The sequence below is a fragment of the Acidovorax sp. GW821-FHT10E03 genome (genome assembly GCF_059415205.1).
The window spans coordinates 1-225,934 of record NZ_JBWKMU010000013.1 but is presented as its reverse complement, the minus strand read 5'-3'; the positions used below and the strand labels follow the sequence as shown (position 1 = coordinate 225,934).

The 225,934-nt window shown below is 67.5% G+C and carries 203 protein-coding genes, 1 tRNA gene, 1 pseudogene and 1 riboswitch (1 of these 206 cut by a window edge); of the genes and pseudogenes, 102 read left to right on the top strand and 103 right to left on the bottom strand.

Annotated elements, in window-relative coordinates; translation table 11 throughout:
* From trbE to AC07OD_RS22550, 18 genes are all read right to left on the bottom strand, one after another.
* On the bottom strand, positions 1 to 1,467 hold the 5' portion of the coding sequence (gene trbE / locus AC07OD_RS22635; RefSeq protein ID WP_494598083.1) for a conjugal transfer protein TrbE. It extends 969 nt beyond the left edge of the window; only the first 1,467 of its 2,436 coding nucleotides appear in the window; it begins with the start codon at positions 1,465 to 1,467; the stop codon falls past the left edge of the window.
* 10 nt (positions 1,468 to 1,477) lie between these two features.
* Positions 1,478 to 1,735 carry a VirB3 family type IV secretion system protein gene (locus tag AC07OD_RS22630; protein WP_494598082.1) on the bottom strand — a complete coding sequence of 86 codons (258 nt, stop codon included), beginning with the start codon at positions 1,733 to 1,735 and terminating at the stop codon, positions 1,478 to 1,480.
* Complete coding sequence (locus AC07OD_RS22625) at positions 1,732 to 2,064, bottom strand: TrbC/VirB2 family type IV secretion system protein (RefSeq protein WP_291477573.1); 333 nt, start codon at positions 2,062 to 2,064, stop codon at positions 1,732 to 1,734. Before AC07OD_RS22625 ends, AC07OD_RS22630 begins: the two co-directional genes overlap by 4 nt.
* Entirely contained in the window at positions 2,061 to 3,089 is a 1,029-nt protein-coding gene (gene trbB, locus AC07OD_RS22620) for a P-type conjugative transfer ATPase TrbB (RefSeq protein WP_494598081.1), read from the bottom strand. Before trbB ends, AC07OD_RS22625 begins: the two co-directional genes overlap by 4 nt.
* Entirely contained in the window at positions 3,073 to 3,546 is a 474-nt protein-coding gene (locus AC07OD_RS22615; protein ID WP_494598080.1) for a CopG family transcriptional regulator, read from the bottom strand. Before AC07OD_RS22615 ends, trbB begins: the two co-directional genes overlap by 17 nt.
* On the bottom strand, positions 3,543 to 5,543 hold the full coding sequence (locus AC07OD_RS22610) for a conjugal transfer protein TraG (protein WP_494598079.1): 2,001 nt from the start codon (positions 5,541 to 5,543) through the stop codon (positions 3,543 to 3,545). The genes AC07OD_RS22615 and AC07OD_RS22610 overlap by 4 nt, the downstream gene beginning before the upstream one ends.
* 267 nt (positions 5,544 to 5,810) lie before the next feature.
* Positions 5,811 to 6,698 (bottom strand): LysR family transcriptional regulator, encoded by an 888-nt coding sequence (locus AC07OD_RS22605; protein WP_494598078.1) that lies wholly within the window; start codon positions 6,696 to 6,698, stop codon positions 5,811 to 5,813.
* Between the two features lie 24 nt (positions 6,699 to 6,722).
* Positions 6,723 to 7,910, bottom strand: coding sequence for a beta-ketothiolase BktB (gene bktB / locus AC07OD_RS22600; protein ID WP_494598077.1), 1,188 nt, complete (start codon positions 7,908 to 7,910; stop codon positions 6,723 to 6,725).
* 85 nt (positions 7,911 to 7,995) lie between these two features.
* Positions 7,996 to 9,243, bottom strand: coding sequence for a polyhydroxyalkanoate depolymerase (locus AC07OD_RS22595; protein WP_494598076.1), 1,248 nt, complete (start codon positions 9,241 to 9,243; stop codon positions 7,996 to 7,998).
* 36 nt (positions 9,244 to 9,279) lie between these two features.
* A complete protein-coding gene (gene phaC / locus AC07OD_RS22590) occupies positions 9,280 to 10,971 on the bottom strand; it encodes a class I poly(R)-hydroxyalkanoic acid synthase (RefSeq protein ID WP_494598075.1) in 1,692 nt (563 codons plus the stop codon).
* A gap of 32 nt (positions 10,972 to 11,003) precedes the next feature.
* Entirely contained in the window at positions 11,004 to 11,444 is a 441-nt protein-coding gene (locus tag AC07OD_RS22585) for a MaoC family dehydratase (RefSeq protein WP_494598074.1), read from the bottom strand.
* Positions 11,445 to 11,569: 125 nt separating this feature from the next.
* Positions 11,570 to 12,502 carry an electron transfer flavoprotein subunit alpha/FixB family protein gene (locus AC07OD_RS22580; protein WP_494598073.1) on the bottom strand — a complete coding sequence of 311 codons (933 nt, stop codon included), beginning with the start codon at positions 12,500 to 12,502 and terminating at the stop codon, positions 11,570 to 11,572.
* A complete protein-coding gene (locus AC07OD_RS22575) occupies positions 12,503 to 13,252 on the bottom strand; it encodes an electron transfer flavoprotein subunit beta/FixA family protein (RefSeq protein ID WP_494598072.1) in 750 nt (249 codons plus the stop codon).
* 40 nt (positions 13,253 to 13,292) lie between these two features.
* Positions 13,293 to 14,015, bottom strand: a complete 723-nt coding sequence (locus tag AC07OD_RS22570) for an ABC transporter ATP-binding protein (RefSeq protein WP_494598107.1) — start codon at positions 14,013 to 14,015, stop codon at positions 13,293 to 13,295.
* Entirely contained in the window at positions 14,015 to 14,881 is an 867-nt protein-coding gene (locus AC07OD_RS22565) for an ABC transporter ATP-binding protein (protein ID WP_494598071.1), read from the bottom strand. Before AC07OD_RS22565 ends, AC07OD_RS22570 begins: the two co-directional genes overlap by 1 nt.
* Positions 14,878 to 16,188: a high-affinity branched-chain amino acid ABC transporter permease LivM gene (livM, locus tag AC07OD_RS22560; RefSeq protein WP_494598070.1), complete on the bottom strand. Its 1,311-nt coding sequence runs from the start codon at positions 16,186 to 16,188 to the stop codon at positions 14,878 to 14,880. The genes AC07OD_RS22565 and livM overlap by 4 nt, the downstream gene beginning before the upstream one ends.
* Positions 16,188 to 17,102, bottom strand: a complete 915-nt coding sequence (locus tag AC07OD_RS22555) for a branched-chain amino acid ABC transporter permease (protein ID WP_494598069.1) — start codon at positions 17,100 to 17,102, stop codon at positions 16,188 to 16,190. The genes livM and AC07OD_RS22555 overlap by 1 nt, the downstream gene beginning before the upstream one ends.
* A gap of 70 nt (positions 17,103 to 17,172) precedes the next feature.
* Entirely contained in the window at positions 17,173 to 18,279 is a 1,107-nt protein-coding gene (locus AC07OD_RS22550; protein ID WP_494598068.1) for a branched-chain amino acid ABC transporter substrate-binding protein, read from the bottom strand.
* A 557-nt stretch (positions 18,280 to 18,836) separates the two neighbouring features.
* Between AC07OD_RS22550 and pruA the strand changes: the two genes are divergently transcribed.
* The 13 genes from pruA to AC07OD_RS22485 all read left to right on the top strand — a co-directional run bounded on the left by pruA (position 18,837) and on the right by AC07OD_RS22485 (position 32,805).
* Complete coding sequence (pruA, locus tag AC07OD_RS22545; protein WP_494598067.1) at positions 18,837 to 20,387, top strand: L-glutamate gamma-semialdehyde dehydrogenase; 1,551 nt, start codon at positions 18,837 to 18,839, stop codon at positions 20,385 to 20,387.
* Positions 20,388 to 20,423: 36 nt separating this feature from the next.
* On the top strand, positions 20,424 to 21,626 hold the full coding sequence (locus AC07OD_RS22540; RefSeq protein ID WP_494598066.1) for a pyridoxal phosphate-dependent aminotransferase: 1,203 nt from the start codon (positions 20,424 to 20,426) through the stop codon (positions 21,624 to 21,626).
* 7 nt (positions 21,627 to 21,633) lie between these two features.
* Positions 21,634 to 22,797, top strand: a complete 1,164-nt coding sequence (locus AC07OD_RS22535) for an NAD(P)/FAD-dependent oxidoreductase (protein ID WP_494598065.1) — start codon at positions 21,634 to 21,636, stop codon at positions 22,795 to 22,797.
* Positions 22,798 to 22,825: 28 nt separating this feature from the next.
* Positions 22,826 to 24,115 (top strand): Glu/Leu/Phe/Val family dehydrogenase, encoded by a 1,290-nt coding sequence (locus tag AC07OD_RS22530; protein WP_494598064.1) that lies wholly within the window; start codon positions 22,826 to 22,828, stop codon positions 24,113 to 24,115.
* A gap of 39 nt (positions 24,116 to 24,154) precedes the next feature.
* The gene (locus AC07OD_RS22525; RefSeq protein WP_494598063.1) at positions 24,155 to 25,039 is read left to right on the top strand and encodes an amidohydrolase family protein; all 885 of its coding nucleotides are present in this window, start codon (positions 24,155 to 24,157) and stop codon (positions 25,037 to 25,039) included.
* A gap of 9 nt (positions 25,040 to 25,048) precedes the next feature.
* Positions 25,049 to 26,191 carry an acyl-CoA dehydrogenase family protein gene (locus tag AC07OD_RS22520; protein ID WP_494598062.1) on the top strand — a complete coding sequence of 381 codons (1,143 nt, stop codon included), beginning with the start codon at positions 25,049 to 25,051 and terminating at the stop codon, positions 26,189 to 26,191.
* Positions 26,188 to 27,669: a class I adenylate-forming enzyme family protein gene (locus tag AC07OD_RS22515; RefSeq protein WP_494598061.1), complete on the top strand. Its 1,482-nt coding sequence runs from the start codon at positions 26,188 to 26,190 to the stop codon at positions 27,667 to 27,669. The genes AC07OD_RS22520 and AC07OD_RS22515 overlap by 4 nt, the downstream gene beginning before the upstream one ends.
* A 10-nt stretch (positions 27,670 to 27,679) precedes the next feature.
* Entirely contained in the window at positions 27,680 to 28,495 is an 816-nt protein-coding gene (locus AC07OD_RS22510) for a crotonase/enoyl-CoA hydratase family protein (RefSeq protein ID WP_494598060.1), read from the top strand.
* Between the two features lie 22 nt (positions 28,496 to 28,517).
* Positions 28,518 to 29,480 carry a Bug family tripartite tricarboxylate transporter substrate binding protein gene (locus AC07OD_RS22505; protein ID WP_494598059.1) on the top strand — a complete coding sequence of 321 codons (963 nt, stop codon included), beginning with the start codon at positions 28,518 to 28,520 and terminating at the stop codon, positions 29,478 to 29,480.
* A 21-nt stretch (positions 29,481 to 29,501) separates the two neighbouring features.
* Positions 29,502 to 30,368 (top strand): NAD(P)-binding domain-containing protein, encoded by an 867-nt coding sequence (locus tag AC07OD_RS22500; protein WP_494598058.1) that lies wholly within the window; start codon positions 29,502 to 29,504, stop codon positions 30,366 to 30,368.
* A 105-nt stretch (positions 30,369 to 30,473) separates the two neighbouring features.
* Positions 30,474 to 31,229 carry an AraC family transcriptional regulator gene (locus AC07OD_RS22495; protein WP_494598106.1) on the top strand — a complete coding sequence of 252 codons (756 nt, stop codon included), beginning with the start codon at positions 30,474 to 30,476 and terminating at the stop codon, positions 31,227 to 31,229.
* Between the two features lie 281 nt (positions 31,230 to 31,510).
* The gene (locus tag AC07OD_RS22490) at positions 31,511 to 32,329 is read left to right on the top strand and encodes an NAD(P)H-dependent oxidoreductase (RefSeq protein ID WP_494598057.1); all 819 of its coding nucleotides are present in this window, start codon (positions 31,511 to 31,513) and stop codon (positions 32,327 to 32,329) included.
* A gap of 11 nt (positions 32,330 to 32,340) precedes the next feature.
* Complete coding sequence (locus AC07OD_RS22485; protein ID WP_494598056.1) at positions 32,341 to 32,805, top strand: VOC family protein; 465 nt, start codon at positions 32,341 to 32,343, stop codon at positions 32,803 to 32,805.
* Positions 32,806 to 32,963: 158 nt separating this feature from the next.
* On the opposite strand, the gene AC07OD_RS22480 is transcribed toward AC07OD_RS22485, so the two are convergent.
* The 11 genes and pseudogenes from AC07OD_RS22480 to AC07OD_RS22430 form a co-directional block, all read right to left on the bottom strand.
* Positions 32,964 to 34,904 carry a DUF3363 domain-containing protein gene (locus AC07OD_RS22480; protein WP_494598055.1) on the bottom strand — a complete coding sequence of 647 codons (1,941 nt, stop codon included), beginning with the start codon at positions 34,902 to 34,904 and terminating at the stop codon, positions 32,964 to 32,966.
* Between the two features lie 489 nt (positions 34,905 to 35,393).
* Positions 35,394 to 35,939 carry a S26 family signal peptidase gene (locus AC07OD_RS22475; RefSeq protein ID WP_494598054.1) on the bottom strand — a complete coding sequence of 182 codons (546 nt, stop codon included), beginning with the start codon at positions 35,937 to 35,939 and terminating at the stop codon, positions 35,394 to 35,396.
* On the bottom strand, positions 35,936 to 36,478 hold the full coding sequence (locus tag AC07OD_RS22470; protein WP_494598053.1) for a DUF2840 domain-containing protein: 543 nt from the start codon (positions 36,476 to 36,478) through the stop codon (positions 35,936 to 35,938). Before AC07OD_RS22470 ends, AC07OD_RS22475 begins: the two co-directional genes overlap by 4 nt.
* Positions 36,475 to 36,738 carry a ribbon-helix-helix protein gene (locus AC07OD_RS22465; RefSeq protein ID WP_494598052.1) on the bottom strand — a complete coding sequence of 88 codons (264 nt, stop codon included), beginning with the start codon at positions 36,736 to 36,738 and terminating at the stop codon, positions 36,475 to 36,477. Before AC07OD_RS22465 ends, AC07OD_RS22470 begins: the two co-directional genes overlap by 4 nt.
* A complete protein-coding gene (parA, locus tag AC07OD_RS22460) occupies positions 36,735 to 37,382 on the bottom strand; it encodes a ParA family partition ATPase (RefSeq protein ID WP_494598051.1) in 648 nt (215 codons plus the stop codon). Before parA ends, AC07OD_RS22465 begins: the two co-directional genes overlap by 4 nt.
* 309 nt (positions 37,383 to 37,691) lie before the next feature.
* A pseudogene (locus AC07OD_RS22455) lies at positions 37,692 to 38,495 on the bottom strand (replication initiator protein A); the annotation flags it as partial.
* A gap of 29 nt (positions 38,496 to 38,524) precedes the next feature.
* Positions 38,525 to 38,830, bottom strand: a complete 306-nt coding sequence (locus AC07OD_RS22450; protein WP_494598050.1) for a helix-turn-helix transcriptional regulator — start codon at positions 38,828 to 38,830, stop codon at positions 38,525 to 38,527.
* A gap of 92 nt (positions 38,831 to 38,922) precedes the next feature.
* Entirely contained in the window at positions 38,923 to 39,474 is a 552-nt protein-coding gene (locus AC07OD_RS22445; RefSeq protein WP_494598049.1) for a DNA -binding domain-containing protein, read from the bottom strand.
* Positions 39,475 to 39,538: 64 nt separating this feature from the next.
* Entirely contained in the window at positions 39,539 to 39,742 is a 204-nt protein-coding gene (locus AC07OD_RS22440; protein ID WP_494598048.1) for a transcriptional regulator domain-containing protein, read from the bottom strand.
* A gap of 118 nt (positions 39,743 to 39,860) precedes the next feature.
* Positions 39,861 to 40,967 (bottom strand): hypothetical protein, encoded by a 1,107-nt coding sequence (locus tag AC07OD_RS22435; RefSeq protein WP_494598047.1) that lies wholly within the window; start codon positions 40,965 to 40,967, stop codon positions 39,861 to 39,863.
* A 14-nt stretch (positions 40,968 to 40,981) separates the two neighbouring features.
* Complete coding sequence (locus AC07OD_RS22430) at positions 40,982 to 41,323, bottom strand: DUF2958 domain-containing protein (protein WP_478179438.1); 342 nt, start codon at positions 41,321 to 41,323, stop codon at positions 40,982 to 40,984.
* A gap of 133 nt (positions 41,324 to 41,456) precedes the next feature.
* Between AC07OD_RS22430 and AC07OD_RS22425 the strand changes: the two genes are divergently transcribed.
* The 3 genes from AC07OD_RS22425 to AC07OD_RS22415 all read left to right on the top strand — a co-directional run bounded on the left by AC07OD_RS22425 (position 41,457) and on the right by AC07OD_RS22415 (position 43,713).
* Positions 41,457 to 41,756: a helix-turn-helix domain-containing protein gene (locus AC07OD_RS22425; RefSeq protein ID WP_478179439.1), complete on the top strand. Its 300-nt coding sequence runs from the start codon at positions 41,457 to 41,459 to the stop codon at positions 41,754 to 41,756.
* A gap of 122 nt (positions 41,757 to 41,878) precedes the next feature.
* On the top strand, positions 41,879 to 42,661 hold the full coding sequence (locus tag AC07OD_RS22420; RefSeq protein WP_494598046.1) for a hypothetical protein: 783 nt from the start codon (positions 41,879 to 41,881) through the stop codon (positions 42,659 to 42,661).
* 230 nt (positions 42,662 to 42,891) lie between these two features.
* Complete coding sequence (locus AC07OD_RS22415) at positions 42,892 to 43,713, top strand: DUF5677 domain-containing protein (RefSeq protein ID WP_494598045.1); 822 nt, start codon at positions 42,892 to 42,894, stop codon at positions 43,711 to 43,713.
* A 106-nt stretch (positions 43,714 to 43,819) separates the two neighbouring features.
* Here the strand turns inward: AC07OD_RS22415 and AC07OD_RS22410 are convergent, their stop codons facing one another.
* The 5 genes from AC07OD_RS22410 to AC07OD_RS22390 form a co-directional block, all read right to left on the bottom strand.
* Positions 43,820 to 44,170, bottom strand: a complete 351-nt coding sequence (locus AC07OD_RS22410; RefSeq protein WP_494598105.1) for a DUF2958 domain-containing protein — start codon at positions 44,168 to 44,170, stop codon at positions 43,820 to 43,822.
* Positions 44,171 to 44,429: 259 nt separating this feature from the next.
* On the bottom strand, positions 44,430 to 45,260 hold the full coding sequence (locus tag AC07OD_RS22405) for a DUF932 domain-containing protein (RefSeq protein WP_494598044.1): 831 nt from the start codon (positions 45,258 to 45,260) through the stop codon (positions 44,430 to 44,432).
* A 555-nt stretch (positions 45,261 to 45,815) separates the two neighbouring features.
* Positions 45,816 to 46,124 (bottom strand): DUF736 domain-containing protein, encoded by a 309-nt coding sequence (locus AC07OD_RS22400; protein WP_478179443.1) that lies wholly within the window; start codon positions 46,122 to 46,124, stop codon positions 45,816 to 45,818.
* A gap of 724 nt (positions 46,125 to 46,848) precedes the next feature.
* Positions 46,849 to 48,942: a ParB/RepB/Spo0J family partition protein gene (locus tag AC07OD_RS22395; protein WP_494598043.1), complete on the bottom strand. Its 2,094-nt coding sequence runs from the start codon at positions 48,940 to 48,942 to the stop codon at positions 46,849 to 46,851.
* 663 nt (positions 48,943 to 49,605) lie between these two features.
* Entirely contained in the window at positions 49,606 to 49,998 is a 393-nt protein-coding gene (locus AC07OD_RS22390; RefSeq protein WP_494598042.1) for an ATPase, read from the bottom strand.
* 356 nt (positions 49,999 to 50,354) lie between these two features.
* Between AC07OD_RS22390 and AC07OD_RS22385 the strand changes: the two genes are divergently transcribed.
* Positions 50,355 to 51,668 carry a hypothetical protein gene (locus AC07OD_RS22385; protein WP_494598041.1) on the top strand — a complete coding sequence of 438 codons (1,314 nt, stop codon included), beginning with the start codon at positions 50,355 to 50,357 and terminating at the stop codon, positions 51,666 to 51,668.
* Positions 51,669 to 51,718: 50 nt separating this feature from the next.
* On the opposite strand, the gene AC07OD_RS22380 is transcribed toward AC07OD_RS22385, so the two are convergent.
* The 8 genes from AC07OD_RS22380 to AC07OD_RS22345 form a co-directional block, all read right to left on the bottom strand.
* A complete protein-coding gene (locus AC07OD_RS22380) occupies positions 51,719 to 52,171 on the bottom strand; it encodes a helix-turn-helix domain-containing protein (protein ID WP_494598040.1) in 453 nt (150 codons plus the stop codon).
* A gap of 103 nt (positions 52,172 to 52,274) precedes the next feature.
* A complete protein-coding gene (locus AC07OD_RS22375) occupies positions 52,275 to 52,586 on the bottom strand; it encodes an HU family DNA-binding protein (protein WP_494598039.1) in 312 nt (103 codons plus the stop codon).
* 279 nt (positions 52,587 to 52,865) lie between these two features.
* On the bottom strand, positions 52,866 to 53,681 hold the full coding sequence (locus tag AC07OD_RS22370) for a TIGR02391 family protein (protein ID WP_494598038.1): 816 nt from the start codon (positions 53,679 to 53,681) through the stop codon (positions 52,866 to 52,868).
* 176 nt (positions 53,682 to 53,857) lie between these two features.
* Positions 53,858 to 57,370 (bottom strand): DEAD/DEAH box helicase, encoded by a 3,513-nt coding sequence (locus AC07OD_RS22365; RefSeq protein ID WP_494598037.1) that lies wholly within the window; start codon positions 57,368 to 57,370, stop codon positions 53,858 to 53,860.
* Entirely contained in the window at positions 57,360 to 58,130 is a 771-nt protein-coding gene (locus tag AC07OD_RS22360; RefSeq protein WP_494598036.1) for a Hachiman antiphage defense system protein HamA, read from the bottom strand. The genes AC07OD_RS22365 and AC07OD_RS22360 overlap by 11 nt, the downstream gene beginning before the upstream one ends.
* Positions 58,131 to 58,162: 32 nt before the next feature.
* Positions 58,163 to 59,770, bottom strand: a complete 1,608-nt coding sequence (locus AC07OD_RS22355; protein ID WP_494598035.1) for a restriction endonuclease — start codon at positions 59,768 to 59,770, stop codon at positions 58,163 to 58,165.
* Between the two features lie 28 nt (positions 59,771 to 59,798).
* The gene (locus AC07OD_RS22350) at positions 59,799 to 60,722 is read right to left on the bottom strand and encodes a restriction endonuclease (RefSeq protein ID WP_494598104.1); all 924 of its coding nucleotides are present in this window, start codon (positions 60,720 to 60,722) and stop codon (positions 59,799 to 59,801) included.
* Positions 60,723 to 60,861: 139 nt separating this feature from the next.
* Positions 60,862 to 61,041 carry a hypothetical protein gene (locus AC07OD_RS22345; protein ID WP_494598034.1) on the bottom strand — a complete coding sequence of 60 codons (180 nt, stop codon included), beginning with the start codon at positions 61,039 to 61,041 and terminating at the stop codon, positions 60,862 to 60,864.
* Here AC07OD_RS22345 and xisR point away from each other — a divergent pair.
* From xisR to mutS, 4 genes are all read left to right on the top strand, one after another.
* Positions 61,040 to 61,243: an excisionase family protein gene (xisR, locus tag AC07OD_RS22340; RefSeq protein ID WP_494598033.1), complete on the top strand. Its 204-nt coding sequence runs from the start codon at positions 61,040 to 61,042 to the stop codon at positions 61,241 to 61,243. The two genes, AC07OD_RS22345 and xisR, sit on opposite strands and share 2 nt — an antisense overlap.
* Positions 61,244 to 61,369: 126 nt before the next feature.
* The gene (locus AC07OD_RS22335; protein WP_494598032.1) at positions 61,370 to 61,588 is read left to right on the top strand and encodes an XRE family transcriptional regulator; all 219 of its coding nucleotides are present in this window, start codon (positions 61,370 to 61,372) and stop codon (positions 61,586 to 61,588) included.
* An 18-nt stretch (positions 61,589 to 61,606) separates the two neighbouring features.
* Positions 61,607 to 62,869, top strand: a complete 1,263-nt coding sequence (locus AC07OD_RS22330) for a tyrosine-type recombinase/integrase (RefSeq protein WP_494598031.1) — start codon at positions 61,607 to 61,609, stop codon at positions 62,867 to 62,869.
* A 5-nt stretch (positions 62,870 to 62,874) separates the two neighbouring features.
* Positions 62,875 to 65,496, top strand: coding sequence for a DNA mismatch repair protein MutS (gene mutS, locus AC07OD_RS22325; RefSeq protein WP_494598030.1), 2,622 nt, complete (start codon positions 62,875 to 62,877; stop codon positions 65,494 to 65,496).
* 36 nt (positions 65,497 to 65,532) lie between these two features.
* Here mutS and AC07OD_RS22320 read toward each other — a convergent pair whose 3' ends face one another.
* The gene (locus AC07OD_RS22320) at positions 65,533 to 66,744 is read right to left on the bottom strand and encodes an alpha/beta hydrolase family protein (RefSeq protein WP_494598029.1); all 1,212 of its coding nucleotides are present in this window, start codon (positions 66,742 to 66,744) and stop codon (positions 65,533 to 65,535) included.
* Positions 66,745 to 67,063: 319 nt separating this feature from the next.
* Here AC07OD_RS22320 and AC07OD_RS22315 point away from each other — a divergent pair, with 319 nt between their 5' ends.
* The 7 genes from AC07OD_RS22315 to AC07OD_RS22285 all read left to right on the top strand — a co-directional run bounded on the left by AC07OD_RS22315 (position 67,064) and on the right by AC07OD_RS22285 (position 76,625).
* A complete protein-coding gene (locus AC07OD_RS22315) occupies positions 67,064 to 67,891 on the top strand; it encodes a proteasome-type protease (protein WP_218293832.1) in 828 nt (275 codons plus the stop codon).
* A gap of 47 nt (positions 67,892 to 67,938) precedes the next feature.
* The gene (locus tag AC07OD_RS22310) at positions 67,939 to 68,751 is read left to right on the top strand and encodes an alpha/beta fold hydrolase (protein ID WP_218341645.1); all 813 of its coding nucleotides are present in this window, start codon (positions 67,939 to 67,941) and stop codon (positions 68,749 to 68,751) included.
* A 129-nt stretch (positions 68,752 to 68,880) separates the two neighbouring features.
* On the top strand, positions 68,881 to 69,702 hold the full coding sequence (locus AC07OD_RS22305) for a carotenoid biosynthesis protein (RefSeq protein ID WP_218293830.1): 822 nt from the start codon (positions 68,881 to 68,883) through the stop codon (positions 69,700 to 69,702).
* Entirely contained in the window at positions 69,699 to 71,174 is a 1,476-nt protein-coding gene (locus AC07OD_RS22300; RefSeq protein ID WP_494598028.1) for an oxygenase MpaB family protein, read from the top strand. The genes AC07OD_RS22305 and AC07OD_RS22300 overlap by 4 nt, the downstream gene beginning before the upstream one ends.
* Positions 71,175 to 71,218: 44 nt before the next feature.
* Positions 71,219 to 72,976, top strand: a complete 1,758-nt coding sequence (locus tag AC07OD_RS22295) for a diguanylate cyclase domain-containing protein (protein ID WP_494598103.1) — start codon at positions 71,219 to 71,221, stop codon at positions 72,974 to 72,976.
* A gap of 277 nt (positions 72,977 to 73,253) precedes the next feature.
* Entirely contained in the window at positions 73,254 to 75,044 is a 1,791-nt protein-coding gene (locus AC07OD_RS22290) for a diguanylate cyclase domain-containing protein (protein ID WP_494598027.1), read from the top strand.
* Between the two features lie 93 nt (positions 75,045 to 75,137).
* Positions 75,138 to 76,625, top strand: a complete 1,488-nt coding sequence (locus AC07OD_RS22285; protein ID WP_494598026.1) for an FAD-binding oxidoreductase — start codon at positions 75,138 to 75,140, stop codon at positions 76,623 to 76,625.
* Positions 76,626 to 76,683: 58 nt separating this feature from the next.
* Here the strand turns inward: AC07OD_RS22285 and AC07OD_RS22280 are convergent, their stop codons facing one another.
* The 7 genes from AC07OD_RS22280 to AC07OD_RS22250 form a co-directional block, all read right to left on the bottom strand.
* The gene (locus AC07OD_RS22280) at positions 76,684 to 78,015 is read right to left on the bottom strand and encodes a diguanylate cyclase domain-containing protein (protein WP_492808284.1); all 1,332 of its coding nucleotides are present in this window, start codon (positions 78,013 to 78,015) and stop codon (positions 76,684 to 76,686) included.
* 216 nt (positions 78,016 to 78,231) lie between these two features.
* Positions 78,232 to 79,077: a MipA/OmpV family protein gene (locus AC07OD_RS22275; protein WP_255591799.1), complete on the bottom strand. Its 846-nt coding sequence runs from the start codon at positions 79,075 to 79,077 to the stop codon at positions 78,232 to 78,234.
* A 10-nt stretch (positions 79,078 to 79,087) separates the two neighbouring features.
* On the bottom strand, positions 79,088 to 79,912 hold the full coding sequence (locus AC07OD_RS22270) for an undecaprenyl-diphosphate phosphatase (protein WP_218293825.1): 825 nt from the start codon (positions 79,910 to 79,912) through the stop codon (positions 79,088 to 79,090).
* A 107-nt stretch (positions 79,913 to 80,019) separates the two neighbouring features.
* Positions 80,020 to 81,462: an efflux transporter outer membrane subunit gene (locus AC07OD_RS22265; RefSeq protein ID WP_494598102.1), complete on the bottom strand. Its 1,443-nt coding sequence runs from the start codon at positions 81,460 to 81,462 to the stop codon at positions 80,020 to 80,022.
* A gap of 87 nt (positions 81,463 to 81,549) precedes the next feature.
* The gene (locus AC07OD_RS22260; RefSeq protein WP_494598025.1) at positions 81,550 to 84,732 is read right to left on the bottom strand and encodes an efflux RND transporter permease subunit; all 3,183 of its coding nucleotides are present in this window, start codon (positions 84,730 to 84,732) and stop codon (positions 81,550 to 81,552) included.
* Entirely contained in the window at positions 84,729 to 87,833 is a 3,105-nt protein-coding gene (locus tag AC07OD_RS22255) for an efflux RND transporter permease subunit (RefSeq protein ID WP_494598024.1), read from the bottom strand. The genes AC07OD_RS22260 and AC07OD_RS22255 overlap by 4 nt, the downstream gene beginning before the upstream one ends.
* A 12-nt stretch (positions 87,834 to 87,845) precedes the next feature.
* The gene (locus AC07OD_RS22250) at positions 87,846 to 89,180 is read right to left on the bottom strand and encodes an efflux RND transporter periplasmic adaptor subunit (RefSeq protein ID WP_218293822.1); all 1,335 of its coding nucleotides are present in this window, start codon (positions 89,178 to 89,180) and stop codon (positions 87,846 to 87,848) included.
* A 349-nt stretch (positions 89,181 to 89,529) separates the two neighbouring features.
* Here AC07OD_RS22250 and AC07OD_RS22245 point away from each other — a divergent pair, with 349 nt between their 5' ends.
* The 7 genes from AC07OD_RS22245 (at position 89,530) to AC07OD_RS22215 (ending at position 94,404) form a co-directional block, all read left to right on the top strand.
* The gene (locus tag AC07OD_RS22245) at positions 89,530 to 89,940 is read left to right on the top strand and encodes a DUF2306 domain-containing protein (protein ID WP_492245757.1); all 411 of its coding nucleotides are present in this window, start codon (positions 89,530 to 89,532) and stop codon (positions 89,938 to 89,940) included.
* 50 nt (positions 89,941 to 89,990) lie between these two features.
* The gene (locus AC07OD_RS22240; RefSeq protein WP_218293820.1) at positions 89,991 to 90,563 is read left to right on the top strand and encodes a DUF6622 family protein; all 573 of its coding nucleotides are present in this window, start codon (positions 89,991 to 89,993) and stop codon (positions 90,561 to 90,563) included.
* 67 nt (positions 90,564 to 90,630) lie between these two features.
* Positions 90,631 to 90,924 (top strand): 2TM domain-containing protein, encoded by a 294-nt coding sequence (locus tag AC07OD_RS22235; RefSeq protein WP_218293819.1) that lies wholly within the window; start codon positions 90,631 to 90,633, stop codon positions 90,922 to 90,924.
* A gap of 10 nt (positions 90,925 to 90,934) precedes the next feature.
* Complete coding sequence (locus AC07OD_RS22230; protein WP_494598023.1) at positions 90,935 to 92,008, top strand: alpha/beta hydrolase family protein; 1,074 nt, start codon at positions 90,935 to 90,937, stop codon at positions 92,006 to 92,008.
* Between the two features lie 127 nt (positions 92,009 to 92,135).
* Entirely contained in the window at positions 92,136 to 92,441 is a 306-nt protein-coding gene (locus tag AC07OD_RS22225) for a 2TM domain-containing protein (RefSeq protein ID WP_218293817.1), read from the top strand.
* Positions 92,442 to 92,482: 41 nt separating this feature from the next.
* Entirely contained in the window at positions 92,483 to 93,553 is a 1,071-nt protein-coding gene (locus tag AC07OD_RS22220) for a sensor histidine kinase (protein WP_494598022.1), read from the top strand.
* Complete coding sequence (locus AC07OD_RS22215; protein ID WP_494598021.1) at positions 93,550 to 94,404, top strand: LytR/AlgR family response regulator transcription factor; 855 nt, start codon at positions 93,550 to 93,552, stop codon at positions 94,402 to 94,404. The genes AC07OD_RS22220 and AC07OD_RS22215 overlap by 4 nt, the downstream gene beginning before the upstream one ends.
* A gap of 21 nt (positions 94,405 to 94,425) precedes the next feature.
* Here the strand turns inward: AC07OD_RS22215 and AC07OD_RS22210 are convergent, their stop codons facing one another.
* The 7 genes from AC07OD_RS22210 to AC07OD_RS22180 all read right to left on the bottom strand — a co-directional run bounded on the left by AC07OD_RS22210 (position 94,426) and on the right by AC07OD_RS22180 (position 100,993).
* Positions 94,426 to 95,058, bottom strand: a complete 633-nt coding sequence (locus tag AC07OD_RS22210) for a LysE family translocator (RefSeq protein WP_494598020.1) — start codon at positions 95,056 to 95,058, stop codon at positions 94,426 to 94,428.
* A 181-nt stretch (positions 95,059 to 95,239) separates the two neighbouring features.
* Entirely contained in the window at positions 95,240 to 95,878 is a 639-nt protein-coding gene (locus AC07OD_RS22205; protein WP_255594526.1) for an ABC transporter ATP-binding protein, read from the bottom strand.
* Positions 95,879 to 95,912: 34 nt separating this feature from the next.
* Positions 95,913 to 96,833 carry an EamA family transporter gene (locus AC07OD_RS22200; RefSeq protein ID WP_218293813.1) on the bottom strand — a complete coding sequence of 307 codons (921 nt, stop codon included), beginning with the start codon at positions 96,831 to 96,833 and terminating at the stop codon, positions 95,913 to 95,915.
* On the bottom strand, positions 96,830 to 97,822 hold the full coding sequence (locus AC07OD_RS22195) for an SDR family oxidoreductase (protein WP_492245764.1): 993 nt from the start codon (positions 97,820 to 97,822) through the stop codon (positions 96,830 to 96,832). Before AC07OD_RS22195 ends, AC07OD_RS22200 begins: the two co-directional genes overlap by 4 nt.
* Positions 97,819 to 98,748, bottom strand: a complete 930-nt coding sequence (locus AC07OD_RS22190) for a bile acid:sodium symporter family protein (protein ID WP_492254838.1) — start codon at positions 98,746 to 98,748, stop codon at positions 97,819 to 97,821. The genes AC07OD_RS22195 and AC07OD_RS22190 overlap by 4 nt, the downstream gene beginning before the upstream one ends.
* 31 nt (positions 98,749 to 98,779) lie before the next feature.
* Positions 98,780 to 100,114, bottom strand: a complete 1,335-nt coding sequence (locus tag AC07OD_RS22185; protein WP_218293810.1) for a flavin-containing monooxygenase — start codon at positions 100,112 to 100,114, stop codon at positions 98,780 to 98,782.
* Between the two features lie 54 nt (positions 100,115 to 100,168).
* Positions 100,169 to 100,993, bottom strand: coding sequence for an SDR family oxidoreductase (locus AC07OD_RS22180; RefSeq protein WP_218293809.1), 825 nt, complete (start codon positions 100,991 to 100,993; stop codon positions 100,169 to 100,171).
* A 97-nt stretch (positions 100,994 to 101,090) separates the two neighbouring features.
* Here AC07OD_RS22180 and AC07OD_RS22175 point away from each other — a divergent pair, with 97 nt between their 5' ends.
* From AC07OD_RS22175 to AC07OD_RS22155, 5 genes are all read left to right on the top strand, one after another.
* Complete coding sequence (locus AC07OD_RS22175) at positions 101,091 to 101,843, top strand: IclR family transcriptional regulator (protein WP_218293808.1); 753 nt, start codon at positions 101,091 to 101,093, stop codon at positions 101,841 to 101,843.
* Positions 101,844 to 101,875: 32 nt separating this feature from the next.
* Positions 101,876 to 102,244, top strand: a complete 369-nt coding sequence (locus AC07OD_RS22170) for a hypothetical protein (RefSeq protein WP_218341659.1) — start codon at positions 101,876 to 101,878, stop codon at positions 102,242 to 102,244.
* A 371-nt stretch (positions 102,245 to 102,615) separates the two neighbouring features.
* Positions 102,616 to 103,503 carry a transglutaminase-like domain-containing protein gene (locus AC07OD_RS22165; RefSeq protein ID WP_218341721.1) on the top strand — a complete coding sequence of 296 codons (888 nt, stop codon included), beginning with the start codon at positions 102,616 to 102,618 and terminating at the stop codon, positions 103,501 to 103,503.
* Positions 103,504 to 103,656: 153 nt separating this feature from the next.
* Positions 103,657 to 103,827 carry a hypothetical protein gene (locus AC07OD_RS22160; protein ID WP_162995995.1) on the top strand — a complete coding sequence of 57 codons (171 nt, stop codon included), beginning with the start codon at positions 103,657 to 103,659 and terminating at the stop codon, positions 103,825 to 103,827.
* Positions 103,828 to 104,007: 180 nt separating this feature from the next.
* A complete protein-coding gene (locus tag AC07OD_RS22155) occupies positions 104,008 to 104,697 on the top strand; it encodes a glutathione S-transferase family protein (protein WP_492254835.1) in 690 nt (229 codons plus the stop codon).
* A 30-nt stretch (positions 104,698 to 104,727) separates the two neighbouring features.
* On the opposite strand, the gene AC07OD_RS22150 is transcribed toward AC07OD_RS22155, so the two are convergent.
* The 7 genes from AC07OD_RS22150 to AC07OD_RS22120 form a co-directional block, all read right to left on the bottom strand.
* Entirely contained in the window at positions 104,728 to 105,810 is a 1,083-nt protein-coding gene (locus tag AC07OD_RS22150; RefSeq protein ID WP_218293805.1) for an XdhC family protein, read from the bottom strand.
* A 101-nt stretch (positions 105,811 to 105,911) separates the two neighbouring features.
* Positions 105,912 to 106,550, bottom strand: a complete 639-nt coding sequence (locus AC07OD_RS22145; protein WP_218293804.1) for an SRPBCC family protein — start codon at positions 106,548 to 106,550, stop codon at positions 105,912 to 105,914.
* Positions 106,551 to 106,607: 57 nt separating this feature from the next.
* Positions 106,608 to 107,822 (bottom strand): vWA domain-containing protein, encoded by a 1,215-nt coding sequence (locus AC07OD_RS22140; RefSeq protein ID WP_218341661.1) that lies wholly within the window; start codon positions 107,820 to 107,822, stop codon positions 106,608 to 106,610.
* Positions 107,823 to 107,833: 11 nt separating this feature from the next.
* Positions 107,834 to 108,772 (bottom strand): AAA family ATPase, encoded by a 939-nt coding sequence (locus tag AC07OD_RS22135; protein ID WP_494598019.1) that lies wholly within the window; start codon positions 108,770 to 108,772, stop codon positions 107,834 to 107,836.
* A gap of 111 nt (positions 108,773 to 108,883) precedes the next feature.
* Positions 108,884 to 109,675, bottom strand: a complete 792-nt coding sequence (locus AC07OD_RS22130; protein ID WP_494598018.1) for an FAD binding domain-containing protein — start codon at positions 109,673 to 109,675, stop codon at positions 108,884 to 108,886.
* A gap of 11 nt (positions 109,676 to 109,686) precedes the next feature.
* Positions 109,687 to 112,074, bottom strand: coding sequence for a xanthine dehydrogenase family protein molybdopterin-binding subunit (locus AC07OD_RS22125; RefSeq protein WP_218341664.1), 2,388 nt, complete (start codon positions 112,072 to 112,074; stop codon positions 109,687 to 109,689).
* 15 nt (positions 112,075 to 112,089) lie between these two features.
* Positions 112,090 to 112,560: a (2Fe-2S)-binding protein gene (locus AC07OD_RS22120; RefSeq protein ID WP_218293798.1), complete on the bottom strand. Its 471-nt coding sequence runs from the start codon at positions 112,558 to 112,560 to the stop codon at positions 112,090 to 112,092.
* Positions 112,561 to 112,765: 205 nt separating this feature from the next.
* On the opposite strand from AC07OD_RS22120, the gene AC07OD_RS22115 reads away from it, so the two are divergent.
* Entirely contained in the window at positions 112,766 to 113,947 is a 1,182-nt protein-coding gene (locus tag AC07OD_RS22115; RefSeq protein WP_494598017.1) for a helix-turn-helix domain-containing protein, read from the top strand.
* A 164-nt stretch (positions 113,948 to 114,111) separates the two neighbouring features.
* Here the strand turns inward: AC07OD_RS22115 and AC07OD_RS22110 are convergent, their stop codons facing one another.
* Positions 114,112 to 114,927 carry a TOBE domain-containing protein gene (locus AC07OD_RS22110; RefSeq protein WP_494598016.1) on the bottom strand — a complete coding sequence of 272 codons (816 nt, stop codon included), beginning with the start codon at positions 114,925 to 114,927 and terminating at the stop codon, positions 114,112 to 114,114.
* Positions 114,928 to 115,237: 310 nt separating this feature from the next.
* Between AC07OD_RS22110 and modA the strand changes: the two genes are divergently transcribed.
* The 8 genes from modA to AC07OD_RS22070 all read left to right on the top strand — a co-directional run bounded on the left by modA (position 115,238) and on the right by AC07OD_RS22070 (position 123,501).
* Positions 115,238 to 115,945 carry a molybdate ABC transporter substrate-binding protein gene (gene modA / locus AC07OD_RS22105; protein ID WP_255594618.1) on the top strand — a complete coding sequence of 236 codons (708 nt, stop codon included), beginning with the start codon at positions 115,238 to 115,240 and terminating at the stop codon, positions 115,943 to 115,945.
* A gap of 75 nt (positions 115,946 to 116,020) precedes the next feature.
* On the top strand, positions 116,021 to 116,704 hold the full coding sequence (gene modB / locus AC07OD_RS22100) for a molybdate ABC transporter permease subunit (protein ID WP_218293791.1): 684 nt from the start codon (positions 116,021 to 116,023) through the stop codon (positions 116,702 to 116,704).
* Positions 116,705 to 116,715: 11 nt separating this feature from the next.
* On the top strand, positions 116,716 to 117,819 hold the full coding sequence (gene modC, locus AC07OD_RS22095) for a molybdenum ABC transporter ATP-binding protein (protein ID WP_494598015.1): 1,104 nt from the start codon (positions 116,716 to 116,718) through the stop codon (positions 117,817 to 117,819).
* Between the two features lie 95 nt (positions 117,820 to 117,914).
* Complete coding sequence (locus tag AC07OD_RS22090) at positions 117,915 to 119,621, top strand: EAL domain-containing protein (RefSeq protein WP_494598014.1); 1,707 nt, start codon at positions 117,915 to 117,917, stop codon at positions 119,619 to 119,621.
* 161 nt (positions 119,622 to 119,782) lie between these two features.
* A complete protein-coding gene (locus tag AC07OD_RS22085; RefSeq protein WP_494598013.1) occupies positions 119,783 to 120,919 on the top strand; it encodes a saccharopine dehydrogenase family protein in 1,137 nt (378 codons plus the stop codon).
* Positions 120,919 to 121,317 carry a DoxX-like family protein gene (locus tag AC07OD_RS22080; RefSeq protein ID WP_218294431.1) on the top strand — a complete coding sequence of 133 codons (399 nt, stop codon included), beginning with the start codon at positions 120,919 to 120,921 and terminating at the stop codon, positions 121,315 to 121,317. Before AC07OD_RS22085 ends, AC07OD_RS22080 begins: the two co-directional genes overlap by 1 nt.
* Positions 121,314 to 121,790, top strand: coding sequence for a DUF2269 family protein (locus AC07OD_RS22075; protein WP_218293786.1), 477 nt, complete (start codon positions 121,314 to 121,316; stop codon positions 121,788 to 121,790). The genes AC07OD_RS22080 and AC07OD_RS22075 overlap by 4 nt, the downstream gene beginning before the upstream one ends.
* 13 nt (positions 121,791 to 121,803) lie before the next feature.
* Complete coding sequence (locus AC07OD_RS22070; RefSeq protein WP_218293784.1) at positions 121,804 to 123,501, top strand: ABC1 kinase family protein; 1,698 nt, start codon at positions 121,804 to 121,806, stop codon at positions 123,499 to 123,501.
* Positions 123,502 to 123,620: 119 nt separating this feature from the next.
* Here the strand turns inward: AC07OD_RS22070 and AC07OD_RS22065 are convergent, their stop codons facing one another.
* Genes AC07OD_RS22065 through AC07OD_RS22050 form a run of 4 tightly spaced genes read right to left on the bottom strand, consistent with a single transcriptional unit; the run spans position 123,621 to position 126,756 of the window.
* Positions 123,621 to 124,460, bottom strand: coding sequence for a molybdate ABC transporter substrate-binding protein (locus AC07OD_RS22065; protein WP_494598012.1), 840 nt, complete (start codon positions 124,458 to 124,460; stop codon positions 123,621 to 123,623).
* A gap of 9 nt (positions 124,461 to 124,469) precedes the next feature.
* On the bottom strand, positions 124,470 to 125,297 hold the full coding sequence (locus AC07OD_RS22060) for an ABC transporter substrate-binding protein (RefSeq protein ID WP_492254826.1): 828 nt from the start codon (positions 125,295 to 125,297) through the stop codon (positions 124,470 to 124,472).
* Positions 125,294 to 126,022, bottom strand: a complete 729-nt coding sequence (locus AC07OD_RS22055; protein WP_218341672.1) for an ABC transporter ATP-binding protein — start codon at positions 126,020 to 126,022, stop codon at positions 125,294 to 125,296. Before AC07OD_RS22055 ends, AC07OD_RS22060 begins: the two co-directional genes overlap by 4 nt.
* Complete coding sequence (locus AC07OD_RS22050; protein WP_218293776.1) at positions 126,019 to 126,756, bottom strand: ABC transporter permease; 738 nt, start codon at positions 126,754 to 126,756, stop codon at positions 126,019 to 126,021. Before AC07OD_RS22050 ends, AC07OD_RS22055 begins: the two co-directional genes overlap by 4 nt.
* 50 nt (positions 126,757 to 126,806) lie before the next feature.
* Here AC07OD_RS22050 and AC07OD_RS22045 point away from each other — a divergent pair, with 50 nt between their 5' ends.
* The 4 genes from AC07OD_RS22045 (at position 126,807) to AC07OD_RS22030 (ending at position 130,927) form a co-directional block, all read left to right on the top strand.
* The gene (locus tag AC07OD_RS22045; protein ID WP_218293774.1) at positions 126,807 to 127,928 is read left to right on the top strand and encodes a substrate-binding domain-containing protein; all 1,122 of its coding nucleotides are present in this window, start codon (positions 126,807 to 126,809) and stop codon (positions 127,926 to 127,928) included.
* A 318-nt stretch (positions 127,929 to 128,246) separates the two neighbouring features.
* Positions 128,247 to 128,786: a TRAP transporter small permease subunit gene (locus AC07OD_RS22040; protein ID WP_218293772.1), complete on the top strand. Its 540-nt coding sequence runs from the start codon at positions 128,247 to 128,249 to the stop codon at positions 128,784 to 128,786.
* Between the two features lie 97 nt (positions 128,787 to 128,883).
* Positions 128,884 to 130,404, top strand: a complete 1,521-nt coding sequence (locus tag AC07OD_RS22035; protein WP_218293771.1) for a TRAP transporter large permease — start codon at positions 128,884 to 128,886, stop codon at positions 130,402 to 130,404.
* Positions 130,405 to 130,438: 34 nt separating this feature from the next.
* Positions 130,439 to 130,927 carry a hypothetical protein gene (locus tag AC07OD_RS22030; RefSeq protein ID WP_218293769.1) on the top strand — a complete coding sequence of 163 codons (489 nt, stop codon included), beginning with the start codon at positions 130,439 to 130,441 and terminating at the stop codon, positions 130,925 to 130,927.
* A 405-nt stretch (positions 130,928 to 131,332) separates the two neighbouring features.
* Here AC07OD_RS22030 and AC07OD_RS22025 read toward each other — a convergent pair whose 3' ends face one another.
* From AC07OD_RS22025 to xseB, 5 genes are all read right to left on the bottom strand, one after another.
* Complete coding sequence (locus AC07OD_RS22025; protein ID WP_218293768.1) at positions 131,333 to 132,415, bottom strand: TRAP transporter substrate-binding protein; 1,083 nt, start codon at positions 132,413 to 132,415, stop codon at positions 131,333 to 131,335.
* Between the two features lie 224 nt (positions 132,416 to 132,639).
* Positions 132,640 to 133,722, bottom strand: coding sequence for a TRAP transporter substrate-binding protein (locus AC07OD_RS22020; protein ID WP_218293766.1), 1,083 nt, complete (start codon positions 133,720 to 133,722; stop codon positions 132,640 to 132,642).
* A 282-nt stretch (positions 133,723 to 134,004) separates the two neighbouring features.
* Positions 134,005 to 135,885, bottom strand: a complete 1,881-nt coding sequence (gene dxs, locus AC07OD_RS22015) for a 1-deoxy-D-xylulose-5-phosphate synthase (protein ID WP_218341673.1) — start codon at positions 135,883 to 135,885, stop codon at positions 134,005 to 134,007.
* Positions 135,886 to 135,983: 98 nt separating this feature from the next.
* On the bottom strand, positions 135,984 to 136,922 hold the full coding sequence (locus AC07OD_RS22010) for a polyprenyl synthetase family protein (RefSeq protein ID WP_218294430.1): 939 nt from the start codon (positions 136,920 to 136,922) through the stop codon (positions 135,984 to 135,986).
* Positions 136,919 to 137,161, bottom strand: a complete 243-nt coding sequence (gene xseB / locus AC07OD_RS22005; RefSeq protein WP_494598011.1) for an exodeoxyribonuclease VII small subunit — start codon at positions 137,159 to 137,161, stop codon at positions 136,919 to 136,921. The genes AC07OD_RS22010 and xseB overlap by 4 nt, the downstream gene beginning before the upstream one ends.
* Before the next feature lie 309 nt (positions 137,162 to 137,470).
* Between xseB and AC07OD_RS22000 the strand changes: the two genes are divergently transcribed.
* The 5 genes from AC07OD_RS22000 (at position 137,471) to flhC (ending at position 141,943) form a co-directional block, all read left to right on the top strand.
* Positions 137,471 to 138,625: an aromatic ring-hydroxylating oxygenase subunit alpha gene (locus AC07OD_RS22000; protein ID WP_218293762.1), complete on the top strand. Its 1,155-nt coding sequence runs from the start codon at positions 137,471 to 137,473 to the stop codon at positions 138,623 to 138,625.
* 140 nt (positions 138,626 to 138,765) lie between these two features.
* Positions 138,766 to 139,677 carry a DMT family transporter gene (locus AC07OD_RS21995; protein ID WP_218341675.1) on the top strand — a complete coding sequence of 304 codons (912 nt, stop codon included), beginning with the start codon at positions 138,766 to 138,768 and terminating at the stop codon, positions 139,675 to 139,677.
* Between the two features lie 102 nt (positions 139,678 to 139,779).
* Positions 139,780 to 140,682 carry a sulfurtransferase gene (locus AC07OD_RS21990; RefSeq protein WP_218341676.1) on the top strand — a complete coding sequence of 301 codons (903 nt, stop codon included), beginning with the start codon at positions 139,780 to 139,782 and terminating at the stop codon, positions 140,680 to 140,682.
* A gap of 319 nt (positions 140,683 to 141,001) precedes the next feature.
* Positions 141,002 to 141,328: a flagellar transcriptional regulator FlhD gene (flhD, locus tag AC07OD_RS21985; protein ID WP_008902803.1), complete on the top strand. Its 327-nt coding sequence runs from the start codon at positions 141,002 to 141,004 to the stop codon at positions 141,326 to 141,328.
* A gap of 57 nt (positions 141,329 to 141,385) precedes the next feature.
* Positions 141,386 to 141,943 (top strand): flagellar transcriptional regulator FlhC, encoded by a 558-nt coding sequence (gene flhC / locus AC07OD_RS21980; protein WP_218293757.1) that lies wholly within the window; start codon positions 141,386 to 141,388, stop codon positions 141,941 to 141,943.
* A 261-nt stretch (positions 141,944 to 142,204) separates the two neighbouring features.
* On the opposite strand, the gene AC07OD_RS21975 is transcribed toward flhC, so the two are convergent.
* Both AC07OD_RS21975 and AC07OD_RS21970 read right to left on the bottom strand, forming a co-directional pair.
* Positions 142,205 to 142,801, bottom strand: coding sequence for a FlgO family outer membrane protein (locus AC07OD_RS21975; protein ID WP_494598010.1), 597 nt, complete (start codon positions 142,799 to 142,801; stop codon positions 142,205 to 142,207).
* The gene (locus tag AC07OD_RS21970) at positions 142,798 to 143,535 is read right to left on the bottom strand and encodes a hypothetical protein (RefSeq protein ID WP_228899943.1); all 738 of its coding nucleotides are present in this window, start codon (positions 143,533 to 143,535) and stop codon (positions 142,798 to 142,800) included. Before AC07OD_RS21970 ends, AC07OD_RS21975 begins: the two co-directional genes overlap by 4 nt.
* Before the next feature lie 142 nt (positions 143,536 to 143,677).
* Here AC07OD_RS21970 and AC07OD_RS21965 point away from each other — a divergent pair, with 142 nt between their 5' ends.
* Together AC07OD_RS21965 and AC07OD_RS21960 are read left to right on the top strand one after the other, a co-directional pair.
* Complete coding sequence (locus AC07OD_RS21965; protein ID WP_218341677.1) at positions 143,678 to 144,913, top strand: spherulation-specific family 4 protein; 1,236 nt, start codon at positions 143,678 to 143,680, stop codon at positions 144,911 to 144,913.
* A 165-nt stretch (positions 144,914 to 145,078) separates the two neighbouring features.
* On the top strand, positions 145,079 to 146,422 hold the full coding sequence (locus tag AC07OD_RS21960) for an AI-2E family transporter (RefSeq protein ID WP_494598101.1): 1,344 nt from the start codon (positions 145,079 to 145,081) through the stop codon (positions 146,420 to 146,422).
* On the opposite strand, the gene AC07OD_RS21955 is transcribed toward AC07OD_RS21960, so the two are convergent.
* Both AC07OD_RS21955 and ppc read right to left on the bottom strand, forming a co-directional pair.
* Entirely contained in the window at positions 146,361 to 148,412 is a 2,052-nt protein-coding gene (locus AC07OD_RS21955; protein ID WP_492255363.1) for an EAL domain-containing protein, read from the bottom strand. The genes AC07OD_RS21960 and AC07OD_RS21955 overlap by 62 nt on opposite strands.
* A 264-nt stretch (positions 148,413 to 148,676) precedes the next feature.
* Positions 148,677 to 151,466 carry a phosphoenolpyruvate carboxylase gene (ppc, locus tag AC07OD_RS21950; RefSeq protein ID WP_218293753.1) on the bottom strand — a complete coding sequence of 930 codons (2,790 nt, stop codon included), beginning with the start codon at positions 151,464 to 151,466 and terminating at the stop codon, positions 148,677 to 148,679.
* A 139-nt stretch (positions 151,467 to 151,605) separates the two neighbouring features.
* On the opposite strand from ppc, the gene hemC reads away from it, so the two are divergent.
* The 7 genes from hemC to AC07OD_RS21915 all read left to right on the top strand — a co-directional run bounded on the left by hemC (position 151,606) and on the right by AC07OD_RS21915 (position 158,419).
* Positions 151,606 to 152,550, top strand: a complete 945-nt coding sequence (gene hemC, locus AC07OD_RS21945) for a hydroxymethylbilane synthase (protein WP_494598009.1) — start codon at positions 151,606 to 151,608, stop codon at positions 152,548 to 152,550.
* A 7-nt stretch (positions 152,551 to 152,557) separates the two neighbouring features.
* On the top strand, positions 152,558 to 153,370 hold the full coding sequence (locus tag AC07OD_RS21940; protein ID WP_494598008.1) for a uroporphyrinogen-III synthase: 813 nt from the start codon (positions 152,558 to 152,560) through the stop codon (positions 153,368 to 153,370).
* Positions 153,367 to 154,500 carry a uroporphyrinogen-III C-methyltransferase gene (locus AC07OD_RS21935; RefSeq protein ID WP_218293749.1) on the top strand — a complete coding sequence of 378 codons (1,134 nt, stop codon included), beginning with the start codon at positions 153,367 to 153,369 and terminating at the stop codon, positions 154,498 to 154,500. The genes AC07OD_RS21940 and AC07OD_RS21935 overlap by 4 nt, the downstream gene beginning before the upstream one ends.
* A gap of 163 nt (positions 154,501 to 154,663) precedes the next feature.
* Positions 154,664 to 155,941 (top strand): heme biosynthesis HemY N-terminal domain-containing protein, encoded by a 1,278-nt coding sequence (locus AC07OD_RS21930; RefSeq protein ID WP_218293748.1) that lies wholly within the window; start codon positions 154,664 to 154,666, stop codon positions 155,939 to 155,941.
* A 360-nt stretch (positions 155,942 to 156,301) separates the two neighbouring features.
* Entirely contained in the window at positions 156,302 to 156,883 is a 582-nt protein-coding gene (locus tag AC07OD_RS21925; RefSeq protein WP_369641832.1) for a cytochrome b, read from the top strand.
* Positions 156,884 to 157,050: 167 nt separating this feature from the next.
* On the top strand, positions 157,051 to 157,629 hold the full coding sequence (locus tag AC07OD_RS21920; protein ID WP_369641831.1) for a YceI family protein: 579 nt from the start codon (positions 157,051 to 157,053) through the stop codon (positions 157,627 to 157,629).
* A gap of 211 nt (positions 157,630 to 157,840) precedes the next feature.
* Entirely contained in the window at positions 157,841 to 158,419 is a 579-nt protein-coding gene (locus AC07OD_RS21915; protein WP_218293746.1) for a YceI family protein, read from the top strand.
* 134 nt (positions 158,420 to 158,553) lie between these two features.
* Here AC07OD_RS21915 and AC07OD_RS21910 read toward each other — a convergent pair whose 3' ends face one another.
* Complete coding sequence (locus tag AC07OD_RS21910) at positions 158,554 to 160,326, bottom strand: ABC-F family ATP-binding cassette domain-containing protein (RefSeq protein WP_494598007.1); 1,773 nt, start codon at positions 160,324 to 160,326, stop codon at positions 158,554 to 158,556.
* A gap of 212 nt (positions 160,327 to 160,538) precedes the next feature.
* On the opposite strand from AC07OD_RS21910, the gene AC07OD_RS21905 reads away from it, so the two are divergent.
* Positions 160,539 to 161,159, top strand: a complete 621-nt coding sequence (locus AC07OD_RS21905; protein ID WP_494598006.1) for a VOC family protein — start codon at positions 160,539 to 160,541, stop codon at positions 161,157 to 161,159.
* A gap of 149 nt (positions 161,160 to 161,308) precedes the next feature.
* Here AC07OD_RS21905 and AC07OD_RS21900 read toward each other — a convergent pair whose 3' ends face one another.
* Positions 161,309 to 163,165, bottom strand: a complete 1,857-nt coding sequence (locus AC07OD_RS21900) for a M48 family metallopeptidase (RefSeq protein WP_494598005.1) — start codon at positions 163,163 to 163,165, stop codon at positions 161,309 to 161,311.
* Positions 163,166 to 163,440: 275 nt separating this feature from the next.
* On the opposite strand from AC07OD_RS21900, the gene AC07OD_RS21895 reads away from it, so the two are divergent.
* Positions 163,441 to 166,338, top strand: a complete 2,898-nt coding sequence (locus AC07OD_RS21895; protein ID WP_494598004.1) for a valine--tRNA ligase — start codon at positions 163,441 to 163,443, stop codon at positions 166,336 to 166,338.
* 89 nt (positions 166,339 to 166,427) lie between these two features.
* On the top strand, positions 166,428 to 167,315 hold the full coding sequence (gene galU, locus AC07OD_RS21890; RefSeq protein ID WP_218293738.1) for a UTP--glucose-1-phosphate uridylyltransferase GalU: 888 nt from the start codon (positions 166,428 to 166,430) through the stop codon (positions 167,313 to 167,315).
* A 259-nt stretch (positions 167,316 to 167,574) separates the two neighbouring features.
* Here galU and AC07OD_RS21885 read toward each other — a convergent pair whose 3' ends face one another.
* The 3 genes from AC07OD_RS21885 to cysM form a co-directional block, all read right to left on the bottom strand.
* Positions 167,575 to 167,802, bottom strand: a complete 228-nt coding sequence (locus tag AC07OD_RS21885; protein WP_218293737.1) for a sulfurtransferase TusA family protein — start codon at positions 167,800 to 167,802, stop codon at positions 167,575 to 167,577.
* 8 nt (positions 167,803 to 167,810) lie between these two features.
* Positions 167,811 to 168,377 (bottom strand): NUDIX domain-containing protein, encoded by a 567-nt coding sequence (locus AC07OD_RS21880; RefSeq protein ID WP_218293736.1) that lies wholly within the window; start codon positions 168,375 to 168,377, stop codon positions 167,811 to 167,813.
* Positions 168,378 to 168,478: 101 nt separating this feature from the next.
* Positions 168,479 to 169,381 carry a cysteine synthase CysM gene (cysM, locus tag AC07OD_RS21875; protein WP_218293734.1) on the bottom strand — a complete coding sequence of 301 codons (903 nt, stop codon included), beginning with the start codon at positions 169,379 to 169,381 and terminating at the stop codon, positions 168,479 to 168,481.
* A gap of 40 nt (positions 169,382 to 169,421) precedes the next feature.
* Between cysM and AC07OD_RS21870 the strand changes: the two genes are divergently transcribed.
* Positions 169,422 to 169,506 (top strand) — tRNA-Leu (locus AC07OD_RS21870).
* Between the two features lie 465 nt (positions 169,507 to 169,971).
* Here the strand turns inward: AC07OD_RS21870 and AC07OD_RS21865 are convergent.
* The gene (locus tag AC07OD_RS21865) at positions 169,972 to 171,756 is read right to left on the bottom strand and encodes a fibronectin type III domain-containing protein (RefSeq protein WP_255594518.1); all 1,785 of its coding nucleotides are present in this window, start codon (positions 171,754 to 171,756) and stop codon (positions 169,972 to 169,974) included.
* A gap of 498 nt (positions 171,757 to 172,254) precedes the next feature.
* On the bottom strand, positions 172,255 to 173,610 hold the full coding sequence (locus AC07OD_RS21860) for an MATE family efflux transporter (RefSeq protein WP_492245789.1): 1,356 nt from the start codon (positions 173,608 to 173,610) through the stop codon (positions 172,255 to 172,257).
* A 14-nt stretch (positions 173,611 to 173,624) separates the two neighbouring features.
* Between AC07OD_RS21860 and AC07OD_RS21855 the strand changes: the two genes are divergently transcribed.
* The gene (locus AC07OD_RS21855; RefSeq protein WP_494598003.1) at positions 173,625 to 174,008 is read left to right on the top strand and encodes a GNAT family N-acetyltransferase; all 384 of its coding nucleotides are present in this window, start codon (positions 173,625 to 173,627) and stop codon (positions 174,006 to 174,008) included.
* Positions 174,009 to 174,032: 24 nt separating this feature from the next.
* Here the strand turns inward: AC07OD_RS21855 and AC07OD_RS21850 are convergent, their stop codons facing one another.
* Positions 174,033 to 174,722 carry a GntR family transcriptional regulator gene (locus tag AC07OD_RS21850; RefSeq protein WP_494598002.1) on the bottom strand — a complete coding sequence of 230 codons (690 nt, stop codon included), beginning with the start codon at positions 174,720 to 174,722 and terminating at the stop codon, positions 174,033 to 174,035.
* A gap of 192 nt (positions 174,723 to 174,914) precedes the next feature.
* Here AC07OD_RS21850 and AC07OD_RS21845 point away from each other — a divergent pair, with 192 nt between their 5' ends.
* The 3 genes from AC07OD_RS21845 (at position 174,915) to AC07OD_RS21835 (ending at position 177,275) form a co-directional block, all read left to right on the top strand.
* Positions 174,915 to 175,313, top strand: a complete 399-nt coding sequence (locus AC07OD_RS21845; protein WP_218293731.1) for a carboxymuconolactone decarboxylase family protein — start codon at positions 174,915 to 174,917, stop codon at positions 175,311 to 175,313.
* A gap of 14 nt (positions 175,314 to 175,327) precedes the next feature.
* Positions 175,328 to 176,191, top strand: a complete 864-nt coding sequence (locus tag AC07OD_RS21840; RefSeq protein WP_494598001.1) for an NAD(P)-dependent oxidoreductase — start codon at positions 175,328 to 175,330, stop codon at positions 176,189 to 176,191.
* Between the two features lie 115 nt (positions 176,192 to 176,306).
* Positions 176,307 to 177,275, top strand: coding sequence for a tripartite tricarboxylate transporter substrate-binding protein (locus AC07OD_RS21835; protein ID WP_494598000.1), 969 nt, complete (start codon positions 176,307 to 176,309; stop codon positions 177,273 to 177,275).
* A gap of 151 nt (positions 177,276 to 177,426) precedes the next feature.
* Here AC07OD_RS21835 and AC07OD_RS21830 read toward each other — a convergent pair whose 3' ends face one another.
* Positions 177,427 to 177,648, bottom strand: coding sequence for a hypothetical protein (locus tag AC07OD_RS21830; RefSeq protein WP_218293727.1), 222 nt, complete (start codon positions 177,646 to 177,648; stop codon positions 177,427 to 177,429).
* Positions 177,649 to 177,822: 174 nt separating this feature from the next.
* Entirely contained in the window at positions 177,823 to 178,755 is a 933-nt protein-coding gene (locus tag AC07OD_RS21825) for a LysR family transcriptional regulator (protein ID WP_494597999.1), read from the bottom strand.
* A 181-nt stretch (positions 178,756 to 178,936) separates the two neighbouring features.
* Between AC07OD_RS21825 and AC07OD_RS21820 the strand changes: the two genes are divergently transcribed.
* Entirely contained in the window at positions 178,937 to 180,142 is a 1,206-nt protein-coding gene (locus tag AC07OD_RS21820; protein WP_218293724.1) for an acyl-CoA dehydrogenase, read from the top strand.
* A gap of 177 nt (positions 180,143 to 180,319) precedes the next feature.
* A complete protein-coding gene (locus AC07OD_RS21815) occupies positions 180,320 to 181,588 on the top strand; it encodes a CaiB/BaiF CoA transferase family protein (protein WP_494597998.1) in 1,269 nt (422 codons plus the stop codon).
* A gap of 77 nt (positions 181,589 to 181,665) precedes the next feature.
* Here the strand turns inward: AC07OD_RS21815 and AC07OD_RS21810 are convergent, their stop codons facing one another.
* On the bottom strand, positions 181,666 to 183,333 hold the full coding sequence (locus AC07OD_RS21810; protein ID WP_494597997.1) for an ankyrin repeat domain-containing protein: 1,668 nt from the start codon (positions 183,331 to 183,333) through the stop codon (positions 181,666 to 181,668).
* A gap of 352 nt (positions 183,334 to 183,685) precedes the next feature.
* Between AC07OD_RS21810 and AC07OD_RS21805 the strand changes: the two genes are divergently transcribed.
* Positions 183,686 to 185,263 (top strand): methyl-accepting chemotaxis protein, encoded by a 1,578-nt coding sequence (locus AC07OD_RS21805; RefSeq protein ID WP_494597996.1) that lies wholly within the window; start codon positions 183,686 to 183,688, stop codon positions 185,261 to 185,263.
* Positions 185,264 to 185,422: 159 nt separating this feature from the next.
* Here AC07OD_RS21805 and AC07OD_RS21800 read toward each other — a convergent pair whose 3' ends face one another.
* The 3 genes from AC07OD_RS21800 to AC07OD_RS21790 form a co-directional block, all read right to left on the bottom strand.
* Positions 185,423 to 185,953: a 6,7-dimethyl-8-ribityllumazine synthase gene (locus tag AC07OD_RS21800; RefSeq protein ID WP_218293719.1), complete on the bottom strand. Its 531-nt coding sequence runs from the start codon at positions 185,951 to 185,953 to the stop codon at positions 185,423 to 185,425.
* A 201-nt stretch (positions 185,954 to 186,154) separates the two neighbouring features.
* A riboswitch (FMN riboswitch) is annotated at positions 186,155 to 186,335 on the bottom strand.
* Between the two features lie 88 nt (positions 186,336 to 186,423).
* Positions 186,424 to 186,906, bottom strand: coding sequence for a hypothetical protein (locus tag AC07OD_RS21795; RefSeq protein WP_218293718.1), 483 nt, complete (start codon positions 186,904 to 186,906; stop codon positions 186,424 to 186,426).
* 121 nt (positions 186,907 to 187,027) lie between these two features.
* Positions 187,028 to 187,960 carry a LysR family transcriptional regulator gene (locus AC07OD_RS21790; protein WP_494598100.1) on the bottom strand — a complete coding sequence of 311 codons (933 nt, stop codon included), beginning with the start codon at positions 187,958 to 187,960 and terminating at the stop codon, positions 187,028 to 187,030.
* A 215-nt stretch (positions 187,961 to 188,175) separates the two neighbouring features.
* Here AC07OD_RS21790 and AC07OD_RS21785 point away from each other — a divergent pair, with 215 nt between their 5' ends.
* The 7 genes from AC07OD_RS21785 to AC07OD_RS21755 all read left to right on the top strand — a co-directional run bounded on the left by AC07OD_RS21785 (position 188,176) and on the right by AC07OD_RS21755 (position 196,118).
* Entirely contained in the window at positions 188,176 to 189,183 is a 1,008-nt protein-coding gene (locus tag AC07OD_RS21785) for a TRAP transporter substrate-binding protein (protein ID WP_218341698.1), read from the top strand.
* Between the two features lie 148 nt (positions 189,184 to 189,331).
* Entirely contained in the window at positions 189,332 to 191,113 is a 1,782-nt protein-coding gene (locus AC07OD_RS21780; protein WP_494597995.1) for an IlvD/Edd family dehydratase, read from the top strand.
* Positions 191,114 to 191,170: 57 nt separating this feature from the next.
* The gene (locus tag AC07OD_RS21775) at positions 191,171 to 192,394 is read left to right on the top strand and encodes a fumarylacetoacetate hydrolase family protein (RefSeq protein WP_494597994.1); all 1,224 of its coding nucleotides are present in this window, start codon (positions 191,171 to 191,173) and stop codon (positions 192,392 to 192,394) included.
* Between the two features lie 53 nt (positions 192,395 to 192,447).
* The gene (locus AC07OD_RS21770) at positions 192,448 to 193,047 is read left to right on the top strand and encodes a TRAP transporter small permease (RefSeq protein WP_494597993.1); all 600 of its coding nucleotides are present in this window, start codon (positions 192,448 to 192,450) and stop codon (positions 193,045 to 193,047) included.
* 56 nt (positions 193,048 to 193,103) lie between these two features.
* The gene (locus AC07OD_RS21765; protein ID WP_218293712.1) at positions 193,104 to 194,384 is read left to right on the top strand and encodes a TRAP transporter large permease; all 1,281 of its coding nucleotides are present in this window, start codon (positions 193,104 to 193,106) and stop codon (positions 194,382 to 194,384) included.
* Between the two features lie 55 nt (positions 194,385 to 194,439).
* Positions 194,440 to 195,195, top strand: coding sequence for an SDR family oxidoreductase (locus AC07OD_RS21760; protein WP_494597992.1), 756 nt, complete (start codon positions 194,440 to 194,442; stop codon positions 195,193 to 195,195).
* A 59-nt stretch (positions 195,196 to 195,254) separates the two neighbouring features.
* Entirely contained in the window at positions 195,255 to 196,118 is an 864-nt protein-coding gene (locus AC07OD_RS21755; RefSeq protein ID WP_494597991.1) for a fumarylacetoacetate hydrolase family protein, read from the top strand.
* 159 nt (positions 196,119 to 196,277) lie between these two features.
* On the opposite strand, the gene AC07OD_RS21750 is transcribed toward AC07OD_RS21755, so the two are convergent.
* The gene (locus tag AC07OD_RS21750; RefSeq protein WP_255594614.1) at positions 196,278 to 196,814 is read right to left on the bottom strand and encodes an acyloxyacyl hydrolase; all 537 of its coding nucleotides are present in this window, start codon (positions 196,812 to 196,814) and stop codon (positions 196,278 to 196,280) included.
* A gap of 380 nt (positions 196,815 to 197,194) precedes the next feature.
* The gene (locus AC07OD_RS21745) at positions 197,195 to 197,836 is read right to left on the bottom strand and encodes an NAD(P)-dependent oxidoreductase (RefSeq protein WP_218341705.1); all 642 of its coding nucleotides are present in this window, start codon (positions 197,834 to 197,836) and stop codon (positions 197,195 to 197,197) included.
* A gap of 120 nt (positions 197,837 to 197,956) precedes the next feature.
* Between AC07OD_RS21745 and AC07OD_RS21740 the strand changes: the two genes are divergently transcribed.
* The 7 genes from AC07OD_RS21740 (at position 197,957) to AC07OD_RS21710 (ending at position 203,592) form a co-directional block, all read left to right on the top strand.
* Positions 197,957 to 198,859, top strand: a complete 903-nt coding sequence (locus tag AC07OD_RS21740) for a LysR family transcriptional regulator (RefSeq protein ID WP_494597990.1) — start codon at positions 197,957 to 197,959, stop codon at positions 198,857 to 198,859.
* Positions 198,860 to 199,161: 302 nt separating this feature from the next.
* Positions 199,162 to 199,566 (top strand): nuclear transport factor 2-like protein, encoded by a 405-nt coding sequence (locus tag AC07OD_RS21735; RefSeq protein WP_494597989.1) that lies wholly within the window; start codon positions 199,162 to 199,164, stop codon positions 199,564 to 199,566.
* Positions 199,567 to 199,592: 26 nt separating this feature from the next.
* The gene (locus tag AC07OD_RS21730) at positions 199,593 to 200,459 is read left to right on the top strand and encodes a LysR family transcriptional regulator (RefSeq protein WP_218293703.1); all 867 of its coding nucleotides are present in this window, start codon (positions 199,593 to 199,595) and stop codon (positions 200,457 to 200,459) included.
* Between the two features lie 73 nt (positions 200,460 to 200,532).
* Positions 200,533 to 200,838 carry an antibiotic biosynthesis monooxygenase family protein gene (locus AC07OD_RS21725; protein ID WP_369641812.1) on the top strand — a complete coding sequence of 102 codons (306 nt, stop codon included), beginning with the start codon at positions 200,533 to 200,535 and terminating at the stop codon, positions 200,836 to 200,838.
* Between the two features lie 151 nt (positions 200,839 to 200,989).
* A complete protein-coding gene (locus AC07OD_RS21720) occupies positions 200,990 to 201,949 on the top strand; it encodes a chemotaxis protein (RefSeq protein WP_218293700.1) in 960 nt (319 codons plus the stop codon).
* A 327-nt stretch (positions 201,950 to 202,276) separates the two neighbouring features.
* A complete protein-coding gene (locus tag AC07OD_RS21715; protein ID WP_494597988.1) occupies positions 202,277 to 202,813 on the top strand; it encodes a hypothetical protein in 537 nt (178 codons plus the stop codon).
* 53 nt (positions 202,814 to 202,866) lie between these two features.
* Positions 202,867 to 203,592, top strand: coding sequence for a DUF4124 domain-containing protein (locus AC07OD_RS21710; protein WP_218294423.1), 726 nt, complete (start codon positions 202,867 to 202,869; stop codon positions 203,590 to 203,592).
* Between the two features lie 20 nt (positions 203,593 to 203,612).
* Here the strand turns inward: AC07OD_RS21710 and AC07OD_RS21705 are convergent, their stop codons facing one another.
* On the bottom strand, positions 203,613 to 204,572 hold the full coding sequence (locus AC07OD_RS21705) for an SDR family oxidoreductase (protein WP_218341709.1): 960 nt from the start codon (positions 204,570 to 204,572) through the stop codon (positions 203,613 to 203,615).
* Between the two features lie 101 nt (positions 204,573 to 204,673).
* Between AC07OD_RS21705 and AC07OD_RS21700 the strand changes: the two genes are divergently transcribed.
* The 4 genes from AC07OD_RS21700 to AC07OD_RS21685 all read left to right on the top strand — a co-directional run bounded on the left by AC07OD_RS21700 (position 204,674) and on the right by AC07OD_RS21685 (position 209,696).
* Positions 204,674 to 205,738: a CDP-6-deoxy-delta-3,4-glucoseen reductase gene (locus AC07OD_RS21700; protein ID WP_494597987.1), complete on the top strand. Its 1,065-nt coding sequence runs from the start codon at positions 204,674 to 204,676 to the stop codon at positions 205,736 to 205,738.
* A gap of 121 nt (positions 205,739 to 205,859) precedes the next feature.
* Complete coding sequence (locus AC07OD_RS21695) at positions 205,860 to 207,980, top strand: ATP-binding protein (protein ID WP_369641809.1); 2,121 nt, start codon at positions 205,860 to 205,862, stop codon at positions 207,978 to 207,980.
* Entirely contained in the window at positions 207,977 to 208,660 is a 684-nt protein-coding gene (locus AC07OD_RS21690; RefSeq protein WP_369641808.1) for a response regulator transcription factor, read from the top strand. The genes AC07OD_RS21695 and AC07OD_RS21690 overlap by 4 nt, the downstream gene beginning before the upstream one ends.
* Positions 208,661 to 208,718: 58 nt before the next feature.
* Positions 208,719 to 209,696, top strand: coding sequence for a Bug family tripartite tricarboxylate transporter substrate binding protein (locus tag AC07OD_RS21685; RefSeq protein ID WP_494597986.1), 978 nt, complete (start codon positions 208,719 to 208,721; stop codon positions 209,694 to 209,696).
* 155 nt (positions 209,697 to 209,851) lie between these two features.
* Here AC07OD_RS21685 and AC07OD_RS21680 read toward each other — a convergent pair whose 3' ends face one another.
* Both AC07OD_RS21680 and AC07OD_RS21675 read right to left on the bottom strand, forming a co-directional pair.
* Complete coding sequence (locus AC07OD_RS21680; protein WP_492808574.1) at positions 209,852 to 210,997, bottom strand: hypothetical protein; 1,146 nt, start codon at positions 210,995 to 210,997, stop codon at positions 209,852 to 209,854.
* Positions 210,998 to 211,036: 39 nt separating this feature from the next.
* Positions 211,037 to 212,419 (bottom strand): hypothetical protein, encoded by a 1,383-nt coding sequence (locus AC07OD_RS21675; RefSeq protein WP_494598108.1) that lies wholly within the window; start codon positions 212,417 to 212,419, stop codon positions 211,037 to 211,039.
* 314 nt (positions 212,420 to 212,733) lie between these two features.
* Here AC07OD_RS21675 and AC07OD_RS21670 point away from each other — a divergent pair, with 314 nt between their 5' ends.
* Positions 212,734 to 213,555: an ankyrin repeat domain-containing protein gene (locus AC07OD_RS21670; protein WP_492245808.1), complete on the top strand. Its 822-nt coding sequence runs from the start codon at positions 212,734 to 212,736 to the stop codon at positions 213,553 to 213,555.
* Between the two features lie 130 nt (positions 213,556 to 213,685).
* Here AC07OD_RS21670 and AC07OD_RS21665 read toward each other — a convergent pair whose 3' ends face one another.
* Positions 213,686 to 214,687, bottom strand: coding sequence for a GlxA family transcriptional regulator (locus tag AC07OD_RS21665; protein WP_492254791.1), 1,002 nt, complete (start codon positions 214,685 to 214,687; stop codon positions 213,686 to 213,688).
* 122 nt (positions 214,688 to 214,809) lie between these two features.
* Between AC07OD_RS21665 and AC07OD_RS21660 the strand changes: the two genes are divergently transcribed.
* Positions 214,810 to 215,448: a cysteine hydrolase family protein gene (locus AC07OD_RS21660; protein WP_492254790.1), complete on the top strand. Its 639-nt coding sequence runs from the start codon at positions 214,810 to 214,812 to the stop codon at positions 215,446 to 215,448.
* 111 nt (positions 215,449 to 215,559) lie between these two features.
* On the opposite strand, the gene folK is transcribed toward AC07OD_RS21660, so the two are convergent.
* The 4 genes from folK to hda form a co-directional block, all read right to left on the bottom strand.
* Positions 215,560 to 216,090 (bottom strand): 2-amino-4-hydroxy-6-hydroxymethyldihydropteridine diphosphokinase, encoded by a 531-nt coding sequence (gene folK, locus AC07OD_RS21655; RefSeq protein ID WP_492254789.1) that lies wholly within the window; start codon positions 216,088 to 216,090, stop codon positions 215,560 to 215,562.
* Between the two features lie 75 nt (positions 216,091 to 216,165).
* Positions 216,166 to 217,773 carry a polynucleotide adenylyltransferase PcnB gene (pcnB, locus tag AC07OD_RS21650; RefSeq protein WP_218293692.1) on the bottom strand — a complete coding sequence of 536 codons (1,608 nt, stop codon included), beginning with the start codon at positions 217,771 to 217,773 and terminating at the stop codon, positions 216,166 to 216,168.
* A 42-nt stretch (positions 217,774 to 217,815) separates the two neighbouring features.
* Entirely contained in the window at positions 217,816 to 218,526 is a 711-nt protein-coding gene (locus tag AC07OD_RS21645; protein ID WP_492245812.1) for a histidinol-phosphatase, read from the bottom strand.
* A 37-nt stretch (positions 218,527 to 218,563) separates the two neighbouring features.
* Positions 218,564 to 219,262, bottom strand: coding sequence for a DnaA regulatory inactivator Hda (gene hda, locus AC07OD_RS21640; RefSeq protein ID WP_218293690.1), 699 nt, complete (start codon positions 219,260 to 219,262; stop codon positions 218,564 to 218,566).
* Between the two features lie 269 nt (positions 219,263 to 219,531).
* Between hda and AC07OD_RS21635 the strand changes: the two genes are divergently transcribed.
* The 4 genes from AC07OD_RS21635 to AC07OD_RS21620 all read left to right on the top strand — a co-directional run bounded on the left by AC07OD_RS21635 (position 219,532) and on the right by AC07OD_RS21620 (position 224,843).
* A complete protein-coding gene (locus AC07OD_RS21635; protein ID WP_218341715.1) occupies positions 219,532 to 220,752 on the top strand; it encodes an MFS transporter in 1,221 nt (406 codons plus the stop codon).
* 77 nt (positions 220,753 to 220,829) lie between these two features.
* Positions 220,830 to 221,873, top strand: coding sequence for a phosphoribosylformylglycinamidine cyclo-ligase (purM, locus tag AC07OD_RS21630; protein WP_494597985.1), 1,044 nt, complete (start codon positions 220,830 to 220,832; stop codon positions 221,871 to 221,873).
* A gap of 41 nt (positions 221,874 to 221,914) precedes the next feature.
* Entirely contained in the window at positions 221,915 to 223,021 is a 1,107-nt protein-coding gene (locus AC07OD_RS21625) for an AI-2E family transporter (RefSeq protein ID WP_255591842.1), read from the top strand.
* Positions 223,022 to 223,238: 217 nt separating this feature from the next.
* Positions 223,239 to 224,843, top strand: coding sequence for a methyl-accepting chemotaxis protein (locus AC07OD_RS21620; protein ID WP_218293687.1), 1,605 nt, complete (start codon positions 223,239 to 223,241; stop codon positions 224,841 to 224,843).
* A gap of 129 nt (positions 224,844 to 224,972) precedes the next feature.
* Here AC07OD_RS21620 and AC07OD_RS21615 read toward each other — a convergent pair.
* On the bottom strand, positions 224,973 to 225,934 hold a 962-nt coding region (locus AC07OD_RS21615; RefSeq protein WP_494597984.1), incomplete at its 5' end, for an extracellular catalytic domain type 1 short-chain-length polyhydroxyalkanoate depolymerase.

The window sequence follows — 225,934 nt, the reverse complement described above, 5'->3', positions numbered from 1 at the left end:
CAGCCCGAGGATGGTGGCGCGCATCGAGCGCCCCATGTCGAAGGCCAGGACGCGCGAGCCGGCGTAGCGCCGGAACTGCAGCGCCAGGGTGGCGAGCAGTACGGACTTGCCCATGCCGGTGGGACCGACCACCAGGGTGTGGCCCACGTCACCGATGTGCGTGACCAGCCGGAACGGCGTGGCGCCATCAGTGCGCGTCACGATCAGCGGTGGCCCGTCCAGGTGCGCATTGCGCTCCTGGCCTGCCCAGACCGCCGATACCGGCATCATGTGCGCGAGGTTCAGCGTCGAAACGATGGGCTGGCGCACGTTGGCGTAGGCATGGCCCGGGATTGAGGACAGCCAGGCCTCGACCGCGTTCAAAGACTCGGGGATCGTCACAAAGCCCCGTCCCTGGATGGTCCGCTCCACCGCGCGCAGCTTCTCGTCGGCCGCGGTCGCATCGGCATCGAGCACCGTCACCGTGGCGGTGACGTAGCCGAAGGCGACCTGGTCGCTGCCCAGCTCCTGCAGAGCCGCATCGGCATCGGCCGCCTTGTTGGACGCATCCGAGTCCACCAGCGGGCTCTCGTGCTGGAAGATGGTCTCGCGCAGCAAGGCCACGATGTTCTTGCGCTTGGCGAACCACTGGCGCCGCAGCCGGACCAGTTCCTTCTCCGCCTCAGCCTTGTCCAGACACAGGAAACGGGTGCTCCAGCGGTAGGCAAAGCCCAGGCGGTTGAGGTCATCCAGAATCCCCGGCCAGGTCGATGTCGGAAAACCCCGCACCGTGAGCACACGCAGATGCCGCGTCCCAAGCATCGGCGCCAGCCCGCCCGTCAACGGCTCATCGGCCAGCAGCGCATCGAGGTGCATCGGCACCTCAGGCACCGCCACCGGATGCCGGCGCGTGGACACACAGGCATGCAGGTAGGTCAGCGTCTGGGCATCGTCGAGCCAACCGGTCTCCGGCATCACCCCGTCCAGCAGCCCGAGAAAACGCTCCGACTCGGCCACGAAGGCGTCCAGTCGTTCGCGCCAGTCCACCCCTTCGGCGCGATTGTTCTCGTACAGCAGCCGGGAGGCCTGCGCCCGGGCCTCCTCCGGCGGCAGGTAGAGCAAGGTCAGGTGGTAGCTGCTCTCGAAGTGTCTGACGTCTTCCTCGAACGCGGCACGGCGCTCCTCGTCGACCAGCCAGGACAGCGGCTCCGGAAACACCGACTCCGGATAGTCCGCCGCCCCGCGCCGCTCGGCCTCCACGAACAGTGCCCAGCCCGACCCCAGGCGCCGCAGCGCGTTGTTGAGCCGCGCTGAGGTGGCGATCAGTTCGCCCTGCGTCGCGCTGTCCAGGTCCGGCCCCCGAAATCGCGCCATGCGCTGGAACGAACCATCCTTGTTCAGCACGACGCCGGGGGCGACCAGGCCGGCCCAGGGCAGCCAGTCGGCCAGCAGGGCCGGCCGCTGCCGGTATTCCGTGAGGGACATCATGGTGTGGTCCTCACACGTCCAGCAGCTGCCGCTGCTTGATGTGCCGCGCGAACACCTGCATGAACTGCGCATCCATGCGCGCGCCCCAGACCGCGAGCGAATGCCCGACGATCCACAGCACCAGGCCCGGAATCCACAACTGCAGCCCGAGCCCGACCGCAGCGGCCAGCGTGCCATTGGCGATCGCCACGGTGCGCGGCGCGCCGCCGAGCAGGATGGGCTCGGTCAGGGACCGGTGCAGCGGCACCTCGAAGCCTGGCGCACTCATGCCAGCACCGCCCCGCCCGAGAACGAGAAGAACGACAGGAAGAAGCTCGACGCCGCGAAGGCAATCGACAGCCCGAAGACGATCTGCACCAGCTTGCGGAAACCGCCCGAGGTGTCACCAAACGCCAGCGTCAGGCCCGTGGCAATGATGATGATCACGGCGACGATGCGCGCGACCGGCCCCTGGATCGATTCGAGGATGGACTGCAGCGGCGCCTCCCAGGGCATGTTGGAGCCGGCGGCCTGCGCGGGCAGCGCGACGGCCAGCAGCAGCGCGGTCACAGCAGCGGCCTGCAAATACGGTTTTACGGAAATACGGGGATGCGTCATGACAGTTCTCCTGAGGTGGATGAAGGTGAAGGCGATGAAGAAATCAAAGGGAATGCAGGCCCGAGCGAGGTGTCGAGCTGGTAGCCCTGGCCGTCGCAGCCGATGACGCGTGCGATCTCGCGCACGCGCCGGGCTCGCCCCCGGCCGGCGATGAAGACGATGACGTTGACCGCTTCCGCGATCAGCGCGCGCGGTACGGTCACGGAGACTTCCTGCACCAGCTGTTCCAGGCGCGTGAGCGCGCCCGCGGCCGACCCCGCATGCACGGTCGCGATGCCGCCCGGATGCCCCGTGCCCCAGGCCTTGAGCAGGTCCAGCGCCTCGGCGCCGCGCACCTCGCCCACCACGATGCGGTCGGGTCGCAGGCGCAGGGTGGCGCGCACCAGGTCGGCGATGGTGGTGACGCCCGGTTCGCTGCGCATGCCGACGTGGTCGTCACTGCGGCACTGCAGTTCCACCGTGTCTTCGAGGATCAGGACCCGGTCACCGGTGTCCGCGATCTCGTCAAGCAGCGCGTTGGCCAGCGTGGTCTTGCCCGTGCTGGTGCCGCCCGCCACCATGATGTTCAGGCGCTCGCGCACGGCACGCCGCAAGAACGCCGCCTGCGCCTCGGACATCACGCCATCTGCCACATAGTCAGCTAGCGTCAGGATGCGCAGCGCCCGCTTGCGGATCGCGAACGTGGGGGCACGCACCACGGGCGGCAGCACGCCCAGGAAGCGCTCGCCCGTCTCGGGCAGCTCGGCCGAAAGGATCGGCAGGCCCGCATGCACCTCGGCGCGCACATGGGCCGCCACCAGCCGGATGATGCGTTCGGCCACGGGCGCGGGCAGATGGTGGCCCGTGGGCGAGCGGCCCGCGCCGAGCCGGTCGACCCACAGCGAGCCGTCCGGATTGAGCAGCACCTCGACCACCTCGGGGTCTTCGAGCGCGGCCGCGATCTCCGGCCCCATGGCCGTGCGCAGCATGCGGATGCGCCGCGCCAGCGATGCGTCCGCGGAGCTGGGTTCAGGCTTTGGGCTCAAGGTCGGCCTCCTCGGGTTCGGCGACAGGCGCTGTGGAGTCGGTGGAGGCCTCGGGTGCAAGGTCCTCGTGGACTTCCCGCACCAGGCTGCGCCCGCGCTGCAGATGGCGCGCGAGCTGTTCGATGAACTGGACGTAGCGGGCGCGGCCCTGCGCGCGGGCCGCGTCCTGCTGCCCCTCGGGCACCGGGATCGAGACCGTGAGGAAATAACGGACGTAGAGCGCCACCGTCTCGATCAGCACGTTCTGGTCGCGCTCCAGCCGATCGAACTGGCGCGAGAGCCGGTCCAGCCGCTTGGCCATCGCCGCCTCGCGCTGGTCGCCTCCATCGGGCGACAGGAACGAGGCCAGCGCCGCCGCGATCACGGCCGACTTGGAGACCCCCTTGTGCACCGCCAACTGGTCCAGGCACTTGGCATGCTCCGGCTCGATGAAGATGTTCAACCGTGCCCGGCTCATAGCGCGATCCCATCGTCCGGATCCAGCGCGGCCAGCCGCGCGGTGCGCATCAGTTGCCGATCCACATCCTGCGGCCGCAGTGGCACATCGTCCTCGTCGTCGAGTGCCAGCAGGTCTCCGGCGTCCGGCACATCGAGCTGCACAGGTGCGATATTCAGTTCAGGCTTGAGCTGGTGCCCGCCCTCATCGGCAAAGCCGCCTGTATCGCCTGCTGCCTTGGCTTCCGGAGCCGCCAAGGGCGCCAGCCCACTCCAATCGTCCGGCCGCGCCGCAGGCCGGTCGGCATACGCCCCGGCTCTCAGCACCGGCGCCTTCAGCACCCTGCCCGTGAAATTCCGGTCCTGGTAGTAGCGCAGCTTCCTGGCCTTGATCGGCGGATGCCCCGAGACCATCACCACCGCGTCCTGCGGCGGCAACTGCATGACCTCGCCCGGCGTGAGCAGCGGCCGGGCCGTCTCCTGGCGCGAGACCATCAGGTGGCCGAGCCAGGGCGACAGGCGATGGCCCGCGTAGTTGCGCTGCGCGCGCAACTCGGTGGCCGTGCCCAGGGCCTCCGAGATTCGCTTGGCCGTGCGCTCGTCGTTGGTCGCGAAGGCGATGCGCACGTGGCAGTTGTCGAGGATCGAGTGGTTGAGGCCATAGGCCTTGTCGATCTGGTTCAGTGACTGCGCGATCAGGAAGGCGCGCAGGCCGTAGCCCGCCATGAACGCCAGTGCGGACTCGAAGAAGTCCAACCGGCCCAAGGCCGGGAACTCGTCGAGCATCAAGAGCAGCTTGTGCCGGCGCGCGATGCCGTCTGAGCCGTCGAGCGATTCGGTCAGTCGCCGGCCGATCTGGTTGAGGATCAGGCGGATCAGTGGCTTGGTGCGGCTGATGTCCGAGGGCGGTACGACCAGGTAAAGCGAAACAGGGTGCTCGGCAGAAATGAGATCGGCGATGCGCCAGTCGCAGCGTGAGGTGACTTCGGCAACCGTGGGGTCGCGGTACAGGCCGAGGAACGACATGGCCGTGGACAGCACGCCCGAGCGTTCGTTCTCGCTCTTGTTGAGCACCTCGCGCGCGGCCGAGGCGACGACAGCATGTGGCACATCGCCAAGATGCTTCGTGGTCATCATGCGGTGCAGCGTCAACTCGAAAGGGCACGCTGGGTCCGAGAGAAAGTTAGCGACGCCGCGCAAGGTCTTATCCTCGCCGGCGTAGAGCACGTGCAGGATGGCGCCGACCAGCAGGGCGTGGCTGGTCTTCTCCCAATGGTTGCGGCGCTCCAGGGCGCCCTCGGGGTCGACCAGGATGTCCGCGATGTTCTGCACGTCGCGCACCTCGTGGCCGCCGCGCCGGACTTCAAGCAATGGGTTGTAGGCGGCCGACCGCGCGTCCGTGGGATTGAACAGCAGGCAGTGGCTGAAACGGCTGCGCCAGCCGGCCGTGAGATTCCAGTTCTCGCCCTTGATGTCGTGGATCACGGCGGAGCCGGGCCAGGACAGCAATGTGGGCACGACCAAGCCCACGCCCTTGCCCGAGCGGGTTGGCGCAAAGGCCATCACGTGCTCCGGGCCGTCATGGCGCAGATAGGCGCTGTCCTTGTTGGAGGTCCTGCCGAGGAACACGCCTGCCGGCTTCGTCAGGCCTGCCTTGGCGATCTCCTCCGGTTCAGCCCAGCGTGCCGATCCATAGGTCGTGACACGCTTGGCAAGACGCGCGCGCCAGACTGCCATCGCGATCGCGGCGCCCGTAGCCAGCATCCCGCTCGAGGCGGCGATGATTCCCCCGCGCTCGAAGACCTTGGGCGCATAGGCGTCGTAGAAGTACCACCACTCGAACAGCTTCCAGGGTTCGTAGACCGGTGTGCCGGAAACATCGAACCAGGCGGGGCCGAGCCTTTGCTGATATCCCAGCGCGTGTGCCGTCCACTGCGTGGCCGTCCACACGCCGCCCAGGGCGACGCCGAGCACAACAAAGATCTGTCCGAACAGGATGCCGGTCGCTGCCGTCGGCATAGGGGCCACCTCCTTGGCGTATGGGTTCCAGCGCGCAGGTGCCACTGCGGCACGCACGCATCAAGTCTGGAATCGAACCGCCGCGGGGCACACCCGTTGGGGCGTGTCGCGGCGTACGCTGGCGGGGTTGGCTGGCTCGCGACTCCTTTTTGCTTCTGAAGGCGCAAGCCTTCAGGCTGTCACGCTGGGGAGCATTTCAGCGGTGTCCCTGATCGTCCATGGCCGTTGGCGCGGCGCGCGAGACGCTGGAAACGCCTACCGTAACGATCAATGCAAAGTGGTGGCGTGGGTAAGGAATCGTTGCAGCGCTTCGGGCAGGCCGTTGGGCTGGTGCTTGTGCAGCACGTAGGTCGTGAAGTGGATCGGCTCGGCGAGGGGCACAACCACGACGTCCGTTCGCCGCAGTGCTTGCATGTGATCGGCATCTGCCACACCGACGCCATGCCCAGCGGCCACGCGGGTGAGGTAGCCGGTCAATGAGCGCGCCTCGCCGGCGATCGTCGGAGCCACGGAATACCGCCGAAATATTGCCTCCATCTGCTGACAAAGTCCTGGGTGGTAGGCAGCATTGCAGGCGATAGCGGGGAAAGACAACAGCTCGGCCAGGGAAATCACCTCGCGCGCAGCGAGTTCATGGGCCAGCGGCAACAGCGCAACGATCGGACTTGTCCAGGCCGGCTGCTGGGCGATGGCTTCGTCGTCCGGCAGGCCAAAGGAGAAGCCCGCGTCCACCTCCTCGCTGCGCAGGGCGGCGAGCAGTTCCGTCGTGCGCATTTCCGCGAGTTCGATGGAGATGCCAGCAGACACCGTCTGCCATCGGGCGAGGCATTCGGCCAGCTTCGGTTGAGCGGTGCTGTCGTCCACGCCGATGCGCAGGGGCTCACGGTGACGGGCATCGGTTTCTCGCACGACACGCTTGGTGCGCTCCAGACGGATGAAGAGTCCGCGCGCTTGGTCGAGCAGCTTGGCGCCGGCGGGGGTGAGTTGCAGCCTGCGCGGCATTCGCACAAAGAGCGTCACGCCCAAACGCTCCTCCAGGTCCCGAATGGTGCGCGACAGCGGGGTCTGGTCGATGTGGATACGCTCAGCCGCGCGGCGGAAGTTGAGCTCTTCGGCGACGGCGATGAAGTAGCGCAGATGCCGCAGTTCGATCATTTGCGCCGTGCCAAAAGCTCAGAATCAGATGCGCTCGAAGATCGCGGCGATGCCCTGGCCGCCGCCAATGCACATCGTCACCAGCGCGTAGCGGCCCTGCACGCGTTGCAGTTCATGGATGGCCTTCACGGTGATGAGCGCGCCGGTCGCGCCAATGGGATGGCCCAGCGAAATGCCCGAGCCATTGGGGTTGACCTTGGCGGGGTCCAGGCCCAGGTCCTTGGTCACGGCGCAGGCCTGGGCGGCAAAGGCCTCGTTGGCTTCGATCACGTCGAGATCGCTGACGGTGAGGCCCGCCTTCTTCAATGCCAGCTGCGTGGCGGGCACGGGGCCGATGCCCATGTACTTGGGGTCCACGCCCGCGTGGGCATAGGCCACCAGGCGTGCCAGCGGCTTGGCGCCACGGGCCTTGGCGGCGCCGGCTTCCATCAGCACCACGGCGGCGGCTGCGTCGTTGATGCCGGAGGCGTTGCCGGCCGTCACCGTCCCGTTTTCCTTGATGAACACGGGCTTGAGCTTGGCCAGGTCGTCCATCGTGGCGCCGGGGCGGAAGTGCTCGTCGGTGGCGTATTGCACGTCGCCTTTCTTGCTCTTCAAGGTGACGGGCACGATCTGGTCCTTGAACAGGCCAGCCTGCGTGGCGCGTTCTGCGCGGTTGTGGCTCTCGACCGCCAGCTTGTCCTGGTCTTCGCGGCTGATGCCCCACTTGGCGGCGATGTTCTCGGCCGTCACACCCATGTGGATGTTGTGGAAGGGGTCATGCAGCGCGCCGATCATCATGTCCACCATCTTGGTGTCACCCATGCGGGCGCCCCAGCGCATGTTCAGGCTTGCGAAGGGTACGCGGCTCATGTTCTCGGCGCCGGCGCCAATGGCCACGTCGGTGTCGCCCAGCAGGATGGACTGGCTGGCGTTGACGATGGCCTGCAGGCCCGAGCCGCACAGGCGGTTGACGTTGTAGGCGGGCGTGCCTTCGCCGCAGCCGCCGTGGATGGCGGCCACGCGCGAGAGGTACATGTCCTTGGGCTCGGTGTTGACCACGTGGCCGAACACCACGTGGCCCACGTCCTTGCCTTCCACGTTGGCACGCGCGAGCGATTCGCGCACCACGAGCGCGCCCAGCTCGGTGGGGGGCACGTCCTTGAGGCTGCCGCCAAAGGTGCCGATGGCGGTGCGCACTGCGGAAACGACGACGACTTCACGAGAGTTCATAGCATTACTCCATTTCGAGCAGGACAAAAATCCGAACAAATCCCAAATGTCTGCACAGACCAGCCGGCCCACTCTCCTGAGAGCATCACCTGCCTGCGTCGAATTGAGCGATGAAGTTACGCACCTGTGGGTACGCCTGCTCGCGCCATCGCCGGCCCGCGAAGATGCCGTAGTGCCCGGCACCCGCGATGTCACAGCGCCGGTGCATCGCCGCCGGCAGGCCGGTGCACAAATCGTGTACCGCATGGGTTTGCCCAGCGCCAGAAATGTCGTCGAGCTCTCCTTCCACGCTCAGCAGCGCCGAGCCGATGATGTCTTGCGGCCGCACCGGCGCACCGTCAACGACCCAGCTGCCGTTGCTGAGCGCGAAATCCTGAAACACGGTCTTGATCGTCTCAAGGTAGTACTCTGCCGACATGTCGAGGACGGCGTTGTATTCGTCGTAGAACTCTCGGTGGCCTTCGGCGCTTTCTATGTCGCCTCGCACCAGATCAAGAAAGTAGTCGTAGTGCGAACTGAGGTGGCGATCCGGATTCATCGCGACGAAGCCAAGATGCTGCAGGAAGCCCGGATACACGCGCCGCCCTGCACCGGGATAGTTCTCCGGCACCCGGTAAATCAGGTTGTGTTCGAACCAGGCGTAGCTCCTCTTGGTTGCCAAGGCATTCACCTTCGTCGGTGATTTGCGCGCGTCGATCGGCCCTCCCATCAGCGTCAGCGTCCGGGGAGTCCTCTCGCCGCGGGTCGCCATCAGCGACACGGCACCCAGTACCGGTACGGTCGGCTGGCACACCGAGACCACGTGAACATCGGGGCCGATGTGCCTTATGAATTCCTGCACGTAGCGAACGTAGTCGCCCAGGTGAAAGGACCCCGCCTCCCGCGGCACCATGCGTGCGTCGATCCAGTCCGTGACGTAGACCTTGTGATCTTGCAACAGGCTCCTCGCTGTGTCACGCAGCAGCGATGCGTGGTGTCCCGACAGCGGTGCGACCAGCAACACGGTAGGCTGCGCTTTCATGCTCTCCAGAGCGGGCGCATCATCGGTAAACCGTTTGAAGCGCAATAGCCGGCAGAATGGCTGGCTCAACACCACCTGTTCCTTGACCGCGACCTCCGTCCCTCCAACGTCGACGCTTGTGATCCCGAACGCCGGTTTTTCGTATTCCCTGGCCAGTCGGTGCAATAGATCGAACGCTGCCGCAGCCCGCGGGGCCATCGGTGCATGCTTGAACGGTGACATCGAGTGGCGGTACAACTTCGAGAACGCACCGGCAAACTCGGCGAACGGCCCCATCAGCGCGCGCTGCGATTCGTATAACTGATAGATCATGGTTAACACCTCTCCAATCCCTCGGCTGCGCGAGGTCTAGTCCACTCGCGCACGAACGTACCGTCCGGGCGCAGACTCCAGCGGCTTGAACTTTGCACTTCCAAGCCGCGACCGCGCCGGTACGGGCTTGCCCACGTGTTGCTTCAGCCATCCAGCCCAGTGCGTCCACCAGCTGCCAGGCATGGCCTGCGCGCTGTCGATCCACGCCTGTGCATCGTCACCCTGCAACCCCCGAGTCCAGTACGAGCGCTTGTTTTTTGACGCGGAGTTGATGACGCCGGCGATGTGTCCGCTGGCGCCGAGCACGAACTGCGACTTGCCACCGATCAACTGCGTGGTGCGATAGGCCGACTTCCAGGGGACGATGTGATCCTCCTGCGCCGCGAACACATAGCTAGGCATATCGATGCGGCCAAGATCTACCGGCGTGCCGCACATCGTCAGCCTGTTCGGCTGGCGCAGATTGTTCTCGAGGTACATGTTGCGCAAGTACCAGCAGTACATTGGCCCCGGCAAGTTGGTCGCATCGGCATTCCAGTAAAGGAGGTCGAAGGCCGGTGGCTTCTTCCCCTTCAGGTAGTTGTCGACGACATACGGCCAGATCAGGTCATTGGCACGCAGCGACTGGAACACGAAGCCCAGTTCCTTGCCCGGGTAGATGCCACCGCGGCCGATCGTCAACTCGCGCTGCGTCACGCCCTGCTCGTCAATGAACACTCCGAGATCCCCCGGCTCGCTGAAGTCGAGCATCGTCGTCAAGAGCGAAAGACTGGCAACGCTCTTGTCGCCCTGCGCGCGCATCACCGCCAGGGCCGAAGAAAGGATGGTGCCGCCCACACACCAGCCGAGTGCATTGGCCTTGTCTGCCCCGCTGATGGCCAGTGCAACCTCGATGGCCTTCATCGCACCCAGTTCGAGGTAGTCGTCCCACGTCGTGCCGCCCAGTGACGCGTCCGGGTTGCGCCAAGACACCAGGAACACCGTCAGCCCCTGTTCGCAGGCAAACCGCACAAACGAGTTCTCCGGCTGAAGGTCAAGTATGTAGAACTTGTTGATGCATGGCGGGACGATCACCAGCGGTCTGGCGGCCACCTTGTCTGTCATCGGGGCATACTGAATGAGCTGGATCAGCGCGTTCTCGAACACAACGGAGCCCTTCGAAACGGCAACGTTGTGCCCGACGTCGAAGGCAGACTCATCCGTGATCGAGATGCGCCCGCGCCTCAGGTCCTCCAGCAGGTTGCTTAGACCGGCTCCGATGCTGCCCCCCTGGGTTTCGATGGCCACCTGAAGCGCATCAGGGTTGCTCGCTGCGAAGTTGGCTGGGCTCATAGATTCAATGAACTGGCGCACGAAAAACTGCAGCTTGTGCTTCCGCTTCGCGTCCGCATCGACGCTTTCCACCATGTCGTCGAGCAGCTGCGAATTCAGCAAGTAGGCCTGCTTGAGCAGGCTGTACCACGGGTGATCACGCCACGGCTCGCCCTGGAAGCGCCTGTCCCCTCGCCCGGGCGTGATCACCGGTTCCTGCGCCCGGCCGGCAGCGAGCAGGCCCGTCCAAAGATTCGTCTGCTGCTGCCAGTAGCGCCCCTGCGCCCGCGCGATTGCCGCCGCGCCTGCGCCATCCGTCGACGGCACGCTCGCTCCCGCCCACGTTTGCCACAGATTCTGGCTGGCCTTCAGCAGGCCTTGGACGTATTCATCCGGAACGTTGAAGGGCAAGGTCATGTGCTTGATCTCGGGGTTCCTGCGCTAGGACCTCAACCCGCCCGTGCGGCACGCGACGTTGGCATGACGAGGGCATCGCCCTCGATCACGGTGCGGCCATGGACTGAGCAGACGGTGCTCAGCGTGACTCGGCGCTTCTCCGGCATCAGTCCCTTCACGGTCACCGTCGCGTGCACCGTGTCTCCCGGACGGACCGGCGCCCTAAAACGCAGGTTCTGCTCCAAGTACACCGTACCCGGTCCAGGCAACCTGCCCGCGATCGCGGCGGAGATCACACTTGCGGTCAGCATCCCGTGGGCGATCCGGCCCTTGAAGGCCGTGCTCTGGGCAAACTCCTCGTTGAGATGGATTGCGTTGTTGTCGCCTGAGGCGCCCGCGAAGAGAACGATGTCCGCTTCGGTAATGGTCTTTGCGAAGCTCGCGCTCATCCCGGGCGCGAGGTCTTCGAAATCGTAGCCATTCAAATCATTCATGGGTTCTTCTCGTTTGCTTCGAGCTATGTGCAGGAATAGACAAGAGCCGCCGACCGCAGCTTCAATGGCTGCGAGGGAAATCGGTAAGGACGGCTTCTTGTGTATTCAAGGCACAGCCCCCGCGCTCACAGCAGTTCGAGCAGTTCTGGAACGGCCGTGAACAGATCCGCTTCCAGCCCGTAATCAGCCACGCTGAAGATCGGTGCTTCGGGGTCCTTGTTGATCGCCACGATCACCTTGGAGTCCTTCATGCCCGCCAAATGCTGGATGGCTCCCGAGATACCCGCTGCGATGTACAGCTGGGGCGCCACGATCTTGCCCGTCTGGCCCACTTGCCAGTCGTTCGGGGCGTAGCCCGCGTCCACCGCGGCGCGGCTGGCGCCCAGGGCCGCGCCCAGCTTGTCGGCCAGCGGGGTCATCACTTCGTCGAACTTTTCCTTGCTGCCCAGCGCCCGGCCACCGGAGACGATGATCTTGGCGGCGGTCAGTTCGGGGCGGTCGCTCTTGGCGATCTCGCTGCCCACGAAGCTGCTCTTGCCGGCGTCGGTCGTGGCGGCGGCGGTTTCGACGGCGGCCGAGCCACCGGTAGCGGCTGCGGCGTCAAAGCCGGTGGTGCGCACGGTGATGATCTTCACGCTGTCGGCGCTTTGCACGGTGGCAATGGCGTTGCCCGCGTAGATGGGGCGCTCGAAGGTGTCGGCGGCGACCACCTTGGTGATGTCGCTGATCTGGGCCACGTCGAGCTTGGCGGCCACGCGGGGCGCCACGTTCTTGCCGCTGGCGGTGGCGGGGAACAGGATGTGGCTGTAGTTCGAGGCGATGGCCAGGACTTGCGCGGCGACGTTTTCTGCCAGGCCGTGTTCCAGGCCGGGCGCGTCTGCATGGATGACCTTGGCGACGCCAGCGATCTGGCCCGCAGCGGCTGCGGCAGCGCCTGCATTGTGGCCGGCGACCAGCACGTGCACGTCGCCACTACAGGCCACGGCGGCGGTCACGGTGTTCAGGGTGGCGCCCTTGATGGACGCGTTGTCGTGTTCAGCAATAACGAGTACCGACATTTAGATCACCTTCGCTTCGTTCTTGAGTTTCTCGACCAGGGCGGCCACGTCGGCCACCTTCACGCCCGCGCCACGCTTGGCGGGCTCGGTGACCTTCAGGGTCTTCAGGCGCGGAGCCACGTCGACACCGAGGCCTTCGGGCTTGACGGTATCGAGTTGCTTCTTCTTGGCCTTCATGATGTTGGGCAAGGTGACGTAGCGGGGCTCGTTCAGGCGCAGGTCGGTCGTGATGACCGCTGGAAGGGTCAAGGCCAGGGTTTCCAGGCCGCCGTCCACTTCACGCGTCACGCTGACCTTGTCGGCAGACAGCTCGACCTTGCTGGCGAAGGTGGCCTGGGGCAGGTCAGCCAGGGCCGCCAGCATCTGGCCGGTCTGGTTGGCGTCGTCGTCGATGGCCTGCTTGCCCAGGATGATGAGGGAGGGCTGCTCCTTGTCCACCAGGGCCTTCAGGAGCTTGGCCACGGCCAGGGGCTGCAGTTCGACGTCGGTTTCCACCAGGATGGCGCGGTCGGCTCCGATGGCCATGGCGGTGCGCAGGGTTTCCTGGCACTGGGCCACGCCGCAGGAGACTGCGATGACTTCGGTCACCAGGCCTTTTTCTTTCAGGCGCACGGCCTCTTCGACGGCGATTTCGTCAAAGGGGTTCATGCTCATCTTCACGTTGGCGATGTCCACACCCGTGTTGTCCGACTTCACGCGGACCTTCACGTTGTAGTCCACCACGCGCTTGACGCAAACCAGGATATTCATGACAGCTTCTGCGATAAGTTGTTTGTATGCACGGTCCGAATCACGCGGGCTCGGTATGGGTGCCCGCGAGATAGGCCGCCTTGACCTCCGGGCTATTGAGCAGTTCGGTGCCCGTGCCAGACAGCACGATTTCTCCATGCTGAAGAACGTAGGCATGGTCTGCAAGCCGCAGCGCATGGTGTGCGTTCTGCTCGACCAACAGAACGGTCATGCCGTCGGTGCGATTCACTTCATGAACAATCTGGAAAATCTTTCGGATATAGATCGGTGCCAGCCCCAACGAAGGTTCGTCGAGCATCAACAGCCGTGGTCGGCTCACAAGCGCCCTGCCAATCGCCAACATCTGCTGCTCGCCTCCGGACAGGGTGCCGGCCCGCTGCTGCTGACGCTCACCCAGGACGGGAAACAGCGCGAACACCCGTTCGAGGTCCGAGCCGAAGTGCTGCGGATCAACAAAAGTAGCGCCAAGCCTGAGGTTCTCCATCACCGTCATCCGCGGAAAGATCCTGCGGCCCTCGGGCGACAGGGCGATACCCAGTTGAGACACCTTGTGCGACGGGACGCGGCTGATGTCCTGCCCGCGAAACAGGATTTGTCCCGAGGAAATGCGGGGCGCCCCAAAGATGCTCGTCATCAGTGTCGATTTGCCGGCACCGTTGGCTCCGATGAGCGTAACGATCTCTCCTTCGCGAACCCGCAGGTCAATGCCACGCAGCGCCTGGATGGGGCCGTAGTGCGCATGCACGTTCTTGAGTTCCAGCATCATGCCTCGGCCTCCTCGGAAACGCCTGTACTTTTCTCCTTGTGGTCCACCTCATCAGGTTCGTCCGGCTCACCCAAATAGGCCGCAATGACGTGGGGATCGTTCTGAACCTCAAGGGGAGTCCCCTCGGCGATCTTGCGGCCATAGTTCAGTACGACGACCCGCTGGGAAACCTTCATCACGACATCCATGTCATGCTCAACCAGCAGTACGGCAATGCTCTCCTCTGAGATCAAGCTCAGCAGAAGGTCATTCAACGCCGCGGATTCGCTGGGGTTGAGGCCGGCGGCCGGCTCATCAAGACAGAGGATGCGTGGCCGTGCGGCCATGGCGCGCGCGATCTCCACGCGGCGCTGCACCCCATAGGCCAGCCCTCCTGCAGGCGAGTCCGCCTGGGCCATGAGATCAAACCGTCGCAGCAGCGCCAAGGCGGTCTGCACGGCGTCTTCCTCTGCGTTCCGATAGCGCGTCAGGCCGAGCAGCCCTGCGAACGAGAAGGCGCTGGCGTCTTGCAGAATGTTGTGCTGGGCCACGATCAGGTTCTCCAGCACCGTCATCTTTGGGAACAGCCGGATGTTCTGGAATGTGCGCAGGATCTGCGCCGAGCGCGCCAGTTCGTGGCTGGGCAAGCCCTCCAGCCGCAGGAGCCCGCGCAGCGCGTGCCGCATCGTGACCGTGCCCGATGTGGGCCGATAGAAGCCGGTCAGGCAATTGAACAGCGTCGTCTTGCCAGCGCCGTTTGGACCAATGATCGACGTGATCTCTCGGTCCTGGACCGACATGGAGAGATTGTCGATCGCAGTCACGCCACCGAAGCGCATGGTGAGGTGGCTGACCTCGAGCAGTGCGGGCGCGGATGGGCTCATGTCGGCACCCCCACCTGCTGCATCGCAACACCGCGTTCCTCGCGTGCCGCACTCAGGGTCGCGCGCCGTTCGGCAAGCAGACCACCTGGCCGCCAGACCATAATGGCCACCATCGCCGCGCCGAAGAGCAGCATGCGGTACTCGCTGAAGTTACGACCGAGTTCCGGCAGCAGCACCAGCATGCATGCGGCCAGCACCACACCGAACTGGCTACCGGAGCCACCGAGCACGACGATCGCCAGGATCACCGCGCTCTCTGCAAACGTGAAGCTCTCCGGAGAAATGAAACCCTGCCTCGCCGCGAAGAAGACCCCCGCGAAGCCGCCCAGCGTAGCCCCGAGCGCGAACGCAGAGAGCTTGACGTTGGTTACGTTGATGCCCAACGCCTTGCACGCGATCTCGTCCTCACGCATGGCCTCCCACGCCCGTCCGATCGGCAGGCGCCGAAGCCGCAGGACCAGCAAATTGGTCAGCAGCGCGAGACCAAGGATCACGAGATACAGGAAGACCGTGCGATGCCAAGCGGCGTACTCGACGCCCAGCACGCTAGCGAAAGTCGGCAAGTCCCCCGGCGGGGCGAAGGACAACCCGAACAGAGTGGGACGCGGAATCGATGAAATGCCGTCCGGACCATGGGTCAACTCTGTCCAGTTCAACAGCACCAGGCGGATGATTTCGCCGAACCCGAGCGTCACGATGGCGAGATAGTCACCGCGCAGCCGCAGTGTCGGGTAGCCGAGCAGCACGCCGAAAATGGCCGCGACTACGCCAGCTATCGGCAAACACCACCAGAAGGAGAAGCCGAACTGGGTCGCCAACAATGCATACGTGTAGGCACCGACCGCATAGAAGGCGACGTAGCCCAGGTCCAGCAGCCCAGCCAGCCCGACCACCACGTTGAGCCCCCAGCCGAGCATGATGTAGATGAGGACAGTGGTCGCCGTGTCGACGACATATCGGTTGTCATGGAACACGAACGGCAACACCACTGCCACGCCCAGCGCGAAGGCGCCCGCCAGTGTCGTGCCTCGGCTTGCGCGCAGAGCGACGACCGCCGGCGCCGATGTCTTGCCGCGGCCCTTGCCTTGCCGCTCGAACAGCCAGCGCACCACCAAGCGGCCCGCGAAGACGGCCACCGCCGCCACGACCAGCCAACTCCATCGGGTCTGGATCTGGAGATGCCCGCCCACATCGACCGTCGTCAGCCCGACGAACGGAACGCCAAGGAGGAAGGCGATCAGCGAGGCCAGCCCCGCATCTGCGAGCCAGCGCTGCTGGCTCCCTTTGTCTTTGGTTATCGGAAGCATCAGACCTTCTCCACTTCGGGACGGCCAAGGAGGCCAGAGGGGCGGAAAACCAGCACGAGAATCAGGATGGCGAAGACCGCCACATCCTTGTACTCGGCCGAGAAGTAGCTCGCATAGAACGCCTCGATGAGGCCTATCAGCAGTCCTCCGAGCATGGCGCCGGGCAGTGAGCCAATTCCCCCAAGCACTGCTGCGGTGAAGGCTTTGACCCCGGCGAGAAAGCCGATGTAGAAGTCAATCACGCCGTAGTACAGGGTCACCAGGAGGCCGGCAACGCCGGCCAGCGCGGCGCCGATCATGAAGGTCATCGAGATCGTGCGGTCGACGTTGATGCCCAGAATCCGCGTCATGCCCTGGTCCTGCTCGCAGGCTCGCTGGCGCCGGCCGAACGAAGTGCGCGTGATCATCCAGGTGAACCCGACCATCAGCACGGCAGTGGTGACGATGATCAGCAACTGCACGTAGGAAATGCGAACGGAGTCCGCGCCGCTACCGAGGAATTCGAAGCCGCCCTCCCAGAGCGGCGGCAGGTGCTTGATGCGTGCGCCTTGCAACAGCTGAACGCCGTTTTGCAGAAATATCGAAGCGCCGATCGCCGAGATCAGCGGCGCGAGCTTGGTCGATCCGCGCAAGGGCCGATAGGCAACGCGCTCGACGGCCCAGCCGTAGCCCGCGGTGAATACAACCCCCGCCAGCAGCACCAGGAACAGCGCCAACGGAACTGAAGTGATGCCGGCGGCTGCCAACACCGTGAATGCGGTCAGAGAGATGAACGCGCCGAGCATGTAGATGTCTCCATGCGCGAAATTGATCATCCCGAGAATGCCGTACACCATCGTGTAGCCGATGGCAATGAGGCCGTAGAGCGATCCGAGCGTCAGCCCGTTGATCGCTTGCTGCATGAATTGCGACATGGTGGTTTCCTAGGCGTGAATGGATCACGAGCGAGCAGGGCACCGCCAGAAGCGTGCCCCGCTCCGCTTGTCACTCGGCCAGGTCGTACTGGTTCCCCTTCCACTGGTAAACCACGAAGCCGGGATTTTTGGGATCGCCCTTGGAATCGAACTCCACCTTCCCGAGCACGGTGTTGAAACCGCCGCCAGCCAGCGCCTTCTGAACATCGGGGTACTTCAGGCTGCCGGCCTTCTGCAGCGCTTGGGCATAGACCTGCACTGCGGCATAGCAGAACAGAACGTAGCCATCCGGCTCGATCTTGCTATCGCGAAAGCGTTTGACGATCTCGGCAGAAGCCGGATTCTTGCGAGCGTCGGGATAGAAGGTGAACAGCAGGCCGTCAATGGCCGAACCCGCTGCGGTGACGAGTTCGGCGCTGGTTGACGTGTTGCCACTCATCACGGCGAGCTTCAGCCCGCCCTGCGCGGCTTGGCGCAGGATCAGGCCCAACTCGGTGTAGTAGCCGCCGTAGAACAAGGTACCGACGCCGCCAGCCTTCAGCTTGGAGATCAGGGCGGTGTAGTCCTTTTCGCCCGCCGTGATTGACTCGCGCAGGACAGGTGCGTTCTTATGATCAGCCAAGTACTTCGCGACGATGTCTGCCTGTCCCTTGCCGAAGGCGCTCTTGTCATCGATGACGGCGATCTTCCTCCCGGCGAAGTTCTTGACGAGGTACTCGGCAGCCACGACGCCCTCTTGATCATCGCGCCCCGTGAGACGGAACACGTTCTTCAAGCCACGGTCGGTCACCTTCCCGTTGGTCGAGATCGTGATCATCGGAATCTGCGCCTCGTTGTAGACCTCGGAGGCCGGGATCGTGGAACTCGAGCAGTAGTGCCCCACGATCGCCGAGACCTTCTTGTTCACCATCGCATTAGCGACCGCCACGGCCTGCTTGGGATCGCAGGCGTCATCGCCCACCTCGACCTTCAGCTTCTGGCCCAACACGCCGCCAGCCGCATTGATCGCGGCGACCGCCGCCTCCACACCGTTGCGCATCTGCTCGCCACCCGAGGCGTACTGGCCCGACATGGGGCCGGCAACACCGATCAGGATATCGGCACTGGCGTTGGGGGACGCCAAGAAGGCACTCAAGGCAAAAGAAAAGCAGACAGTAGCGCGCTGAGAAAAATGCATGGAACGTCTCCGGTGAATGCCGTTGCGGCGGCGGGTTGTTGTCAGCGAGACGCCCCCAGAACTCTCGGCCCTGGAGGTCGACCTCACTAGGCAAAATTCTGCGTTCCGGAAGGCTGAACGTCTTGCGGCTTTATCGCCGCAGTTCTGCGGGAATCCGCACAGACATGCTCGGGTTTTCCCGAGCCCAAGGTGCCTCAGCTACCGGATCCATGACAGAAATCCGCGCATCCATCGGCGCATCCGTCATCCGAAATTTCTCTTCACCCCCACTATCTATTGGTGATCCTCGATGCATAAGCGCCTTCGAGCCGCGACCTACGTGCGCGTGGATGCACCTTTCCTCAGCGCCGACTCGTACCCTGAATTGCTACTTCGAACCAGAAACATCTGCGGACTGTCGCACAGCACACCGACTTCTTGACTATGCCGTTTTCCGCATATTTGCACCTTCAAAGAAGCGAGACTCCAACGCTCCGGATGACGACACTTTCATCATTCCGGACGGCTACAGGAACGGCCCATCCGGAGACTCTTCAACCTCTATCCGGAGCTTCTCAATGCACCTCCTTCCCTACGCCAACGAACCGTTCGAAACCTTTACGACGCCTGCCGCCGTGGAAGAGATGAAGGCAGCCTTGCGCGGCGTACGCGCCGAGTTTGGTAAGACCTATCCGATGGTGATCGGAGGCAAGAAGGTGTTGACCGACGCGACGCTGACTTCCACGAACCCATCCGCCCCAAGCGAAGTCGTCGGCAAGACAGCACGCGCCACGCGAGAGCATGCCGATGCCGCCCTCAATGCGGCCTGGGCGGCCTTCGACTCCTGGAAGCTGTGGAAGCAGGAAGACCGTTCGCGCGTGTTGCTCAAGGCCGCTGCGATCATGCGTCGCCGCAAGCGCGAACTCGAAGCCTGGCTGGTCTATGAGATCGGCAAGAACTACGTCGAGGCGAGCGCCGAAGTCGCCGAGATGATCGACTTCACCGAGTACTACGCACGCCAGGCTATGCGCCACGTCGGCGGGCTCGGCCACCTGAACGCCTATCCGGGCGAAGAGAACCACAGCTTCTACATCCCGCTCGGCGCCGGCCTCACGATCGCACCGTGGAACTTCCCGATGGCGCTGATGACCGGGATGACCGTCGGCGCCATCGTCGTCGGCAACACGGTGGTCTGCAAGCCGGCAGAAGACACCATCGTGTCGCTGTCCAAGGTCTTCGACATCTTCGAAGAAGCGGGCCTGCCACCCGGTGTCGTGAACTACCTTCCCGGCGTCGGCGCCGAGATCGGCTCCTACCTCGTCGAGCATCCGCGCACCCGCTTCATCAACTTCACCGGCAGCCTGGCGACCGGCAAACGCATCAACGAGGCTGCCGCCAAGGTTGTCGAAGGCCAGCGCTGGTTCAAGCGCGTGTTCCTCGAACTGGGCGGCAAGGATGCCATTCTCGTGGACGAAACCGCCGACCTGGACGCGGCCGCCCTGGGCGTCATCCAGGGCGCCTATGGCTACCAGGGTCAGAAGTGCTCCGCCTGCTCGCGCCTGATCGTCGTCGACAGCGTCTACGACGCGCTCCTCGAACGCGTCGTGGAGCGCACCAAGAAGCTCAGCCTCGCGCCAGCTGAGCAGAACCCGGACCTCGGCCCCGTCTGCAACGCCGCGCAAGACGCCAAGGTGCGCGAGTACCTGGATATCGGCCGCAGCGAAGGCAAATTGCTGGTCGGCGGCGAGCGGTTGGATGGCGAGGGCTTCTTCATCCAGCCGACGGTCTTCGGCGACATCGCTCCCAACGCCCGCTTGGCACAGGAAGAAGTGTTCGGCCCGGTGGTTGCGGCCATCCGCGTCAAGGATTTCACCGAGGGCATGGCGGTGGCCAACAACACGGTCTACGGCCTGACGGGCGCGCTGTACTCCCGCGACCGTGCCCGTATCGAGATCGCTCGCCGTGACTTCCACGTGGGCAACCTGTACTTCAACCGCAAGTGCACCGGTGCGCTGGCCGGCGTACAGCCCTTCGGCGGCTTCAACCTGACCGGTACCGACACGAAGACGGGCGGCCCCGACTATCTGCTGCAGTTCCTGCAGATGAAGTCGGTCGCGGAACGCCTCTGAAGCACCACCCACAACAAGAACAAGGGACCACACATCATGGGCTTCATTGCCACCAGGCTCGGCGCCATCGCTCCCGCGGAAACCATGGAGATGGCGGCCAGAGCCGCCGCTCTCCGCCGCCAGGGACTGGACGTGATCTCCCTGTCGCAGGGCGAGCCGGATTTCGATACACCGGAGCACATCCAGCAGGCTGCCATGCAAGCCATGCGGGACGGCAAGACCCGCTACACCGAGGCTGCGGGCGTCCTGCCCCTGCGCGAAGCGGTGGCCGCCAAGATGCTGGCCGACCATGGGCTCCACTACGCCGCGGACGACGTGAGCATCACAGCGGGCGCGAAGCAGGCGATATTCAACGCCTTCTTCGCGACACTGAACCCCGGCGATGAGGTGGTGGTTCCGGCTCCTTGCTGGGTGTCCTATCCCGAGATCGTCAAGCTCACGGGTGGCACACCGATCGTCGTCGAGTGCCCACGCGAAGCAGGCTTCAAACTGACACCCGCACAGTTGGAGGCCACTATCACGCCGCGCACCAAGTGGCTGATGCTGAACTCTCCATCCAACCCGACGGGCGCGGTCTATTCGCGCGCCGAACTGAAGGCGCTGAGCGAGGTGCTTCGGCGCCATCCTCAGGTCTGGGTGCTGACGGACGACATCTACGAGAAGCTCGTCTACGGCAGCGAACCTTTCACCAACATCCTGCAGGTGCTGCCGGAACTGCAGCCACGCACGCTCGTGATCAACGGTGTGTCCAAGGTCTACTGCATGACTGGCTGGCGCATCGGCTATGCCGTCGGGCCGCGCGAGCTGGTCAAGGCGATGACCCTGGTTCAGGGCCAGAGCACCAACAACGCCAACGCGATCGCGCAGTTCGCGGCGGTGGAGGCACTGACGGGCGACCAATCCTGTGTCCGGACCTTCCGACTCGCCTTCCGCGAGCGCCGCGATTTCATCGTCGACGCGCTGCACAAAGTACCGGGGCTCGAAGTCGATCTGCCAGACGGCGCCTTCTATGTCTACGTGTCCTGCCACGCGCTGATGGGACGGCGCACGCCCTCGGGCCAGGTTCTCTCGACGGACCGGGACTTCGTGCGCTATCTGCTGGACGAAGCCCAGGTGGCCGTCGTGTCTGGCACCGGGTTCCTGCACTCGCCGTATTTCCGCGTGTCGTATGCGGCGGGCATCGCCCAGCTTGACGAAGCCGTCAAACGCATCTCGCGGGCTGTCAGCGCTCTCTCCTGATTCCACCATGAGCCAGCACACCATCATCATCGGCGGCGGCGGCATCGGGTCGGCCACCGCCTGCTTTCTTTCCTCCATGTCCGCGCCAGGCGACCGCATCACAGTCATCGAACGCGATCCAACCTACCAGACGGCCTCCTCGAGCCTGTCGGCCAGTTCGATCCGGCAACAGTTCTCCACCCCGGTGAGCGTGCAGTTGTCCCAGTTCGGCTGGGAGTTCATGCGCTCCTGCGCCGACGAAGCAGGCGTGCCCGGCGGTGCGGTCGGCCTGAACGAGCGAGGCTACCTCTTCCTGGGCCGCGACGACCAGGCTGCGTCGCTACGCCAGCGCGCGAGCGACAACCGTGCGCTGGGTGTTTCCATCCTCGAGCTGTCACCTCAGGAATTGGCCGAACGCTACCCCTGGATGCGCTGCGACGATCTCGCCTATGGGGCCGTGGGCGACGCTGGCGAAGGTTGGTTCGACGGCTACATGCTGCAGCAGCTGTATCGCAGTCGGGCTCGCGCCCGCGGCGTGCAGTACGTGATGGGCGAGGTAGTGCAACTCGAGACTCGTGGATCCAAGGTCGTGGCCGCGATCCTGGCCGATGGCAGCCGCGTCGAAGGCGACCGGTTCGTCAACGCGGGAGGCCCCTGGTCTGCGAACGTGGCGCGCACGGTCGGGGTGGAAATCCCGGTGCGTGCCAGGCGGCGCACGATCTTCGTCGTCTCGTGCCCGACCCCGATCGCCGACTTTCCGATCCTGATAGACACCTCGGGTGCCTTCGTCCGGCCAGAGCAACACCACTTCCTCTGCTCTGTGGTTCCGGATGAGAAGAACGACCACGACGACCTGCCCCTGGATCCCGATTTCTCGCTCTTCGACGATGTGATCTGGCCCACCCTGGCCGAGCGCATCCCCTCATTCGAGGCACTTCGCGTGGAGCGTGCCTGGGCGGGCTACTACGAATTCAACACGGTGGACCACAACGGCCTGGTCGGCCAGATCGGGCCCGACAACTTCATCGTGGCCACGGGCTTTAGTGGCCACGGTTTGATGCACAGCGCCGGCGTCGGGCGCGGCGTGGCCGAGCTACTGACCCACGGCGCATATCAGACGCTCGATCTTTCGCCGCTGTCGCCGCGACGGCTCGAAACCGGTCAATTGATTGTCGAGGACGCGGTCTATTGACCGCTCGACCAAAAGCTGGGAACAAAACATGAGTCAAGCCACTGAAACCAATGCAGAGCTGTCATACATGGCGCCCAAGCCCGACAGTCCCTGGGGAACCTACCTCGCACAGGTTGATCGTGTTACCCCCTACCTCGGCACGCTGTCGCGCTGGGTCGACATCCTCAAGCGCCCCAAGCAGGCGCTGGTGGTGAACGTCCCCATCGAAATGGACGATGGCCGTATTGCCCATTTCGAGGGTTACCGCGTGCAGCACAGCCTGGCCCGGGGTCCGGGCAAAGGTGGCGTGCGTTTCCACCCGGACGTCACGCTTGAGGAGGTCACTGCGCTCGCTGCCTGGATGACCGTGAAGACAGCCGCAGTCAATGTGCCCTACGGCGGGGCCAAGGGAGGCGTGCGGATCGACCCGCGGAAGCTGTCGCGCGCAGAACTGGAACGCGTCACGCGGCGCTACACGAGCGCGATCGGCAAGATCATTGGCCCGCACATTGACATCCCTGCTCCGGATGTCAACACCAACGCCCAGATCATGGCCTGGATGATGGACACCTATTCCATCAACAACGGTGCCACGGCCACGGGCGTTGTGACAGGCAAGCCGATCCACCTGGGCGGATCGCTGGGGCGGGTGAAGGCCACGGGCCGCGGCGTGTTCGTCACCGGGCGAGAGGCAGCACAACGCCTGGGACTGCGGCTGGAGGGCGCCAGGGTCGCTGTGCAGGGCTTCGGCAACGTGGGTTCGGTCGCTGCCGAGTTGTTTGCGGAAGCCGGCGCCAAAGTGATTGCCGTGCAGGACCACACGGGCACGCTGTTCAACGAAAAGGGCCTGGACGTTGCTCAACTGCGCGCGAAGACGGGCCGCGACGGCATTGCCGGATCCGCGTGCGGAGAGTGCATCGACGATGAATCCTTCTGGGACGTTCCCTGCGACATCCTGATTCCAGCTGCGCTGGAGGGACAGCTCACTGCTGACCGTGCCCGCCGCGTGACAGCGCGCATCGTGCTCGAGGGCGCCAACGGCCCCACAGTGCCGGCGGCCGACGACATCCTCGCCGAGCGCGATGTGCTCCTGGTGCCGGACGTGATCTGCAACGCCGGCGGCGTCGTGGTGAGCTACTTCGAATGGGTGCAGGACTTTTCCTCGTTCTTCTGGGACGAACAGGAGATCAACACGCGACTGGACCGCATCCTGCTGAACGCATTGACCCGCATCTGGGAAACCGCTGATCGGCACCGGATCTCCTTGCGCACGGCGACCTATGCCGTGGCGTTCGAACGAATCCTCATGGCGCACGAAGAGCGGGGACTTTACCCCTGACATCCAGCCACAAACACCAGAACCATAAAGGAGACAGCCGTGCTGAACGCCACTCGAAGCCTGCCGCCCCCCGCCGTCTATCAGAAGCCGCGTTTCGCGATGCCGCGCGGCGCCTGCGACTCGCACACCCACGTCATTCCAGAGAGCAACTGGAAGCTGGTCCCGGGTGCGAACTACACGCCCGCGCCCGCGCCCGCGCCCGTTCATCTGGCCATGCTGGACGCTCTGGGATTAGAACGCGGCGTGGTCGTACAGCCCAGCATCTTTGGAACCGACAACGCGGCAGTCGTGGATGCCATCGCGCAGGCACCGGAGCGTTTGCGCGGCGTCGCCGTTGTCGACCCGTCGATTGCCGACAACGACCTGCAGACACTGCACACACAGGGTATCCGCGGCGTGCGCTTCAACGTCATGCTCGGTGGCGGTGGTGGCCTGAAGGCAATGACCGAACTCGCGTCCCGCCTCGCCGCGCTGGGCTGGCACGCCGAGATCCTGGTCGATGGTGATCTGCTTCCGGACATCCAGCCCGCATTGCTGGCGCTGCCTTGCCGGCTCGTCATTGACCACATGGCCAGCCTGCGCGCTGACGTTGGCCTCGACGCCGCCCCGGTGCGCGCGCTGCGTGCGCTGGTCGTCGAGAGGGACACCTGGGTCAAGCTTTCCGGCACCTACCGCTTGGCCGACCAGGCTAACGATGCGCGCCTGGCCGAACGCGGCCGCATGCTGGTCAAGGAGGGTCCCGATCGCATGGTCTGGGGCAGCGACTGGCCGCACGTCGCGTGCGCGTTCATGCCCGATGCGGGCGAGCTGCTGAACGTGCTGGCCGGCTGGTTCGGTGCCGACCCGGCCACGCTGCAGCGAATGCTGGTGGACAACCCCGCCCGGTTGTTCGACTTCCCCACCACCCCCAAAGACCGCTTTTAGGAGACTCTCATGAACATCCTTCTTCAGCTCAAAGATCCCACCTGGGCCGACCAAGCCATCGCCACCGTGAAGGAACTGGTCGCCGAGTGCCGTGAGGAGCTCGATGAGTGCGAACGCATCGGCCGCTTCCCAGCCGAGACCTACCGGCGCATGGGAACTCGCGGGCTGCTCGGCGTGATCACGCCCATCGAATGGGGGGGCCAGGGGGGCGACGCCCCCGAGTACTGCTTCACTACCGAAGCCATGTGCCGCTACGGTCTGGTGTCTAGCCAGGTGCAGATCCAGGGCATGCGCTGGATGAACGATTGGGGCACGCCAGAGCAGAAGCAGAAGTATCTGCCGGGCATGGTGGCAGGCTCGCTGGTGTTCTCGGAGTCAATCTCCGAGCCAGGCGCCGGCTCCTCGCTGAAGAAGCTCTCCACAACGGCTGTGCGCAAGGGTGGCGACTGGGTCATCAACGGCAAGAAGATTCACATCAACCTGGGCGCCGAGAGTCACGTCACGCTGGTCTATGCGATGACCGAAGCGGGACTGACCTCCTTCCTCGTCGACACGGATCTTGCCGGTGTCACGCGGCACCACAGCGATCCACTGGGCTACCGCTTCCTGCCCACGGCCGACATGATCTTCGAGGACGTCCGTGTGCCTGACACGGCGCTGCTGGGCGCGCCCGGCGAGGGCATGAAGACCTTCCTGTCCACGTTCAACGTCAGCCGCCTGGGCAACGCCTCCGAATTGATCGGCTTCGCAACCCGCGCATTGGCCGAAGCCACCGACTATGCCAAGCAGCGCGATGTCGGCGCCAACAAGGTCACCGACTTTCAGGGCATCCAGTGGACCCTGGCCGACTGCTACAGCGCTCTCTACGGCGCGTCGCTCGCGCGCGACCACGCGGCCAATCTCGTCAAGCAGGGCCAGGAGTTCTCCATGGCCACCAGCCTGGCGAAGAAGCTGGCCGTCGAGGCCGCCGAGAAGACCACCAACGACTGCTTCGCGCTGACGGGCGGCTACGGCCTGTACCGCGACAAGCCCTGGGGTCAACTGCTCTATGAAGTGAAGACGCTGCGCATCGCGGGCGGCTCGATCGAGATCCTGCGCAACTACATCGCGCACCAGATCCTCAAGGACGAACAACTCAAGGGACTGAAATGAACAACGTCGCTCAACTCATCGCCTCAGCCGCCGCGGCCGTTCCCCACACTGGGTTCGGCACTTTCCGCCAGCAGGACCGTCTGGACCGCGTCGTCGACCGCGCCCGCGCCGTCGCGGACCGCCTGGCCGAGGCCGGCCTCGTGCGTGGCGACGTCGTCGCCGTCATCGGCCACAACAGCGGCGCCTATCTGGTCACGTGGATGGCCACGCAGTTCGCCGGCCTGCAGGCGGCGCTGATCAACCCCGCCTACCCCGATGAGCTTCTCGGGGCCATGCTTGATGACCTCGCACCGCGCGGAATCCTCTGGGTCGGCCGCGATCCAGGCACGCTTGCGGAGCGCAACGAAACCCAGATAGACATGCAGCCCGCTTGGGACAGCACCATCCGGGTGTTGCGCACCGACGGCCGCCAAGGCGCGGCGTCGGGATCGGGACTGGATTGCGACGCCGACGAAATATCGGCCTACATCCACACCTCGGGCACCACAGGGCGGCCCAAGTTCTGCGCTCTGAGCCACGACTACTTCTTGCGCTTGGGCCGCTTCTTTGCCGACACGCTCGCCCTGTCGCCGCAGGACACTGTCTGCGCCCCCCTGCCTCTGTTCCACATCAACCCCATGGGCTACGGCGTCGTTGGCGCCCTCACTGCGCACGCCGCGCTGCTCTCGACCGAGAAGTTCTCGGCGGCGGATTTCTGGCACGACGTCAAAGCCCATGGCGTGACCACACTCGTGCTCCACGCGCCACCGGCCAACCTGCTCAAGGCCAAGACCACCACCGAGGACGCCAAGGGCCACCAAGTGCGCATCGGCTTCCTGTGCGACCCGGCCTTCCTGCGCCAGTTCAAGGTGCCAATCGGCGTAGGCGGCTACGGCTCCACCGAAGCAGGCGGACTGTGCCACGCCTGCCTGCTGCGCCCCGATGACGAAGACATCCCGGTGGAAGGCGCCACTCATCTTGCGGGCCGCGCCCGCCACGACTTCGAGCACAAGATCGCCGAGGACGGCGAGATCTGGGTCCGTGGCAAGCATCCGCAGTCGCTGTTCGCTGGCTACGCCAAGGGCGGTCGCATCGAGCCCCAGACCGATGCCGAAGGCTGGTTCCACACAGGCGACCGCGGCCGCCTCGACGAGTATGGCCGCCTGGTCTTCGTCGAGCGGATCAGCGAATCGATCCGCATTAACGGGGAATACGTGCCGATCGATTTCGTCGAAAGCCGCCTCAAGCAGGCGAAATCGCTCGGCGAGTTCGCGCTGTGGCGTGTCGACTCGCCCGCGAAGGGGCACGACGTCGTGCTCTACACCACAGCCGCCGATGCAGATCACGCCGAGGTACGTTCGGCGCTGGCCGACCTGCCCAAGTACATGCACCCGGGCCAGTTGATCCGCATCGCGCAGCTACCGCGCGACCCTGGAGTCGGCAAGATCCAGCGGCGCCTGCTCAATGAACAGCCGCGCCTCAACGTCGCGAAGCTGTAAGGAGACCACGATGTCGTTCCTGACCATCGAGCGCGCCGGCGGCATCGTCACCTTGACGATGTCGGAGCCGGCCACGCGCAATGCCATCACCGACAACAGCGCGGTCGAGGAGTTTGCCGCGGCCTGTGCCGAAATCAACGCCACGCCCAGCGACAAGGTCGTCATCGTCACCGGAGCGGGCCCTGCGTTCTCCTCGGGCGGCAATATCAGCACCATGCATCGCTGCATGGACCCGGCTATGCCCGCCGAGACGATCATTGCCGACTACCAGTCCGGCATCCAGCGGCTGCCGCTCCTGCTCACAGCCCTGGAGGTTCCGACCATCGCTGCGGTCAACGGCGCGGCACTCGGTGCGGGCTGCGACCTTGCGTGCATGTGCGATATCCGCATCGCCGCAGAGACCGCCACTTTCGCCGAGAGCTTCATCCATTTCGGCATCGTCCCGGGCGATGGCGGTGCGTGGCTACTGCCGCGTATCGTCGGCGCCTCCAAAGCGGCCGAGATGAGCTTCACGGGTGACGCACTCACGGCGCAGCAGGCGCTGGATATCGGGCTGGTCAGCCAGGTGGTGCCGGCCGATGCCTTGCTGCAGGAGGCCCGCGCTCTGGCCGAGCGCATCGCGGCCCGCTCGGGTCCCGCATTGCGCTTCACGAAAAAGCTGTTACGCGAGTCGCCGCAGCAAAGCCTAGATGCCCTGCTGGCGATGTCGGCGGCCTATCAGAGCATCTTGCACAAGACGCCCGAGCATCGTGCGGCGGTCGAGGACTTCGAGGCGCGCCGCAAGGCCAAGAGCACAGGCGCGCGCCGAGGGAGTACTGATGCGTAGAGATCGAATCCTGAGGCGAGCGATGCTCGCTCTGGCCTGCGCAGCCGTCAGTTGGATGAACGCTCCTGACGCATGGGCGGCAGATGCCTATCCTGAGAAACCGATCCGCTTGGTGGTGCCCTTCCCGCCTGGCGGTGGCGCGGACCGCGTTGCCCGCACGTTGACCAAGAAGCTCGAGCAGACGATGAAAGCCAGCTTCGTCATCGAGAACCGTGGCGGCGCCAACGGCAGCATCGCACTCGACGCAGTCGCGAAAGCGCCCGCCGACGGCTATACGCTTGCGCTCACGCTGACAGATCACTTGGCCCTCAACCCGGCGCTGTTCGAGCGCCTGCCTTACGACACCATCAAGGATTTCGCCCCGATCGCCCTGGTCGCTTCATATCCCTTCGTCTTCGCGGCGAACACGAATGGCGGTCCTGCGTCGATGGCACAAGGCTTGGCAATGGCCAGGGCGGTGCCGGACTCCGTGGCCATCGGCTTTCCGAGCGCCAACGCGCGTTTGGCGATAGAGCAGTTGCAGCGGCGCGCCGGAGTCGGGGTTCGATTCAATGTCATTCCCTATCGGGGGATTGCCCAGGGCCTGCCCGATCTGATCGGCGGCCGCCTGTCGTTCTGGATCGGTACGAGCGCGACGCTGCGCGCGCACATCGAGGGCGGCAAGGTGCGCGGACTCGCCGTCACCTCGGCAAAGCGACTGGCCGCCCTGCCGGACGTTCCTACAGTAGCGGAGCTCGGATTTCCGGGCTTCGAAACCGTGAGCTGGTATGGCGTGCTCGCACCGGCGAAGACACCTACTGCCATCGTTGAGCGGCTGAACGCGGAGATCAATGCCGCGCTGAGCTCTCCCGACATAAAGGCCGCGTTCGAGGCAGACGGCGCAACCCTCCTCGGAGGAACAAGCGCGAGGTTCTCGGAGGCATTGCGCTCGGACACGAAAGCGCTGGGTGCCATGGCCAAAGAACTGGGACTGAAGACGGACTGAATCGCTCACTGGAGAAAAACTATGAAGATTGCAATCATTGGATTTGGCGAGGTCGGTCGCTGCTACGCCAAGGCCCTTCACGCCAGCGGCTACGAACTGATCTTGTGCGATGCCCGGCCGGCCCCGGCGGCCACTGAGCTGGCCACCGCTTGGGAACTGCCGGTGCAGACCTCCATCGGAGACTGGCTCGCGGGTTGTGACTGGGTGCTCTCCTGCGTCACAGGGGCGCATGCACTGGGGGTCGTCGAGCAGTGCCTCGCCTACGGTCGTCCTGGGACGACGGTCTGCGACCTGACCACGGCCAGCCCCGACGCGAAGCGCACAGCAGCCAAACAAGCGAACGACCGATCGTTCAGGTACGTCGATGTGGCGATCATGGGCGCCATCTCGCTCAGCCTTGAGAAAACGCCGCTCCTGGCGTCTGGGGAGGGAGCGACGGAGTTTGCCGAACTGCTGGCCAGGGCGAATGGCAAAGTCCGCGTTATTGATGGCGGTTCCGCCGGCGATGCAATCGCGTTGAAAATCCTGCGCAGCGTCTTCACCAAAGGCATGGAGGCACTGAGTGTCGAATTGCTGATGGCTGCCGAGGCGCAGGGCGTCCGCGAAAAACTCTACGCGCAATTGCGCGACATCGACGAAACGCCCCTGCGCACTTTCATCGACATGCTCGTGCGGACGCACGTCATCCACGCACGCCGCCGAGCTCATGAGGTCCAGGACGCCGCCGCCGAACTGGCCAAACACGGCTTGCCGTCGGTCGTACTGCCAGGCGTTCAGCAACGATTCGCCCAGACGATCCAGGGGCTGGAACGCCAAACGCCCGCGCAGGCCGAGCCGACCATTGACGAGGCGCTCGAATGGCTGCTGCGGCAGCCCGCATACGTCTAGTTACCATACCAGTGGCATAAGTGCAGGCACTCAGCGCTGCCATCAAGAGCGCGGCGGCGCAGAGACCATGGGTGCCTTGCAGGTCACTTGGAGGACAACGGCGTGATGCGGATTGAAACCCAGACGTTGGGATGGCTGGTGCGGACCCCAGGACTCGTGGAAGAGCTCTTTGACGGACTGCCCAATGTCCTCTTCTATATCAAAGACACCGAGGGACGCTATTTGTGGGTCAACAAGACGTTGATCGAACGCAGTGGCCTTGGAGGGGTGGCGGACGTAATAGGCAAGACGGCGGATCAGCTGTTCCCCGTGACCGGCTCCAGCACCCTAGCCCAGGACATGGATGTGATCCGTACGGGGCACCCGATCCGCGAGTTGCTGCGGCTCTATCGGACGTACAAAGGAGAGCGCTACTGGTGTCTGAGTTCGAAGTTCCCGCTGCTCGATGGCGCGACGCGGGTGGTTGGCCTCGCCGGTCTGTCGCGCGATCTTCCCCGCCCCAACGAACGACACCGCAGCTACCACCGCTTGGCTAAGTTCCTGGACTACATCGACCAGCGACTCGACCAGCCAGTGAGGATCGCTGATGCCGCGGAGCATGCCTCCGTGTCGATCGACACACTGGGACGCTTGGTGTTCGAGGTCTTCCACATCACCCCGAAACAACTGCTGATGAAAAAGCGCATCGACAAGGCGTGCCAGCTGCTCGATGAAACTAGTCTGTCGATCACCGACATATCCGGTGCGTGCGGCTACTCGGACCACAGTGCCTTCACGCGTCAGTTCCGCGCGGCCACACTCATGACACCCGCCCAGTTCCGTCTCTCGCATCGAGTGAACACTAAGGAGCTGCAAGGGTGATGGCGGGACGTGCACTGATACCGCCCGCAGTTCGCCGCACTCGAATGATGCGGCCGGCCACGCCCACCCCAGCGCCCTCCCGCTATGCGGGAGTCTGCAGAGACTTGCCGAACATCCGCCTGCCGTAATCCGCTCGTTGATGGCGAAAGAAAAGCCATTTCTGCGTATCCACCGCGAAAATCACTATGCAGAATTCCGCAACAACACGTAGTGAACCCGTCTATCCCTGCGGGCCGCAAGATCGCAGAATTCACTCGCACGCTTTCTGAAAGATCGAACCTATGAACATCCTGATTGTCTTTGCCCATCCCGAGCCGGCCTCCTTCAGCGGCGCCCTGAAAGACGTTGCGATCGAGACCCTGCAGCAGCAAGGCCACGAGGTGGTCGTGAGCGACCTGTACAAGATGGGCTGGAACCCCGCCCTGGGGCCGGACGACTTCATGGGCGAGCGCAAGAACGCGAACTACCTGGACCTGTCCCGCGAGCAGGAGCATGCGTTTGCGACCGACAGCCACCACGCGGACGTAAAAGCCGAACAGGCAAAGGTTGCCGCGGCCGACCTTGTGCTCTTTCACTTTCCCGTGTGGTGGTTCTCCATGCCGGCCATGCTCAAGGGTTGGGTGGATCGCGTCTTCAGCCGCGGTTTTGCCTATTCCACGGGCCGCAAGTACGAGTCAGGGCATTTCAAAGGCAAACGGGCCATGCTTTGCATAACCACTGGCACCGCATCGACGCTATACGAGCCCAACGGCATCGACGGGGACCTGCACCACGTGCTCTGGCCGATCCACAACGGGACCCTCGCGTACACCGGCTTCACCGTTCTTCCTCCGTTCGCGGCCTGGATGCCTGCCCGCGTATCGGATGCGGAACGCAAGACATACCTCGATGCCTACCGTGAGCGGCTCCATTCGCTGGAGCGCACCGAGCCTCTCTACTTCCACCCCTGGAGCGACTACGACGACACCCAGCGCCTCAAACCAGGCATCCCGGCTCGCTCCGGAGTGCAATGGAACCCACGCTCCGGCCAAACGTTCGAGCAGTCCGCCGAGGACTTCGCAAAGCACGCTGCCGCGGTTAACGCACCCTTCCATACCTGAGGAGAACCACCATGTCCGCCGCCAAAGAGAGCCCCTTCCGCGTTCTGCACCACGTTTGCGTCGTCGTAAAGGATCTCGACGCCGCTGTGACCTACTATGAATCGCTCGGCGTCGGGCCATGGAGCGCGTTCCCGTCGCTCGAGATCTTCCGGAACGAGCTCAGCGTGCCGGATGAAGATGCATTCATGCAGTTGCGCTATCGCTACTGCAACTTGGACAACGTTCAGATCCAGCTGTGCCAGCCCAGCGAAGGCGGCAGCCCTCAGCGTGCCTTCCTCGATACGCACGGCGAAGGGGTGTTTCACCTTGGCTTCACCGTCCCGGATATTGAGAACGCGGAAGCGAATGCGAAGGAAATGGGCTTGGATCCTTGGATGCGAGGCCGCATGGAGGACGGCGGTGGATTCACCTACTTCAATACGCGCCAGCAAGGCGCCGGTGTGACCCTGGAGATCCGCGCCAACAAGCGAATTTGATCGCCACAACTGTCTTGAAACTCAGCGCCGCCGACTGATTATGACTCACTTGCCGGCCGCCCTCGGATCGAAAAGCTGACGCCGACGGTAGCTGTAGCGCGAGGACTCTCATTGCGGGGCCAAACCACACGACGTTCGATGAGTCAGCTCCTTGGGCGTCAAATGGATCTACCCCGCTGCCGTCCAAATTGCCAACTCCCGCCACGTACGGTGGCATCCACTTGCTGGCCCAGTCGCTGCTCCATCCCCGGCCGCCAAGGCACCAGGCTGAAGCCCATCCCGTCATCGAGCATGGCGAAGCGCCCGCTTGCGAGTTGGATGGAACGGCGGTAGACACCGCTGGCGCGCCGTCCATCCTGCATCGGCCGATAGGTCTTGCCGGTCTGGTCTTGCAGAGACTGCCCGACCGTCGCCAGTTCGCGGTCACGCATGCTGGACAGCAGATTGCGCGCGAGAACCAAGCGCGCACCCGATCGCTCAGCCAAGCCTTGCTCAACCAGGAAATTCGCGCGGCCGTGCATTGCATCGCGGACCTGCGCGCCAAAGCCCTGCGGTGCAAGTTCACGGCCCTCTCCGATCAATTGCCTGTCCAGCCAGGTCGCACCAAGAGCGCGCACCTGTTGGTCGATGGGAAGATGCGAGCGCAGTTCGATGGCGGAACCCGTGCCCGTTTGTGCGTCATGCTGCTGGGCCTTCTGCACCAGATCCAGCGGCACCTGCCAGACGCCTTCGGTCACGCGCTCCCCGATACCGGCGCGGCGCAGCGCCTCGAGCCGGCGGATGTGGACGTCGACCGTAGCCTGCGGATCGCGGTCTGCCGTCTGCTCCAGTCGGGCCAGATGGTCGGCGGTCCTATAGATGCCGTCCTGGGCGATTGCCGCGATGGTGCGGTCCACGGCGCGCTCGCGTCCCGGCGGCTTTGCCTCCACGATGCCATCCACCGGTAACGCCGACAGATCGGTGCCGGCCGGTAGCCTTAGGTAGTGCGCCCGGCCATCGATGCCATCGACCACCAGATAGCCCCGGTCGTGCAGCTCGTCGGCCAGGCCCTTGCCCGCGATGCGTCCGATGACAGGCATGGTCGAGGCCCCCTCCAGCACACATTCACGCTGCTGGCCCTTCAGCGCCCTGCGCATGACGTCCAGCACGTCCTCGCGCTCGCCCATGGCGGTCAACGTTCGCGCCATGTCCGGCGCCAGCCGCCAGCGGTTGGCATCGACCCGCTCGGCCAGCGCCATGGCTTCGAGCCGCTGCAGCCGCGCCCGCAGCACGTTCTGGCGGTGCCGTTCTTCGGGGCGGCCAATCAGGTCGACGGTATCCGCCACAGCCTGGCGCAGCAGTGCTCGGTCCAGGCCGGTGAGCCGCTGCTGCCCGACCTCGCGCTGCAAGCCTTGCAGGATCTCTGTCTCGCTTCGTGGGCCCAGCCATTCGGTGGCGATCTCGCTGGCGCGCATGCGCATTCCGTGCGCCATGTAGTCCGGCGCGATCACCAGGGCCTCCTTGCCTGCGGTCCGGCCATTCAGGACGATGTGGGTGTGTGGGTTGTCGGTGTCCCAGTGATCGACAGCCACCCAGTCCAACGGGGTTTCCAGATCGACCGCCATGCGCTGCATCAATTGCCGGGTGAAGCCGCGCAGGTCTTCCAGGTCGACCGCATCCTCGGCCGAGACGATGAAGCGGAACTGGTGGCGGTCTCCCCTGCCCCGCTCTTCGAAGGCCTGGAGGTCGGCGGCATCGGTTTCGGGGCCATAGGCCTGGCCGCGCTGCCCGTCCCGCGTCACCCCGTCGCGCTCGATGTAGCGCAGATGGGTGGAGACCGAGTTCGCGCCGGCTTTCCTGAGCACCACGAAGCGGGCCTTGATGACGACGCGCCGGGCATGCGCGCTCAGGCGACTGCCTGTCATGCCGGCGGCAACGCGGCCCCGGCCAAAGGTCGATGCGGGCCGCCCTACCCGCTTGCCGGACGCCTTGGCGCCGGCCTTCGAGACTTCCTTGAGCACCCGGGACACGAAGCGCTCCGGGCGCGGCCCCGCGCGGGACTTCGGGGCCGTCGGCCGAACACGGAAGCGGTCGCCATCCGATTCCTTACGCGTGGCCATGGCGGGCACTCCGGCGCAATGGGACGCAATGGATCGGAAGCGGCACGCGCGCAATGCCCCAGCGAAGCGGCATTGCGCACTGGCGCAGCACCGGCACCAGCAGGTGCCGTGCCGCGCCCACCCCACGTGCAGACTGGCTTTGCGGGTGGCGGCGTGCCGCCCCCTTTATCTGGCCCTCCGTCTCCGCCTCCCGCATCCGCTCCCGGCTCCGACCCACCGCCAGCCGCGCACGGGGTGCGCAACGCTGCCCCAGGGGCAGCGGCGGTGCAGCAGGCGCTGCACGCTGGCGCCGGGCTCCCTGCACGTCGGAATGCGGTCGAAGCACGGCTTCACCCACCGTTCGGCGGTACATCCCGTGCACGGTTGGATGCAGCAGCGGCGCAGAACCTGTGCAGGCGCGGTGCATGCGTGAATGCGGGGTCGGCGACAGTTCGGACGCAGATGCGACACGACCGTGGCGCACGTCTGGACGGTGTGCCGAACACCCGCTCATGGCGCGCCCCAAGTCCACAGCGGCCGCGCGATGCCGACCACTGCGGACGCCGCAATGGGCCCGAAGTAGCGGCTGTCGAACGACGCCGGATGCGTGTCGCTGAGCAGGAACAACTCCCCCTCGGCGAGGGGCCGGCACGGCGACCAAGCCGGCAACGGGCGGCGCACGCCGTCGTGTGTCCGAGCCGTTGCCACGGCCGCGCCATCGATGCGAACCACATGGTCTCGAACGCACACCAACTGCGGCGCCACGGCGCCAATGCGTTTGAGGATAGGCACGCCCGCCGGAAGATAGCCGCGCTGCGCCGCGAATGCGGCCACGCCGGCGGGAAGCGGCGCCAGCACGATGCTGCCAGCGTGCAGCAGGGCTGCGTTGTCGATGCCGCCAACGCGGTACCAGCCACGCGCCACGCTGTCACTGGCGTTGTAGACGATGCGCACAGGCATCGGCACCACGGCCGGCGCGCACAGCGCCGCCAGGCCCAGACCCATGCAGGCCAGAATCAGGGTTCGGCGCAGGGCCGGCGCCATGATCGGCTTCATCGCAGCGCCCCACGCGCGAGATGCGCCGCATGCCGTTCGGCCGTATACGCCGGCAGCGGCTGGCGCGCAGCCAGCCGGTTGCCGGCCATGCGCCAGTAGGTCGCCGCCACCGCGCACGGATCGATACCGATCTGTTCGATGGCATCGATGGCGGTGAGCACGACCTTGACGCCAGGCTCGCCATCGGCACGCAGCAGGATGCGCGCGCCAGGCGAGACGCCAGCAATCCGCTGGATGTCGCGCTGTGTGTCGTCGATCGGCGTCGGCGCCTGCAGCACCATGAGCTGCCAGAGCGCCGTGCCGTAGTCGTTGCCAAGCCACTTGATGCGGCAGCAGACCATCCCAGGTGCGAGCACCGCGACGCGCCGCCAGCGGTCCAGCACGATCTCGCGCACGGGTTGCCCAAAGCGCAGGTACACGTTCACTCGGTGCTCGACGAAGGCGAGCGAGACCTTCATGTGTGCGGGCGCGCGCGGAAACCGTGACTGCGGAACTGCCTGCAGCGCAGGCCGCGCCGAAGCGATGCTCGGCGCGCTCATGCCTTGCCCTCCGCAAACTCCCGCTCCAGCAGTTCTCGCAGCATGTCGGCGGCCGTGATGCCGCGCTGGAACGCGATCACCTTGATGCGCCCGCGCAGCGCGGGCGTCACGTCGATGGTGAGCCGCGCGGTGAAGACCCCCGCCTTCGCCGGCGTGGCGGTGCTGTCTTCGCGATGCACCCAGGCCGTGGCCGGATCCGCCGCGGGCCTGCGCCCGATGGGTGCGCGGTGCTGCATCTTCGGTGTCGCCGGCGCCGTCATCCCAGCACCTCCCGCACGGCTTGCGCCAGCGCCGCGATCTCGCGTGCAGCTGCGCACTGCGGCGCGACTTCGCTCACCAGCCGCCCAGCGGCCACGCTGTCGGCGAACGCGATGCGCTGTGATATCTCGGAACTCAGTGCGGGAAACGGCTGATCAGCCAGTGCCTGCCGCGCCTCGCGCCCGATCACGGTCCCGACCACGCGCCGGTTGATCACGAAGGCCGCGCGCAATGCGGGGCGGAAGACCCGGGCCTCGGCAATGAGACTCACCATCTCCTGCGTCGCCCACACGTCGTAGGCACTGGGCTGCACCGGAATCAGCACCAGGTCCGCGGCCAGCAGCGCGGAGCGCGCGAGCGCCGCGACCCTGGGCGGCCCGTCGATGACGACGTAATCAGCCTCCAGCGCGATCTGCGGCACTTCCCGGTGCAACGTATCCCTCGCCAGCCCGAACACCCCGTAGAGCCGTTCCTGGCCGCTTTGCAGCCTTCTTTGTGCCCAGTCCAGGACCGAGCCCTGCGGATCGGCATCGAGCAGCGTGACGCGCCTTCCCTGCATTGCCAGCTCGCCCGCCAAGTGCGTGGCGAGCGTGGTCTTGCCCGCGCCGCCTTTCTGGTTGAGCAGCGCGATGACCTTGCCGACCAAGCCGGATTGCCTTTCTGGAAAGCGGCTTTCTGCCGCGTCGGATGAGGCGATGCCCGTTTTTTGAGCAGCGGCGCTGACCTCTCTTCTTTTATTCATCAAGTTAGTCCCAGTTATGTATAAAAGTTAAGGACGACCCAAACCGTTGCTGGGCGCGGCCTGCGCGAGGTTTTGCGCCGGTGATCTCCCGATAGCGGCGCCGGTGATCTCCCGACTCCCGCGCCGGCGATCTCCCGAGTCCATCCACACACCATCCACAGGTTCTTCAACATCCCCTGTGGACAAGTCGGGCGGTAGAGACGCGTCAGCATCGGGGCGGAAGGCCAGCCATTCAGTGCGGCCGGACCACTCAATGGCGAGCCGGTAGCCTGGCAAGGACTGGCGAAGGACCAGCCCGCGCAAGTGCAGCGCGAAGTCGCGGTAGCGCTGCAGGCTTCCGGATTTCAGGTACAGATGGCGCATGTCGAAGCGCCACCCGTTGCGCTGCTTCCCGCCGTGCTTGCGCACGAGCCGGTACAGCCAGCGCTCGATGCCTCCGGTGAGCCGGAAGTACGTGGGATCGAGCGTGAGCACCAGCGCGTCGTCCATCACACCGGAATAGAACCAGTCCGGCAGGATCAGCTCGATGCCGTCGGACCGGCCATCGGGCCGCACGTGCTCCTGCCACTCGTTGATCCACGAGAAGCGGTGCATGCGCTTGCCGGCCTGGCGGATCGAGGTCAGGACCGTGGTGGACTGCAGCCGGTCCAGCGAGGCGCGCAGCGCCAAATACTCGGTCTGGCCGGTGCCGCGCTGGGCGAAGCGCAGGATCTCGTAGGGCGTGGCCGCCATCAGGCGGGACGTGGGCCGGCCTTCATCCCGCGCCTGCACGATCTGGCTCGCGGCCCAGATCAGCACGTCGGCGTCCCAGATGGTGGCGATGCCATGCTCAGGCACGCCTTCGACGGTGAGCGAGATGCCGCCGGCGTCGAAGCGGATCGGCACGGTACGCCGGGACTTGGCCAGGCTGAAGAACGGGTAGGCCATCAGGTCCTGGGCGTCGCGCAAAGCCATGTCCTCGCCCGGCAGCGCGCGGAACAGCGGCAACTGCTCGCGTTCGCTCGGGCGCTTGGACATGGCGGACCGTTCCAGTTCAGGGAGCAGATTCAGCGGACGGAGTCGCGCACCACGTAGCCCGGATCGGAGGTCATGCCGAAGGTGTTGCTGTCGGCCCAGGCGCGCAGGTCCGCCGCGGCATAGACCACGCGTGCGCCGAATTTGCGGAAGCGCGGCCCGCCGCCGAGAACGCGCTGCTTCTCCAGCGTGCGCGGCGACAGGCGCAGGAAGGCGGCCGCCTCATCGGTGGTCAGGAATTCAGGATTTGCGACTGCGGCCGGGGCCGCTGCCGAAGGAGCGGGCTGCGGCGCAGCCGCTGCTGCCGTGCGCGAATAGATCGAATGTCCAGCTGCCATGAAGGCCTCCATCTCGGTGGATGGACCGCAAGCCATTCGCGGTCCGATGGAGGCAGTCTCGGGAAATCAACGGCGCGCGGGCAGGGAGATATTCAGTGCATGGGTTCGTCTCCGGGGGCGCCGGCGTGTGCGTGGCGGACGCCAGCCAAGCCCAAGTAACCACGCCGCATAAAACCCTCGGCCCGCGAAACGATGTGGCGCACCTGCGCCCGCAGCACGCCATCGGCATGCCATTGCGAGCGCACGGCGTCCAGGCCGAAGAGCGCGATGGCAATCTCGCGGTGCGAGGCATGGGCCTGCGCGGCATCGAGCGCCTGCAAGGCGCGCAGGTGCAGCAGGCCAGCGCGAGAGACGGACCGCGCCGGGGAACTCGGCAGTGGATCGCCATCGAGCAACGCGGCCAGGTCCTGGAATTCGTGGAGTTGCCCGCGCAGGTGTGGAGTCAACGGCACGGCGCAGACGTAGGCAGATCCATCTTCCAGGCCCGCGTCCAGCACGATGCGCGCATGGCGCGTGCCGATCGCCGTAGTCAAGACCGCATCGCCGGAGCCCTCCAGGCACTTGCGGCCAGGGATGCGCCAGAGGTCGAAGGCCGCGGTGGTGGGTGAACGGGCTGGTGCATGGTGCGCGTGCAGGGCACGCACATGCAGCAGACCGCCGGTATCGCTGAGCCAAAGCGGATGCGCCTCGCGCGCATCGAGGCGCGGGTCATCGGCAACATCGCAAGCCCCAGCGGTGTACCGCTGCGCGGTTGCGCCGAAGTCGGCCGCCTTGCCAGGCCATGCGGTAGCCGGGATGGCGGCGCAGGTACTCCCAGGCCAGCGCGGGACCGTCCAGGTCCAGCGTGTAGAGGTAGGCGGCGGCGGCGCTCCAGGGCGCGGCGGGCACATCCGTATCGGAAAGCGTCGTCATGGCGCGTGCTCCGTTCAATAGAACGGACACGCTGCCATGGATCGGAGCGGCGCGGGTGGCTTTTGAGGCGATGGGGGGTCGCGCTCTGCGCTGCAAACGCGGGGAGCGCGGCCCGCGCTCAGAACAGCGTGATGACGGAGACCCGGCTCTCGGATGGAAAGTATTTCAACCCACATTGCACGCGCGAACGGCCGAGGTCCTCGACGACCACGTTGAACTTCAACGTGTCGTCCTCCCTGGAGCGCCCCATGCTGTAGATGTAGCCTCCGCGAAACTGCGCCTTGATCCTCTCGGCCAGTTCATCGGCCGAGAACTCGGCGAGACCCGCATGCGTCAGCGCGGAGCCATGCGCCTGTCGAAGGTAGCCCAGCTTTCGTTCATCGAGATCCAGAACACAGTCATCGATGTGCACGGGGTTCGGCGTCAGTGCATTCAGCGACATGGCGACATCTTCCTCGTCATCGAGCACCGGCCGCTCGATCTTGTACGACAGGAACATCTGGTACAGCGAGCTCTCGACGCTCTTGACCGTCAGTCCGAACTTCTTGAAGTGCCAAGGCAGATAGCCTTCGTTGTGGTCAGGGCCGAGACCATCTTCGTGGGTGTCGATAACGATGCTCCGGTGCTGGATGAAGGCACGGATCAGCATCGTGGAGATCATCGCTTTCATGAGCGATGTGTAGGTCAGGTCCAGCGCACCGATGTACGCCGGATGATTGGCGAAGGTTTGCTCGAACGCCTGTTTGCCCGCGCTCGTCAGATTGTTCACGTAGTAGAAGGCCACCGTGCCCGCGCGCCAGGCGTTCGGAAACCGGGCGTCCATGTCGGTCTCGCCGTAGCTCGCCTCGAAGGCTTCGGCAAACGACGAGCCGCCTCCCGTCCAGTCGCCGTACAGAATGCTCCGGGTTCCGGTGCGCTCGAGCCTGGGCAGCAGCATGTCCATCACCTCATGGCCCCAGAAGTTCGTGCCGAACCTGGTCCAGTCAAAGAAGAAGGCCGTTTCGATCTTCCTCGTGAGGGGAACAAGAGCGTTCTTCAGTTCCTTGTAGTCGATGCCCTTCGCATCGAGCCCGGCGCGCAGCGCGAGGTAGGAGCCCTGAATGGCGCGATGCATTTGGTCGCCGTTGAGCTGGAAGTGACTCTTAAGCCATTCCAGCTGGAAATTGCTCCGGGCCTCCAGCGTGTGAATGATGTCGAATTCGTGTGCCATGCCGGCGATCAGCATAGCGAAAGCACAGATCAGTCGGTGACCATCCCGTCGCGCTGCGCGTCGGCCACGTAGACCGACAAGGTCTTGCGCGCTTTGTACTGAGGTTCGACCGCCACAGGCAGGCCTTTCGGCCCCTTGATGCCTGCCAGCATGGACAGGCTCACCGTCCCCAGTTCCGGAAACCCGGTGCCGACGTCGATGAGTCCATAGGCCGTGTCTCCATCTGCATCGAGCGCGGTAAGAACCCAGGATGCACCGGCATCGGGCGTGTAGAGCTTGAGCACTGGGTAGAAGTCGATGTCTTCGCCCCGGGCGCGGGCTGCTCCGTTGGCGAGCATCTCGCGGCGCTGTTCGTCTGTGAGGAAGGGCATGAGGTCTCCGGTGTTCAGGCTGCACACCCGCCTGTTCATCGCGGGGAATTCTAGGCTGCTGCGCGTTGGCGCGCAAAGGATTGAGTTATCTTTAACGTGGTTTTAATAGCCATGTCCTACGACGCTTGGTGCCATGCAACCCAAGCGTGGAATCCAGCGAGGAAGGCCTGCCGGCGCGACGACCTTCGAAGCCGCGCCGGCGCAGGCCTTTGGCGCCGCCGTGCGCGCGATCCGCACCGAGGATGGCATCGCCCAGGAAACCCTCGCCCATCTCGCCGGCATTGAACGCTCCCACATGGGCAAGATCGAACGCGGCGAGCACATGCCCACGCTCGCTTTGGTTTTCAAGATCGCACGGGCTCTGCAGCGCAGCGCGGGCGAACTGGTACTGGAGGCGGAAGCGCGGCTTCCGAAAGAAGACCAACGAGGCTAACCACTGGCACATACCGGCAAGAAGCGGACGATTTCAATCGCGTCCGGAAGCCGCCAAGCCGCCCCCGGATCCGTGTCTGTTTTGTCGTCAAGATCGGGGGCAACTGATAATGCCAACGAAAAATGACATCCCCCAATCCAGAGCTAGAACAAGCGTGCAAAGACTACGGCCGATACATCCGGGCGATCTTTGAGCCAGCGATGGTCCGGCTGAAAGCCAACATCAACGCCGGGCATGTGGAGTTGCACCAAGTGTTCGGTGCCAACCTGTTTGTTGCACATGCAGTCGATTACATCCAGGCGATCCGCAATGCCGATGGGATCAAGGAAAGCAGAACAGATTTGGTTCGGAAGTTCGATCAAACGTTCAGCGTGAATGGCGCACGCTTCAGCAACCGAAAATTCGAACTCATCGACGCTATCAATAACGCACTCAAGCATATTCGGCTCGATCCAAAGCGGTATCGCCAGCTTGAGCAGCAGTACGGTCCCATCTCATTTCAGAGCTTAGTTGAGGAGAAGGGCCGTGTCTTGTGCATCCTCGATGGCTACCGGTTTGACTACGCTCGCGTCGTGCTGCGCCCGGCATACCAAGCTCTGGCAGATTGGGATCTCGACGCCGTTGAGGATGTATTGGAGTTCGCCCGCGGCGAGGTGGCTTCGAGTGATTGGACCCACGAAGATGCTCTCATGGCATCAGATGATCCAGCCGATGCCCCCGATCAGATGATCGCTTACTGCAATCCGACTTGTGACGACTGCGGCGAGGGGGAGCCTGACTGCTACTGCGCCGAGTTTGTCTATGAGGGTGAACAGGGACGGTTCGAGTCCAGATTCCAAGCTGACTTCAATTTCGACGAAGTCATGTCACGGATATCGGGCGCCTATCGCAGGGACCGTGACTAGCGCCTCTGGCTCGACGTTCATGCGTTGGGGTCCAAGGTGTCCCAGCGCATGGTGTGCCGGTGAATGGTGCCGCCGCGAATGGGGATGAGCGACTTGCCTGGCTTCATCGCGAAGATCCGTTTTGTCACGGAAGGCCGGACAAGATCCAACCTGAAACTTCTGCCTCGGGCGAACCATCGCCGCGGCGGCGGAAAACTGCTCCGGATCGTTGCGAAACACAAAGGAAGAACATGTCATTCGAAGACAACGGATTTTTGGATCGCGGATCTTGGCCCGCGATCAATGCGAATGCCAAGGACGCTGCCGGCCCATTGATGCGGTGGGTCGAGGAACTGTGCGCATTTGCCTGGCGTCATCAGTTCGACCTGGCCAGCCAGCCCGGGGACACAGTCGCCGAGATGCGCATGTGTCTGTACGCCAAGGTTGTGAGCACCGCGCAGGGCGCGGTCATCCTGGTGCACCTGGGTATGGCTCAGCAAGGCGAGGCGCTGGCTCGGGTCGCACTGGAGGCCATGTTTGCCCTGGGCGCAATTACCAAGGACAACGATGCGGCCAAAAGCCTTGCTGCGGGCTATCACGACTCGCGCATCAAGCGCGTCAACAGGGTCCTCGGATCTACCTCGGAGACCCTGAAAGGTTCACTGTCCGAAGTGCGCGCACGCGAAGTGATTGCTGAAAGCCGGGCGGCCATGAAAGAGCTCGATGTGGCATCCAGGAATGTCGAGCAACTCGCCAGGACAGCGGGACTGCACGATCTATACGTGGTGCTGTACTCGAGCCTGAGCGATTCGGTGCATTCGACGGTTCAGGACATGGAGAACCACATCGTCCATCACAACGGCGAAGCGACAGCATTCAGGAACGAACCCGACTTCGAGCGTATCGGCTCTGTCGCTACCATCGTCGCTCAAACGGTGATCGCTGCGCTCGCCATCACAGCACAAGATGTCTCGTCCGAGGCCGTAGCAACGTTCGTCGTGAGCGCACGAGAGAAGCTCCATGAACTGGGCGATTTCAGCCTCGGCAGAACAGGGGCTTCCGACGATCAGTAAAACCGCCGGGACCGGCCACCCTGTCACGGGATTGGGCCAAGTCCTCGCATCTTCCAGCGTCTGAACGGCACCAGAGGCGATTCGGCGGCGAAAGCAACAGGTGCAGCTACGCGACGATGCGTCCGGCCATCCGGGCTTCGCGCGCATAGGCGCCGATGGACTTGTCGGCCTTGAAGTACAGATCCCGCTCCACGACCAGACGCAGCGGTCCGCGCAGCGCCTCCAGCTCAGCCAAGCTCACCCAGCCCAACTCCGGAAAGCCCAGCCCCAGGTCACACAGGCCGTGCAAGCAGTCGTCGTCATCGGGATCGACCCCGCACAGCAGCCAGGTCGCCCCTGCGTCAGGCGTGAAGAGCTTGACCACCGGATGCGGATCGAAGTCCGGGTTCTCGATGGACTGCCGGCCGTTGGCCAGCAGTTGCGCACGTTGTTCGTCGGTGATGAGCCTGGTCATGATGTTCTCCTTGAACGGAATCCGGGCGAAATTGCCCGAGACCGCAGGAGGCACGGCGCAGCGCAGCCGGCCAGGTTCAACGACGGCCGCAGGCCGCCAGCGCACGGCGTGCGCGCCGACCTTGACGGCAAGAACACCGTGCGACGATGGAGGTCACAGCAAGCCAGCCCCTTCCCCCAACGCACCGCGCGACACAGGAAAACTGGCGCCATCGCGCCAAAGGCGATAGCGCCAGCAGCGGGGCCTCGCCCCGCCGTGGGCATCAGCCCTTGAGCCGCCGCATCTCCTCGGCAAGCATCCACAGCGCCCGGTTGAGCTTCACGTTCTGGTCGATGCCCTGCACGGGCCGGGTGCGCATCCGGCGACCCGTGGCACCGCGGCCAGGTAGCCCACCGTTGACCAGCGATTCTTGGGTCCGGTTAAACGTGGACCACAGATCAGAACGCATGTCGTCCGGGCGCCGGGGCTCCAGCACCTGAGCCTCCGTGATCGGTGCCGGCTTCACCGGATCGGGTTCGTACTTCAACGCCAGTGCGGCCCGCGCAAAGATCGCCTGCTCCGCCGCATCCAGGGTGATTGCTCGCATGCCATCCCGGCGTTCACGCACCAGGTCGAAGCCGTCGAGCACCTCGTAGGCCCCCTCGATCACACGGTCCACGATCTGGCCCTTGTGCTGAATCCGCACATCCGCCATCGTGTCGCCGAACACCAGACCGTTCGCACAGACAAAGCGCAGCAGTCCCGCCAGAAGTTGATAGCTGCTGGTGCCGTCGTGCGAGTTCAGCAGCACGATTTCGTTGGCCTCGGCATCGTTCACCTGGGTCGCGTGGCGCATGCGCACCATGTGCTTGGTGAAATCGCGCCGGTCGTCCTGCCGAACCCGCGTCTGGCAAACCATGAACGGCTCGAAGCCCTCCTTGCGCAGCGCGGTCAGCACCTCGCCGGTCGGGATGTACGTGTAGCGGTCGGACCGGCTCACGTGCTTGTCGACAGCGAAGATCGAAGGCGCGACCGCGCGGATCTGGTCGTCGGTCAGAGGCGAGCTGCTGCGCAGCGACGGGGAATGATGGGCGAAACGGGAAGCGAGTTTCATGATGAATCTCCAAAAGGAAGCCGGGCGGGATTGCCCGAGCCCCTTCGGGGCACGGCGCAGCGCAGCAGTCAAGGTGCGAAGACGGCCGCCCCGGCCGCCAGCGCACGCAGTGCGCGCAGACCTTGACGGCCAGACCGCCGTGGCACGATGGGCTCACCAGCAAGCCAGCCCCCCTTTCCTGCCCCGGTTCTCCGCAAGCGAAGCGCGCAGCGCCGCAGGCGCGAAGGCGTCAGCGATCGGCGCCCGACAGGGTCGAGACGCCCGGCGGCTCGATGTGCAACACAAGAGCGCGGTCCGGCAGAGCCGGAGACGCACGGAATCGCCAAACCTCCAAGCCGCTTCCCATCAAACCCGATGAGGAACAAAACCTGCTGTACTTTTCTACGACGATCCGTCAAAGTACGAAGCAACAGAATCGACTTTGCGACGAATACGGTGAAGTCCAGCAGATGCACATGACACGGCCCAAGAGGCCAACCACCCATCGAGACCGCAAGAAGGTCCGGTGCTGAACACGACAAAGCGCCCCGCCGAAGCGGGGCGCCGGGGCGACGCTCAGTCGCCCTTGCTGCGCGACCAGATCAGGTTGTGCACGCCGTCCTCGCCTTCGACCAGGCGGGCATAGATCGTCGCCGGGAACGACGGATCGTCCAGCGTCACCGAGAGGTACGGACGCTCGGCACGACTGACCTTTTTCCAGCCTGCGCCGATATCGAATCCACCCGCCGCGACGATGCGGTAGTCCGGTGCGTTCTCGCTGCCCTTGTCGCTGGGCACGATCTTGACCTTCACGTTCAACGTGAGGGTACGAACCGTGCCGGTGAAGCTGTCGTTCTGTGCGGTGAAAGTGCCGATGTGAGCCATGATTGAAAAGTCCTTCGAGGTTGAACCTGGTTCCGCGCCCATCGCGGCCTTGGCGTGAACCGGACGGCGCGGTGCCGGGCGCGCCGCACCGAAGGCCGCAGCAACGCGAAGGACCGGCAGGCCCGGGAAATTTGCCTCGCGAGGAATCCGCGCAGCGGAGGGGAAATTTGTTGGGCAGGCCGGTTGCGGCGAACAAGCCCGAGGCGCACCGAACGCAGAGAGCGTGCGCCGTGCCGGCGCCAGGATTCACGGCAAATACAAGGCCGAGGGAGCGGACCTGTCCTCGCAAAGGACGGATCGCATGGCCCAGGCACTCCCACCACAAGACAGCGCTCCGGCATGGATTCGGCTCCGCCGAATGCCAGGCCGGCTGACCAGGGAAGACAAGGCAGAGCGCACCACCGCATCGCCGCGACAGGAAAGCGCGAGATAGCAGTTCGAAAGTCAGCGTGCATCCGGCCTGTCGGTGAATGGCCGTCGTTCACGATGATCCGCCGCCCGCCAGCATCGAGGACGGGATGCCAACGCGCAACCGAGCGCGGTAACGCCGAGAACGTCCGCGCACCGCTCACAGGCGGGGCGCCATGTCAGAAGTCGCGGGCAGCGCCCGCTGGAATCCAGAAGTTCAAACGCGCGCGGCACACCTGCCGCGCGCGTCGCGCCGATGCAATCGGCTCGGGTGAGAGAGTGAGAAAAGCCCCGGCCAAAGGGCGGGGGCACAAGCTCACGCCGTGGCGTGCACTTCTTCGGGGTCGTTCACCTCCGAAGCATTCGCTTCGGCGTCAGCCCCCGCGCCTTGTCCTGCCGGTACGTCGACGGCAGGCTCCGGCTTCCTGAACATCATCGGCAACCATCCCGATCCCGCCGCCAGCCGCTCGGCCTCGCTGGCGATCTGCGCCTTCTTGAGTTTCGCCAGCCGGTGAACTTCCCCTGGTGCGAACGCCTGCACCGCTTCCAGTGCCTTGGCTTTGGACACATGATCGAAGTAGCCCGCAGCGCTCGGCGTCCACCATTCGTGCATGTCAAGGTTCACAGCCTCCGCCAGCAAGGCGGCGGGAATCTCCCTCTCCTGCGAAGCGATGGCCGAGACGGTGAAGCCAACGCACACGGCCAGCAGCGACAGCAGTTCGCTCTGCGGCATCGTCAGCAGCTCAGTGAACAAGGCCTCCGGGTCACTGGGCAGGCGTGCCGCCCAGGCCTCCCGGACTTCACGCATGCCCGCCGCCGCCGGGGCCTCGTCCACGTCCGGTGCGTACTGCGCCAGCCGGTCCTGCGCAAAGGCCGTGATGTTGACGGGCGTGCCGCCGTACCCGTCGAGGATGACCCGGTGCGCCAGTTGATGCACCACAGCCACCAGCGCCACCTGCGGATGCCGGGCGACTTCCGCCTGCAATGCGGCCGTGCGGTGTGCGCTCAGCCGCTTCGCCAGCTTCTCCGAGATACCCGGCGTCGCCGGTTCGGCATTCTCTGCGTCCCCATCGATGCCGCCAATGCCGCCGCTGGTCGCTTCCCCCGCCGCCTGCCGCTCCTGCGCCCGCAGCGCCTTGGCCTGTTCCTCGCGCAGCAAGCCGCGATGCACCACGACGCCGCCCAGGTGATCGATCGACACCACGGCCCCGGCCACTGGCACGACACCGGGCGCGTAGGCCATCAAGGTTTGCTCGATGGCTTCCAGTTCGTTCCCGAGCCGGTCCAGTTCTTCCTGCAGGGCCTGCACGCCATCGTCGGACAGGTCGGCATCCTCGTCGTCGAGCTTGTCCTGAAGCTTTTTCTGCTCGGCTTCCAGCTTGGCGATGCGCTTGGCCTCCGCCTTGCCGGGCTCCCGGCGCGTGCGGCGCGCCCGCTGGAAGCCGTGCAGCTCCGCCGCCGTGGCACGTGGGACGACCTCCACCCAGCCCCAATCTTCGGCCTGCACGGATTCGGCGACAGCCGCCAGCTTGTCCCGCGCCAGCACATCCAGCAATCGGGCATCGGTCAGGAATACCCCGTTCTGCTCGTCCGAGAACAGATCGCGCCGGACACCACCGCCCGCCGCCTCGTAGGCCTCCACCCCAACGAAGCGCGCCACCGCATCGCGGCTGGCGTCGATCTCTTCGCTCGTCAGGTGATCGCGCAGCGATTCCGGGCTGCGCTGCCATTGGGGAACGTCGTAGAACGCGGCCTCCTGCGCCGCATGGTCGTCGGTGATGGCCAGCGCCATCAACTGCTCCAGCGAAACCGCATCGGCCTGATAGTCGGCCAGCAGCCGGGGCGAGACGTTGGCGAGTCTTAGACGGCGCCGGACCACGAGCGGCGTGACCCCGAAGTCCGCCGCAATGTCTTCCAGTGACCGGCCTTCGGCAGCCAGGGCCTTCCACGCGAACAATTCATCCACCGGGGACATGGATTCCCGGTGGACGTTCTCGGTCAGGCTGACGGTGCGCGCCGATGCATCGGGTACCAGCAGGCAAGGCACGGGATGATCCTTGCCGAGCTTGCGGCGCTTGGCCAGCAGCTTCAAGGCTGAGAGCCGTCGCTTGCCCGCGACCACCTCGAAATGCTCGCCATCGGGCGACGCAATCACGGTGAGGTTCTGCAGCAGGCCCACGCGGACGATGGACGCCGCCAGTTCGGGAATCGCGGTGCCGCCGCTCTTGCGCACATTGCGGTTCGAGGGGCGCAGCCTGGACAGCGCGATCAGGTGCAGCTCATACGGCGCGACCACCGGGACGGTGATTGCTGCGCCTGCGTCACTGGGGGTGCTGGAAGCTGCTGCGACTGCCACAGCAGCAGCGACTGCGTGCAGGGCATGGACTTCTGGATGGGAAACGGTATTCATGGTCAAACCTCCTGTCCCGCTCGGGGACGTTCAAAACAAGAAGGAAGAAAACAAAATCGCTGGCGTCGGTTCATGGTTTCGGTGTCTGCATGCGCTTGCCTCCTGTGGTTTCAAAGCTGACCGGATTCCAAGATTCGGAGCCCGTTGTGGCTTTGGTGGGTTCGGCGCAGAGACCTGGGCCGGTCCCTGTGTGCCGCCGTCTTTCCTGAGTTCATCGCCCGCGAAGAACCGGGCCCGCGAGGGACGGGCCGTCAAGGAGGAAGCGCAGGGTTGGTGCGGCCCGCAGCCGCAGGCGAGGACACGGCCCGGCGCGCCTTGACGGCCAGGCGCCGCGGGCTACGGTCGCGGGAGAAAGCGATGGACTTGGGGAAAGACGAACAGCGGCCAAGGGCCAGGGGATGCGCTGAATCCACCGCCGCGCGGCGAGCGCCACCGCGTGCCGAAGGCACGCCTAGATGGATGGCTGTTGGCCGATCAAGCGCAGCCTGTTCGGCGGTCTTCGAGGGGCGCCAAGCGCAGCGCGGCGGGGATGGGCTGTCCAGCCGATCCCCTGAAGAGCAAGCGAAGCGCGCAACGCCGAATGTGCGGAGGCATCGACACCGAGCGCAGCAAAAAGGGGGCATCGCCCTTCAGGACGATGCACCCGATGGTTGCCAGGCGCGATCAGTTCGCCGCCCGCGCCACCATCGACTCCAACTGCTCGATCACGCCAGGCTCCACGAATACGCAAGCCTGGTCGTCCGCGATCGGCGCATTGAACACCTTGGCGAATACATCGCGCTTCAGATGGACCAGCCGGCCCGTCCGATACGCCTGTTCGGGCTTGATGCGGCCAGCGCCCGCCGGCGCGCTACGCTGCGGGTCGCATTCGACCAATGCCACAAAGCCGTCATCGGACAGCTTCTGGTGCTCGGGACACAGGCCCCAGCCCGTCGTCGTGTGGTGCTCCATGCTCGCGCGCAGGCGTCGGTCCAGCAAGAGGTTGCCGGTATCGAAACTCACCCCACAGACCAGGCAGACGCGCTGCTCCAGTGAAACGTGCGATTTCTCAGTCATGGCTTTCTCCGGTTATCGGGCGGAATTGCCCGCAACCGTGGCCAGCACGGCGCAGCGCACGCCGTCAGGGGTCAACGACGGCCGCCAGGACGCAAGCGCGCAACGCGCGCGCGGCCCTTGACGGAGAGAACGCCGTGGTACGGTGAAGGGGACAAGCAAGACCGCCATCCACCTCCAACGAAGGCACGGACAGGCAAGCGCAGCGCGCAGGCCCTCGAGGGCCGGAGGCGTCAGGGATCAAAGCCGGATGGCCATGCCGCGCCACGAGGCATGGGGCGCAGCCCGCGAGCCCGACGGCGGCACGCCGGGATGCCCCATTAGGATGTCTGCCATTGGACTTCCTACAAAAAGCACCGATGGCCGACGATCTTCTATTCCTATCCAGTCAATTCGCGCGATGGTGTTCCACGCAAAGACGTTCCGACCTCGAGCAACTGCAAGCCCAGCGAGAGGAAGCACTTGCCCTCCTCGTCGAATGCATCAACACCGGCGAGATCACCAGCCTCGACGGCGTTCAGTCGTCGACATCGCTGAAGATCAAGGATCACCACGGGGTAGACGACTTCGAGATGAACAGCCACTGGATAGGCTCTTCCCAGGACTGGACATGCCCGTGCTGCGGCCGCTCGAAGTTCCAGGTCTCTCGGCTCGGCAAGAAGCAACAGATCCTGGCCAAGCTGGTGATCCATCACGATCACATGGGCGAAGCCTTGCAGGCCGCGTTTCACGCCGCTTTTGTGCGAACGGGCACTAACGTTGAGCAGATCGACGGATTCCGCTTGGTCGAGCGGATGGGCCATGCGTTCGCCGCCTACGAAGAGGTGCTGGTCTGCGAGGACTGCAACAACGCCGACGCCGACGCGAAGAAACTGGTCACCGCCCCGCCCTACTTCTCGTTCTCCACCGGCCAGATTCGCCGATTCATTCAAAGCGGTGAGCATCAGCCGCATTACGTCGATGCGGCGACAGCCCGACACACATGGGAGGAAGCCCGGCCCGCCTATGAACTGCGCATGAAACTGATCAACGCGGTCGCTCGTGCCGCAGCCACGGACACCCATTGGTACGAGCCTCACAAGAGAAGAACCCAGCCCATCCCTGTTCTCGGGTACGCCAACCGCATCGGTGACGCCATGATCAAGGACTGGGTGTCCACCGAAGCGCTCTACAAGGCCCTTGGGCCGCAACCGAAGAAGTCCGACCGCAATCTCGCACGATGGCGCACCACCACACAGAAACCCGGCCAGCCCCTGCCGCCAAACTATCTCGCCATGCTGCGCTCGGAAGAAGCCTTCGCGCTGGCCTGGGACTCAGTCTCAGACGATTGGTCATGCCCAGTGTGCGGACGCGGCAAACAGCAGATCGTCTACATAGGCGACAAGGGCAAGGTCGTGTTCTTCCTGACCAGTAACAACGCGCGAGGCGCTTGGTCCGTGGCACCTCAAATCTGCAGTCAATGTCAATCGACACTGATGAGCCTCAAACTGGAAATCACCGAGTTGACGGGCAACAAACCACCAGACAGCTACAGATTTGTCAGCCCAGGTGAATTGGCAAACATCATCGATTCCAGGCCACATTCACAGCACGCCATCCGCCGAAATGAAGCGGCAGCCCTGGTCGAACAAATCAGCCAACGCCTGCGCGACGGCGCGTCGAACTTCACTTGAGCGCATCGGCCAATGGGCGCGCGTTTCCAAATGCCGATATGCAGTGCGCATCACGCTTGCAGTTTGGCTAATGCCTCGCGCTTACCCATCTTCAGCACGACATGGATGCGTTCGAGCTGCGCCGCGCGCGGTGTCACCTTCCCACTCTCCCACTTGTACACGGAGAGCGTCGATGCTTCCAGCAACGCCGCCATGGCTTGCTGCGAGATACCCAACTGCTCGCGCTTGGCCGCCAACGCCTGCGCGTCGAACCGGAAGCGGCGCTTACGGCGTGCCGGAGTGTCAGTGTCCTGGGCAACAGCCTTGCCATTGTCGACCTGCCGCCCTGCCGCTTTGTGCAATGCCTTCACCTGGGACACCAGGTTCTTGACGTCCCGCTTGAGCGCCGCGATCTCAGAGCGCTGCGCCGTGACGGTCTTGCGCAGGCTCCCCAGTTCGCCCTTGATCTCTTTGCGCGCCATGCGCAGGACCTCGGCCCGGAATGCCTCGGAGAAAGCTGTCATCGTTTCAACCTGAACTATGGATGGTGTGGAGCGTAGCAGCCCCAACAAAAAAGCCGCCCAAGGCCAGTGCCATCGGACGGCTTGCGGAGTAAGGCCTGGCGATTTACTTGCCGGCCTTCTCGGCCTTGCGCTTGGCGGCCTTCGGATCCACCACGGCCTTGAACTTCGCGCCGGCCACAAACTTGGGCACCGTGGATGAGGGGATCTTGATGGCTGCGCCTGTGGCGGGGTTCTTGCCGGCGCGCGCGGCGCGCTTGGCTGACTTGAAGGTACCGAAGCCGACCAGTTGCACGGCATCACCCTTCTTCACGGCGGTCTGGATGGTCTCGATCAGCGTGTCGAGCACGGCATTGGCGGCCGTCTTGGAAAGATCGTTCTTGGAGGCGAGGATTTCAACGAGTTCAGCGCGATTCATAGCTGCAAAGTGAAATGAGGATAGAGAAGCCCCGTTTATATCCGAGGCAGTACGCTATCCCCTTTGAGGCCAAACAGGAGAGGCTCAACATGAGAAGCAATGCACTGTATTTTCCCGGTGTCCATCCCTTCCACCGATGAGCTTCTCGCCGACATCATGCCGTTGGAAAAACTGGTGCGCACAAATCGAGAAACGCAGCGCAGACACAGCCCAGAAGCGTAAGGCTGGACCTGCCGTCGCGCTTTGCCGTAGCACCATAGACAACCCCGGGTACATTTATCAAGATGCGGAGTTGGCTCTTTGGATACGATCCAACTTGCGATGGATCAGGGACATCATCGTCAGGATGTCGAGTGCATCCTGTTCGGACATGGGCCAGTTCGTTTTGGGAGCATGGGCCAACGGGTTGCGCACAGCCCCAAACAAGCCGATCAGCAGGTTCGCAAAACCTCTCTGCTCGCTCTTCTCGGACTCACTAGCCAGCGCCCCCAAGACCAGAACCGGCTGTTGACCTGCAAATGCCTTGTTCACCAGATCGGCACCGTCCCCTGTCAGGCCGGACAGCGTTCGAATTCGCTCCGCGACGCCCTTGGTCGCCTCGAAGACCGCATGGAAGTAGTTCTCGTCGAGCAGTTCGGCGCGGCAGTAGTTCAACACTTCGGCATGGACGACCCGGCTCTCCAGCGCAGCCTTGAGTCGACCGGCACGGGCGCGAGCCGCATCCAGTGTTGTCGCCTTGTCCGCATATCCCACCTTACCGTCGTCACGCACGTAAAATCCGGAGAATGCCAGCACCACATTGAGTTCGTCGCGGCGCCAGGCGAACGCCCCAGGATCGCGCGCATAGTTCACTGGATTCATCGCGCGATTGATGAACATGATCAGGTAGTTGCCCATCTGATGCTCGTTCTGCGCCTCGGCAAGAGCATTGAACAGCCGCTTCCACTTCGTAATGCCCGGCGAAGTGTCGGCCACCTCGATTTCTTGCAGCAGGCGCTCGATCTGCGTGCCGCTCAGACCACGCTCGGTATCGGCCAGCACGCGACAGGCAGCTTCAAGCTGCTGCGAACTAAAAACGGGAATCCGTGTCGCCATTGCGTAGCTCCGTCTGAGCAGCCATTAGATGATGGCTTGCAATCCCTTGCCGGCAAAGATATTCAACAGCGTGAGCGCCCGCCCTGCGGAGCGCCTGTCGCTCTGATCCAACTTGCGCACCGTGGATGCCGCAGTGCGCAAGTGCGGAGCGAATACCGGCTGGCTGCACTTCACGCTCATTGCTCCGCCCATAGTCCGTCAGGGCCAACATAGTTGAGCACAATGGTTTTTCGAGCTCCGGATGCGGTGGCAACCAACAGCCCCGCGCGATCAGCGTTGAGCCGTTGGGTTAAGACCCCGAGGCGTTCATAGTCGGCGCTCATGACGATATCTCCCGAATCGTTGGTTGAATCGATACGGAGCGGCACCCCCGATTTCGGCATCTTTCCCTCAAGCCAGGACACCTCCGCTGAATCGATTGAACGAGTCCAAGGCTGCGCCGCCTGCGTATCGAAAGAACGCACAAACTCCATCCACAGTGAATGTGTTTCAACAGTCGGCCATGAGGCTTTGGCGGCAAGGGCTTCAACGGCTTCGCTTCGCAACCACCGAACCAATGCGCGGGCCGAAGTGAACTGGCCATCGCCATCTCCAACAGCCTTTATCGCAGCAAGTCGCGACGCGAATCCGGCTTGCATGAGATACGCCGCGGACCTAAGTAGTGTTCCCGTTTCCACTGCGGCGACGGCAAGCCTCGACTCACGATCCGTGAGTTCAGCTTCCTCATCGAACGGATCCTGATGCGCAAGGCCGCGCACACGCACCGCCTCCATAGCCCACGGGAGCTTGTAGATCAACCCTTGCTCCACGAAAGCGAAAACCTCTGCGGTATTCGCGGTGGTCAGTGCTGCCAATGGCTTGCCACTGAGCCACAACGACAATATTTCCTTCCAGTTGGCGGGCAGGTCATCTGGAACAAAAGGAGGTATGGAAAAGACGACCTCAGCGAACGCTGTGATCGCCTCGGTTGCATCCGGGTGATCTCCACCCAGGATCGCACTATTCGCGCGAGCAAGGAGTGCTTCCAATTCGGCCGCCCGAGCATCAAGCAAGCGGCCTGTTTCCAAACCCACGCCAGCCAGGAAATAGCCTCGTCGCTGTGCGGCCGTCGAGTGGCTCCACACGAACTTGGCTCGCGCTAGCAGAGTCGTCGTGAGCGCCTGTACGACATGGGCCTTGCGATGCCTGAGCCGTCGCTCGAACAATGACGAAGCGAGCGCCGCATCGAGGCGTGCTTCGATCTCGTCATCCGGTACTGCCTGATCGCCGAGGAAGCTCAATATTGCAGTGTCAAGACTGGTCATGTACGACCGCCACTTTGACTCTTCAGTGGCTGCCTCCTCGACGGACTCGTCAGACACCTTGGGGAATTTCCACGCGGCATTGCCCGCCACGTATGTCAGCAAGCTCTCCACGTCCTTCGTTCCAAGCTTGGCCGCCATACGCAGCAGCAAGGTGAGGATCAGGCGCAGCAATCCGCTTTCCATTTGTCGCCCGCTGTGATCGTCAATCATGGACTGCCACTGTCGTCGGCGATTTCCCTCATCGTCGAACATGGGGTACAGGACCAATCCCTCGACATCGATGTACGCTCGACCTGCGCGGCCGACCACATTTCGGAATTCAGAGATTTCAATGGTCTGGCGATTGCGGATCAATCCGTGAAAAACGAGACTAGTCGCGGAGAGATTCAAGCCCTGCGCAAGGGTCGGTGACGAGATCGTGATCTTCAGAACCCCATCACGCAGCAGTCGCTCGACCTCTTTGCGGTAGGGTGATGGCAAGGCGCCGTGATGCACCGCCACACCGAGCTGCAGACACTTCAACAGTACGTGCTCCTTGCCGAACCACTCGGCGCCAATGGCCAGAGCCGATGCAAGAATCGCCTTGTCCTGGTTGAACACCGAGGCCAAAGCTCCACGTTTGTGCAGGTCGACGATCGCCGTGGCGAAGGGCTCCACCGATGCGCGCAATGGACAGAAGATGAGCACCGTCTGACCATCTTCTACGAGGCGCCAGGCTGTAGCCAAACAGAGTTCGCGCTGATCCTTGGGGAAACTCGTCGTGCGCCTGCCGACTGGGGGCACAAAGCCGCTTAAGAATTTTGGAACAAACGGTTTTTCATCTCCCACCGAAACGGTAAGACTCGCGTGCTCCCCATTCCACGTCACTTCGCCGAAGCGAAGCCGTGTGGGTCGCCACTTGTCCTGAATCAAGCCTTCGGGCTTGTCACCTGTCAGCCATGCCGCAAAGTCATCAAGCTGATCGCCCTCGGGAAGAATTGCCGAAAGACAGACGATGCGGCGGCTTGCCGCATCGGCGCGGGTCAGAAGCCGCTGTATCTGGGCCTCGTAACGCACCTCCCGTTCATTGAGACCAATCATGTGCCCTTCATCGAGCACAACCAGTCCGACGTCATCCAAAAGGTCCGGGTCGCTTCTAAGGGCAAAGTCGAGTTTTTCAGGAGTCGCCACGATGATGTCCCTAGCGCGCAACGCATCGACATCGGCACCGCTCGCCCCAATGCTTCCGTAGAGGCTTGAGACACTCTTTCCCAGCGGCCGAAAGGTCCGTTGCAGCCCCACCTCTGTTTGCGCCGACAAGGCGCGAAGCGGTGTGACGAACACGACACGCTTTCCGGCTGCGAGGCATGCCAGTATGCAAAGCTCAGCGATCCGCGTTTTCCCAGCGCTAGTCGGAAGCGAAAGTACCAAGTTGGCATCGTCGTCAAGCACTCGTTTTGCGGCTTCAAGCTGAGACGGCCACAGCTCAATTTCAGATCTTCCGCGGCGATACAAGGAAGCGATGAATAGCTGCCTGAGTTCGGGCCAAGCCGACGTAGCGTCGCTGGGCGAGCCGTCTATCGGCAGTCGCTGGTGGAAGCTCATGTCCCAGAGCCCCTGGATCAGATGAATTGCCAACTTGTGGCACCACCATAAGGCAACCAGATTGAACTCCGCAGCGCCGCCTCGTCCGACGCGTAGCTTTGAGAGAGACGTCTCGATCAGCAAGGCGTCACCGCGTTCAAACGCAAGCATTGCGGTCGCTAGTGCGCCTAGGAAGTTATCGGTCAAAGCCAAATCTACCGCGTTGGCGAGCGTCGAATCTGGAGGCTCTTCGTCAGACTCGTCCTGTGCTGTGACCTCGATGAGTGCCGAACCAACAGCAGAGATCAAGGCCTCATCGGACCCAGTGCCATTCGATTTCCATCTGGCGATCTCATCATTTAGGCCATCTAGATCTCGTAGCATCAGTTTGGCGAGGCTTCGCTCACATTTGCTAAGGTTCGCCTGCTCAATGCCTACATGCAGCAGCGAATACGCGCGCGCAGAGAAGCGACCCAGGTGATAGGACGCGGCCGCTACGACGCGATGGAAATCGCGCGCAGGGGCATCCGAGTTTCTGACGACTACCGCCTCCAACGCTTCACCCGCGTGCTCGAAGGCATTTCGTGCAAGTATCGGATTACCGTTTAGCTCCGTGAGCCGTAGACCAAGCGATAGCAACGAATACCCGTAGGAGAGCAGGTCATAGGTCAAGAAGGTCGAGAATCTCGGCGCGTCGTCAGGAAGAACACCATCGCGCCAAATCATCGATCTGGACTGTCCGCGAGCGAGGAGTTTCTCTCTGAACCCTGGCGCGATGGCCTGCGCAATGTTCGCTTCAATCTCTTCGATGCTAGATGCCATTGCTGACTACCAGATCAAATACCGATTTGATGAACTTCTGATGCTCGACGACACGGAGCCCGACTGATATCTGTTCGATGGTCCCTGTGTATGTCTCAAGGTCGCGGCGCAGGTGCGCGGCAGGATCATTTCCGGAGAAGGTGAACATCAAGTGCGTGACTTGTGACGCCTTAAGCCGCGTCTTGAGCTGAGCCGAATCGAGCAAGTCGGCCAGATGCGTGTTCCCCTGTTCGAAACACCTATCGGCCACGAATGAGATCGCGTGTGCAGAAGGACGCCCCTTGTTCGCGGACAGCGCCTTTCGTGCCGCTGTCACGGTTGTGCCCGATAGGGCAACGCGACTCTTCGCCTCGCCCTTGAGAACCAGCACCTCCCCAGTGGCGGCATCCACACCAAACGCAAGCACGTCCTCGCCTCGCATTGACATATTTCGGTGATCTTTCCAACGCAAACGTTTCACCCCCTGCGTGAAAACCGTGAACTCGCCGAGGTAAGAGGTTCCCAAGATCTCGCCAAGGTCGCCGGAACGAATGGACTTGGAGGTGGGCAGTTTCTCATCGATGTATTCAGCCACAGCTGTCTTGCCCAACGATCTCATCAAATGGGCGACGCGAGCATCCGAGGCATATTGCGAGGGAACAAGCTTTGATAGCGCCTTGACGGCGCCACCTATTTTTTTTGGATCCGCATTGAGAACCGTCATCTCATGACCGTTGACGCTCTCCTTGATGGTCGCGCACCATTTAACGAACTGTGCCATTCGTCCCCCATTTCTCCAATATGATTAAACCGTCACACGGCAATGCGCGCCGCAGTCCCCGCGTGCTCGCGCAAGAGATACAGCAGTCCGCCCCCATCAATCAGTTCAATCGGCTTGTCCTTGGAAAAGTTGTACGCATCAGGCCCATAGCCACTGGTGCAGACCAGGATGCCCTTGTTGGCTCCTTCATTGAGCATGGTCCCGTACAGATCCCGAACGGCACTCACTCCCACCGTATCGCGATAGCGCTTGGCCTGGATCACCACCTTGCCGCCGAGCACTGGACGCGTATCGAATGCGACCGCATCCACGCCGCCATCTCGTGAACTGCGCGTGAGCTTGGTGTCTAGCCCCATCTTGCTGAAGAGATTGGAGACAAGCACTTCGAAGTCCGCCGGCGTCAGGTCCATCAGGTTCGGGCGCGTTTCGAGCCCTGACAGGGCATCTCCCTGCTCGATGAAGCGCTTGTCGACCATGTCAAATTCGACGATCGGCTTGACCGCCTGCAACTCGTCGGGGCGGTTGGACACCTGGGCGCCGAGATTTCGCAGGCAGGCCACCTTGTCGACCTTCTCCAGCCGCAGGCCCAAGAATTCCATCTTCGGCGCCCGCACAGACACGACCGGCACCCGTACCTCGCGCCCGCTGGCCGGATCGTGCGTGTCCACCATGCCATTGAAGGTGGCCAGCGCGAGCGCATCGGCCTGATCGGCCTCGAACAGTTCGTGCAAGGTGCGCAGCGCGATCGAGGCGACGATGTCCTGGTAGAGTTGCTTGATCTCTGCCGGCTTCCTGGCCTTGGACTCGATGGCGTCCTTGGTCTTGACGTAGCGGTACTCCGCCTCCTTGGGGATCGCCTGTACTTCCGGCAGGTCGTATTCCACGATCAATTCCGACGAGTCCGGGCTGTGGGCGATGCGAAATTTCTGCGGGAACCCCTCCGTGGGGTACTCAGACCGCGCGAGCACCATCTCGTTGTAGGCCACCACGGCGTCCGGCTCCTTGGCGCGGTAGGCCGTCTGGAACTCATCGACCTCGGCGTTGCGGCGCTGGGCCTCCATCTCGAATTGGCTCTTGCGCTGGTCGTAGTCCGCCTTGAGCTTGGCAAACTGCTCGCGCTTGGCGGCCTCGGCCTGGTTGAAGCGCGCGACTTCCGACTGATGGTCACTGGCCGCCTTGGCCAGTGCGGCGGCATGCTTCTTCGCAGCTCCCGGAATCAGCTTGCGCAGGCCGGAAGGGGGCTGAATCTGCAGCGCGCGTGGGGCGCGGCCCGGTGCGAGTTCCGGCGGTGGCTTGAACGCTTCGAAATCCGCCGCGGGCCGCAGCGCGTCGAAGTCGATTCGGTCATCCAGCGACAGCGTATGCGCCAGGATGCCCTGCAGTTCTTCCAGCCGATCCTGCAACTCGGCGTTCAGGTCATCGGCTTCGCCCTGCCGGTCAGCCAGGTACTGCGCTTTGGCAAGTTTCTGCGCGGCACGGTCGTCGCGGTTCTGCTGTGCCAGCGCCATGCGTTGATGGCGCTCGATCTGCCGTGCCTGGGTCAACTGCGCACGAATGCCGCGCTGGCGTTCACGCTCAGCCGCAGCCACTGCCCGCGCCGTGGCGCGCAGGAATCCCTCAAAACCGCTTCTTCGCCCCATTTCTTCTCCTTCTTGTAATTGGTCGCCATCAGGAGCCCTGTACCTCGCGCGTGCCCCGGCATCCCGCAGAAAACTCCGAGCACCCCCAGAATGCGTTGCCAGCCGCGGCGCCCCGCTTCGCCACCCGCCGCACCATCGCTTTGCCACACTTGGGGCACGACGGGTCGGCGGACACTGCCGGCTCCATCGCCTGAGCAATGCCAGCCGATTCAGCAGACCTTGCGGGCGTTGCCGTGCCATGCGGCACCGCCGCATGGGAAAATGATGGACTTGTCTCGGCCTTACCGCGCGCTTCGCGCAGCAACTGCATGAGCGCCGGACCATCGATCAGTCGGATGTTGCGGCCGCTGGTGAACGCCGCCGCCTCCTGCGTGAAGCGCCCGGAGGTCACGACGAAGCCGCCTGCTGCGCCATGCGCGGCCATCACGCCATAAAGCTCTCGCACCGTGGAGACACCAACCTTGAAGGCTTTCCACTGCTTGCATTGCACGAAGGACTTCTCGCCGGCCCTGGTGAGCACCAGGTCCACGCCACCATCGGCTCCGCCACCACCTACCTCCTTGACCGCATACCCGCGTCGCCGGAATCCTTCACCGACCAGCAGTTCGAACTGCTGCCAGGACATGTCCTGCAGCGCATCGGCACTGCTGCTCGCGGAGGTCGTATCAAACAAGGCGCGCCGCTGCCGCCGACGCACCGCCGACATGACGGCGCCAAAGAGACAGATCATCGGCAGCAGATACTGGCCTCCCGTGGCGAGGCCTTGCCAGATTGCCGTCGTGGCCAACTGCCCGATCTGCTGGACAGACTGTGCCGCAGGCAGTGGACGCGTGGCAATGGCATGCAGCACCCAGTAACTGGCGAGCGCCAACACCACGCCCGCCCACCAAGGCATCAAGGCCACCAGATCCATGAGGTCCTCGGCCGTGCTGGACTTGCGCCGTCTCGCCATTGATTCCCCTCCGAAACCGCCGATTGTCAGATTGAATAAACATTCTGCAACAATTCCGAGGAGCATTCGCCAAACGAATCAAAAGGTATGCCCCATTCGACGCATCAGTCGCTAGGCGCATGAAGCAGCCGGACTCGCGTCACTCGAAGCCGGTGGCCTTGAATGATTCGCTGTTCCTTCCACGCCCCTTCCACGCCCTTCTGCGCCCGTGCACGCCTACGCGGGTTTTGCCTGCGTGCGCCGCCTCGGAAAATTTGTCCCAGACAAGGCCGCCGCCCTTCCCTGCGTCGATGGCCTTCTGAACGGAGGTCATCGTCATGGGCCATGCCAGTCAATGGGTACTCATCAAGCGTTTCGCTGAGATCACGGGCTACAGCGAGAACGCCGTGCGGCACAAGGTCAAAAACGGCACCTGGATTGAGGGCCGTCTCTGGCGCAAGGCGCCGGACGGCCGCATTTTCGTGAACGTGGCCGAGTTCGAGCGCTGGGTCGAAAGCGAAACCCACGTTGTCGCCTTCTAGCGACCCTTAGGACGCAACGCTTCAGGCGACCTTGACCGAGGAAATACGCTCAATGAGCGTACAATGCCGCCAACACAGTTTTCCCCCGGTCGCGCATGGCGGCGCGGGTTCTTGTCATCGGCACCCATGACCGACTCGAAACCGCATAGTCCCACGCCGACCGCCATACGCGGAGCCCGCCTTGCCGTAGGCCTCACGCAAACCGAAGCGGCACACACGGTACGGGCATCGCTGCGTGGATGGCAGCAATGGGAAGCAGGTGACCGGGCGATGCCGCCCGGTTTGTTCGAGCTGTTCATGCTCAAGACCGGGCAATGGCCGCTCGGCGATGAAGCGGAGAACTGAGTAGCGAGGATCAAAGACATGGCGGGCGCAGCAGCAACCAATACAGGTTTTCCCGGTGTGGAGGTACACGGCAAGTCGATCCGTGTCGCCTTCATGTACAAGGGCGCCCGCCATCGGCACACGCTCGGCATCGAGCCGACCCGCAACAACATCAAGCACGCCGCCGGCCTGCGCAGCGCAGCGCTGTTCGCGCTGAAGAACGGCAACTACAACGAAACCGAGTTCTTCCCGCACTCGCGCGCGGCCGACAGCTCCGCGTCCAGCAAGCGCGTGGGTGATCTCTGCGAGCGCTACAAGCCGCTCAAGGCGGTGGACATCACGCCTGAGACGCAATCGCGCTACGAGGTCGCGCTCGACATCTGCGTGGCGACGTTAGGCCGCAATCGCGTAGTCGACACCCTGCTCCCTGAGGACATCCAGAAGCTGCGTGCGGATCTGATCGTCACACGCGCCGTCTCCACGGTGAACCACTACCTGGCAACCTTCGCCGGCTTCCTGCACTGGTGCGAGAACAACCATTACTGCGGCGAACTCGGCAAGCACTGCGTGCGCTTCACCAAGAGCAGCAAAGACCCGGACCCGCTGACCTACGAGGAATACCTCACGCTGATCGAGAAGGGCTGCCTGCACCCCATCGACGAGGCCGCCGTAACGTTGGCCATCTATACCGGGTTGCGGCCGGGCGAACTGCTTGCGTTGGCCGTCGAGGATGTCGCGCCAGACTTCAGCAAGATCACGGTGCGCCGTTCGATCACGCAGTCTGTGACGTTCAAGGTGCCCAAGACCAAAAAGGAGCGCACCGTGTTGCTGCAGCCACCGGTGCGCGAAGCGTTGAAGGTGCTGATCGCGGACGCGGAGCGGCGTGAACCTGCCGACCTGACCGTCTGGCTGAACCGCCATGAATCGCGCATCGACCGCGTGCGCGTGCTGCTATCGCCGAAGACGCAGGCCCGCAAGAAGGTCGTCAACGACTACTTCGTACCGAGCGCCTGGAACACCAAGTGGGCCAATCTGATCCGGCGCGCGGAGATCCGGCCTCGCCCGGCTTACCAGACCCGGCACACCTACGCCTGCTGGAACCTCACGGCACGGGGCAACCTGGCCTTCATCGCCAACCAGATGGGCCACAGCGACTATTCCATGCTCGTCACCGTTTATGGTCGATGGATAGATACGGAGTCCCCCAGAGAGCTGGAGCGCATCTGGGAGGGCATGCAAAACATGGCAAAAAGTGCCCCAAATTTGCCCCAAAAAACTGATGTAGAAAATGTAAGTTGTTGATTTATATGGAAAAATTAGAATTTTCTGCGCACACGCCCATGATGCAGCAGTACCTGGCCCTGAAGGCCGGGTATCCCGAAACGCTTGTGTTCTACCGCATGGGCGATTTCTACGAGGTGTTCTATGGCGACGCCGAAAAGGCGGCGCGCCTGCTCGACATCACCCTCACGCAGCGCGGCCAGTCGGGCGGCCAGCCGGTGACCATGGCGGGCGTTCCCTTCCATGCGCTGGAGAACTACCTGGCCCGCCTCATCAAGATGGGCGAGTCGGTGGCCATCGCCGAGCAGGTGGGCGAAGTGGGCGCGGCCAAGGGGCCGGTGGAGCGCAAGGTCGTGCGGGTGGTCACGCCCGGCACGCTGACCGACACGGAGCTGCTGTCCGACAAGTCCGAATCGCTGCTCATGGCCGTGCACCAGGCGCCGCGCGCGCGCTGCGGCCTGGCGTGGCTGAGCGTGACGCAAGGGCGCGTGTACCTGGCCGAATGCGCGCAGGACGAACTGGGCGGGTGGATCGCGCGCGTGGGCCCCAGCGAGCTGATCTACAGCGCGGGCGTGACGGACCGCTTCGAGCAGCAGCTGCAGGCGCTGCGCCAGGGCGGCGCCTTCAACTGCCCCATGAGCCCCCGGCCCGACTGGCAGTTCGACAGCGCCCTGGGCGAGCGCAAGCTGCTCGAAAACCTGGGCGCCGCCAGCCTGCAGGCCTGGGGCGCGCAGGACCTGGGCGAGGCGCACGCCGCCGCGGCCGGCCTGCTGGCCTATGCCGAGCACACCCAGGGCCGCACGCTCACGCACGTGCACAGCGTGCAGGTGCAGCGCGGCGACGACCTCATCGACCTGCCCGCCACCACGCGGCGCAACCTGGAGCTCGTGAAGACCCTGCGCGGCGACGACGCGCCCACGCTGTTCTCGCTGCTGGACACCTGCATGACCGGCATGGGCAGCCGCCTGCTCAAGACCTGGCTGCTGGAGCCGCGCCGCGACCGCGCCGAGGCACGCCAGCGCCTGTCGGCCACCACAGCCTTGCGGGGTGCGGGCGGCGCAGGCGGCGGTGCGGGCCCCTGGTCCACACTGCGCGGCGAACTCAAGGGCGTGAGCGATGTGGAGCGCATCACCGCCCGCATCGCGCTGCGCCAGGTGCGCCCGCGCGAGCTGGTCGCGCTCTGCAAGACGCTACAAAAATCAGAGCTGCTAGCGCTTTCTGGACAAGCGCCAGAGCCCTATTTGATTCAGATCTTCAGCCACCTGCATCCGCCCGAGGGCTGTACCGCCCTGCTGTGCGCGGCCATCGCCGAGGAGCCCGCCGCGCTGGTGCGCGACGGCGGCGTGATCGCCCCGGGCTTCGATACCGAACTCGACGAACTGCGCGCCATCCAGACCAACTGCGATGCCTTTCTGCTGGACCTGGAAACGCGCGAGAAAACCCGCACCGGCATCGCCAACCTGCGCGTGCAGTTCAACAAGGTGCACGGCTTCTATATCGAAGTGACAAGCAGCAACCTTGGCCGGGTGCCCGACGACTACCGCCGCCGCCAGACCCTGAAGAACGCCGAGCGCTTCATCACGCCCGAGCTCAAGGCCTTCGAGGACAAGGCGCTGTCGGCCAACGAGCGCGCCCTGTCGCGCGAGAAGTGGCTGTACGAGCAGATCCTCGACCAGCTCCAGCCCCACGTGCCCGCGCTCACCCGCCTGGCGCAGGCCCTGGCCACGCTGGACGTGCTGTGCACGCTGGCCGAGCGCTCGCTCACGCTGAACTGGTGCGCGCCGCAGTTCGTGCCCGAGCCCTGCATCGAGATCGAAGGGGGCCGCCACCCCGTGGTCGAGGCGCGCCTGGCCGAGACGTCGAGCGGCAGCTTCATCGCCAACCACACGCGGCTGAACGCCAATACGCGCATGCAGGTCATCACCGGCCCCAACATGGGCGGCAAGTCGACCTACATGCGGCAGGTGGCGCTCATCGTGCTGCTGGCCAGCATGGGCAGCCACGTGCCGGCCGCCAGCTGCCGGCTGGGGCCCATCGACGCGATCCACACCCGCATCGGCGCGGCGGACGACCTGGCCAACGCGCAGTCGACCTTCATGCTGGAGATGACCGAGGCCGCACAGATCCTGCACGCGGCCACGCCCCACAGCCTGGTGCTGATGGACGAGATCGGCCGGGGCACCAGCACCTTCGACGGCCTGGCGCTGGCCAGCGGCATCGCCACGCACCTGCACGACAAGACCCGCGCGTTCGCGCTCTTTGCCACGCACTACTTCGAGCTGACCGAGCTGCCCGCCAAGGCGCGCCACGCGATCAACATGCACGTGAGCGCCACCGAGTCGGGCGCGGACATCGTGTTCCTGCACGAGATCCAGCCCGGGCCGGCCAGCCGCAGCTACGGGATCCAGGTGGCCAAGCTCGCGGGCATGCCCTCGCCGGTGCTGCACCACGCCCGCCATGCGCTGGCCGCGCTGGAGGAGCGCGCGGGCGAGAACGACCTGCAGGTGGACCTGTTCGCCACCCCGGCCGCGCCCGAGGGCGCGGGCGCCAGCCCGGTGGAGGCCGCGCTGGCGGGCATCAATCCCGATGCGCTGAGCCCGCGCGAGGCGCTGGATGCGCTCTACCAGCTCAAGAAGATGGCGGGCTGAGGCGACGGCGCCAGGCTCCCGGCCCGGCGCCCCGGCTCAAAGATCCTGCGCCACTGGTGCCAGCTGCCCGAGCATGAAGGTGATGAACGGCGGCACACACTGCAGATGCCCGGCCACCGGTCGTGCGCGGCACTCGGTCAGGCCGGCCAGGTCGCCCGCGCCGCGATTCTGCATGGCGCGCACGGTGCTGACCGAGCTGGCGTAGGGCACCGTGCGGTCGTCGCGGCCGTGGTACAGGCGCACGGGCACGTTGGGTTTCCAGTCGTAGACGTTGCTGGCGCTGGCCAGGGCCTGCACATCGTCGGCCAGGAAGTGGTCGATGAAGCGCGTGTCGTAGGCCACGTCGGCATCGCCCGGGATGAGCGCACGCAGCAGCAGGCGGCGCACCTCGCGCTGCACGCTGCCGCCCAGGTAGCGCAGGAAGCCCGGGTTGATGAGTGCGCCGATCACCGGCTGTTCTTGCCGCACCAGGTCCACCAGGCCATCCATGGTGGTCTGCACGTTGTAGGGCCCCGCGCCCGGCACCACCATGCGCAGCTGCTGCAGGTGCGGCGATCCGCCCGCCTGCAGCGCGCGGTGCGTGGCCAGGGTGACGTAGCCGCCTTCGGAGTAGCCGGTCAGAAAGAGCTGGCCGTTGTCCGCCACGTTGGCCTGGCCGCGCCAGGTGCGGGCGGCCGTCAGAAAATCCGCCGTGGCGGCCGCCGAGGGCGCCGCCAGCAGGTAGGGGTGGGGCGTGCCCTTGGAGGCGCCAAAACCCACGTAGTCGGGCGCCAGCACGATGTAGCCCAGCGATGCGAGCACCACCGACACCTCCGACGCCACCGCGTTGTTGCTGGGCGCCTCGGCATCGCGGAAGATGGTGCCGTGCTGGTAGCTGAGCACCGGGCTTTTGGCACCGGCGGGCTTTTGCGGCACGCTGACCAGGCCGGAGGCGCGCACCTCCTTGCCGTCGGCATCGGTGGTGAGGTATTCGAGCCGGTAGGAGGCGACGCTGTAGCGCGGCACCACGTCCTGGGCCAGCGACTCCTTGGCGGCCAGGGCCGCGGCGATGTCGGCGGTCGGCACGGTGCCCAGCGCGGCGGCGGATTCAAGCTGGCCGGAGCGCACCGGGGCGGGCGGTGGCGCTGGCGGATTGCCACCATCGCCAGGTTCTTCCGTGCCGCCCCCGCCGCAGGCCGCCAGCAATGCAACCAGGGCCAGCGCGCAGGCGCGGCGGGTTCCAGACAGGATCAGTGGATTCTTCAACACGGCAGGGCCCTTCAGGTGAAGCGGCGGATGATAGGAGCGGCGGGCGCATGCTGCCTGGCCCGGGAGGAATAGCCCTTTGCCCCCGCGGCGGACCTTGCCTTGCCAACTGCTGTGGCCACGGGTTGGCGGCGGGGGGTTGAAGCAAGCCGATTTTTAATAAAAATAGCCTGCAGCGCTTGTCCATCCATCCTCCATTGCTATCAATTTCGCATACCCGCCACGGAGCACAGGAGAGCCGTCCGGCACCACCTCCCGAGGAGGCCTTCCCACGCCAGACTAAACTCGCGGGTTCCTCTCTTCCAACGACCCCACTTTTTCCATGACGTATTGCGTCGCCATCAAACTCAACGCCGGGCTGGTTTTCCTGTCCGATTCGCGCACCAACGCCGGCCTGGACCAGATCAGCTCTTTCCGCAAGATGATGGTGTATGAGAAGGCGGGCGACCGCTTCATGGTGCTGTTGTCGGCGGGCAACCTGTCCATTTCGCAGTCGGTGCGCGAGATCCTGCAGACCGAGCAGCTCAAGGACGGTGACTCGGGCGAGACGATCTCCATCTGGAACGCCAAAAGCATGTTCGACGCGGCCCGCGTGCTGGGCGCCGCCGTGCGCCACGTGCACGAGCGCGACGGGGCGGCGCTCAAGCGCTCGGGCGTGGACTTCAATGTGTCCATGGTGTTCGGCGGCCAGATCAAGGGCGAGGGCATGCGCCTGTTCCAGGTGTATTCGGCCGGCAACTTCATCGAGGCGACGTCCGAGACGCCGTACTTCCAGGTCGGCGAATCCAAGTACGGCAAGCCCGTGCTCGACCGCGTGCTGACGCCCGAAACACCGCTGGACGAAGCCGCCAAGTGCGCACTGGTCTCCATGGACAGCACGCTCAAGTCCAACCTCTCGGTGGGCCTGCCGCTGGACCTCGTCGTCTATGAGGTGGACCGTTTCTCGACCGAGAAAGTGGTGTGCATCGACGAGAACAATCCCTACTTCCGCATGCTGCACGACAGCTGGGGCCAGAAGCTGCGCCAGGTGTTCGACAGCATCGAAGACCCCGCCTGGGGCGGCGGCGTGACCACCGTGCCCATCATGGTGAACCCGGCGCGCAGCAAGCCGCTCAAGAAGATCACCAACCATCTGGACAAGCTGATCTGACGGCCGCGGGGCCGCAGCGCCCGACCTCCCCTCCTGCCGGGTACCCCATGCTTCCCATCGTCTTTTCGCACGCCAACAGCTTCCCAGCGAGCACCTACCGCGTCCTTTTCAAGCACCTGCGGGCCCGCGGGTTCGAAGTGAGCGCGGTGGATCGGTATGGGCACGACCCCAGGTACCCCGTCACCAACAACTGGCCGCACCTGGTGCAGCAGCTCGCCGACTTCGCCACGGCGCAGGTCCAGCGCCTGGGTGCGCCAGTGTTTCTGGCAGGGCATTCGCTCGGCGGTTTTCTGAGCGTGATGGCAGCGGCCCGCCACCCCGAGCTCGTGCGCGGCGTGCTGCTGATCGACTCGCCCCTGCTGGGCGGCTGGAAGGCCAACGCGGTCGGCGTGGCCAAGCGCACGCAGGTGGTGGGCTCCATCTCGCCCGGCAAGATCAGCCGGCAGCGGCGCTTCAGCTGGGCCAGCAATGACGAGGCGCTGGAACACTTCCGCAAGAAGAAGGCCTTTGCACAGTGGCATCCGGACGTGTTGCAGGACTACATCAGCCACGGACTGCAGGACCACGATGGCAAGCGCGTGCTCGGATTCGACCGTGCGGTGGAAACCGCCATCTACAACACGCTGCCGCACAACCTGGGCCGGCTGCTCGGCACCCATCCGCTGCAATGCCCGGCCGCCTTCATCGGCGGGCGGGACTCGGACGAAATGAAGCAGGTGGGCATGGCCATGACGCTGCGCATCACCCAGGGCCGCACGATGATGCTCGACGGCAGCCACCTTTTCCCCATGGAGCAGCCGCTGGCCACGGCCGCCGCCATGGAGGCCTCCCTGCTCAACCTGGCGTCGCTGAACCCCTGAGCCCAGCGGCATAGCACCGGAACAGCCGCCAAAAGCCCCGAAAAAGCGCGCTGATGCGCAGGACACACAGGCCGCGCCATTTTTGGCTCCATCCTCTACACTGGAGGTTTGTTACAGCGTGATACACACATGCCTGCACGGACCCCACTGGCCGCGCGCCTGCCGGCGCTGAGCTTTGCCCTGCTGGCCGCCTTCCTGGTGGCCACGGCGGTGCGCACCCACAACGACACCACCATCGCCATCGTCACGGCCTCGGTGCTCATGTTCGCGTGCTGCTGGGCCAGCGCCACGCACCTGCTGGGCGCCCGGCCCGCGCTGCAGTTCGTGCTGATCGCCCTGGGCTTGGGCTGGTTCGCCGAGCAGATGGGTACCACGCATGGCTGGTTCTTCGGGCACTACACCTACACCGAGGTGCTGGGCGCGCGGTTTGTGGATGTTCCCATCGTCATTCCCATGATGTGGTTCGCGCTGACGTATGCGGGCTACGTGATCAGCAACCTCATCGTCTGGCAGTCGCCGGTGGACGGCGCGCCGGGGCTGGGCCACGCTGCGATGCTGTCGTTCCTGGCGGCGATGATCGTCACCGCGTTCGACCTGGGCGCCGACCCCTACCTGGTCTACACCCTGAAAGCCTGGATCATGGCCAAGACCGACGGCGCCTGGTTTGGCGAAACGGTGCAGGGCTTCTTTGGCTGGGTGTTCGTGGCCTTCGTGATCATCTTTGGCTTTCGCATGTCGGTGCGCAAACTCGCGCTTCGCCCGACCAGCCCCTTCCTGCGCCGCCATGCGCTGGTGCCACTGGCCATCTACGCATCGGGCATGGTGTTCCAGATGATCCTGGGCAATCCGGTGGAGATCCGCTCGATCGCGCCGTTCGCCATGGGCATCCCGTTGCTGTGCGCCCTGGCGGGCTTTCAGCGCTGGCGCGCAACCACGGAGACCGCAGCATGAACCACGGCAAGACCCTCTCACCATCCCCGCTGTCCGATTCGGAGCTTGCAGGCATGCAGCGCCACGCCGACCCGCTGGCCGACCAGACCATCGCCGACATCCTGGGCGACTGGCCCGAAGGGGACGTGGCGATGGACGCACCGCAATGGGCGCGCATCGACACCGTGAACCGCCTGTTCGGCCAGTGGGTGGACAACGCAAGCCTGGTGGGCTGGACCGCCCAGGGCGAGGGCGTGGATGCGGCCATGTCCAAGGCCCTGGACCACTATGTACAGACCGCCCAGGTGCTGCCGCCCTGGGCCGATGCCCGCAAGATCGAGCGCGCCGAGAAGCTGTTCATGGAACACGGGGCGCTGTCATGCATCCTGCTGTTCTGCGCCAGCCTGCCCGAGTGCTACGTGATTCCCGACCTGTCGAGCGTGCTGCACACCTCCGGCCAGCTGGAGCAGAACGCGGAGTACCGCATCCGCTCCACCGCCGCGATGATCTTTCCGGTGATGATGCATGGTGGCCTCAGCCAGCGCGGCGCCGGCGTGGCGCAGGTGCTCAAGGTACGCCTGATCCACGCCACCATCCGCAACCTGATCCTGCATGGCAGCCCCCAGAATGCCGTCAGGGACCTGCTGGCGGGCGGCGCGGGGCGTATTGCGCCGCAGGCCCTGCAGACCCAGGGCGGACGCCAGGCCATGTTCCAGACGCTGTATGCCCGTGGCTGGAACCTCCAAGGTGACGGCCTGCCCTGCAACCAGGAAGAACTGGCCTACACCCTGCTCACGTTTGGCTATGTGTTCCTGCGCAGCCTGCGCCGCCTGGGCATCGGTTTGCGGGCGGCCGACGAGGAAGCCTATCTGCATGCCTGGAACGTGGTGGGCCACATCCTGGGCATCGACCGCGCCCTGATGGTGGACACCATGGACCAGGGCAAGGCCCTGATGGCGCGGATGCAGGCCCGCGGCCGCGCCGAACCCGTCACGCCAGACCCCCGTCCCGCCCTGGGCCAGGCCCTGATGCAGACCATGGAGAACGCCCTGCCCTGGCCCATCGTGAAGCCCTTTCCCCGGCTCATGACCCGCTACCTGTGCGGGCGTGACACGGCGAGCGACCTGGGCCTGACGCAGCCCGTGCCCTGGCCGTCGGCGCTGCTGTTCTGGGGAGTGCTGCTGCTGGCGCGGGCCATCGACGTGGCCGCGCGGATGGTGCTCCCCCGCTTCTCCATCGTGCGGGCCCTCACCCGCATCCTGGGCTACCACTTCATGAGCAAGGTGCTCATGAGCCAGACCCGCCCCCTCCAGCTGCCCACCGAGCTGCTCAACCAGGTGGACGAAGTGATGCACAGCTGGAGCGATGACCCCCACGCCCCCCGCTGGCTCAACCGCATCGAGGACCGGCTGACCACCCATGGCAGCTGGAGCCTGGGCCTGGCCGGGAAGGCGCAGGCCGCCAGCGCGGGCCCGGCGCGGCAAGCCACGTAGCCGTTGTTCTCACGCCGATGCACCTGCTGCCCCGCGTTCTCCTGATGCTGGCCCGGCTTTGGCGCGCGCATTGCCGCAGGGCATCCATCCTGCTGTGGCTGCTCGCTCCCCTGGCCCTGCCCGTGGGCGCGCAGGCGGGCATGCCCCTCGTGCTCACGCAGGAGAGGCCGCAAGTGAATGCATGGGAGGCCATCACGCTCAAGGCCGACCCCACCTACCAGCTCTCGGCGCAGGACATGCTGGGCCGCCTGGACGAATTCGAGGCGCCCGCGCGGCGCGGCGGCTCGCTGGGCGTGCACAAGGCAGCGATGTGGCTGCACATCCCCATCATTGCGCCCGAGGCGCCGCGCACCCCCTGGGTGGTCAATATCGGCTACAGCTCGCTGCAGGCCGAAATGTACCTGGCCAGCGGCGGCCAGGTGCTTCAGCAGGTCCGCACAAGCCCGTCTGACCAGACGCAGCGGTCCAGCCGCACGCCGGCGATGGTGTTCGACCTGCGGGCCGGGCAGCCCTACGACCTGTTGATACGCGTGCAGGCCACCGGTCCGCTGATCCTGCCCATCACGGTCAGCGAAATGCCCATTCACATGCGCCAGGCCCTGGGCGAGCAGATGCTGCAGGGCCTGCTCAACGGGCTGGCGCTCTGCCTGCTGATGTACAGCCTGATGCAGTGGGTCACGCAGCGCGATCCCATGTTCGGCTTCTATGCGCTGGTGGTGCTGGGCAGCGCGGGCTTTTCGCTGCAGTTCTTCGGCATCGGTCCGCAGTACCTGTGGCCTGGCAATCCATGGATGGATCGGTATTCGGGCCTGGTGGCGGGGCTGGCGGCCCTCGCGGGCTCGTTCCTCTTCCTGGGCCACACCCTGGCCGGCCACACGCAGGGCAGCCGGTACGCACGCACCATGCGGGCGGGCGCAGCAATCACGGCCATGGTCTGCGCAGGCGTCGTGTTCGGCTGGTTGAGCGTGCCCATCGCCATCGCGTTCATGAGCCTGGCGGGCACCCTGCCTTCCCTCATCAGCCTGCCTGCCGCCGTCGCGCGGGTGCGGCAGAAAGACCCCATCGGCGCCACCCTGCTGGTGGCCTGGATCGCCTTCGGCGTGGCCGCCGCCGTGATGGTGTGCCTGGTCCAGGGCTGGGTGTCCGCGAACTTCTGGACCCTGCACTCGTTCCAGTTCGGCGCCACGGCGGACATGCTGCTCTTCTTTCGCGTGCTGGGCCTGCGCGCCCAGGCCGCCAAGGCACAGGCCCAGGAGGCCATGCGAGAGCGCGACGTGATGCACTCGCTGGCCCACACCGATCCACTCACGGGACTGAGCAACCGGCGCGACCTGCAGCACGCCCTGGAGGCCGCGCTGGCCCAGTGTTCGCCGCAGCGGCTGGTGGCGCTGTACCTCATGGACCTGGATGGATTCAAGCCCGTGAACGACGCGCACGGCCACGATGTGGGCGACGATTTGCTCGTGGCCGTGGGCCGGCGCCTGCAGGCCAACGTGCGGCACCAGACCGACCTCGTGGCCCGGCTCGGCGGCGATGAATTCATCATCATGGCCCGCGACCTGGCGACGCCCGAGCAGGCCGAAGATCTGGGCCGCTCGCTGTTGCGGGCCTTCGAGCAGCCTTTCACATTGAGCCACCTGCACATCCAGGTGGGGCTGACCATCGGGTACGCACTGGCGCCCCTGGACAGTGATGACCCGCAGGCCCTGATGCGGCACGCAGACGCCGCGATGTACGCGGGCAAACAAGGCGGCAAGCACTCGGTGCGGCGCATCACCACCACACCGGCGCTGGCGGGATGATGGAGCACCGCAGCCCCTTGTCGCCCTGCAGGCCGGGGAGCAACATGGCAAGCACAGATGGCGACGCGCCCGCCGTGAATCCATGCTCGCGCAGTGGCACGCTGGCCGCTGTGGCGAACATCCGGCAGCGCGCCCACAGCGTCCGGGCGGGCGGGGCCGGTGGGGCCGGTGGAGCGGGCATCACATCCTCCCTGGAAGCGCGGGACCCCGGCGTGCGCAAATACCGCGTGCCAGGCGTTGCGGGCCTTCCTATACTCACAGCGCATTGACGAGCACCATGCGCCCAGTCCCTTCCCTGCTCCCGTGGCAATGGCTGCCGGCCCCGGCCTGGCAATGGGTGCTGGGATGCCTGCTGCTGCTCGTGCACGCGGGCGAAGGCTGCCAGGCCGCCACGGACCGGCTGCTTCTGCGCGACGACGTGCCTTCGGTCAACGTCTGGCCGGCGGTCACGGTGCTGGCCGATCCCACCCGGCTGCAGTCGGTGCAGGATGCGATGGCCCGCGCCCCGGATTTCTCCGCGCCGCCCGGAACCAGCGGAACACTGGGCGTGCGGTCCGACGCCATGTGGATCCGCATCCCGCTGACGGTATCGCCCACCTCCGACGGCATCTGGATCGCCGACATCGACTACCCGGTTCTCAACCGCGTCGAGGTCTATCTCACCACAGACGGCCATGTCAGCCAGCAGGCCACGCTGGGCAGCCTGCAGCCTTTTTCACAAAGACCGCTGCGCAGCCGCACCCACGCCCTGGCCCTCGCCATGCAGCCCGGGCACGACTACGACCTGCTGCTGCGCGTGGAAACCCGGGGCGCCATGGTGCTGCCGGTCACGCTGAACAAACCCACCGCATGGCACAGCGCCGCGATGAACGAGCAGATGCTGCAGGGCATCCTGACGGGCCTGGCACTGTGCCTGCTGGTTTACAGCCTGGCGCAATGGATCAATCTGCGGGATGTGCTGTTCATCCAGTACGCGCTGCTGCTCACGGGCAGCCTGCTGTTCTCACTGCATCTCTTCGGCCTGGGCACGCAGTACCTCTGGCAGGACAGCCTCTGGTTCGAAATCCACGCGGCGGGCCTGTCCGCGCTGATGGCCACCTGCGGATCGTTTCTCTTCATCAGCCAGGCCCTCGTGGGGCACCGCCCCAAGAGCCTCCTGCTGCGCACGATGCACGGAGGCGCCCTGTTGTGCGTGCTGCTGGCTTTCATCCATGCGCTGGACATCCTGAACACGCCGGCCGTTGCCGCCATCGTGAGCATCCTCGGTCTGGTTCCCGCGCTCATGGGCATCCCGGGCGCCGTGCGCCGCGCGCGCCAGGGCGACCCCGTGGGCAGCAGCCTGCTGCTGGCGTGGCTGGTCTACTTCGCGGCCACGGCCACGGTGATCGGCGTGATCCGTGGCTGGGTGCCGGTGAACTTCTGGACCCTGCACTCCTTCGAGTTCGGCGCGACGCTGGACATGCTGCTGTTCATGCGCGTGCTGGGCCTGCGCACCAAGGCACTGCGCCTGGAGGCGCTGGACGCCAACCGCGAGCGCGACGCCATGCGCTCCCTCGCGCACACGGACCCCTTGACCGGCCTGCCCAACCGGCGCGGCCTGAACATCGCGCTGGCATCCGCGCTGGCGCGCTGCGGGCCCGACAAGCTGCTGGCCGTGTACGTGATGGACCTGGATGGGTTCAAGCCCGTGAACGACCAGCACGGCCACGACGTGGGCGACGAATTGCTCGTCGCGGTGACCCGGCGCCTGCAGGGCCACGTGCGCCAGAGCGACGTGGTGGCCCGCCTGGGGGGTGATGAGTTCGTCGTGATGACGGGCCACCTGGGCAGCGAACAACAGGCGCAGGAGCTGGGGCACAAGCTGCTGGACGCATTCCGCTCGCCCTTCTCGCTGGGCAACGTGCGGGTGGAAGTGGGCCTGACCATCGGCTATGCCATTGCCCCGGACGACAGCAACGATGCCATCGGTCTTCTGAAGCTGGCGGATGCGGCCATGTACAGCGGCAAGCAGGGCGGCAAATTCTGCCTTCGGCGCAATACCGGCGACCTCGCACTGTCCTCCGCCTGAGCACCGCCGGCAACACGGGCCATTCCGAACTGGTCAAACAGCCTGGCTTCAGTTAAACACGGGACTTCGCGTTTTCACGAAGGATTGTTCGCCATGGCCCATCGCAAAAGTCCCGCCCGCGTTGCCAAAGACGCCCGCATCGCGCACTTCCGGTCGCTTGCCGCCCGGCAGGCCACCGCCCAGAACGCGCCCGGCGCGACACTCACCTGGGACGCGGTCGCTGCGCTGGAGGCCAGGCTGGTGGGCCGCATCGTGCTGCCATCGAGCCCCGACTACAACGCGGCCCGCCAGGAGTCCAATCCCGCGTTTCAGGCCTATCCCGAGATCATCGTGTACTGCGCGTGCGAGAACGATGTGCTCGAATGCCTTTCCGTCGCGCGCACCTATCAGGTCTGGGTGGCCGTGCGCTGTGGCGGGCACAGCACGGCGGGCTATTCCGTCAACAGCGGCATGGTGGTGGACCTGAGCGAACTGCAGGGCGTGGTGCTCGATCCCGCCCGGGAACGCGTCTACGTGCTGCCGGGTACGGATTTCGATCATTTCAACGGCGCCCTGAACCACACCGGCTGGCACGTGCCCACCGGGGCATGCGGCAGCGTCTGCGTGGGCGGGTTCGTGCAGGGGGGCGGCTACGGCTATACGTCGCGCGCCTTCGGCATCCAGAGCGACCTCGTGGAGTCGTTGCGGGTGGCGCTGGCCGACGGCACCATCGTCACCGCCAGCGCGCAGGAGAACCCCGATCTCTACTGGGCACTGCGGGGCGGCACGGGCGGCAACTTCGGGGTGCTGCTGCAGGTCACCTACCGCATGCTGAGGCTGGACCAGGTGTGGGCCTGGGCCATCAGCTGGGATGCGGCGCACGCGGCGGACGTGCTCACGACGATGCAGGCCCACTACATGAAAACCGGTGCCCCCGATGCGCTGGGCTACATGATGAATCTGGGCTACCAGAACGGTGTGCCGGTCTATATGGTGCAAGGCATGTTCTGCGGCACGCGCGAGGCGGGCATGCAGGCCATCGCACGGCTGATGGCGATCCCGAGCGCGCAGCTGCTGGTCGACAAGACGGGCACCTACCCCGAGATGAACATCTGGCTCGAGGACCATCCCTACACCTTGCCGGACAACCTGCCCGACGGCGTGGCGGAGACCAAGGCCAGCGGCTACATCAGCGCGCCTTTGTCGCGCTCGGACTGGCAGCGCATCATCGACTACTTCCAGACCTCCCCCAATCCCTGGTCGCTCGCATACCTGGAGCCCTATGGCGGCGCCATCAACCGCTACCCGGTGGCCGACAGCGCCTTCATCCACCGCCATGTCGATGCAGACCTGGTGGTGGACGTGTTCTGGACCAATGCGCAGGAGCGCACCCAGATGGAAGCCTGGCTCGATGGCTTCATGAACCTGGTCAAGCCGTTCCTGAACGGGCATGTGTACCAGAACTACCCGGACGCGAGCCTGCAGGACTTCCCCACGGCCTACTGGGGCCCGGCCTATCCGCGCCTTCAGCAGGTCAAGGCGCGGTACGACCCCTCGAACTTCTTCCACTTCCAGCAGAGCATCCGGCTGCCCAACGGCTGAGCAAGCCGCGCGGCCCCGGCCCCGGCGCCGGGGCCAGGGCCCCCGGTCCGGCAGGCTCTCAAGGGCAGACGGCGTCCGCGTAGTGCAGCCGGCCCTTGCCCGCGCGCTTGGCGGAATACATCGCCTGGTCCGCCCGGTTCATCAGGGCATCGATGTCGCCCTCCAGCGGGGGGTGCACCGCGACACCGATGCTGGCGCCGACGAACAGATCCCGCCCTTCCACGGTCATGGCCTGGTGCAGCGCGTCAATGATGCGCTGGCCGATGGTGTCGGTCACATCGCGCGTCACGTCCCGGTCCAGCATGACAAGGAATTCGTCGCCGCCCAGGCGCGCCAGGGTGTCGCCCGCACGCACCGTGCTGGCAATGCGCTGGGCGACGATGCGCAGCACCTCGTCGCCGGCGCGATGGCCTTCGGAATCGTTCACGCCCTTGAAGCCGTCCAGGTCGATGAACAGCAGCGCCACGGAGCCCGCATTGCGCCGCGCCTGGCTCAGGGATTGCTCCAGCCGGTTCTGAAAGGCCGCCCGGTTGAAAAGGCCCGTGAGCGAATCATGGTTGGCCAGGTAGTGCTGCTGGCGCGCGATCTGGATCTTGGCCGAGACGTCCTGCACCAGCGCCATGATCGAAGTGACCTGGCCCTGGGCATCGGTCAACGCGGAGTTGAACCACTCGCAATGCACCTCGGTCCCGTCCTCCCGCGTGAAGCAGGTCTCCGCGCGGTTCTGGGACTCCTGCCCGGACTGCAGGCGCTGCAGGGCATGCTCGAGCCCATCGTCCTGGGACGACAGGTCCACGAGCTCCGTCAGCAGCCGCCCCTCCAGCCCCGCCACATGCAGCCAGCCCATGAGCTGCACGGCACGCTGCGAACAATGCAGGAGCTTGAGGTTGTGGTCCATCTCCAGCACCGCGAGCGGGCTGTTTTCCATGTGCGAGGAAAGCCGCTGGTTGGCGGCGCGCAGCGCGTTCATGGTGACCTGCAGCTCATGGACGTCGAGCGCCGTGGTAATGAAGCCATCGATCACGCCGTGCGGGTTGTGCCAGGGCGTCAGGCAGATGGTGCGCCATTCGTCAAAGCCATAGGGCGTGCGCAGCAGGCGCTGGTACTGCACGCGCTCGCCCTGCAGCACGCGCTCGACAAAGGGCATGAAGCGCGCGCAATCGATCTCGCCGTACACCTCCACCAGGGACTTTCCGATCAGGTGGTGGGGCACGGTACCGAACCACCGGGCATACTCATCGTTGACATAGATCATGGTCAGGCTGCGGTCCACCACAGCCATGGTCGCCCCGGCGCTGCGGGTGATCAGATCGAGCAATTCCGCTTTGGACCAGGACTCCTTGCGGACGGCGTAGGCGGGCGGCGGCAACTCAGGCTCGTCTTGCATCATGCGGCGAAAGCCCCCGGCGGGGAAAGGATCATCAACAGATGAGGCAACACGCGCCGGCCCCGCCGTGGCGGAACGCGTTTCGCATTGCCCTGCTACAGGTAACAGTGTGTCTACCCCAGCTTATCACTTTCGATGGGCACCCGTCCCCGGCCTGCCTGCGGGTGCTCTCGCCCCCACCGCGTTCTTTCGCACCGGCGGCCAGGTCCGCCCACGCCGCTACCGGCAGCAGCGGTACGCCAGGCCCACGGTCACGGAGTACCCCGTGGGCTCCACCGTCAGCGGGCTGCGGCGTGCGTCGCCCTTGAGCTGCGACACGCGCGCGGCACCCAGCACGACCCAGTGGCGATTGATGGCGGACATGACCTCCACGCCCGCATCCACGCTGTACAGCCCGGCGCCGGGGTCAAATGCCGGCAAGGGGCTGGCACCGCCCGCCGGCACGCCGAAATGGCCGCGCAGGTAGCTGCGGTCGCCAAAGCTGGCACCCGCGCCGAAGGTCACCGTGGTCTGCGCGGTGACGGGCCATGCATACCCGACGCTGGCGGACATCTGCGCGCCCCCGTCGCGCCCGAGAATGTCCTGCGAGAAGCCCGCGCCCACGGACCACCGCGGCGTCAGCGCATACCCGGCACTCACCCTCGCGCGCAAGGTGGAGCGCACCGAGGGCAGCCCCACTAGGATGGGCGCATCCGATCCATCGCGCCCCTTGTCGATGCGCAGCGACGCGCCCAGGTGAAATTGGTCCCCCTGCGCCAGCGTGGCACTGGCGCCCGATTCGCGTGGACCGAGCCCGTGGCCCATGAAGGCGCTCCCGCGCGATGTGCTGAGCCGAAAGCGCCCGTACTCGATCGCCCATGCCGGCCGCAGGCTGTTCTTGCGGCCATCGCCCCCCGCATAGTCGGGGCTGGAGCCCATGATGGCGCCCAGCGCATAGTTGAACTGGGGGGCGGGCGGCCCCTCGGCAGCGCGCGATTGCGCGCCGCGCGCCAGCGGCGTGGCGCCCAGGCACGCCAGCGCCGCAGCACAGGACCACAGACAGGCAAACGGAACAGGACGGTTCATGCGCGGATTATCAGCCCGCCCATTGCACCCAGCCCGTCCATGCGGTCGCCAGGACGACGATGCCGAACACGATGCGGTAGTACGCAAACGGCACGAAGCTGTGGCTGCTGATGTAGCGCAGCAGCCAGCGCACGCAGAGCCAGGCGCTGACGAACGAGAACACCAGCCCGGTCGCGAACATCGGAATGTCGGCCACCGACAGCAGCGCGCGCTCCTTGTACAGGCTGTACACCCCGGCACCGATCAGCGTGGGGATGGCCAGGAAGAACGAGAAGTCCGTGGCCGCCTTGCGCGACAGGCCCAGCAGCATCCCGCCGATGATGGTGGCGCCGCTGCGGCTGGTGCCCGGCACCATGGCCAGGCACTGCACCAGGCCGACCTTGAGCGCATCGAGCGGCGTCATCTCATCCACCGTCTGGATGCGCGTGGCGGACGGCGGGCGGCGCTCGGCCCACAGGATGATGAAGCCGCCGACGATGAAGGTGCTGGCCACCACGACCGGCGTGAAGAGGTGCGCCTTGATCATCTTGCCAAGCAGCAGGCCCAGCACCACGGCCGGCAGGAAGCCGATCAGCACGTTGAGCGCGAACCGCTGCGCCTGGCGCTCGGTGGGCAGGGCCACGAGCGTCTCGCGGATCTTCTGCCAGTACACCAGGATGACGGCGAAGATGGCGCCCGTCTGGATGGCGATGTCGAACACCTTGGCCTTGGCGTCGTCGAAACCCAGCAGCGAGCCCGCCAGGATCAGGTGCCCCGTGGAGGAAATGGGCAGGAACTCGGTCAGGCCTTCGACCACGCCCATGATGGCGGCCTTGACCAGCAATACAACGTCCACGCGCGCTCCTTGAGAAAACTTTAAGTCAAATCAGCCCCTACCGCTTATCTGACAAGCGCTAGCAGCTATCAAAACAGGAGTATATGCGCAGCGGGACCTGGCACCCCTCAGGACCGTGCCCGCGGGAGCGTCTGCCCAGTTGTCTGTTGCGGCACCTGCCACGGTGCCTGCCACCCGCCGCCCAGCGCCTGCACCAGCGTCACCACCGCGAGCTGGCGGTTGACCTGCAGCTGCAGCAGCGCGCGCTGCGCAGAGAGTGCCGAGACCTGGGCCGTCACGACCTCCGTGTAGCTCACCTGCCCTTCGCGGTAGCGGTTGAGCAGTTGCTGCGCGGTGCGCTCCGCCGCGGCCACCGCCTCGCGGCGCAGGGGCTCCTGCTCCTGCAGCGTGCGCAGCACCGTGAGCTGGTCTTCCACCGTCTGGAAGGCGGTCAGCACCGTCTGGCGGTAGACCGCCACGCGGCCCTCGCGCGCGGCCTGGGCTTCTTCCACCCGGGCCGCGGTGGCCCCGGCATCGAAGATCGTCTGCGCCACCGACAGCCCGAGCGACCACACCAGCGTGGACGCCTTGAACAGGTCGGCCACGCTGCTGCCCCCGCTGCCCACCGACGCGCCCAGGCTCAGGTTCGGAAAGTAGCCCGCGCGCTGGATGCCGATCTGCGCATTGGCGGCCGCCACCGCGCGCTCGGCCGCCGCGATGTCGGGCCGGCGCTGCAGCAGCGTCGAGGGCACGCCCAGCGGAACCTCGGGCACCGCCGCCACCCACTGCGCGCGCGGCAGCGAAAAATCGGCCGGGGCGCGCCCGGTCAGCACGGCCAGCGCATGCTCGAAGCGCGCGCGGTTTTGCCGCACGGTGGCCAGGTCGGCGCGCGCATTGGCCAGCTGGGTCTGTGCCTGCAGCACATCGGTCTGGGCCACCACGCCCGCGCCGTAACGGTTGCGGGCGATCTGCAGGCTGCGCTCATAGCCCTCCACCGTGGCCTGCAGCAGCTCGATCTCCGCATCCGCCTCGCGCAGCTGGAAGTAGGCCGAGGCCAGCGTGCCCACGGCCGACAGGCGCGCGGAGGCCAGGTCCGCCTCGCTCGCCTGCGCGCTGGCCTGGGCGCTGTTCACGCCGCTTTGCAGGCGTCCCCAGAGGTCCGGCGCCCAGTCCACCCCCAGCGATGCCTGGGTGGACAGGCCCGAGCGCGTGGCGCCCTCGCCGCCCGTGCGCGTGGCGCCGCCCGAGAGGCTCACGGACGGCAGCAGGCCCGCGCGCTGCTGCCGCACCACGGCCTGCGCCTGCGCGTAGGCCGCCACGGCGGCGGCGATGTTCTGGTTGGACAGCTGCACCTGCTCGGCCAGGCGGTTGAGCTCGGCATCCTGGAACAGCTCCCACCAGGGGCCACGGTCCAGCGCGTCGGCAGGCGCCGCGGGGGCCCAGGTGGCACCCGCCTCCTTGAACGACGTGGGCACCGCCATGCCGGGTTGCTGGTAAGGCGGCGTGACCGAGCAGGCGGACAGCAGGGCCGCGATGGCCACCACCAGCGCCAGGGAGGCCGGACGGGCCATGGGGCGTGGCGCAGGGTAGCGGGCGGCGCGGCGCGCCGTGGGCGCGCCGGGTGTGAGCGGGGCATGGAAATGTGTCATGGGCACCGATCAGGTGGCCGTGCCGGGGGCTCCGGCGCGGCTCAGGTGTTGTTCGTTGGGGGCGGGCGTGCGCAGCTTGTCGAGCAGCACGTAGACCACCGGGGTGGTGAGCAGGGTCAGCAGCTGGCTGGCGATCAGCCCGCCGATGATCGCCACGCCCAGGGGCTGGCGCAGCTCGGACCCCTGGCCGAAGCCGATGGCCAGCGGCAAGGCGCCCAGCGCGGCGGCCATGGTGGTCATCAGGATGGGGCGAAAGCGCAGCACACAGGCCTCGCGCACGGCCTCCAGCGCCGTCAAGCCGCGGGCACGCTCGGCCTCCAGGGCAAAGTCGATGATCATGATGGCGTTCTTCTTCACGATCCCGATGAGAAGAAACACCCCGATGAGCGCGATGATGGTGAACTGCATGTTGAACAGCAGGAGGGCCAGCACGGCCCCCACCCCCGCCGAGGGCAGGGTGGTGAGCACGGTGACCGGATGGATCAGGCTTTCATACAGCACGCCCAGCACGATGTAGATCACCACGACGGCCGTGATGATCAGGAACGCCTGCTGCCCCTGGGATTGCTGCGCGCTCAGCGCCGTGCCCTGGAAGCTGCCACGCACATTGGTCGGCATGGCGATGTCGGCCTCCGCCTGCTCGATCACCTGGCGCGCCTGGCCCAGCGTGGTACCGGGGTCGATGTTGAACGAGATGGTGGTGGCCAGTTCACCGTCCTGGTGGCTGATGGAGGTGGGCGAGGCCCTTTCCACCACGCGCGCGATGGCGCTGAGCGGCACCATGGTGGAGGGCGTGGTGCTGATCACCTGCCCCGTGGACGCGCCGCGCTGTCCCGGGTTCGCCGCCGTCCCCGTGGCGCCGGTCGGGTTGGACGCCACGTAGATGTCCTTGAGCGCCGGCGGACCCCGCGTGTATTCGGGCGCCCACTCCATGATGACGGCGTACTGGTTGAGTTCGCCATAGATCGTGGCCACGGAGCGCTGGCCGAACGCGTTGTACAGCGCGTTGTCGACGGCCGATGAACTCACCCCCAGGCGCGAGGCACTGGCGCGGTCCACCTCCACATAGGTCTCCACGCCATTTTCCGCCTGGTCCGTGTCCACGTCCTTGAGCAGCGGTTCATCCTTGAGCCGCTCCGCCAGCTTGCCGGCCCATTGCTTGAGGTCCGCCATGTTGTCGCTCTTGAGCGTGTACTGGTAGGTGGAATTGCTGGAGCGCCCGCCCATCCGCAGGTCCTGCACCGGGTTCAGGAACACGCGCAGCCCCGTGATCTGGTTGAGCTGCGGCCGCAGGCGCGCGATGACGGCCGGCGTGCTGTCCGTGCGCTGCGTCAGGGGCTTGAGATTCACGAACATGAAGCCGCCCCCCGCGCGGCTGCCCCCCGAGAAGCCCACCACGGTATCGACCGCTGGATCCTTGCGGATGATCTCCACGGCCTCGCGCAGCTTGCGCGCCAGCGCGTCGGACGAGATGCTCTGGTCGGCCCGCAGGCCCGCATTGAGCTGTCCGTTGTCCTGCTCGGGGAAGTACCCCTTGGGAATCTTGGCGAACAGGTACACGTTGAGCCCGATCACCGCCAGCAGGATGAGAACCACCAGCGCCTTGCTGGCCAGCGCCCAGTCCAGGCTGTGCTCGTAGCCGCGCAGCACGCCCTGGTAGCCGCGCTCGGCCCATCGCGCCAGGCGCGACGGCGGCTTGTCGCTGGCAGGATCATGCTCGCGCAGCAGCCACGCGCACATCATGGGCGTGGTGGTGAGCGAGATCACCAGCGAGATCATCACCGCCGCCGACAGCGTGATCGCGAACTCACGGAACAGCCGCCCCACCTGCCCGTCCATGAACAGCAGCGGAATGAACACCGCCACCAGCGACAGGCTGATCGAGAGCACGGTGAACCCCACTTCGCGCGCGCCGCGCAGCGCGGCCTCCATGCGGCCCATGCCGGCCTCGATGTGCCGCATGGTGTTTTCCAGCACCACGATGGCATCGTCCACCACGAAGCCGGTGGCCACCGTCAGCGCCATCAGGCTCAGGTTGTTCAGGCTGAAGCCCAGGAAATACATGACGCCGAAAGTGCCCAGCAGGGACACCACCGTGGCGACCGCCGGAATCACGGTGGCGCGCGCCTTGCGCAGAAAGAGGCCCACCACCAGCACCACGAGGGCGATGGACACCATCAGGGTGAGCTCGATCTCGTGCAGGGACGAACGGATGGAATTGGTGCTGTCAGACGCCACCGCCACCTGGATGTCCTGCGGCAGCTGCGCCTGCAGATCGGGCAGCAGGGCGCGCACGGCATCCACGGTCTCGATGATGTTGGCGCCGGGCTGGCGCGTGACCAGCACGATGATGGCGGGCTCGCCATTGAACAGCCCCACGGTGCGCAGGTTCTCCACGCCATCCACCACGCGCGCCACATCCCCGAGCCGGACGGCGGCGTTGTTGCGCCAGGCGACGATCAGCGATTCGTACTCGGCGGCCTTGCGCGCGGGCGACGGAGTGTAGATCTGCAGCCGGCGGCCATCGCCCTCGATGGCGCCCTTGGGGCGGTTGGCGTTCGATGCCTGGATCGCCGCGCGCACATCCTCGGTGCTGATGCCGTAGCGGTTGAGCGCGAACGGCAGCAGCTCCACCCGCACGGCGGGCAGCGAGCCGCCACCGATCTCCACCTCGCCCACACCCTCCACCTGCGACAGGCGCTGGCTCACCACGTTGGAGACGGCATCGTAGATCTCGCCCGGCGTGCGGGTCTTGGACGTCAGCGCGAGGATGATGACGGGCGACGCCGCCGAGTTGCGCTTTCTGTAGGTGGGGTTGCTGCGCAGCGTGGCGGGCAGGTCGGCGCGGGCGGCGTTGATGGCGGCCTGCACCTCCCGCGCCGCCGCGTCGATATCGCGGTTCAGGTCGAACTGCAGGCTGACCCGCGCCGAGCCATTGGAACTGGACGAGGTCATTTCATTGACCCCCGCGATCACCCCCAGCCGCCGCTCCAGCGGCGTGGCCACGCTGGTGGCCATGGTCTCGGGGCTGGCCCCCGCCAGGCTGGCCGATACCGAAATGGCGGGATAGTCCACCTGCGGCAAAGGCGAGACCGGCAGCACGAAAAAAGCCGCGATCCCCGCCAGCGCCATGCCGATGGTGAGCAGCACGGTCGCGACCGGCCGCTCGACAAAGGGGCGCGACAGGTTCATGGCGCCTCTCCTGCCTGCAAGGGCGCCGCCGCCGTGCCCCTGCCCGTCCATCGGCGGCCCAGCCGGTCAAACGCCAGGTAGATCACCGGCGTGGTGAACAGCGTGAGCATCTGGCTCAGGATGAGCCCACCGAAAATCGCGAGCCCGAGCGGGCGGCGCAGTTCGGCGCCCTCGCCCCAGCCCAGCATCAGCGGCAGCGCCGCGAACAGCGCCGCCAGGGTCGTCATGAGAATGGGCCGAAAGCGCAGCAGCGCGGCCTGGTGGATGGCCTGCTGCGGCGGCATGTTCTGATGGCGTTCCGCGTCGATGGCGAAGTCGATCATCATGATCGCGTTCTTCTTGACGATGCCGATCAGCAGGATGATCCCGATGATGCCGATCACGCCCAGGTCGTTGCCCGACACCATGAGCGCCAGCAGCGCCCCCACCCCGGCAGATGGCAGCGTGGAGAGGATCGTCACGGGGTGGATGTAGCTTTCGTAGAGCACGCCCAGCACGATGTAGACGCACACCATCGCCGCCAGGATCAGCCACAGCTGGCTGGAGAGCGACTTTTCGTAGGCCCCCGCGGCCCCCAGGAACTCCATCGACAGCCCCGGCGGCACACCGATTTCCTTGGCCGCGGCGCGGATCGCGTCCACCGCGCTGCCCAGGGACACGCCTTCGGCCTTGTCAAATCCCAGCGTCGCGGCCGGGTACTGGGCCACGCGCGTCACCTGCAGCGGAGCCAGCTGTTCCCGGATGGTGGCCACGGCCGCCAGCGGGGTCGGGGTGCCGGAGCCGGTGCGCAGCTGCAGCGTGCCAAGCGCCTCGGGCGTATTGAGCTGCTCCTGCTGCGCCTCCAGGATCACCCGGTACTGGTTGGTCTCGGTGAAGATCGTGGACACGATGCGCTGGCCAAACGCGCTGTACAGCGTGTCGTCCACGGTGCTGGCCGCGACCGACAGGCGCGACGCCGTGTTGCGGTCGATGTCCACATAGGCCGACAGGCCCTGCGCGCCCGCATCGGTGGTGGCGTTGCGCACCTTGGGTTCGCTCTGCAGCCGCTCGACCAGCTTGCGCGTCCAGTCGTTGACCTGCGCGGAATCCACGCCGCCGATGGATACGCGGTACTCGGTCGGCCCCGTCTCCGCGTCGATCGTCAGGTCCTGCGTGGGCTGCAGGTACAGCGTGACCCCCGCCACCGCCTGAACCCGCTCGCGCAGCCGCAGCATGATCGCCTCCTGCGCGTCGCGCCGGGGCTGGAGGTTGATCAGCATGCGCCCGGCGTTGAGCATGGTGTTGTTGGCGGCATCCACGCCCACGAAAGAGCTGAGCGACAACACGTCCGGGTCCTGCAGGATGGCGCGCACGGCCGCCTGCTGGAGTTCGCTCATGCGGTCGTACGAAACGTCCTGCGAGGCCTCGATGCGCGCCTGCAGCTGGCCGGTGTCCTGCGTGGGAAACAGGCCCTTCGGAATCACCACATACAGCAGGGCCGTGAGCGCCAGCGTGAGCACCGCCACCGCCAGGGTCACGCCCTGGTGGCGCAGCACCCACTGCAGCCAGCGGTCGTAGCCCGCGATCACCCGCTCGAACCCCCGGTTGATGCGCCCCGCCATCCCCCGGGGGCCGCCCACGGGTTCGGCACGCAGCCAGCGCGCGGCCATCATGGGCACCAGCGTGAGCGACACGATGCCGGAGATGAGGATGGTGATGGCGAGCGTGACCGCGAATTCGCGGAACAGGCGGCCGACCACATCGCTCATGAACAGCAGCGGGATGAGCACCGCGATCAGCGACACGGTCAGCGAGATGATGGTGAAGCCGATCTGCGTGGCGCCCTTGAGCGCGGCCTGGAACGGCGGCTCGCCCTCCTCCAGGTAGCGCGCGATGTTCTCGATCATCACGATGGCATCGTCCACCACGAAGCCGGTGGCGATGGTCAGCGCCATCAGGCTCAGGTTGTTGAGGCTGTAGCCCAGCAGGTACATCACCCCGCAGGTGCCGATGAGCGAGATGGGCACCGCCAGGCTGGCGATGACCGTGGCCCGCAGGCTGTGCAGGAAGAAGAAGATCACCAGCACGACCATGAGCACGGCCAGGACCAGCTCCATCTCCACATGGTGCACCGAGGCGCGGATGCCCGTGGTGCGGTCGGACAGCACCTGGACCTTGAGCGACGCGGGCAGGCCCGCCTGCAGCTCGGGCAGCAGCTTCTTGATGTTGTCCACCGTGGCGATCACGTTGGCGCCCGGCTGGCGCTGCACGTTCAGGATGATGGCCGGGGTCTCGTTGGCCCAGGCGCCCAGGCGGTTGTTCTCGGCGCTGTCGACCACGCGCGCCACCTCCAGCATGCGCACCGGCGCGCCGTTGCGCCAGGACACGATGAGGTTCTTGTAGTCGTCCACCGTCAGCAGCTGGTCGTTGGCGTTGATGGTGTAGGAGCGCTGCGGCCCGTCGAAACTGCCCTTGGCGCTGTTGGCATTGGCCGAGGTGATGGCCGTGCGCAGGGTATCGAGGCCAATGCCGTACGACGCCAGCGCCTTGCTGTCGGCCTGGATGCGCACCGCGGGGCGCTGCCCGCCCGCCAGCGACACCAGCCCCACGCCACTGACCTGGCTGATCTTCTGCGCCAGGCGGGTGTTGACCAGGTTCTGCACCTCGGTCAGCGGCAGCGTGTCCGAGCTGATGGCCAGCGTGAGCACCGGCGCATCGGCGGGGTTCACCTTGGCATACACCGGCGGCGCGGGCAAGTCGGCGGGCAGCAGCGAGTTGCCGGCGTTGATGGCCGCCTGCACCTCCTGCTCGGCCACGTCCAGCGCCAGGCCCAGGCCGAACTGCAGGGTGATGATGGACACGCCCGAGGCGCTGGTCGAGGCCATGCGCTCCAGCCCCGGCATCTGGCCGAACTGCCGCTCCAGCGGCGCGCTCACGGTGCGGCTCATCACTTCGGGACTTGCGCCCGGGTACAGCGTCTGGACCTGGATGGTGGGGTAGTCCACCTCGGGCAGGGCGGACAGCGGCAGGAAGCGGAAACCCAGCAGCCCGGCGAGCACGATGGCCACCATCAGGAGCGCGGTGGCCACGGGCCTTTCGATGAAGGGACGTGAAGGACTCATGCTGGTGGCGGCTCAGGGGTTCTGCGCGGGGCGCTGGCGGCGCTGCTGACCTTCACCGGAGGCACCGCCACGCGGCCCGCTCGCTCCCGAGCGGGGCCCGCTGGCGCCCGGGCGGGGGCCGCGCGCGGCCGCCGGGGCACCGGGCAGCTGCACGGCCATGCCGTCCTGCAGGCGGTCCCCGCCCTCGGTCACCACGCGTTCGCCCTCCCGGAGCCCTTCGGCGATGGCCATGAGCCCCACGGTCGCCTGGCCGCGCTTGACCTTGCGCAGGGACACGGTGCGGTCTTCGTTGATGACATAGACATAGTCGCCATTGGCGCCCGTGCGCACGGCCGTCACCGGGACCACCACCGCGGGCACGTTGCGCAGCAGCAGCTGCACGTTCACGAACTGGTTGGGAAACAGCGCCCCCGCCGCGTTCTCGAAGCGCGCCTTGGCCTTGACGGTACCTGTGGTGGTGTCCACCTGGTTGTCCAGCGTGGAAAAAAGGCCCTTGTCGAGTTCGGCCTTGCGCGTGCGGTCCAGCGCCGTCACGGCCAGCGTGGGCGCCGCGCCCTGCGCCGCCCGGACATCGCCCACGCGGTCCTGCGGGACCGAGAACTGCACGTCGATCGGGGCCACCTGGGTGATGGTGGCGATGCCCGTCGCGTCGCCCGATGTCACATAGTTGCCCGCATCCACCGTGCGCAGCCCGATGCGGCCCGTGGCGGGCGAGGTGATGCGCGTGTAGTCCAGGTTCAGGCGCGCCGTGCCTTCCTGGGCCTTGTCGGTCATCACCGTGCCTTCAAGCTGCTTGACCAGCGCGGCCTGCGTGTCCACGTCCTGGCGGGCGATGGAGTCCTGCGACAGCAGGGTGCGGTAGCGCTCCAGCGTGAGGCGCGCATTCTCCAGCTGGGCCTCGTCCCGCTGCCGGGTGCCCTGGGCCTGCATCAGCGCCTGTTCGAAGGGCCTGGGGTCGATCTGCGCCAGCACCTGCCCCTTCTTGACCATCTGGCCCTCGGTGAAAAGCACCTGCGTGAGCATGCCCGACACCTGGGGCCGCAGCGTGACGGTGGTGGCGGGGATCACGGTGCCCAGCGCGTCGATGACCACGGGCAGCTCCGCCCTGCGCGCCACCGCGTCGCCCACGGTGACCATGGGGCGCCCGCCCCCGGGCATGCCCCGGCCGGGCCCGGCGCCCTGCTCGCCGCCGGAACGCTGGACGAGGTACCAGGCAGCCCCGCCGACAAGGCCCACCAGCACCAGGGCCAGCAGGCTGCCCACCCATCGCGAGCGCCGGGGCGGTGGGGCCGCGGGGGCGGGCGGAATGGCCGATGGCGGGGGCGCGTTGACGTCTTGCGGGTTCATGGCGGTCCTGATTCGTGTTCTTGGGCTGCGGGCCGGACTGGGGGAATGGCAACAGGCGGCGGCGGGGATCGCGCCATGCCTGATCGTAGAGAGTCAATTCAAGCTTTGCCTTGAACGCTGTGCGAAGAAAAGTAAACCTGGGAGGCCGGGCGCCAGGGCACCTTCCGTTCCGGGCGGCCGGCGTCCCCACATTCCCCAGAGTTTGCATGAAATCGGGGGCCCAAGGCCCTGCAGGCCGCACCGCCATCCTGCATTTCGCGGCAGCCAGGCCGCGTTTCGTCGCAAGGCGCTGGCGGCCCCGGGCGGGCGGCGGCACAGTCCGCTCCATCGAACGCGCCAGGAGCACCCCATGCAACTCACCCCCGTCATCGCCATCCACCTCGCCGCCGCCCTCGCCGCCACGGCCATCGGCCCCCTCGCCCTGTGGGCGCGCAAGGGCGCCACCCAGCGCCCCCGCCTGCACCGCGCCGCCGGATATGCCTGGGTCACCCTCATGGTGGCCACCGCGGTCTCCGCCATCTTCATCAGCGGCGGCAATGGTCCCCGCTGGGGGAGCTTCGGGCTCATCCACCTGCTGATCCCGGTGACGCTGGGGATGCTGGTGCTGTCCTTCATCTACCTGGCCCGGCGCAACATCGCCGGCCACCGCGTGGTCATGCAGCGCATCTACATCGGCGCCTGCATCGTCGCAGGCGGCTTCACCCTGTTGCCCGGGCGTTTTCTGGGGCACTCGCTCTGGAGCCAGCTGGGCCTGCTCTGACCCCGCCCCTTTCCAGCCCCCACATCCCCTCCACACCAAGGAACCACACCATGCTGCTCAATGTGATTGTTCACCAGCCCCAGGCACTGATCCAGATCGTCACGCACACTCCCTACTGGGTCTGGGGCCTGCTGGCCGCCCTCGTGGGGCTGGGGGCCAGCCAGCTGTGCGACCGCACCGCCAGCCTGCGCCGGACCCTGCTCATGCCCGTGGGCATGGCCATCTTCTCCGTGGCGGGCGTCGTGTCGGCGTTTGGCGGCGCGGGCCAGACGGCGGCGCAGGCGGTCGGCGCCTGGCTCGTGGCCGCGGTGCTGATCGGCGCGCTGGCCCTGTGGTTCCAGCCCACCGCGCCGGCCGGCACGCTCTACGCGGCCTCCTCGCGCAGCTTCCACGTTCCGGGCAGCGCGATGCCGCTGGCGCTGATCATCGGCATCTTCCTGACCAAGTACTTCGTGGGCGCCGAGCTGGCCCTGCAGCCGTCCCTGGCCCGGGACGGCGCGTTTGCCCTGCAGATCTCCGCCCTCTACGGCGTGTTCAACGGCCTGTTTGCCGCCCGGGCACTGCGTCTGTGGCGCCTGGCGCAGCACAGCGCGGTCTTCGGCGCTTCGCCGGTGGGCACCTGAACCCCGGCCATGCCCGTTGCCTGCCCTCCCCTTCCCTTCCTTGCCTGACTGTTTAGGAGAACCCGCCATGCGCCAAGAACCGACCTTCAACGACCCCATCGAACGCCTGGCCCGCAAACGTGCCGGCGCCAAGCTGGGCTGGTACATGCACGCCAGCGTCTATCTTCTGGTCAACCTGCTGCTCGTCACGCTGTCCGCCAGCAGCGGCCGCCACTGGGCCGTCTACCCCGCGCTGGGCTGGGGCATCGGCCTGGCCGTGCACGGCATCGTGGTGTTTCTGCTGGCTGGTGGGTCCGGCCTGCACGAGCGCATGGTGCAGGCCGAGCGCGACCGCATTGCCCAGAACCACAACCCATCCTGAGCGAGGCTCCATGAAACAGCTGCACATCCACCACCACGTTTCCCTGATCCTGGCGGGCCTGCTCGCCGTGTGCGCCAGCCTGGCGCAGGCGGGTACGGGCCTCATGGAGATTCCGGGCATGCAGGGCGACGGCCCCGTCACCGTGTACTACCCCAGCAGCGCACCCGACGAGGCACTGCAGCGCGGCCCCTTCAGCCTCCAGGCGGCCTGGCAAGGCGCTCCGGTGGCGGGCAACGGCCGGCTGGTCGTGGTGTCGCACGGCTCCGGCGGCAACCCGTGGGTGCACTCGGACCTGGCGCGCGCCCTGGTGGGCGCGGGCTTCGTGGTGGCCCTGCCCGAACACGCCGGCGACAACGCGAAAGACCCGTCGACCCCCGGCCCCGAAAGCTGGAAGCGGCGCCCGGCCGAGGTCTCGCGCGCCATCGACGCCATCGCCAAGGACGCGGCCCTGGCGCCCCTGCTGTCGCTGGACCGGGTGGGCATGTACGGCATGTCCGCCGGCGGCCACACCGCCCTCAGCCTGGCTGGCGGACGCTGGTCGCCCGCCTTGTTCCGGCAGCACTGCGAAGCCCACATCGCGGACGACTTCGCGACCTGCGTGGGGCTTGCCACCGAACTCAAGGGCAACGTCCTCGACGGCGTGAAGAAGGCCGTGGCGCTGGGCGTCATCCGCCAGCGTTTTGACGACGCCGCCTGGCAGGCCCACGGCGAACCGCGCATCGCGGCCGTGGTGGCGGGGGTGCCGGCCGCGGCGGATTTCGACATGGAGTCACTGGCCAGGCCGCGCGTGCCCCTGGCGCTGATCACCTCCGGGCACGATCTGTGGCTGGTGCCCCGCTTTCACAGCGACCGTGTGCTCCAGGCCTGCGCCGACCGCTGCACCCTGCTGGCCGCCCTGCCCGACGCCGGCCACGGCGCGCTGCTCTCCCCACCGCCGCCCCGGGACCGGATGTCCGCGCTGGCGGCGCGGCTGCTGGGCGACCCGCCGGGCTTCGACCGCAGCCAGATGCACGCTGTCGACCTGCGGATCGTGCGCTACTTCGAGCAGCACCTGCTGCCGCTGCCGCGCCGTGGCGCTCCGTGACCGCATGACGCGGCACACCGGCGTGAACCACATCGGCCTCACGCTGAACGCGCTGGCCGTGCGCACCATCGCCCACGCCTGCCAGGGCTGAGCCCGCGCGGCGCCCGCCTAGAATCGACCCCTCACCATGCCCCAACCCATGACCCCCGACGACATCGAACAACTGGCCCGTCGGCGCGCTGGCGCCAAGCTGGGCTGGTATGTGCACGCCGCCGCCTTCGTCGTGGTCAACCTGGTGCTGTTCAGCCTGTCGCGCTACGGCTTCGGCAACCGGCCGTGGTCGGTGTTCCCGCTGCTGGGCTGGGGCCTGGGGCTGGCGCTGCATGGCATCTCGGTGTTCGTGCTGGGCACCGGCAGCGGCCTGCGCGAGCGCATGGTGCAAAAGGAGCGCGAGCGGCTTTTGCGCGACCAGCAAGAGCGCAACCAGCGCTAGGCCCCACGGCCTGCGCCTTCGACCATCACGCCCGCGCCGCCATGAAAATCGACTGGATCGAGAAGCTGCAGCACCTGCTGCAGGTGCTGGCCTTCTGCCTGGCCATCGCGGCCCTGCAGTACGCCTTCCAGCCCGAGAAGGCCTACGACATCCCGGCCCGCTACTCGCTGGCCATCGGCTCGCTGACCTGGGCGCTGATCGACTTCGGCCGGCACCTGTTTCCGTCCAGCAAGGAGACGGGCTGGCCCACGGGCCTGTCCGGGTTCCTGCTGCCGTTTGCCAGCATCGTGCTGGGCTACCTGGGCGGCACGCTGCTGGGCGACTGGTGGTGCGGCAGCTCGTCGTGGGACCAGGGTGGCCGTGCGCAGCTGCGCATCTCCATCGGCATCACCGTGGTGGCGGGGTTCCTGGGCACCTACTACTTCTACACCAAGAGCAAGAGCGCCTGGCTGCTGGCCAAGGTCAACGAGGTGCGCAGCCAGGCGAGCGAAGCGCAGCTCAAGCTGCTGGAAACGCAGCTCGAACCCCACATGCTGTTCAACACCCTGGCCAACCTGCGCATGCTGATCGGCACCGACCCGGCCCGCGCGCAGGAGATGCTGGACCGCATGATCGGCTACCTGCGCGCCACGCTCAGCGCCTCGCGCAGCACCCAGCATCCGCTGGAGAACGAGTTCGAGCGCCTGCGCGACTACCTCGAACTCATGGCCGTGCGCATGGGCCCGCGCCTGGCCTACACGCTGGACCTGCCCGACGCGCTGCGCGATGTGCCCGTGCCGCCGCTGCTGCTGCAGCCCCTGGTGGAAAACGCCATCCGCCACGGCCTGGAGCCGCAGGTCGAGGGCGGGCACATCACCGTGCGTGCCAGCACGCGGCAGAGTGACAGCGGGCCGCTATTGGTGCTGGAGGTGACCGACACCGGCGCGGGCCTGCCCGACACCCTGCCCACCCCGGGGCCGGGGCAGAGCTTTGGCCTGGCCCAGGCCCGTGAGCGGCTGGCCACACTGCACGGAACGGCGGGGACTCTGAAATTGATAGCTGGTAGCGTTGGCGGGACAAGCGCTACGGTCACTTTTCCCTTGAAATCGAGCCCGTCGACCACCACCCCATGACCCAGCCTGCCGTGCGCGCCCTGATTGCTGAAGACGAACCCCTGCTCGCCGCCGCGCTGCAGCAAGAGCTGGCCCGGTCCTGGCCCGGGCTGCAGGTCGTGGCCACCGTGGGCGACGGTCTGTCCGCCGTGCGCCAGGCCCTGGCGCTGCAGCCGGACGTGCTGTTCTTCGACATCCGCATGCCCGGCCAGAGCGGGCTGGACGCGGCCGTGGAACTGGCCGACGCCTGGCCAACGGAAGGCCCCGCGGGCAGCCCCTTCCCGGCGCTGGTGTTCGTGACCGCCTACGACCAGTACGCGGTGCAGGCGTTCGAAGCGCAGGCGGTGGACTACCTGCTCAAGCCCGTGCAGGCCGCGCGGCTGCAAAAAACGGTGCAAAAACTGCAGCTGGCGCTTGCCAGCAAAGCGCCAGCCGCTATGGATTTTGAAGCAACCATGGCCCAGCTGCGGAACCTGCTGGTGGCGCCCGGGGTTGCCGCGCCGGTTCCCGCAGCGGCACCCGCGCCCGCTGCGGCCGCCCCGGGCACGCCGCTCACGCTCATCCAGGCCAGCAGCGGCAGCCAGATCCACATGGTGCCGGTGGCCGACGTGCTGTATTTCGAGGCGGCCGACAAGTACGTGCGGGTGCTGACCTCGGCCCGCGAGTACCTGATCCGCACCCCGCTCAAGGACCTGATCGGCCAGCTCGACACCCAGGTGTTCTGGCAGATCCACCGCAGCACGCTGGTGCGCGCCAGTTGCATCACCACCGTGACCCGCGACGAGGCGGGCAAGCTGCACCTGGAGCTGGCCGGACGGCCCGAGAAGCTGCCCGTGAGCCGCCTCTACGCCCACCTGTTCAAGGCGATGTAGCGGCGCGCCCGCGCCCGGGTGTCAGCGATTGGTGGCCAGCAGCAGGCCGCCCGCCCCCATGAAGAAACCGCCCGTGGCCTTGTTCAGCCGGACCACGCCACGCGAAGTGCGGATGAAGCGGCGGATCTGGCGCCCGCCGGCGGCATACACGGCCGTGGAGACGAACTCCGCCGCCAGGTACACGGCGCCCAGCACCACGAACTGGCGCACGGCCGGCTGGCTCGGGTCGATGAACTGCGGGAAGATCGCCGCGAACAGGATGATGGCCTTGGGGTTGGTGATGCCCAGCAGGAACTCCTGGGTGATGAGCGCCTTCAGCCGCACCGGGGCGCCGGAGGATTTCACGTCGCCGCCCTCGACCACCTCCAGCCCGCTGAACTCACGGCTGCGCCATGCCTTCCAGCCCAGCCAGAAGAGGTAGCAGGCGCCCACCCACTTGACGACCGTGAACGCCATCTCGGATGCCAGCAGCATCGCCCCCAGGCCCACGGCCGAGATGGCCAGGAAGATGGCGAACGCCGCCACCCGCCCCAGCGTGGCCACCAGCGCCGCGCCGACGCCCGCGCGGATGCCGTTGTTGAGGCCGCAGAAGTTGTTGGGGCCGGGCGTGAGCGCAATGGCCACGGCCACCGGGGCGAAGAGGAGCGCGTCCATGGGGTGTCCTTCAAGAGAAATGGGCAGGCAGGGTCGCCCAGTTTAGGGCTGTCAGCACTATTTTTGCTGGCATCGCAACCCGAAGGGGAGGCCGCCCACTGCATCCCATCCAGGCCACTCGTCGTTGCGTTCCTAGCCAAGGCCCCGGCCTTGGCACTGGCGAAAACAGTGTTGACGGGCCCTAGCGAGGCCGGGCCAATGTCGCCACGCTGTCCCAGGGCACGCCCGGCAGCGCCTCGTAGTGCGCCACCACCACCAGCCGCGCCGGCTGGCGCGCGGCTTCGGCCAGGGCCTGACCGAGGTAGCTGACCGAAGGCTTGTCGAGCCCCGCCACCGGCTCGTCGATGAGCGTGAGCGCGGCCCCGCTGGCCAGCGCGGCGGCCATCAGCGCCTTGCGCCGGCTGCCGGTGGACAAGGCAAAAAAAGGCTTGTCCAGATGAGGTTCCAGCGAGAACCCCTCTACATGCGCCGCCAGGGCGGCGGCGTCCCACCGCGCGCAGTGCGCAGGCAGGCTGCCCAGCCACTGGCGCACCGTGAGCGGGTCCAGCGCCGTGGCGCGCGGGTCCTGCCAGAACACCTGCGCGCGCCAGGCCGCGGCAGGCACCGCCCCCCGGCGCACGCCGCGCAGCGTGATATCGCCCGCCTGGGGCGCCAGCTCACCTGCCAGCACGCGCAGCAGCGTGGTCTTGCCCGTGCTCTCGTCGCCCTGCACCAGCGCCAGCCCCGCGGGCCATGCGAGGCTGAAGCCCTCCAGCACCGCGCACTCCGGGTAGGCAAACCGCAACCCCTGCACCTGCAACACCACGCTGTCGGCCACCATGCATCCTTGCGAAAAAAGAAGAAAAGAGGGGATTCTAGGAGGCCGCCGGCCTCGCGCGCCGCGCCCGCAGCCAGCCCCCGGCCTGGTTGACCACGAGCCCGCAGAGCACGGCCCCCGCTCCAGCCCACTGCAGCGGCGCGGGCTGCTCTCCCAGAAAGGCATATGCGGCCCACAGCCCGACCACCGGCACCAGCAGCGAAAACGGAGTGACCCGCCCGGCGGGGTGGCGCTGCAACAGCTGCGTCCACAACGTGTAGGCGAGCAAGGTGGCCAGCAGGGCGAGGTACAGCACGGCCGCCAGCGCCACGCCGTCCACCGCCCGCAGCTGCGCGAGCACGCCCTGCGCGCCATCGGTCCACAGCGCCAGCGCGAAGAAAGGCACGATCGGCACCGTGCTGCTCCACACGATGAACGGGAACGGCCCGTACGGCCCCGCCGTCGCGGCACGGCGCGCCACGAGATTGGACACCGCCCACATGAAGGCGGCCGCCAGCGTGAGCACGAAGCCCGCGAGCGTCATCTGCCCGGGGCCTTCGCCATGGGCGAGCCCGATAGTCATCAGCCCTGCGAAGGCCAGCGTGAGGCCCCACCACTGCCAGGGCCGGGCGCGCTCGCCCAGCAGCGGGGCGGCCAACAGCAGCGTGAAGAAGGCCTGCGTCTGCATGACGACCGACGCCATGCCCGCCGTCATCCCCAGCTGCAGCCCCAGGAACAGGAATCCGAACTGGCCCAGGCCCTGGGCCAGCCCATAGCCCAGCACGAACCGCCAGGGGAGCGCCGGACGCGGCACGAACAGCAGGAAGGGCAGCGACGCGGCCGAGAACCGCAGCGCCCCCAGCAGCATGGGGCTGAGCCCCTGCAGGCCCAGCTTCATCACCACGAAGTTCAGCCCCCAGATGACCACCACCGCCAAGGCGCGCAGCAGGTCGCCCCGGCTCAGCGCGGCGGCATTCATGCGGACACCACGCGGCTGCCCGCCGCCACCGGACGCCCCTGGCGTTCGCGCGCGGCCACGAAGGCGTCGAAGGCCTCGCTGCTGGTCTTGGCCGGCACGTAGCCCAGCACCTCCTTGAGCGCGGTGTTGAGCAGCACCGGGCGATAGCGCAGAAAGTCGAGCTGCTCGGGCCCGTAGCGGCTCACGCCCAGGGCCGACCCCATCGCCAGCGCGGCGCGCAGCAGGCCCGCCGGCAGGTCCAGCACCGATTTGCCCAGGCGCGCCGCGATCTCGCGCAGCGGCAGCGCGCCATCGCCCGCGAGGTTGAAGCACCCGGCGCGGCGCGTGCGCAGCGCGTGCACGATGGCACCGGTGACATCCTCGTCCCAGATGAACACGAACGGACTGGCGCTGCCCCGGATGGCCAGCAGGCGCCGCTTCTCGAACAGCGCCGTGATCTGGTTGTCCACCCGCTCGCCCAGGATGGTGCCGATGCGCAGCACGGTCTGCGCGAGTTGCGGGTGCTGTGTGCGGTAGCGCGCCAGCATCTCCTCCACCAGGCGCTTGTGGTGCGCATAGGCAAAGACTTCGTTCCCCCGCAGCGCATCCGTTTCGCGCAGCCAGTCGGGATTGTCGGCGTGGTAGCCATAGGCCGCGCCGCTGGAGCTGACGACCAGGTGCCGCACGCCCGTGGCCACGCAGGCGTCGAGCACGTTCTGGCTGCCCAGCACGTCCACGGAGTATTCGAATTCGCGGTTGGAGCCCTTGCCGGGCGTGACGATGGAGGCCAGGTGCACCACGCTGTCGATGGAGTGCTCGGCCAGCGTTTGCGCCAGCGCCGGGTCGCGCACGTCCTGCACCACGTAGGTGACGCCGGGCAGGCGGCGCTCGGCGGGCACTTCGCGCACGTCGGCGGCGACGATGACGGGGGCGCCCTCGCGCGCCAGGGCCGCCACCACGCCGCGGCCCAGGAAACCGTCGGCCCCGGTCACGAGAATGCGCGCCATCATGCGCCGCCCTCCCGCACGGCATGGGGCACCACGGGCGGCCGGCGTCCCCACCATCCCGCCAGCGCCAGGCCCGCGATGATGTCCCAGAAGCCCCAGACGCCCGCCACCACGGCCATGCCGCCCAGGCCGCCGAAGAAGCTGAAGATCAGCACCAGGCCCAGCCCGGCATTGCGGATGCCGACTTCGATGCTCACGGCGCGCCGGTCGTAGTCGGACAGGCCGCTCAGCCGTGCACAGGCATACCCGGTGCCGAAGGCCAGCGCATCGTGCAGCGCCACCGCCAGCAGCACCAGCCCCACGTAGTCGAGAAAATAGCGCCAGTTGCCCGCCACCGCACCGATGATGAAGCCGATCAGGCAGACGAAGCTCAGGATGCGCACGGGCTTGTGCACCCGCCGCGTGAAGCGGGGCAGCTTCTCGGCACACAGGATGCCCAGCACGAACGGCAGCCCGATGATGGCCACGATGTGGCCCGCCATCTCCAGCGGGTCCAGCGCGATGCTGCGCAGCAGCGGCGCCGCCGTGGGGTGCATGCCGCCCCAGAAGGCGAAGTTCAGCGGCATGAGCACGATGGCCAGCGCGTTGGAGATCGCCGTCATCGACACCGACAGCGCCACGTTGCCCCCCGCGCGGTGCGTGAGGATGTTGCTCACGTTGCCCGGCGGGCAGCAGGCCACGAGGATCATGCCCAGCGCGATGCTGGGGCTGGGCGAAAGCAGCAGCGTGAGCACGAAGGTCACCGCCGGCAGCACGATGAACTGCGCGGCCACGCCCACCGCCATGGCGCCCGGCATGCGCAGCACGCGCTTGAAGTCGGCCACGCGCGTGTCCAGCGCGATGCCGAACATGAGGAAGCCCAGCACCACGTTGAGCACCACGAGCGATGCGGGATTGAAATTGAGCCGGATTTCGTCGACAGGCAGCATGGTGGGCCCTTCGGAATAGTGGGGAGGGAATTCAGGCCAGCGCGGCAGACGCCGCGCGCACCGCGCTGCGGTAGGTGTCCTTGTGCACGTAGTACGCCATGCGTTCGAGCTTGAGGTACTTGAAGCCGCCCGAGAGGTCGGGGGCCGGGCCGGCCTTGGCCTGGCGCAGCGCATCGGCGCGGGGCGATCCCTCTGCCTGCGCCCTGAAGAAGCGCGCCACCAGTTCGGCCTGCTCGTAGCGGCCCTGCCAGCCGATGCCGCTGGCCTCGATCATGCCCATCACGGCCAGGTTGTCGAAGCGCGGCGAAAGGATGTTCAAGTACAGCTGCGGCGCCATGCCCTGCCAGTTGAGCAGGCTGTGGTCGATGAAGGGGTAGTGCAGCTTGTAGCCCGTGGCGCAGAGCACCAGGTCATAGTCCTGCGCGCTGCCGTCCTTGAAAAACACGGTGTGCCCCTGCAGGCGCGCGATGTCGGGCCGTACGTGGATGTCGCCGTGGCCCAGGTGGTGCAGCACCAGCGAGTTCACCACGGGGTGCGACTCGTACATCTTGTAGTCGGGCCTGGGCAGGCCAAAACGCACCGGGTCGCCCGTGAACCACTGCAGCACCACGCTGTCGACCTTCTGCTTGAGCCAGGGCGGCATCTTGAACTTGCCACCGAGCGTGTCGGAGGGCTTGCCAAACACGTACTTGGGCACGAAGTAGTAGCCGCGCCGCACCGACAGATCCACACTGCGCGCGTAGTGCACCGCATCCACGGCGATGTCGCAGCCCGAATTGCCCGCGCCCACCACCAGCACGCGTTTTCCCTTGAACAGCTCGGCGCTCTTGTAGGCGCTGGTGTGCAGCAGCTCGCCGTCGAACCGGCCCTCGAAACGCGGCATGCTGGGTTCGGCCAGCGTGCCGTTGGCAATGACCACGCCCTTGAACTGCGCGGTCTGCGCGGGGCCCCCGTGCTGGCTCCAGGTGATGCGCCACAAGGGGGCCGCCCCTTCCCCCGCCGGCTCCACGTTCAATACGCGGCAGCCGAACCAGTAGTGCGGGCGCAGCGCGAAGTGCTCCGCGAAATCAAAGAAATACTGCCGCATCTCGCGGTGGCTGGGGTAGTCGGCCACGCCGGCGCGCATGGGGAATTCGGTGAACTCCGTGGTGGTCTTGCTGGAGATCAGGTGCGCGGATTCGTAGACGGTGCTGCGCGGGTTCTCGATGTTCCACAGCCCCCCCACGTCCGTGTGGGCCTCGAAGCCCTGGAATGGCACGCCCAGCTTCTGCAGGTTGCGCGCCGCCGCCAGTCCGCTGGGGCCGGCGCCGATGAGCGCGATCTGTGTGCGGGTGTCCACCACGGTGGGGGTTGTCTCCGGTGTCATGTCTTTTTTGCTTTCTGTCGGCATTTTTTTGGGGCCCATCCCGCCATGGGCAGGTCAGGCGCGGGGATCGGTGGGGGGCGCCAGGCCCGGTATCGGCGTGGCACCCGCCTCGCCCCTGCGCGGCTTGCGCGGCTGGCCCAGCAGCAGGCGGTCGTGCAGGGCGCCGGGCAAGAGGTTGAGCAGCCGCGCCAGCCAGCCAATGCGCGCGGGCAGAACGATGTGGGTGCGGCCCCGCGCGATGCCAGCCAGCATGGCGCGCGCGGCGGCATCGGGCTCCATGAGGCCGGGCATGGCAAACCGGTTGCCCGCCGTGAGGGCCGTGCGCAGGTAGCCCGGGCTCACCGTGACCACCGCCACGGGCCCGCCGCGCATTTCGGCGCGCAGGCTCTCCAGGTAGCGGATCAGGCCGCCCTTGCTGGCGCAATAGGCGCCGTTGCCCGGCATGCCGCGCCATCCCGCGATGCTGGCCACGCCCACCAGGGCCCCGCGCCGCTGCGAGCGCATCGCGGTCACGAACGGCTGGAAGGTGGTGGCGGCGCCCAGGAGGTTGATCTCCAGCATGCGGCGCAGCACGGCCAGGTCGTCCGCCTGCGCGGTGTCATAGCCGCCGGCCACGCCGGCGTTGGCGATCACCAGGTCGGGCGCGCCCGCGCGCGCCATCCAGTCGGCCGCCATGGCCTGCATGGCGGCACTGTCCGCCACGTCGGGCGTGTACACGGCGCAGCGCTCTGGCGCGAGCGCGGCCAGCGCCTGCAGCGTGGGCAGGTGCAGCCCCACCAGCGCCACCGCGGCGCCCCGTGCGATCAGTTCCCGCGCCAATGCCTGGCCCAGGCCGCCACAGGCGCCCGTCAGTACCGCGTTCTGGAATGAGGCTGTCATGGACATGTGTTGTTCAAGGGGATATGGGTTTGCAGCTTAGCCACAGTGCGGAATAATCTCGGAATGATTTATGAATTCGTCTCGAATTCCGGTATTTATGACAGAAACATCCCCCAGCCTGCGGCTCTTTGAGTTGCTCGAGATCCTGTGCGCCCAGGGCCGCCCGTTCACGCTGGCCAATGCGGTGGAGGCCTGCGGCTGGCCCAAGCCCAGCGTGCACCGCATGCTGGGCCAGCTGGAGGGCGGCGGGCTGCTCGCGCGCGAACCGGGCGGGCGCCGCTACGCTCCGGCGCCCCGCCTGCTGCGGCTGGCCGAAAGCGCGCTGAGCGCGGGCACGCAGCAAAGCGTGCGCCACGCGGTGCTGCGCCAGCTGGTGGCCGACATCGGCGAGAGCTGCAACCTGACCGCCCTGAGCGGCGCCGAAGTGATCTACCTGGACCGCGTGGAATCAGCGTTTCCGCTGCGCCTGGAGCTGCGGCCGGGCACCCGCGTGCCCATCCACTGCTCGGCCAGCGGCAAGCTTTTCCTGGCCTACCTGTCGGCGGCGCGGCGCGGCGCCATCCTGGACGGGTTGCCGCTCACGCGCCACACGGCCACCACCCTCACCGACCGCAAGGCCCTGGAGGCCGAACTGGAGCAGATCGCGCGCCAGGGCTATGCCACCGACGCCGAGGAGTTCGTGGATGGGCTGGTGTGCGTGGCGGTGCCCGTGCCGGCGGGGGGGCGGCGCAGCGTGCACAGCGCGGTGGCGCTGCAGGCCCCGGCGGTGCGCATGCCGCTGGCGCGGGCCCTGCAGCAGGTGCCCCGGCTCAGCGAGGCGGCGCAGGCCCTCGCCCGCACCTGGACATGAACCCGGACCGCAACCACGAGACACCACACCCCATGCCACTTCACTACCTGGACTTTGACTACAGCGAAGACACGGACGGCACCGGCACCTTCGATGCCATGGCCAGCGTGTCGCCCGCGCAGATGCCCGCCCTGCACGCCGAGATCGCGCAGGTGCTGCGCTGGGCCCACGCGCAGTACCCCGACGCCTGCGGCCCCTCGGAGGAAGGTGGCGAATGGCAATACGACCTGCAGGGCGTGCAGGAGGTGAGCACGCCGCTGACGCTGGACTTCGATGCAGCGAGCGGGCGCATCGCCACCGTGCCCGGCACCCCGGCCCCTCCCCGGACCACGGTCACGCTGTCGCTCAGCGGGCATGCGGGCTTCTGCGGCGCCCTGCGCGAAGCGTTCGCCATCGACTGACGCGGCGGCGCGGTGCGGGGCTGCCTCGCATGCCTGCGTGAGCGCGGGCCGTCCGCCTACACCGCCCCCGGGACCCGCGCCCTATCCTCGGATCACGCCGCCGTGTCGGATGCCCCGACGCGCAGCGCACGAAGGATATTTCCATGGAAAGCACCCCGTCCCGCGCCCCTGCCCGGTCCCAGCCTTTTCTTCGAGGCTGCGGCGGCAGCACGGCTTCACCCCTGGCCCTGCCCACTGGCGCGGGCCGTGAAAACACCCTGGCGCAGGGCGGTGAAGCCACTCTTCCCTCGCTGCCGCCCTCCACCCAGCCCGCTGCGGCCAGCCCGGTGGCGCGCGCGCCGGCGATCCACCAGGGCCACGGCCGGGTGCGCATGGAGTTGCAGATCGACCTGAGCTATGAGATCGACCAGTACGGCGCGGACTTCGTGTTCAACATCCATGCCGCACAGACGCCCAGCCAGGCGGTCAGCAGCGAACGGCTCGTCATCAACCAGGACATTCCCCACAACATCCATACCGACCCGGCCACCGGCAACCGCTATCTGCGCCTGCACGGCGAACCCGGCATCCTGGAAGTGTCGTATTCCGCCACGGTGGACATCACCCACTACCGCACCGACCCCTCCCAGCTGGCGGAGGTCCCCGTGCGGCGCCTGCCGCAGGAAGTCATGGGGTACATCTACCCCAGCCGGTACTGCCAGTCCGACCGCCTGCTGCGCCTTGCCCTCAACGAGTTTGGCGGGCTCTGGCAAGGCCACAGCCGCGTGCAGGCGATCCGGGACTGGGTCCAGCGGCATGTGGCGTTCACCTCGAACACGTCCAACTCCAACACCTCGGCGGTCGATACCCTGGTCGAGCAGGTGGGGGTGTGCCGCGATTTCGCGCACCTGATGATTGCCCTGTGCCGCGCCGTGAACATTCCCGCGCGCTTCACCACCGGCACCGACTACGGTGCCGACCCGGCCCTGGGCCCGCCGGACTTCCATGCCTATGTCGAGGCCTACCTGGGAGACCGGTGGTACATCTTCGACCCCTCGGGCACCGCCATACCCATGGGGTTGTTGCGCTTTGGCACCGGCCGCGATGCGGCGGACGTGGCGTTCGCCACCATCTTCGGCGGCGTGCGGGCACAGCCCCCGGTGATACGGACCCAGGCCGTGGAAGACGCCGCACGGGGTTTCGTGCTGCCCGGCCATTGCACCGATGCGCTCTCCACCGACCACGGTGCGGGCGTGGCGGCGGGTTTCATCGCGCCGTGAAGGGGTGCCGGTGCGCCCGCGCACCGTGCTTTTTCGCGCCCCATGGGCCGCCAAACCCCTGGGTCCGGGGGGCGGATGGCGGTGGCCGGGAAGCCCCCCCACCCCGGCTGTGGCCTAATATCACTCTTTTTTCCACTATCTCAGAGACCTACCATGGGCAACAAGATCGTCACCGAAGCAGACCGCAAGCGCACCCCCCGGCCCACGCCGGTGCCCGGCTACACCCTCGCCACCCCTGGCCGCGGCCAGCGCGTGAGCCTGGAGCGCGGTGTTGCCACCCGCAGCAAGAAGAACCCCGGCAAGCGCTCCAAGAAGGGCGGCTGATCGCCAGATCGCCACGGCCGGCTGCGCCGGCCCCCGCAAAAGCCCTCGCCAGAGGGCTTTTTGCTTTCTGGTCCCCGCCAGGGCCGGCGCGGGCAAGGCTCCCCAGGCTTGCGGGCGCGAACATCGTGCAGGCGACACCAACCCGGCCCCGAACCGCCGTGGACAGGTTCTAATCCGCCCATGATCACCGTTCACCACCTCGAAACCTCGCGCTCGCAGCGCGTCCTGTGGCTCCTGGAAGAACTGGGCGTGCCCTACGAGCTCAAGATCTACCAGCGCGACAAGGCCACCCGGCTGGCCCCGCCCGAGCTCAAGAAGATCCATCCACTGGGCAAGTCGCCCGTGATCACCGACGGCGGCGAGGTGATCGCCGAATCCGCCGCGATCATCGAATACCTGGTGGAAACCTACGGCGCCCGCGCCAGCGGGGACCTGGCCCACCTGCAGCCCGCCCCCGGCACGCCCGAGTACCGCCAGTGCCGGTTCTGGATGCACTACGCCGAGGGCTCGCTCATGAACTGGCTCGTGATGAAGCTGGTGTTCATGACCATTCCCACGCAGCCCATGCCCTTTTTCGTGAAGCCCATCGCCCGGGCGCTGTGCGGCAAGGTGCAGGACAAGGTGATCGACCCCAACGTGGCCACCGCGCTGGCCTTCATGGAAGAGCACCTGGGCCGGCACACCTGGTTCGCGGGCGAGCACCTCACCATGGCCGACTTCCAGATGAGCTTCGCGGTGGAAGCCGCGCTCTCGCGCGCCAGCACGGCCGGCAACTGCCCGCGCCTGCAGGCCTACCGCCAGCGCATGGAGGCACGCCCGGCGTACCAGCGCGGCATCGCCAAGGGCGGGCCGGTGGTGATGGGCGCCTGACGGCGCCACGGCGGGAAGGGGCGGGCCGCGCTAGCGCAGCCCGCACACCAGCGGCCCGGGGTCGTTCCGCGCCAGTTCCCGCTCGTTCTTGGCCTGCGCCACCTCCACGTCGCGCGGCAGGGCCACGCCGTTCTTCACGGCCAGGATTTCAGCCATCACGCTCACCGCGATCTCGGGCGGCGTCTTGCTGCCGATGTAGATGCCGATCGGGCCGCGCAGGCGGGCCAGGCTCTCGGCGGTCTGCCCGAAATGCTCCATCATCCGGGCACGGCGCGCTTCGTTGTTGCGGCGCGAGCCGATGCCGCCCACATAGAACGCCTCGGTGTCCAGCGCCTCCAGCAGCGCCAGGTCGTCGAGCTTGGGGTCGTGCGTGAGCGCCACCACGCAACTGCGCCGGTCGGGCCTGAAGGCCAGCACCACATCGTCGGGCATGCCGCTCACCAGCGTGGCCGCGGGCACGTTCCAGCTGCCGCGGTATTCCTCGCGCGGGTCGCACACCGTGACCGCGAAGCCGTTGAACAGCGCCATGGTGGCCAGGTATTCCGCCAGCTGGCCGGCGCCGATCAGCAGCATCCGGTACTCCGGGCCGAAGGTGTTGGTCAGCTGCCGGGTGTCCACCGCCAGCTCGGCGGGGGCAGCGGCGGGCTGCACGGTGGCCAGCCCGTCGGCCAGGCGCACGGTGCGCTGCATGAGCCGCCCGCCCTCCAGCGCAAGGATCAGCTCGCGGAGGCTGGCCGGGTCGGGGTCGTATTCCAGCAGCAGCTCCAGCGTGCCGCCGCAGGGCAGCCCGAACCGGTGCGCCTCGTCGGCCGTGACGCCGTATTTGACAAACGCGGGAGGTCCGCTCGGAATGCGCCTATCGCCGCCATCGCCCGTGCCGGCCTGCGCCGCCGCCTGCGCATAGGCCCGCGTGTGGCGGTCGATCAGGTCGTCCTCGATGCACCCGCCCGAGACCGATCCCACCACCGAGCCGTCTTCACACAGCGCCATGATCGAACCCACCGGCCGGGGCGAGGAGCCCCAGGTCCGCACCACCGTGGCCAGCAGCGCCCGCCGGCCCGCGGCCCGCCAGCCCTGCAGCGTGCGCAGCACCATCACATCCAGGTTTTCCATTTGCTTCGTTGCCCATTCATTTCTACGGCCCCTGCCTCCGGCCCCGCAGCCCACACAGGGTGCGCGCGGCGCCTCGGGCGGGGCTCAAAACCTGCAGGGGCTCAGTTCCACCACCACGCTAACAGCACCAGCGCCGCCGCGCCCACCACCCACACCCAGACCGGAATGCCGCTGGGGGGATTGTCCTCACCCGCGGATGCCGCCAGCGCGCCCGACGCCGCAACGGCGCCCCCGCCCCCCGCCCCGGGCTCGGGGTCGTCGGCCACGGGCGCGCGCGGATGGCGGCGTTGCATCTCGGTGTCAAAGCGCTTGAAGAAATCCTCGGCCATGCCCTTGGCCGCGCCATCGATGAGGCGCTGGCCGAGCTGGGCGATCTTGCCGCCCACGGTGGCGTGCACGGTGTAGTGCAGCTCACAGCTGTCCTGCCCGGCCGCATCGGCCGGCAGCGGCACCAGCTTGACCTGGGCGCTGCCCTTGCCAAACCCGGCCACGCCGCCCGATCCGTCGAAGGCGATGGTGTAGCTTTCGGGCGGCACGATCTCGGAGAGCGTGATCTTGCCCGCGAACTTGGCGGACACCGGGCCGATCTTGAGCGCCATCGCCACGCTGTACTGGTGCTCGCCCGTGGGCTCGACCTTGTCGCAGCCAGGGATGCACAGCTTGAGCACCTCGGGATCGTTGAGTGCGTCCCAGGCCTGCTGCTGGCTGACGGCGAGGGTTCGGCTGGCTTGCATTTCCATGGTGGAGTCCTCCGGGTTCCTGAACAATGGGGGGCTGTGCGCGTGCGGGCCACGCGCTCACTGGCGCAGCACTTCGGCCAGGCTGCCAGCCAGGTCCTGCAGGCGGCTGAGGTTGTGCACGGCGACCATGCCGTGGGCCTGGCGGTGCAGCACCGCGGCGCCACGCGCCGTGGGCGCATAGCCCTCGAAGCGCAGCAGGGGGTTGAGCCACAGCAGCCGGCCGCAGTGCCGGCGCAGCCAGCCCAGCTCCCTCTCCAGCACCTCGGGCGCGCCGGTATCGAGCCCGTCGCTGACCAGCAGCACCAGCGTGCGCCGCCCCACGAGCCGGCGCGCGTGCTGCACGCGCAACCGGGCCAGGCTGTCGCCCAGGCGCGTGCCGCCGGCAAAGTCAGGGATCGCCTGGCTGGCCGCCTCCAGCATCGCATCGGTATCGGCCAGGCGGAACGCGGGCGTGAGGTCGGTGAGGCCGGTGCCGAACGCGAACACGTCGCGGCGCAGGCCCGCGCCTGCGTGGCGGGGCGCGGTGGCGGCATGCAGAAACGCAAGCAAAAGCCGCGCGTAGCGCTCCATGGAGCCGGACACATCGACCAGCACGCACAGCGGCAATGGCTGCCGGCGCCGCTGCAGCAAAGGCACGCGCAGCACCTCGCCGCCCGTGCGCGCGGCCTGCTGCATGGCGCCCGGCCAGTGGGGACGCCCGCCGCGCGTGCCCGGGCGGGTGCGGCGGGCCGCATAGCGCGGCAGGGGCAAGGGAATTTCACGCGCCAGCCGCTCCACCAGCCTGTATTCGCTGGCCGAGAGCTGGTTGAAGTCGGCGTGCCGCAGGCGCTGCAGGTCGCTGGCGGTCATGGCGGCGTCGAGGTCGATCTTGTCGTCCTCGCGCGGCGCTGGCGCATCGCGCGCGGCGCGCACCGGGGCCAGCGCCTCGCTCACGCGCGGGCGGCGTTTGGCGGGCTCGGCCCTGGACTCGGCACTGGGCAGCATCTGGGCCAGCAGCTTCTGTGCGATGCCGGGGTTCTTGAAATAGGCGTCGAACAGCTCGCGGAACACCTGCCGGTCCTGCTCGCGGCTGATGAGCACGGACTCCAGCGCGGCGCCGAAGTCCTCCCGCCCCACGCCCACCAGCATCACGGCCTGTTGCGCCAGGGCCATGCGGGCCGCATCCACGGGCACGCCGGCACGGCGCAGCGTGCGGCCAAAACCCGTGAGGTTGTCGGCCAGCTTGCCGGTGCGGGCATCCCCCAGCTGCGAGATCGTCGTGCCCTCAGCCATGGCGCGAGCCTTCACGCATCCGTCTCGGCGGGTTGCAGCAGCTGCGCCGCCATGTCGCGCGTGAGCGCCGCCACGTCCTCGCGCTGCTTGAAGAGGATGCCGGCGGTGTCGGCCACCACCTCCGGGTCCACCACGATGGTGTCGAGCGCCACCAGCGCCTTGGCCCACTCCACGCTCTCGGCTATGCCCGGCGCGCGCTGAAAGGCGTTGGCGAACGGCTGGCTGCGCAGGCGGCCCACAAAATCCGCCACCTGGACGGCCAGCGCGTCGCTGGCGCCCGGCACCTGGGCGCGCACGATGGCCAGCTCGCGTTCGCGCTCGGGGTAGTCCAGCCAGTGGTACAGACAGCGGCGCTTGACGGCGTCGTGCAGGTCGCGCGTGCGGTTGCTGGTGAGCAGGGTGACCGGCGTGGCCGTGGCGCGCACGGTGCCGATCTCGGGAATGCTCACCTGGTACTCGCCCAGGTATTCGAGCAAGAAGGCTTCGAAGGGCTCGTCGGCGCGGTCCACTTCGTCGATGAGCAGCACGGCGCCAGGCGCCGGGGCCTGCAGCGCCTGCAACAGGGGGCGGCGGATGAGGTAGCGGTCCTGGTACACCTCGCGCTCCACCTGCGCCATGTCGGCACTGCCTTGGCCTTCCGCCGCACGCATGTGCAAGAGCTGGGCCGCGTAGTTCCATTCGTACAGCGCCTCGCGCTGCTCCAGCCCGTCGTAACACTGCAGGCGGATCAGGCTGCGCGAGAGCACCTTGGCAAGTGCCTGGGCCAGCGCCGTCTTGCCCACGCCGGGTTCCCCTTCCAGCAGCAGCGGGCGCTGCAGCTGGAGCGCCAGGAACACGGCCGTGGCCAGCCGCCGGTCGGCAAAGTACCCGACGCCCTGCAAGGCCAGCACCAGGGCATCGATGGAGGACAGCGCGGGCGCGGTCACGGGCGCAGCAGGGGAAACGTTCATCACTATATTTTTAATAGCTACCAGCGCTTGACAGACAAGCGCTGGAGGCCAATTTCATTCAAACACCCGCTCCTGGATGCCGGACAGCGGCAGCGGGCACTCTCCCGCCCGTCAGCCCAGCATCTGCGCCACCGCCCGCTGGGTCTGCACGCTGATGAGGTTGGCGCGGTAGGCCGCGCTCGCGTGGATGTCCGCGTTGAGATCGCCCGCGTCAATCCTGACCGCCGCCGCCGATGCGGGCGTGAAGCTCTGGTTCAGCGCGGCCTCGAGCCCCGCGTGCCGGAACACGCTGCTGGCCGCACCCGTCACCGCCACGCGCACGCCGCCATCGGTCTGCGCCACGAACACGCCCACCAGCGAGAAGCGCGATGCCGCCTGCTTGAACTTCAGGTAGGCCGCGCGCTTGGGGATGGGGAAGCGGATGGCGGTGATGATCTCGCCCTCTTCCAGCACCGTGGTGTACATGCCCACGAAGAAGTCGTCGGCCGCGATCTCGCACTGGTTGGTGACGATGGTGGCGCCCAGGCCCAGCACGGCGCTGGGGTAGCAGGCCGCGGGGTCGTTGTTGGCCACCGACCCGCCCAGCGTGCCCCGCGCGCGCACCTGCCGGTCGCCGATGTGCGCGGCCAGGTCGGCCAGCGCAGGGATGGCGCTTTGGACCTCTGCACTGTTGGCCACGTCCATGTGGCGCGTCATGGCGCCGATCACCAGCGCATTGCCCTCGCGGCGGATGCCCGCCAGCTCGGGAATACTGTTCAGGTCGACGATCTTCTCGGGATTGGCCAGGCGCAGCCGCATCGACGGCAGCAGGCTTTGCCCACCCGCCAGCAGCTTGCCGCCCTGGGCGATGAGCTGCGCGGCGGCTGCGGTGGACGATGGGTTTTCAAAGGTGAAGGCGTACATGGTGTGTCTCCTCAGGCCTTGGCTTGTTGGATGGCTTCCCACACGCGGTGCGGCGACGCGGGCATGTCGAACTCCTTCACGCCCAGCGGGTGCAGCGCGTCGAGCACGGCGTTGATCACCGCCGGTGGCGAGCCGATGGCCCCCGCCTCGCCGCAGCCCTTGGTGCCCAGCGGGTTGTGCGTGCAGGGCGTGCAGACATGGCCCAGCTTGAACTCGGGGAAGTCATCAGCGCGCGGCATGGCGTAGTCCATGAAGCTGCCCGTCAGCAGCTGGCCCGTCTCGCGGTCGTACACGCAGTTTTCCATCAGCGCTTGGCCGATGCCCTGCACTAGGCCGCCGTGCACCTGGCCTTCCACGATCATGGGGTTGATGATGGTGCCGAAGTCGTCCACGGCAGTGAACTTGTCCACGCGCGTGCTGCCGGTGGCGGGGTCCACCTCCACCTCGCAGATGTAGGTGCCTGCGGGGAAGGTAAAGTTGGTCGGGTCGTAGAACGCTGTTTCGTTCAACCCAGGTTCGAGCTTGTCGAGCGGGTAGTTGTGCGGCACGTAGGCCGTGAGCGCCACCTGGCCGAACGGGATCTTCTTGTCCGTGCCGCGCACGGTGAACTCGCCGCCGCTGAAGTCGATGTCGGCGTCGCTGGCCTCCATCAAATGCGCCGCGATCTTCTTGGCCTTGGCCTCGATCTTGTCCAGCGCCTTCATGATGGCCGCGCCGCCCACGCTGATGGAGCGCGACCCGTAGGTGCCCATGCCGAAGGGCACACGGCCCGTGTCGCCGTGCACGATGTCCACGTTCTCCACCGGAATGCCCAGGCGCGCGGCCACCACCTGCGCAAAGGTGGTCTCGTGCCCCTGGCCGTGGCTGTGCGAGCCGGTGAACACCGTCACGCTGCCCGTGGGGTGCACGCGCACCTCCCCGCATTCGAACAGACCCGCACGCGCACCCAGCGCCCCTGCGATGTTGGACGGCGCGATGCCGCAGGCCTCGATGTAGCTGCTGTAGCCGATGCCGCGCTTCAGGCCCTTGGCCTCGCTGGCCGCCTTGCGCGCCGCAAAGCCCGCCACGTCGGCCAGCTCTTGCGCCTGGTTCATGCAGGCGTGGTAGTCGCCCACGTCGTACTGCAGCGCCACCGGCGTCTGGTAGGGCCAGCTGGTGATGAAGTTGCGCTTGCGGATCTCGTCCTGCGACAGGTTCATCTCCCAGCCGCAGCGCGATACCAGGCGCTCGAGCAGGTAGGTGGCCTCGGGCCGGCCCGCGCCCCGGTAGGCATCGACCGGCGCGGTGTTGGTGAACCAGGCATCCACCTCCACATAGATCTGCGGCGTGGTGTACTGCCCCGCCAGCAGCGTGGCATAGAGGATGGTGGGCACGGCCGTGGCGAAGGTGGAGAGGTAGGCACCCAGGTTGGCGTCGGTGTGCACGCGCATGGCCAGGAACTTGCCATCCTTGTCCATCGCCATTTCGGCATGGCTCACATGGTCGCGGCCATGCGCGTCCGACAGGAAGGACTCGCTGCGGTCGGCCACCCACTTGATGTTGCGGTTGAGCTTCTTCGCCGCCCAGGTCAGGCACACGTCCTCGGCATACAAAAAGATTTTGGAGCCGAAGCCGCCCCCCACGTCGGGCGCGATCACGCGCACCTTGTGCTCGGGCAGGCCCATCACGAAGGCCGTCATGAGCAGGCGCTCGACGTGCGGGTTCTGGTTGCTCACGTACAGCGTGTATTCGTCGTTGGCCCGGCTGTACGAGCCGATGGCCGTGCGCGGCTCCATCGCGTTGGGGATGAGGCGGTTGTTGACCAGGTCGAGCTTCGTCACGTGCGCGGCACTGGCGAACACCGAGTCCACCGCGCCCTTGTCGCCGATGGCCCACTTGTAGCAGTGGTTGTCCTCGGCGATGTCATGCAGGCCCGCGCCCGCCACCTTGCCGGCGGCGGCATCTGCCACGCTGACCACGGCGGGCAGCACGTCGTAATCCACCTCCACCAGCTCGGCCGCGTCGCGCGCCTGCTGCTGCGTGAGCGCGACGACCATGGCCACGTGGTCGCCCACGTAGCGCACCTTGCCCTGCGCCAGGATGGGGTGCGGCGGCTCCTTCATGGGCTGGCCGTCGGTGCTGGTGATGAGCCAGCCGCAGGGCAGGCCGTTGATGTTGTCGGCCGCCACGTCGGCGCCCACGAACACGCCCAGCACGCCGGGCGCGGCCTTGGCGGCGTCCACGTTGATGCTGTTGATGCGCGCGTGCGCATGCGGCGAACGCACGAACACGGCATGGCTCTGCGCGGCCAGCACCACGTCGTCGGTGTACTGGCCGGCGCCGGTGAGGAAGCGGTAGTCTTCCTTGCGCTTGAGCGATTCGCCGATGTGCGGCAGCTTGGAAAAGTCGGATGCACCCATGGTCGTTCTCCTTTTTTATGCCGATGCCATGGCTTTTTGGCCGACCTGCACCGCGCGCACGATGTTCTGGTAGCCGGTGCAGCGGCAGATGTTGCCTTCGAGCAGCTCGCGGATCTCGCCTTCGTTCGCCTGGGGATGGTGCTTGCACAGGTCCACCGCGCTCATCACCATGCCCGGCGTGCAGAAGCCGCACTGCAGGCCATGGCATTCCTTGAACGCCGCCTGCATGGGGTGCATGGTGCCGTCCGCGGCGGCCAGGCCTTCGATGGTCTGCACCTCGGCGCCCTGGGCCTGCACGGCCAGCATGGCGCAGGACTTCACGGCGCGGCCGTTCACGTGCACGGTGCACGCGCCGCACTGGCTGGTGTCGCAGCCCACGTGCGTGCCGGTGAGCAGCAGGTGCTCTCGCAGCGCATGGACAAGCAGGGTGTTGGGCGGGACGTCAACGCTGGCAGCGCGCCCGTTGACCGTGAACTGGACTTGCATCTGGCTGTCTCCTGGAAGAGTTTTGGCTGGATAGGCCGTTGAATCTTCTGCCTGCCCCCCGGCCCCACCCCTAGGGAGAACCCTAGATTCACGGGAGCGCGCGCGGGATATTCTCAAAATGAAACATGTTGCGCCGCACACCGGCGCATCATGCGCACGGCGTTCCGCGCGCCGCTCCGCCTTCCACGTCCCAGGGGTCTGTCCGATGCTTTCCGCTGCACCGCCGTTGCCGGCCGCCGACCGCCACGCGCTGATCGCGCAGGCCCGCCATGCGCTGCTGGCCGATGGCGCGGCCCCCGCGCGCGCCGATGTGGAGCCCTGGATCACGCGATCGTGGCAGCGCTGCCTGGCCCAGGGCCTGCGCCCCGCGCAGCACGTGGCGTTCGACATGGTCAGCGCCCCCGCGCTGCGCCGCAGCCGGGAACAGAACCACCCCCTGCTGCAGGCCGCGCGGCCGGTGCTCGCACAGCTCACCCGTGCCATCGCGGGCATGCGCTACTTCGCCATCCTGACCGATGCGCGCGGCATCGTGGTGGATGTGCAGGGCACCTTCGACCGCCGCGACCCGCGCGCCCGCGCCATCGGCCGCGTGGGCATCGACCTCTCGGAGGCCGCGGTGGGCACCACGGCCATCGGCGCCGCGCTGGCCGAGCTGCAGCCCGTCTGGCTGCACCGGGGCGAACACTTCTTTGACGACAACGCCAGCTACAGCTGCGCGGGCGCGCCGCTGTTCGATCCGCACGGCCACTGCATGGGCATGCTCGACCTGACCGGCGTGGACGTGCCCGAGCGCCCCGAGCTGCGGCACCTGGTGGCGCGCTCGGCCCGCGCCATGGAAGACGCGCTGCTGCTGCACATGCCCCATGCGTTGCTGCTGCGCCTGAACTGGCCCGGCTGCCCGCTGGGCGCCGAAGGCGACGGCCTGCTGGCGCTGGATGGCGATGGCTATGTGATCGGCAGCAACAGCGTGGCCCGCCAGCTGCTGCCCCAGCCCCTGCGCGCGCCTGGCAGCCCGTTGCACTGCGGTGACCTCATCGCGCTGCCCTGGACCCTGCTGTTCGACGCCGCCCGCCAGCGCGGCGCGGCGCGGCCGCTGGATCTGCCCCTGTGGTCCGGCCTGCGGCTGCAGGGGCTGGCGCACCACGGCACGCGCGCGGCGGGTGTCCACGGCCTCGCGGCCGCGCCCCCGGGCGCGCAGGCCACCTTGCCCGCCAATGGGCCGCGCCTTGCCGGCGCAGCGGCCCCCGCGCCGCTGCGCGAGGCGGAAACCGCCCTCATCCGCCAGGCGGTGCAGGATGCCCGCGGCAACGTGGCGGAGGCGGCCCGCGCCCTGGGCATCAGCCGCGCCACCGTGTACCGCAAGCTGGGGGCGCACAGGGGGCACTGAGGGCGGGTCTTCGGGCCCGGCACGCAGGCAGCCAGGCGCAAGGACTGCGTCATGCACGAAAATGCCGCACCGCGCTTGTCACACAAGCGGCTGCAGCTATTCAAACAATAGCAATCCCGCCAGCACGCCTGTCGGCGGCCCCCAGCGGCCGCCCTGCACCCGCCTCAGACCTCCGCCAGGGCCAGCACCACCGCGCTGTCATCGACGACCAGCACCACCTTGCTGCCGGCGCGCAGTCCGCTGCCCGCGGGGGCAAAACCCACCATCCGCACCCCCGCGGCCAGTTCGGCGGACACCTCGTCGCCCGACGCGCCGCGCACCACGCGCACCGCCCTGGCCGGCAGGCGGCAGCGGGCGGGCTCCTCCGTCCCCTGCGTGCCGGTCTCGGTGCGCGGGCCCGCCAGGCGTTCCACCCGCACCGCCGTGGCCTTGCACAGTGCCTGCACCGCCAGCCCGGTCTGCAGGCCCAGCAGTTCGGCGCTCTCGCGCGTGATCCGCGAGATGAGCACGGCCGCCGCCGGGGCGCCGCCCCCGCCCTCCCCGGCCTCCAGCGCCAGGTGCACCCGCACGATCTGCCCCTGCACCTCCAGCCGCCGCACCACGCACGGCCACTGGTTGCGCATGCTGGTGCGCACGGCCAGCCGCGCCAGCGCGGGCCCGGCATGGGGCGTGGCCTGCCAGCGCGACAGCACCGCGCCGCGCGCCTGGGCCATGGCATCGGCGGCGGCGAGCAACTGCTGCCCCGCCTCGGTCAGCCGCGCCCCGCCGCCCCCCGCCCCACCCACGGCCCGCGCCACCAGCGCGCTGCCCGCGAGGTTGGTCAGGGTGTCCACCGCCTGCCAGGCCGCCTTGTAGCTCACCCCCACCACCCGGGCCGCCTGCGAGATCGAGCCCGTGGCGCCGATCTGCCGCAGGATGTCGATGCGCTTGTCGGTGAGGGCGTGGGTCAGCGCGGAAGAAATGGAAAGGGAGGAAGGCATGGTGAAGATCGGATTGGTGGCCAGGGCCGGCATGGGATTCTGACCGGACGGCGCACCGCCCCCGCCCCGCCTTCGCGCCCCGGCGCAACGCGGCAGTGGCAACGGACCCGTCTGTTGACCTGGCGCAGGGACATCTCTCGCCAGCGCATGTCCGGGGCGCGATTTTTTTCTGCCGCCAGGCGCCGGGCCGCCGTGGCTTCATATACTCTCGCTATTCCATTAATGAATAGCGCACCTGCGCCACGCCGCCATGCCGTTCCGCTTCATTCCTGTGCCCCGCTCCCTTGCCGCCACCGCCATCTGCCTTGCGATGTTTCAGGCCGCCCATGCCGACAGCGTGTCGGTCGCCGTGGCCGCCAACTTCACCGCCCCCATGCAGAAGATCGCCGCGGCATTTGAGGCCGACACCGGCCACAAGGCGGAGCTGTCCTTCGGCGCCACGGGCAAGTTCCATGCGCAGATCACCAACGGTGCGCCATTCCAGATCCTGCTGGCGGCCGATGACACCACCCCCGCCAGGCTGGAGAAGGAAGGCAAGGCCGTCGCCAACTCGCGCTTCACCTATGCCATCGGCACGCTGGTGCTGTGGAGCGCGCAGCCCGGCACCGTGGACGCGCAGGGCGCCGTGCTCAAGACCGGCGACTTCAAGCACCTGGCCATCGCCAACCCCAAGCTCGCCCCCTACGGACTGGCCGCGATGCAGGTGATGGACAAGCTGGGCGTCACCGCGCGGCTGCAGCCGCGCTTCGTGCAGGGCGAGAACATTGCCCAGACCTACCAGTTCGTCTCCACGGGCAATGCGCAGCTGGGCTTCGTGGCGCTCTCGCAGGTGATGGCCGATGGCAAGATCACGGGCGGGTCCGCATGGCAGGTGCCGGCCGAACTGCACGAACCCATCCGCCAGGACGCGGCCCTGCTCAGCCCCGGCAAGGACAGCGCCGCCGCCGCGGCACTGCTCCAGTACCTGCGCGGCGACAAGGCACGCGCCATCATCAGGTCCTACGGCTATAGTTTCTGAGCCGGCGGCCCGCACGCGCCGGCGCCGCGGCCCCGGCGATTTCCCTCCACCTCCCCATCCGCTTTTCAGCTATCCATGCCTTTTTCCAGCGCCGACCTTGCGGCCATCGGCCTCACGCTGCGCCTGGCGGGCACCACCATGGCACTGCTGCTGGTGCTGGGCACGCCGCTGGCCTGGTGGCTGGCGCACACGCCGTCGCGCTGGCGGGGCCCGGTGTCGGCCGTGGTGGCGCTGCCGCTGGTGCTGCCGCCCACGGTGATCGGCTTTTACCTGCTGGTCACGATGGGCCCCCACGGCCCGGTGGGCCAGTTCACGCAGTCGCTGGGGCTGGGCACGCTGCCCTTCACTTTCTGGGGGCTGGTGGCGGGCTCGCTCATCTACTCGCTGCCCTTCGCGGTGCAGCCGCTGCAGCACGCGTTCGAGGCCATCGGCCAGCGCCCGCTGGAAGCCGCCGCCACGCTGGGCGCCGGGCCCATGGACCGTTTTTTCACCGTGGCGCTGCCGCTCGCGCGCCCGGGCTTCGTGACCGCCGCCATCCTGAGCTTCGCCCACACGGTGGGCGAGTTTGGCGTGGTGCTGATGCTGGGCGGCAACATCCCCGGCGTGACGCGCGTGGTGTCGGTGCAAATTTACGACCATGTGGAGGCGCTGGAATACACGCAGGCCCACTGGCTGGCCGGCGGCATGGTGCTGTTCTCGTTCGTCGTGCTGCTGGGGCTGAACCTCACGCGGCACCGGCCGGCGTCCATGGTGCAATGAGGGCCGGCGCGATGGCACCCCAGTACGAGACGCTCCCCCCGCAGATCACCGCCCGGCTGAAGCTGGAGCGCCCCGGCTTCACGCTGGACGTGGACCTGCGCCTGCCGGGGCGTGGCGTGACGGCCCTGTTCGGGCCCTCGGGCTGCGGCAAGACCACCTGCCTGCGCGCCGTCGCCGGGCTGGCGCGGGCGCAGCCGGGCCGGGTGGAAGTCAACGGCGAGGTGTGGCAGGACGATGCGCTGCGGGTCTGGCGCGCCACGCACGAGCGCGCGCTGGGCTATGTGTTCCAGGAAGCCAGCCTGTTCGACCACCTGAGCGTGCGCGGCAACATCGGCTATGGCCTGCGGCGTACGCCCGCCGCGCGCCGCAAGGTGGCGCTGGAGCAGGCCGTGGAGCTGCTGGGCATCGGCCCGCTGATGGACCGCAAGCCCCATGCGCTGTCGGGCGGCGAACGCCAGCGCGTGGCGATGGCCCGCGCCCTGGCCACCAGTCCGCGCCTGCTGCTGATGGATGAACCCCTGGCCGCGCTGGACGCACAGCGCAAGGCCGAGGTGCTGCCTTACCTGGAGCGCCTGCACCGCACGCTGGACATCCCGGTGCTCTACGTCAGCCACTCCATCGACGAGGTGGCCCGGCTGGCGGGCCACATGGTGCTGATGCAGGCGGGCCGGGTGCAGGCCCAGGGCAGCACGCACGAGCTCATCGTCAGGCTGGACCTGCCCCTGGCCCATGGCGATGCGGCGGCCACGGTGATCGACGGCGAGGTGCTCGGGCACGACCCGGACGACCATGTCACCACGGTGGCGTTCGCGGGGCGGCGGCTGCTGCTGGTGAGCCCGGTGGCGCGCGCGGCCGGGGAGCCCATCCGCCTGCGCGTGCAGGCACGCGACGTGAGCCTGGCGCTCACCGAACCGGCACACACGAGCATCCTCAACGTCCTGCCCGCCACCGTGGCCCAGGTCGCCGAGGACAGCCCCGGGCAGCTCATGGTGGCGCTGGATCTGGGGCCCACGCGGCTGCTGGCGCGCATCACCCAGCGCTCGGCCCAGGCACTGGCGCTGGCGCCCGGCAAGGCGGTCTTCGCGCAGGTCAAGGGCATCGCCATCGTCAACTGAGTGTCGGACAGCCGACACTGTCCAGGGATGTGCCGCGAGGCGCCGGACCGGCCGCCCAACGGTCGTATGATGCCCCTCCACAACGAGGGCGGGACATGGTGGTTTCAATCTGGCACAACGCAGCGCAGGCGTTCGCGGTGGGGTTTCCGCCGCTGCTCCAGTGCCTGCTGTTCTGGCTGTTCGCGTCGCTGGTGGTGCATGTCTGCCAGCGGCTGGTGGAGCACACGGCATTTTCGGTCGATCCGTCCAGCCGGCGCATCAGCGCGTCGCACGCGGCCCTGTGCATCGGCTGCATCGTCTGGGCGCTCGATGTGGTCGGCCTGTTCATGTATGCGGAACTGGCGCACCACGCCGCGGCGCTGGACCTGGTGCCCGCCCTGAGCGGGCTGATCATCATGGTGGTCAGCGCGCGCCTGACGATTCCCACGCTCAGCACCGGTGCCAGCAAGGCGCGCATCGCGGTGGCGGGGCTGTGCCTGGCCGTCGGCATGCTGGTGGCGCATTTCACGATCACGCGGGACCAGGTGCAGGACTTCGCCTCGGTGAACTGGACGGCCATCGCGCTGGCCTTCGCCATCGCCATGGGCATCGCCACCGTCACGTCCATGCGCCACCGCTCGGCCAGGCTGAGCGTGCTCACCCCCCGCTACCGCCGCCAGTCGTGGGACGAGAAGGTGCTGTGCGGGGCCGCGATCCTGCTGCTGCACTGGCTGCTGGTCAACACCTTTGCCCTGCACGCCCGCACGCCACGCGGCGAACCCGAGAGCCATGCGCTGCTCGGCATCGTGCTGGTGTTCGGCATCGCCCTGGCCATGGAACAGCTGAGCAACATGCGGTTTGACACCGGCCGCCAGCAGTTGCTGCGCAGGGGCCTGTCGATGATGCGGGTATCCAACATGGCCCAGAACCCCGAGCGCGACATGCAGCTGTCGCTCATCGCCGACCACCTGCCCAGCCTGCTGCGGCCGCAACGGCTGGCGCTGCACTTCCAGCCCATCCTGGACTTCCGGCAGCAGGGCGTGCAGTTCGAGGCGCTGCTGCGCATCACCGACAAGACCCTGGGGCCCATCAACCCCGAGATGTTCCTGCTGGTGTGCGAACTGCAGGGCCGGACGGTCGAAGTGGACCGCACCATCCTGGCCAACGCGCTCGACTGCGTGAAGTCCTGGCAGGCCCAGGGCCTGCACGACGTCACCATCAGCGTGAACGTGGCGCCCCTCACGCTGCTGGAAGACAGCTTCGTGCCCTGGCTGCGCGGCGAACTGGCCCAGCGCGCCCTGCCGCCCCGCGCGCTCAAGCTCGAGCTGACGGAGCACGCCATCATCGCGCTGGGCGCGCAGATGGTGGCCGCGATGCAGCGCCTGCGCACCCTGGGCGTGGCGGTGGTGATGGACGACTTTGGCACGGGCTACTCGTCATTGGGCATGCTGGCCGACCTGCCGATCGCCGGCATCAAATGCGACCGCCTGTTCGTGCAGCAACTGCCGCAGGACCGGCGCCGCCAGTCGCTGCTGCGGCACATCGGCACGCTGGCGCAGGAGTTTGGACTGTCCGTGGTGGTGGAGGGCGTTGAAACCGCAGAGGAACTGCGCATCCTGCGGTCAGTGGGCCTGCACGGCATCCAGGGCTATGTGTACAGCCGCCCCATGCCCGCGGCGGACGTGCCCGCCTGGCACGAAACGCAGATGCTGCCCCGGCGTGCCGCGCTGCAGGAGCTGGTGCCCGCGAAGGGTACCGCGACGGCGGCGCGCGCGCCCACGGCCTCCGCGCGGGGCCCGGCGCCCTGGGTGCCCGGAACATGACCACCCCCAAGGCGGCCCCCCCCGCACCCCGCCGCAACCGCGCGGGAGCGCGCCAGCAGGGAATGCGAACGCACCGCGCGCCGCCGGAAACGCCGCCAGCCACCCAGCCTGGCGCCTGCCCTTCTCCTTTCACCCCTCCTTCTCCTGGACGTGCACCACCCGTGACGGCACTCACCACCCTGGTCCTCGGCGGCTACGGCAACTTCGGCGCGCGCATCTGCCGCGCGCTGGCCGGCGACCCCGCCACGGCGCGCCACATGGCGCTGCTGGTGGCGGGCCGTGACGCGGCACGCGCCCAGGCGCTGGCCGGCATGCTCGGGCATGGAGCCCGGGGCGTGGCGCTGGACCACCAGGCACCCGGCCTGGCCGCCACGCTGCGCCAGTGGGGCGTGGGCCTGGTCATTCACACGGCCGGGCCGTTCCAGGCACAGGGCTACGGCGTGGCCCGGGCCGCCGCCGAGGCGGGAGCGCACTACGTCGACCTGGCCGACGGCCGCCGATTCGTGTGCGATTTCCCTGCCGCCATGCACGGCCCGTTCACCGCCGCGCAGCGCACGGCCGTCACGGGCGCCAGCACGGTGCCGGCGCTGTCCTCGGCCGTCATCGACCACCTGTGCGCGGGCTGGCAGCGCATCGACAGCATCGACATCTGCATCGCCCCCGCGCAGCGCGCGCCGCGCGGGCAGGCCACGCTGGCCGCGGTGCTGAGCTACTGCGGCCAGCCCATTCCGGTGTGGGAGGGCGGGCGCTGGCAGCCCCGGCGCGGCTGGGCGCAACCCAGCCGCGTCCAGTTCCACCGCCTGCGGCCGCGCCTGGGCGCGGTATGCGACATCCCGGACCTCGAGATTTTTCCCGCGCACTACCAGGCTGCCGACCGCGTCACCTTCCGCGCCGCGCTGGAAGTCGGCCTGGCGCAGCGCACCTTCGCCGCCATCGCCGCGCTGCGCGGCTGGGGCATCCTGCCCCGCCCAGAGATGCTGGCGGGCCTGATGCACCACACCGGGGGCGTGCTGGATTTCCTGGGCACTCCGCTGGGGGGCATGGTGGTGCGCGCGGCGGGCACCGGTGCCCAGGGCCAGCCGTGCCGCCGGGCCTGGCACATCGCGGCAGACCACGACCACGGCCCCGAGATCCCCTGCATGGCCGCGATCCTGCTCGCCCGGCGGCTCGCCGCCGGGCATCCCCTGCCGACCGGCGCCCATACCAGCACCGGACTCCTCCCGCTGGAGACCTTCGCCCCCGAATTCGCACGATGGGGCATGCAGACGGATGTGGCCGAGGAGCCCGCGCCACCATGATGGCGCCGCCGCAACACCGTCTGCTGCGCTACAGCCTGGTCGCGGTCTGGCTGGCCACCGCCTTCGCCAGCGTGTGGGAGCTCCACGGCCAGAGCCGCGAGCTGCTGGCGGGCCTGCCCAGGGCGTGGACCGACGGTGGTGCACCGTGGCTGCCCACCGCCCTCATCCTGGCCGGGGCCGCTGCCGACCTCGTGCTGGGGCTGTGGCTGGCGTTGCGCCCCGGGCGTTGCGCATATGCGGCCGCACTGCTTCTGATGGCCGCCATGACGCTGCTGGCCACGCTCATCCACCCCGCATGGTGGCTGCACCCCTTGGGGCCGCTCACCAAGAACCTGCCCATCGCCGCCATCCTGTGGGTGCTGCTGCAGGACACAACCACCTCGCCGCCCCCGCCATGAGCCTGTACCTCATCCTCAAGTGGATTCACATCGTCTCCAGCGTGCTGCTGGTGGGCACCGGGCTGGGCTCGGCGTTCTACCTCTTCTTCACCAACCGCAGCGGCAACGTGCAGGCGCAGGCCGTGGTCAGCCACCTCGTGGTGCGCGCCGACTGGTGGTTCACCACCCCCACGGTCTTCATCCAGCCGGCCACGGGGCTGGCGATGGCCGCGATGGCGGGCCTGCCGTGGAGCACGCCGTGGCTGGCCGCATCGCTCGTGCTCTACGCGGTGGCCGGTGCGTGCTGGGTGCCGGTGGTGTGGCTGCAATTGCGCATGCGCGACATGGCGGCGGAGGCGGCGCGCAGCGGCAGCGCCCCGCCCGCGCGGTACTGGCGCTATGCACGCCGGTGGGAGGCGCTGGGCTACCCCGCCTTCGCGGCCATGGCGGTGGTGTTCTACCTGATGGTGAACAAGCCTGCGCTGGCGTTCTGACTATCATCGCCCCATGCTCATAGAGACCCTGGACACGGCGCGCGACCTGGGGCGCCTGAAGGAAATTCTGGGTGTGATGGTGCGCCATGGCTTTGGCGACACCGTGCGCCGCCTCGGCCTGGCCGACAGGCTCGAACGCGCCGGCCAGGCCCTGCACTGGGCGCATGCCGCCGACCTGGCCCGCGTCGAGCCACCCGCCCAGGTGCGGCTGGCACTGGAAGAACTGGGGCCTGCGTTCGTGAAGTTCGGGCAGATCCTGGCGGGCCGCGCGGACCTCTTCGGCCCCGAGTGGATCGCCGAGTTTGAAAAGCTGCACAGCCAGGTGCCCGCCGTGCCCCTCGATGTGCTGCGCCCGCAACTGCGGGAAGACCTGGGGGCCGAGCCGGAAGAGGTGTTCGCCTGGTTCGACGCCACGCCGCTGGCCGCGGCCTCCATCGCGCAGGTGCACCGCGCGCGGCTGCGCGATGGCACCGAGGTGATCGTCAAGATCCGCCGCCCCGGCATTGCCGACACCATCCACGCCGACCTGCGCCTGCTGCTGCGCCTGGCCGCGCTGGCGGAGGCCGAACTGCCTGCGCTGAAACCTTACCGGCCGCAGCAGCTGGTGCGCGAGTTCGCGCGCTCCCTGCGCCGCGAACTCGACCTGGCCGGCGAATGCCGGCAGGCCGAGCGCATCGCGCTGAACCTGGCGCAGCTGCCCCACATCGTGATCCCGCGCGTGTACTGGGAGCACACCCGCGAGCGCCTGAATGTGCAGGACTTCATCGACGGAACGCCAGGCGGCGCGCTGGGGGCGCTGGTACCCGAAGCCGGATTCGACCGCTCGGTGCTCGCCCGGCGCGGCGCGCAGGCCGTGCTCAAGATGATCGTGGAGGATGGACTCTTCCATGCCGACCCACATCCGGGCAACGTGTTCTACCTGCCGGGCAACCGCATTGCCTTCATCGACTTTGGCATGGTGGGCCGCCTGTCGCAGCGCCGGCGCGAAGAGCTGCTGCAGTTGCTGCTGGGCCTGGTGGAGCACCAGCCGCAGGCGGTGGCCGATGTGCTGCTGGACTGGACGGGCGATGAACACGGCGTCAACCTGGGCCAGCTGGAGACCGAGGTGGAGGCCTTCGTGGACCAGTACCACGGCGTGCCGCTGGCGCAGCTGAGCCTGGGCCAGATGCTGGCCGACGTGACCGCCATCCTGCGCGAACACCACCTGGGCCTGCCGGCGGACCTGGCGCTGCTGATCAAGGCCTTCATCTCCCTCGAAGGCATGGGCCGCAACCTGGACCCGGACTTCCACATGGCCACCGAGGCCCTGCCCCTGCTCCAGCAGGTGGCGCGCGACCGCTACCACCCCCGGGCGCTGGCGGGCCGCGCCTGGTGGACGCTGCGGCGCGCGCTATCGACCGTGGAGCAGTTGCCCGACGATGTCGCGCGGCTGCTGCGCAATGCGCGGCGCGGGCATTTTCAGGTGGGCATCGAGCTGGCCCACCTCAAGCGCGTGGGCGACCAGATCGACCGTTCGGCCAACCGGCTCGCGATGGCGCTGGTGATTGCCGCGCTGATCATCGGCTCGTCCATCGTGATGACCGTCAAGGGCGGACCCACGCTGTTCGGCCTGCCGGCTTTCGGGTTTCTCGGATTCTTCGGCGCGGTGGTCTGCGGCCTGTGGCTGGTGCGCGCCATCTGGCGCAGCAGCCACCACCGCGACGACGACTGAACACGGCGGCCCCCGGCGGCACCGGAAAAAAACACACGCCATGCCCACCCCACCAGGCGGGCGGGCGGGCATGGCGTGTGTACCCAGCAACCGCCGACCGACGCATTCGGATTCGGTTGTCAGGGCGGCCCGAACCCCAGCCGCCGCAGCACGGCCTGCGCCGCCGGTTGCCGCAGCGCGGTGGCAAACGCCTGCGCCGCAGCGGGGGCATCGGCGCGCACCGCCATGCCATAGGCGGCCCCCACCTGCAGCGCGGGGGGCAGTTGCACCACCCGCAAGCGCGGCACCTCGGCCTGCGCGGCCACCGCGTTCGTGCAATAGGTCAGAAACACATCGGCCTGGCGCTGGTCCATCACCCATGCGTAAGTGCCCCGGCCGGTGGGCGGCTTGGGCGAGTCCGCGCCCCCCGTGAGCTTCAGGGCCTTGGCATCCAGCTGGGCATAGGCGCCCGGCTGAATCTTGTCGGCCTGGCGGAACAGCGCCCAGGCGTAGTCGCCCGACGGGTCGGCCTTGGGCGTGGACGTGCCCACGCGCACGTCACTGCGCAGCAAGGTGGCCAGCAAGGTGCCGGGGGTGGCGCTGATCTGTTCGCTGGTCAGCGCACACAGCGCATTGCGCGTGAACACCACCGGCGCCCGCCAGCCGCCCCGGGCCGCTAGGCGCTCGGGATGGTCGGTGTCGGCCGAGGCAAAGACCTGGGCCGCCTCGCCCTTCTCGATGCGCTCGCGCAGCAGGCCCGAGGCCCCGAAGGTCAGCGCCACCTTCTGGCCGGTGCGGGCTTCATGGTCGCGCGCGATCTCGGTGAAGGCCTCGCGCAGGCTGCCGGCGGCATAGACCTGCACGGGTGCCTTTTCAGCGCCCAAGGCCTCGGCAGCCACCGTGGAACAGCCCGCCAGCGGCAGGGCCAGCACACAAACCACGGCCGCGGCCAAGGCCGCCGTCCTCACGCGGTGCTCCATGGCGCGTTCTCACGGGGCTGCGTTCGGGAAGAACAGCTGCTCGCCGCCAATCTTGTAGCTGGCGATGGCGGTTTGGCCCGCGGGCGACACCACCCAGTCCACGAACTTCTGCGCGTCCTGCGCCTTCACGTGCGGGTGTTTGGCGGGGTTCACCACCATCACGCCGTACTGGTTGAAGAGCTTGGTGTCGCCCTCGACCAGGATGGCCAGGTCGGCGCGGTTCTTGAAGTTGAGCCAGGTGCCCCGGTCGGCCAGCACGTAGGCGCCGCTCGATGCCGCGATGTTGAGCGCGGGCCCCATGCCGCAGCCGCATTCCTTGTAGCCGCTGCCCTTGGTGGCGTCGGCGCCCGCGAGCTTCCAGTAGCGCAGCTCGGCCGCGTGGGTGCCGCTCTTGTCGCCGCGCGAGATGAAGCCGCCGTTGGCCGCGGACAACTTCTGCAGGGCTTGCACGATGTCCTTGCCCTTGGTGCCCACCGGGTCGTTCCTGGGGCCGATCAGGATGAAGTCGTTGTACATCACGGGATAGCGCTTCACGCCCCAGCCATCGGCCACGAACTTTTCCTCGGCCGCCTGGTCGTGCACGAACAGCACGTCGGCATCGCCCCGGCGCGCCATGTCCAGCGCCTGCCCCGTGCCCAGCGCCACCACCTTGGTATCGAGCCCGGTGGCCTTCTTGAACTCGGGCAGCAGGTAGCCGAACAGGCCCGACTGCTCCGTGGAGGTGGTGGACGCCATGGTGATGCTCTGCGCAAACGCGGAACCAGACGCTACCAAAACAATAGCTACCAGCGCTTTGGGTACCAGCGCTGCAGCGCGAAAAGGCTTGAAACTCGTCATACCAGCTCTCCTTTGACAAACAGACGGGCGGCCTCCGGCAGGGGGCCGTTGAAGAAATCGTGCACCGGCAGGTCGGCCACCAGGCGGCCATGCTCCATGTAGATCACGCGGCTGGCCAGGCGCTTGACCTGGCCCAGGTTGTGGCTGCTGAACACCATGGTCACGGGGTGCGCCGGGCCTGCCGCGCTGTGGCTGGCGGCAAAGTCGGCCATCAGGGCCTCGACCTCGCGCTTGGCATGCGGGTCGAGGCTGGCGGTGGGTTCGTCCAGCAGCAGCACGTCGGGCCGCAGCGCCCAGGCGCGGGCCAGCGCCACGCGTTGCTGCTGCCCCCCCGACAGGGTGCGCGCGTTCTGCGCGGCGATGTCCCGCAGCCCCACGCGCTGCAGCGCCGTGAGCGCCGTGACTCGCGCATCGCGCCACCGCACGCCCCGCAGCCACAGGGCCAGCGCCACGTTGTTCCGTGCGCTGGTGCGCAGCATGTGCGGGCGCTGGAACAGCATGGCCTGGCGCAGCGCGGCATCGCACTGCAGGCCCCCCCCGCTGGCATCGGCCAGGCCGTTGAGCACGCGCAGCAGCGTGCTTTTGCCGCTGCCGTTGGCGCCCACCAGCGCCACGCGCTCGCCGGGGGTGATGCGCAGCGTGACACGGTCCAGCGCCTGCACGTGGCCGTAGCGCACGGTCACCTGGCGCAGATCGACCCAGGGGTTTGCCAAGGGCCCGCTCATGCCGCCACCCCCACGGGGGTGCTGGATGCAGAGCCGTCCACCCGTTCGCGCCAGCGGCGCACCAGGGCGATCAGCACATTGAGCGCCAGCACCACGGCCAGCAGGATGATGCCCAGCGCCAGCGCCAGGGGCAGGTCGCCCTTGCTGGTCTCCAGGGCGATGGCGGTGGTCATCACGCGCGTGAAGCCGTCGATGTTGCCGCCCACGATCATCACCGCGCCCACCTCCGAGATCGCGCGGCCAAACGATGCCAGCAGCACCGTCAGCAGGGCGTAGCGCTCGTCCCACGCCAGCAGCAGGGCGCGCAGCAGCGGGCCCGCGCCCATGGAGCGCAGCTGTTCGCCATGCGCGCGCTCGGCATCCTCCACCACCTGGCGCGTGAGCGCCGTGACCACCGGCAACACCAGGATGGCCTGCGCCAGCACCATGGCCTTGAAGCTGAACAGCCAGCCCAGCGAGCCCAGCGGCCCGCTGCGCGAGAGCACCAGGTACACCACCAGCCCCACCACCACCGACGGCACCGCCAGCAAGGTGTTGAGCACCGCCAGCGCGGCGCCGCGCCCGGCGAAGCGGGCCACGCCAAGCCAGGCGCCCAGCACCAGGCCCACGCCGCAGGCAAGAAGGCACGCCGTGGCGCTGACCGACAGGGAGCGGCCCACGATGGTCCACAGGACGGGGTCGGACGAGAGGGTGAGTTGCAGCGCTGTGCTCGCGCTTTCCGAGAGTGTGGACATGGGTTCGGCTATCGTAGGCACCCAACCAATATCCAGCGATATGAACTCCCGTGCATAGGGTCCAACTTCACTACACACTCAGCCGCGATGCCGGCAACGCGCTGATCCGCAACCCGCTGCCCGAACTGCTGCAGGCGGTGGCGGAGCACGGGTCCATCTCCGGCGCGGCGCGGGGGCTGGGCCTGTCCTACCGCCACGTCTGGGGGGCCCTCAAGCGCTGGGAGGACCAGCTGGGCGGCGAACTCATCATCTGGGGCAAGGGCCAGTCGGCGCAGCTCAGCGAGTTCGGCGCCAAGCTGCTGTGGGCGGAGCGGCAGGCCCAGGCACGGCTCGCGCCGCAGATCGCCGCGCTGCACGCCGACCTGGAACGCGCATTCGCCGTGGCCTTCGACCCCCACGCCCATGTGCTCACCCTGTACGCCAGCCATGACGACGCGCTGGCCGCGCTGCGCGCCCATGCCGCGGCGCACGGCGGAACGGGCGCGCTGCATCTGGACATCCGCTTCACCGGCAGCGTGGATGCCATCCGCGCGTTGAACGAAGGGCGCTGCACGCTGGCGGGCTTTCACACCGTGGACAACGCCAAGGCGGACTCCCTGACGGCACGCACCTACCAGCCCCTGCTGCAGCCCGGGCTGCACAAGATCATCGGCTTTGCCCAGCGCACCCAGGGCCTCATCGTCGCACCCGGCAACCCGCTGGCGCTGCACGGCCTGGACGACATCGCCCGCACCGGGGCCCGCTTCGTGAACCGGCCGCTGGGCACCGGCACGCGCGTGCTGCTCGACGACCTGCTCGCGCAAGCCGGGATCGGGGCCACCTCCATCGCGGGCTATGCGCTCAACGAACCCTCTCACACGGCGGTGGCGCAGGCCGTGGCCGCAGGTGCCGCGGACGTGGGCATGGGCATCGAGCTGGCCGCGCGGGCGCGCGGACTGGGCTTCGTGCCGCTGGTGCACGAGCGCTACCACCTGGCATGCCTCAAGGCCAGCCTGGACCAGCCCGCCACGCAGGCGCTGCGCGCGCTGCTGCAGACCCCCGAATGGCTGGAGCGGCTGGGGGCCCTGCCGGGCTACACCCCCCTGCACTGCGGCGAAGTCCTGGCCATGAGCACCGTGCTGCCCTGGTGGCGCTTTGCCCGCCCCAAGCGCCGGGCACGCGCCACGGCCTGAGGGACGGAAGGGGCCCAGGAGTCCGCTGAAGCGACTCCGAAGCCACAGGAGGCATGGGCAGCAGGCCGCCCGCCGGGAGACGGCGCGGTGGGCGGACACCGGAGAAAAAAGGCAGGAGAAAGAGGGGCAGACACCCGCCCCCCTGAGGAAAACCCCATGTCCGCGCGTCAGGCTTTCTTCAGCGGCGAAGGGGTAGGATGCGCGTTACTTTCGGACACCCGTTGGGATATTGCTGCGCGCCGTGCAGGCCGCAGCCATGCCCCTGGGCCCAGCAGCGCATTGGGCCCGCCCCTTTTTTATACTCTCAGGAGACACCAAGTGTCAGCACTACTCAAATTAGCCTTGGGCATGGACTGGATTTCCGGCAAGCTCAGCAAGGTGGCCACATGGACCGTCCTGGCCGCGGCGCTCATCTCGGCAGGCAACGCCTTCATCCGCTATGGCCTGGACCTCAGCTCCAACGCCTGGCTGGAGATCCAGTGGTACCTGTTCGCCGCCACCGTGATGCTGGGCGCCCCGTTCGTCCTCATGCTCAATGAGCACGTGCGCGTCGACATCATCTACGGCAAGCTGCGCGGCAACAAGCAGGTGTATGTCGACATCGCGGGCCTGGTGGTGTTTCTGCTGCCCGCCATGCTGCTGATCGCCTACCTGAGCTGGCCGCTGTTCACCCGTGCCTTCTTCTCGGGCGAAATGTCGGGCAATGCGGGGGGGTTGATCCGCTGGCCCGCCATCCTGCTCATGCCGATCGGTTTTTCACTGATGTTCCTGCAGGGCCTGGCCGAGATCATCAAGCGCGTGGCCTATCTGCGCGGCATCTACCAGATGAGCACCCACTACGAGAAACCGGTTCAGTAATCCGGCCCGCAAGCGCCGAACCATGAACCCGTGGTGCCGCTGAGCTGCGAAGCCCGCCGCGCCACGCTCTCAATTCCGGATTTTCAGGAACAACAAAATGCAAATGGAAAACTTTGCCCCGATCATGTTCGCGGGCTTGGTGGTGGTGATGCTGATCGGCTTCCCCGTCGCCTTCTCGCTGGCCGCGCTGGGACTGGCCTCGGGCTTCTTCGCCATCGAGATGGGCTGGTTCCCCGCCGTCTTCATGGCCAACCTGCCCATCAATATCTTCGGGATCCTGAGCAACGAGCTTTTGCTGGCCATTCCGTTCTTCACCTTCATGGGCGCCATCCTCGAGAAATGCGGCCTGGCCGAAGACATGCTCGACTCCATGGGCCAGCTCTTCGGCACCGTGCGCGGCGGCCTGGGCTACTCGGTGATCATCGTGGGCTTCATCCTGGGGGCCATCACCGGTACGGTGGCGGGCCAGGTGATCGCCATGGCGCTCATCTCGCTGCCCGTCATGATCCGCTATGGCTACAACATGCGCTACGCCACCGGCGTGCTGGCCGCCTCGGGCACCATCACGCAGCTGGTGCCGCCCTCGCTCGTGCTGATCGTGATGGCCGACCAGCTGGGACGCTCGGTGGGTGACATGTACCGCGGCGCCTGGGGTCCCTCCATCCTGCAGGTGCTGATCTTCGCGGGCTACACGTTCATGCTGGGCGTCTTCAAGCCCCACTACCTGCCGGGCATCCCGAAGGAAGCGCGCACCATGTCGGGCGCCAAGCTGTGGCTCAAGTGCCTGCGCGGCATCATCCCGTCGGCCCTGCTGATCTTCGCCGTGCTGGGCTCCATGGGCGGCCTGCCCGGCATCGACACCGCCATTGCGACGCCGACCGAGGCGGGCGCCATGGGCGTGGTGGGCGCCATGGTCCTGGCCGCGATCCACAAGCGCCTGACGCTGGCCCTGATGTGGGAAGCCATGCAGGGCACCATGCGCCTGACCGCCATGGTGGTGTTCATCCTGATCGGTGCACGCGTGTTCTCGATGGTGTTCCAGGGCGTGGACGGTGCCAAGTGGGTCGAACACATGCTCTCGGGCCTGCCCGGCGGCCAGATCGGCTTCCTGATCGCGGTGAACCTGTTCATCTTCTTCCTGGCGTTCTTCCTCGACTTCTTCGAGATCGCCTTCATCATCCTGCCCATGCTGGGCCCCGTGGCCGACAAGCTGGGCATCGACCTGATCTGGTTCGGCGTGCTGCTGTGCGTGAACATGCAGACGAGCTTCATGCACCCGCCCTTCGGTTTCGCGCTTTTCTACCTGCGGGGTATCGCCAACACGCTCTTCAAGGAAGGCCGCATTCCCAAGCCCGTGCTGTCCAGCGACATCTACATGGGCGCGATTCCCTGGGTGATCATGCAGCTGCTGCTGGTGACCATCGTGATCTTCGTGCCACAGACGGTGACCATGTTCCTGCCCAAACAGGAGATCATCGACACCGACAAGGTCCAGATCGAGGTGCCGACCGATGACCTGATGCGCTCGGAAGCCACGCCCGATGCGGGCGGAGAAACCGCCGGCGAGAACCCTTTCGGCAACGCCCCGGCTGAAGCAGCGTCGGAACCGGCAAAGTGATGCACAACAGGCCCATCCCCGCGCTCCCATTGCCATGCTGAACCTCACCCCGCTGCCCCTGCCCGAGCCCTTTCGATTTACACCCGAGGGCGGCACGGTCGTGGGCCCCGCGTTCTCGCGCTCGTTCCGGCTCATGGCCACCGTGATCGTGGGCGGTTGCGCCCTGTGGTTCGCCCAGCTGTGGACACGGGGAGCGCTGGGCAACTCGGTGGGCACGGGCACCGGATGGTTCATCGCGGGCCTGGCGCTGATGGCCTGGACCTGGTGGAGCATCATGGTGAGCACCACGCGCATGGACACGAAAGGCCTGCACCAGCGCTGGGTGTGGGACAAGGCCATGCCCTACGACGACCTGGCCTATGTGCGGCTGATCCGCGTGCGCGGGTTCAGCTGGCTCATCGCTCCCCGCCTGTACGTGCGCACGCTCGCCGGCAAGTTCACGGTGTTCTATGGCGCCACGCCCGCCCTGATCGGCGAGTTCGAGCGCATGGGAAAAGAGCTCAGCGCCTTCCGGCAATTCTGAGCCGCCACGGCTTCGTGGAGAGGCGGGCACCCCGAGAGGGGTGCCCGCCTTTTTCATGCGCTCCACACAATGGCGGGCCCGACTCGCCAACGCGCAGCGGCGATCACTCCTGGCGGACGCTCCCGGCGCCCGCGTGCAACCTCCCGCGCCTTGCCCCCAGGCCTCTTGGACACCCTCCGCACGGCCACCGGGGGCGCTGCATGCCACACGCAGGGCAAGGTGAGCCAGGGGTTGGCCGTGGGTGGAGCTGCGTGCCACGGGGATGAGGAGCCCGGCGGCGGCCCCGGCTCCCGCTGCGTGGGCCCATCCTCTGGCGAGCGGACCGCACAGCGAATAGAAAAACGACGCCCATGAAAAAACCGCGCCAGGGCGCGGTTTTCTTTTTGCACTGAGCGCGGTGGGGCGTCAGAGCTTGAGGGTCTGCATGTAGCTGTCGAAACGGCCTTCGGCCACGCGGAACCACGCCACCTGGTCGCGCTGGAAGTTGCGGAAGTCCGCATAGATCTTCTTCCACTCGGGGCTCTTGGCATCGTTCTCGGCGTACACCTCCTGGGAAGCCTTGAACGAAGCGTCCAGCACGTCCTTGGTGAAGGGCAGCAGCTTGATCTTCGCGCCGATCAGTTGCTTGAGGGCCACGGGGTTGCGGGCGTCGTACTTGGCCAGCATGTCCACGGCGGCGTGCGACGAAGCGGACTGGATGATGGCCTTGTTCTCGGCCGACAGGGCATCGAAGGCCTTCTGGTTGATGAAGAAGTCCACTTCAGGACCGCCTTCCCACCAGCCGGGGTAGTAGTAGTGAGGCGCCACCTTGTTGAAGCCCAGCTTCTGGTCGTCATAGGGGCCGACCCATTCCGCCGCATCGATGGTGCCTTTTTCCAGCGCCTGGTAGATTTCGCCGCCTGGCAGGCTTTGGGGAACAACACCCATCTTCTGCATCACTTCGCCGACGAGGCCGCCGCCCAGGCGCATCTTCAGGCCCTTGAGGTCAGCGACCGACTTGATTTCCTTGCGGTACCAGCCGCCCATCTGCGTGCCCGTGTTGCCGCCCGCGAAGCTCAGCATGCCGTAGCCTGCGTAGAACTCGTCCATCAGCTTGCGGCCGTTGCCGTGCATCATCCACGCGTTCATCTGGCGCGAATTCATGCCGAACGGGATCGCGGAGCCCAGCGCGAACGCGGGGTTCTTGCCGTAGAAGTAGTACGGCACGGTGTGGCACATTTCCACGGAGCCTTGCTGCACGCCGTCAGCCACGCCCATGGCGGGCATCAGTTCGCCGCCAGCGTGCACCGAAATCTCGAACTTGCCGCCCGACATGGCCTTCACCGCATTGGCAAACACCTCGGCACCGCCGTAGATGGTGTCAAGGGGCTTGGGGAAGCTCGACGCAAGGCGCCAGCGCACGGCAGCCTGTGCGTGAACGGCAGGCGCAACACCCGCGGCCAGCACGCCCGCGATGCCCGCATGCTTGATGATTGAACGACGATCCATGTGGTTATCTCCGAAAACTCGATTGCACAACTTGGCGCAACGGGCGGTAACCCACGGGCCAAGAACCTTTTTACCGGAGTCGATTGTAGGAACATGCCCAGTGCCGGATTTGCGGGTTTTCCCGTGAAATCCCAGACGCCCGATCAGGGCTTCAGGGTTCTGCAAGCATCGGCTGCGCCCCGCGCACGCAAGGCCGCAACGGGCCGCATCGCCTGGAAGCGGCGTCAGATCTTCTGCGCCGACATGAAGGTGTCGTAGCGCGCTTCGGCAAAGCGGAACCAGAGGATCTGGTCGCGCTGGAAGTTGCGCATGTCCCCGTAGATCTTCTTCCACTCGGGGCTTTTGGAATCGTTGTGCGCAAAGACCTCCATGGAAGCCTTGAAGGCCGCATCCATGACACTTTGCGAGAACGGCAGCACCTTGGTCTTGGCGGCCACCAGCTGCTTGAGCGCGGTGGGGTTCAGCGCGTCGTACTTGGCCAGCATGTCCGCGTGCGCAATGGCGGCGGCTGCCTCCACGATGAGCTTGTTGTCGGCCGAGAGGCCGTCGAACGCCTTCTTGTGGATGAAGAAATCCACCTCGGGCCCGCCCTCCCACCAGCCGGGGTAATAGTAAAAGGGCGCCACCTTGTTGAACCCCAGCTTCTGGTCGTCATACGGCCCCACCCATTCGGCGGCGTCGATGGTGCCCTTTTGCAGGGCCTGGTAGATCTCGCCCCCCGGAATGCTCTGCGGAATGGCGCCCAGCCGGGACATCACTTCACCCACCAGACCGCCGCCCAGGCGCATCTTCATGCCCTTGAAGTCGCTCGGGCTCTTGATCTCGCGCAAGTACCACCCGCCCATCTGCGTGCCGGTGTTTCCCCCCGCGAAACTGACCATGCTGAAGCCGGCGTAGAACTCGTCCATGAGCTTGCGTCCATTGCCATGGAGCATCCAGGCGCTCATCTGGCGCGCGTTGAAGCCGAAGGGGATGGCCGAGCCCAGCGCGAAGGCGGGGCTCTTGCCGTAGAAGTAATACGGCACGGTATGGCACATCTCGACCGCGCCGCCCTGCACGGCGTCCACCACGCCAAATGCCGGCACGAGTTCGCCCCCCGCGTGCACGGAGATCTCGAAGCGGCCGTTCGTCATCACTTTCACGGCCTTGGCGAACACCTCCGCGCCGCCATAGATGGTGTCCAGCGACTTGGGGAAACTGGAGGCCAGGCGCCACCGGATGGATGCCTGCGCAAACACCGCGGGCGCCACGCCGGTGGCCAGGACCCCTGCGATACCTGCGTGTCTGACGAGAGAGCGGCGATCCATAGAACTTGTCTCCAAGAGGGGTGTTGGCAGGCGCGGGCGCATGGCGCCATTGCGGCGCTGGCGGGGGACGGGCACTGTTGCCTTTTGTCGCAATTGTAGGAGGAGGGTCCGCGGCTGGCCCTCTAGGTTTTCCCGGGCACGCAAGGCCATGCGCGGCACCGGCTGGCGGCCCCGCCGTCAGCGCCCCACCCTGTCCCGGAAAAAGCAGAGGGCACTGCCTGCGCATCCACCCACGGCATGCGGCCGCCGGCGAGGCCAGTCCGCGCAGCGCGGCCGTTCGCCCTAGCCCGGGAACCGCTTCTCTATCGCGTTGCGGATTCCCGCCGCGTCGAGCCCCTGCAATGCCAGGAGCCTGGCCGGATCGCCGTGCTCGATGAACACGTCCGGCAGGCCCAGCTGCAGCACCGGGCGCACGATGCCCATGGCGTTGAGCGCTTCGGTCACGGCGCTGCCCGCGCCGCCCATGATCGCGCCTTCTTCCAGCGTGACCAGCGCATCGTGGCGCTCGGCCACTTCACGCAGCAGCGCCTCGTCGACGGGCTTGGCCCAGCGCATGTTGACCACCGTGGCGTCCAGCGCCTCGGCCGCTTCGAGCGCGGGGTACAGCAGCGTGCCAAACGACAGGATGGCGATGCGCGGGGCACCGGCACGGGTGCCCTGGCGCTCGCGGCGGATCTCGCCCTTGCCAAAGGGCAGGCTGTCCAGGCCCGCCAGCGGCGCCACGCCCGCGCCGCTGCCGCGCGGGTAGCGCACGGCCACGGGGTGGTCCTGCTCGAAGGCGCTGCTCAGCAACTGGCGGCATTCGCGCTCGTCGGCCGGGCAGGCCATGCTCATGTTCGGGATGCAGCGCACAAACGGGATGTCATACGCCCCGGCATGCGTGGCGCCGTCCGCGCCCACCAGCCCGGCACGGTCGAGCGCGAACACCACGGGCAGGTTCTGCAGCGCCACGTCGTGGATCAGCTGGTCGTAGCCGCGCTGCAGGAAGGTGGAGTAGATCGCCACCACGGGCTTGACGCCCTCGCAGGCCATGCCGGCGGCGAACGTCACGGCGTGCTGCTCGGCGATGCCCACGTCGTAGTAGCGGTCCGGAAAGCGCTTTTCAAACTCGACCATGCCCGAGCCTTCGCGCATGGCGGGCGTGATGCCCACCAGGCGCCCGTCGTGCGCGGCCATGTCGCACAGCCACTGGCCGAACACCTGGGTGAAGGTGGGCTTCGGCGCGGCGCTGCTCTTGACCAGGCCCACGGCCGGGTCGAACTTGCCGGGGCCGTGGTAGGCCACGGGGTCGGCCTCGGCCAGCTTGTAGCCCTGGCCCTTCTTGGTAACCACGTGCAGGAACTGCGGGCCCTTGAGGCTCTTGATGTTCTCGAGCGTGGGGATCAGCGAATCGAGGTCGTGGCCGTCGATGGGACCGATGTAGTTGAAGCCGAACTTCTCGAACAGCGTGGCGGGCACCACCATGCCCTTGGCCTGCTGCTCGAAGCGCTTGGCCAGCTCCAGCAGGGGCGGCACGGGGCGCAGCACGGTCTTGCCCACGTTCTTGGCGGCGGCGTAGAACTGGCCGCTCATGAGCTGGGCCAGGTAGCGGTTGAGCGCACCGACGGGCGGGCTGATGCTCATGTCGTTGTCGTTGAGCACGACAAGCAGGTTGGCGTCGGCCACGCCGCCGTTGTTGAGCGCCTCGAAGGCCATGCCGGCGCTCATCGCGCCGTCGCCGATGATGGCCACCGCATGCCGGTCTTCTCCCTTGCGCTTGGCGGCCAGCGCCATGCCCAGTGCCGCCGAGATGCTGGTGCTCGAGTGCGCCGTTCCGAAGGTGTCATACACGCTTTCCGCCCGCTGCGGAAACCCCGAGATGCCGCCCAGCTGGCGCAGCGTATGCATGCGGTCGCGCCGGCCGGTCAGGATCTTGTGGGGGTAAGTCTGGTGGCCCACGTCCCACACGAGGCGGTCTTCGGGGGTGTTGAAGACGTGGTGCAGCGCCACGGTCAGCTCCACCGTGCCCAGGTTGGAGCTGAGGTGGCCGCCGGTCTGGGAGACGCTCTGCAGCACGAACTCGCGCAGTTCGGTGGCCAGCGCCTTGAGGTCTGCGCGCGAGAGCTTGCGCAGGTCTGCCGGGTCATTGATGTTCTGCAGCAGGGGAAAGGACGTCGTGGACATTTACTATTCTTTTTATAGCTTCCAGCGCTTTACCGATAAGCGCCAGTGGCCAGTTTGGTATGTTTCTTCATCGCGACGCGGCACGGCCAGGGCCCTGCTCAGTGCGAGCGGCGCACCACCATGTCCGCCAGGGCCGCCAGTGCGCGGGTATCGGGCAGGCCGCTGCGGGCCAGCGCCGCATGCGCCTCGCCCAGGAGTTCGTCGGCATGGGCCCGCGCGGGCTCCAGCCCAAGCAGCGAGACATAGGTGGGCTTGTCGGCCGCCGCGTCCTTGCCCGCCGTCTTGCCCAGCGTGGCCGAATCGGCCACCACATCCAGGATGTCGTCGACCACCTGGAACGCAAGGCCCATGGCGGCGCCATAGTCGGACAGCGCCTGGTACGCCGCGCCCACCGCATGGCCGCACACCGCGCCCATGAGCACGCTGCCCTGCAGCAGCGCGCCCGTCTTGAGGCGGTGCATCTGCCGCAGCTGGTCCTGCGTGAGCGCAACCCCCACGCTGGCCAGGTCGATCGCCTGCCCACCCGCCATGCCGGCCGACCCCGCAGCGCAGGCCAGCAGCCGGCACAGCGCGGCCTGGGTGGCAGCAGGGATGAGGGTGTTGTCCGGCGTCAGCAATTCGAACGCAAAGGCCTGCAGGGCGTCGCCCGCCAGCAGCGCCTGGGCCTCGCCAAACTGCACGTGCACCGTGGGCTTGCCCCGGCGCAGCACGTCGTTGTCCATGCAGGGCATGTCATCGTGCACCAGCGAGTAGGCGTGGATCAGCTCCACCGCGCAGGCCGCGCGCAGCGCCGCGTCGTCGAATACCGCGGAGGCGGAGGCACCGCTGCACACCGCCTCATAGGCCGCCAGCACCAGCAGGGGCCGCAGGCGCTTGCCGCCGTCGAGCACGGCGTAGCGCATGGCATCGCCCAGCCCGGCGGGCGCGCCGTGGCCCACCCACTGCGAGAGGGCCTGCTCCACGCGTGCCAGGTGGTTCTGGCTCCAGAGATTCATGTCAAGGGGTCGGCTCGCACACGCCATCGGCACCGCGCTCATTCCTGGTTCCATGGTTGCAGCTGTCCTTCGTCCAGCACCTTGATCTGGTCCTGCACGGCATCGAGCCGCTGGCGGCAGAACGCCAGCAGCGCCGCACCGCGCTGGTAGCCGGCCAGCATCTGGTCCAGCGGCAGCTGGCCCGATTCAATGCGGACCACGAGTTGCTCCAGCTCTTCCAGCGCCGCTTCGTAGCTAGCGGGTTCGGCGGGGGGCGCGGGAGTTGCGGGGGCCTTGGGCATGGAGGGGGCGACGGTGCGCGGGTGAAAAACCGGTCATTTTAGGCGCACCACCGCGGCGCGGCGCGGGACGCCCCCCGGCGCGCTCCGCCCCCGGCGCCAGAAGCCTGTGTCCGGCCCGCCACGGGGCCGCGGCACGCCGTGAGCGGATGGCCGGAACAGGGGTTTCAATACACGTAAGTGGGATGCGGGAATAACCCCACCGCCTATAATCCCATTCCCGTCGAGCCGGCTCATCTCCTGAGCCGGTTTCTTTTTTCCAGATGCGCCCAGGCGCACCTCCCTGTGGGGAGTCTTTAGGTCAGGTCACCCATGTCTGATTTAAGTCTTCAACTGCAGCAGGCCGCAAGCCAACTACCAGTTTCAAGCTACTTTGACGATGCGCTGTTCCAGCGCGAGCTGGAGTCCATCTTCCAGCGCGGGCCCCGCTATGTGGGGCATCAACTGTCCGTGCCGAACGTCGGCGACTACTACGCACTGCCCCAGGAGGGCGAGGGCCGCGCCCTGGTGCGCAACGCCCAGGGCGGGGTCGAGCTCGTCTCCAACGTTTGCCGCCACCGCCAGGCCGTCATGCTCAAGGGCAAGGGCTCGCTGCACACCCAGCAAAAGGGCAGCGCGGGCGGCAACATCGTGTGCCCCCTGCACCGCTGGACCTACAGCCCCCAGGGCGAGCTGCTGGGCGCCCCGCACTTCGCGAACGACCCCTGCCTGAACCTGAACAACTACAAGCTGCGCGAGTGGAACGGCCTGCTGTTCGAGGACAACGGCTACGACGTGGCCGCCGACCTCGCCCAGATGGGCCCGCGCGCCGACCTGGACTTCGAGGGCTACGTGCTCGACCACGTGGAGCTGCACGAGTGCAACTACAACTGGAAGACCTTCATCGAGGTCTATCTGGAGGACTACCACGTGGGGCCCTTCCACCCGGGCCTGGGCAGCTTCGTGACCTGCGAGGACCTGCGCTGGGAGTTCGGCAAGAACTACTCGGTGCAGACCGTGGGCGTGGCCAACCGCCTGGGCAAGGCCGGCAGCCCCGTGTACGAGCGCTGGCATGAGGCCCTGCTCGCCTTCCGGGAGGGCAAGCCGCCCAAGCACGGAGCCATCTGGCTCACGCTGTACCCCCACATCATGGTGGAGTGGTACCCGCATGTGCTCACCGTGTCCACGCTGCACCCCGTCAGCCCCACCAAGACGCTGAACATGGTGGAGTTCTACTACCCCGAGGAGATCGCCGCCTTCGAGCGCGAATTCGTCGAGGCGCAGAAGGCCGCCTACATGGAGACCTGCATCGAGGACGACGAGATCGGCGAACGCATGGACGCCGGCCGCAAGGCCCTGCTGGCCCGTGGCGACAACGAAGTGGGCCCTTACCAAAGCCCCATGGAAGACGGCATGCAGCACTTCCACGAGTGGTACCGCGAGGCGATGGGCTCGGACACCATCGACCCGGCAACGCCAAAACGCTGAATACGGCGGCAAAACCCCGCCAATCCGCAGGCCCACCATGGTCTGCTCTCATTACAATAGCTGCCAGTGCTTAAAAAATAAGCGCTGGCAGCTATTTTCATTTCTGCGCCCCACGGCGCGCCTCGAGAGACCACAACCCGATGCAAGCCCTCTGGATGGTGTTGGCCGCGTTCCTGTTTGCCAGCATGGGCGTGTGCGTCAAGATCGCGTCGGACTTTTTCAACTCGGCCGAGCTGGTGTGCTACCGGGGCCTGATCGGCATGTTCATCCTGTGGCTGCTGGCGCGCTCGCAAAAGGTGACGCTGGCGACGCAATACCCCGGCATGCACGCCTGGCGCAGCCTGGTGGGCGTGACCTCGCTCGGAGCCTGGTTCTTCGCCATCGCCCACCTGCCCCTGGCCACGGCCATGACGCTCAACTACATGAGCAGCGTGTGGATCGCCGCCTTCCTGATCGGGGGCACGCTGCTGGCCTGGCGCCCCTCGCCAGCCACCCCGCGCCCGGCCCTGCAAGGCCCGCTGGTACTCACCGTGCTGGTCGGTTTCGTGGGCGTGGTGCTGATGCTGCGCCCCAGCCTGGACCAGAACCAGGCCTTTGCCGGCCTGATCGGGCTGATGTCGGGCCTGACGGCTGCGTTTGCCTATATGCAGGTGGTGGCGCTGTCGCGCCTGGGCGAGCCCGAGTCGCGCACCGTCTTCTACTTCGCCGTCGGCTCGGCGGTGGCGGGCGGCGTGGCCATGCTGTTCACCGGCACCTCGGCCTGGCCGGGCTGGCAGGCGCTGTGGCTGCTGCCCATCGGCGTGCTGGCCGCGGGCGGCCAGCTGTGCATGACCAAGGCCTACGCCAGCGCCAAGACCCAGCGCGGCACGCTGGTGGTGGCCAATCTGCAGTATTCAGGCATCGTGTTCGCCGCCGTCTACAGCGTGCTGCTGTTTGGCGACAAGATCCCGCCCATCGGCTGGTTGGGCATGGCCCTCATCGTGGGCAGCGGCATCGTTGCCACCATCCTGCGCGCGCGGGCTGCGCCCGGGGCACCTGCCGAAGAACACTGACGGATACAAAAACAGATACGGCCAGACGAGGACACGCTCCACCGGGATGGCCACAATGGAGCCCCTTTCGACGCACTCCGTTACTTTGCCCATTTTCTGCCGATGACCACCTACACCACGCTCATCTCTGCCCCCGACCTGCAATCCCTGATCGCCAGCGGTGCGCCGCTGATGGTGTTTGACTGCAGCTTCGAACTGATGCAACCCACAGCCGGTGCACAGCAGTACGCACAGGCGCACATCCCCGGCGCGGTGTACGCCAACCTTGACAACGACCTCAGCGCCAAACACGGTGCCCCCGGAGCTCACGGCACGCTGACCGCCCAGGAAGCCGACCAGCCGGCATCCGGTGGGCGCCACCCCCTGCCCAGCCGCGAGCGTTTTGCAATGTGGCTGTCCAGCGTAGGTTTTGCCAATGGCATGCAGGCCGTGGTGTACGACCGCCAGGGCGCCAACTACTGTGGCCGCCTGTGGTGGATGCTCAAGTGGGAGGGGCACGATGCTGTGGCCGTGCTCGACGGTGGGCTGCAAGCCTGGCAGGCCGCCGGGGGGGCGGTGAACAGCGGCGAAGAGCCCGCGCACTTCCAGACCAATTTCCAGCTGGGCGCCCCCTTGCGCCAGCTGGCCACGGCCAGCGAGGTGCTTGCGCGCCTGCAGCAGCCCGGCCAGACCGTGATCGACGCCCGTGCAGGTGCCCGCTACCGGGGCGAGGTGGAGCCGCTGGACCCCGTGGCCGGCCACATTCCAGGCGCGCTGAACCGCCCATTTGCCGAAAACATCGGCGCGGATGGCCGCTTCAAGCCTGCTGACGTGCTGCGCTCTGAATTTGAAGCGCTGCTAGGCGGCCGTGACCCCGCCACCGTGGTGCACCAGTGCGGCAGCGGCGTGAGCGCCGTGCCCAATCTGCTGGGCATGGAGATAGCCGGCCTCGGCCCGACAGCATTGTTTGCTGGCAGCTGGAGCGAGTGGTGTTCAGACCCCACGCGCCCGGTCGAAAAAGGCTGATCCAGCGTCCAGCACCGCAGCGCAGGTTGTAAAAGTGCAAAAAAGATGGTTTTGAGGGTGCTATCAAAACCATGAACAGAAGTGGGCAGCCTGGGCCCACTGCCACAGCAGCGACCACCGCCTGAAATGCCAGCCTGCACCTGATGTGCGTGTAGGGCAAATTCCTACGCAGCCCACCGCAGAACCAGACACGCGGCACAGCCAAACCCCGACTTAATTTTTGATTGGGGCGGTTTCACAATCCATTTCAACGGATCGCGAAAACCTGCAAACAGCAGGCCACCACGCAAGACCCGGAACTGGAACAAAGGAAGCCGCCATGACCAACGAACAACTCCTCGCTGAAATCCGCGAAGCCAACCTCACTTACCTGATGCTGGCCCAGACCCTGATTCGCCAGGACAAGGCAGAGGCCGTGTTCCGCTTGGGCATGAACGAGGAGTCTGCCGATATTCTCGCATCGCTGTCGGCGGCGCAAGTGATGAAACTGGCCTCCAGAAACACGCTTCTTTGCAGCTTCCGCGTGGACGACAACCTGGTGTGGAGCCTGCTCACCAACCACTCGGCCAAGAAGGTGGGCAACGAGGCCACCAACACGCTGCACGCCAACATCCTGATGGCCAGCCGCGTGTCCGAAGTGCTCTGAGCCCACCGCCAGACCTTTGCACCGAACGCCCTCCATCTCTCTCGCCGAAAGCCCGCCATGTCCTCCACCACCGCCGCCAAAGCCCCAGCCAAGAGCGTTCTGAACGAATCCAAGCAGATCGAACGCGCCGCCATGCTGATCCAGATGGGCGCCCGCATGCAGGTGCTGGAGTCGGAAACCACGCTGTCGTACGAGCGCCTGATCCGCCTGTACAAGGAAATCGCGGGCAAGTCGCCATCGAAGGGCCAGCTGCCCTTCTCCACCGACTGGTTCCTGACCTGGCAAGAGAACATCCACAGCTCGCTGTTTTTGAACATCTACGAATACCTGTCCAAGGGCGTGGACCTGGATTCGGTGGAGCTGCTGACCAAGGCCTACCGCCTGTACAACGAACAGGTGGCCACGGCCGAGATCGAACCCCTGCTGTCGTTCACCCGCGCCTGGCGTCTGGTGAAATTCGTGGATGCCGGCATGCTCACCCGCACCAAGTGCGCCCAGTGCAGCGGCCAGTTCGTGACCGAGCTGTACGAGAACCGCCATTTCACCTGCGGCCTGTGCAACCCACCCGCCCGCGCTGGCAAGAGCAAGACGGCCGGTGCACTGATGCTGCACTAAGTACATCCCCCCGAGCGGCTTTGCCGCTTCCCCCTTCTCTCGAACCGCTACGCGATTCGGGAAAGGGGGCGATGCCCTCGCTGCGGGGCGGCCCTTGCCTGGCATCCCTGGCAAGGGAGAAGGCAGCGCCAGTTCGCAAGGCTCGCCCGGTCGGGTCGAACGTTCAAGAATCCAAGTCAAATTGGCACTTTGCGCTTATAAAACAAGCGCAAGCAGCTATCAAATTAATATCAAATCCGGTTGAGGCCTGCGAGCGCCCTGCTACCTCCCGGCCAGCAGCGCCCGCACGTTTTCATCCATGGGCACCGCATAGTTGTGCGCCGCCACCACGGTGTTGCCCACGGGGTTCACCAGCTTGAGGCTGATGTACACCACCGACGTGGACACCGCGTACGTGCCCACCACCACCGCCTGCGCGTCCTGGGCCTGGCTCACCTCGCGCACCTCGCGCGACAGCAGCAGCTCGCCCTGGTCGCGCTGCAGCAGCAGGTTCTCGCGCAGTTTCACCTCGGTCACCTTCAGGCCCCGGTGCACCATGCGGCCCGCGATCTGCTCGGAGAAGATGCGGCCCAGCCGCGACGATTCGGTGAGCCGGTCCACGCTGACCAGCGTGGCCACCAGCACGGGCTGGTGGGCGTCCAGCGGTGCGGTCTGCAGCAGCGCATCGGTGGCGCGTTCATTCAGCTCGATGAGGTTGCTGCGCGATATTCCGCCCGCCCGGTCGCCGTAGTAGTAGCTGTGCATGGGGTTGGTGGTCTCGCAGCCTTGCAGGCCCGCCAGCGCAAAAGCGGCGGCCGCCCACCAGCTGGCGGCGCGTGCGCCCCGGGGAGCTTGTTGCGGCGTCCACAGCCCCTTCATGGCGCCACCACCCGCCAGGTCTTGACGGGCGTCATCGGTGCAGGCGCGGGCGGCCGCTCGGGCTGATACAGCACCGCGTCGGCCCCCTCGATGTAGTACAGATCGGCCGTGCCGGCCAGGTACCTGTCGCGCGATTTGAGCGTGGATGTGATCAGCACCTCGGTGCGCGTGGGTCCGCCCGCGGCGGCGCCCTGGGTATAGAGCTGGGCCATGTCCAGCGCCACCCCGGCCCCCACACCCAAGGCCGTGGCCACACCCGGCAAAAGGGTACGGTCGGAATAGTGCACCGCCCAGTCGCGCCACACGCCCACGCCAGTGCCGATGATGGTGCCGGCCATGGGCACGGGCAGGCCGCGCGGCGAGCCAGACCCGTGCTGCACCAGCTGCGTCTGCACCTCCAGCTCCACCGCCGTGGGCACCGTGGACACCGCCACGCCCCGGTTCAGCAGGTGCACCTTGAGCAGCTTGAGAAAGCTCTGGTTGAAACTGGAGTTGTCCGCCACCGTGACGTACAACGGGTATTCGCCCTCGGGCCAGGACGCGATCTTTTCGGCCACGCGCCCGGCCACATCGCCCGCCAGCACATCCCAGTGGTGCACGGCACGGGCTTTCTTCTGGCCGGTGGCGGGGTAGTTGTCGGCACGCGGCACGTCCAGCGTGCCGCAGCCGACCAGCAGCGCTGCGCACAGCAAGGCTGCTGCGGCGGCCGGAATGCGGTGAAGGAAGGATGGCATGTGGGCCATGGTACTGGCGCCCGCCTGCTGCAATCGGCGCAACAAGGCCGTTTTTCCCGGTCAAAGCGGCCGTTTCAGCCCTTGGAGCCGCCCGCACGAACCTTCACAATCAACCCATTCATACCAACACTCCGTCACGACCATGCTCACCACAACCCGCACCCACCGCCTCGCGTCCTTGATGGCCCTCACTGCGGCTCTGGCGGGCTGCGGCGGCGCCACGGACAAGGACAACAACACGGCCGCCCCGCCGCCGCCCGCGAGCGCGCCCGTCACGCTGCATTTCGTGCAGCCCGCCGAGAACGTGCTCGAACCCGGCGCATCCGAGCCGCTGGCGGCCGACGTTACCGTCAACGGCGGCGCAGCCCCCAACGGCACGGTGGTCACCTTTACTGTCAGCCCCTCCGCAGCCGCCACCTTCTCCCCCGTGGCGCCCACCACCGTGGCCAGCGTGGCCAGCACCACGCTCACCGTGAGCAGCCTGCCGCCCAGCGCCACCTTCCAGGTCAGCGCCACGGCCACCAGCAGCGCCAACACGGCGGGCGACAGCCTCACGTACTACGTGCGCCCCACCCACAAAAACCTGCAGGTGCTGGTGCCCGCGTATTTCAGCGCCAGCGGCACCTCGTCGCCCTGGGCCACCCTCACCAGCGGCGCAGCCAGCTACCCGGACGTGCAGATCACCGCCGTGGCCAGCGCCAGCGACGGCGTGCTGACTGCGGACTCCGAGGTTGACGACGACCTGCTTACGGCCATCAAAGACTTCAAGGCCGTGGCGGGCACTACCAACAAAGTCGTCGCCTACGTGGCCACCTCGGGCAGCGGCGGGTCGCGCTCGGTGGCCGACGTGAAGGCCACCATCGACAACTACATCCGCCTCTACCCCGACCAGCTCGACGGCTTCTTCCTGGACGGCATGGCCACCGACAGCGCACGGCTGGCGTACTTTCAGGACGTCTACAACTACGCCAAGGCCCGGGCCTCGGGCATGAGCAAAGGCGCCACGCCGCCCAACGCGCCCACCGTGATCGGCAACCCAGGCACCTACCCCGTAGCGGCCTATGCGGGTGTGGCCGACACGTTGGTCACCTACGCAGGCAATGCCGCCGCCTACCAGGCCACAGACCCCCAGCCCGCCAGCACCTGGGTCTACGCCAAGGACAACACCGCCCAGGCCATGCTGGTTCACACCGCCAGCACCTGCACCGACATGCAGGCCGCCGTGAAGCACGCCCACCGGCCCCGCCTGAACACCGGCATGGTCTATGCCACCAACCTGGCCATCGGCGCCTCGTGGTCGTCACTGCCCACCTACTGGCAGCAGCTGCTGGGCACGGTGGATGCACTCAACAAGAAGCGCCCGCTGCCGCTGTGCTGATGCCACCGGGCAGGGCGCCGAACCCTGCCACACAGGCACCGCTGGCGGGTCGCGGGGCAAACCACCTGCCAGAGCGTGCGAACCGCAGCATCCCGCCGCCGACACGCTGCATGTCAGCCCGACCTACAACCCAGCAGGCCCGAGTCCCATCACAATCCGCGCATGATGACCGAGCCCACCCCTGCATCCCCGCCCGCACCCGCTGCCGAGCCGCCACAGCCAGACAGCCCCGCCGCTGACGCAGCCCCGACCTTGCCCCCCCACGCGCCTGTGGCGGACGGCCCCGCACCAGTGGCCCAAGCGGCCGAAGCGGCCCCACCCGCCAAAGCCAGGTCAACCCAAGACAGCCCCCCACCGCCTGCGCAGCTGCCAAGCGGCGCGCCCGCAGCCACCGCACCCCTCACCGGCCCGCTCATGCTCCACATGCCCGTGGACGTGCGCAACCTTTCGCTCGCGCTGCTGGCCCTGTTTGCCGGCGTGGCGCTGCTGCACTGGGCCAGCGCCGTGTTCATCCCCATCATGCTCAGCCTGCTGCTCACCACGGCGCTGCGGCCCGCCGTCGAGCTCCTGCGGCGCTGCCACGTGCCGCGCTGGCTGGGCGCGGGCGTGCTGCTCATCGCCATCGTCTTCGGGCTGGCGAGCGCCGCCTGGTCGCTGAGCGACGGGGCCGCGCAGCTCGTCGACTCGCTGCCCGTGGCCGCCAAGAAGGTGCGCGACAGCATCAAGGCGCGCGCAGGCACCAGCAGCCCGCTCGACACCGTGCAGAAGGCCGCCACGCAGATCGAGCAGGCCGCCAACGAAAACAGCGCCGCCAGCCCCACCCGGCGGGGCGTGCAGCGCGTGGTGGTGGAGCGCCCTCCGTTCAACATCCGCGACTACCTGTGGAGCGGCACCATGGGGCTGATGTCGGCCCTGGGCCAGCTCACCGTGGTGGTCTTCCTCACCTTCTTCGCGCTGGCCTCCGGCAACCTGTTTCGCAACAAGCTGCTGCGCATCGCGGGCACCAGCCTGGAACGGCGCAAGGTCACCATCCACGTGCTGGAAGACATCACCAACCAGATCCAGCGCTACCTGCTGGTGCAGGTGCTCACCAGCGCCCTGGTGGGCGTGGCCACGGGCCTGGCCTACTGGGCCCTGGGCCTGGAGAACGCGGCCGTGTGGGGCGTGGTGGCCGGGGTGCTCAACCTCGCGCCCTACATCGGCTCGGCCCTGGTCACCGGCGCATCGGCCCTGGTGGCCTTCCTGCAGTTCGGCACCCTGGACATGGCGCTGGCCATCGGCGGCGCGTCGCTGGTCATCCATACCCTGGTGGGCAACCTGCTCACTCCCTGGCTCACCAGCCGCACCAGCAGCATGAGCCCCGTGGCCGTGTTCGTCAGCGTGCTGGCCTGGGGCTGGCTGTGGGGCCTGTGGGGCCTGCTACTGGGCATCCCGGTGATGATGGCCGTCAAGGCGGTGTGCGACCGGGTGGAGGATCTGAAGGCGGTGGGGGAGTTGCTGGGGGACTGAGGTCCAGGCGCTGCTGCACGAACGCGGGAAGCTCGTCTGCAGGCACCGCCCGGCCGAAATACCAGCCCTGCACCTCCAGGTCCATGGTCCGGGGCAGCCGTTGCAGCTGCTCGGCGGTCTCGACCCCTTCCACCACGATGCCGCAGCCCAGCCCCTGGCAGAAGTTGAGCAGGCCTTCCAGCACCCGCCCTCCCTGCGCCTGCGCGCTGGCGAGCACGAAGCTGCGGTCGATCTTGATCGTATCGACCTCGAAGGCATGCAGGTAGCTCAGGGATGAGTAGCCGGTGCCAAAGTCGTCGATGGAGACCTTCGCGCCCACAGCGTGCACACGGGCGATGGCGTTGCGCATTCCGAAGACATCCGCGGCCAGGGCATCCTCGGTCAGCTCGATGCTGATGCAGCCGGCCGCTGGCGCGATCAGGTCCACCAGACGGATGCAGTGCTCCTGCGACATGAGCGTGGGGCCCGTGATGTTGATGGAAATGGGCAGCTCGAAGCCCGCGTTGCGCCAGCGCCGGTACTGCCGCAGCGCCGCAGCCGCCACCCACAGGTCCACATCCTTCATCAGGCCCGCCTCGGACAGCCAGGCCAGGAACGCCCCGGGGGGCTGGACGCGGCCCCGGGAATCGCGGGCCCGCAGCAAGGCCTCGCAGCCCGTGCACCGGCCGGTGCGCAGCGACACCTGGGGCTGGTACTCCAGGAAGAATTCGTAGTCCCCCATGCGGCGCACCTGGGCCAGCAGTTCCTCGCGGCGTGCCTGGCCTTGTTGTGCGACCACCACGGGATCGCGCGCATAGAGGCTTCCCTCCTCCTGCAGGCGGGTGAAGGTGGTGTCCAGCCCGGGCAGGTGCACGGTGGTTTCGTTGTGGCGCTCCAGCGAGCGCACCGCAGGCCCATACAGGCAGGCGCCGAGCAGCACCAGCGCCAGCTGCAGGGCCACCGCGCCCCAGTCGCCCTGGGTGCTGACATAGGCATTGAAGACGACCGGCGCATTGAGCGGCATGGGCATGCTGGCCACGGACACCCAGCCCGCCTGCACGGCCGCCAGCGCCAGACAGGCATTGAGGGCGGGCACGGCCAGGAACGGCAGCAGCATCCGCAGGTTCAGGATCAGCGGGATGCCGAAGAGCAGCAGCTCGTTCACGTTCAGCAGCGCCATCGGCAGACTCGCCAGCGCGAGCAGGCGCAGGCCGGGGCTGCGGGCGCGCCACAGCACGGCCAGCACCAGCGACAAGGTTCCGCCCGAGCCGCCGATGAAGGCAAATGCCCCCAGCAGGCCCGCGTTCAGGGGATGCTGCGGCACCTGATCGGCCAGCAGGGCCAGGGCGTTCCAGCCCACGGCCTGGTCCAGGGACTGGAACAGCGGCTGCAGCGCGTGGTAGCCGTGGATGCCAAAAAACCACAGCAGCGAATTCAGGCCCGTGAGCAATACGGCGTTGAGATAGGACTGATCGGGGTTGGCCACATCGATGGGCAGGCGCCAGTGCACCAGCCCCTCCCACTGCTGCAGCAAGGCCAGAACGACCACCAGCAGCGCGGTGGTGGCGATGCCGGGAACCACCATGTTCATGGCGTCCTCCACGTTCTCGCTGACCTGGGCCATGCGCGCGACCCGCAGCCCGCGCACCCGCATCAGCCAGGCCATCAGCGGCACGGTGACAAGCGGGGCGGCAATCGCGATGAACAGCACCAGCGTGGCCGCCGCCCGCGGATGGCCGCGCAGCAGGTAGGCGGCGAGCGCGGCATGGACGAAGCACAGAAAGGCCACCGGCAAGCGTGGCAACCGGTGGCGGATGGCCAGCATGTAGCCGATGGAGGCGGTGATCAGCAGCGGCAGGATGCGGCTGATCTCCCCGTGCAGGTCCGCCAGCAAGTCGGCCACGGAGGCCGGCAGGCCCAGCATGCGCGCCAGCACCGACAGCACCAGCAGGACGGCCGACACCATCAGGCACGGCAGGACCCAGAGCAGCCCTTCGCGAATGGCACGCATCGCGTCGGCCCTCGCCACGGCCTCCAGCCGCCGGGACAGCAACAGCCGCCAGAACGCAAGATCAATGCCCAAGCCATGCCTCCCACCCTGAAGCGACCGCGAGGATGCCGCCTGGAGCCTGCCCGGCAGCCTCCAGATTCCCCGCACCCGTCCGAAGAGGCGGCCGGCGATCTGCCCGCGTGTCCTCTCCCCCCTGGGCCCATGCTATCGGGCCTGCCCGCATCTTGCAAAGGGCGCCACCGCCCCCCAGGGAAGCCGACGACCTCAGCCCGTGTTGCGCAGCCCCGCAGCGATCCCGTTGATCGAGATGTGAATCCCCGTCTGCACCCGCTCATCCCCCTGCCCCGCGCGCCAGCGGCGCACCAGTTCCACCTGCAGGTGGTGCAGCGGGTCGATGTACGGAAAGCGGTGCTTGATGGAGCGGGCCAGCGCCGCGTTGTGCGTGAGGCGCTGCTTGTCGCCCGTGATGCGCGTGAGCGCCTCGGCCGTGCGGTGCCATTCGGCCTCGATGCTGGTGAACACCTTCTTGCGCAGGCGCGCGTCTGTCACGAGTTCGCTGTAGCGCGAGGCCAGCGCCAGGTCGCTCTTGGCCAGCACCATGTCCATGTTGGACAGCAGCGTGCGGAAAAACGGCCACTGGCGGTACATCTTTTGCAGCAGGGCCAGCTGGGTCTTGGGGTCCTTGCCTTCCAGGTTCACGAACGCATCGACCGCCGAGCCAAAGCCGTACCAGCCGGGCAGCGTCAAACGGCACTGGCCCCAGCTGAAGCCCCAGGGGATGGCGCGCAGGTCTTCGATCTTCTGGCTGGCCTTGCGGCTGGCGGGGCGCGAGCCGATGTTCAGTTCGGCGATCTCGCGGATCGGCGTGGAGTTGAAGAAGTATTCGGTGAAGCCCGGGGTGTCGTACACCAGCGCGCGGTAGCTGCCCATGCTGGCCAGCGAGAGCTGCGCGGCGGCGTCCAAGAACGCCTTGGTGGCGGGCTTGGTGGGCTGCAGCAGCGTGGCTTCGAGCGTGGCAGCCACCAGGGTTTCCAGGTTGCGTCGGCCGATCTCGGGGTTGGCATATTTGGAGGCGATGACTTCGCCCTGCTCGGTAAGGCGGATCTGGCCGCGCACGGTGCCGGGGGGTTGCGCCAGGATGGCCTGGTAGCTCGGGCCGCCGCCCCGGCCCACGGTGCCGCCCCGGCCGTGGAACATGCGCAGCTGGATGCCATGGCTGGTGGCGAGTTCGTCGAAGAGTTCGACGAGGGCGATCTCGGCGCGGTACAGCTCCCAGTTGCTGGTGAAGATGCCGCCGTCCTTGTTGCTGTCGCTGTAGCCCAGCATGATGTCCTGCTCGCCGCCACTGCGCTGCACCAGGGCGGCCACGCCGGGCAGCGCATAGAACTCGCGCATGATGGGCGCGGCATTGCGCAGGTCTTCGATGGTTTCGAACAGGGGCACCACGATGAGGTGGTTGCGCGACTCGGCATCGAGCGTGCCGTTCATCAGGCCCACTTCCTTCTGCAAGAGCAGCACTTCGAGCAAATCGCTCACCGTTTCGGTGTGGCTGATGATGTAGTGGCGGATGGCCTCGTGGCCGAAGCGCTCGCGCATCACGCGGGCGGTTTCGAAGATGGCCAGTTCGCCCTTTGCGTGTGCGGAATACTCAGCGCCCACCACGCGCAGCGGGCGCGCGTCGTTCAGCAGCTTGATGAGCAGCGCGCGCTTGGCGGCTTCCTGCAAGCCCGCGTAGTGGGGCTCGATGCGCGCCTTGGCCAGCAGTTCGGCCACCACCTCCTCGTGCTTGTCGGAGCTTTGGCGCAGGTCCACCGTGGCCAGGTGGAAGCCGAACACCTGTACGGCGCGGATCAGGGGGTGCAGGCGTTCGCCCGCCAGGGCCTCGCCATGGTGCGATTGCAGCGAGGCTTCGATCACCCGCAGGTCGGCCAGGAACTCCTCGGCGCTGCCGTAGGGGTTCTGCGGCACCACCGCATGGCGCGCGGCTTCGCCGCCGGTCAGTTCCTTGAGCGAGGCCGCCAGGCGGGCGTAGATGCCCGTGAGCGCGCGGCGGTAGGGCTCGTCCTGGCGGTGTTCGTTGGTGTCGGGCGAGCGCAGGGCCAGGGCCTCCATCTCGGCGGACACCTGCACCAGGCGCGCCGACAGCGACAGCTCGCCGCCCAGGTAGTGCACCTCGGTCAGGTAGTGGCGCAGGGCCACCTCGGCCTGCCGGCCCAGTGCGTATTGCAGGGTCTGCGCGGTGACGTTGGGATTGCCGTCGCGGTCGCCGCCGATCCACTGGCCCATGCGCAGAAAGCTGTGCACGGGGTACTGGCCCAGCTCGTTCTCCAGGTCGGCGTAGATCTTGGGGATCTCGCGCAGGAAGGTGGCCTCGTAATAAGAGAGCGCGTTTTCGATCTCGTCGGCCACGGTGAGCTTGCTGTAACGCAAGAGGCGCGTCTGCCACAGTTGGGCCACACGGGCGCGCAGCAGGGCTTCGTTGGCAGCCAGTTCGCGCGGGGTGAGCGCGTCCTTGGCGCTGTTGTACAGTTGGGCACGCACCTGGATGTCGTCGCGCACGGCCAGCAGCTGGGCAATGTCGCGCTCGGCATCCAGAATGCTCTTGCGCTGCACTTCGGTGGGGTGGGCCGTGAGCACCGGGGCCACGTAGCTGCCCGCCAGCGTCTGCGAAATCGTCTTGGGAGCGATACCCGCCCAGCGCAGGCGCGACAGGGCCACCTCGATGCTGCCCTCCTGCGTGTCCCCCGCGCGCTCGTGCACGGCGCGGCGGCGGATGTGGTGGCGGTCTTCGGCCAGGTTGGCCAGGTGGCTGAAGTAGGTGAAGGCGCGGATCACGCTCACCGTCTGGTCGCCCGACAGGGACTTGAGCAGCTTCTTGAGCGCGCGGTCGGCCTCCTGATCGGCATCGCGGCGGAACGCCACCGACAGCTTGCGCACCTGCTCCACCAGCTCATACGCGGCCACGCCCTCCTGCTCCCGGATCACGTCGCCCAGAATGCGGCCGAGCAGGCGGATGTCGTCAATCAGGGGCTGGTCCTTGTCGGATCGTTTCATGCGGTGGTCTCCGGAATGGGATGGGGGGGATCGCCGGCGCCGTCCGCCCGGCATGCCCCCGGGCCGCACCAGCCCCAGTGCGGGCGCATGCTAGCATCGCCCGCCCCTGAATGATTACAAACAGGTTACGAACTTGAGCATGCCCCAGACACCCCTCACCATCGTCATTGCCACGCGCGAAAGCCGTCTCGCCCTGTGGCAGGCCGAGCATGTACAGGCCCTTTTGCGCGCACGGGGCCACACGGTGGAGCTGCTGGGCATGACGACCAAGGGCGACCAGATCCTGGACCGGTCGCTGAGCAAGGTGGGCGGCAAGGGTCTGTTCGTGAAAGAGCTGGAGGTGGCGCTGGAAGAAGGCCGCGCGCACATCGCCGTGCACTCGCTCAAGGATGTGCCCATGGAGCTGCCCGAGGGTTTTGCCCTGGCCTGCGTGATGGAGCGCGAAGACCCGCGCGATGCGTTTGTCTCGCCCCGTTATGAAAACCTCGACGCCCTGCCCCAGGGCGCGGTGGTGGGCACCTCCAGCCTGCGCCGCCAGGTGCTGCTGCAGGCCCTGCGGCCCGACCTGAGGATCGAGCCGCTGCGCGGCAACCTGGACACACGCCTGCGCAAGCTGGACGAAGGCCAGTACGACGCCATCGTGCTGGCGGCGGCGGGCCTGAAACGCCTGGGGCTCGCCTCCCGCATCCGCGCCACGTTCGAGCCCACGGCCATGCTGCCCGCGGCGGGCCAGGGCGCGCTGGGCATCGAGGTGCGCAGCGACCGGCAAGACCTGATCGACGCGCTGGCGCCGCTGGCCCACCAGCCCACCTGGCTGACCGTGGCCGCCGAGCGCGCCGTGAGCCGCGCCATGGGCGGCAGCTGCTCGATGCCGCTGGCGGCGCACGGCACGCTGGCCGCCGGCGTGCTGCAGCTCGATGCCGCCTGGGGCGACCCGGACGGCCAGGCCCCGCTGGTGCGCGCGCAGGCCAGCGCCCCCGTCGGCACACTGGCGCAGGCCGAAGCGCTGGGCGACGCGATTGCCCAGCGCCTGCGCGCGGGCGGCGCACGGGGCGCGGACCCCGCCAGCCTTCCACAACCCTGAGGCGCCCATGCCCTCGCCCCGGGTGATCGTCACGCGGCCCGCCCGCGAGGCCGCGCACTGGGTGGAGATGCTGGGCGCGCACGGCATCGGCGCCGTGGCGCTGCCGCTCATCGCCATCGGCCCCTGCCGCGACCCCGCTGCGCGGCAGGCGCTCGCCCGGGCCAGGGCCCACCTTGCGCAGTACCGCGCCCTGATGTTTGTCAGTGGCAATGCCGTGGCCCATTTTTTTGGATCCAGTAGGCCTCCAGCGCTGGATGGAAAAGCGCTGGCAGCTATCAAAACAAGAGCATGGTCACCTGGCCCCGGCACGGCGCGCGCACTGGAGCAGGCCGGCGTGCCCTCGGCCTGCATCGACGGTCCGGCGCCCGATGCGCCGCAGTTCGACTCGGAAGCGCTGTGGCAGCAGGTGGCCGCGCAGGTACGGCCCGGCGACCGTGTGCTGATCGTGCGCGGAAGATCCGGCAGCGTGCCTGAGTCCGCCCAGGGCAGCGGCCGCGACTGGCTGGCCCGCCAGATCGAGGCAGCGGGCGGCACGGTGGAGTTTGTGGTGGCCTACCAACGCGGCGCGCCCCGCTTTTCAGCGCACGAGGTGGCGCTGGCGCAACAGGCGGCGCACGATGGTTCCCTCTGGCTGCTGAGCAGTTCCGAAGCCGTGGGCCACCTGGCCGAGGCCCTGCCCGGCCAGCCCTGGGGCGCCGCGCAGGCGCTGGCCACGCACCCGCGCATCGCCGAGGCGGCCCGTGCGGCGGGCTTTGGCGCCGTGCGGGAATGCCGTCCGGCCCTGGAAGACGTGGTGGCCTCGATAGAATCGGCGGCATGAGTTCCGTGCCCCCCAACGATCTGCCCCCTGCACCCGCCGCAGCCCCCGTGGCGGCGCCCGTGGGCGCACCCGCAGCGGGCCCCGCGCCTTCGCACGCCGCGCCGACACCCGCTCCCGGCCGGGGCGGCGCCGTGACGCTGCTGCTGGGCACCGTGGCGGCGGCGGCACTGGTCAGCAGCGGCCTGCTGTGGCAAAAACTCAGCTCCATCCAGGAGCAGCTCGCCCGGCAGTCTGCGGACTCGGGTGCGCAGGCGATCGAGGCCCGCACCATGGCCCGCCAGGCCGAAGAGCTGGTGCGCGAGACGGCCGCCCGCCTGTCGGTGGCCGAGGCGCGGGTGAGCGAGGTGGCGCTGCAACGCAGCCAGCTCGAGGAACTCATGCAGAGCCTGTCGCGCTCGCGCGACGAGAACCTGGTGGTGGACATCGAATCCGCTATCCGCCTGGCCCAGCAGCAGGCACAGCTCACCGGCAGCCTGGAGCCCCTGGTGGCCGCGCTCAAAAGCGCCAACCTGCGCATCGAGCGCGCCGCCCAGCCCCGGCTGGCGCCCGTGCAGCGCGCCATCGGCCGCGACCTGGACCGCCTGACCCGCGCCACCGTCACCGACACCGCCGGCCTGCTGGCCCGCCTGGACGACCTGGTGCGCCAGGTGGACGAGCTGCCCGTGCTCAATGCGGTGGCCCAGGCCGCCGCCACGCGGCGCCTGTCGGCCGCGCCCCCGGCGCCGGGCGGCATGCCGGCCTCCACCGGCGGCATGGCCTGGTGGCAGGCTGCGCTGCAGCGCAGCTGGGAAGTGGTGCGCGACGAGGCCCGGGGGCTGGTGCGGGTGAGCCGCATCGACCAGCCCGAGGCGATCCTTCTGGCGCCCGAACAGACCTTCTTCCTGCGCGAGAACCTCAAGCTCAAGCTGCTCAACGCCCGCCTGGGCGTTCTCGCGCGCCAGTTCGACTCGGCCCGGGCCGACCTGGCCGCCGCCACCGTGGCGCTGAACAAGTACTTCGACCCGGCCTCGCGGCGCACGCAGAACGCGGCCAGCACGCTGCAGACGGCCCAGGCCAGCATGAAGGCGGCCGAGCAGCCGCGCCTGGACGAAACCCTGTCCGCGCTGGCCACTGCCGCAGCGGGAAGGTAAATGAATCACCCCCTGAGTCGCTTCGCGCCTTCCCCCTCTCCTGCGGGAGGGGGACGCCACCGGTGGCCTGGCACAGCCAGTTCCACGGTGGCGCTCGCCTGGACCGCGCCCGTGCCACGGGCTGCGGGCGCCGCCTTGCGCGGTGGAATAACGGACTGACGACATGCGCGCAGCACTTTGGCTTTTGGCATTGTTTGGCGTGGCCGTGGCCGCCGCGCTGTTCGCGGGCAACAACCAGGGCACCGTCACCCTGTACTGGCCGCCCTACCGCATCGACCTGTCGCTGAACATGGTGGTGCTGTTGCTGGTGGGCGGTTTCGTCACCGTGTACGCGGCGCTGCGCGCGCTGGCCGCCCTGCTGGAACTGCCCCACCAGGCCCGCCGCTGGCGCGTGCAGCAAAAGGAGCGCGCCATGCACGCGGCCTTGCTCGATGCGCTGACCCACATGCTCGGCGGGCGCTTCATCCGCTCGCGCAAGGCGGCGGTGGCCGCGCTGTCGCAGGAACATGCGCTGGGCGCCGCCGGCGAGGCCGTGCCCCACGGCCGCCAGCTGCGCGCCCTGGCCCACATGATCGCGGCCGAGGCCTCGCACGCATTGCAGGACAGCGCCACGCGCGAGAGCCACCTGCAGGACGCGCTTCAGGAAGCCCCCGCGCGCGGCACCGTGAGCGAGCAGGAAATGCGCGAAGGCACGCAGATGCGCGCGGCCCGCTGGTCGCTGGACGACCGCGATGCGGGCGCGGCGCTCGACCGCCTGGCCGCCCTGCCCCAGGGCGCGGCGCGGCGCACGCTGTCGCTGCGCATCAAGCTCAAGGCGACCCGGCTGGCACGGCAGACGCAGGAGGCGCTCGATACCGCGCGCCTGCTGGGCAAGCACCGCGCGTTCTCGCCCGCCGCGGCCCAGAGCATCGTGCGCGGCCTGGCCACCGAGCTCATCAACAGCGCGCACGACACCGCGCAGCTGCAGCAGATCTGGATGTCGCTGGAGTCCTCCGAGCGCAACATGCCCGAACTCGCCATCCATGCCGCCCAGCGGCTGGCCGCCCTGGGCGGCGATGCCACCCAGGTGCGCGCCTGGCTGCTTCCGGTGTGGGAACGCATGGTGGACCTGCCCGACGCACTGGCCGAGCACCATGCGCTGAAGCTGGTACGCGCGCTCGAAGCCGGGCTGGACGCACTGGACGCGCCCTGGCTGGCCCGCATCGAATCCGCGCACCAGGCCAACCCGCGCGATGCGCGCCTGCAGTACCTGGCGGGCATGGCCTGCCTCAAGCGCCAGCTGTGGGGCAAGTCCCAGCAGCTGCTCACCCAGGCGGCGCAGCAGCTCGCCGACACCAGCCTGCGGGCGAGCGCCTGGCGCCATCTGGCGGAACTGGCCGAAAAGCGCGGGGACGAGGCCGCTGCCGCCGAGGCCTGGAAGAAGGCCGCGCTCGGCCAGTAAGCACCCCGGCCTCTCCCTTTTCTCAAGGCAGGCCGCCGCACCGCGCCGTGCGCGCTTGCGGTAACCGCCACCACGCGCCCCGCCGCGGTTTCAGTCCCTCGGCATGCACCCTGATGGGGCATTCCCCATGCCCAGCGCCTCCCCCGTCCCCGGGCCATGCACAAGCCGCACAGCATTGGGGAACTTTGAGCGCTCAGGCCCTCTCAATTCATTTTTTTTGAATTGAAGCATCAATCTGCCTGAAACCGAATGCGGTGACGGCTTTCTACACTGCCCCATTGCTTGACGAATGTCAGCCTTGGCCGAGAGGCGCTGGCCCGGCGCCTCCACCTGACCACCCGCTTTGCTTTTTGCTCCCAGATGACTGCCCCTGCCACCACCGCCTTCCCGGCCGCCGCAACGCCCCGCCGCTACACGCGCACCGCCATGCTTTTGCACTGGGTGCTGGGCCTGGCGCTGATCGGCCTGTTTGGCGTGGGCATCTACATGACGGGCCTGCCGTTCTCGCCGCAGCGGCTCAAGCTCTACAACTGGCACAAGTGGGCGGGTGTCACCCTCCTCGTGCTGTCGGTGCTGCGCCTGCTGTGGCGCGCCACGCACCGCCCCCCCGCACTGCCGCCAGCGATCGAGCAGGCCATGCCCGGCTGGCAGAAGCTGGCGCACCACGCCACGCACGGGCTGCTCTATGCGCTGTTCTTCGCCGTGCCGCTGATCGGCTGGGCCTACAGCTCGGCCGCCGGTTTCCCCATCGTGTTCTTGGGCCTGTGGCAGCTGCCCGACTTCGTGCCCGTGAGCAAGGAGCTGGCCGAGGCCATCAAGCCCTGGCACCAGTACACCGCATTTGCAATGGCGGGCCTCGTGGTGCTGCACATCGCGGGCGCGCTCAAGCACCAGATCGTGGACCGCGACGGCCTGCTCGCCCGCATGCTGCCTGGTGGATGAGGCGGGCCCCGAGCCGCTTCGCGCCGTCTCCCTGTTCGGCGGGAGGGGACCGCACCCGCAGGCCCGGCAGAGCCGGCTCCACGGGCGCACTGGCGGATGCGCGCCCCTGTCTTACACCAGCCGACCGCCCCACCTTCTCTTTTCTGTCTTTTGAACGGAGTTTTCGAATGAATCTGTCTTCTTCCACCCTGTCCCACATCGTGCTGGGCGCCGCCCTGGCCGTGGGCGCCCAGGCCGCCCTGGCCCAGCAACAACTGGTGCCCGCCCAAAGCGAAGTGCAGTTCACCGCCCGCCAGATGGGCGTGCCGCTGGACGGCCACTTCAAGAAGTTCAGCGCCCAGGTGGCGTTCGACCCGGCCAAGCCGGCCACCAGCAAGATCGCGTTCACGGTCGATACCGGCAGCGCCACGCTCGGATCGCGCGAGACCGATGCCGAGCTGCCCAAGCCCACGTGGTTCAACGTGGGGAAGTTCCCGCAGGCGCAGTTCGAATCCACCGCCATCAAGGCGCTGGGTGGCGGCAAGTTCGAGGTGGCGGGCAAGCTCACCATCAAGGGCACGGCGCAGAACGTGGTGGTGCCCGTCACGCTGACCCAAAGCGGGGCCAGCACCACCGCCACAGGCACGCTGCCCATCAAGCGCCTGGCGTTCAAGATCGGTGAGAACGAGTGGGCCGACACCTCGATGGTGGCCGACGACGTGACCGTGAAATTCAAGCTCGCGCTCACCGGCGTGGGCAAGATTTGAATGAAGCTCCCCCGGAGTCGCTTCGCGCCTTCCCCTCTCTCGCATTGCTACGCAACGCGGGAGGGGGACGCTGCCAGCGCAGCGGGGCGGCCCTTGTGCGGGAGCGCTGGCTTGAACGTGCCCGATCCCCGCGTCGCACGGCATTGAATCGCTGATTTCTTTCCTTTTTTCCTTCCTTTTCTTTCCACCACTGCTCCAGGAGTATTTACCCATGCGCAAGTCCCTGTTCTCCCTGCTCGCCGTGGCCGCTGCCACCGCAATGACCGCCGGCGCCGCGCAGGCCGCCAACTACGCCATCGACCCCACGCACACCTTCGTGACGTTCGAGATCGGCCACTTCGGCACGACCACGAACCGCGCCCGCTTCGACAAGAAGCAAGGCACCGTGGAGTTCGACCGCGCGGCCAAGTCCGGCAAGGTGGACATCACCATCGACACCACCTCGGTGAACTCGGGCACGCCCCCGTTCGACAAGCACCTGCAAAGCGCCGACCTGTTCGATGCCGCCAAGCACCCCACCATCAAGTTCGTGTCCGACAAGTTCAGCTTCAACGGCGACAAGGTCAGCGAAGTGGCCGGCCAGCTCACGCTGCTGGGCAAGACCGCGCCCGTCACGCTCAAGGCCACGCAGTTCAACTGCTATGACAGCCCCATGCTCAAGCGCGAAGTGTGCGGTGGCGACTTCGAGGCCACGATCGACCGCACCCAGTGGGGCATGAACTACGGCGTGGAGTGGGGCTTCCCCAAGAACGTGCGCCTGGTGGTGCAGATCGAAGCCGTGAAGCAGTAATCACGGTCGTCACTGCCCGCAGGGCGCCGCTGGCGCCTTGCCCGAAAGCCACCCGCAGCCTCAGCGCAGCGGGTGGCTTTTTTCTTCATTGCGCACACCCCATCCAGCGGGGTGCAAGCTGCCCGAGGGTGTATTCAGGCGGCGTCCAGCGAGGCGTCCAGGTCCCAGCCCTGCGGCCGCCAGGCCCACACCACGTCCGGCCGCAGCGCGCGCAGGAAGGCGGTGTCGTGCGACACCACGGCCAACGCGCCCGTGAAGGCCCCCAGCGCGGCCTGCAAGGCGTCCACGGCATCCACATCCAGGTGGTTCGTGGGCTCGTCGAGCAGCAGCATCTGCGCGGGCTCGCACGACCACAGGGCGCAGGCCAGCGCGGCCTTGATGCGCTCGCCGCCACTGAGCACACCGGCCGGGCGATGCACCTTGTCCGCATCCAGCCCGAGTTGTGCCAGGTGCGTGCGCAGCGCGGCTTCGGGCAGCGGCGAGCCCAGTGCCCGCAGCCGATCCAGCACGCTGCATTGCGGGGGCAGCGCGGCGGTGTTGTGCTGATCCAGCCAGGCGGCCCGCACGCCGCGCCGCACACCGCCTTCAGGCACGCCATCCGGCGCCGCGACCAGCCGCAGCAGGCTGCTCTTGCCACACCCATTGGGCCCGGTGATCGCTATGCGCACGGGGCCACTCCACACGCCGTTCAGCGCAGGCAAGCCCGGTGGGGCATGCGGCACCTGCACCTGCTCGAACGCCAGCACCTGCCTGCCCGCCGGCACGGCGCTTTGCGGCAGCACCAGCGCCGCGGCTGCCTGCGCGGGCACGCGCAGGGCAGCCTCGCGCACGGCCTCGTTCAGCCGCTGGCGCTCTTGCTGCTGCCGCTCGTGCTCGCGGCCGGCGTGGGCCTGTGCGCTGTTCTTCCGGCGGTCGAGCAGGATGGACGCCTGGTTGGTGGTGCGCCCCTCCGCGCGCCCGCGTGCCGCGCGGCGCTGCTGGGCGTCATGCTCGCGCTGCAGCGCCCGCAGGCCCTGCTCGCGCTCGGTGCGCGCGTGGTCCAGCGCGGCCTGGGCGGCGGCGGCCTCGGCCTGGCGCTGGGCCTGGTACAGCCCCCAGTGGCCGCCATAGCGCTGCAGCCCGGCGGGCGACAGCTCCACGATGCTGCCCACCGCGCCCAGCAATTCGCGGTCGTGGCTGGCCACCAGCACGCCGCCCCGCCACTGCGCCAGCGATTCCATCAGCCATCGCCGGCCCGCGCGGTCAAGGTGGTTGGTGGGCTCATCGAGCACCAGCAGCTCGGCATCGGACAGGAAAGCCCCCGCCAGCGCCACGCGCATGCGCTCGCCCCCGCTGAGCCGCTGCGCGGCGTGTGCCGGCGGCAGGTGGCCCAGCCCCAGCGCGTGCAGCGCCTGCCGCCAGCGCGCGGGCAGGTCCCACCGCCCATCGGCCACGAGCAGGTCATCGGGCGTGCCCTCGCCCGCCTCCAGCCGCGCCAGGGCGCCCAGCGCCGGCCCCAGCCCTGCGACGTCGGCCACCGTGGCACGGGGCGCAGCAGCCACCTCCTGCGCCACCACATGCAGCGAAGGATCGCCCAGAACGGCGCCGCTGGCGGGCTGCAGCGCGCGCGCCGCGAGCCGCAGGAAGACGCTCTTGCCGCAACCGTTGGCACCCACGATGCCCGTCACGCCCGGGCCCAGGGACACCGTCAGCGGACGGCCCCACAGGGCCTGGCCGCCAGGCGGGCTCCAGCCAACCTCGGCGAACTGCAGCACGGCCTGACCCGCGCCGGGCGCCGCATTGCCCTGCCCGGCAGGGGCCTGCGATGAAGGAGCAGAAGAAGATGATGATGATGGGAAATCAGCAGCCGAGGCTGCGGCAGCGCTGCGGCTGCCATGGGCGGATTCGCCCCGTGAAGGTGTCGCCATGCAAAAGCACTCCAGGCAAGACATGCAACCACCTGGCCCGCAAAGGGCGGCAGGGGAACGGCTTGAAGAGGCTCAAAGGCGCATGGGAGTAATACCTCGGCACGAATGGGTGTGACTGCGGAATGTACCGCAAATCACCCACATAAAAATTAACTTAACGTAAATCAATTACGAATAGTAGAATTGCAGCCATCCATTTGAGGAGACACCGCATGAATGCCGCCCCGACGCCCGATCTGGCCACCCTGCCCGCGCCTGCCGCCATCCAGCAGCTGCACCACTACGCCTACAAGGCCCGCGACGCGGAAGAGACGCGCCACTTCTACGAAGACATCCTGGGCCTGCCGCTCTACCACATCATCCAGAGCGACTACGTGCCCAGCACGGGCGAGTACTGCCCCTACACGCACTTCTTCTTCCGCCTGCGGGACGGCTCGTTCATCGCCTTCTTCGACCTGGGCGACGACGTGAAGGCCGAGCCCTCGCCCAACACGCCGCTGTGGGTCAACCACATCGCCTTCCGCGTGAACACGGTCGAGGAACTGGAGAACACCAAGAAGCGCCTGGAAGCCCATGGCATCGAGGTGCTGGGCGTGACCGACCACCACATCTTCCACAGCATCTACTTCTTCGATCCCAACGGCATCCGCCTGGAGCTGTCGGCCCAGCTGGCCAACGAGGAGCAGATGGCCAAGGACAGCACCGTGGCCCATGCGCGGCTCAACGAGTGGACGGCCCGCAAGGAGCAGTGGCGCAAGGAGCGCGCCGAGGGCAAGGTGGCCGCTCCGCTCAAGCCCCAGCAGAACGACCGGCCCGAGTACGTGCGCGGCTGAAGCGCAGGCCCAGGCCGCAGCGTGGCGCCGTGCGGCGCCCATATCAATAAAAAACGGCCGCAGCGCTTGATATTCAAGCGCTGATAGCTATACAAACTATAGCAAGCACTTTGCCTTCGCTAAGCGCGGAGCGCCACGGCGCGCCGCCGTCAGCCGCCCTGCTGCTGCGCCCGCATCACCTGGTGGCGTTGCCAGTAGTGGCCCACCGTGGCGTTGAACGGGTCTTTCTCCTTCTTCAGGCCGGCCAATTTGATCTTGCTGGTCTTGGCACCCAGGCCCAGGGCGTTCTTCTCGGGGTGGGTCACGATCAACGCGTTCCCAAAGCTGCTCTCCTTGTATTCGAGCGCCTTCACCGCATCCCAGAACACGGTGGTCCCGTCCGCACTCGTGCGGATGCCCTCGATGCTGACCTCCACCGTGTGGCCCCCCTTGAGCGCAAACACCACGGGGGGGAAGTACCGCAGCACCAGTGCGCGCTCTTCATCGGTGGCGGGTTCGTAGCGGTAGGCCAGGCTGCGTTCGTGGTCTTGTGCGAACTGCTGCTCGTAGTCGCTCCACAGGCGCTGCTCGATCGCATCGGCCGTCACGATCTCCTGCACCCAGGTCGCCGAGGGCGTACGCACGGCGATGGCGGCGTAGTCCCGCTCCTTGAGCGCCATGCCCACGTTGCGCAGGCGCTCGGGCATGGCCGGGTGCGAGTCGAAGGGGTGCGGCACGTTGGCCGTCTTCATGGCGTCCAGAAAATCGCCGGAGGCTGCATAGGGTGCCAGCCCCTGGGCCACGAAGCGGGCAATGCCCAGCGTGGTGTCGTCGTGCCGCTCATTGCGGCCAAAGAGTTCGGCCTCGATCTTGTAGCGGTACTGGGCATAGGCCGCGATCTTGACCAGCGACTGCGCGATCGCCGCTGGCGACGTGAGCTTGGCGGCCACGCGGTCGGCCTTGAACTCGCGCTCGCGGCTGTCGCGCGCCAGAGCGATCTCGAAGATGGTGCGGTACAGGTCCAGCAGGGGCGAAGCCATCGCCGTGAGCCCTCCGGTGCGCATGGCGTGCCGGTAGTGGTCGTACTGCACGAGCTTGGGGCCCAGCCGGGCGCTGCTGTGGGTGTCGCCGCCGCGCAGGTGGGCCAGTTCGTGGCCGAACACGGCATCGGCCTCGGCCTGGTCCAGGATGCGCAGCAGCGGCAGGCTCACGAACAGCGTGCGGCCCGTGAGCGTCTGTCGGCCCACCGTGAGCGGGGCCTCGGTCACGAAAAAATTGGCGTCGATGCCCGCCACGATGTGCCGGGGCGGATCGGTCTTGAGGCGCTGCGCCATGTGGCGGATGCGCTTCCACAGCAGGGGCGCATCGTCTTCGGACACCAGCTCGCCCACCGCATGGTTGCTGGACTGCGCGCGCTTGAAGATGCCCCTCACCGCCACCAGCACGCCCGCCAGCACCACAAAACCCACGAACAGCACCAGCTTGGGCGAATACTTGTGGAAGAAGAATGCAGTGACCCAGAACGACAGCCACACCGCCATCGCGCCCTGCACCAGCAGTGCCGCGGCGCTGGCAACGGTGGTCAGGCGCCAGCCCGTGACGAAACTCGTGTACTGCAGCGTGCGGTCGGCGAAAGCCAGGGCCCCCAGCCCCAGCACCGCCACCATCAGCACCGCGCCGGCCACCAGGGTCCAGAACGCCACCTTGCGGGCCATGTCGAACTGCCAGACATCCGAGAAGCGTTCGCACAGGGCTTCGCGGTAGTCCTGCGCCTCGGGGTCGGCGCTGCCGCAGATGGTGGATGGCGGGTTGCTGCGGTAGTAGTCCTTGCGGGCCTGCTTTTCGGCGGGCGCCATGCCCTTTTCAGCGTCGATGCGCTGGCCGATACCGGCCACGAAGCGGGCGTCCTGGTCGCGCTGTACATGACCGGCGAAGACATAGGTCACCGCCGGGATGAGAAAAAGCGCCAGCAGCGCATAGGCGAAGACCTTGGCAAGGCCCACGCGGAGTGCGGATTGAAGATTCATGGAGGGGACCGATTGGTTGTATGTTTTTGACCCAGGCGAACACAGGGAGCCGCTCCCCCCGCAGGGGCCCTCTCGCTCCACCGGCGGGATTATCAGGACGCAACCGCCAGCAGGCCCACCCACAAGGTAACAATTGGCGAGAAAAGCCCGATGGACGGGATCCCGGTGGTGGGGCCCGCCCGGCGGGAGCCCGCCAGCACTCCCGTAAAATGCCCGGTCCACTTCTTGTCCGTGGAGGCGCGCCCCGTGCCCGCCTCTTCCTTCTGCCAAATCCCATGAGCTCGCCCCAACCACAACCCGGCCTCGACAGCCTGTCCAAGTCTTTTGAACCCGCCGCCCTGGAAGCCCACTGGGGGCCCGAATGGGAACGCCGCGGCTATGGCGTCGCGGGATTCAGAGGCACGGGCGCGGCGCAAGCCGGCGAGCCGGCCTTCTCCATCCAGCTGCCGCCCCCCAACGTGACGGGCACGCTGCACATGGGCCATGCGTTCAACCAGACCATCATGGACAGCCTCACGCGCTACCACCGCATGAAGGGCTTCAACACCGTGTGGGTCCCCGGCACCGACCACGCGGGCATCGCCACGCAGATCGTGGTCGAGCGCCAGCTGCAGGAGCAGGGCATCAGCCGCTACGACATGGGCCCCACCCCGCCCGAGGCGCGCAAGAACTTTGTGAGCAAGGTGTGGGAGTGGAAGGAAAAGAGCGGCAACACCATCACCACGCAGATGCGCCGCATGGGCGACAGCGTGGACTGGAGCCGCGAGTACTTCACCATGGACGACAAGCTCTCCACCGTGGTCACCGACACCTTCGTGAAGCTGTACGAGCAGGGCCTGATCTACCGCGGCAAGCGCCTGGTGAACTGGGACCCGAAGCTGCAGTCCGCCGTGTCCGACCTGGAAGTGGAGAGCGAGGAAAAAGACGGCTCGCTGTGGCACATCGCCTACCCGCTGGCCGATGGCTCGGGCAGCCTCACGGTGGCCACCACCCGCCCCGAGACCATGCTGGGCGACGTGGCCCTGATGGTGCACCCTGAAGACGCACGCTACACGCACCTGATCGGCAAGATGGTCAACCTGCCGCTGTGTGACCGCCAGATCCCGGTGATTGCCGACGACTACGTGGACAAGGAGTTCGGCACGGGCGTGGTGAAGGTCACCCCCGCGCACGACCAGAACGACTACGCCGTGGGCCAGCGCCACAAGCTGCCCATGATCGTGGTGCTGACGCTGCAGGCCACCATCAACGACAACGCACCCGCCAAGTACCGGGGCATGGACCGCTTCGTGGCCCGCAAGGCCGTGGTGGCCGACCTGGAAGCCACCGGCGCGCTGGTCGAGGTGAAGAAACACAAGCTCATGGTGCCCATCTGCACCCGCACCGGCCAGGTGATCGAGCCCATGCTGACCGACCAGTGGTTCGTGGCCATGAGCAAGGTGAGCGACCAGGACCCCACGGGCAAGAGCATCGCGCAAAAGGCCATCGACGCGGTGGCCACGGGCGAGGTGACGTTCGTGCCCGAGAACTGGGTGAACACCTACAACCAGTGGATGAACAACATCCAGGACTGGTGCATCAGCCGCCAGCTGTGGTGGGGCCACCAGATCCCGGCCTGGTACGACGAAGACGGCAACGTGATCGTGGCCCGCAGCGAAGCCGAGGCCCAGGCCAAGGCCCCGGGCAAGCTGCTGCGCCGCGACGAGGACGTGCTGGACACCTGGTACTCGTCCGCGCTCGTGCCCTTCAGCACCATGGGCTGGCCTGAACAGGGCGACAGCGCCACCGACGACTTCAACCTGTACCTGCCCAGCACCGTACTGGTGACGGGCTACGACATCATCTTCTTCTGGGTCGCCCGGATGATCATGATGACCACGCACTTCACGGGCCGCGTGCCGTTCAGGCACGTGTACATCCACGGCCTGGTGCGCGACGCGCAGGGCAAGAAGATGTCCAAGTCCGAAGGCAACGTGCTCGACCCGGTGGATCTGATCGACGGCATTGCCCTCGACCCGTTGCTGGACAAGCGCACCACCGGCCTGCGCAAGCCCGAGACCGCGCCCACGGTGCGCAAGAACACGCAAAAGGAATTCCCCGAAGGCATCCCCGCCTACGGTGCCGACGCGCTGCGCTTCACTTTCGCGGCGCTGGCCAGCCTGGGGCGCAGCATCAACTTCGACAGCAAGCGCTGCGAGGGCTACCGCAACTTCTGCAACAAGCTCTGGAACGCCAGCCGCTTCGTGCTGATGAACTGCGAGGGCCAGGACTGCGGCCTGAAAGAGCACACCAAGGAAGAATGCCAGCCCGGCGGCCCCGCCCACGGCTACATGGCCTTCAGCCAGGCCGACCGCTGGATAGCGTCGCTGCTGCAAAAGACCGAGGCGGAAGTCGCCAAGGGATTTGCCGAGTACCGGCTGGACAACGTGGCCAACACGATCTATGACTTCGTCTGGAACGAGTTCTGCGACTGGTACCTGGAGATCGCCAAGGTGCAGATCCAGACCGGCACCGAGGCCGAGCAGCGCGCCACGCGCCGCACCCTGATCCGCACGCTGGAAGCCATCCTGCGCCTGGCCCACCCCATCATCCCGTTCATCACCGAAGCCCTGTGGCAAACCGTGGCGCCCGTGGCGGGGCTCCAAGGCGAATCGGTCAGCATCGCCCGCTACCCCGAGGCGCAGCCGAGCAAGATCGACGAGGCCGCCATTGCGCACATGGAGCGCGTCAAGGGCCTGGTGGATGCCTGCCGCACGCTGCGCGGCGAGATGAACGTCTCGCCCTCGACCCGCCTGCCGCTGTACACCGTGGGCGACACGGACTTCATGCGCGGCGTGGCGCCGGTGCTGCAGGCCCTCGCCAAGCTCAGCGAGGTCAAGGTGTTCGACGACGAGGCCGCCTGGGCCGCCGCCGCGCAGGCCGCGCCCGTGGCCATGGTGGGCGAGGCGCGCATGTGCCTGCACATGGAAATCGACGTGGCCGCCGAGAAGGCCCGCCTGTCCAAGGAAATCAGCCGCATCGAGGGTGAGATCACCAAGGCCAACGGCAAGCTGTCCAACGAAGCCTTCGTGTCCAAGGCGCCACCCGCCGTGATCGACCAGGAGAAAAAGCGGGTGGCGGACTTCGGCACCACGCTGGGCAGATTGCGCGATCAACTGACACGCCTGGGCTGAAAACAGCCGCCATACTGCGTGGCGCAACGGACCCCGCCCTGGCGGCGGGGCTCCATCCGACCCGATTACCTATCCCCAAAAGGAATTCCATGACTGTTGCCACCACCGTCCGCAAAGCCGTATTCCCCGTCGCGGGCCTGGGCACCCGGTTCCTGCCCGCCACCAAGGCCAGCCCCAAGGAAATGCTGCCCGTGGTGGACAAGCCGCTCATCCAGTACGCCGTCGAAGAGGCCTACGCCGCCGGCATCCGCCACATGATCTTCGTGACCGGCCGCAGCAAGCGCGCCATCGAAGACCATTTCGACACCGCCTACGAGCTGGAGGCCGAGCTGGAAGCCGCCGGCAAGAAGGAACTGCTGGCGCTGGTGCGTTCCATCCAGCCCGACGACATGGACTGCGCGTTTGTGCGCCAACCCCGCTCGCTGGGCCTGGGCCATGCCGTGCTGTGCGCCGAGCCGCTGGTGGGCAAGGAGCCGTTTGCCGTGCTGCTGGCCGACGACCTGATGGTCGGCCCCCAGGGCGGCCCACCCGTGCTGGCCCAGATGGCCACCGCCTTCCGCCAGCAGGGCCGCTCGGTCATCGCCGTGCAGGAAGTACCGGAAGACCAGGTGCACAAATACGGCATCGTGGCCGGCGAGCCCGCAGGCGGTCCGCTGATCCGCATCGACCGCATCGTCGAGAAGCCCAAGGCCGACGTCGCACCTTCCCGCATGGGCGTGGCCGGCCGCTACATCCTCACCCCCGGCGTGTTCGACGAGATCCGCAACCAGCCGCGCGGCGTGGGTGGCGAGATCCAGCTCACCGACGGCATCGCGCGCCTGATGCAGAGCGAGGCCGTGTACGCCTTCCAGTACCAGGGCAAGCGGTATGACTGCGGCAGCAAGGAAGGCTTTCTGGAAGCCACGGTGGAACTGGCCCTGCAGCACCCTCAGGTGGGCGCGTCGTTCCGGGAATACCTGAAGGGCCTGAGCCTGTAGGCAGCGCCTGCACCGCGATCTGCGCGGCCGCATGACCAGAAAAAAAATCCTCCGGCAGCCCACCAGGGCTGTGGAGGATTTTTTGCCTTGAGGCACTGCTGCGGCCTGCGCCAGGCGCCAGCAGAAACCAGGCGAATTCCGGCGCCGCATCGCCTGCCGAGCCCGGGGGCCCGGTTTGCCCAGGCTGCGCACGCGCCCCTCGCACAGTGGCGGCAGAGGGCAAGGCGCACCACCTCGTCAGGGTTTCGCTTCTATTTAACTACCTTCTGCGCAGGACGTGGATGTACTCCTCGCCCATCGTCTGCTGCTCCACCAGCTCGTTGCCCGTCTGTTTGGCAAAGGCCTGAAAGTCGCGCAGCGAGCCGCCATCGGTGGACACCACCTTGAGCAGCTGGCCACTGGCCATGTCCGCCAGTGCCTTCTTGGCCTTGAGGATGGGCAGGGGGCAGTTCAAGCCCCGGGTATCGATTTCTTTGTGGATGTCCATGGTCTTCATCAATCCTTTGGCGGCAGGTTGAGCCCCCGGCGGCGCTCTTCGTTTTCCTCTGCCGTGAAAAACACCGGTTCATGCCCTCGCGTGCGCAGCCAGTCCGCCAGCGCATAGCCCGTGCCGGCGGGCCAGCACCTGAGTTCGTGCAGGTCGTAGAACCGGTGGTCCACCAGCTCGGGCGACAGCCGCACCTCACCCTCGGCCACCACATGGTAGGCAATGATGATCTGGTTCATGCGCAGAAACTCGTAGGCCCCCACCAGCGTGGTGGAGCGCACGTCGAGGTTGGTTTCCTCCTTGACCTCGCGCGCGATGCCTTCCTGCGGCGACTCCCCGGCCTCCATGAAGCCCGTGATCAGCGCAAACATCTTCGCGGGCCAGGCCGCGTTGCGGGCCAGCAGCACCTTGCCATTCACCTCCACGATCGCGGCCAGCACGGGCGTGGGATTGTTCCAGTGCGTCCAGCCGCAGGCGGGGCAGCGCAGGCGCTCCTTGTCGCCACCGTCCTCGGCCAGCGTGATCGGCTGCAGCGCGGTGCCGCAGTGGGTGCAGTAGCGGGTTTCGTAGTGCATATGCTCTTATTTTGATAGCTATCGACGCTTTCCTATCCAGCGCAGACGGCCCATTTTCATTGCAAGGAAGGTGAAGGGGTAGCCTTCGCTGCCTTTCGTCCTCAGGCGGGGAACACCCCCGTCGACAGGTAGCGGTCGCCCCGGTCGCACACCACGAAGACGATGGTGGCATGGCTGTCGCGCGCCGCGATCTGCTGCGCCACCCAGCAGGCCCCCGCCGCCGAGATGCCCGCGAAGATGCCCTCTTCTCGCGCCAGACGGCGGCACATGTCCTCGGCATTGTCCTGGCTCACATACACCAGCTCATCCACCGTGCTCGCGTCATAGATCTTGGGCAGGTACTCCTGCGGCCACTTACGGATGCCGGGAATGCGCGAGCCTTCCTCGGGCTGCGCGCCGATGATCTGGATGGCCGGGTTCTTCTCCTTGAGGAAGCGCGACACCCCGGTGATGGTGCCCGTGGTGCCCATGGCGCTCACGAAGTGCGTGATGCGCCCGCCGGTCTGCTCCCAGATCTCGGGGCCCGTGGTTTCGTAGTGGATGCGCGGGTTGTCCTGGTTGGCGAACTGGTCCAGCACCTTTCCCTCGCCGCGCTTTTGCATGGCCTCGGCGAGGTCGCGCGCATGCTCCATGCCACCGCTCTTGGGCGTGAGCACAAGCTCCGCGCCAAAGGCCTTCATGGTCTGCGCGCGCTCGATGGAGAGGTCTTCCGGCATCACCAGCACCATGCGGTAGCCCTTGATGGCGGCGGCCATGGCCAGGGCGATGCCGGTGTTGCCCGACGTGGCCTCGATCAGCGTGTCCCCAGGCCGGATGTCGCCCCGCTCCTCCGCGCGCCGGATCATCGACAGGGCGGGCCTGTCCTTCACCGACCCTGCGGGGTTGTTGCCCTCCAGCTTGCCCAGCACCACATTGCCCCGCGCCGCGTTGTCCTGGGCCCCAATGCGCTGCAGCGCCACCAGCGGCGTGTTGCCCACCGCGTCTTCAATCGTCGGATATTTCATGCGCCCTACTGTGCCATAATTTGCGGCTTCACGAATTCCAGCCCGGGTGGTGAAATTGGTAGACGCAGGGGACTCAAAATCCCCCGCCGCAAGGCGTGCCGGTTCGATTCCGGCCCCGGGCACCATCGACTAGTCCGGAAGAGTCCATACTCTTCCGGACTTTTTTATTTCTCCTTTGAAATCAGCATCTTAGCTGTCCGTACCCGTCCAGACCAGTCCACCCCCATCCGAGAAAATTGGGGGCACATTGGGGGGCACATTCTAAAAAAGATGGGGGCACCGATGCACCTCAGGGCCGCAGCCCTGGCGGAGTTCGAAAAGCGCTCACGCAGGCCGTGGCGCTGAGGGGGCACGGGCCGGAACCCTCGGGCAGTGGCGGGCACGCAAAGGATGGACGGGCCCGCGACGCAGGAAGTTCATCTGAAAGCGTCTCAAGGCCATTGGCGCTGGAGCTGGGGTGCAGTTGCGGCGAGTGGAGGCGGCTGCGACGACCTGAGCGTCACGTGAACAGGGGCCAGGCACAGGTCTGGCGCCAAAAAGAAAAAAAACCCCGGCAGTGATGTCGGGGCTTTTCTTTTTGCGCCATGAGATCATCGTCCAGCGCTTCGCCAACCCCTTCGGCTCAGGCCCGCCAATGCTGCGGCCATCAGCGCCGTCAACGCCACACCAAACGGGGACAGTCCCGGAACTGGTGTAGGGCCGGGGCCCGCCATAGCCGTGGGCGTCACCGCAGCCGAGGTCAACGACACGGGACCCAGGCCATTTGGGTGCTGCGCTCGCACCGTGAATGTGTAGGGAGTGCCATTCACCAATCCAGTGACAGTACAGCTCGTCGCGGGTGCTGCCACGGAGCAACCCGGTCCGGCGTTCGATGTCACGGTGTAGCTGTCTGGCGGGTTGCCTCCGGTGTCCACAGGAGGCGCCCAGCTCACAGTGACCTGCGCGTTGCCGGGGACACCGGCTGGCGTTCCCACAGGGTCTGTGAAACGAACCAATCGCCCCTCGGACGGAACACCGTCAACGACAAGCCGCGCCATGTAGAGCCCGGCGGGTAAGGTGCCCAGCGGGGGCGAGGTGAAACTGGTAGCGGTATGGCTGGCGGGAGCCCATAAGCTGATCGCGCCGTTCTCCGCGCGTTGCAGCTGAAGCTGAGGCGTACTGGTACCTGTGCCGCCCGTAAAACCCGTTCCGTTGAGAATCAACGCCGCGCCTGCACGCTGAAGCAGCGGCAATGCATTCGTCACCGCAGCAGGCCCAGGCGGCACGGCTGGGACATAACGGTCCACCGCGCTATAGAAAGTGAGGCTAGGATTGCTCGAGAACCCGCCCGTCAACAGTACATCGCCATTGGGCAACAGATTGGCCGTCCCGTTCTCGCGCGCTGTTCCCATGGAACCTGCTGGCGACCAGTTTCCCGTTGCTGGGTCATACAACTCCGCTATGGGCTGCGTATTTCTTGCGATATCCGAGCCCCCCGCCATCAGCACCAAGCCAGAGGAAAGTACTGTCGCATGGGCCAGCGGCGAGCCCATTGCACCGTTGCGGGGAAAGTTCAGGGCCCCGGTGGCGGTCCACGTATTGGCCACAGGATCGTAGATCTCTGCATGCGTTGTAACGCCGCCGGCTGTAAAGCCACCTGCGAGCAATACTCTGCCGTCCGCTAGCAGCGTCAGGCTCGCATAGTGACGCGGCACGAGGGGCGCCGCCGCCAATGACCATGTGCCTGCAACAGGGTCGTAGAGTTCCGCGACGGGGACTTCGCCCCCTGCGTTGAACCCTGAAGCCACCAGAACACGGCCATCCCGCAGCAACACGGCGCCATGGGCTCGATGAACCACCGACATGCTCCCGGTCGCCGTCCAGGTGCGCGTTTCGGGGTCATACAGTTCGGCCGTATTGAGATTGCTTCCTCCTGCCACCAGAACTTTGCCATTGGCGAGCAACGTCATCGACGGCAGCGAGCGAGATGCAGACTGTGTGCCAGCCGGGAGCCAGGTGTTGGCCACAGGGTCGTACAGCCGGGCATTCAGGCTGCCATCAGAGCGCACAAGCACATGGCCCGTGCCCAGCGTGACGGCTTCGGTCACATTGCCGGCAATCCCAGTGCCGCCTATTGATGACCAGGAGCCGCCCGAATATCGCTCACCGGTGGCGACGAATCCCAGGCGGTTAACGCCGTTGAAAACAGCCACGGAGCCGTCATCCAGCAGCGCCCCCGCGTGTTGCGCCCGGGGATCCGCCATGGGAGCGTCGACATTCCAGCCGACCGCGGCAAGTGCATGAAACTGCCACAGCAGGGTCACCAGACCAAGGGTTGCCGGGCGTGCCAATTGCCGAATGGGGGTTGCTTGGGCAGTGCGTCGAATCAACTTCATAGGTCCTTCTGTCGGGCTTGTGAAACAAAGGTGCATGGCGGTCCCACCGGCGCTCAAAAATCACGATCGCCCTCGGGCAGCCGCGGAAGACTACACGGTTTTTTCGCGGGGGGTTAGTCGCCTTCTGGGGCCACATACACGCCAGACAAAGAGCGCGGCCACCACTCAGAGAGCTGACATAAGGTAGCGAATCGGCCAAAAAATGTCTACTTTCAGCCGGGTTCGGCCGCATTGTCGCTACAGGAACGCAACGTACCGGCCACGTGTTGTGCGCTGGGGCGCCCCCGCAAAAAGCCTTCAGATCCCATCCTCTCCCAGCAGCGTCAATCCACCCGCCAAGCTTTGGCAGGCCTCGCGGCCATGGGCCTGGCCCCAGGGACTACAGCTGAAAGCCCGCGTCCCCCAGGCCCGGGCGTTCCATCAAGAAAAGCAGGTAGAGGATGCGTGATGGATCACAGAGGGCCCCAGCGCAGGCCCTGCACCACCCCATGCCCCCAGCTACACCAGCCGCCTGATCGGCCGCTTCTTCCAGATGGCGTGGAAATAGATGGCCTGCAGTGCCAGCGCACACAGGTACGTGAGCGGGTAGCTGGCCCAGATGCCTTGCAGGCCCAGCAGGTGCTGCAGCGCGTAGGCCAGCGGCACAAGCAGCAAGGTGAGGCAGGACAGGGAAATCACCGTGGGCACGCGCACGGTTCCTGCCGATCGCATGACGCCGGTGAACACGCTGGCCAGCCCAAACGCGAGGCTGCCCCACACCGTGACGCGCAGAACGGTGGCGGCCAGGTCCACCACGGCGGGATCGCGGGTAAACAGGCTGGCGACCTGCGGTGACACCACCGCCACCAGCAGGGCCAGGCTGCCGGTCAGCGCCAGATTCATCCACAGGCCGACCCGCGTGACATGCGCAACATCCTCCGGCTTGCCGGCACCAATGGCTTGCGCGGCGAACACGGAAGCCGCGACGGCGATGGACATGGCGGGCAGCTGCACAAAGGCCATGGCCTGATTGACGGTGCCCCACGCCGCCGTGGCCTGCCAGCCGTAGCCATTGACCAAGCGCAGCAGCAGCACGTCGGCGAGTGAGCTGGTGACGAAGAACAGGCCGGTGGGCACGCCCAGCCTCGCCACGGTGGCAAGCAAGGGGGTGTTCCAGCGCAGGTGGGGCCTGAGGTGCGAGAAGGCCAGCACATGGCCCCTGGCATGCAGGTGCCACGCGAGCCATGCCAGGGCCACGGCATTGCCGATGAGGCTGGCCCAGCCCGCACTGGCTGTGCCCAGCGGGGGAAGGCCCAGCCATCCGAGCATGAAGGCAGGAGTGAGCAGCATCCACAGGCCCGAGGCCAGGATGAGCGCGCGCAGCGGCGTTGCCGTGTCGCCCAGGCCGCGCAGGAGGGCGGCACTGAGCTGGTGCAGGAACAGCACGGGCATGGCCAGGAACAGCACGCGCGCGTAGGCGATGGCCTGCGGCAGCACCTCGCCACTGACACCCAGCACACGCAGCAGGCTGCCGATGGCTGTGGCGCCCACGGCCGCTACCACGCAGCCGAGCAGGAACCCACCGAGCAGCACGGCCCCAGCCACGCGGCTCACTTTGTCCGCGTCGCGTGCACCCCAGGCCTGGCCCACCAGCACCGAGGCCCCGGCACCGAGCCCGATCACGAAGGCAATGCAACACATGAACAACGGGAAGAAGCTGACCGCTGCGGCCAGCGCCTGCGCGCCCAGCAGTTGGCCCAGGCAGATGGTGACGACCGTGCCGCTCAGCGCCTGAAGCAGGTTCGTGGCCACGAGCGGACCGAGAAACCGCAGAAACCTTCGGGGCAGCGGCGTGGTCGGGTCGTTCGTGTCCATGGTGAACACATCGTATGCGACCCGCGTGCGCCGGGACATGGCCTGGCGCGGGGAAACGACACCCGCAATGGAGCCCCCGCACGACGGCGGGCGGCGGCCTGGTGAATGCGCCGCGCTGTCATACCCTACCCAACCTCAGGCGCGCTTGCCGTCCATATGGCGTCATTGAGAACGTCGTCACCGACCTTGCGCACCGTGGTCAAGGCTGGGGTCGGGCTGTCCTTTCACATGCTCTGAGCGAAGCTTGGCGTCTGAACTGCTACAAGGTGATGTTGCTGACAGGTCGAAAAGACGAAGCAACTTTGCGGTTTTACGAGCACGTGGAGTTTGATCGCCAGGGCAAGCAAGCACTGGTGGCAAAGCCTCCAGCCTGGCCTGTGTCGCCGCCTGAACGCTGATCACCCTGCAAGGCCCGCACGCAGTCAGGCCTGCAGTTTCGCCCCCGCCGGCTGCATGCTCTGCAGCACGTTGGCGGCCGCCTTGCGCACATGCTCCTCGCACAGGCGCGCCGCCGTCTCCCCGTCGCCCTGCTCAATGGCCGCCACGATGGCGTCGAGCTCCACCAGCGTGTGCGGAAACCGCCCAGGCTGGGCCATGGAGATGCGGCGCAGCACCGTCACGCGGTTGTTGAGCTGCTGCAGCAGTTGCCCGGCCACCAGGTTGCCGCAGCCCGCGATGAGGATGTCGTAGAACTGATTCTTGACGTTGAGCATCAAGGCGCGGTCCTGCGTGATCTCGGGCTGTGACAGCTCGGTGAGCTTGGCGCGCAGCGCCCGCACCTGGTCCTTGGAGGCATTGAGCGCAAAGCCCCGGCCCGCCAGGCTTTCGAGGTGCGCGCGCACTTCGTAGATGTCGCGCACCTCCTTGGGTGAAATGGTGGTGACCTCGGGGCCCCGGTGCGGAATGATGGTGATCAGCCCCTCGGCCTGCAGGTGCTGCAGCGACTCGCGCACGCAGGATCGGCTCACGTCCAGGCTTTCGCAGAGCTCGCGCTCCGACAACTTTTGTCCCGGCGTGAAGTGGCCGTCGAGGATGGCCTGGCGCAGCGTCTGGGTAGCACGCTGGCGCAGGGAGGTCTCTTCGCGGGGGACTCGCAGCAGCATCTGGTTCATGGCGCCATCCTAGTGGGTTTCATACACGCTGATTGTCATACAAACATATGAATCATTCGTCAATCCACATTTTCCATATGTATGATTGTCTGACAATCCTAATAAAGTTCATCCACTGCAACGCCGCGTTGCCGGCCTTCTCTCCCCCCTCTCTATCTATCTATTGATCCCTTGCCACCCCAGGAGCCTTCCATGACCCGCCCTTACGCCCCCAAGAACCCCGCCCTCTTCGACCAGGGCCTGTCCACCCGCCGCGAGGTGCTGGGCGCAGAGTACGTCGATGCCTCGATCAAGAACGCGACCGATTTCAACATCGACATGCAGGAACTCGTCACCCAGTACTGCTGGGGCGATGTGTGGAACCGCCCGGGCCTCGACCGCAAGACCCGCTCTTTCCTCAACCTGGCGATGATCACGGCGCTCAACCGCCCGCACGAGCTCAAGCTGCACGTGCGCGGCGCCATCCACAACGGCCTGACCAAGGACGAGGTGAAGGAAGTCTTCCTGCAGACGGCCATCTACTGCGGCGTGCCGGCGGCTATCGACTCGTTCCGCGTGGCCTCGGAAGTGTTCAAAGAGATGGACCTCTGAGCAGGGGCGCGACGATGAGCCGCATCGCATTCATCGGCCTGGGCATGATGGGCCAGCCCATGGCCCACCTGCTGCACGCCGCAGGCCACCCGCTCGTGGTGAAGGACGCCCATCCTGAAGCCGAGGCGCAGTTCGCCGCGTCGCATGCCGGTGCCGTGGTGGCCACCGACAATGCCGCGTACGCAGGGTGCGACGTGGTCATCACCATGCTGCCCAATTCCGACATCGTGGACGCGGTGGTGGCCGACCTGGCACCCCACCTGCGGGCCGGGGCCTGCGTCGTCGAGATGAGCTCCGCCGACCCGATCCGCACGCGGGCCCTCGCAGCCTCGCTGCGCGGCACGGGGATCGCGCTGATCGACGCACCCGTCTCCGGCGGCGTGAAGAAGGCCGTCAATGGCACGCTGGCCATCATGGTGGGCGGCGACCCCGAAGATTTCGCCCGGCAACGGCCGGTGCTTGAAGTGATGGGCAAGGCCATCAGCTACGTGGGCCCCGTGGGCGCGGGCCACGCGCTCAAGGCGCTGAACAACTACGTGTCCGCCGCCGCGCTGATCGCCACGGCCGAGGCCATCCACGTGGGCGCGGCCTTCGGCATCGATGCGGCCACCATCGTGGATGTGATCAACGCATCGACCGGCAAGAACAACACGACCGAAAACAAGGCCCACCAGTTCATGCTGAACCAGGCTTTCAACTCGGGCTTCTCGCTGGCGCTGCAGGCCAAGGACGTGGGCATCGCAGCCGGACTGGGCCGCTCCCTGCAGGTGCCGATGGACCTGGCCCAGAAGGTGTACGCCATGACGGCCGATGCCAGCGCCGCGCTGGGCCCCAGGGCCGACCACACCGAGCTGTACCGGTTCGTCGGCAAGCCCTGACAGTCCCCCCGGGCGCCCGGCAGGGCGCCCGCCGCAAGCCAGCAAACAAACAAGCAAGTGCCACCGCCTGGCAGGCCGGGCCTTGGCTGCTCTCACCCTTTCCGGAGACAAGACAATGCGCAACCAGACAAAGACCCTGCTCGCGGCCGCGCTGGCCCTGGCCTCGACGGCGGTGGCCGCCTTTCCCACCAAGCCCGTGACCATCGTGGTGCCCTATGCGGCCGGGGGCTCCACCGACGTGCTGGCCCGCGTGCTGGCCGAGGCCATGGCGCGCGACCTGGGCCAGCCGGTGATCGTGGACAGCGCGGGCGGAGCCGGCGGCACCATCGGCACCGCCAAGGTGGTGCGCGCGCCCAATGACGGGCACACCGTCCTGCTGCACAACATGGGCATCGCCACGGCCCCGGCGCTGTACAGCAAGCTGGCCTTCGACGTGAACAGGGACCTGGAGCCCATCGCCCTGGCCGGCGAGGTGCCCATGATCCTGGTGCGCTACAAGAATTTCGCGCCCGCGACCGTGGCCGAGCTGATCCAGCACATGAAGGCCAGGCCGGGCGAGGTGAAGTTCTCGCACGCGGGCGTCGGCGCCACATCGCACCTGTGCGCGATGCTGTTCAACCAGACGGCCGGCACCACCGTGACGATGGTGCCCTACCGCGGCACCGGCCCGGCGCTGCAGGACCTGGTGGCGGGCAACGTGGACCTGATCTGCGACCAGCCCGTGGCCACCGGGCCGCACCTGCAGTCCGGCGCCCTCAAGGCCTACGCCATGGCGACCAGGGAGCGCATCCCGACGATGCCGGAGGTGCCGACCTTTGCCGAGTCCGGGCTGCCGGGCTTCGAGCTGGCCGTATGGCACGGCGTGTACGCGCCCAAGGGCACACCGCCCGCCGTCGTCGAACGCCTGAACAAGGCGGTGCGCGGGGCCCTGGCCGATGCCGGCCTGGTCAAGCGCTTCACCGACATGGGGGTCATCATCCCGCAGGGCGACCGGCTCAAGCCCGAGGCGCTGCGCCAGCAGACCGCTGCCGAGATCAGGCGCTGGGATCCCGTCATCAAGGCGGCCGGCGCCAAGGCGGAGTAAGCGCGCAGCCGCCAAAGCCCCCGCGCAGGGCGGCCGCACGGGCCCATGAGGACGGTTGCGCTGGCGAACGCGGCCCCGCGCCACGCCTTGGCCGGGCCCGGCCACCACCGGCAGGCCCAGGCCGCCGGGAAAGCGACCCGGGAAAATCGGCTCAGTTGTTCTGCCTGCGCACCAGGTGGCGGCCGGTGTCGGTGATGGTCAGCTGGCCCGACGCATTCTTGGTGATGAAGCCGTGTTCGTACAACCGTCCGGACATATGCTCCTTCAGCGCTGAAACCACGCTGATGTTCTCCATCTCCAGGTGCTTCAGCGTGGCGAGTTCGTCCACCGTGGGCTCGAAATGGGGGGCATGGTAGGTTGCGTTCAATGACATAACGGCTCCTTGATGAAATAGTAAAGGTATGAGGTGCCTGGTACGGCCCGCCGGGCCGCCCGCTGGGTGTGACCCTTGCACACCACATACGTTCCGTCCATCTTCTTCCCGCCGCCTGCAGCGAGTGCCACCAGCGTAGCCCTGTCCGCCGCGGGGCGCAAGCCGGCAAGCGCCCTACTCTGCCGCAGCCCGCGCGGCGTCTTGAAGCCACTTAGAGAACACCGCCAGCACGGGCGGCTGCGCCTGCGCGGGGCTGACGAGGTAATAGCCCCGCTCCCCCCGCAGGGGCCGCGCGCAGGCCACCACCAGTTCGCCGCTGGCCAGCTCGGCCTCGATCAGCAAGGGCGGAATCAGCGCCACACCCAGCCCATGCGTGGCCGCCACGGCGAGCATGGAGAACAGCTCGTAGCGCGGCCCGTCCAGCGCATGGGGTGCGTCCACCCCCATGGCGTCGAACCACTGGCGCCAGCCGTAGGGGCGCGTGCTCTGCTGCAGCAGGGGCAGCCCGGCCAGCGCATCGGCGGCCACGGGCTGGTGGGCGCGCCCGCGCGCGCGCGGCGCGGCGGATTCGAGCAGGCGCGGGCAACACACGGGCAGCACATCCTCGTGCATCAGCAGTTGCGCCTGCACGCCGGGCCAGTTGGCCACCTGCTCCGGGGTGCCGGCGTACAGGGCCGCGTCAAAGGTGGTGTCGGCGAACAGAAAAGGGCGCGTCTGCGTCTCGATGTGCACCACGATGTCGGGGTGCAGCTGGGCCAGCTGCGGCAGGCGCGGAATGAGCCAGCGCGTGGCGAACGTGGGCACCGCCGCCAGCGACAGCGTGCCGCCCTCGCCCTGGTGGGCCATCACGTCAAGCGTGTCGCGCTCCAGGCCCTGCAGCCAGCGCGCCACCTGGCGGCCATAGTGCGCGCCGGCGGGCGTGAGCACCACACCGTGGCGCGTGCGGCGAAACAGCTGCACGCCCAGAAACTCCTCCAGCGCCTGGATCTGGCGCGAGACGGCGCTTTGCGTGAGCGAGAGTTCCTGCGCGGCGCGGGTGTAGCTCTCGTGCCGGGCGGCGACTTCAAAACAGGCCAGTGCCTGGGTCGATGGGATATTGCGGCGCATGATGAAAATGAACTTTTAAGGGTCCGGCTAAGCATCTGATCTCTAGTTCAAAGTATTTCATACATTCCAGTTATGCATATCTGGATGAAAAGAACTCGCTTGCGGCGCGCTGGCACGAGGCCTACGATCTGCCCCAGAACACCTTTGTTGCCACTCTTTTTTTTCACCTGGAGACACGCACATGGCCCACGCCGCCTTTCAATGGGATGACCCTTTCCTCCTGAGCCAGCAACTGACCGACGACGAGCGCGCCATCCGCGACGCGGCCGCCGCCTACTGCCAGGACAAGCTGGCCCCGCGCGTGCTGGATGCCTTCCGCCACGAGAAGATGGACGTGAGCATCTTTCGCGAGATGGGCGAAGTGGGCCTCCTGGGCCCCACCATCCCCGAACAATACGGCGGCCCCGGCCTGTCGTACGTGGCCTATGGCCTGATCGCCCGCGAGGTGGAGCGCGTGGATTCGGGCTACCGCTCGATGGCCAGCGTGCAGTCGTCGCTGGTGATGGTGCCCATCCATGAGTTCGGCACCGAAGCGCAGAAGCAGAAGTACCTGCCCAAGCTCGCCACCGGCGAGTGGATCGGCTGCTTCGGCCTGACCGAGCCCGACCACGGCTCCGACCCCGGCAGCATGGCCACGCGCGCCTATAAGGTCGATGGCGGCTACAAGCTCAAGGGCAGCAAGATGTGGATCACCAACAGCCCCGTGGCCGACGTGTTCGTGGTCTGGGCCAAGGAAGTCATCAAAGGCGGCGATGGCAAGGATGTTGTAGGCCCCATCCGCGGCTTCGTGCTGGAAAAGGGCATGAAGGGCCTGACGGCCCCCGCCATCCACGGCAAGGTGGGCCTGCGCGCCTCCATCACCGGCGAGATCGTGATGGACGACGTGTTCGTGCCGGAAGAGAACGCGTTTCCTGAAGTGCAGGGCCTGAAGGGCCCCTTCACCTGCCTGAACAGCGCGCGCTACGGCATCGCCTGGGGCGCGCTGGGCGCGGCCGAGTTCTGCTGGCACACCGCCCGCCAGTACACGCTGGACCGCAAGCAGTTCGGCCGCCCCCTGGCCGCCAACCAGCTCATCCAGAAGAAGCTGGCCGACATGCAGACCGAGATCGCCATCGGCCTGCAGGCCTGCCTGCAGTTTGGCCGCATGAAGGACGCGGGCACCGCCAGCGTGGAAGGCACCTCCATCATCAAGCGCAACAGCTGCGGCAAGGCGCTGGACATTGCCCGCCTGGCGCGCGACATGATGGGCGGCAACGGCATCAGCGACGAGTTCGGCGTAGCCCGCCACCTGGTGAACCTGGAGGTGGTGAACACCTACGAAGGTACGCACGATGTGCATGCGCTCATCCTGGGCCGTGCGCAGACCGGCATCGCGGCGTTCAGCTGACATCCCCCTGAGGCGCTGCGCGCCTTCCCCCTTTTCTCGGCTTCGCGGGGAAGGGGGACGACGCCGGTGGCCTGGAGACACGCCCGCCGCGCCTCCCACGCCCATTCAATACGATTTTGGCCTCTAGCGCTTACTGAACAAGCGCAAGCAGCTATTCAAGTTATAGCAATCACTACCATGACCACATCCAACGCAGGCGCCCTCGCAGGCATCAAGGTGCTCGACCTCTCCCGCGTGCTCGCGGGCCCCTGGTGCACGCAGGTGCTGGCCGACCTGGGGGCGGACGTGGTGAAGGTGGAGCGCCCCGGCGTGGGCGACGATACGCGCCAGTGGGGCCCACCCTTCCTGAAGGACGCCGAGGGCAATGACACGAACCAGGCCAGCTACTACACCGCCTGCAACCGCAACAAGCGCTCGGTGACCATCGACATGGCCTCGCCCGAGGGCCAGGCGCTCATCAAGCAAATGGCACAAGAGGCGGACATCGTCGTGGAGAACTTCAAGGTCGGCGGCCTGAAGCAATACGGCCTGGACCACGAGAGCCTGCGCGCGCTGAACCCGCGCCTCATCTACTGCTCCGTCACCGGCTTCGGGCAAGACGGGCCCTACGCCGAGCGCGCGGGCTACGACCTGATGGTGCAGGCCATGACGGGCCTGATGAGCATCACCGGCCAGGCCGACAGCCAGCCCGGCGGCGGCCCGATGCGCGTGGGCGTGGCGGTGATCGACCTGTTCACCGGCCTGTACGCCAGCAACGCCATCCTGGCCGCGCTGCATGTGCGCGACAACGCGGCCACTGGCACGGGCCAGGGCCAGCACATCGACATGGCCCTGCTCGACGTGGGCATGGCCGTTCTGGCCAACCAGGCCTCGGGCTTCCTCGCCACCGGCAAGGCGCCCGGCCGCATGGGCAACAGCCACCCGAGCCTGGCGCCCTACCAGGACTTCGCGACGGCCGACGGCAACATGCTGCTGGCCATCGGCAACGACGGGCAGTTCCAGCGCTTTTGCGCCGCCGCCAACCAGCCCCAGTGGGCAACCGACCCGCGCTACGCCACCAACACCCTGCGCGTGCAGCACCGCACCGACCTGATCCCTGCGATGGAGGCCGTGACGCGCACGCGCACCACGGCCGACTGGATCACGCTGCTGGAAGACAAGGCCGTGCCCTGCGGCCCCATCAACACCATCGCCCAGGCCTTCGGCGACGCGCAGGTGCAGGCGCGCGGCCTGGCCGTGACGCTGCCGCGCTGGAAGGACGGCGAGGCCGCCACCGACAACGTGCGGCAGATCACCGGCGTGGCCAGCCCGCTGCGCCTGTCGGCCACGCCGCCCGTGCTGCGCAACGCGCCGCCGGCACTGGGCCAGCACACGGACGAGGTGCTCGCCGAAATGGGGCTGGACGCGGTGCGCATCGCGGCGCTGCGGGCCTCGGGCGTGGTGTAGCCGCTCACTGATTTACCCGCTCTTGCGCAACGCCCCGCGACATCCCGCCGCGGGGCGTTGGTCTTTTCGCGGCCACGCTACTTCGGTGCTTGCGGCAGCGGTGCGGCGGCGCCCAGCAGGCAGTCCGCCACCTCGTCAGAAAACCGCATGGGGCGGCCGTCCAGCCACACGGCCTCGGAGCCCTGGGGGTCCGGCGCGGCGGGTGGCAATCCATGGTCCAGCAGCGCCTGCGCGCAGCCCGCCCAGTCGCCATCGGGCTCGGGCGTGTTGATGGAGCCCCACGACAACGCGCCGCAGGCGTTGTCCTCAAAGCCATGCCGGGCCTGCCAGCGCGCGCCGTGCTCCAGCAGGAAGCGGGTGAGCGCCGCGTCGCCCCGAAAGATGGCCAGGTGCAGCGCCGTACCGTCCCAGTCGCCCCCTGTGGTGTCGATGGGCCAGCCCAGGCGCACCATGAGCCGCACGGCATGGCCGCAGTCCGCCTGGGCGGCCAGCTCGGGCAGCAGGCGCTGCTGGGGCAGCGACAGCGCGTCCAACAACCCGGGCCGCGCGGCCAGCAGCGTGCGTGCTTGCGCCTCGTCGGCCTGGGCACACGCGGCCACGAAGCGCTCGTCGACAGGCACGTCGCCCTCGCCCACCGCCGCGCGCAGAAAGGCCGCCACCCCGGGCAGTCCGCAGCGCAGCGCCTGGATGTGCGCGGGCGTGCCATCGGCGGCACAGGCAGCCGGGTCGGCGCCCGCCGCCACCAGGGCCTGCACATGGGCCAGCGACCGCCGCCGCCGGATGGCCCAGAGCAGCGGCGCCGCACCGCCCGGCGCCGCGCCATCGGCAAGCTGCTCGTTCGCGTCCGCACCATGCGCCAGCAGCAGTTGCAGCGCGGGCAGGTCGTCCATGTCGAGCACGCGGCACAGCGCGTTCGTGCCCGGCACCCGCGCGCCCGCCTCCAGCAGCAGCCGCGTGCAGTCCAGGCTTCCGAGCGCGTGGTACAGCGATTCGCCATCGTTGGGGTCCGCGCCCGCGTCCAGCAGCAGGCGCGCCATGCCCGCGTGCTGGTTCTGCCCGGCCGCGCCATACAGCGCAGACAGCGGGTGCGATGCATCAGGCTCGGCCAGCGAGGCGGGCGGCCAGCGGTTGGCCACGCACTGGTTCGCATCGGCCCCGGCCTCCAGCAGCAGCGCCACGCAGGCCTGCAGGCGGTCGGCAAAGGCCGGCAGCCGCGCCAGGCTCGAATGCGCCACGGCCACCAGCGGCGGCAGCTGCAAGGGCCCGCCAGGGCGGTGCACCCAGCCCGGGTCTTGCGCGATGGCCTCGCGCAGCCGGGCCTCATCGCCCACGGCGCAGGCCAGCCACGGGTCTTCGTCCCGGGGGATGGCGCCATCGGCCCACAGGCGCTCGGCCAGCCCCGGCCGGGCGCTGTGGTTGCCGCCCGCGATGTCGCCCGCATAGACCAGGCGCAGCCATTGCAGGGTGGCGCGCACCGGGTCGTCCACCAGCGCGCGCCGCGCCAGCACAAAGCCCTGGAAGTCGGCCCAGGACGCAAAGCCATGCTCGCGCGCCAGGCAGGACTGCGCGTCGTGCAGCCGAAGGCCCAGGGCGGCGATGGCGGCATCGCCCTGGCCCGCAGCCGCCGGCAGCGCGGCGCGAAAGCGCGCCAGCGCCTCGGGCTCGCCGCTGCGGCAGCCAGCGAGCAGGTCCTTGGCTTGTTTCTTGAGATGGCCCAGGTCGGGCCGTGGGGGAATGCGTTTCACGAGAACCTCCGTGCATGGATCGCCGACGGCCCGCAAATCCGGCAGCACAAAGGATGGAAAGTCAGCTCTGCAAGGAGCACGAACGTGCTCCAGGAGTCGGCAAGTGGGTTCAACCCTTCCCGCGGGCCCGGGCGCGGCTTGCACCGCGGGAAGGCATCTTACCGCCGTGCGGCGCCCCCCTTGCGGCATGGCGCGAATTCCGTGTACAAAAAATTACATCCGTCGCCATAATGGCAGCGGGAGTCTCCCCCCCGCCACGCCCGATGGCAGGCCCGCAGAGACTTTGCAGCTTTCATTTTCGCGCCATGGGTGCATGCCGTGGCGCCGTTCCGTGGAACCTCAGGAGTCCGCCATGAAGCTCAGCCTCAAACTCCCCCTGGCCTTTACCGTGGCGCTGCTGCTGCTGTTCGCGGCGGCGCTGTTCGGCATCAGCCGCCTGAACCAGGCCCTGGGCACCTACCAGACCACCGTGGCACAAAGCTTCGAGCACGAGCGATTGGCCTCCTCCATGCTCAATGACTTCAAGGTGCAGGTGCAGGAGTGGAAGAACGTACTGCTGCGCGGCAAGGACCCGGCCCAGCTCACACGCTACTGGGCAGCGTTTGAAAAGCAGGAGCAGGCCATCGGCCTGCAGGCGAAGAAACTGCTGGCTGGCCTGCCGCCGGGCGAGGGCCGCGACCGCGTGGCGCAGTTCGCCCAGGCGCACGAACGCATGGGCGCCGCCTACCGCAAGGGCTTCGAGGCCTTCAAGGCGTCCGGGCACGATGCCGAGGCGGGCGACAAGGCGGTGCAGGGCATGGACCGCGAGCCCTCGCAGCTGATCGACCAGGCGGGCGAACTGATCGCCCGGGCCAGCAGCGAAGTGGCCGAACACGCCGCCGCCACCGCGCAGCGCGCGACCACCATCAGCCTGGCCGTGATGCTGGTGGTGTGCGCGCTCGGCATCGCCGGCGCCATCGCCTTCAGCCGCACCGTGGTGAACCCGCTGGACAACGCGGTGCGGGTGTCGCAGGCCGTGGCCAGCGGCGACCTGACCGTGGCGCAGCCCGTGCGCGGCAAGGACGAGATCGCGCTGCTGCTCAATGCGCTGCACGGCATGCAGCTGAGCCTGTCGAGCGTGGTGAGCCACGTGCGCCACAACGCCGACAACGTGGCCGCCGCGAGCACCGAGATCGCGCTGGGCAACAACGACCTCTCGGCGCGCACCGAGCAGCAGGCCAGCGCGCTGGAGGAAACCTCGGCGTCGATGGAAGAGCTCAGCTCCACCGTGCAGGCCAATGCCGACAACGCGCGCCAGGCCAACCAGCTGGCCGTCAATGCGTCCACCGTGGCCGTGCAGGGCGGCGACGTGGTGGCCGAGGTGGTGACCACCATGAAGGGCATCAACGACAGCAGCAAGAAGATCGCCGACATCATCAGCGTGATCGACGGCATTGCCTTCCAGACCAACATCCTTGCGCTCAACGCCGCCGTCGAGGCAGCCCGCGCGGGCGAGCAGGGCCGGGGCTTCGCGGTGGTGGCCAGCGAGGTGCGCAGCCTGGCCGGCCGCAGCGCCGAGGCGGCCCGGGAGATCAAGAGCCTGATCCACACCAGCGTGGAGCGCGTGGAGCAAGGCACGGCCCTGGTCGACAGGGCCGGCGCCACGATGAAGGAAGTGGTGGCCTCGATCCGCCGCGTGACCGACATCGTGGGCGAGATCAGCGCCGCCAGCAGCGAGCAGAGCGCGGGCGTGGCCCAGGTGGGCGAGGCCGTGATGCAGATGGACCAGGCCACGCAGCAGAACGCGGCGCTGGTGGAGCAAAGCGCGGCGGCGGCCGACAGCCTGAAGGTACAGGCGCAGCAGCTGGTGGACGCGGTCTCGGTGTTCCGCCTGTCGCCCGGCGAACACCCGGCGGCGGGGGCGCGCGTGCCCCGGCTGGCGGCGGCCTGACAGGACGGGCGGGCCGGGGGGCGAAGAAAATTGAATCAAAACGACCTCTAACGCCCAACCATCCAGCGCAAACAGCTATGTTTTTAATAGCGACCTGAGCCTGTTCCGGTGCCATGGCGCGCGGCCCCGCCAGCGCGCCAGCCCCCCCATGGGGGCTGGTCAGTCGCCGTGCGCCGCTTCCAGCGCCTTGAACTGCGCCATGGTGCGCAGGCACGCGTCGGCCACCTCCGTGCCCTTCTTCACGAAATGCTCGCGGAAGAACTTCAGATGGTCTTCATGCTCGTGGAAGTCACGCGGCGTGAGCACGGCGGACATCACGGGCACCTCGGTGTCCAGCTGCACGCGCATCAGGCCGTCGATGACGGCGGTGGTCACGAACTCGTGGCGGTAGATGCCGCCGTTGACCACCAGCGCACAGGCCACGATGGCGTCGTAGCGGCCGCTTTGCGCCAGGCGCTTGGCCAGCAGCGGGATCTCGAAGGCGCCAGGCACCTCGAACTGCTCGATCTGGCTCGCAGCCAGGCCGTTGCGGGCGAACTCCGCCACGGCGGCGTCGCGGGCCTGGTGGACGATGTCCCGGTGCCAGCCGGCGCAGATGACCGCAACGCGTTCGCTGCGGCGCGCGGAGTCTGCACGGCCTTGTTCGGCATTGGCAGCGGCGGCATGGTGGGAATGGAAGGACTGATTCATGGATTTTCTCGTAGCAAAGAAAAGGATTACCAGAATCAGGGCGCGCGCGAACAGGGCACGCCACAACGGCAAGCAGGCACCCGCGCGCCGGGCCCGGGCGGCCGCACGGCGGCGCGCACGGCAAACCGCGCCCGCCCGCCCGCACCAGCGAACACCCGCACCACTGCACACGTGCACCCATCCCGATGGGCGGCCATGGCTTCGCGATCTCTTTCATCCGGACTGTGACCGTCGGCTCTGGCATCGCACCAGATCTGCTGACCCCGGGCCGCCGCCATGCCTGGCGCGGCCCGGGCGCTCGCGGGCTGCTGCGGTGCGGCTGTAGCAACAGCCACCCGCAGATACCGCCGGTGGGGAATTCCGCCCCGCCCTGAGAACGCTGCCGGCCCCCACAAGCTGTTGGAGGCCAGCGGCGCGATTCTAGGGGTTACCCGCGGGGCGGGCCGTCGCCCAGGCGATTGCCTGCACCGTCAGCGGGGCCGTTCGAACCCGGCTTCGGCCCAGGCGGTGGCACTGGCGGGCGTGAGCTTGAACGTGGGCGGCACGGGCACGCGCGCCAGTTCCTCGCCCAGTTCATCCTGGGCGCTCAGGGTGGCCGTGGCGCCCTCTTCGTCGGGCACGATGGCCAGTTGCACGCGCAGGCGCTGGCCATTGACCGTGACCGCGACGTTCTTGTGGAGTTGTGCATGCAACTGCTGCTCGTGGCGGCGCAACACCTCGCTGGCGGTCTTGACCAGGGTGTGGAAGGCCGAGACATCGAGCGGCTTGGGGTTCTTCTTGTCGCGTCCCATCGTCCAGGGGCCGACCAGCGCGGGCTCCGTCTCGCCCTTGAGCGTCATGGACACGGCCCAGCCGTCGTCGTCTTCGTTCTTGATGACCTGCGCGGTCCATTGGCCGTCGCTCCAACGGCGAGGCTCCTGGATGGTGTCGGGCGTGTCGGGGGTGTCTTGCATGGGAAAAGGGTCGCAGAAGATTCAGGGAAAGGGCGCAGAGCATAACGGCCCCGGCACGGAGGCGGGAGCATGCATTTTCAATAACCGCTGGTTATTGACGGCGGCCGGCACCAGCCCCCCGTCACGGCGCATCGGTTACCGGGTTCGCCACCTCGCGCAGCACGTCGGCGAAGGCCTGCATGGCGGGCGTGGGCGGCTCCCCCAGCCGGGTGATGAGGCCGTAGTCGGGCATGCGGTCCGGCAGGTCCACGGGGATGCGGGCCAGCAGGCCCTTGGCGATGTAGCGCTCCACCAGCGCCTGGGGCTGCAGCGACAGCATGTCGGTGGCCTGCATCATCTCCAGCGCGAACAGGAACGACGGGGTCTCCACCACGCCCGAGCCGAGTGCCAGGCCGCTCCGCCCGAAGATGTCGTCCGACACCTTGCGCACCGCGGTGGACGCGGGGTACAGGATCCACGGCCAGTGCGACAGCTCGGCCATGTCCAGGTCGCGCGCGCCGCGCAGGGGGTGGTGCAGGCCGCCCACCACCAGCAGCGGCTCGCTGGACAGGCGTTCGTAGTGGAATTGCGTGCGGTGCGCGTCGTCGGTGAAGCGGCCGATCATCAGGTCGATCTTGCGCTCTGCCAGCCACACGATCAGCTGGTCGCTGCTTTGCTCCAGCACCTTGAGCACCAGCAGCGGGCGCAGGCGCTGGATCTCGGCCACCGACGCCGTCAGCACGTGCGCGGCCGATCCCGTGATGGCGCCGATCGCCAGGTGGCCGTGGCCGCCCTCCTTGAGCGCATTGAACTCATCGACGAACTTGCGGTGGCCGGCGAGCGCGCTGGCGGCGTAGCGCAGCGTGAACAGGCCCAGTTCGTTGGGCCGCATGCCGCGCGACAGGCGCTCGAAGAGCCGCGCCTCCAGGATGTCCTCGATGTCCATCAGGATCTTGGTGGCCGCCGGCTGCGTGATGTGCATCTGCTCGGCCGTCAGGCGCAGGTTGCGCGTCTGGCCGAGGATGTCCAGGAACTGCAGGTGCCGAAAGCGCAGCCGCGCGCAGGCCTGCGCCATCGACAAGGGTTTACCCGACACAGGGGTGGAGGTCACGGCAACTCATCAGCATTTGGAATGGATGCTAGCAAAAAAGTGAGTGGACCCCGCGCCCTGCGAAACCTAATCTCTCGCCTGCGTCGGGAGGGTCCAGCAGAGACCCGATGGCGCCGGTGGACCGTTTTTTGGCCGTGCCCCACCGTGCCCCAGCCATTCCATATCCGGAGACAAACACCATGCAATTCAAAGCCCTGGCCCTGGCGGCCACGATCCTGGCCGCCGTGGCCGCACCTGTGTCGGCGCAGATCAAGGACCACGTGTTCAAGGTCGGCATCGGCCTGAACGACGACCACCCCCAGGCGCAGGCCGTCAAGCACTTTGCCGAGCAGCTCTCTGCCAAAAGCGGCGGCAAGCTGGTGGCCAAGCTGTACGCCAGCGGCTCCCTGGGCAACGACGTGAGCATGACCTCGGCACTGCGCGGCGGCACGCTGGAGATGACGGTGCCCGACAGCTCCACGCTGATGGCGCTGATCAAGCCCTTCGGCGTGCTGAACCTGCCGCTCACTTTCAACAACGAGCAGGAGGCCGACGCGGTGCTCGACGGCCCGTTCGGCCAGAAGCTGCTGGCCAAGCTGCCCGAAAAGGGCCTGGTGGGCCTGGGCTTCTGGGAAAACGGCTTTCGCCACGTGACCAACTCGCGCCGCGCCATCACCAAGGCGGAAGACCTGGCGGGCCTGAAGCTGCGCGTGATCCAGAGCCCGCTGTTCCTGGACACCTTCAACGCCCTGGGTGCCAACGCCACGCCCATGCCCTTCACCGAGCTGTACTCGGCCATGGAGCAGGCGGCGGTGGACGGGCAGGAGAACCCGCCCGCCACCATCCTGTCGAGCAAGTTCTATGAAGTGCAAAAGCACCTGGTGCTGTCGCGCCACATGTACAGCGCCTGGGTGCTGCTCATGTCCAAGAAGACCTGGGACGGCCTGTCGGCGCAGGAGCAGAAGATCGTGCAGGACGCCGCGCGCGAAGCCACGCTGTTCGAGCGCAAGACCATCCGCGCGTTCAGCGAGACCGCACTGGGCGAGTTGAAGAAGGCAGGCATGCAGGTGACCGAACTCGCACCCGCCGAGCAGGCCAAGATGCGCGCCAAGCTGCAGCCGGTGCTGACCAAGTACGCCAAGGAATTCGGCGAGGAAACCACCGGCGAGATGAACGCCGAACTTGCCAAGGTGCGGGGCGGCAAGTAACTTTTCTGCTCCGCCACAACCGTTCACCGAGCGCGGCCGAAGCGCCGCGCGAGGCTTCGACGGGCTCAGCCCGAACGGTTTGTGGTTCGAGTCAAACATGCCAACCCCTGTTGCAGCGCCCTTCCCGCCTGCTGACACATCGCGATCCATGACCAAAACACCCCGCCGCCCCTTCCGCTCCCGCGAGTGGTTTGCCGACCCCGCACGCTCGGACATGACCGCGCTCTACCTCGAACGCTTCATGAACTACGGGCTCACGCCCGAGGAGCTGCGCTCGGGCCGCCCCATCATCGGCATCGCGCAGACCGGCAGCGACCTGTCGCCCTGCAACCGCATCCATGTGGACCTGGCGCGGCGCGTGCGCGAGGGCATCCGCGACGCCGGGGGCATCCCGATGGAGTTTCCGGTGCACCCCATCTTCGAGAACTGCCGCCGCCCCACCGCCGCGCTGGACCGCAACCTGGCCTACCTGGGGCTGGTGGAGATCCTGTACGGCTACCCCATCGACGCGGTGGTGCTGACCACCGGCTGCGACAAGACGACCCCGGCCGGCATCATGGCGGCGTCCACGGTGGACATCCCGGCCATCGTGCTCTCGGGCGGCCCCATGCTGGACGGCTGGCATGACGGCGAACTGGTGGGCTCGGGCACCGTGATCTGGCGCAGCCGCCGCCAGCTGGCCGCGGGCGACATCGACGAGGAAGAATTCCTGCAGCGCGCCTGCAGTAGCGCGCCGTCGGCCGGCCACTGCAACACCATGGGCACGGCGTCCACAATGAACGCGGTGGCCGAGGCGCTGGGCCTCTCGCTGCCGGGCTGCGCCGCCATTCCGGCGCCCTACCGCGAACGCGGGCAGATGGCGTACGAGACCGGGCGGCGCATCGTGGAGATGGCCTACGAGGACCTGCGCCCCTCGCGCATCCTCACCCGCGAGAGTTTTCTCAACGCGCTGGCCGTGGTCAGCGTGGCCGGGGGCAGCAGCAACGCGCAGGTGCACATCATGGCCATGGCGCGCCACGCGGGCGTGGACCTGCGCGCCGAGGACTGGACGCAGCATGCCTACGACCTGCCCCTGCTGCTGAACATGCAGCCCGCCGGCAAATACCTGGGCGAGAGGTTCTTCCGCGCCGGGGGCGTGCCCGCGCTGATGTGGGAGCTGCAGCAGGCCGGCCGCCTGCATGCCGATGCCTTGAGCGTCACCGGCAAGGCCCTGGCCGACAACCTGCAGGGCCGCGAGACGCGCGACCGCGAGGTGATCTTCCCCTTCGACGCACCGCTGATGGAAAAAGCCGGCTTCCTGGTGCTGCACGGCAACCTCTTCGACTTCGGCATCATGAAGACATCGGTGATCTCCGAGTCCTTCCGCCAGCGCTACCTGAGCCAACCGGGCGCAGAGGGCATCTTCGAAGCACGCGCCGTGGTGTTCGAAGGCGCGGACGACTACCACGCACGCATCAACGACCCGTCGCTCGGCATCGACGAAGGCTGCATCCTGGTGATGCGCGGCGCGGGCCCCATCGGCTGGCCGGGCTCGGCCGAGGTGGTCAACATGCAGCCGCCCGACGCGCTGATCCGCCGCGGCACCAACACCCTGCCCACGCTGGGCGACGGGCGCCAGTCGGGCACGGCCGACAGCCCGTCGATTTTGAACGTCTCGCCCGAAAGCGCGGTGGGCGGGGGCCTCTCCTGGCTGCACAGCGGCGACATGGTCCGCATCGACCTGAACGCCGGCCGGTGCGACGCGCTGGTGGCCCCCGAGGAGATCGAGCGCCGCCGCCGCGAACTGCCGGCGCCGCCCATCCCCAGGAGCCAGTCGCCCTGGGAAGCGCTGTACCGAGAGAAGACCGGGCAGCTGGTGGATGGCGCGACGCTCGACTTTGCGCTGGACTACCGGCGGATTTCCGAACACACGCCGCGCCACAACCATTGAGACGCTGCGCCTGGGCGGGCGCGGCACCGATTCAGAACCCTTTTCCAAGGAACTCCCATGAGTGAAACGACAGCGGCCACAGCGGCCGGTGGGGCGGCGCGCGCCCACATTCTTCCCGACGACGGCCTGGCCGGCACCCTGGTCGGCCGCGCCTGGGTGCACGGCGCCGTGCCCGGCCCGGCGGTGGTGGCCCTGCGCACCGACGGCGTGTTCGACCTGAGCCGGCACTACCCCACCATGAGCACGCTGCTGGACACGCCCGCGCCCGCCGAGGCAGTGCGAGCCGCCGAGGGCCAGTACCTGTGCAGCGTGGACGAACTGCTGGCCAACAGCCAAACCGGCCAGCATGGCGTGCGCGACACGTCCCGCCCCTGGCTGCTGGCCCCCTGCGACCTGCAGGTGGTCAAGGCGGCTGGCGTGACCTTCGCGGCCAGCCTGATCGAGCGCGTGATCGAAGAGCAGGCGCGCGGCGACGCGGCCCGGGCCCAGGGCCTGCGCAGCCAGGTGGTGGGGCTCATCGGCGAGAGCCTGGCCGACATCCGTCCCGGTTCCGAGCAGGCGATGGCCTTGAAGGCACTGCTGCAGGACAAGGGCCTGTGGTCGCAGTACCTTGAAGTGGGCATCGGCCCCGACGCCGAGGTCTTCACCAAGGCGCCGGTGCTCGCATCGGTGGGCACGGGCGAGGAGATCGGCATCCGCGCCGATTCGGCCTGGAACAACCCGGAGCCCGAGGTGGTGCTGGCCGTCAACAGCCACGGTGCCATCGTGGGTGCCACGCTGGGCAACGACGTGAACCTGCGCGACATCGAGGGCCGCAGCGCGCTGCTGCTGGGCAAGGCCAAGGACAACAACGCCTCGTGCGCCATCGGCCCGTTCATCCGGCTGTTCGACGCCGGCTTCGGGCTGGACCAGGTGCGCAACGAGACCGTGCACCTGCGCGTGGCGGGCACCGACGGCTTCACGCTGCGGGGCATCAACACCATGGCCAGCATCAGCCGCGACCCGGCCGACCTGGTGGCCCAGACGCTGGCGGCGCACCAGTACCCGGACGGCTTCATGCTGTTTTTGGGCACGCTGTTCGCGCCCATCGAAGACCGCGACCAGCCCGGCGGCGGCTTCACCCACAAGCTGGGCGACGTGGTCACGATCCAGAGCGCCTGGCTGGGCGCGCTGCACAACACCGTGACGCACAGCGAGACGGCGCCGCCCTGGCGCTTTGGCCTGCGGGCCTTCATCGCCAACCTGGCCGCGCGCGGGCTGCTGCAGGGCGCGGCGCTCTGAGCCTTTGAAACAACGCGAGACCGGCCGACCCCGCCATCCACGGAGACAACCTCATGCTCAACACTGTCATCGACCGCTACGTCCGGGCCATCAACCTTCTCATCGCGCTGGCGCTGGCCGCCATGGTGGTGCTGGTGTTCGGCAACGTGGTGCTGCGCTACGTCTTCAACTCCGGCATCGCCGTCAGCGAGGAGCTGTCGCGCTGGCTCTTCGTGTGGATCACCTTCCTGGGCGCGGTGGCGGCCATCAAGGAGAACGCGCACCTGGGCACCGACATGCTGGTGTCGCGCCTGTCGGTGCGCGGCAAGAAAGCCTGCATGGCGCTGGGCCATGTGCTGATGCTCTACATCACCTGGCTGTTCTTCGACGGCAGCTGGCAGCAGATGAAGATCAACTGGGATGTGGAGGCCCCGGTCACCGGCGCATCGATGGCCATCTTCTATGCCTCGGGCGTGGTGTTCTCGGTGTGCGCCGGCTTCCTGCTGACGCTGCAACTGCTGCGCGTGCTGACCGGCAAGGCCAGCGAGGACGAACTGGTGATGGTCAAGGAATCCGAAGAACAGGCGGAGCTCGAAGCCCTGCAGGCTGAACTGGCGCGCGAAGATGCGGCCGCACGAGCCCTGGGCCAGGCGCCGAAGCAGCGCGGCGAGTGAGCAAGTAAGCATGCACGCACGCACAGATGGCACATCAAAAATAACGGAGACAACACATGACCGTGCTGATTTTTCTGGGGGCCCTCATCGGCACCATGGCGCTGGGCATTCCCATCGCGTATGCACTGCTGGCCGCCGGCGTCGCGCTGATGTGGCAACTCGATCTGTTCGACGCGCAGATCCTGGCGCAGAACTTCATCAATGGCGCCGACAGCTTTCCGCTGCTGGCCGTGCCCTTCTTCATGCTGGCCGGCGAGATCATGAACGTGGGCGGGCTGTCGCAGCGCATCGTGAACTTCGCGCTGGCGCTGGTGGGGCATGTGAAGGGAGGCCTGGGCTATGTGGTGATCCTGGCCGCCTGCCTGCTGTCGTCGCTGTCGGGCTCGGCCGTGGCCGATGCGGCGGCGCTCACGGCGCTGCTGCTGCCGATGATGGTCAAGGCCGGGCACAAGAAGGAGGTGTCGGGCGGGCTGATCGCGGCCTCGGGCGTCATCGGGCCCATCATTCCGCCGAGCATCGGTTTCGTGATCTTCGGCGTGGCGGCCAACGTGTCGATCAGCAAGCTGTTCATCGCGGGCATCGTGCCGGGCATCATGATCGGCGTGGGCCTGGCGGTGACCTGGTGGTGGGTGGGCCGCAAGGAGGTGCTGGCCATGCCGGAGAAGAAGACTGCAGCCGAAGTCTGGCGCACCGCGCGGGAGTCGGTGTGGGCGCTGACCTTGCCGGTGTTCATCCTGGTGGGCCTGCGCATGGGCGTGTTCACGCCGACCGAGGCCGCCGTTGTCGCAGCCGTGTACTCGCTCTTTGTCGCCAGCGTGATCTACCGCGAGCTGCCGCTGCGCGCGCTGCTGCCCATCTTCACCACCGCGGCCAAGACCACGGCCGTGGTGATGTTCCTCGTGGCGGCGGCCATGGTGTCGTCGTGGCTCATCACCGTGGCCAACCTGCCCGCGCAGATGGTGGAGCTGCTCAAGCCCTTCATGGGCAACCAGACGCTGCTGCTCATCGCGATCATGGTGCTGGTGATGCTGGTGGGCACGGCGATGGACATGACGCCCACCATCCTGATCCTGACCCCCGTGCTGATGCCCGTGATCAAGGCCGCGGGCATCGACCCGGTGTACTTCGGCGTGCTGTTCATCATCAACAATTCCATCGGCCTGGTCACGCCGCCGGTGGGCACCATCCTGAACGTGGTGGCCGGTGTGGGGCGCATGAAGATGGACGAGGTGACGCGCGGCGTGCTGCCCTTCATGGCGGCCGAGTTCGCGGTGATGTTCATCATGGTGATCTTTCCGCAGACGGTGCTGGCGCCGCTGCGATGGTTCACGGGCTGACGGCGCCCACCCCTGCCGCACAGCACTCCCACCCACTCTTCACGCCCCGCATTCCATGACACTCCGACTTGCAGGCAAGACCGCCTTCCTCACCGCCGCCGGCCAGGGCATCGGCCGCGCTACGGCGGTCGCCTTCGCGGCCCAGGGCGCGCGGGTGATCGCCACCGACATCAATGCCGCCGCGCTGGCCACCCTGCAGCACGACACCGGCTGCGAGACCCGCGTGCTGGACGTGACCCAGGCCCAGGCCGTGCGCGATGCCGCAGCGTCCGTGGGGCCGGTGGACGTGCTGTTCAACGGCGCGGGCTTTGTGCACGCGGGCAGTGTGCTCGACTGCACGGACGACGAGTGGGACTTCGCGTTCGATCTGAACGTGCGCGCGCAATTTCGCACCATCCGCGCGTTCCTGCCCGGCATGCTGGCGCGCGGCGCCGGGTCCATCATCAACGTCGCCTCGGTGGCGGGCAGTATCAAAGGGGCGCCCCGGCGGTTCGTCTACGGCACCACCAAGGCGGCGGTCGTGGGCCTGACCAAGTCGGTGGCCGCCGACTTCGTGGCCCAGGGCATCCGCTGCAATGCCATCTGCCCCGGCACCGTGATGTCGCCGTCGCTGCAGGACCGCATCACCGCGCAGGCCGCGGCCACGAGCCAGAGCCTGGCCGCCGTGGAGGCGGGCTTTGTCGAACGCCAACCCATGGGCCGCCTGGGCCGGGCCGAGGAGATCGCCGCGCTGGCGGTGTACCTGGCGAGCGACGAGTCATCGTTCACCACGGGCACCGCCCAGGTCATCGACGGCGGCTGGTCCAACTGATTTCATCTACGCTCTGCGTTTCGCGCCACCCACCATCCAACCCCTCACCACTACGAACCATGAAGCTGCTTCGCCACGGCCCCAAGGGCCAGGAAAAACCTGCACTCCTGCACACCGACGGCACGGTGCGCGACCTGAGCGGCGTGCTGCCCGACATCAGCCCCGCCAACCTGTCACCCTCTGGCCTGGCCGCGCTGGCCGCCATCGATGCCGCCACCCTGCCCGTCGTGCCCCAGGGCCGCCTGGCGGTGCCGTGGACGGGCATGCGCAAGTTCATCGCCATCGGCCTGAACTACGCCGACCACGCGGCCGAAGCCGGCATGGCCATCCCCCAGGAGCCCATCATCTTCACCAAGACCGTCGATTGCGCCGTGGGCTGCAACCACCCCGTGGTGCTGCCGCAGGGCTCGGTCAAATCCGACTGGGAGGTGGAGCTGGGCGTGGTGATCGGCACCCGCGCGCGCTATGTGAGCGAGGCGGACGCGCTGCAGCACGTGGCCGGCTACTGCACCATCAACGACATCTCCGAGCGCGAATACCAGCTCGAGCGCGGCGGCACCTGGGACAAGGGCAAGGGCTGCGACACCTTCGGCCCCATCGGCCCCTGGCTGGTGAGCGCCGACGAGGTGGGCGACCCGCAGAATCTGTCGATGTGGCTGGACGTGAACGGCGAGCGCCAGCAGACCGGCAGCACCCGCACGATGATCTTCACCGTGGCGCAGCTGGTGAGCTACCTGAGCCGCTTCATGACGCTGGAGCCCGGCGACCTGATCACCACCGGCACCCCGCCCGGCGTGGGCATGGGCAAGAAGCCCCAGGCGCAGTTCCTCAAGCCCGGCGACGTGATGCGCCTGGGCATCGAGAAGCTGGGCGAGCAGGAGCAGACCGTGTTTGCGTGGGACCCGAAGCTGATCGACGGCTAACGGGACGCGCCCCGGCGCGGAGCACGCACGGCTGCCGACAGGAGCCCACGCGCCACCGCCCCGGGGCCTTGAGACGAAAACAGCCTCCTGCGCCCGCCACCCAAGCCCTGGCAGCTATGAATTGAGGAGCATCGACACCGCCTACACCAAGGCACCGGCTCAAAATGCCAGTCCATAGCGCACCTGGACAAAATCTTCTCCGGGATTGGGCTTGCGGATGCCGCCGTTGGAGACATGGCGCACCATCAGCATCAGCTCATGCTGGCGGCGCGCGCCAAAGTTGAAGCCGATCCCCTGGTGGTCGGTGAAATTGAAGCGTGTGCTGAAGGCCTTGTGCCGCATCGCGTAGTGCCCGTCCAGCACCGAAACGCCGATGCCGCCTTCCATGAACCACGCCGAACGCCCGCCATCGAAGCGCAGCCGCAGCGTGGGCACCAGGGCCAGCTGCGTCCAGTGCCTGCGATCGGACGCCGCCGAGCCCGCAGGGACGCGCCAGTGGGCGATGTGGGCGTCCCAGTGCCCCGTCAATTCGCCGCCCAGGAAGGAACGGCGCCATTCCCATGGCAGCTGCACCCCCACCGACACCAGGCCCACATCGCTCGCGGCGCGTGCGCCGTCGATGAACATGCGCCGGGGTTCGGGGGCGGTCTGCAGCGCCGCATCCTGGGCACCCGCCGCCGTGGCGAGTGCCCCCAACACTCCCAGCAGTGCCAGGGTACGCGGCCAGGGAACGGGAGAGGGAGGACGTTGCGCCCCGCGGCATGCTGCGGTGGCGGGGGCGGGGACGGGTGGCAAGGCGGTAGAGATCGAATGCACGAAGGTACTCCGACAGGCAGCAGTGGGGCGGGATAACACGCCCTGCTCTGGCGCCGCACCCGGGTGGGCGGCAAGGGCAGCAGCGTGGCCGGCCGGCCTGCCTGCGCTTGCAGGCGTCGCCGGCACCACCAATCTACACATCAATCCCGCCGCCTGCAGGTGCTGCGGCCCCATGCGCCTGTAGGCGAACCGGCTGAGATGCCGTCGGCCGGGATGCAGCCCCCGCCCGCACCCCCGGTGGCCGGCCGGGATGCCCAGGCTCAGTGCGCCACCGTGAACCGCTGCTGCAGGTGCCGCGGCGTTTCCAGCTCATCGGCAATGGCCACGGCCAGATCGGCCACGCTGATGCCGCCGGGCTGGTCGCCGTTCATCAGCGGGGCTTCGGTGCCCAGGCGGTACTGGCCCGTGCGTTCGCCGGGAGCCAGCAGGATGGGAGGCGAGAGGAAGGTCCAGTCCAGGGTGCTTTCGGTGCGGATCCAGTGGAGTGCCTCGCGCGCGGCCAGGGCCCCCTGCTTCCATTCCGCCGGGAACTGGGGCGTGTCCACCAGTTGCACGCCGGGCGCCACGAACAGGCTGCCGGCGCCGCCCACCACGAGCAGGCGCCGCACACCCGCCTGCTTGGTGCCGTCGATGATGGCGCGGGTGCCCTTGAGGAATTGGTCATGGATGTCCGGCACGGTCCAGCCGGGGTTGTAGGCGCTCACCACCGCATCGTGGCCGGCGGCGGCCTTGGCGACCTGGGCGGCATCCTGCGCGTCGGCGGCGACGACGGTCAGGCCTTCACGCGCGGGCAGCTTGCCGGGGTTGCGGGCCAGCACGGTCACGCGGTGGCCGCGCTGCAGCAGTTCATCGAGCACGGCCGAGCCGACGAAGCCGGTGGCACCAATCAGGGCGATGTTCATGGGGAGTTCCTCGGTTCAAAGTTGCGATAGGGTGAGAATATGGGCTTGTCAAAGACCGCACTAGAGGGCTAAAAATGCCTTCACTTTGAAGACCAGCTTCACGATCAAGCAAATTCACCGATGGAAGACCTCAAACGCATGGCCGTGTTCGCCGCCGTGGTGCAGCACGGCTCGATGAGCGGCGCGGCCCGCGCACTTGGCATGAGCACCTCGGCCGTGAGCCAGCAGGTGCGCAGGCTGGAGAGCGACGGCGGCGTGACGCTGCTGCACCGCTCCACCCGCAAGCTGGCCCTCACCGAGGCGGGCCAGCGCTACCACGCGCGCTGCGCCGCCATGTGGGCCGCGGCCGAGCAGGCACGCGCCGAGCTGGCGGCGTCGCGCGATGCGCCCAGCGGCGAGCTGCGCCTTTCGGCCACCGTGGGCTTTGCCCGGCACATCGCGCCCGCGCTGGGTGAGCTGCTGGCCGCCCACCCTGCCTTGCGCCTGAGGCTGCTGGTGGACGATTCGCCCATCGACCTGATCAACGCCCGCATCGACCTGGCGGTGCGCTACGGGCGGCTGGCCGACTCCAGCTGGGCTGCCCGGCGCCTGGGCGGGATGCGGTGGTACCTGTGCGCCTCGCCCGGGTGGGTGGCCAACCATGGCGTGCCGCAGGACCCCGACGCCCTGCTGTCGCACAGCTGGCTGGGCTTTGCGCGCGAGAGCGGCGGCCTGCTGATCGATCTGCGCAGCCCCACGGGCAAACCGCGCGCGCTGCGGGTGGAGCCGCGCATCGCCAGCAACAACCAGCTGTCGATCCAGCAGATGTGCGAGGCCGGCCTGGGCCTTGCGCTCGTGGGCAGCATGGACGCACACGAGGCCTTGCAGACCGGGCAGCTGGTGCGGCTGCTGCCCGACTGGTCCTTCGGCACGCTCGACATCTGGGCCGTCACGCCCCAGCGCGACGCACAACCCGCCAAGGTGCGCCAGGCCATCGCGGCGCTGCACGGCTATCTGAGCCAGGTGCCGGGCGTCACGGATTGAGGGGCGGCCCTCGGGGCCGCCTTCGGACCCGTTCCCTGTCCTGCGGCGTGGGAGGAGGGAAAAGGAAAAAAGAAAAAGAAGACGCGGCGGCCTGGCCGCGCTGGTTTCACCGGCCCTGGCCGGCGCGCAGCACAGTGGCGGATGGCAGTGGCGTGAACGCAGCGCCCGGCATCCTTCCATCCATCATTTTTTTATCGCATCGCCCCACAAATTCCATCGTTGTGCGTGCCGCGCGGGCTGCCTACAGTCGCCTTCCGGTACCTGCTTCCACGACCTTTCTTCAACCCGACCGGAGAACGCACATGACGACCAACCCCACCACCCACTTCCCCATCGACCGCGTACTGGCCGCGTTTGAAAAGGGTGACGTGCCCACATTGCTGGACAGCATCGCCGACGACGTGGATTTCCGCATCGACCACTACCGCGACGAGGCGGACACCAGCTGGCAGGTCGCCCGCCACAAGGCCGACGTGCTGGCCGTGGTGCTGCGCCTGGGCACCGAGGTCTTTCCGCAGGGCACGAAGATCGTGCACACCCACAGCCAGCCCCTGGGCGACGACTGGGTGATCACGAAATTCCACCAGCGCTTCTTTTATGCGGTACAACAGCGCGAAGTGGAATCGCTGACCTGGATCGTGAGCCACTCGCGCAACGGCCAGCTCGACTACTTCCGCGAAACCGTCACCACCATCACCCCGACCTGACCGCGGCCCTCCGTGGCCCCCGCACCATGCTGTTTGACCTGCGCGCCCTGGGCTACTTCGTGGCGGCCTACGAAGAACGCTCCGTGACCACGGCCGCGCGCCGCTGCTTCGTGGCGCAGCCCTCGATCAGCATGGCCATCAAGGGGCTGGAGGATGCGCTCGACACCGTGCTCTTCGAGCGCAGCCGCCAGGGCCTGGCGCCCACGCCCGCCGCCCACCGCCTGTACCCGCGCGCCTGCAGCCTGCTGGCGCAGTCGAGCGCCATGGTGCGCGACTTCCGCGATGCGCCGCGCGAAACGCTGGGCGTGTTCCTGCAGGACGATCTGATGGTGGGCCCGGCCGCGCCGCTGTTCGCGCAGATTGGCGAGCTCATGCCCAACGCCCTGGTGCGGCTCACGGCCAGCGCGCAGGAGGCGCGCCTGCGCCTGGTGGCCGAGCATTGCAAGCCGTCTGGCGACACCTTCATGTCCTTGTGGCGCGAGCCCTATGTGATGCTCCTGCCCGAACAGCACCCGCTGCGTTTCAAGAAGAAATTCGGCCTGGCCGACCTGCAGGGCGTTCCACTCATCGAATGGCCGTACTGCCCCTTGCACCAGTCGTTCATCCGCCTGCTGGCCGAGCGCGGGATCGCGCTGGAGGTGCAGGCCAGCGCCGCGCGCGAAGAGCTGTTGCTGCACATGGTGGACAGCGGCCTGGGCGTGGCCGTCGTGCCGCAGTCCTACGCGGCCCACGCACGCCATTCGGTCGTGCGGCCCCTGGACGGTCCGCTGGCTTTCTCGCGCCATCTGGGCCTGGCCTGCGACGCATCGGACGCGCCCCTGCTCGCGCTGCTGGGCCGCCTCGCCTCCAGCCTCAAGACGCCACCGGACCTCTCCCGCAGCAGCGCGGCCTGAGGTGGGGCCCGCCGCTGGCACGGCAGGCAAGGTGCGGTACAAAGGGGGTTGTCCCCAGCCCACACCTGCCACCATGGTCCTTGAAATCGCCCACCTCACCGTCCGCGCCGGCCAGAATGCCGCGTTCGAGCAAGCCTTTGCCCAGGCGCAGCGGATCATCGCCTCGATGCCCGGCTACCTGTCGCACGAACTGGCCCATTGCGTGGAACGCCCGCAGGACTACGCATTGCTGGTGCGCTGGGCCACGCTCGAGGACCACGAAATCGGCTTTCGCCAGTCGGCGCCCTACCAGGAATGGAAACGGCTGCTGCACCATTTCTACGACCCGTTCCCCACGGTGGTGCATTTCACCCCGGTGGCGCTGCCGCCCTCGGCATGACCCGCGCCGCCAGCGTGTGACGGCGCCGCGACGCCTGGATGCTGCAGCGCACTATTCGGGTATTGCCTGAACATTTAGCGCACTGCACATGCCGTTCTGATCCTAGAATTTGTAAACGCGCGTTTCTTCTTTTCTGCGCGAAGGACCCATCATGAAAGCAGTGCAGCAGGACATCGACGAGCGGACCAACCTCACCAGCACCAACAAGTTCGAACTGCTGCTGTTTCGTCTGGGCACCGACAGTGCCCTGGGCAAATCCGAACTGTTCGGCATCAACGTGTTCAAGATCCGCGAGATCGTGGCCATGCCCAGCATCACGCCGATCGCGGGCACCACGCCGCATTCGCTGGGGGTCGTGAACCTGCGCGGCCAGGTGATTCCGGTGCTGGACCTGCCTTCCATCGTGGGCTGCAAGCCCCAGACGGGACTGAACATCATGCTGGTGACCGAATACGCGCGCACCACGCAGGCTTTTGCGGTGGAGTCGGTGGAAGACATCGTGCGGCTGGACTGGAAGCAGGTGCTTTCCGCCGAAACCAGCGGCGCCGCCGGCAAGCTGGTGACCAGCATTGCCCGCCTGGATGGCAACACCGACGAATCCCGCCTGGCCCAGGTGCTGGACGTGGAAGCCATCCTCCAGATGGTGTCGCCTTCGGACGGCCACGAGGTCACCGAAGAGAAGGTCGGCGCCAAGCTCAAGCTCAAGCCCGGCACCATCATCCTGGCGGCCGACGATTCGTTCGTGGCGCGCTCGCTCATCGAGCAGGAACTCAAGGTGCTGCATGCGCCCTATGAAATGGTGAAATCCGGCAAGGAAGCCTGGGACCGGCTCAACGCCATCGCCAGGAGCGCCGAAGCCGAGGGCAAGAGCGTGCTGGACCGCGTGGCCATGGTGCTGACCGACCTCGAAATGCCGGAAATGGACGGTTTCACCCTCACGCGCAACATCAAGCAGGATGCGCGCTTCCACGGGCTGCCGGTGGTCATCCACTCCTCGCTGTCCGGCTCGGCCAACGAAGACCACGTGCGCAGCGTCGGCGCCGACGGCTATGTCGCCAAGTTCGTGGCGGAAGATCTGGCGGAAACCATCCGCCGGGTGCTGCCCAAATAAACGGGAAGCAGGCCAGCTTCCCGCGCGCCCTTCGCCACGGCGTACACGCCGCGCATAAAAAGGGCGGCTCGCGCATTGCCAGCCACGCGCTTTCGCTATCAATTTTGATTTCAAAAGCCGGTGCGCCAAGGCACCAGCCCGGCACGGCATGGGATTTCGTCCTACCCGTTGCATCGGCATGCAGGTCAACCAAATGGGCCCCCCGGGCGCTACAGTGGGAGGCATTGAAAAACGCCACTCCGAAACTTGTAACACCCCGCCGGGGTGCTTTTCGGGGGCTTTACGTACAGCGCGGAACGCCCACGCCCTGTAGGGGGTCTGAACAGCATGACATACACACTCGCCCGCATCATTTCTGCCACGGTCCTGGGCGCCGTGGTGACGGGTTGCGCCACCGTACCGGGCGACCCCTATTACGAACCGACGCCGTACAGGGTCTACGAGCAGCCGGGGTACATCTACAACACCCCGTCGGTGTACTCCAGCCCGCCCCCCGTCTACCCTGCGTATTCGGCCCCGCCCTCCGTCATCTACTACGGCGGACGTGATCGCGACGACCGCTGGGAACGCGACCGCAACCGCAACGACTGGCGCGAGCGCGAGCGTGACAGAGAACGGGCCGAGCGCGACCGCGTAGCCCGGGAGCGTGAACGCGACCGCCGCGACCAGCAGGCGCGCGAGGCCGATCGCCGCAACCGGGACCGGGAGCAGGTCTTGCGAGACCAGGCGGAACGCGACCGCCGCGCCGCGGAAGACCGCCGCAACCGTGAAGCCCGCCCTGGCCGCATGGCGCCAGACAGCTACACGCCGCACCCGCTCGACTGGCGTTCACGCCAGCAGTCGAACAGCCCCGAAAAACCCTGAATGCGGCGCCGTCCCGCGCCGTCGTTCCCCCTGCCTGGCAGCCGACCGTGACGATCCGCCCCTGCCTCTTCATTCTCTGCCTGGGTGCCGCCGTGCTTGCCACGGGCGCCAGCGCCCAAGTGGTTCGCTGCACCGATGCCCGCACGGGACAGGTGACCTATACCGACGGCGCATGCACCGGTGGCGCCACCGCGCGCGAGGTCGAAGCGCGGAAAACCCCCGAGGAGATCCAGCAGGAACGGGAGCTGGCAGCGCAAGCACTGGAGCGCAAGCAACAGCGGCTGCAGGCAGAGGCCACCGCGGCGGAAACCGATGCCCGCCGCAACGCCGAACGCGACCGTGCCCGCGCCGCACAGGCCGCGGCGGCCACGCCCCAGCCCCAGGACTACGCCCGATCCCCCGAATGCGCGCGCTCGCGGCGCAACCTGGATATGGTGGCTGCGGGCCTGGCCCGCTCGACCTATGAACAGGAGTTGCGCCTGGAGGCCGCGCAGCGGCAAGTGGACCTGGATTGCCTGGGTCCACAAGGGTATGCGGAAGTCGAAAAAGCGCGTGCCCACCAGCCCCGGGTGGTGGTCGTGCCGCCATCGCGGCATCGCCCCCTTTTTCCTGACCCCTTCCCGCAGACAGGCACACCGCAACCTCCACCTCGCCTGACGCAATGCGGTGACTTTCGCTGCACCGACAACCAGGGCAATACCTATCCCCGCGCCGGTCCCGGGCGGTTCCCCGGTCCCGGCGGTGTGTGCCGCTCCAATGGAGGCCAGGCGCCCTGCTGAACCCGGCGGACGCGCCCGCCCTAAGGCGACGGGCGCGCCGCCCGCAACCCCTCGGCCACGGTCGGGTAGCGCAGCTTCACACCCAGCTCCCGCAGCATGCGCTGGTTGTCCAGCCGCCGCGATTCGCTCATGAAGCTCAGCAGCATCAGCGACAGCTGCTCCTGCGCGGCACTGCGGCGCACGCGCGGGGGACGCGGCAGGCCGTACAGGTCGGCCGCCAGGTCGAAGTAGTCGCCCATCCTCAGTTCCGTGGCATCGCTCACGTTGTAGACGCGTTGCGGCCGCGCACGCCACAGCGCGGCCAGGCAGATGCGCGCCAGGTCGTCGGCGTGGATGTGGTTAGTGAACACATCGTCCTCGCGCTCCAGTACCGGCGTGCCTCGGCGCAGGCGCGCTTCGGGCGTGCCACCGTCCCGGTCGGGGGCGTAGATGCCCGGAATGCGAAGCACGCTGGCCCGCACCCCCCCGCGGCCCAGGTGCCGCACCGCCCGCTCGGCATTCACGCGCCGCTGCGCGCGCGGCGTGGCGGGGGCCACGGGCCGTGTCTCGGACACCATCGCCCCCTGGCAGTCGCCATACACGCCGCTCGTGGAGGCGTAGACGAGGGAGGCGGGCAGGCTTCGCAGGCGCAGCGCGCGGGCCAGGGCCACCGTGCGCGGATCGCGCCACCAGCCATCCCCTCCGGCGCCTTCGCCGGGTGGCGGGGCCAGGTGCAGCACGCGCGTGGCCAGGCCCGACAGGCGGCGCAGCGTGGCCACATCGTCCAGGTTTCCGCACAGGGGGCGGATGCCCAGGGCGCGCAGCGCCGGCTTGCGCTCGGGGCTGGAGGTGAGCGCCAGCACCTGGACGCGCCCGGCGCCCGGGCCGCCCTGGAGCTGGCGCGCCACGCGCTGGCCCACGTCACCACACCCCACGATCAGCAGGCGTTCGCGGCGAAAGCGCGCCGGCAAGGCGCCAAGGGGGTTTTGGTTTGAAGGCAAAATCGGGTCCGTTTGTAAAGAACCAGCCGGCATCTCCTGGCAGGGGCCCACGGCGGCACCAACCGGTTCTTGAAGATCTACGTCCCGAGGATACCCACAAGATGACCAGCGCCGAGGCTGTGAGCACCGCAGCATTCCAGATCACCGTGCAGCCCAGCGGCCGCGCTTTCCAGGCCAACGCTGGCGAGGCCATCCTGGCCGCCGCCATCCGCAGCGGCGTCGGCCTGCCCTATGGCTGCAAGGACGGCGCCTGCGGTTCGTGCAAGTGCAGGAAGCTCAGCGGCACCGTGCACCATGGCGAGCACCAGTCCAAGGCGCTCACGGCCGACGAAGAGGCCGCCGGCCTCGTGCTGACCTGCTGCGCCCAGCCCCTGACGGACGTGGTGCTCGAATCGCGCCAGGTCACCGACGAAAGCGCCTACCCCGTCAAGAAGATGCCCGTGCGGGTGGCCACCCTCGAAAAGAAATCGCACGACGTGATGCGGGTGCGCCTGCAGCTGCCGGCGGCGGACACCTTCCGCTACCACGCGGGCCAGTACATCGAATTCATCCTGCGCGACGGAGCACGCCGGGCGTATTCGATGGCCAATGCACCCCACACGCAGGCCGAGGCACCCGGCGTGGAGCTGCACATCCGCCACATGGCGGGCGGCAAGTTCACCGACCACGTGTTCGGCGCGATGAAGGAAAAGGAGATCCTGCGCGTGGAAGGCCCGTTCGGCAGTTTCTTCCTGCGCGAGGACTCGGACAAGCCCATCGTGCTGCTGGCCTCGGGCACGGGCTTTGCTCCCATCAAGGCGCTCATCGAGCACATGCAGTTCAAGGCCATCACACGCCCCACGGTGCTCTACTGGGGCGGCCGCCGCCCCGGCGACCTGTACATGCACGACTGGGTGCTGGCCCGGGCGGCCGACATGCCCCACCTGACCTACGTGCCCGTCGTCTCCGACGCCTTGCCGGAGGACTGCTGGACCGGTCGCACCGGGTTTGTGCACCAGGCCGTGATGGACGACCACGCCGATCTGTCGGGCCACCAGGTGTACGCCTGCGGCGCCCCCATCGTGGTCGATTCCGCCCGCGTGGCCTACAGCGCGCAGCGGGGCCTGCCAGCGGAAGAGTTCTATGCGGACTCCTTCACCTCCGAGGCGGACAAGCACGGCGGATGAGCGGGAGGGTGTGGGTTTGCCGCCCGCGCCACCACCGGCCACAGCCACACCCGTGACAGCACCGTTGCCTCCCCCCAGGCCCCTGGGACGCCTGCGCGATGGGCTGCGCGGAGCCGGCCCCATGGCCGCCGTGTTCGGCCTGGCCGTGCTGCTGATCCTGGGCGCCGGCGAATGGGCCACCCGCAACGAGCTGGAAACCCAATGGGACAACCTGCGCCGCTCCAGCGAGGTCCAGGCCCTGGCCCTGCGCGGCGTGGCCACGCGCTACAGCTACCTGCCCTTCACGGCGGCGCAGCAACCCCTGGTCGCGGACCTGCTGCGCCATCCCGCATCGCAGAGCGTGCGGGAGGCGGCCAACGCGTACCTCCAGGCCGTCAATGCGCACGCCGGCTCCGACACGCTGTACCTCATGGACGACAAGGGCCTCACGCTGGCCTCCAGCAACTGGGACACGCCCAGCAGCTTCGTCGACCAGAACTACAGCAACCGTCCCTACTTCCGCGACGCACTGCACGGGCAGGCGGGGCGCTTCTACGGCGTGGGCAAGACCACGGGCGAGCCCGGGCTGTTCGCCTCGGCCCCCGTGCAGCGCGATGGCAAGGTGATCGGCGTGGTGGCCGTGAAGGTGCGCATGCAGCCCATCGTGGACACCTGGGCGCAACTGCTCGACCCGGTGTTCGTCACGGATGAGCGCGGCATTCTGTTTCTGGGCTCCGTGTCGTCCTGGCTCTACAAGACCAGCAAGCCCCTGCCCGTCGAGGCCGTGCGGCAGGTGCAGCACGATGAGCAGTACGGCGCGCAGTGGCAGCCCGCGCCGGTGCCCTGGAAGCTCCTGCAGCGCCCGGACCAGCCGGGTGCCGAGCTTCGGCTGCCCGGCAGCGGCAAGCACTATCTCGCCTTCGCGGAACACCTGCCCGACCTGGGCTGGACCCTCACCCTCACGGCCGACAGCAAGGTGGTGGCCCTGGCGCGCCAGCAGGCCTGGGCGCTGGCCAGCCTCGCGTCGGGCCTGCTGGTGCTGGGCGCGCTCTACTGGCAGCTGCGCGAGCGGCGTCTGCAGGAAAACCGCCAGGCCCGCATCGAACTCGAACAGCGCGTGCACGAGCGCACCCACGCGCTGCAGCAGGCGCAGGCCTTTCGCCAGTCCATGGAAGACTCCCTGCTCGTCGGCATGCGTGCGCGCGACCTGCAGGGCCGCATCGTGTACGTGAACGCCGCCATGTGCGACATGGTGGGCTACGCCGCCTCCGAACTCATCGGCTGCTTGCCCCCCTACCCCTACTGGCATCCCGACGACCTCGACCGCCACTGGAACGACAGCGACACCTCGCTGGCGGGCAAGGCCACGCCCCAGGGCAACGAGAACCGGCTGCGGCACCGCAACGGCTCGGACGTCTACACCATGTTCTACACGGCGCGGCTCATCGACGGTGATGGCCGGCACATCGGCTGGATGAGCTCGGTGGTGGACATCACCGCCCAGAAGCGCGCCGAGGAACAGCAGCAGCAGCGCGAGGCGCAGCTGCAGCGCGTGCAGCGCGTGATCACCGTGGGCGAGATGGCCTCCACCCTCGCGCACGAGCTCAACCAGCCGCTGGCGGCCCTGGTCAACTACGCGGCCGCGGCGCGCGCGCTCGCCGCGCAGGGCCGGACCGAACTGCTCAACGAAAGCCTCGCCGCGCTGTCCACTCAGGCGCTGCGCGCGGCCGACATCGTGGGGCGCATCCGCCGCTGGGTGCGCCAGCATCCCGAGGCCCGCGAACCCTGCGACCTCAATGCCGCCGTGGACCAGTCCCTGGGCCTGCTGCTGCGCGCCGAGGCACGGCGGCATGGGGTGGCGGTGCGCCTGGACCTCGCGCCCGAACCGTTGCGGGTGCGCGCCGACCGCGTGCTCCTGGAGCAGGTGGTCCTGAACCTTGGCCTCAACGCGCTGCAGGCCATGCAGGTGCACGCCACGCCCCCGATGGACCACGAACTGCTGCTGCGCACCCGGGCCGATGCCGGGCACGCCTGCCTCGAAGTGCAGGACCGGGGCCCGGGCCTGCCCCCCGAGATCGCCGAGCGCCTGTTCGAGCCGTTCTTCACCACGCGCTCCGACGGCCTGGGGCTGGGCCTGAACATCTGCCGCTCCATCGTAGAGAGCATGGGCGGCGAACTGCTGGCGCGCAACCGCGAGGGCGGCGGCGCGGTCTTCGAGATCCGGCTTCCCCTGCACGCAACGCCGCCCGTGGCCTCCCCATGACCGATCACCCCACCGCCCCCGGCCCCACCCTTGCCCCGCTGCGCGTCTACATCGTGGACGACGACGAAGGCGTGCGCCATTCCCTCGCCGCGCTGCTGCTGGCCGGCGGCCACGCGGCCCAGTCGTTCGCAAGCGGGCCGGATTTCCTGGCCGGCGCCGACCTGGCCCGGCCCGGCTGCGTGCTGCTCGACCTGCGCATGGACGGCATGAGCGGCCTGCAGGTCTTCGAGGCCATGCGCCAGCGGGGCACTGTGCTCAAGACCGTGTTCCTCTCCGCCCACGGCGAGCTGGCCTCGGCCGTGGCGGCCGTCAAGCAAGGCGCGGTGGACTGGCTGGAAAAACCCTGCGACGAGGCCACCCTGCTGGCCGCCGTGCACCGCGCGGCCACCCTGTCGCACGGCGTGGCCGCGCGCGCGCAGCGGCACGCCCTGCTGCGGGAGCGCTGGAACGCGCTGAGCCCGCGCCAGCAGGAGGTGGCGCGCCTGCTGGCCACCGGCATCAGCAGCAAGGAAGCGGCCCGTGCGCTGGCCCAGCGCGACCCCGGGCGCCCCATCGACCCGCGCACCGTGGACACGCACCGCTCGGCCATCTTCCTGAAACTGGACATCCGCTCGTCGCACGAGCTGGGCATGCTGGTGGAGGACCTGGGCCTCTCGGAAAACCCCTCCCGCACGCCCTGAACACCCCACTTCAAGGTTTTCGTAAGCCTTCTTACGATTTTTTTGCACAATGGCACCCATGAACCGCAGAAACATCCTCCTCGCCAGCGCCGCTATCGCAGCGGCTTTCTCCTCCCAAACCGCGCTCGCGCAGGACTCGGGCCAGCCCATCCGGCTGATCGTGCCGTATGCGGCCGGCGGCCCCATCGACGTGACCGCCCGGGCCCTGGCCGAGCGCGTGCGCGACTCGCTGGGCACGGTGATCATCGACAACAAGGGCGGCGCGGGCGGCAACATCGGTGCCGACGCCATCGCCAAGGCGGCGCCCGACGGCCTGACCATCGGCATCTCCGCCACCGCCACGCACGCGGTCAACCCGTGGCTCTATTCCAAGATGCCCTACGACGCCGCCAAGGACTTCGCGGGCATCACGCAGATGGTGCGCGTGCCCAACGTACTGGTCATCAACGCGGCCAAGGCCGAGCAGCTCAAGATCCACACCGTGGCCGATCTGATCGCCTACGCCAAGGCCAACCCGGCCAAGCTCAACTACGGCAGCGGCGGCAACGGCAGCGCGGGCCACCTGGCGGGCGAAATGTTCAAGCAGCGCGCCGGCATCTTCGCGCTGCACATCCCCTACCGGGGCGCCAACCCTGCGCAGCTGGCACTGCTGGCGGGCGAGGTGGACTTCAACATCGACAACCTGGCCGCCGCCGCGCCCAACATCCGCGCGGGCAAGCTCAAGGCGCTGGCCGTGACCTCGCTGGACGCATCGGCCTCGCTGCCGGGCGTGCCGCCCCTGTCTGCTACTTTCAAGGGCTTTTCCATCGACACCTGGTGGGGCCTCGTAGCGCCCGCGGCCACGCCCAAGCCCATCATCGACAAGCTGAACAAGGCTTTCGTGGCGGCCCTGAACGCGCCGGAGACCAAGACCCGCTTCGGCGCCCTGCTCGCCGAACCCGTGGCCACCACGCCCGCGCAGTTCGACAGCTTCATGGCCGCCGAGCGCGCCAAGTACCAGCAGGTGGTGAAGGCCTCGGGCGCGAAGGTGGATTGAGAACTTCGAGCTCCATCGGCCTCTGGCGCTTTTCCAGAAAGCGCTTTTTGCTACCTTTTATATAGCAATCGTCAGGCGGGCACGAACCGCCTGCACCGGCTGCCCGGTATCCATGTGCGTTCGGCGCGCGCTGGCTTTGCGCCCGTGGCAGCAGGCTATTCTGGGGCAACCAGCCAAGCGCCGTCTTGGCCGGGCGTTGTCCACAACGTACGGCGGCAATACCTGCGCAGCAGGTCGATCACCGTGTCGACCTGATCGAGGGGCAGTTGCAAGTGCAAGGCGCCGCCTCCAGGTCCCTGGGTGAGCAAATTCAGGGTGTACGCGCCGTTGTATTCGTAGTAGTGCACTTGCGCGACTTCCGACCCGCAGTCCAGCAGCGGCGCATGGCACATGGCGATGCCGTACAAGTTGCCTGCTTCGGAAAAGCGCATGGATGCCAGGTCCGCCTCCAGCGCATCGACGATGCGCATGTATTCGGGGAGATAGCTGTGCCAGAGCCGCTGACTCCACTTCTCGCGGATCTCGGCATAGCCCAGGGTGGCTTTGGCCTCGCCGCCGTACTCGCCTCTCAGGTCCACCCCCCGCAGGCGCTGCGCCAGTTCCAGGGGCGATTCGCCATGGCGACTGGGCAGTGCGGGAGCTTCGAGCAGCTCATAGGCACTCAGGCATCTGTCCGTGTCCGCCTCGGACTTGAGCAGCGCGGTCAGCAGGCTGTCGCCGTCGCGGGTATAGCCCGCCTTCAACTGCCAACGCAGGCTCTCCCCTGCTTTGATCAGGTCGCTCTGGGATGCGCCCTCCACCACGAACTGCACCAGCGCCTCGACGCTATCAAAGGTGCGCGTCTTCTTCTGAATCTGCGCAACCACCTTGTGCGGTAAATAGACCTCGGTGGCCAGATCGCTGCCCACGCTGAGGTAACTGCCGCTGAGGTGCTTCTTGCAGAACTTGCGCAGTTGCTCGTAAAAGTCGTCGGCCACCCAGCGGCCTTCCTGCGTGAACTTGAAGCGGATGGCCTGCCCTGCATGCAGGAACTCCAGCACCACCTTGCCGCCGACGCTCCCTTCGGCTCGCGCGCTTTCGGGGGCGAACTCTCCCTGGGTGGCCTGTGCGAATTCCTGGAGCACCCCCACGTAGTCGGCCGCCTCGGCGATGCACTTCGGGTCCAGCTCGCAGATCCGCTCGGGAACCATGTGGTGGAAGATCTGGCCCAGGTGGGAGCCGTCCCAGTCCTTGGGCAGGGGCTGGAAGGCGATGCCTGCTTTTTTGAGGATGGCGGCAATAATTTGGGACGTTTTGGTCATCAAATCAGTCTCTCTGCTTACTCTGGAAAGCGCTTTGGGCTACGTTTTGTATAGCGTTTCGTCAATGGCCCAGGTGATTGCCAGCGGCGCCAGCCGTGCCCTGCTGCCTTCCGGCGAGAGGTCGCCGATGTCGCGGTAATAGGCCAGATAGGCCGGCAGGAAGGCCTGCTCGAACGCAGTGGGCGCGCTGGCAGTGGCGATGTCGATGGTGAAGCACCCGTCGAACTTGCGGTCCGGCACGTCATCGCCCTGTTGGTACGCGCCTTTGCAGGTGTCGCCCAACAACCGGCCAAGCTCCAGCGCGGCACAGCGGATCGCACGGTTGGGGCAAGCATCCTGGATGCGCAGGCGGTAACCGTGTTTGCCCTTGACGGTGGAGCGCGTCTGGCTGACTTCGACGACCGGGCTCGCATCCGTCTGGAGCAAAGCGGGGCTCAGCACATCGCCGGGCTGCCACAGCACCACCGCGTTGTCCGCCAGCAGCGTCTTGCGCTTGAGCTGCAGATAGTTCTGCCCGGCCAGGAAACCGCCTTGAAAAGCGATGATCCAGGTGTCGGACCAATGCAGCTCCTGCGCTGCGGCGTTGACACCTTCGAGCGGCAGGGCGATCAGGCTCTGGCGCTCCCGGTCATGGTCGATCGCCGCATAGACGCGTTGCGTGTCGTGCCACAGCAGCAGCTTGGCCTGCTCCACGTCCAGGGGATCGGCAAAGCGGTGCAGCGTCTGCGGCGGCTGGTCCTGGCCTTGCGGCGCCAGCCGGTGCATGCCCTCGGCATCCACCCACAGGTTGCTGCCATCCGGCAATGCGCAGACCCCCAGGATCGCGCCTGCCACGGGCAGGACGCTGCAGGCTTGCAAGCTGTGCAGGTCGAAGAGCTGGTACGTGGAGGGGGCGTTGCCCGTGCGCAGAAAAGCCCGTGCGTCCGTGAAGTGCGCCAGCTCCTGGCGCCCCGCCCCGCGGCTTTGCAAGGTGTAGCGGGTGAGGAACTCGCCATCCGGGCGATAGATCTCCGTGTATTCGCTTTGGGGATAGGTATAGGTGTCGGTCAGCACGATGGCGGCACGGCCGAAATGCTTGGGGCCCAACCGTTTGGGTAGCGAAGCCAGGCGATCGCCGCTCCAATCGTGGACGATGAAGATGCGCTCGTTGCCCGGGGATGCCACGCCATACGCGTCCGAGCCGCCCAGCAGCACGTCGTGGAGGTGCCATTCCTTGTCGCCGTGCCGCACGATGGTCGGCGGGCCGTCGGCGTAGGGCACGCGGGCCGTGACGCCCGGCGCGCTGAAGCGCAGGAAGGTTGGCTCCGGGGGCACCAGCCGTGCGTGGTCGTTGCAGATCAGCGCCGCCGATTCTTCGGTGCCGATGAGCATCGCATCGCCGCGCTGCTCGAAAGTGAAGTTGCCGACGATGTTGATCAACATGGTTTTCCGTGCCGGGCACGCCCACCAAAGCAATCTTCTCCCTCCAAGCAGCTCCGCAGGGGCTTTCGCGTCAGGGTTCGCGTCAAGATTCGCGTCAAGAAAAACTCCTCCTCGTGCCATCCTGGCTGCAAGGGACACTTTTGCAGTCGGCTCATGCCCCAGGAAATATACGGAGAAATGCGCCCGTTCCAGGCTTTTCGCGGTGGACAAGTTGTCAGCCGCCAAACTGCCTTGCGCTTGCAAAATGGCGGCTCTTGCAACGCCGCGACCCTGGCCCTTCCATGAACCTGTTGGAAGGGGCCACACACATCACCATGAATAGAAACGAACGACTGGCCCTGCTCACCTCCCAACGCGCGCTGCAGGCCGCAGTGCTGGCCCAGGACCACGGCGCCGCACGCACCTGGCTGGTAGACGGTGGCGACGCCAGGGCCCTGTGGCAGGGCGAAAACTTCGACGACACCTACCCCATGGTCCTGGCCATCGAAGGCAATGACGTGGACATGGTGCACCTGCTGGCCAAGGGCGGCATGCCGCTGTACCACAACGCCCTCGTGGCGCAGAAGACCTACGGAGCGGTCGAACCACTGACATTGGCCGCCCTGTGGCGGCCCGGGTGCCATGCGGCGGTGATGGCCGCGCTGGACCTGGGTGCAGCCTGCCACTCCGCCACGCGGGACCACATGCCGGTGCTGCGCCTCACCGATCTGCATGACCGCGAACTGGATGCGCGCTCCGACGCCCTGTTCCAGCGCATCCTGGACGCGGGCGTGCTCGACGTGGACGCACCTTGGGACGACAGCTCCCGGGTGCTGCACCGCATCTGCCAGGGCAACAACCGCTATGTGCCCGAGCTGATCCGCCTGTCGCGCGACGTGCATGCCCCCGAAGCCGGCGACCCGCTCCGCACGCCGCTGTGGATGGCCGTCGTCTCCTGCAGCGACCTTGCCGTGGGTGCACTGCTGGCCTGCGGCGCCGACCCGTCCACACCGGCCTCGCACGGCCAGTCCCTCCTGGACCTGGCACGGAACGCACAGAAGATGAAGAAGCACAAGAACCTGCGCGGCCAGGTCGACCGCATCGTCACCATGCTGGAGACGGGGCGTGCCTGGCCGCAGGCCGCGTGTTCCGCATGAGCGGTGGCGGGGTCGCCCACCCCCTTGCAACGAATGCGGGGCGCCGAGGGCCGCGCCTTCTCAGCAAGAACCTGCAACTGAGCGATCTTTTGAACCCGGCCCGACTCCATCCCGTCGATAGCATCCGCCGCTAGCCAGTGCTGCGGAACTGCTGCCTGTACGCCGACGGCGCAATGCCCAGCGTGGCGGCGAAGTGCTGCCGCAGCGATACGGCCGAGCCGAAGCCGGCCTCGATGGCCACGGCCTCGACGGACAGGTCTCCACCCTCCAGCAGCTGCTGCGCGAGCGCGACGCGCTGGTTCTGCAGCCACTGGCCCACCGTCGTGCCGGTGACCTGGCGAAAGCGGCGCGTGAAGGTACGCGGGCTCATCACCGCGCGCTCGGCCAGGGCCTCCAGGGTGTGGGTTTCGTGCAGGTGCTCGCCCAGCCACTGCAGCAGCGGGGCCAGGCGGTCGCCGCGCACCGATGGGGCCACGGGCTGCTGGATGTACTGCGCCTGGCCGCCCTGGCGGTGGGGCGCCACCACCATGCGGCGCGCGGCACGGTTGGCGGCCTCGGCGCCGTGCTGCTGGCGCAGCAGGTGCAGGCAGCAGTCGATGCCCGCCGCCGTGCCGGCCGAGGTGAGCACCAGCCCGTCCTCCACGTACAGCACCTCGGGCTTGAGCTGCACGCGCGGATAGCGCTGGGCGAACTGGGCCGCCAGCGCCCAGTGCGTGGTGGCGGTGCGGCCATCCAGCAGCCCCGCCTCGGCCAGCACAAAAGCGCCCAGGCACAGGCCCACGATGCGCGCACCCCGGCGGTGCGCGGCCCGCAGCGCGGCCAGCAATGCCGGGGGCACGGGCGCCAGATCGTCGCGCCAGGAAGGCACGACGATGGTCTGTGCACGCCGCAGCACCTTGAGGCCATGGCCCACCTCGATGCCGAACCCGGCGGAGGTGCGCAGCGGGCCCGGCGCCATGCCACACACCACCAATTTGTAGCGGTTGATGCCCTCGGCCGTGCGGTCCTCGCCAAACACGAGGCAGGGCACCGAGAGGTGGAAGGGGCTGATACCGTCGAAGGCCACCACCGCCACGGTGTCCGGGGCAGAGGAGGAAACCAGGCGGATGGAGGATTGGGCAGGATGGGGCACGATGGCCCGATTCTATCGATGAGTGTCAATCAAGCCACTTTCAAGGACGGGCGGCCACGCGAACAATCACTCCATTCCTTCCCCGCAACCTACTTCTTTCACCCCATCAAAGGACTGTGACCATGACCTCCTCTTCCACCACCGCTCCGCGCCGCGCCCTGATCGTCATCGACGTGCAGAACGAGTATTTCGCGGGCGGCAACCTGCCCATCGAGTACCCGCCCGTGGCCGACACGCTGCCCAACATCGCCCGCGCGATGGATGCCGCCCACGCGGCCGGTGTGCCGGTGGTCGTGGTACAGCACACCGCCCCGTCCGGTGCGCCCGTGTTCGACAAGGCCACCGAGCGCTGGCAGCTGCACCCCGAAGTGGCGCGCCGCCCTGCCGACCACCACATCGAAAAAGGCATGGCGAGCGCCTTCACGAACACCGGCCTGGCCGAGTGGCTGGCCGGGCGTGGCATCGACACCCTGACCGTGGTGGGCTACATGACGCACAACTGCGATGCCAGCACCATCTACGAGGCCTCGCACCGGGGGCTGGCCGTGGAGTTCCTGAGCGACGCGAGCGGCGCCCTGCCCTATGCCAATGCGGCGGGCAGCGCCAGCGCCGAGGAAATCCACCGTGTGTTCAGCGTGGTGTTCCACAGCAACTTTGCCGCCGCCGCTTCGACCCGCGACTGGGTGGCGGCCGTGCAGGCGGGCCAGGCCTTGCCCAAGGACAACGTGTTTGCCTCGAACCAGCGCGCCAGGCAAGGGTGAGCCCCTGAGGCGCCCCTGCGCCTGCCCACGCGTGCGCTTCACATCCGGGACGTGGCGGCGCGGGGCCCGTGCCACGCCAGCTACCGCTTTGCGGAAAGCGGAGCGGAAAGGCTACACGGCCTCGCACCATGCGGCTGGCAGCCGCTCGATGTGCTGGTCCTGCACCGCCGCCAGCCATGCGGGGTGGACCTGCTCTGGCGCTATCTCGGCCAGGGGCAGCAGCACGAAGGCCCGCTCACGCAGGCGCGGGTGGGGCACGGTGAGTGCGGGGGTGTCGAGCACCTGCCCGCCAAAGAGCAGGATGTCCAGGTCCAGCGTGCGGGGCGCGTTGCGGTAGGGGCGCTCGCGGCCGGCCGCGGCCTCGATGGCCTGAAGCGCGGCCAGCAAGCCGTGGGGTGTCAGCGCGGTCTGCACGGCCACCACGGCGTTGTGATAGTCCGGGCCGGCGGCATCCACGGGTGCGCTGCGGTACAGCGCCGACCACCGCAGGACCCGGGTGGCCGGCAAGGCGGCAATGGCCTGCACGGCGGCGCGCAGCGCGGCGGGGGCGTCGCCCAGGTTCGCGCCCAGGCCGATGTAGGCCGTGCTGCCGGTACTTGCCGGGGGTGACTGGCGAGCGGCCGTGGGCTGGATCGGTGTCATCGGTTCTTCCGGTGGCCCTTCATGGGCACCAGGGCCTGCGCGGTGCCGGGGCGCACGGCATCGGACCGCAGCGGGTCAGGCATCCACCGCGAAACCGGACCCGCCGGGGCCCGCCCCACCGTCGCCCCCGCCGGGCTTGCGGCGGCGGCGGCGGCGCTTCTTGGGAGCGCCGCCCTCGGAAGGAAAGTCGGCCGCGCCCTGGGCGGCATCCCCATCCCCCTCCGCGTCCGCTCCCCCCGCAGCCCTTGGCCCGGCGGCAGGGGCCTGGCGCGGCACACGCTTGACCACCGGCTGGGCTTTCTGGCGGGCTTTCTGCTCTTCCTTGGCCTGGTCCATCAGGTCGTCACGGCGTTCGTCGTCGGCCGCCTGGAAGTCCTGCCACCATTCGGCCAGCGCCTCCTCCACCTCGCCCACATCGGCGCGCAGGCGCATGAAGTCGAACCCGGCGCGAAAGCGCGGCTGCATCACCATGCCGAACGGGGTGTTGCCCACGCGCTTTTCAAAGCGCGGCTGCATGACCCAGATCTCGCGCATGTCGGCCGCCAGCTTGCCGCGGCCCGACACGTCGCCGATGCGCTTGTCGAACACCTCGTCGATGGCCTCCTGCAGCGCGGGCAGCGGATGCTGGCGCTGGTTCAGGCGCTCCTGCCAGCCATTGCGCACGTCTTCCCACAGCACGCAGGCCAGCAGGAAGCTCGGGGCCACGGGCTTGCCTTCGTTCACGCGGCGGTCGGTGTCCACCAGGGCAGCCTTCACAAACGGCGTGTCGGCGCGCTCCACGGCCACGTCCAGCAGCGGGTAGATGCCCTTGGCCATGCCCAGCTTGCGCAGCTGTTCGATGGTGGCAATGGCGTGCCCCGTCTGCAGCAGCTTGAGCATTTCGTCGAACATGCGGCTTTGCGGCACCTCGGCCAGCAGGGCCTGCGACTGCACCAGCGGCGCGGCCGACTTGGCGTCGATGCTGAACCCCAGGGGGCTGAGCTTGGCCGCGAAGCGCACGGCGCGGATGATGCGCACCGGGTCTTCGCGGTAGCGCGTGGCCGGATCGCCGATCATGCGCAGCGTCTTCTTCTTGGCGTCCTGCAGGCCCTTGTGGTAGTCCACCACGATCTGGCTCACCGGGTCGTAGTACATGGCGTTCACGGTGAAGTCGCGGCGCGTGGCGTCTTCGTCCTGCGGGCCCCAGACGTTGTCGCGCAGCACGCGGCCGCTGGCGTCCACGGCATGCTGCATGCCCGACAGCTGGGCCTTGCTGGTCTTTTCGTTGCCCGCCACCTGGCCGGCGGCGGCGTTGTCGAGGTAGGCGCGGAAGGTGGACACCTCGATCACCTCGTGCTCGCGGCCCCGTCCGTGCACCACGTGCACGATGCGAAAGCGCTTGCCGATGATGAAGGCGCGGCGGAACAGCCCCTTGACCTGCTCGGGCGTGGCGTTGGTGGCCACGTCGAAGTCCTTGGGGCGCAGGCCCAGCAGCAGGTCGCGCACGGCGCCGCCCACGATGTAGGCCTCGAAGCCCGCCTGCTTGAGCGTGGCCACCACCTCGGCGGCCCGGCGGTCCACCAGCTCGGGGTTGATGCCGTGCACCGAGGCGGGCACCTCTTCGCGCTTGCCGAAATGCGGCTTGCCGCCCGAGGTGCCGGGCGTCGATTTGCCCAGCAATTTGTCGATGAACTTCTTGATCATGGGTAGGGAGTAATCAGGGGGGTCTGGCGCGGGGCGCAGGTGTCAGGCGGCATCCTGGCCGGCTGGGGCCGTGAACAGATCCAGTATGCGCCAGCCGCGCTCCTGGGCCAGGGCCCGCAGGCGCGGGTCGGGATTGGTGGCCACCGGGTGGTTCACCTTCTCCAGCAGGGGCACGTCGTTCATGGAATCGCTGTAGAACGTGCTGTCGACATCGCCCCAGCCGAGTTGCCGCTCGGCCAGCCATTGTTCCATGCGCCGCACCTTGCCTTCGCGCATGGTGGGAATGCCGTCGATCTCGCCGGTGTACCAGCCGCTGGCGTCGCGCGCCAGCTGCACGGCCAGCAGTTGCTGCACCCCCAGCGCCTGGGCGATGGGGGTGGTCACGAACTCATTGGTGGCGGTGACGATCAGCACCTCGTCGCCCGCCGCCTGGTGCTGGCGGATGAGGCTGATCGCCTGGGGCTGGATGGCCGGGCCGATCACGTCCCGCATGAACTGCAGGTGCGCGGCCGCCGCCGCCTCGGGGCCGCGCAGGCGCACGGCCTCGGTCGCGAAGCGCACGTAGTCGTGCACGTCGAGCGTGCCCGCCTGGTAGTGGGCATAGAACTCGTCGTTGCGGCGCGCGAACTCCACGGGGTCGTTCCAGCCGATGCGGATGGTGAACTCGCCCCACTCGTAGTCGGAGTCGAGCGGCAGCAGCGTGTGGTCCAGGTCAAACAGCGCAAGCCGCAGGCGGCGGGGTTCAGAAGTCATTCAGTTTCACAGACAAAAAGGGGCGCATGGGTCGGCATCATTCCGATTCCAGCATCGTCTTGAGCAAGGGAATCGTGATGGCGCGCTGGGTGCGCAAGGCAAACGCGTCGAGCTGGTCCAACAGCTGCATGAGGCTGCCCAGGTCGCGCGAGAACCGGTTGAGCATGTAGTCCATCACCTCGTCACCCAGGAACACGCCGCGCGCGTCGGCTTCCTGGCGCAGCACGGAGCGGCGCTCGGCTTCGCCCAGCAGCTGCAGCTGGAACACATGGCCCCAGCCCAGGCGGCTGCGCAGGTCGTCGCGCAGGGGCAGGTCGGCCGGCGGCAGGTCGCCCGCGGCCAGCACCCAGCGCTGGCTGCCGCTGGCCGGGCTGATGGCATTCACGAACCAGTTGAAGGCCGTGGCCTGCTGGGCGGTGCTGTACAGGTGCACGTCGTCCATGACGATGGCGGCCCAGCGCTCATCGAAATCCGGCGGCTCGGCCACCGACGGGTCGAGCCAGCCCACGCTGGCACCCTGCTCGCGCAGGGCGTGGCGCACGGCCGTGAGCAGGTGCGTCTTGCCGCTGCCGGGCTCGCCCCAGAGGTAGGTGGGCACCGGCGAGCGGGTGGCCTGGCTGCTGCCCTCGCCCACCGCCAGGCGCAGGTGCTGCAGGGCCGCCTCGTTGGGGCCCGCGAAAAAACGGGCCAGGGTGGGGCCGGTGGCCAGGCCGATGTCCAGCGCCAGCTGCTTCATGCGCGGCACCCGGGCAGCATGGCCAGGCCCGTGGCATTCAGTGCGGGAGCGGCAGACAAGGAAGGGATCAGCAGCAGCATCACGGATGAAGTTGGAAGCGCCCGGCCGTAGGTGACTGCGGCGGGTGCGGCGAAAGTGGTGGCCGACGGCCCGTTGCCAGGGCAGGAACTCCTTGCGAAGAGGCCCGGCAACGACAATGGAGCCGATTTTAGTCTGCCGCCGGCCCCCTTCGGCCGCCGGCTTCCCCACGCTCTGCCTCGTCAGCACCCATGGCCCTTCCACCCTCCCCCTCCAAGCGCCTGCCGGCCAGCATCTGGGCCCTGGGCCTGGTGAGCCTGCTCATGGACATTTCGTCCGAAATGATCCACAGCCTGCTGCCCGTCTTCATGGTCGCGGCGCTGGGGGTCAGCATGCTCACCGTGGGCCTCATCGAGGGCGCGGCCGAGGCCACGGCCCTCATCCTGAAGGTGTTCTCGGGCGTCCTGAGCGACTGGTGGGGCCGGCGCAAGCCGCTGGCCATCCTGGGCTACGGGCTCGGCGCCCTGTCCAAGCCGCTGTTCGCGCTGGCCACCACCGTCGGCCTGGTGGTGGCGGCGCGGCTGCTGGACCGCGTGGGCAAGGGCATCCGGGGCGCGCCCCGCGATGCGCTGGTGGCCGACCTGGCCCCGCCCGGCATGCGCGGCGCGGCCTTCGGACTGCGGCAGTCGCTCGACACCGTGGGCGCCTTTCTGGGCCCGCTGCTCGCCATGGGGCTGATGCTGCTCTGGGCCAACGATTTCCGTGCGGTCTTCTGGGTGGCGGTGCTCCCGGCCGCGCTGTGCGTGGTGCTGCTCGTCGTGGGCGTGCGCGAGCCGGAGCGCCCCGCCGGCGCCGCCCGCGCCAACCCCATCCGCCGCGAGAGCCTGCGGCGGCTGGGCCCCGCCTACTGGGGGGTGGTGGCCCTGGGCGCGGTGTTCACCCTGGCCCGCTTCAGCGAAGCCTTCCTGGTGCTGCGCATGCAGCAAGGCGGCCTGCCCCTCGCCTTGACGCCCCTGGTGCTGGTGCTGATGAACGTGGTCTTCGCGCTGGGCGCGTACCCGCTCGGCAAGCTCTCCGACACGGCCCGGCACACCACGCTGCTCGCCGGGGGGCTGGTGGTGCTGATCGCCGCCGATGCGCTGCTGGCCTTCACCGGGCAGGGCATCGCCGCCTGGCTGGGCATCGCCCTGTGGGGGCTGCACATGGCCATGACGCAGGGCCTGCTGGCCACGATGGTGGCCGATACCGCCCCCGCCGACCTGCGCGGCACGGCCTTCGGCATGTTCAACCTGGTCAGCGGCCTGGCCCTGCTGGTGGCCAGCGCGCTGGCCGGCCTGCTGTGGGACCAGTGGGGCGCAAGTGCCACCTTCGGCGCCGGAATGTGCTTTGCCGCCCTGGCGCTGGCGGGCGTCTTGCTGCAGGCCGCGGCGGCCCGCCGCGCCACCCCAAAGCCCCCGCCGGCACAGGGCTGAGGGGGCACGGCGGGGCATGCCCCTTAAAATCCCCGGATTCCAGCCCGCCGCGCGGGCCTATCTGCACCACACCACCCATGAGCTCTTCTGCCCCCTCCACCCCCATTTCGTACAAAGACGCCGGCGTTGACATCGACGCGGGCGACGCCCTGGTCGAGCGCATCAAGCCGCTGGCCAAGAAGACCATGCGCGAAGGCGTGCTGGCGGGCATCGGCGGCTTTGGCGCCCTGTTCGAGGTGCCCAAGCGCTACAAGGAGCCCGTGCTGGTCTCCGGCACGGACGGCGTGGGCACCAAGCTCAAGCTGGCGTTCGAGTGGAACATGCACGACACCGTGGGCATCGATCTGGTGGCCATGAGCGTGAACGACGTGCTGGTGCAGGGCGCCGAGCCCCTGTTCTTCCTCGACTACTTCGCCTGCGGCAAGCTCGACGTGGACACGGCCGCGGCCGTGGTCGGCGGCATCGCCCGGGGCTGCGAGCTGTCGGGCTGCGCCCTGATCGGCGGTGAAACGGCCGAAATGCCGGGCATGTACCCCGCCGGCGAATACGACCTGGCCGGTTTCGCGGTCGGTGCGGTCGAAAAGTCGAAGATCCTGACCGGCAGGGACGTGGCCCCCGGCGACGTGGTGCTGGGCCTCGCCTCGGCGGGCGTGCATTCCAACGGCTTCTCGCTGGTGCGCAAGTGCATCGACCGCGCAGGGGCCGCCGCCCCCGCCACGCTGGACGGCAAGCCCTTCAAGCAGGCCGTCATGGAACCCACGCGCCTGTACGTGAAGAACGTGCTGGCCGCGCTGGCCGCCCACCCCATCAAGGCCCTGGCCCACATCACCGGCGGTGGGCTGCTGGAGAACATCCCGCGCGTGCTGCCCGACGGCACGGCCGCCCATCTCACCAAGGGCAGCTGGCCCCAGACCGAGCTGTTCGCCTGGCTGCAGAAGACCGCCGGCATCGACGACATCGAGATGAACCGCACCTTCAATAACGGCATCGGCATGGTCGTGGTGGTGGACGCCGCCAACGCCGCCGCCACGGCCGCCACGCTGGCCGCCGCGGGCGAGAAGGTGTACACCATCGGTGCGATCGCGCCGCGCGGCGATGGCGCCGCCGTGGTCGTGGCCTGACCGATCGACTTTCGCCCCACCACCCCAGCCCGCTTCCGCGCATGGCGCAGCGTCCCCCTTCGGCCCCCCTCTCCTCTGCGCCGCCAGAACCCACGCCCGCCACGCTGCCGCCGCGCACCCTGACCCGGGGCATCGTGGTGGCCAGCTACCTGCTGGTGGCGGCCGTGCTGCTGCTGGTGATGTGGCGCGGCCTGCTCCCGGGCCTGCTGTGCGTGTGCCTGGGCTTCCTGCTCACCCGCGCCCTCACGCGCTGGTTCGCCCACGGCCTGGGCCGGGCACAGCGCCAGGCCACGCCCTCCGCCGGCAGCGTGCGGGCGGCCCAGGTCGTGGCCGCCGGCCTGGTCATGCTGCTGCCCCTGGCCCTGCTGGCGGCGGGGCTCACCCATTCGCGGGGCTACCTGGTCGATGCGCCCCAGCAGTACCGCGAGCTGCTGGACTACATGGCGCGCACCGTGCTGGAACTGCGCCTGAAGCTGCCCGCCGACGTCGCGGCCCACCTGCCGGAAGGCGCGGCGGAAATCCAGCGCATCATCGCCGGCTACCTGGGCGCCAAGGCGGGTGCGCTGGCCATGGCGGGGCGCGCCTGGCTGGCCGGCCTGCTGTTTGCCTATGTGGGCCTGCTGATCGGCGCGCTGGCCGCCGTGCGCCCGCCTGCCCTGGCGCGGGGGCCGCTGGCCCAGCAGCTGAAGCTGCGCATCACGCTGTTCGGCGAGGCGTTCCGCCAGATCGTGGCGGCGCAGTTCTGGATCGCGGCATTCAACACGCTGCTCACGGCGCTGTTCCTGCTGTTCGTGCTGCCGCTGTGGGGCCTGGCGCTGCCCTACACGACCGTGCTCATCACCTTCACCTTCGTGGCCGGGCTCGTGCCCATCGTGGGCAACCTGGTGTGCAACGTGGTGATCACCATCGTGGGCCTGTCGGTATCGCCGCTGGCCGCTGCCGCCTGCCTGGGCTTTCTGATCCTCATCCACAAGGCCGAATACGTCATCAACGCCAAGGTGGTGGGCCGCCGCACGCAGATGGGGGTGTGGGAGCTGCTCAGCGTGATGTTCGTGGCCGAGGCCGTCTTCGGCCCCGCGGGGCTGGTCGCGGCGCCGCTGTTCTACGCCTACCTCAAGAAGGAACTGGTGGCGGCGCGGCTCGTGTAGACGCCGCGCCCCCCGCGCAGGGGGTGCCGGGGCCGGACAACGCCGGCGCCATATCCCGCCCCGGGCCCCGCCTGGGCCGCCTTCTTTTGCCGGCCGTGCCCTGCTCATGCGGGTTTTCGCCAAGGCTTGCGCAAAGGCTGCGGCAGTACTCTGCCTGACAGTGCCGTGCAGCCCGCAGGACCACCGCGTCCAGACCTTCCCGTTGTAAAGGCTTCCCATGACCATCGCAAGAAAACTGGCCCTTCTGGTGCTGAGCGCGATCCTCGGCATCGTGGTGATGACAGCATGGTTCCTGGTGTCGGAGCGCCAGCTGATCCTGGAAGAACGCCAGACCGGCGTGCGCCAGGTCGTGGAGGCGGCGCACGGCATCGCCACGCATTTCCACGACCTGAGCACCAAGGGCGGCATGCCCGATGACGAGGCCCGCAAGCGCGCGGCGGCGGCCATCCAGGCGCTGCGCTACAGCGGCAACGAGTATGTCTGGATCAACGACATGCACCCGCGCATGGTGATGCACCCCATCCGCCCCGAGCTGAACGGCCAGGACCTCACCGCCAACAAGGACCCCAACGGCAAACAGCTGTTCGTCGAGTTCGTGCGCACCGTGCAGGCCGGCGGCGCGGGCTTCGTGCCCTACCTGTGGCCCAAGGCCGGCAGCGACACGCCGGTGGAGAAGACCTCGTACGTGAAGGGATTCGCGCCCTGGGGCTGGGTCATCGGCTCGGGGGTGTACATCGACACGGTCAATTCCGCCATCTGGCAGCGCGCGCTGGGCTTTGGTGCCGTGGCGCTGCTGCTGGGCGCGGCGCTGCTGGTCGTGGGCACGCTGATCTCGCGCAACCTGCTGCGCCAGCTGGGCGGCGAGCCCGGCTACGCGCGCACCATCGCCCGCAGCATTTCCGAGGGCAACCTGTCGGTGTCGGTGGAGACCCGGGAGGGCGATCGCTCCAGCCTGCTGCTGGACATGCAGGGCATGCAGGGCAGCCTGCACCGCATCGTGCAGCGCGTGCGCGACGGCACCGAGCACATCGCGAGCGCCTCGCAGCAGATCGCGTCCGGCAACCAGGACCTCTCCGCGCGCACCGAATCGCAGGCCAGCGCGCTCGAGCAGACGGCGGCGTCGATGGAGGAAATGACCTCCAACGTCAAGCAGAACGCCGACAACGCCCACCAGGCCAGCGTGCTGGCGCAGTCCGCCTCCGACGTGGCGCGCAAGGGCGGCGCGGTGGTGGAGAAGGTGGTGCAGACCATGGGGTCCATCGACGCCTCGTCGCGCAAGGTGTCCGACATCACCGGTGTGATCGAAGGCATCGCGTTCCAGACCAACATCCTGGCCCTCAATGCCGCCGTGGAAGCGGCGCGCGCCGGGGAACAGGGCCGGGGCTTCGCGGTGGTGGCGACCGAGGTGCGCAGCCTGGCGCAGCGCTCGTCCGAAGCCGCCAAGGAAATCAAGGCCCTGATCGGGAACTCCGCCGAGCAGGTGAAAGCCGGCGCCCAGCTCGCCCAGGAGGCCGGTGCCACCATGCAGGACGTGGTGGACAGCGTGCTGCGCGTGTCGGCCGTGATCGAGGAGATCAGCCAGGCCAGCCGCGAGCAGACCGACGGCATCGAGCAGATCAACGAGGCCATCGCGCAGATGGACCAGGGCACGCAGCAGAACGCGGCGCTGGTCGAGCAGGCCACCGCCGCCGCCGCCGCGCTGCAGCAGCAGGCGCACGAGCTCAAGCAGGTGGTCGCGGCCTTTCACCTGAACGGCGCGCATGGCGCCGGCCACGCGGCGCCCTCCCTGCCCGCGGCCGCGGCGCCGCGCCAGCTGCGCTGACGGCGGGGCTTCCCACCGCGCGCGTCCTTCTCGCGCGCACCGCCCGGCCATGGCACGCCGCGCGGCTCTTTTGCTACTTGATCAATAGCATTCAGCGCTTACCCAGCAAGCACCTGGACGCCATTTCATTCAAAATCGCCTGCGATCGAACTGCCGCGCCACGAAGGCCCAGACCAGGGCCGAGGCATCAGGCCCCGCCGGATCGCTGTACGGCTGGTGGGCCGCGCCGCCGCTCCACGCATGGGCCAGGCCCACCACCTCGCGCAGCGCCACCACCGTGCGGCCCCGGGCCTTGTATTCCGTGACCTGCATGGCATGCCGCTGGCCACGCTGCAGGGTGCGCACCGCTCCGGCGCGCGCGCCCAGCGCCTGGGCCCACAGCACCGCCGTGGCCGCGGCGTTGCGCACCGACACCACGCCGTCCGCGTCCCCATGCAGCACCAGCAGCGGAGGCAGTACGGGCTGCAGTGCGGGGATGGGCGCCGCACCACCGGCCACGATGGCCGGCGCCTTGGCCACGCGCCGCAGCAGGGGCTCGGGCAGCTGCGCCTCGCGCCGCCCGTGCATCGCCGCGATGGCGGTGGCCGCGGACTCGGCCGTGCCCGGCGCCACGCCCGAGTGCATGGCCACGGCGCAGAACCGGTGGGGATACAGCGCGGCCATCAGCACCGCCATGCTCGCGCCGGCCGAGAGGCCCGCCACCGCCACGCGGGCAAGGTCCACGGGCTGGCGGCGCGCGACCTTGTCCACGGCGGCCAGCAGCGTGGCGGCTTCGGCCTGTGCCTTGCCGCTGCGGCGCTCGAACCAGTTCCAGCAGCCGTGCGCGTTGGCCACGCGCTCCTGCTCGGGGTACAGCACCAGAAACCGCTCGCGCGCGGCCAGCCGGTTCATGCGCGATGCGATGGCCAGATCGCGCCCCGTCTGGCCGCAGCCGTGCAGCATGACCAGCAGCGGAAAACGCTCGCCCGGCCTGGGCGCCAGCCCCGGCGGGATGTAGAGGTGGTAACGCCGCGCCCCCGCGGGCCCCGGCGCCACCCCCGCCAGCCATTCGCCCCGCACGGCGGCGCTGCGCGGCGCGCGCGCGCCGGGTC

Excerpts from the sequence above, each read along its gene's own strand:
- AC07OD_RS21800 (WP_218293719.1), bottom strand. The coding sequence starts at position 185,953 with ATGAATCAGTCCTTCCATTCCCACCATGCCGCCGCTGCCAATGCCGAA.
- AC07OD_RS21790 (WP_494598100.1), bottom strand. The coding sequence starts at position 187,960 with ATGGCGCAGGCCTGCGCGCGGCTGCGCTTTCGGCACCTGCAGTTCCTG.
- AC07OD_RS22070 (WP_218293784.1), top strand. The coding sequence starts at position 121,804 with ATGCTCATAGAGACCCTGGACACGGCGCGCGACCTGGGGCGCCTGAAG.
- AC07OD_RS21820 (WP_218293724.1), top strand. The coding sequence starts at position 178,937 with ATGGCCCACGCCGCCTTTCAATGGGATGACCCTTTCCTCCTGAGCCAG.
- AC07OD_RS22280 (WP_492808284.1), bottom strand. The coding sequence starts at position 78,015 with ATGATGCAAGACGAGCCTGAGTTGCCGCCGCCCGCCTACGCCGTCCGC.
- AC07OD_RS22450 (WP_494598050.1), bottom strand. The coding sequence starts at position 38,830 with ATGGCAGCTGGACATTCGATCTATTCGCGCACGGCAGCAGCGGCTGCG.
- AC07OD_RS21680 (WP_492808574.1), bottom strand. The coding sequence starts at position 210,997 with ATGACCAAAACGTCCCAAATTATTGCCGCCATCCTCAAAAAAGCAGGC.
- AC07OD_RS21740 (WP_494597990.1), top strand. The coding sequence starts at position 197,957 with ATGGAAGACCTCAAACGCATGGCCGTGTTCGCCGCCGTGGTGCAGCAC.
- AC07OD_RS21645 (WP_492245812.1), bottom strand. The coding sequence starts at position 218,526 with ATGACTTCTGAACCCCGCCGCCTGCGGCTTGCGCTGTTTGACCTGGAC.
- AC07OD_RS22335 (WP_494598032.1), top strand. The coding sequence starts at position 61,370 with ATGACCGACTCGAAACCGCATAGTCCCACGCCGACCGCCATACGCGGA.
- AC07OD_RS22605 (WP_494598078.1), bottom strand. The coding sequence starts at position 6,698 with ATGATCGAACTGCGGCATCTGCGCTACTTCATCGCCGTCGCCGAAGAG.
- folK (WP_492254789.1), bottom strand. The coding sequence starts at position 216,090 with ATGACACCGATCCAGCCCACGGCCGCTCGCCAGTCACCCCCGGCAAGT.
- AC07OD_RS22205 (WP_255594526.1), bottom strand. The coding sequence starts at position 95,878 with ATGGTGGCCGACAGCGTGGTGTTGCAGGTGCAGGGGTTGCGGTTTGCC.
- AC07OD_RS22475 (WP_494598054.1), bottom strand. The coding sequence starts at position 35,939 with ATGAAGCCGATCATGGCGCCGGCCCTGCGCCGAACCCTGATTCTGGCC.
- AC07OD_RS22190 (WP_492254838.1), bottom strand. The coding sequence starts at position 98,748 with ATGCTGCCTGTCGACGAAATCCGGCTCAATTTCAATCCCGCATCGCTC.
- AC07OD_RS21930 (WP_218293748.1), top strand. The coding sequence starts at position 154,664 with ATGCGCGCAGCACTTTGGCTTTTGGCATTGTTTGGCGTGGCCGTGGCC.
- AC07OD_RS21785 (WP_218341698.1), top strand. The coding sequence starts at position 188,176 with ATGCAATTCAAAGCCCTGGCCCTGGCGGCCACGATCCTGGCCGCCGTG.
- AC07OD_RS22500 (WP_494598058.1), top strand. The coding sequence starts at position 29,502 with ATGAAGATTGCAATCATTGGATTTGGCGAGGTCGGTCGCTGCTACGCC.
- AC07OD_RS22400 (WP_478179443.1), bottom strand. The coding sequence starts at position 46,124 with ATGGCTCACATCGGCACTTTCACCGCACAGAACGACAGCTTCACCGGC.
- AC07OD_RS21720 (WP_218293700.1), top strand. The coding sequence starts at position 200,990 with ATGAAAGCAGTGCAGCAGGACATCGACGAGCGGACCAACCTCACCAGC.
- AC07OD_RS22535 (WP_494598065.1), top strand. The coding sequence starts at position 21,634 with ATGAGCCAGCACACCATCATCATCGGCGGCGGCGGCATCGGGTCGGCC.
- AC07OD_RS21730 (WP_218293703.1), top strand. The coding sequence starts at position 199,593 with ATGCTGTTTGACCTGCGCGCCCTGGGCTACTTCGTGGCGGCCTACGAA.
- AC07OD_RS21965 (WP_218341677.1), top strand. The coding sequence starts at position 143,678 with ATGCTCACCACAACCCGCACCCACCGCCTCGCGTCCTTGATGGCCCTC.
- AC07OD_RS21910 (WP_494598007.1), bottom strand. The coding sequence starts at position 160,326 with ATGGCGACACCTTCACGGGGCGAATCCGCCCATGGCAGCCGCAGCGCT.
- AC07OD_RS21900 (WP_494598005.1), bottom strand. The coding sequence starts at position 163,165 with ATGAATCTTCAATCCGCACTCCGCGTGGGCCTTGCCAAGGTCTTCGCC.
- AC07OD_RS21855 (WP_494598003.1), top strand. The coding sequence starts at position 173,625 with ATGCGACCCGCGTGCGCCGGGACATGGCCTGGCGCGGGGAAACGACAC.
- AC07OD_RS21755 (WP_494597991.1), top strand. The coding sequence starts at position 195,255 with ATGAAGCTGCTTCGCCACGGCCCCAAGGGCCAGGAAAAACCTGCACTC.
- pruA (WP_494598067.1), top strand. The coding sequence starts at position 18,837 with ATGCACCTCCTTCCCTACGCCAACGAACCGTTCGAAACCTTTACGACG.
- AC07OD_RS22145 (WP_218293804.1), bottom strand. The coding sequence starts at position 106,550 with ATGGAAATGCAAGCCAGCCGAACCCTCGCCGTCAGCCAGCAGCAGGCC.
- AC07OD_RS21880 (WP_218293736.1), bottom strand. The coding sequence starts at position 168,377 with ATGCACTACGAAACCCGCTACTGCACCCACTGCGGCACCGCGCTGCAG.
- AC07OD_RS22215 (WP_494598021.1), top strand. The coding sequence starts at position 93,550 with ATGACCCAGCCTGCCGTGCGCGCCCTGATTGCTGAAGACGAACCCCTG.
- AC07OD_RS21635 (WP_218341715.1), top strand. The coding sequence starts at position 219,532 with ATGGCCCTTCCACCCTCCCCCTCCAAGCGCCTGCCGGCCAGCATCTGG.
- AC07OD_RS22165 (WP_218341721.1), top strand. The coding sequence starts at position 102,616 with ATGGAGTTGCAGATCGACCTGAGCTATGAGATCGACCAGTACGGCGCG.
- AC07OD_RS22000 (WP_218293762.1), top strand. The coding sequence starts at position 137,471 with ATGTCTGATTTAAGTCTTCAACTGCAGCAGGCCGCAAGCCAACTACCA.
- AC07OD_RS22405 (WP_494598044.1), bottom strand. The coding sequence starts at position 45,260 with ATGAAACTCGCTTCCCGTTTCGCCCATCATTCCCCGTCGCTGCGCAGC.
- AC07OD_RS22575 (WP_494598072.1), bottom strand. The coding sequence starts at position 13,252 with ATGAATATCCTGGTTTGCGTCAAGCGCGTGGTGGACTACAACGTGAAG.
- AC07OD_RS22480 (WP_494598055.1), bottom strand. The coding sequence starts at position 34,904 with ATGGCCACGCGTAAGGAATCGGATGGCGACCGCTTCCGTGTTCGGCCG.
- AC07OD_RS22395 (WP_494598043.1), bottom strand. The coding sequence starts at position 48,942 with ATGAATACCGTTTCCCATCCAGAAGTCCATGCCCTGCACGCAGTCGCT.
- AC07OD_RS22565 (WP_494598071.1), bottom strand. The coding sequence starts at position 14,881 with ATGAGCCCATCCGCGCCCGCACTGCTCGAGGTCAGCCACCTCACCATG.
- AC07OD_RS21925 (WP_369641832.1), top strand. The coding sequence starts at position 156,302 with ATGACTGCCCCTGCCACCACCGCCTTCCCGGCCGCCGCAACGCCCCGC.
- AC07OD_RS22025 (WP_218293768.1), bottom strand. The coding sequence starts at position 132,415 with ATGGATCGTCGTTCAATCATCAAGCATGCGGGCATCGCGGGCGTGCTG.
- mutS (WP_494598030.1), top strand. The coding sequence starts at position 62,875 with ATGGAAAAATTAGAATTTTCTGCGCACACGCCCATGATGCAGCAGTAC.
- phaC (WP_494598075.1), bottom strand. The coding sequence starts at position 10,971 with ATGACCTTGCCCTTCAACGTTCCGGATGAATACGTCCAAGGCCTGCTG.
- AC07OD_RS21920 (WP_369641831.1), top strand. The coding sequence starts at position 157,051 with ATGAATCTGTCTTCTTCCACCCTGTCCCACATCGTGCTGGGCGCCGCC.
- AC07OD_RS22220 (WP_494598022.1), top strand. The coding sequence starts at position 92,483 with ATGAAAATCGACTGGATCGAGAAGCTGCAGCACCTGCTGCAGGTGCTG.
- AC07OD_RS22520 (WP_494598062.1), top strand. The coding sequence starts at position 25,049 with ATGAACATCCTTCTTCAGCTCAAAGATCCCACCTGGGCCGACCAAGCC.
- AC07OD_RS22615 (WP_494598080.1), bottom strand. The coding sequence starts at position 3,546 with ATGAGCCGGGCACGGTTGAACATCTTCATCGAGCCGGAGCATGCCAAG.
- AC07OD_RS22170 (WP_218341659.1), top strand. The coding sequence starts at position 101,876 with ATGCCACTTCACTACCTGGACTTTGACTACAGCGAAGACACGGACGGC.
- AC07OD_RS21825 (WP_494597999.1), bottom strand. The coding sequence starts at position 178,755 with ATGCGCCGCAATATCCCATCGACCCAGGCACTGGCCTGTTTTGAAGTC.
- AC07OD_RS22250 (WP_218293822.1), bottom strand. The coding sequence starts at position 89,180 with ATGAACCCGCAAGACGTCAACGCGCCCCCGCCATCGGCCATTCCGCCC.
- AC07OD_RS22550 (WP_494598068.1), bottom strand. The coding sequence starts at position 18,279 with ATGCATTTTTCTCAGCGCGCTACTGTCTGCTTTTCTTTTGCCTTGAGT.
- AC07OD_RS22185 (WP_218293810.1), bottom strand. The coding sequence starts at position 100,114 with ATGACACCGGAGACAACCCCCACCGTGGTGGACACCCGCACACAGATC.
- cysM (WP_218293734.1), bottom strand. The coding sequence starts at position 169,381 with ATGAAATATCCGACGATTGAAGACGCGGTGGGCAACACGCCGCTGGTG.
- AC07OD_RS22315 (WP_218293832.1), top strand. The coding sequence starts at position 67,064 with ATGACGTATTGCGTCGCCATCAAACTCAACGCCGGGCTGGTTTTCCTG.
- flhD (WP_008902803.1), top strand. The coding sequence starts at position 141,002 with ATGACCAACGAACAACTCCTCGCTGAAATCCGCGAAGCCAACCTCACT.
- AC07OD_RS22275 (WP_255591799.1), bottom strand. The coding sequence starts at position 79,077 with ATGAACCGTCCTGTTCCGTTTGCCTGTCTGTGGTCCTGTGCTGCGGCG.
- AC07OD_RS22540 (WP_494598066.1), top strand. The coding sequence starts at position 20,424 with ATGGGCTTCATTGCCACCAGGCTCGGCGCCATCGCTCCCGCGGAAACC.
- AC07OD_RS22390 (WP_494598042.1), bottom strand. The coding sequence starts at position 49,998 with ATGACTGAGAAATCGCACGTTTCACTGGAGCAGCGCGTCTGCCTGGTC.
- AC07OD_RS22360 (WP_494598036.1), bottom strand. The coding sequence starts at position 58,130 with ATGGCACAGTTCGTTAAATGGTGCGCGACCATCAAGGAGAGCGTCAAC.
- AC07OD_RS22225 (WP_218293817.1), top strand. The coding sequence starts at position 92,136 with ATGCCCCAACCCATGACCCCCGACGACATCGAACAACTGGCCCGTCGG.
- AC07OD_RS22180 (WP_218293809.1), bottom strand. The coding sequence starts at position 100,993 with ATGACAGCCTCATTCCAGAACGCGGTACTGACGGGCGCCTGTGGCGGC.
- AC07OD_RS21815 (WP_494597998.1), top strand. The coding sequence starts at position 180,320 with ATGACCACATCCAACGCAGGCGCCCTCGCAGGCATCAAGGTGCTCGAC.
- AC07OD_RS22555 (WP_494598069.1), bottom strand. The coding sequence starts at position 17,102 with ATGTCGCAATTCATGCAGCAAGCGATCAACGGGCTGACGCTCGGATCG.
- AC07OD_RS22495 (WP_494598106.1), top strand. The coding sequence starts at position 30,474 with ATGCGGATTGAAACCCAGACGTTGGGATGGCTGGTGCGGACCCCAGGA.
- AC07OD_RS22425 (WP_478179439.1), top strand. The coding sequence starts at position 41,457 with ATGCAACCCAAGCGTGGAATCCAGCGAGGAAGGCCTGCCGGCGCGACG.
- AC07OD_RS21770 (WP_494597993.1), top strand. The coding sequence starts at position 192,448 with ATGCTCAACACTGTCATCGACCGCTACGTCCGGGCCATCAACCTTCTC.
- AC07OD_RS21995 (WP_218341675.1), top strand. The coding sequence starts at position 138,766 with ATGCAAGCCCTCTGGATGGTGTTGGCCGCGTTCCTGTTTGCCAGCATG.
- AC07OD_RS22420 (WP_494598046.1), top strand. The coding sequence starts at position 41,879 with ATGACATCCCCCAATCCAGAGCTAGAACAAGCGTGCAAAGACTACGGC.
- AC07OD_RS21975 (WP_494598010.1), bottom strand. The coding sequence starts at position 142,801 with ATGAAGGGGCTGTGGACGCCGCAACAAGCTCCCCGGGGCGCACGCGCC.
- AC07OD_RS22240 (WP_218293820.1), top strand. The coding sequence starts at position 89,991 with ATGCTGCTCAATGTGATTGTTCACCAGCCCCAGGCACTGATCCAGATC.
- AC07OD_RS22155 (WP_492254835.1), top strand. The coding sequence starts at position 104,008 with ATGATCACCGTTCACCACCTCGAAACCTCGCGCTCGCAGCGCGTCCTG.
- AC07OD_RS22150 (WP_218293805.1), bottom strand. The coding sequence starts at position 105,810 with ATGGAAAACCTGGATGTGATGGTGCTGCGCACGCTGCAGGGCTGGCGG.
- modA (WP_255594618.1), top strand. The coding sequence starts at position 115,238 with ATGTTTCAGGCCGCCCATGCCGACAGCGTGTCGGTCGCCGTGGCCGCC.
- AC07OD_RS22035 (WP_218293771.1), top strand. The coding sequence starts at position 128,884 with ATGCAAATGGAAAACTTTGCCCCGATCATGTTCGCGGGCTTGGTGGTG.
- AC07OD_RS22330 (WP_494598031.1), top strand. The coding sequence starts at position 61,607 with ATGGCGGGCGCAGCAGCAACCAATACAGGTTTTCCCGGTGTGGAGGTA.
- AC07OD_RS22210 (WP_494598020.1), bottom strand. The coding sequence starts at position 95,058 with ATGGACGCGCTCCTCTTCGCCCCGGTGGCCGTGGCCATTGCGCTCACG.
- AC07OD_RS22290 (WP_494598027.1), top strand. The coding sequence starts at position 73,254 with ATGCGCCCAGTCCCTTCCCTGCTCCCGTGGCAATGGCTGCCGGCCCCG.
- AC07OD_RS22200 (WP_218293813.1), bottom strand. The coding sequence starts at position 96,833 with ATGAATGCCGCCGCGCTGAGCCGGGGCGACCTGCTGCGCGCCTTGGCG.
- AC07OD_RS22355 (WP_494598035.1), bottom strand. The coding sequence starts at position 59,770 with ATGGGGCGAAGAAGCGGTTTTGAGGGATTCCTGCGCGCCACGGCGCGG.
- AC07OD_RS22055 (WP_218341672.1), bottom strand. The coding sequence starts at position 126,022 with ATGAGCGGGCCCTTGGCAAACCCCTGGGTCGATCTGCGCCAGGTGACC.
- AC07OD_RS22610 (WP_494598079.1), bottom strand. The coding sequence starts at position 5,543 with ATGCCGACGGCAGCGACCGGCATCCTGTTCGGACAGATCTTTGTTGTG.
- modC (WP_494598015.1), top strand. The coding sequence starts at position 116,716 with ATGGCACCCCAGTACGAGACGCTCCCCCCGCAGATCACCGCCCGGCTG.
- AC07OD_RS21830 (WP_218293727.1), bottom strand. The coding sequence starts at position 177,648 with ATGTCATTGAACGCAACCTACCATGCCCCCCATTTCGAGCCCACGGTG.
- AC07OD_RS21915 (WP_218293746.1), top strand. The coding sequence starts at position 157,841 with ATGCGCAAGTCCCTGTTCTCCCTGCTCGCCGTGGCCGCTGCCACCGCA.
- AC07OD_RS22125 (WP_218341664.1), bottom strand. The coding sequence starts at position 112,074 with ATGGGTGCATCCGACTTTTCCAAGCTGCCGCACATCGGCGAATCGCTC.
- AC07OD_RS22310 (WP_218341645.1), top strand. The coding sequence starts at position 67,939 with ATGCTTCCCATCGTCTTTTCGCACGCCAACAGCTTCCCAGCGAGCACC.
- AC07OD_RS22485 (WP_494598056.1), top strand. The coding sequence starts at position 32,341 with ATGTCCGCCGCCAAAGAGAGCCCCTTCCGCGTTCTGCACCACGTTTGC.
- xseB (WP_494598011.1), bottom strand. The coding sequence starts at position 137,161 with ATGCCCAAGGCCCCCGCAACTCCCGCGCCCCCCGCCGAACCCGCTAGC.
- AC07OD_RS22175 (WP_218293808.1), top strand. The coding sequence starts at position 101,091 with ATGACAGAAACATCCCCCAGCCTGCGGCTCTTTGAGTTGCTCGAGATC.
- hemC (WP_494598009.1), top strand. The coding sequence starts at position 151,606 with ATGCCCCAGACACCCCTCACCATCGTCATTGCCACGCGCGAAAGCCGT.
- AC07OD_RS22010 (WP_218294430.1), bottom strand. The coding sequence starts at position 136,922 with ATGAGCGCGGTGCCGATGGCGTGTGCGAGCCGACCCCTTGACATGAAT.
- AC07OD_RS21885 (WP_218293737.1), bottom strand. The coding sequence starts at position 167,802 with ATGGACATCCACAAAGAAATCGATACCCGGGGCTTGAACTGCCCCCTG.
- AC07OD_RS22510 (WP_494598060.1), top strand. The coding sequence starts at position 27,680 with ATGTCGTTCCTGACCATCGAGCGCGCCGGCGGCATCGTCACCTTGACG.
- AC07OD_RS22595 (WP_494598076.1), bottom strand. The coding sequence starts at position 9,243 with ATGATCTATCAGTTATACGAATCGCAGCGCGCGCTGATGGGGCCGTTC.
- AC07OD_RS21745 (WP_218341705.1), bottom strand. The coding sequence starts at position 197,836 with ATGAACATCGCCCTGATTGGTGCCACCGGCTTCGTCGGCTCGGCCGTG.
- AC07OD_RS21735 (WP_494597989.1), top strand. The coding sequence starts at position 199,162 with ATGACGACCAACCCCACCACCCACTTCCCCATCGACCGCGTACTGGCC.
- AC07OD_RS22050 (WP_218293776.1), bottom strand. The coding sequence starts at position 126,756 with ATGTCCACACTCTCGGAAAGCGCGAGCACAGCGCTGCAACTCACCCTC.
- AC07OD_RS21700 (WP_494597987.1), top strand. The coding sequence starts at position 204,674 with ATGACCAGCGCCGAGGCTGTGAGCACCGCAGCATTCCAGATCACCGTG.
- AC07OD_RS21805 (WP_494597996.1), top strand. The coding sequence starts at position 183,686 with ATGAAGCTCAGCCTCAAACTCCCCCTGGCCTTTACCGTGGCGCTGCTG.
- AC07OD_RS22385 (WP_494598041.1), top strand. The coding sequence starts at position 50,355 with ATGGCCGACGATCTTCTATTCCTATCCAGTCAATTCGCGCGATGGTGT.
- AC07OD_RS22060 (WP_492254826.1), bottom strand. The coding sequence starts at position 125,297 with ATGACGAGTTTCAAGCCTTTTCGCGCTGCAGCGCTGGTACCCAAAGCG.
- AC07OD_RS21725 (WP_369641812.1), top strand. The coding sequence starts at position 200,533 with ATGGTCCTTGAAATCGCCCACCTCACCGTCCGCGCCGGCCAGAATGCC.
- AC07OD_RS21795 (WP_218293718.1), bottom strand. The coding sequence starts at position 186,906 with ATGCAAGACACCCCCGACACGCCCGACACCATCCAGGAGCCTCGCCGT.
- AC07OD_RS22255 (WP_494598024.1), bottom strand. The coding sequence starts at position 87,833 with ATGAGTCCTTCACGTCCCTTCATCGAAAGGCCCGTGGCCACCGCGCTC.
- AC07OD_RS22375 (WP_494598039.1), bottom strand. The coding sequence starts at position 52,586 with ATGAATCGCGCTGAACTCGTTGAAATCCTCGCCTCCAAGAACGATCTT.
- AC07OD_RS21765 (WP_218293712.1), top strand. The coding sequence starts at position 193,104 with ATGACCGTGCTGATTTTTCTGGGGGCCCTCATCGGCACCATGGCGCTG.
- AC07OD_RS21990 (WP_218341676.1), top strand. The coding sequence starts at position 139,780 with ATGACCACCTACACCACGCTCATCTCTGCCCCCGACCTGCAATCCCTG.
- AC07OD_RS22415 (WP_494598045.1), top strand. The coding sequence starts at position 42,892 with ATGTCATTCGAAGACAACGGATTTTTGGATCGCGGATCTTGGCCCGCG.
- dxs (WP_218341673.1), bottom strand. The coding sequence starts at position 135,885 with ATGTCCACGACGTCCTTTCCCCTGCTGCAGAACATCAATGACCCGGCA.
- pcnB (WP_218293692.1), bottom strand. The coding sequence starts at position 217,773 with ATGATCAAGAAGTTCATCGACAAATTGCTGGGCAAATCGACGCCCGGC.
- AC07OD_RS21905 (WP_494598006.1), top strand. The coding sequence starts at position 160,539 with ATGAATGCCGCCCCGACGCCCGATCTGGCCACCCTGCCCGCGCCTGCC.
- galU (WP_218293738.1), top strand. The coding sequence starts at position 166,428 with ATGACTGTTGCCACCACCGTCCGCAAAGCCGTATTCCCCGTCGCGGGC.
- hda (WP_218293690.1), bottom strand. The coding sequence starts at position 219,262 with ATGAAGCAGCTGGCGCTGGACATCGGCCTGGCCACCGGCCCCACCCTG.
- AC07OD_RS22630 (WP_494598082.1), bottom strand. The coding sequence starts at position 1,735 with ATGAGTGCGCCAGGCTTCGAGGTGCCGCTGCACCGGTCCCTGACCGAG.
- AC07OD_RS22365 (WP_494598037.1), bottom strand. The coding sequence starts at position 57,370 with ATGGCATCTAGCATCGAAGAGATTGAAGCGAACATTGCGCAGGCCATC.
- AC07OD_RS22195 (WP_492245764.1), bottom strand. The coding sequence starts at position 97,822 with ATGATGGCGCGCATTCTCGTGACCGGGGCCGACGGTTTCCTGGGCCGC.
- AC07OD_RS22370 (WP_494598038.1), bottom strand. The coding sequence starts at position 53,681 with ATGGCGACACGGATTCCCGTTTTTAGTTCGCAGCAGCTTGAAGCTGCC.
- AC07OD_RS22570 (WP_494598107.1), bottom strand. The coding sequence starts at position 14,015 with ATGCTGGAACTCAAGAACGTGCATGCGCACTACGGCCCCATCCAGGCG.
- AC07OD_RS21620 (WP_218293687.1), top strand. The coding sequence starts at position 223,239 with ATGACCATCGCAAGAAAACTGGCCCTTCTGGTGCTGAGCGCGATCCTC.
- xisR (WP_494598033.1), top strand. The coding sequence starts at position 61,040 with ATGGGCCATGCCAGTCAATGGGTACTCATCAAGCGTTTCGCTGAGATC.
- AC07OD_RS21970 (WP_228899943.1), bottom strand. The coding sequence starts at position 143,535 with ATGCCATCCTTCCTTCACCGCATTCCGGCCGCCGCAGCAGCCTTGCTG.
- AC07OD_RS22160 (WP_162995995.1), top strand. The coding sequence starts at position 103,657 with ATGGGCAACAAGATCGTCACCGAAGCAGACCGCAAGCGCACCCCCCGG.
- AC07OD_RS22120 (WP_218293798.1), bottom strand. The coding sequence starts at position 112,560 with ATGCAAGTCCAGTTCACGGTCAACGGGCGCGCTGCCAGCGTTGACGTC.
- AC07OD_RS21625 (WP_255591842.1), top strand. The coding sequence starts at position 221,915 with ATGGCGCAGCGTCCCCCTTCGGCCCCCCTCTCCTCTGCGCCGCCAGAA.
- AC07OD_RS21850 (WP_494598002.1), bottom strand. The coding sequence starts at position 174,722 with ATGAACCAGATGCTGCTGCGAGTCCCCCGCGAAGAGACCTCCCTGCGC.
- AC07OD_RS21835 (WP_494598000.1), top strand. The coding sequence starts at position 176,307 with ATGCGCAACCAGACAAAGACCCTGCTCGCGGCCGCGCTGGCCCTGGCC.
- AC07OD_RS21660 (WP_492254790.1), top strand. The coding sequence starts at position 214,810 with ATGACCTCCTCTTCCACCACCGCTCCGCGCCGCGCCCTGATCGTCATC.
- AC07OD_RS22110 (WP_494598016.1), bottom strand. The coding sequence starts at position 114,927 with ATGCCTTCCTCCCTTTCCATTTCTTCCGCGCTGACCCACGCCCTCACC.
- AC07OD_RS22130 (WP_494598018.1), bottom strand. The coding sequence starts at position 109,675 with ATGTACGCCTTCACCTTTGAAAACCCATCGTCCACCGCAGCCGCCGCG.
- AC07OD_RS21775 (WP_494597994.1), top strand. The coding sequence starts at position 191,171 with ATGAGTGAAACGACAGCGGCCACAGCGGCCGGTGGGGCGGCGCGCGCC.
- AC07OD_RS21760 (WP_494597992.1), top strand. The coding sequence starts at position 194,440 with ATGACACTCCGACTTGCAGGCAAGACCGCCTTCCTCACCGCCGCCGGC.
- AC07OD_RS22350 (WP_494598104.1), bottom strand. The coding sequence starts at position 60,722 with ATGGCGAGACGGCGCAAGTCCAGCACGGCCGAGGACCTCATGGATCTG.
- AC07OD_RS21860 (WP_492245789.1), bottom strand. The coding sequence starts at position 173,610 with ATGGACACGAACGACCCGACCACGCCGCTGCCCCGAAGGTTTCTGCGG.
- AC07OD_RS21675 (WP_494598108.1), bottom strand. The coding sequence starts at position 212,419 with ATGTTGATCAACATCGTCGGCAACTTCACTTTCGAGCAGCGCGGCGAT.
- AC07OD_RS22285 (WP_494598026.1), top strand. The coding sequence starts at position 75,138 with ATGGCCCATCGCAAAAGTCCCGCCCGCGTTGCCAAAGACGCCCGCATC.
- bktB (WP_494598077.1), bottom strand. The coding sequence starts at position 7,910 with ATGAACTCTCGTGAAGTCGTCGTCGTTTCCGCAGTGCGCACCGCCATC.
- ppc (WP_218293753.1), bottom strand. The coding sequence starts at position 151,466 with ATGAAACGATCCGACAAGGACCAGCCCCTGATTGACGACATCCGCCTG.
- AC07OD_RS22235 (WP_218293819.1), top strand. The coding sequence starts at position 90,631 with ATGCGCCAAGAACCGACCTTCAACGACCCCATCGAACGCCTGGCCCGC.
- flhC (WP_218293757.1), top strand. The coding sequence starts at position 141,386 with ATGTCCTCCACCACCGCCGCCAAAGCCCCAGCCAAGAGCGTTCTGAAC.
- AC07OD_RS22440 (WP_494598048.1), bottom strand. The coding sequence starts at position 39,742 with ATGACGACGCTTTCCGATACGGATGTGCCCGCCGCGCCCTGGAGCGCC.
- AC07OD_RS22245 (WP_492245757.1), top strand. The coding sequence starts at position 89,530 with ATGCAACTCACCCCCGTCATCGCCATCCACCTCGCCGCCGCCCTCGCC.
- AC07OD_RS21895 (WP_494598004.1), top strand. The coding sequence starts at position 163,441 with ATGAGCTCGCCCCAACCACAACCCGGCCTCGACAGCCTGTCCAAGTCT.
- AC07OD_RS22265 (WP_494598102.1), bottom strand. The coding sequence starts at position 81,462 with ATGGCCCGTCCGGCCTCCCTGGCGCTGGTGGTGGCCATCGCGGCCCTG.
- AC07OD_RS22380 (WP_494598040.1), bottom strand. The coding sequence starts at position 52,171 with ATGACAGCTTTCTCCGAGGCATTCCGGGCCGAGGTCCTGCGCATGGCG.
- AC07OD_RS21670 (WP_492245808.1), top strand. The coding sequence starts at position 212,734 with ATGAATAGAAACGAACGACTGGCCCTGCTCACCTCCCAACGCGCGCTG.
- AC07OD_RS21840 (WP_494598001.1), top strand. The coding sequence starts at position 175,328 with ATGAGCCGCATCGCATTCATCGGCCTGGGCATGATGGGCCAGCCCATG.
- AC07OD_RS22090 (WP_494598014.1), top strand. The coding sequence starts at position 117,915 with ATGGTGGTTTCAATCTGGCACAACGCAGCGCAGGCGTTCGCGGTGGGG.
- AC07OD_RS22505 (WP_494598059.1), top strand. The coding sequence starts at position 28,518 with ATGCTCGCTCTGGCCTGCGCAGCCGTCAGTTGGATGAACGCTCCTGAC.
- AC07OD_RS22490 (WP_494598057.1), top strand. The coding sequence starts at position 31,511 with ATGAACATCCTGATTGTCTTTGCCCATCCCGAGCCGGCCTCCTTCAGC.
- AC07OD_RS22115 (WP_494598017.1), top strand. The coding sequence starts at position 112,766 with ATGCTTTCCGCTGCACCGCCGTTGCCGGCCGCCGACCGCCACGCGCTG.
- AC07OD_RS21845 (WP_218293731.1), top strand. The coding sequence starts at position 174,915 with ATGACCCGCCCTTACGCCCCCAAGAACCCCGCCCTCTTCGACCAGGGC.
- AC07OD_RS22470 (WP_494598053.1), bottom strand. The coding sequence starts at position 36,478 with ATGAGCGCGCCGAGCATCGCTTCGGCGCGGCCTGCGCTGCAGGCAGTT.
- AC07OD_RS21695 (WP_369641809.1), top strand. The coding sequence starts at position 205,860 with ATGGCCGCCGTGTTCGGCCTGGCCGTGCTGCTGATCCTGGGCGCCGGC.
- AC07OD_RS21865 (WP_255594518.1), bottom strand. The coding sequence starts at position 171,756 with ATGAAGTTGATTCGACGCACTGCCCAAGCAACCCCCATTCGGCAATTG.
- AC07OD_RS22135 (WP_494598019.1), bottom strand. The coding sequence starts at position 108,772 with ATGAACGTTTCCCCTGCTGCGCCCGTGACCGCGCCCGCGCTGTCCTCC.
- AC07OD_RS22465 (WP_494598052.1), bottom strand. The coding sequence starts at position 36,738 with ATGACGGCGCCGGCGACACCGAAGATGCAGCACCGCGCACCCATCGGG.
- AC07OD_RS22020 (WP_218293766.1), bottom strand. The coding sequence starts at position 133,722 with ATGGATCGCCGCTCTCTCGTCAGACACGCAGGTATCGCAGGGGTCCTG.
- AC07OD_RS22075 (WP_218293786.1), top strand. The coding sequence starts at position 121,314 with ATGAGCCTGTACCTCATCCTCAAGTGGATTCACATCGTCTCCAGCGTG.
- AC07OD_RS22625 (WP_291477573.1), bottom strand. The coding sequence starts at position 2,064 with ATGACGCATCCCCGTATTTCCGTAAAACCGTATTTGCAGGCCGCTGCT.
- AC07OD_RS22260 (WP_494598025.1), bottom strand. The coding sequence starts at position 84,732 with ATGAACCTGTCGCGCCCCTTTGTCGAGCGGCCGGTCGCGACCGTGCTG.
- AC07OD_RS21955 (WP_492255363.1), bottom strand. The coding sequence starts at position 148,412 with ATGCGTGCCATTCGCGAAGGGCTGCTCTGGGTCCTGCCGTGCCTGATG.
- modB (WP_218293791.1), top strand. The coding sequence starts at position 116,021 with ATGCCTTTTTCCAGCGCCGACCTTGCGGCCATCGGCCTCACGCTGCGC.
- AC07OD_RS22585 (WP_494598074.1), bottom strand. The coding sequence starts at position 11,444 with ATGAATGATTTGAATGGCTACGATTTCGAAGACCTCGCGCCCGGGATG.
- AC07OD_RS22140 (WP_218341661.1), bottom strand. The coding sequence starts at position 107,822 with ATGGCTGAGGGCACGACGATCTCGCAGCTGGGGGATGCCCGCACCGGC.
- AC07OD_RS22295 (WP_494598103.1), top strand. The coding sequence starts at position 71,219 with ATGCTGGCCCGGCTTTGGCGCGCGCATTGCCGCAGGGCATCCATCCTG.
- AC07OD_RS22300 (WP_494598028.1), top strand. The coding sequence starts at position 69,699 with ATGAACCACGGCAAGACCCTCTCACCATCCCCGCTGTCCGATTCGGAG.
- AC07OD_RS21780 (WP_494597995.1), top strand. The coding sequence starts at position 189,332 with ATGACCAAAACACCCCGCCGCCCCTTCCGCTCCCGCGAGTGGTTTGCC.
- AC07OD_RS22530 (WP_494598064.1), top strand. The coding sequence starts at position 22,826 with ATGAGTCAAGCCACTGAAACCAATGCAGAGCTGTCATACATGGCGCCC.
- AC07OD_RS22345 (WP_494598034.1), bottom strand. The coding sequence starts at position 61,041 with ATGACGATGACCTCCGTTCAGAAGGCCATCGACGCAGGGAAGGGCGGC.
- AC07OD_RS22305 (WP_218293830.1), top strand. The coding sequence starts at position 68,881 with ATGCCTGCACGGACCCCACTGGCCGCGCGCCTGCCGGCGCTGAGCTTT.
- AC07OD_RS22065 (WP_494598012.1), bottom strand. The coding sequence starts at position 124,460 with ATGGAGCACCGCGTGAGGACGGCGGCCTTGGCCGCGGCCGTGGTTTGT.
- AC07OD_RS22230 (WP_494598023.1), top strand. The coding sequence starts at position 90,935 with ATGAAACAGCTGCACATCCACCACCACGTTTCCCTGATCCTGGCGGGC.
- AC07OD_RS22435 (WP_494598047.1), bottom strand. The coding sequence starts at position 40,967 with ATGCTGATCGCCGGCATGGCACACGAATTCGACATCATTCACACGCTG.
- livM (WP_494598070.1), bottom strand. The coding sequence starts at position 16,188 with ATGCTTCCGATAACCAAAGACAAAGGGAGCCAGCAGCGCTGGCTCGCA.
- AC07OD_RS22030 (WP_218293769.1), top strand. The coding sequence starts at position 130,439 with ATGCTGAACCTCACCCCGCTGCCCCTGCCCGAGCCCTTTCGATTTACA.
- purM (WP_494597985.1), top strand. The coding sequence starts at position 220,830 with ATGAGCTCTTCTGCCCCCTCCACCCCCATTTCGTACAAAGACGCCGGC.
- AC07OD_RS22430 (WP_478179438.1), bottom strand. The coding sequence starts at position 41,323 with ATGCCCTTCCTCACAGACGAACAGCGCCGCGAGATGCTCGCCAACGGA.
- AC07OD_RS22580 (WP_494598073.1), bottom strand. The coding sequence starts at position 12,502 with ATGTCGGTACTCGTTATTGCTGAACACGACAACGCGTCCATCAAGGGC.
- AC07OD_RS21940 (WP_494598008.1), top strand. The coding sequence starts at position 152,558 with ATGCCCTCGCCCCGGGTGATCGTCACGCGGCCCGCCCGCGAGGCCGCG.
- AC07OD_RS21715 (WP_494597988.1), top strand. The coding sequence starts at position 202,277 with ATGACATACACACTCGCCCGCATCATTTCTGCCACGGTCCTGGGCGCC.
- AC07OD_RS21685 (WP_494597986.1), top strand. The coding sequence starts at position 208,719 with ATGAACCGCAGAAACATCCTCCTCGCCAGCGCCGCTATCGCAGCGGCT.
- AC07OD_RS21935 (WP_218293749.1), top strand. The coding sequence starts at position 153,367 with ATGAGTTCCGTGCCCCCCAACGATCTGCCCCCTGCACCCGCCGCAGCC.
- AC07OD_RS21690 (WP_369641808.1), top strand. The coding sequence starts at position 207,977 with ATGACCGATCACCCCACCGCCCCCGGCCCCACCCTTGCCCCGCTGCGC.
- AC07OD_RS22515 (WP_494598061.1), top strand. The coding sequence starts at position 26,188 with ATGAACAACGTCGCTCAACTCATCGCCTCAGCCGCCGCGGCCGTTCCC.
- AC07OD_RS21960 (WP_494598101.1), top strand. The coding sequence starts at position 145,079 with ATGACCGAGCCCACCCCTGCATCCCCGCCCGCACCCGCTGCCGAGCCG.
- AC07OD_RS22080 (WP_218294431.1), top strand. The coding sequence starts at position 120,919 with ATGGCGCCGCCGCAACACCGTCTGCTGCGCTACAGCCTGGTCGCGGTC.